Source organism: Companilactobacillus allii, assembly GCF_001971585.1.
Lineage (GTDB): Bacteria > Bacillota > Bacilli > Lactobacillales > Lactobacillaceae > Companilactobacillus > Companilactobacillus allii.
The window spans coordinates 2,189,562-2,420,247 of the sequence record NZ_CP019323.1; the positions used below are offsets into that span (position 1 = coordinate 2,189,562).

The 230,686-nt window shown below is 34.5% G+C and carries 246 protein-coding genes, 2 tRNA genes, 2 pseudogenes, 1 riboswitch and 1 other annotated feature (2 of these 252 only partly in view); of the genes and pseudogenes, 47 read left to right on the forward strand and 203 right to left on the reverse strand.

Annotated features, from left to right (window positions below):
- From tuf to rpsO, 4 genes are all read right to left on the reverse strand, one after another.
- Positions 1–250, reverse strand: the 5' end (the start) of a protein-coding gene (gene tuf / locus BTM29_RS10815; RefSeq protein ID WP_076617490.1) for an elongation factor Tu. Its footprint begins 941 nt before the window's first position; the window shows 250 of its 1,191 coding nt (coding positions 1–250); it begins with the start codon at positions 248–250; its stop codon lies off the left edge, out of view.
- 206 nt (positions 251–456) lie between these two features.
- Positions 457–1,407 carry a tetratricopeptide repeat protein gene (locus BTM29_RS10820; RefSeq protein WP_076617494.1) on the reverse strand — a complete coding sequence of 317 codons (951 nt, stop codon included), beginning with the start codon at positions 1,405–1,407 and terminating at the stop codon, positions 457–459.
- 39 nt (positions 1,408–1,446) lie between these two features.
- Positions 1,447–3,144 (reverse strand): ribonuclease J, encoded by a 1,698-nt coding sequence (locus BTM29_RS10825; RefSeq protein WP_076617497.1) that lies wholly within the window; start codon positions 3,142–3,144, stop codon positions 1,447–1,449.
- A 186-nt stretch (positions 3,145–3,330) separates the two neighbouring features.
- The gene (rpsO, locus tag BTM29_RS10830) at positions 3,331–3,600 is read right to left on the reverse strand and encodes a 30S ribosomal protein S15 (protein WP_076617500.1); all 270 of its coding nucleotides are present in this window, start codon (positions 3,598–3,600) and stop codon (positions 3,331–3,333) included.
- 217 nt (positions 3,601–3,817) lie between these two features.
- Between rpsO and rpsT the strand changes: the two genes are divergently transcribed.
- A complete protein-coding gene (gene rpsT / locus BTM29_RS10835) occupies positions 3,818–4,066 on the forward strand; it encodes a 30S ribosomal protein S20 (protein ID WP_076617504.1) in 249 nt (82 codons plus the stop codon).
- A 119-nt stretch (positions 4,067–4,185) separates the two neighbouring features.
- Here rpsT and holA read toward each other — a convergent pair whose 3' ends face one another.
- The 16 genes from holA to BTM29_RS10915 all read right to left on the reverse strand — a co-directional run bounded on the left by holA (position 4,186) and on the right by BTM29_RS10915 (position 20,860).
- Positions 4,186–5,199, reverse strand: coding sequence for a DNA polymerase III subunit delta (gene holA, locus BTM29_RS10840; protein WP_076617508.1), 1,014 nt, complete (start codon positions 5,197–5,199; stop codon positions 4,186–4,188).
- A complete protein-coding gene (locus tag BTM29_RS10845) occupies positions 5,165–7,441 on the reverse strand; it encodes a DNA internalization-related competence protein ComEC/Rec2 (RefSeq protein WP_076617511.1) in 2,277 nt (758 codons plus the stop codon). The genes holA and BTM29_RS10845 overlap by 35 nt, the downstream gene beginning before the upstream one ends.
- On the reverse strand, positions 7,438–8,070 hold the full coding sequence (locus BTM29_RS10850) for a helix-hairpin-helix domain-containing protein (protein ID WP_076617514.1): 633 nt from the start codon (positions 8,068–8,070) through the stop codon (positions 7,438–7,440). The genes BTM29_RS10845 and BTM29_RS10850 overlap by 4 nt, the downstream gene beginning before the upstream one ends.
- A 64-nt stretch (positions 8,071–8,134) precedes the next feature.
- Positions 8,135–9,193, reverse strand: coding sequence for a SepM family pheromone-processing serine protease (locus BTM29_RS10855; RefSeq protein ID WP_076617517.1), 1,059 nt, complete (start codon positions 9,191–9,193; stop codon positions 8,135–8,137).
- Positions 9,190–9,681 (reverse strand): pantetheine-phosphate adenylyltransferase, encoded by a 492-nt coding sequence (gene coaD / locus BTM29_RS10860; RefSeq protein ID WP_076617522.1) that lies wholly within the window; start codon positions 9,679–9,681, stop codon positions 9,190–9,192. The genes BTM29_RS10855 and coaD overlap by 4 nt, the downstream gene beginning before the upstream one ends.
- A 1-nt stretch (position 9,682) precedes the next feature.
- Positions 9,683–10,234 carry a 16S rRNA (guanine(966)-N(2))-methyltransferase RsmD gene (gene rsmD, locus BTM29_RS10865; protein ID WP_076617525.1) on the reverse strand — a complete coding sequence of 184 codons (552 nt, stop codon included), beginning with the start codon at positions 10,232–10,234 and terminating at the stop codon, positions 9,683–9,685.
- 6 nt (positions 10,235–10,240) lie between these two features.
- Positions 10,241–10,513 carry a YlbG family protein gene (locus tag BTM29_RS10870; protein ID WP_076618930.1) on the reverse strand — a complete coding sequence of 91 codons (273 nt, stop codon included), beginning with the start codon at positions 10,511–10,513 and terminating at the stop codon, positions 10,241–10,243.
- 10 nt (positions 10,514–10,523) lie between these two features.
- Entirely contained in the window at positions 10,524–11,699 is a 1,176-nt protein-coding gene (locus BTM29_RS10875; protein ID WP_076617528.1) for an FtsW/RodA/SpoVE family cell cycle protein, read from the reverse strand.
- Positions 11,700–11,823: 124 nt separating this feature from the next.
- A complete protein-coding gene (gene typA, locus BTM29_RS10880) occupies positions 11,824–13,674 on the reverse strand; it encodes a translational GTPase TypA (RefSeq protein ID WP_225972201.1) in 1,851 nt (616 codons plus the stop codon).
- A gap of 71 nt (positions 13,675–13,745) precedes the next feature.
- Positions 13,746–14,528: an inositol monophosphatase family protein gene (locus tag BTM29_RS10885; RefSeq protein ID WP_076617532.1), complete on the reverse strand. Its 783-nt coding sequence runs from the start codon at positions 14,526–14,528 to the stop codon at positions 13,746–13,748.
- Complete coding sequence (locus BTM29_RS10890; protein WP_076617536.1) at positions 14,503–14,805, reverse strand: UPF0223 family protein; 303 nt, start codon at positions 14,803–14,805, stop codon at positions 14,503–14,505. Before BTM29_RS10890 ends, BTM29_RS10885 begins: the two co-directional genes overlap by 26 nt.
- An 87-nt stretch (positions 14,806–14,892) precedes the next feature.
- A complete protein-coding gene (lpdA, locus tag BTM29_RS10895; protein ID WP_076617540.1) occupies positions 14,893–16,320 on the reverse strand; it encodes a dihydrolipoyl dehydrogenase in 1,428 nt (475 codons plus the stop codon).
- 2 nt (positions 16,321–16,322) lie between these two features.
- Positions 16,323–17,597 (reverse strand): 2-oxo acid dehydrogenase subunit E2, encoded by a 1,275-nt coding sequence (locus tag BTM29_RS10900; RefSeq protein WP_076617545.1) that lies wholly within the window; start codon positions 17,595–17,597, stop codon positions 16,323–16,325.
- Between the two features lie 31 nt (positions 17,598–17,628).
- Positions 17,629–18,606, reverse strand: coding sequence for an alpha-ketoacid dehydrogenase subunit beta (locus BTM29_RS10905; protein ID WP_076617548.1), 978 nt, complete (start codon positions 18,604–18,606; stop codon positions 17,629–17,631).
- 2 nt (positions 18,607–18,608) lie between these two features.
- Positions 18,609–19,712 (reverse strand): thiamine pyrophosphate-dependent dehydrogenase E1 component subunit alpha, encoded by a 1,104-nt coding sequence (locus tag BTM29_RS10910; protein ID WP_076618937.1) that lies wholly within the window; start codon positions 19,710–19,712, stop codon positions 18,609–18,611.
- A gap of 149 nt (positions 19,713–19,861) precedes the next feature.
- Positions 19,862–20,860, reverse strand: a complete 999-nt coding sequence (locus tag BTM29_RS10915) for a D-2-hydroxyacid dehydrogenase (protein WP_076617553.1) — start codon at positions 20,858–20,860, stop codon at positions 19,862–19,864.
- A gap of 244 nt (positions 20,861–21,104) precedes the next feature.
- Between BTM29_RS10915 and def the strand changes: the two genes are divergently transcribed.
- From def to rnjA, 3 genes are all read left to right on the forward strand, one after another.
- Positions 21,105–21,665 carry a peptide deformylase gene (gene def, locus BTM29_RS10920; protein ID WP_076617557.1) on the forward strand — a complete coding sequence of 187 codons (561 nt, stop codon included), beginning with the start codon at positions 21,105–21,107 and terminating at the stop codon, positions 21,663–21,665.
- A 193-nt stretch (positions 21,666–21,858) separates the two neighbouring features.
- Positions 21,859–22,071, forward strand: a complete 213-nt coding sequence (locus tag BTM29_RS10925) for a DNA-directed RNA polymerase subunit epsilon (RefSeq protein WP_076617561.1) — start codon at positions 21,859–21,861, stop codon at positions 22,069–22,071.
- Between the two features lie 3 nt (positions 22,072–22,074).
- Positions 22,075–23,766: a ribonuclease J1 gene (gene rnjA / locus BTM29_RS10930; protein ID WP_076617565.1), complete on the forward strand. Its 1,692-nt coding sequence runs from the start codon at positions 22,075–22,077 to the stop codon at positions 23,764–23,766.
- Positions 23,767–23,898: 132 nt separating this feature from the next.
- Here rnjA and BTM29_RS10935 read toward each other — a convergent pair whose 3' ends face one another.
- Entirely contained in the window at positions 23,899–26,379 is a 2,481-nt protein-coding gene (locus BTM29_RS10935) for a BspA family leucine-rich repeat surface protein (RefSeq protein WP_076617568.1), read from the reverse strand.
- Positions 26,380–26,643: 264 nt separating this feature from the next.
- Between BTM29_RS10935 and BTM29_RS10940 the strand changes: the two genes are divergently transcribed.
- Positions 26,644–27,594 carry a diacylglycerol/lipid kinase family protein gene (locus BTM29_RS10940; protein ID WP_076617572.1) on the forward strand — a complete coding sequence of 317 codons (951 nt, stop codon included), beginning with the start codon at positions 26,644–26,646 and terminating at the stop codon, positions 27,592–27,594.
- Between the two features lie 69 nt (positions 27,595–27,663).
- Here the strand turns inward: BTM29_RS10940 and recD2 are convergent, their stop codons facing one another.
- The 26 genes from recD2 to mraZ form a co-directional block, all read right to left on the reverse strand.
- Positions 27,664–30,039: an SF1B family DNA helicase RecD2 gene (gene recD2 / locus BTM29_RS10945; protein WP_076617577.1), complete on the reverse strand. Its 2,376-nt coding sequence runs from the start codon at positions 30,037–30,039 to the stop codon at positions 27,664–27,666.
- The gene (locus BTM29_RS10950) at positions 30,026–30,670 is read right to left on the reverse strand and encodes a tetratricopeptide repeat protein (protein WP_076617581.1); all 645 of its coding nucleotides are present in this window, start codon (positions 30,668–30,670) and stop codon (positions 30,026–30,028) included. The genes recD2 and BTM29_RS10950 overlap by 14 nt, the downstream gene beginning before the upstream one ends.
- Positions 30,671–30,678: 8 nt before the next feature.
- Complete coding sequence (locus tag BTM29_RS10955) at positions 30,679–31,329, reverse strand: histidine phosphatase family protein (protein WP_076617585.1); 651 nt, start codon at positions 31,327–31,329, stop codon at positions 30,679–30,681.
- A gap of 141 nt (positions 31,330–31,470) precedes the next feature.
- Complete coding sequence (gene mnmA, locus BTM29_RS10960; RefSeq protein ID WP_257787702.1) at positions 31,471–32,604, reverse strand: tRNA 2-thiouridine(34) synthase MnmA; 1,134 nt, start codon at positions 32,602–32,604, stop codon at positions 31,471–31,473.
- A 5-nt stretch (positions 32,605–32,609) separates the two neighbouring features.
- The gene (locus BTM29_RS10965) at positions 32,610–32,945 is read right to left on the reverse strand and encodes a hypothetical protein (protein WP_076617594.1); all 336 of its coding nucleotides are present in this window, start codon (positions 32,943–32,945) and stop codon (positions 32,610–32,612) included.
- Positions 32,946–32,997: 52 nt separating this feature from the next.
- Positions 32,998–34,146 carry a cysteine desulfurase family protein gene (locus BTM29_RS10970; protein WP_076617598.1) on the reverse strand — a complete coding sequence of 383 codons (1,149 nt, stop codon included), beginning with the start codon at positions 34,144–34,146 and terminating at the stop codon, positions 32,998–33,000.
- A gap of 15 nt (positions 34,147–34,161) precedes the next feature.
- A complete protein-coding gene (locus tag BTM29_RS10975; protein ID WP_076617601.1) occupies positions 34,162–34,854 on the reverse strand; it encodes a 5'-methylthioadenosine/adenosylhomocysteine nucleosidase in 693 nt (230 codons plus the stop codon).
- A 33-nt stretch (positions 34,855–34,887) separates the two neighbouring features.
- Positions 34,888–35,202 carry a hypothetical protein gene (locus BTM29_RS10980; RefSeq protein WP_225972202.1) on the reverse strand — a complete coding sequence of 105 codons (315 nt, stop codon included), beginning with the start codon at positions 35,200–35,202 and terminating at the stop codon, positions 34,888–34,890.
- Positions 35,189–35,755 carry an NUDIX hydrolase gene (locus tag BTM29_RS10985; protein WP_076617604.1) on the reverse strand — a complete coding sequence of 189 codons (567 nt, stop codon included), beginning with the start codon at positions 35,753–35,755 and terminating at the stop codon, positions 35,189–35,191. Before BTM29_RS10985 ends, BTM29_RS10980 begins: the two co-directional genes overlap by 14 nt.
- Positions 35,748–37,169: an MFS transporter gene (locus BTM29_RS10990; protein WP_076617608.1), complete on the reverse strand. Its 1,422-nt coding sequence runs from the start codon at positions 37,167–37,169 to the stop codon at positions 35,748–35,750. The genes BTM29_RS10985 and BTM29_RS10990 overlap by 8 nt, the downstream gene beginning before the upstream one ends.
- 85 nt (positions 37,170–37,254) lie before the next feature.
- Positions 37,255–37,539, reverse strand: coding sequence for a cold-shock protein (locus tag BTM29_RS10995; RefSeq protein WP_076617611.1), 285 nt, complete (start codon positions 37,537–37,539; stop codon positions 37,255–37,257).
- A 4-nt stretch (positions 37,540–37,543) separates the two neighbouring features.
- On the reverse strand, positions 37,544–40,324 hold the full coding sequence (gene ileS, locus BTM29_RS11000) for an isoleucine--tRNA ligase (RefSeq protein ID WP_076617615.1): 2,781 nt from the start codon (positions 40,322–40,324) through the stop codon (positions 37,544–37,546).
- 180 nt (positions 40,325–40,504) lie between these two features.
- A complete protein-coding gene (locus tag BTM29_RS11005; RefSeq protein ID WP_076617618.1) occupies positions 40,505–41,281 on the reverse strand; it encodes a DivIVA domain-containing protein in 777 nt (258 codons plus the stop codon).
- Positions 41,282–41,296: 15 nt separating this feature from the next.
- The gene (locus BTM29_RS11010) at positions 41,297–42,094 is read right to left on the reverse strand and encodes a YlmH family RNA-binding protein (protein ID WP_076618943.1); all 798 of its coding nucleotides are present in this window, start codon (positions 42,092–42,094) and stop codon (positions 41,297–41,299) included.
- Entirely contained in the window at positions 42,094–42,360 is a 267-nt protein-coding gene (locus tag BTM29_RS11015; protein WP_076617622.1) for a YggT family protein, read from the reverse strand. Before BTM29_RS11015 ends, BTM29_RS11010 begins: the two co-directional genes overlap by 1 nt.
- A gap of 18 nt (positions 42,361–42,378) precedes the next feature.
- Positions 42,379–42,783 (reverse strand): cell division protein SepF, encoded by a 405-nt coding sequence (locus BTM29_RS11020; RefSeq protein WP_076617626.1) that lies wholly within the window; start codon positions 42,781–42,783, stop codon positions 42,379–42,381.
- A gap of 57 nt (positions 42,784–42,840) precedes the next feature.
- Complete coding sequence (ftsZ, locus tag BTM29_RS11025) at positions 42,841–44,067, reverse strand: cell division protein FtsZ (RefSeq protein WP_076617630.1); 1,227 nt, start codon at positions 44,065–44,067, stop codon at positions 42,841–42,843.
- A 46-nt stretch (positions 44,068–44,113) separates the two neighbouring features.
- The gene (gene ftsA / locus BTM29_RS11030; RefSeq protein ID WP_076617633.1) at positions 44,114–45,472 is read right to left on the reverse strand and encodes a cell division protein FtsA; all 1,359 of its coding nucleotides are present in this window, start codon (positions 45,470–45,472) and stop codon (positions 44,114–44,116) included.
- Positions 45,473–45,548: 76 nt separating this feature from the next.
- Positions 45,549–46,250 carry a cell division protein FtsQ/DivIB gene (locus BTM29_RS11035; protein ID WP_076617636.1) on the reverse strand — a complete coding sequence of 234 codons (702 nt, stop codon included), beginning with the start codon at positions 46,248–46,250 and terminating at the stop codon, positions 45,549–45,551.
- Between the two features lie 15 nt (positions 46,251–46,265).
- The gene (murG, locus tag BTM29_RS11040; RefSeq protein WP_076617641.1) at positions 46,266–47,375 is read right to left on the reverse strand and encodes an undecaprenyldiphospho-muramoylpentapeptide beta-N-acetylglucosaminyltransferase; all 1,110 of its coding nucleotides are present in this window, start codon (positions 47,373–47,375) and stop codon (positions 46,266–46,268) included.
- A complete protein-coding gene (murD, locus tag BTM29_RS11045; protein WP_076617645.1) occupies positions 47,368–48,744 on the reverse strand; it encodes a UDP-N-acetylmuramoyl-L-alanine--D-glutamate ligase in 1,377 nt (458 codons plus the stop codon). The genes murG and murD overlap by 8 nt, the downstream gene beginning before the upstream one ends.
- Before the next feature lie 14 nt (positions 48,745–48,758).
- Complete coding sequence (gene mraY / locus BTM29_RS11050) at positions 48,759–49,724, reverse strand: phospho-N-acetylmuramoyl-pentapeptide-transferase (protein ID WP_076617650.1); 966 nt, start codon at positions 49,722–49,724, stop codon at positions 48,759–48,761.
- Between the two features lie 10 nt (positions 49,725–49,734).
- Entirely contained in the window at positions 49,735–51,750 is a 2,016-nt protein-coding gene (locus BTM29_RS11055) for a penicillin-binding transpeptidase domain-containing protein (RefSeq protein ID WP_225972203.1), read from the reverse strand.
- Between the two features lie 143 nt (positions 51,751–51,893).
- Positions 51,894–52,265 (reverse strand): cell division protein FtsL, encoded by a 372-nt coding sequence (gene ftsL, locus BTM29_RS11060; RefSeq protein ID WP_076617657.1) that lies wholly within the window; start codon positions 52,263–52,265, stop codon positions 51,894–51,896.
- 16 nt (positions 52,266–52,281) lie between these two features.
- On the reverse strand, positions 52,282–53,232 hold the full coding sequence (rsmH, locus tag BTM29_RS11065) for a 16S rRNA (cytosine(1402)-N(4))-methyltransferase RsmH (protein WP_076617661.1): 951 nt from the start codon (positions 53,230–53,232) through the stop codon (positions 52,282–52,284).
- On the reverse strand, positions 53,222–53,653 hold the full coding sequence (mraZ, locus tag BTM29_RS11070) for a division/cell wall cluster transcriptional repressor MraZ (protein WP_076617666.1): 432 nt from the start codon (positions 53,651–53,653) through the stop codon (positions 53,222–53,224). The genes rsmH and mraZ overlap by 11 nt, the downstream gene beginning before the upstream one ends.
- A 233-nt stretch (positions 53,654–53,886) precedes the next feature.
- Here mraZ and BTM29_RS11075 point away from each other — a divergent pair, with 233 nt between their 5' ends.
- Complete coding sequence (locus tag BTM29_RS11075) at positions 53,887–54,006, forward strand: DUF4044 domain-containing protein (protein WP_076617671.1); 120 nt, start codon at positions 53,887–53,889, stop codon at positions 54,004–54,006.
- Positions 54,007–54,098: 92 nt separating this feature from the next.
- Here BTM29_RS11075 and thiT read toward each other — a convergent pair whose 3' ends face one another.
- The 12 genes from thiT to BTM29_RS11135 form a co-directional block, all read right to left on the reverse strand.
- Positions 54,099–54,671: an energy-coupled thiamine transporter ThiT gene (gene thiT, locus BTM29_RS11080; protein ID WP_076617675.1), complete on the reverse strand. Its 573-nt coding sequence runs from the start codon at positions 54,669–54,671 to the stop codon at positions 54,099–54,101.
- 49 nt (positions 54,672–54,720) lie between these two features.
- Positions 54,721–54,819: riboswitch (TPP riboswitch) on the reverse strand.
- 26 nt (positions 54,820–54,845) lie between these two features.
- Entirely contained in the window at positions 54,846–55,646 is an 801-nt protein-coding gene (gene minD / locus BTM29_RS11085; protein ID WP_076617679.1) for a septum site-determining protein MinD, read from the reverse strand.
- Positions 55,647–55,648: 2 nt separating this feature from the next.
- A complete protein-coding gene (locus BTM29_RS11090) occupies positions 55,649–56,311 on the reverse strand; it encodes a septum site-determining protein MinC (RefSeq protein ID WP_076617683.1) in 663 nt (220 codons plus the stop codon).
- Positions 56,308–56,850, reverse strand: a complete 543-nt coding sequence (mreD, locus tag BTM29_RS11095) for a rod shape-determining protein MreD (RefSeq protein ID WP_076617686.1) — start codon at positions 56,848–56,850, stop codon at positions 56,308–56,310. The genes BTM29_RS11090 and mreD overlap by 4 nt, the downstream gene beginning before the upstream one ends.
- Positions 56,850–57,713 (reverse strand): rod shape-determining protein MreC, encoded by an 864-nt coding sequence (gene mreC / locus BTM29_RS11100; protein WP_076617691.1) that lies wholly within the window; start codon positions 57,711–57,713, stop codon positions 56,850–56,852. Before mreC ends, mreD begins: the two co-directional genes overlap by 1 nt.
- 42 nt (positions 57,714–57,755) lie before the next feature.
- The gene (locus tag BTM29_RS11105; RefSeq protein WP_076617694.1) at positions 57,756–58,757 is read right to left on the reverse strand and encodes a rod shape-determining protein; all 1,002 of its coding nucleotides are present in this window, start codon (positions 58,755–58,757) and stop codon (positions 57,756–57,758) included.
- A 93-nt stretch (positions 58,758–58,850) separates the two neighbouring features.
- Positions 58,851–59,489 carry a RadC family protein gene (gene radC, locus BTM29_RS11110; protein WP_076618946.1) on the reverse strand — a complete coding sequence of 213 codons (639 nt, stop codon included), beginning with the start codon at positions 59,487–59,489 and terminating at the stop codon, positions 58,851–58,853.
- A 19-nt stretch (positions 59,490–59,508) separates the two neighbouring features.
- Positions 59,509–60,759, reverse strand: a complete 1,251-nt coding sequence (locus tag BTM29_RS11115) for a bifunctional folylpolyglutamate synthase/dihydrofolate synthase (RefSeq protein WP_076617699.1) — start codon at positions 60,757–60,759, stop codon at positions 59,509–59,511.
- Positions 60,760–60,825: 66 nt separating this feature from the next.
- The gene (locus BTM29_RS11120) at positions 60,826–63,474 is read right to left on the reverse strand and encodes a valine--tRNA ligase (protein ID WP_076617702.1); all 2,649 of its coding nucleotides are present in this window, start codon (positions 63,472–63,474) and stop codon (positions 60,826–60,828) included.
- A 52-nt stretch (positions 63,475–63,526) separates the two neighbouring features.
- Positions 63,527–63,722: a binding site (T-box leader), on the reverse strand.
- Between the two features lie 40 nt (positions 63,723–63,762).
- Positions 63,763–64,980, reverse strand: coding sequence for a tRNA uracil 4-sulfurtransferase ThiI (thiI, locus tag BTM29_RS11125; RefSeq protein ID WP_076617706.1), 1,218 nt, complete (start codon positions 64,978–64,980; stop codon positions 63,763–63,765).
- A 24-nt stretch (positions 64,981–65,004) separates the two neighbouring features.
- Positions 65,005–66,150, reverse strand: a complete 1,146-nt coding sequence (locus BTM29_RS11130; RefSeq protein WP_076617710.1) for a cysteine desulfurase family protein — start codon at positions 66,148–66,150, stop codon at positions 65,005–65,007.
- Positions 66,151–66,228: 78 nt separating this feature from the next.
- Positions 66,229–67,917 carry a septation ring formation regulator EzrA gene (locus BTM29_RS11135; protein ID WP_076617713.1) on the reverse strand — a complete coding sequence of 563 codons (1,689 nt, stop codon included), beginning with the start codon at positions 67,915–67,917 and terminating at the stop codon, positions 66,229–66,231.
- A 321-nt stretch (positions 67,918–68,238) separates the two neighbouring features.
- Here BTM29_RS11135 and rpsD point away from each other — a divergent pair, with 321 nt between their 5' ends.
- Complete coding sequence (gene rpsD / locus BTM29_RS11140) at positions 68,239–68,847, forward strand: 30S ribosomal protein S4 (protein WP_076617717.1); 609 nt, start codon at positions 68,239–68,241, stop codon at positions 68,845–68,847.
- Positions 68,848–68,913: 66 nt separating this feature from the next.
- Here rpsD and BTM29_RS11145 read toward each other — a convergent pair whose 3' ends face one another.
- Complete coding sequence (locus BTM29_RS11145; protein WP_076617720.1) at positions 68,914–69,516, reverse strand: DUF1054 family protein; 603 nt, start codon at positions 69,514–69,516, stop codon at positions 68,914–68,916.
- Positions 69,517–69,618: 102 nt separating this feature from the next.
- Here BTM29_RS11145 and BTM29_RS11150 point away from each other — a divergent pair, with 102 nt between their 5' ends.
- From BTM29_RS11150 to BTM29_RS11160, 3 genes are all read left to right on the forward strand, one after another.
- Entirely contained in the window at positions 69,619–70,920 is a 1,302-nt protein-coding gene (locus BTM29_RS11150) for a replication-associated recombination protein A (RefSeq protein ID WP_076617724.1), read from the forward strand.
- Positions 70,921–71,038: 118 nt separating this feature from the next.
- Complete coding sequence (locus BTM29_RS12970) at positions 71,039–71,191, forward strand: hypothetical protein (RefSeq protein WP_225972204.1); 153 nt, start codon at positions 71,039–71,041, stop codon at positions 71,189–71,191.
- Positions 71,192–71,260: 69 nt separating this feature from the next.
- A complete protein-coding gene (locus BTM29_RS11160) occupies positions 71,261–71,740 on the forward strand; it encodes a universal stress protein (RefSeq protein ID WP_076617732.1) in 480 nt (159 codons plus the stop codon).
- Between the two features lie 75 nt (positions 71,741–71,815).
- On the opposite strand, the gene BTM29_RS11165 is transcribed toward BTM29_RS11160, so the two are convergent.
- The 22 genes from BTM29_RS11165 to BTM29_RS11265 form a co-directional block, all read right to left on the reverse strand.
- Positions 71,816–72,679 carry a helix-turn-helix domain-containing protein gene (locus tag BTM29_RS11165; protein WP_076617736.1) on the reverse strand — a complete coding sequence of 288 codons (864 nt, stop codon included), beginning with the start codon at positions 72,677–72,679 and terminating at the stop codon, positions 71,816–71,818.
- A 101-nt stretch (positions 72,680–72,780) separates the two neighbouring features.
- Positions 72,781–73,074: a glycine cleavage system H family protein gene (locus BTM29_RS11170; RefSeq protein ID WP_076617741.1), complete on the reverse strand. Its 294-nt coding sequence runs from the start codon at positions 73,072–73,074 to the stop codon at positions 72,781–72,783.
- A 12-nt stretch (positions 73,075–73,086) separates the two neighbouring features.
- Entirely contained in the window at positions 73,087–74,289 is a 1,203-nt protein-coding gene (locus BTM29_RS11175; protein ID WP_076617744.1) for an FtsW/RodA/SpoVE family cell cycle protein, read from the reverse strand.
- 11 nt (positions 74,290–74,300) lie between these two features.
- On the reverse strand, positions 74,301–74,522 hold the full coding sequence (locus BTM29_RS11180) for a DUF2969 family protein (protein WP_076617748.1): 222 nt from the start codon (positions 74,520–74,522) through the stop codon (positions 74,301–74,303).
- Positions 74,523–74,531: 9 nt separating this feature from the next.
- The gene (gene yidD, locus BTM29_RS12735) at positions 74,532–74,813 is read right to left on the reverse strand and encodes a membrane protein insertion efficiency factor YidD (protein ID WP_120270411.1); all 282 of its coding nucleotides are present in this window, start codon (positions 74,811–74,813) and stop codon (positions 74,532–74,534) included.
- An 18-nt stretch (positions 74,814–74,831) separates the two neighbouring features.
- A complete protein-coding gene (locus BTM29_RS12740; RefSeq protein ID WP_120270413.1) occupies positions 74,832–75,014 on the reverse strand; it encodes a DNA-directed RNA polymerase subunit beta in 183 nt (60 codons plus the stop codon).
- 8 nt (positions 75,015–75,022) lie between these two features.
- Positions 75,023–76,012 carry a rod shape-determining protein gene (mreB, locus tag BTM29_RS11190; protein ID WP_076617752.1) on the reverse strand — a complete coding sequence of 330 codons (990 nt, stop codon included), beginning with the start codon at positions 76,010–76,012 and terminating at the stop codon, positions 75,023–75,025.
- A 108-nt stretch (positions 76,013–76,120) separates the two neighbouring features.
- The gene (murA, locus tag BTM29_RS11195; protein ID WP_076617756.1) at positions 76,121–77,443 is read right to left on the reverse strand and encodes a UDP-N-acetylglucosamine 1-carboxyvinyltransferase; all 1,323 of its coding nucleotides are present in this window, start codon (positions 77,441–77,443) and stop codon (positions 76,121–76,123) included.
- A gap of 28 nt (positions 77,444–77,471) precedes the next feature.
- The gene (locus BTM29_RS11200) at positions 77,472–77,702 is read right to left on the reverse strand and encodes a DUF1146 family protein (RefSeq protein ID WP_076617760.1); all 231 of its coding nucleotides are present in this window, start codon (positions 77,700–77,702) and stop codon (positions 77,472–77,474) included.
- Between the two features lie 194 nt (positions 77,703–77,896).
- On the reverse strand, positions 77,897–78,328 hold the full coding sequence (locus BTM29_RS11205) for a F0F1 ATP synthase subunit epsilon (RefSeq protein WP_076617765.1): 432 nt from the start codon (positions 78,326–78,328) through the stop codon (positions 77,897–77,899).
- Positions 78,329–78,343: 15 nt separating this feature from the next.
- On the reverse strand, positions 78,344–79,798 hold the full coding sequence (gene atpD, locus BTM29_RS11210) for a F0F1 ATP synthase subunit beta (RefSeq protein WP_076617768.1): 1,455 nt from the start codon (positions 79,796–79,798) through the stop codon (positions 78,344–78,346).
- A 20-nt stretch (positions 79,799–79,818) separates the two neighbouring features.
- The gene (locus tag BTM29_RS11215; protein ID WP_076617772.1) at positions 79,819–80,736 is read right to left on the reverse strand and encodes a F0F1 ATP synthase subunit gamma; all 918 of its coding nucleotides are present in this window, start codon (positions 80,734–80,736) and stop codon (positions 79,819–79,821) included.
- A gap of 17 nt (positions 80,737–80,753) precedes the next feature.
- On the reverse strand, positions 80,754–82,280 hold the full coding sequence (gene atpA, locus BTM29_RS11220) for a F0F1 ATP synthase subunit alpha (protein ID WP_076617775.1): 1,527 nt from the start codon (positions 82,278–82,280) through the stop codon (positions 80,754–80,756).
- A 16-nt stretch (positions 82,281–82,296) separates the two neighbouring features.
- On the reverse strand, positions 82,297–82,845 hold the full coding sequence (locus BTM29_RS11225) for a F0F1 ATP synthase subunit delta (RefSeq protein WP_076617779.1): 549 nt from the start codon (positions 82,843–82,845) through the stop codon (positions 82,297–82,299).
- Positions 82,832–83,305, reverse strand: coding sequence for a F0F1 ATP synthase subunit B (atpF, locus tag BTM29_RS11230; RefSeq protein ID WP_120270469.1), 474 nt, complete (start codon positions 83,303–83,305; stop codon positions 82,832–82,834). Before atpF ends, BTM29_RS11225 begins: the two co-directional genes overlap by 14 nt.
- A 124-nt stretch (positions 83,306–83,429) precedes the next feature.
- On the reverse strand, positions 83,430–83,642 hold the full coding sequence (gene atpE, locus BTM29_RS11235; RefSeq protein WP_076617787.1) for a F0F1 ATP synthase subunit C: 213 nt from the start codon (positions 83,640–83,642) through the stop codon (positions 83,430–83,432).
- Positions 83,643–83,666: 24 nt separating this feature from the next.
- Positions 83,667–84,377: a F0F1 ATP synthase subunit A gene (gene atpB / locus BTM29_RS11240; RefSeq protein ID WP_076617791.1), complete on the reverse strand. Its 711-nt coding sequence runs from the start codon at positions 84,375–84,377 to the stop codon at positions 83,667–83,669.
- An 89-nt stretch (positions 84,378–84,466) separates the two neighbouring features.
- Complete coding sequence (gene upp, locus BTM29_RS11245) at positions 84,467–85,096, reverse strand: uracil phosphoribosyltransferase (RefSeq protein ID WP_076617794.1); 630 nt, start codon at positions 85,094–85,096, stop codon at positions 84,467–84,469.
- Between the two features lie 55 nt (positions 85,097–85,151).
- Positions 85,152–86,162: an L-threonylcarbamoyladenylate synthase gene (locus tag BTM29_RS11250; RefSeq protein WP_076617798.1), complete on the reverse strand. Its 1,011-nt coding sequence runs from the start codon at positions 86,160–86,162 to the stop codon at positions 85,152–85,154.
- Positions 86,163–86,164: 2 nt separating this feature from the next.
- On the reverse strand, positions 86,165–87,016 hold the full coding sequence (gene prmC, locus BTM29_RS11255) for a peptide chain release factor N(5)-glutamine methyltransferase (protein ID WP_225972205.1): 852 nt from the start codon (positions 87,014–87,016) through the stop codon (positions 86,165–86,167).
- Complete coding sequence (gene prfA, locus BTM29_RS11260) at positions 86,994–88,091, reverse strand: peptide chain release factor 1 (RefSeq protein WP_076617806.1); 1,098 nt, start codon at positions 88,089–88,091, stop codon at positions 86,994–86,996. Before prfA ends, prmC begins: the two co-directional genes overlap by 23 nt.
- Before the next feature lie 14 nt (positions 88,092–88,105).
- Positions 88,106–88,687 carry a thymidine kinase gene (locus BTM29_RS11265; protein WP_076617810.1) on the reverse strand — a complete coding sequence of 194 codons (582 nt, stop codon included), beginning with the start codon at positions 88,685–88,687 and terminating at the stop codon, positions 88,106–88,108.
- A gap of 151 nt (positions 88,688–88,838) precedes the next feature.
- Between BTM29_RS11265 and BTM29_RS11270 the strand changes: the two genes are divergently transcribed.
- On the forward strand, positions 88,839–90,179 hold the full coding sequence (locus BTM29_RS11270; protein ID WP_076617813.1) for a Mur ligase family protein: 1,341 nt from the start codon (positions 88,839–88,841) through the stop codon (positions 90,177–90,179).
- A gap of 107 nt (positions 90,180–90,286) precedes the next feature.
- Here the strand turns inward: BTM29_RS11270 and BTM29_RS11275 are convergent, their stop codons facing one another.
- The 3 genes from BTM29_RS11275 to BTM29_RS11285 all read right to left on the reverse strand — a co-directional run bounded on the left by BTM29_RS11275 (position 90,287) and on the right by BTM29_RS11285 (position 95,195).
- Positions 90,287–91,270: a serine hydrolase domain-containing protein gene (locus tag BTM29_RS11275; protein ID WP_076617816.1), complete on the reverse strand. Its 984-nt coding sequence runs from the start codon at positions 91,268–91,270 to the stop codon at positions 90,287–90,289.
- 332 nt (positions 91,271–91,602) lie between these two features.
- Positions 91,603–93,474, reverse strand: coding sequence for an ABC transporter ATP-binding protein (locus BTM29_RS11280; protein WP_076617820.1), 1,872 nt, complete (start codon positions 93,472–93,474; stop codon positions 91,603–91,605).
- Positions 93,474–95,195, reverse strand: a complete 1,722-nt coding sequence (locus BTM29_RS11285) for an ABC transporter ATP-binding protein (RefSeq protein WP_076617823.1) — start codon at positions 95,193–95,195, stop codon at positions 93,474–93,476. The genes BTM29_RS11280 and BTM29_RS11285 overlap by 1 nt, the downstream gene beginning before the upstream one ends.
- A 93-nt stretch (positions 95,196–95,288) precedes the next feature.
- Between BTM29_RS11285 and BTM29_RS11290 the strand changes: the two genes are divergently transcribed.
- The 4 genes from BTM29_RS11290 (at position 95,289) to BTM29_RS11300 (ending at position 97,077) form a co-directional block, all read left to right on the forward strand.
- A complete protein-coding gene (locus tag BTM29_RS11290; protein WP_076617826.1) occupies positions 95,289–95,966 on the forward strand; it encodes a CPBP family intramembrane glutamic endopeptidase in 678 nt (225 codons plus the stop codon).
- Positions 95,967–96,176, forward strand: coding sequence for a hypothetical protein (locus BTM29_RS11295; RefSeq protein WP_076617829.1), 210 nt, complete (start codon positions 95,967–95,969; stop codon positions 96,174–96,176).
- 585 nt (positions 96,177–96,761) lie between these two features.
- Positions 96,762–96,887: a hypothetical protein gene (locus BTM29_RS13095; protein ID WP_257787689.1), complete on the forward strand. Its 126-nt coding sequence runs from the start codon at positions 96,762–96,764 to the stop codon at positions 96,885–96,887.
- A gap of 4 nt (positions 96,888–96,891) precedes the next feature.
- Positions 96,892–97,077, forward strand: a complete 186-nt coding sequence (locus tag BTM29_RS11300; protein WP_076617833.1) for a hypothetical protein — start codon at positions 96,892–96,894, stop codon at positions 97,075–97,077.
- Positions 97,078–97,733: 656 nt separating this feature from the next.
- Here BTM29_RS11300 and BTM29_RS11305 read toward each other — a convergent pair.
- From BTM29_RS11305 to BTM29_RS11410, 23 genes are all read right to left on the reverse strand, one after another.
- Positions 97,734–98,777, reverse strand: a complete 1,044-nt coding sequence (locus BTM29_RS11305; protein WP_076617836.1) for an N-acetylmuramoyl-L-alanine amidase — start codon at positions 98,775–98,777, stop codon at positions 97,734–97,736.
- Between the two features lies 1 nt (position 98,778).
- Entirely contained in the window at positions 98,779–98,997 is a 219-nt protein-coding gene (locus BTM29_RS11310) for a phage holin (protein WP_076617839.1), read from the reverse strand.
- Complete coding sequence (locus tag BTM29_RS11315; protein ID WP_076617843.1) at positions 98,984–99,283, reverse strand: hypothetical protein; 300 nt, start codon at positions 99,281–99,283, stop codon at positions 98,984–98,986. The genes BTM29_RS11310 and BTM29_RS11315 overlap by 14 nt, the downstream gene beginning before the upstream one ends.
- A gap of 15 nt (positions 99,284–99,298) precedes the next feature.
- Complete coding sequence (locus BTM29_RS11320) at positions 99,299–99,595, reverse strand: XkdX family protein (RefSeq protein WP_076617848.1); 297 nt, start codon at positions 99,593–99,595, stop codon at positions 99,299–99,301.
- On the reverse strand, positions 99,585–101,021 hold the full coding sequence (locus tag BTM29_RS11325; RefSeq protein ID WP_076617851.1) for a hypothetical protein: 1,437 nt from the start codon (positions 101,019–101,021) through the stop codon (positions 99,585–99,587). Before BTM29_RS11325 ends, BTM29_RS11320 begins: the two co-directional genes overlap by 11 nt.
- Positions 101,014–101,235 (reverse strand): hypothetical protein, encoded by a 222-nt coding sequence (locus BTM29_RS11330; protein ID WP_076617855.1) that lies wholly within the window; start codon positions 101,233–101,235, stop codon positions 101,014–101,016. The genes BTM29_RS11325 and BTM29_RS11330 overlap by 8 nt, the downstream gene beginning before the upstream one ends.
- Positions 101,235–101,438 carry a hypothetical protein gene (locus BTM29_RS11335; RefSeq protein ID WP_076617858.1) on the reverse strand — a complete coding sequence of 68 codons (204 nt, stop codon included), beginning with the start codon at positions 101,436–101,438 and terminating at the stop codon, positions 101,235–101,237. Before BTM29_RS11335 ends, BTM29_RS11330 begins: the two co-directional genes overlap by 1 nt.
- Entirely contained in the window at positions 101,438–104,848 is a 3,411-nt protein-coding gene (locus BTM29_RS11340) for a hypothetical protein (RefSeq protein ID WP_076617863.1), read from the reverse strand. Before BTM29_RS11340 ends, BTM29_RS11335 begins: the two co-directional genes overlap by 1 nt.
- A 1-nt stretch (position 104,849) precedes the next feature.
- Positions 104,850–105,560: a hypothetical protein gene (locus BTM29_RS11345; RefSeq protein WP_076617866.1), complete on the reverse strand. Its 711-nt coding sequence runs from the start codon at positions 105,558–105,560 to the stop codon at positions 104,850–104,852.
- Positions 105,557–108,514 (reverse strand): tape measure protein, encoded by a 2,958-nt coding sequence (locus tag BTM29_RS11350; RefSeq protein WP_076617869.1) that lies wholly within the window; start codon positions 108,512–108,514, stop codon positions 105,557–105,559. The genes BTM29_RS11345 and BTM29_RS11350 overlap by 4 nt, the downstream gene beginning before the upstream one ends.
- A gap of 12 nt (positions 108,515–108,526) precedes the next feature.
- A complete protein-coding gene (locus tag BTM29_RS13100) occupies positions 108,527–108,652 on the reverse strand; it encodes a hypothetical protein (protein WP_257787690.1) in 126 nt (41 codons plus the stop codon).
- A gap of 83 nt (positions 108,653–108,735) precedes the next feature.
- Positions 108,736–109,083: a hypothetical protein gene (locus BTM29_RS11355; protein ID WP_076617873.1), complete on the reverse strand. Its 348-nt coding sequence runs from the start codon at positions 109,081–109,083 to the stop codon at positions 108,736–108,738.
- Positions 109,084–109,138: 55 nt separating this feature from the next.
- Positions 109,139–109,738, reverse strand: coding sequence for a major tail protein (locus BTM29_RS11360; RefSeq protein ID WP_076617876.1), 600 nt, complete (start codon positions 109,736–109,738; stop codon positions 109,139–109,141).
- Positions 109,739–109,755: 17 nt separating this feature from the next.
- On the reverse strand, positions 109,756–110,076 hold the full coding sequence (locus tag BTM29_RS11365) for a hypothetical protein (protein WP_076617880.1): 321 nt from the start codon (positions 110,074–110,076) through the stop codon (positions 109,756–109,758).
- A complete protein-coding gene (locus BTM29_RS11370) occupies positions 110,073–110,435 on the reverse strand; it encodes an HK97 gp10 family phage protein (RefSeq protein WP_076617883.1) in 363 nt (120 codons plus the stop codon). Before BTM29_RS11370 ends, BTM29_RS11365 begins: the two co-directional genes overlap by 4 nt.
- Positions 110,422–110,730 carry a hypothetical protein gene (locus tag BTM29_RS11375; protein ID WP_076617887.1) on the reverse strand — a complete coding sequence of 103 codons (309 nt, stop codon included), beginning with the start codon at positions 110,728–110,730 and terminating at the stop codon, positions 110,422–110,424. The genes BTM29_RS11370 and BTM29_RS11375 overlap by 14 nt, the downstream gene beginning before the upstream one ends.
- On the reverse strand, positions 110,717–111,019 hold the full coding sequence (locus BTM29_RS11380) for a head-tail connector protein (RefSeq protein ID WP_076617890.1): 303 nt from the start codon (positions 111,017–111,019) through the stop codon (positions 110,717–110,719). Before BTM29_RS11380 ends, BTM29_RS11375 begins: the two co-directional genes overlap by 14 nt.
- 10 nt (positions 111,020–111,029) lie before the next feature.
- Positions 111,030–112,256, reverse strand: a complete 1,227-nt coding sequence (locus tag BTM29_RS11385) for a phage major capsid protein (RefSeq protein ID WP_076617894.1) — start codon at positions 112,254–112,256, stop codon at positions 111,030–111,032.
- Positions 112,246–113,073 (reverse strand): head maturation protease, ClpP-related, encoded by an 828-nt coding sequence (locus BTM29_RS11390; RefSeq protein ID WP_076617897.1) that lies wholly within the window; start codon positions 113,071–113,073, stop codon positions 112,246–112,248. The genes BTM29_RS11385 and BTM29_RS11390 overlap by 11 nt, the downstream gene beginning before the upstream one ends.
- A complete protein-coding gene (locus tag BTM29_RS11395; RefSeq protein ID WP_076617902.1) occupies positions 113,036–114,235 on the reverse strand; it encodes a phage portal protein in 1,200 nt (399 codons plus the stop codon). The genes BTM29_RS11390 and BTM29_RS11395 overlap by 38 nt, the downstream gene beginning before the upstream one ends.
- Positions 114,236–114,254: 19 nt before the next feature.
- Positions 114,255–115,949: a terminase large subunit gene (locus tag BTM29_RS11400; protein ID WP_076617906.1), complete on the reverse strand. Its 1,695-nt coding sequence runs from the start codon at positions 115,947–115,949 to the stop codon at positions 114,255–114,257.
- Positions 115,942–116,310 (reverse strand): P27 family phage terminase small subunit, encoded by a 369-nt coding sequence (locus BTM29_RS11405; protein ID WP_076617909.1) that lies wholly within the window; start codon positions 116,308–116,310, stop codon positions 115,942–115,944. Before BTM29_RS11405 ends, BTM29_RS11400 begins: the two co-directional genes overlap by 8 nt.
- 198 nt (positions 116,311–116,508) lie before the next feature.
- On the reverse strand, positions 116,509–116,847 hold the full coding sequence (locus BTM29_RS11410; RefSeq protein ID WP_076617913.1) for an HNH endonuclease signature motif containing protein: 339 nt from the start codon (positions 116,845–116,847) through the stop codon (positions 116,509–116,511).
- A gap of 76 nt (positions 116,848–116,923) precedes the next feature.
- Here BTM29_RS11410 and BTM29_RS11415 point away from each other — a divergent pair, with 76 nt between their 5' ends.
- Complete coding sequence (locus tag BTM29_RS11415; protein ID WP_076617918.1) at positions 116,924–117,229, forward strand: hypothetical protein; 306 nt, start codon at positions 116,924–116,926, stop codon at positions 117,227–117,229.
- Positions 117,230–117,397: 168 nt separating this feature from the next.
- Here BTM29_RS11415 and BTM29_RS11420 read toward each other — a convergent pair whose 3' ends face one another.
- The 18 genes from BTM29_RS11420 to BTM29_RS11495 form a co-directional block, all read right to left on the reverse strand.
- A complete protein-coding gene (locus BTM29_RS11420) occupies positions 117,398–117,865 on the reverse strand; it encodes a transcriptional regulator (protein ID WP_125673060.1) in 468 nt (155 codons plus the stop codon).
- Positions 117,804–117,965, reverse strand: a complete 162-nt coding sequence (locus BTM29_RS12840) for a hypothetical protein (RefSeq protein WP_157886453.1) — start codon at positions 117,963–117,965, stop codon at positions 117,804–117,806. Before BTM29_RS12840 ends, BTM29_RS11420 begins: the two co-directional genes overlap by 62 nt.
- A 36-nt stretch (positions 117,966–118,001) precedes the next feature.
- On the reverse strand, positions 118,002–118,235 hold the full coding sequence (locus BTM29_RS11425; protein WP_076617926.1) for a hypothetical protein: 234 nt from the start codon (positions 118,233–118,235) through the stop codon (positions 118,002–118,004).
- 11 nt (positions 118,236–118,246) lie between these two features.
- Positions 118,247–118,537: a hypothetical protein gene (locus BTM29_RS11430; RefSeq protein ID WP_076617930.1), complete on the reverse strand. Its 291-nt coding sequence runs from the start codon at positions 118,535–118,537 to the stop codon at positions 118,247–118,249.
- 13 nt (positions 118,538–118,550) lie between these two features.
- Complete coding sequence (locus BTM29_RS11435; protein ID WP_076614562.1) at positions 118,551–119,678, reverse strand: DNA cytosine methyltransferase; 1,128 nt, start codon at positions 119,676–119,678, stop codon at positions 118,551–118,553.
- Entirely contained in the window at positions 119,675–119,893 is a 219-nt protein-coding gene (locus tag BTM29_RS11440) for a hypothetical protein (protein ID WP_076617934.1), read from the reverse strand. Before BTM29_RS11440 ends, BTM29_RS11435 begins: the two co-directional genes overlap by 4 nt.
- A gap of 237 nt (positions 119,894–120,130) precedes the next feature.
- A complete protein-coding gene (locus BTM29_RS11445) occupies positions 120,131–120,679 on the reverse strand; it encodes a hypothetical protein (RefSeq protein ID WP_076617938.1) in 549 nt (182 codons plus the stop codon).
- Complete coding sequence (locus BTM29_RS11450; RefSeq protein ID WP_076617943.1) at positions 120,664–121,152, reverse strand: hypothetical protein; 489 nt, start codon at positions 121,150–121,152, stop codon at positions 120,664–120,666. The genes BTM29_RS11445 and BTM29_RS11450 overlap by 16 nt, the downstream gene beginning before the upstream one ends.
- Positions 121,153–121,166: 14 nt before the next feature.
- On the reverse strand, positions 121,167–121,517 hold the full coding sequence (locus tag BTM29_RS11455; protein ID WP_225972206.1) for a VRR-NUC domain-containing protein: 351 nt from the start codon (positions 121,515–121,517) through the stop codon (positions 121,167–121,169).
- Positions 121,518–121,777: 260 nt separating this feature from the next.
- Positions 121,778–123,004, reverse strand: a complete 1,227-nt coding sequence (locus BTM29_RS11460) for a virulence-associated E family protein (protein WP_076618955.1) — start codon at positions 123,002–123,004, stop codon at positions 121,778–121,780.
- Between the two features lies 1 nt (position 123,005).
- Positions 123,006–123,827 (reverse strand): bifunctional DNA primase/polymerase, encoded by an 822-nt coding sequence (locus BTM29_RS11465; RefSeq protein ID WP_076617948.1) that lies wholly within the window; start codon positions 123,825–123,827, stop codon positions 123,006–123,008.
- Between the two features lie 11 nt (positions 123,828–123,838).
- Complete coding sequence (locus tag BTM29_RS11470; RefSeq protein WP_076617953.1) at positions 123,839–124,348, reverse strand: hypothetical protein; 510 nt, start codon at positions 124,346–124,348, stop codon at positions 123,839–123,841.
- Complete coding sequence (locus tag BTM29_RS11475; RefSeq protein WP_076617956.1) at positions 124,348–125,055, reverse strand: AAA family ATPase; 708 nt, start codon at positions 125,053–125,055, stop codon at positions 124,348–124,350. The genes BTM29_RS11470 and BTM29_RS11475 overlap by 1 nt, the downstream gene beginning before the upstream one ends.
- Positions 125,052–126,422: a DEAD/DEAH box helicase gene (locus BTM29_RS11480; RefSeq protein WP_076617960.1), complete on the reverse strand. Its 1,371-nt coding sequence runs from the start codon at positions 126,420–126,422 to the stop codon at positions 125,052–125,054. The genes BTM29_RS11475 and BTM29_RS11480 overlap by 4 nt, the downstream gene beginning before the upstream one ends.
- Positions 126,423–126,902 carry a siphovirus Gp157 family protein gene (locus BTM29_RS11485; protein ID WP_076617964.1) on the reverse strand — a complete coding sequence of 160 codons (480 nt, stop codon included), beginning with the start codon at positions 126,900–126,902 and terminating at the stop codon, positions 126,423–126,425.
- The gene (locus tag BTM29_RS11490; RefSeq protein ID WP_076617968.1) at positions 126,886–127,065 is read right to left on the reverse strand and encodes a hypothetical protein; all 180 of its coding nucleotides are present in this window, start codon (positions 127,063–127,065) and stop codon (positions 126,886–126,888) included. The genes BTM29_RS11485 and BTM29_RS11490 overlap by 17 nt, the downstream gene beginning before the upstream one ends.
- A 108-nt stretch (positions 127,066–127,173) precedes the next feature.
- Positions 127,174–127,296, reverse strand: coding sequence for a hypothetical protein (locus BTM29_RS13105; RefSeq protein ID WP_257787691.1), 123 nt, complete (start codon positions 127,294–127,296; stop codon positions 127,174–127,176).
- A gap of 24 nt (positions 127,297–127,320) precedes the next feature.
- Positions 127,321–127,530, reverse strand: a complete 210-nt coding sequence (locus BTM29_RS11495; protein ID WP_076617971.1) for a MerR family transcriptional regulator — start codon at positions 127,528–127,530, stop codon at positions 127,321–127,323.
- Positions 127,531–127,590: 60 nt separating this feature from the next.
- On the opposite strand from BTM29_RS11495, the gene BTM29_RS11500 reads away from it, so the two are divergent.
- Positions 127,591–127,875: a hypothetical protein gene (locus BTM29_RS11500; RefSeq protein ID WP_076617975.1), complete on the forward strand. Its 285-nt coding sequence runs from the start codon at positions 127,591–127,593 to the stop codon at positions 127,873–127,875.
- 83 nt (positions 127,876–127,958) lie between these two features.
- On the opposite strand, the gene BTM29_RS11505 is transcribed toward BTM29_RS11500, so the two are convergent.
- Positions 127,959–128,741 carry a phage antirepressor gene (locus tag BTM29_RS11505; protein ID WP_076617980.1) on the reverse strand — a complete coding sequence of 261 codons (783 nt, stop codon included), beginning with the start codon at positions 128,739–128,741 and terminating at the stop codon, positions 127,959–127,961.
- 13 nt (positions 128,742–128,754) lie between these two features.
- Positions 128,755–128,958: a transcriptional regulator gene (locus BTM29_RS11510; RefSeq protein ID WP_076617984.1), complete on the reverse strand. Its 204-nt coding sequence runs from the start codon at positions 128,956–128,958 to the stop codon at positions 128,755–128,757.
- Positions 128,959–129,217: 259 nt separating this feature from the next.
- On the opposite strand from BTM29_RS11510, the gene BTM29_RS11515 reads away from it, so the two are divergent.
- The 5 genes from BTM29_RS11515 (at position 129,218) to BTM29_RS11535 (ending at position 132,406) form a co-directional block, all read left to right on the forward strand.
- Positions 129,218–129,544: a helix-turn-helix domain-containing protein gene (locus tag BTM29_RS11515; RefSeq protein WP_076617988.1), complete on the forward strand. Its 327-nt coding sequence runs from the start codon at positions 129,218–129,220 to the stop codon at positions 129,542–129,544.
- Complete coding sequence (locus tag BTM29_RS11520) at positions 129,534–129,944, forward strand: ImmA/IrrE family metallo-endopeptidase (protein WP_076617991.1); 411 nt, start codon at positions 129,534–129,536, stop codon at positions 129,942–129,944. The genes BTM29_RS11515 and BTM29_RS11520 overlap by 11 nt, the downstream gene beginning before the upstream one ends.
- Before the next feature lie 63 nt (positions 129,945–130,007).
- The gene (locus BTM29_RS11525; RefSeq protein ID WP_076617995.1) at positions 130,008–130,493 is read left to right on the forward strand and encodes a hypothetical protein; all 486 of its coding nucleotides are present in this window, start codon (positions 130,008–130,010) and stop codon (positions 130,491–130,493) included.
- An 80-nt stretch (positions 130,494–130,573) separates the two neighbouring features.
- A complete protein-coding gene (locus tag BTM29_RS11530) occupies positions 130,574–131,101 on the forward strand; it encodes a hypothetical protein (RefSeq protein ID WP_076617999.1) in 528 nt (175 codons plus the stop codon).
- A 120-nt stretch (positions 131,102–131,221) separates the two neighbouring features.
- The gene (locus BTM29_RS11535; protein WP_076618003.1) at positions 131,222–132,406 is read left to right on the forward strand and encodes a site-specific integrase; all 1,185 of its coding nucleotides are present in this window, start codon (positions 131,222–131,224) and stop codon (positions 132,404–132,406) included.
- 125 nt (positions 132,407–132,531) lie between these two features.
- Here BTM29_RS11535 and BTM29_RS11540 read toward each other — a convergent pair.
- The 7 genes from BTM29_RS11540 to BTM29_RS11565 form a co-directional block, all read right to left on the reverse strand.
- A tRNA-Glu gene (locus tag BTM29_RS11540) sits at positions 132,532–132,604 on the reverse strand.
- 68 nt (positions 132,605–132,672) lie between these two features.
- The gene (locus BTM29_RS11545) at positions 132,673–134,436 is read right to left on the reverse strand and encodes a hypothetical protein (protein WP_076618008.1); all 1,764 of its coding nucleotides are present in this window, start codon (positions 134,434–134,436) and stop codon (positions 132,673–132,675) included.
- Between the two features lie 11 nt (positions 134,437–134,447).
- Entirely contained in the window at positions 134,448–134,834 is a 387-nt protein-coding gene (locus BTM29_RS11550) for a VOC family protein (RefSeq protein WP_076618011.1), read from the reverse strand.
- Positions 134,835–134,987: 153 nt separating this feature from the next.
- A complete protein-coding gene (locus BTM29_RS12975; protein WP_289781536.1) occupies positions 134,988–135,137 on the reverse strand; it encodes a DUF5945 family protein in 150 nt (49 codons plus the stop codon).
- Positions 135,138–135,296: 159 nt separating this feature from the next.
- Positions 135,297–137,069 carry an oleate hydratase gene (locus BTM29_RS11555; RefSeq protein WP_076618015.1) on the reverse strand — a complete coding sequence of 591 codons (1,773 nt, stop codon included), beginning with the start codon at positions 137,067–137,069 and terminating at the stop codon, positions 135,297–135,299.
- 236 nt (positions 137,070–137,305) lie between these two features.
- Positions 137,306–138,130, reverse strand: coding sequence for an aldo/keto reductase (locus tag BTM29_RS11560; protein ID WP_076618020.1), 825 nt, complete (start codon positions 138,128–138,130; stop codon positions 137,306–137,308).
- 188 nt (positions 138,131–138,318) lie between these two features.
- Positions 138,319–139,443 (reverse strand): serine hydrolase domain-containing protein, encoded by a 1,125-nt coding sequence (locus BTM29_RS11565; RefSeq protein WP_225972208.1) that lies wholly within the window; start codon positions 139,441–139,443, stop codon positions 138,319–138,321.
- A 179-nt stretch (positions 139,444–139,622) separates the two neighbouring features.
- On the opposite strand from BTM29_RS11565, the gene BTM29_RS11570 reads away from it, so the two are divergent.
- The 4 genes from BTM29_RS11570 to glyA all read left to right on the forward strand — a co-directional run bounded on the left by BTM29_RS11570 (position 139,623) and on the right by glyA (position 143,293).
- A complete protein-coding gene (locus tag BTM29_RS11570; RefSeq protein WP_076618024.1) occupies positions 139,623–140,171 on the forward strand; it encodes a LemA family protein in 549 nt (182 codons plus the stop codon).
- 10 nt (positions 140,172–140,181) lie between these two features.
- Positions 140,182–141,099 (forward strand): zinc metalloprotease HtpX, encoded by a 918-nt coding sequence (htpX, locus tag BTM29_RS11575; RefSeq protein WP_076618028.1) that lies wholly within the window; start codon positions 140,182–140,184, stop codon positions 141,097–141,099.
- A gap of 144 nt (positions 141,100–141,243) precedes the next feature.
- Positions 141,244–142,050: a DNA/RNA non-specific endonuclease gene (locus tag BTM29_RS11580; protein WP_076618032.1), complete on the forward strand. Its 807-nt coding sequence runs from the start codon at positions 141,244–141,246 to the stop codon at positions 142,048–142,050.
- A 13-nt stretch (positions 142,051–142,063) separates the two neighbouring features.
- Positions 142,064–143,293: a serine hydroxymethyltransferase gene (glyA, locus tag BTM29_RS11585; protein ID WP_076618036.1), complete on the forward strand. Its 1,230-nt coding sequence runs from the start codon at positions 142,064–142,066 to the stop codon at positions 143,291–143,293.
- Between the two features lie 51 nt (positions 143,294–143,344).
- On the opposite strand, the gene yjeM is transcribed toward glyA, so the two are convergent.
- The 3 genes from yjeM to BTM29_RS11600 form a co-directional block, all read right to left on the reverse strand.
- Positions 143,345–144,871, reverse strand: a complete 1,527-nt coding sequence (gene yjeM / locus BTM29_RS11590; protein ID WP_076618039.1) for a glutamate/gamma-aminobutyrate family transporter YjeM — start codon at positions 144,869–144,871, stop codon at positions 143,345–143,347.
- A 73-nt stretch (positions 144,872–144,944) separates the two neighbouring features.
- On the reverse strand, positions 144,945–146,375 hold the full coding sequence (locus BTM29_RS11595; RefSeq protein ID WP_076618044.1) for a C69 family dipeptidase: 1,431 nt from the start codon (positions 146,373–146,375) through the stop codon (positions 144,945–144,947).
- Between the two features lie 11 nt (positions 146,376–146,386).
- Positions 146,387–146,713, reverse strand: coding sequence for a heavy metal-binding domain-containing protein (locus tag BTM29_RS11600; protein ID WP_076618047.1), 327 nt, complete (start codon positions 146,711–146,713; stop codon positions 146,387–146,389).
- Between the two features lie 131 nt (positions 146,714–146,844).
- Here BTM29_RS11600 and BTM29_RS11605 point away from each other — a divergent pair.
- Both BTM29_RS11605 and BTM29_RS12900 read left to right on the forward strand, forming a co-directional pair.
- A tRNA-Gln gene (locus BTM29_RS11605) sits at positions 146,845–146,916 on the forward strand.
- 563 nt (positions 146,917–147,479) lie between these two features.
- Positions 147,480–147,620, forward strand: coding sequence for a hypothetical protein (locus BTM29_RS12900; RefSeq protein ID WP_164510787.1), 141 nt, complete (start codon positions 147,480–147,482; stop codon positions 147,618–147,620).
- 177 nt (positions 147,621–147,797) lie between these two features.
- Here BTM29_RS12900 and BTM29_RS13110 read toward each other — a convergent pair whose 3' ends face one another.
- Positions 147,798–147,929 carry a hypothetical protein gene (locus BTM29_RS13110; RefSeq protein ID WP_257787692.1) on the reverse strand — a complete coding sequence of 44 codons (132 nt, stop codon included), beginning with the start codon at positions 147,927–147,929 and terminating at the stop codon, positions 147,798–147,800.
- Between the two features lie 115 nt (positions 147,930–148,044).
- Between BTM29_RS13110 and BTM29_RS11610 the strand changes: the two genes are divergently transcribed.
- Together BTM29_RS11610 and BTM29_RS11615 are read left to right on the forward strand one after the other, a co-directional pair.
- Positions 148,045–148,767 carry an SHOCT domain-containing protein gene (locus BTM29_RS11610; protein WP_076618051.1) on the forward strand — a complete coding sequence of 241 codons (723 nt, stop codon included), beginning with the start codon at positions 148,045–148,047 and terminating at the stop codon, positions 148,765–148,767.
- 181 nt (positions 148,768–148,948) lie between these two features.
- Complete coding sequence (locus tag BTM29_RS11615) at positions 148,949–149,665, forward strand: Ltp family lipoprotein (RefSeq protein ID WP_076618054.1); 717 nt, start codon at positions 148,949–148,951, stop codon at positions 149,663–149,665.
- 65 nt (positions 149,666–149,730) lie between these two features.
- Here the strand turns inward: BTM29_RS11615 and BTM29_RS11620 are convergent, their stop codons facing one another.
- Positions 149,731–149,919: a CsbD family protein gene (locus BTM29_RS11620; RefSeq protein WP_076618057.1), complete on the reverse strand. Its 189-nt coding sequence runs from the start codon at positions 149,917–149,919 to the stop codon at positions 149,731–149,733.
- Positions 149,920–149,952: 33 nt separating this feature from the next.
- The gene (locus tag BTM29_RS11625; RefSeq protein ID WP_076618060.1) at positions 149,953–150,198 is read right to left on the reverse strand and encodes a GlsB/YeaQ/YmgE family stress response membrane protein; all 246 of its coding nucleotides are present in this window, start codon (positions 150,196–150,198) and stop codon (positions 149,953–149,955) included.
- A 207-nt stretch (positions 150,199–150,405) separates the two neighbouring features.
- Between BTM29_RS11625 and BTM29_RS11630 the strand changes: the two genes are divergently transcribed.
- A complete protein-coding gene (locus BTM29_RS11630) occupies positions 150,406–151,116 on the forward strand; it encodes an alpha/beta hydrolase (RefSeq protein WP_076618065.1) in 711 nt (236 codons plus the stop codon).
- A gap of 82 nt (positions 151,117–151,198) precedes the next feature.
- Here the strand turns inward: BTM29_RS11630 and BTM29_RS11635 are convergent, their stop codons facing one another.
- The 5 genes from BTM29_RS11635 to BTM29_RS11655 form a co-directional block, all read right to left on the reverse strand.
- Positions 151,199–152,368: an RNA-guided endonuclease TnpB family protein gene (locus tag BTM29_RS11635; RefSeq protein ID WP_076618068.1), complete on the reverse strand. Its 1,170-nt coding sequence runs from the start codon at positions 152,366–152,368 to the stop codon at positions 151,199–151,201.
- Positions 152,369–152,541: 173 nt separating this feature from the next.
- On the reverse strand, positions 152,542–153,477 hold the full coding sequence (locus BTM29_RS11640; protein ID WP_076618073.1) for an NADP-dependent oxidoreductase: 936 nt from the start codon (positions 153,475–153,477) through the stop codon (positions 152,542–152,544).
- A 252-nt stretch (positions 153,478–153,729) separates the two neighbouring features.
- A complete protein-coding gene (locus BTM29_RS11645; RefSeq protein WP_076618078.1) occupies positions 153,730–154,215 on the reverse strand; it encodes a GNAT family N-acetyltransferase in 486 nt (161 codons plus the stop codon).
- Between the two features lie 85 nt (positions 154,216–154,300).
- Complete coding sequence (gene ppk1 / locus BTM29_RS11650) at positions 154,301–156,292, reverse strand: polyphosphate kinase 1 (RefSeq protein ID WP_076618082.1); 1,992 nt, start codon at positions 156,290–156,292, stop codon at positions 154,301–154,303.
- Positions 156,282–157,658, reverse strand: coding sequence for a DUF2252 domain-containing protein (locus BTM29_RS11655; RefSeq protein ID WP_076618086.1), 1,377 nt, complete (start codon positions 157,656–157,658; stop codon positions 156,282–156,284). Before BTM29_RS11655 ends, ppk1 begins: the two co-directional genes overlap by 11 nt.
- Before the next feature lie 257 nt (positions 157,659–157,915).
- Between BTM29_RS11655 and BTM29_RS11660 the strand changes: the two genes are divergently transcribed.
- The gene (locus BTM29_RS11660) at positions 157,916–158,353 is read left to right on the forward strand and encodes a pyridoxamine 5'-phosphate oxidase (protein WP_076618090.1); all 438 of its coding nucleotides are present in this window, start codon (positions 157,916–157,918) and stop codon (positions 158,351–158,353) included.
- Positions 158,354–158,535: 182 nt separating this feature from the next.
- Here BTM29_RS11660 and BTM29_RS11665 read toward each other — a convergent pair whose 3' ends face one another.
- From BTM29_RS11665 to BTM29_RS11720, 12 genes are all read right to left on the reverse strand, one after another.
- A complete protein-coding gene (locus BTM29_RS11665) occupies positions 158,536–159,315 on the reverse strand; it encodes a hypothetical protein (protein WP_076618095.1) in 780 nt (259 codons plus the stop codon).
- 31 nt (positions 159,316–159,346) lie between these two features.
- Positions 159,347–160,201, reverse strand: coding sequence for a GGDEF domain-containing protein (locus tag BTM29_RS11670; RefSeq protein ID WP_076618100.1), 855 nt, complete (start codon positions 160,199–160,201; stop codon positions 159,347–159,349).
- Positions 160,191–162,215 (reverse strand): cellulose biosynthesis cyclic di-GMP-binding regulatory protein BcsB, encoded by a 2,025-nt coding sequence (locus tag BTM29_RS11675; RefSeq protein ID WP_076618961.1) that lies wholly within the window; start codon positions 162,213–162,215, stop codon positions 160,191–160,193. The genes BTM29_RS11670 and BTM29_RS11675 overlap by 11 nt, the downstream gene beginning before the upstream one ends.
- A 46-nt stretch (positions 162,216–162,261) precedes the next feature.
- On the reverse strand, positions 162,262–163,515 hold the full coding sequence (locus BTM29_RS11680) for a glycosyltransferase family 2 protein (protein ID WP_192844214.1): 1,254 nt from the start codon (positions 163,513–163,515) through the stop codon (positions 162,262–162,264).
- Positions 163,516–163,520: 5 nt separating this feature from the next.
- Positions 163,521–165,083 carry a hypothetical protein gene (locus BTM29_RS11685; RefSeq protein WP_076618108.1) on the reverse strand — a complete coding sequence of 521 codons (1,563 nt, stop codon included), beginning with the start codon at positions 165,081–165,083 and terminating at the stop codon, positions 163,521–163,523.
- Positions 165,070–166,563 (reverse strand): glycan biosynthesis hexose transferase WsfD, encoded by a 1,494-nt coding sequence (gene wsfD / locus BTM29_RS11690; protein ID WP_192844192.1) that lies wholly within the window; start codon positions 166,561–166,563, stop codon positions 165,070–165,072. Before wsfD ends, BTM29_RS11685 begins: the two co-directional genes overlap by 14 nt.
- An 11-nt stretch (positions 166,564–166,574) precedes the next feature.
- Complete coding sequence (locus BTM29_RS11695) at positions 166,575–167,699, reverse strand: hypothetical protein (RefSeq protein ID WP_076618112.1); 1,125 nt, start codon at positions 167,697–167,699, stop codon at positions 166,575–166,577.
- 132 nt (positions 167,700–167,831) lie between these two features.
- A complete protein-coding gene (locus tag BTM29_RS11700) occupies positions 167,832–168,662 on the reverse strand; it encodes an alpha/beta hydrolase (protein ID WP_157886454.1) in 831 nt (276 codons plus the stop codon).
- Between the two features lie 321 nt (positions 168,663–168,983).
- Positions 168,984–169,358: an iron chaperone gene (locus tag BTM29_RS11705; protein ID WP_076618117.1), complete on the reverse strand. Its 375-nt coding sequence runs from the start codon at positions 169,356–169,358 to the stop codon at positions 168,984–168,986.
- Positions 169,359–169,413: 55 nt separating this feature from the next.
- Positions 169,414–171,162 (reverse strand): YfhO family protein, encoded by a 1,749-nt coding sequence (locus BTM29_RS11710; RefSeq protein WP_076618120.1) that lies wholly within the window; start codon positions 171,160–171,162, stop codon positions 169,414–169,416.
- A 187-nt stretch (positions 171,163–171,349) separates the two neighbouring features.
- Entirely contained in the window at positions 171,350–172,351 is a 1,002-nt protein-coding gene (locus BTM29_RS11715) for an NADP-dependent oxidoreductase (protein ID WP_076618124.1), read from the reverse strand.
- Between the two features lie 155 nt (positions 172,352–172,506).
- Positions 172,507–173,232, reverse strand: a complete 726-nt coding sequence (locus tag BTM29_RS11720; protein ID WP_076618129.1) for an SDR family oxidoreductase — start codon at positions 173,230–173,232, stop codon at positions 172,507–172,509.
- A gap of 119 nt (positions 173,233–173,351) precedes the next feature.
- Between BTM29_RS11720 and BTM29_RS11725 the strand changes: the two genes are divergently transcribed.
- A complete protein-coding gene (locus tag BTM29_RS11725; RefSeq protein WP_076618134.1) occupies positions 173,352–173,684 on the forward strand; it encodes a winged helix-turn-helix transcriptional regulator in 333 nt (110 codons plus the stop codon).
- A gap of 3 nt (positions 173,685–173,687) precedes the next feature.
- Here BTM29_RS11725 and BTM29_RS11730 read toward each other — a convergent pair whose 3' ends face one another.
- The 9 genes from BTM29_RS11730 to BTM29_RS11770 all read right to left on the reverse strand — a co-directional run bounded on the left by BTM29_RS11730 (position 173,688) and on the right by BTM29_RS11770 (position 181,635).
- Complete coding sequence (locus BTM29_RS11730) at positions 173,688–174,323, reverse strand: NUDIX hydrolase (protein ID WP_076618139.1); 636 nt, start codon at positions 174,321–174,323, stop codon at positions 173,688–173,690.
- A gap of 73 nt (positions 174,324–174,396) precedes the next feature.
- The gene (locus tag BTM29_RS11735; protein WP_076618142.1) at positions 174,397–174,672 is read right to left on the reverse strand and encodes a hypothetical protein; all 276 of its coding nucleotides are present in this window, start codon (positions 174,670–174,672) and stop codon (positions 174,397–174,399) included.
- Positions 174,673–174,696: 24 nt separating this feature from the next.
- Complete coding sequence (locus BTM29_RS11740; RefSeq protein WP_076618146.1) at positions 174,697–175,002, reverse strand: hypothetical protein; 306 nt, start codon at positions 175,000–175,002, stop codon at positions 174,697–174,699.
- A gap of 304 nt (positions 175,003–175,306) precedes the next feature.
- Positions 175,307–176,167 carry an alpha/beta hydrolase gene (locus tag BTM29_RS11745; protein ID WP_157886455.1) on the reverse strand — a complete coding sequence of 287 codons (861 nt, stop codon included), beginning with the start codon at positions 176,165–176,167 and terminating at the stop codon, positions 175,307–175,309.
- Positions 176,168–176,186: 19 nt separating this feature from the next.
- On the reverse strand, positions 176,187–176,819 hold the full coding sequence (locus tag BTM29_RS11750) for a DUF6198 family protein (RefSeq protein WP_076618970.1): 633 nt from the start codon (positions 176,817–176,819) through the stop codon (positions 176,187–176,189).
- A gap of 193 nt (positions 176,820–177,012) precedes the next feature.
- Complete coding sequence (locus tag BTM29_RS11755) at positions 177,013–178,077, reverse strand: MucBP domain-containing protein (RefSeq protein ID WP_076618154.1); 1,065 nt, start codon at positions 178,075–178,077, stop codon at positions 177,013–177,015.
- Between the two features lie 134 nt (positions 178,078–178,211).
- Positions 178,212–179,159: a zinc-binding alcohol dehydrogenase family protein gene (locus tag BTM29_RS11760; RefSeq protein WP_076618158.1), complete on the reverse strand. Its 948-nt coding sequence runs from the start codon at positions 179,157–179,159 to the stop codon at positions 178,212–178,214.
- Positions 179,160–179,171: 12 nt separating this feature from the next.
- On the reverse strand, positions 179,172–180,695 hold the full coding sequence (locus BTM29_RS11765; RefSeq protein ID WP_076618162.1) for an ABC transporter permease/substrate-binding protein: 1,524 nt from the start codon (positions 180,693–180,695) through the stop codon (positions 179,172–179,174).
- Between the two features lies 1 nt (position 180,696).
- Complete coding sequence (locus tag BTM29_RS11770) at positions 180,697–181,635, reverse strand: ABC transporter ATP-binding protein (protein WP_076618166.1); 939 nt, start codon at positions 181,633–181,635, stop codon at positions 180,697–180,699.
- A 172-nt stretch (positions 181,636–181,807) separates the two neighbouring features.
- On the opposite strand from BTM29_RS11770, the gene BTM29_RS11775 reads away from it, so the two are divergent.
- Complete coding sequence (locus tag BTM29_RS11775) at positions 181,808–182,254, forward strand: Rrf2 family transcriptional regulator (protein WP_076618170.1); 447 nt, start codon at positions 181,808–181,810, stop codon at positions 182,252–182,254.
- 164 nt (positions 182,255–182,418) lie between these two features.
- On the opposite strand, the gene BTM29_RS11780 is transcribed toward BTM29_RS11775, so the two are convergent.
- From BTM29_RS11780 to BTM29_RS11830, 11 genes and pseudogenes are all read right to left on the reverse strand, one after another.
- Entirely contained in the window at positions 182,419–183,276 is an 858-nt protein-coding gene (locus BTM29_RS11780) for an SDR family oxidoreductase (protein ID WP_076618175.1), read from the reverse strand.
- 146 nt (positions 183,277–183,422) lie between these two features.
- Positions 183,423–184,439 (reverse strand): WxLIP family cell surface protein, encoded by a 1,017-nt coding sequence (locus tag BTM29_RS11785; protein WP_076618180.1) that lies wholly within the window; start codon positions 184,437–184,439, stop codon positions 183,423–183,425.
- A 98-nt stretch (positions 184,440–184,537) separates the two neighbouring features.
- Positions 184,538–185,149: a WxL domain-containing protein gene (locus BTM29_RS11790; RefSeq protein WP_076618183.1), complete on the reverse strand. Its 612-nt coding sequence runs from the start codon at positions 185,147–185,149 to the stop codon at positions 184,538–184,540.
- A 179-nt stretch (positions 185,150–185,328) separates the two neighbouring features.
- On the reverse strand, positions 185,329–185,511 hold the full coding sequence (locus tag BTM29_RS11795) for a hypothetical protein (protein WP_225972209.1): 183 nt from the start codon (positions 185,509–185,511) through the stop codon (positions 185,329–185,331).
- A gap of 18 nt (positions 185,512–185,529) precedes the next feature.
- Positions 185,530–186,222 carry an NAD(P)H-dependent oxidoreductase gene (locus BTM29_RS11800; protein ID WP_335582999.1) on the reverse strand — a complete coding sequence of 231 codons (693 nt, stop codon included), beginning with the start codon at positions 186,220–186,222 and terminating at the stop codon, positions 185,530–185,532.
- A 63-nt stretch (positions 186,223–186,285) separates the two neighbouring features.
- Complete coding sequence (locus tag BTM29_RS11805; protein ID WP_076618194.1) at positions 186,286–187,062, reverse strand: ABC transporter ATP-binding protein; 777 nt, start codon at positions 187,060–187,062, stop codon at positions 186,286–186,288.
- A complete protein-coding gene (locus BTM29_RS11810) occupies positions 186,986–187,963 on the reverse strand; it encodes an ABC transporter permease (protein WP_076618198.1) in 978 nt (325 codons plus the stop codon). The genes BTM29_RS11805 and BTM29_RS11810 overlap by 77 nt, the downstream gene beginning before the upstream one ends.
- 25 nt (positions 187,964–187,988) lie before the next feature.
- Complete coding sequence (locus BTM29_RS11815; RefSeq protein ID WP_076618201.1) at positions 187,989–188,954, reverse strand: ABC transporter substrate-binding protein; 966 nt, start codon at positions 188,952–188,954, stop codon at positions 187,989–187,991.
- A gap of 399 nt (positions 188,955–189,353) precedes the next feature.
- On the reverse strand, positions 189,354–191,153 hold the full coding sequence (locus BTM29_RS11820) for an ABC transporter ATP-binding protein (protein WP_076618204.1): 1,800 nt from the start codon (positions 191,151–191,153) through the stop codon (positions 189,354–189,356).
- Positions 191,153–192,905: pseudogene (locus tag BTM29_RS11825) on the reverse strand (ABC transporter ATP-binding protein). The gene BTM29_RS11820 and the pseudogene BTM29_RS11825 overlap by 1 nt, the downstream one beginning before the upstream one ends.
- Before the next feature lie 348 nt (positions 192,906–193,253).
- The gene (locus BTM29_RS11830) at positions 193,254–195,440 is read right to left on the reverse strand and encodes an L-type lectin family protein (RefSeq protein WP_125673064.1); all 2,187 of its coding nucleotides are present in this window, start codon (positions 195,438–195,440) and stop codon (positions 193,254–193,256) included.
- Between the two features lie 321 nt (positions 195,441–195,761).
- On the opposite strand from BTM29_RS11830, the gene BTM29_RS11835 reads away from it, so the two are divergent.
- From BTM29_RS11835 to BTM29_RS11845, 3 genes are all read left to right on the forward strand, one after another.
- A complete protein-coding gene (locus BTM29_RS11835; protein ID WP_076618210.1) occupies positions 195,762–196,946 on the forward strand; it encodes an MFS transporter in 1,185 nt (394 codons plus the stop codon).
- A gap of 62 nt (positions 196,947–197,008) precedes the next feature.
- Positions 197,009–197,398 (forward strand): winged helix-turn-helix transcriptional regulator, encoded by a 390-nt coding sequence (locus BTM29_RS11840; protein WP_076618213.1) that lies wholly within the window; start codon positions 197,009–197,011, stop codon positions 197,396–197,398.
- 106 nt (positions 197,399–197,504) lie between these two features.
- Positions 197,505–197,939 carry an ACT domain-containing protein gene (locus BTM29_RS11845; protein ID WP_076618216.1) on the forward strand — a complete coding sequence of 145 codons (435 nt, stop codon included), beginning with the start codon at positions 197,505–197,507 and terminating at the stop codon, positions 197,937–197,939.
- On the opposite strand, the gene BTM29_RS12845 is transcribed toward BTM29_RS11845, so the two are convergent.
- From BTM29_RS12845 to BTM29_RS11860, 4 genes are all read right to left on the reverse strand, one after another.
- On the reverse strand, positions 197,940–198,092 hold the full coding sequence (locus BTM29_RS12845; RefSeq protein ID WP_157886456.1) for a hypothetical protein: 153 nt from the start codon (positions 198,090–198,092) through the stop codon (positions 197,940–197,942).
- A gap of 227 nt (positions 198,093–198,319) precedes the next feature.
- Complete coding sequence (locus tag BTM29_RS11850; protein WP_120270423.1) at positions 198,320–199,156, reverse strand: aldo/keto reductase; 837 nt, start codon at positions 199,154–199,156, stop codon at positions 198,320–198,322.
- Positions 199,157–199,257: 101 nt separating this feature from the next.
- Positions 199,258–199,680, reverse strand: a complete 423-nt coding sequence (locus tag BTM29_RS11855) for a MerR family transcriptional regulator (protein WP_076618977.1) — start codon at positions 199,678–199,680, stop codon at positions 199,258–199,260.
- A 68-nt stretch (positions 199,681–199,748) separates the two neighbouring features.
- Positions 199,749–201,077: an MFS transporter gene (locus BTM29_RS11860; RefSeq protein ID WP_076618219.1), complete on the reverse strand. Its 1,329-nt coding sequence runs from the start codon at positions 201,075–201,077 to the stop codon at positions 199,749–199,751.
- A gap of 174 nt (positions 201,078–201,251) precedes the next feature.
- Between BTM29_RS11860 and BTM29_RS11865 the strand changes: the two genes are divergently transcribed.
- The 4 genes from BTM29_RS11865 (at position 201,252) to BTM29_RS11880 (ending at position 204,390) form a co-directional block, all read left to right on the forward strand.
- Positions 201,252–201,839 carry a TetR/AcrR family transcriptional regulator gene (locus tag BTM29_RS11865; RefSeq protein ID WP_076618224.1) on the forward strand — a complete coding sequence of 196 codons (588 nt, stop codon included), beginning with the start codon at positions 201,252–201,254 and terminating at the stop codon, positions 201,837–201,839.
- Positions 201,840–201,913: 74 nt separating this feature from the next.
- Positions 201,914–202,486, forward strand: a complete 573-nt coding sequence (locus BTM29_RS11870) for a flavodoxin family protein (RefSeq protein ID WP_076618227.1) — start codon at positions 201,914–201,916, stop codon at positions 202,484–202,486.
- Positions 202,487–202,501: 15 nt separating this feature from the next.
- The gene (locus BTM29_RS11875) at positions 202,502–203,149 is read left to right on the forward strand and encodes an NAD(P)H-binding protein (RefSeq protein ID WP_076618230.1); all 648 of its coding nucleotides are present in this window, start codon (positions 202,502–202,504) and stop codon (positions 203,147–203,149) included.
- An 80-nt stretch (positions 203,150–203,229) separates the two neighbouring features.
- Complete coding sequence (locus tag BTM29_RS11880) at positions 203,230–204,390, forward strand: cation:proton antiporter (protein ID WP_076618233.1); 1,161 nt, start codon at positions 203,230–203,232, stop codon at positions 204,388–204,390.
- Positions 204,391–204,595: 205 nt separating this feature from the next.
- On the opposite strand, the gene BTM29_RS11885 is transcribed toward BTM29_RS11880, so the two are convergent.
- The 9 genes from BTM29_RS11885 to BTM29_RS12695 form a co-directional block, all read right to left on the reverse strand.
- The gene (locus BTM29_RS11885; RefSeq protein WP_076618237.1) at positions 204,596–205,054 is read right to left on the reverse strand and encodes a GAF domain-containing protein; all 459 of its coding nucleotides are present in this window, start codon (positions 205,052–205,054) and stop codon (positions 204,596–204,598) included.
- A gap of 103 nt (positions 205,055–205,157) precedes the next feature.
- Positions 205,158–205,847, reverse strand: coding sequence for a LysM peptidoglycan-binding domain-containing protein (locus BTM29_RS11890; RefSeq protein WP_076618240.1), 690 nt, complete (start codon positions 205,845–205,847; stop codon positions 205,158–205,160).
- Between the two features lie 354 nt (positions 205,848–206,201).
- Positions 206,202–206,900, reverse strand: coding sequence for a hypothetical protein (locus tag BTM29_RS11895; RefSeq protein WP_076618243.1), 699 nt, complete (start codon positions 206,898–206,900; stop codon positions 206,202–206,204).
- The gene (locus BTM29_RS11900; RefSeq protein WP_076618246.1) at positions 206,893–207,285 is read right to left on the reverse strand and encodes a MerR family transcriptional regulator; all 393 of its coding nucleotides are present in this window, start codon (positions 207,283–207,285) and stop codon (positions 206,893–206,895) included. The genes BTM29_RS11895 and BTM29_RS11900 overlap by 8 nt, the downstream gene beginning before the upstream one ends.
- A 9-nt stretch (positions 207,286–207,294) precedes the next feature.
- Positions 207,295–207,891, reverse strand: a complete 597-nt coding sequence (locus tag BTM29_RS11905) for an NAD(P)H-binding protein (RefSeq protein WP_076618249.1) — start codon at positions 207,889–207,891, stop codon at positions 207,295–207,297.
- Positions 207,892–208,386: 495 nt separating this feature from the next.
- A complete protein-coding gene (locus BTM29_RS11910; protein ID WP_076618253.1) occupies positions 208,387–209,040 on the reverse strand; it encodes a zinc ribbon domain-containing protein in 654 nt (217 codons plus the stop codon).
- Entirely contained in the window at positions 209,041–210,294 is a 1,254-nt protein-coding gene (locus tag BTM29_RS11915; protein ID WP_076618257.1) for a serine hydrolase, read from the reverse strand.
- 22 nt (positions 210,295–210,316) lie between these two features.
- Positions 210,317–211,396 carry a PrsW family glutamic-type intramembrane protease gene (locus BTM29_RS11920; protein WP_076618261.1) on the reverse strand — a complete coding sequence of 360 codons (1,080 nt, stop codon included), beginning with the start codon at positions 211,394–211,396 and terminating at the stop codon, positions 210,317–210,319.
- 11 nt (positions 211,397–211,407) lie between these two features.
- On the reverse strand, positions 211,408–211,923 hold the full coding sequence (locus BTM29_RS12695) for a DUF805 domain-containing protein (RefSeq protein WP_083685991.1): 516 nt from the start codon (positions 211,921–211,923) through the stop codon (positions 211,408–211,410).
- A 748-nt stretch (positions 211,924–212,671) separates the two neighbouring features.
- Between BTM29_RS12695 and BTM29_RS11935 the strand changes: the two genes are divergently transcribed.
- The 4 genes from BTM29_RS11935 to BTM29_RS11950 all read left to right on the forward strand — a co-directional run bounded on the left by BTM29_RS11935 (position 212,672) and on the right by BTM29_RS11950 (position 214,655).
- Complete coding sequence (locus tag BTM29_RS11935) at positions 212,672–213,010, forward strand: hypothetical protein (protein ID WP_076618266.1); 339 nt, start codon at positions 212,672–212,674, stop codon at positions 213,008–213,010.
- A gap of 33 nt (positions 213,011–213,043) precedes the next feature.
- Positions 213,044–213,490: a flavodoxin gene (locus BTM29_RS11940; RefSeq protein ID WP_083685992.1), complete on the forward strand. Its 447-nt coding sequence runs from the start codon at positions 213,044–213,046 to the stop codon at positions 213,488–213,490.
- Between the two features lie 113 nt (positions 213,491–213,603).
- On the forward strand, positions 213,604–214,281 hold the full coding sequence (locus BTM29_RS11945) for a helix-turn-helix domain-containing protein (RefSeq protein ID WP_076618272.1): 678 nt from the start codon (positions 213,604–213,606) through the stop codon (positions 214,279–214,281).
- Positions 214,278–214,655, forward strand: a complete 378-nt coding sequence (locus BTM29_RS11950; protein WP_076618276.1) for a hypothetical protein — start codon at positions 214,278–214,280, stop codon at positions 214,653–214,655. The genes BTM29_RS11945 and BTM29_RS11950 overlap by 4 nt, the downstream gene beginning before the upstream one ends.
- A gap of 648 nt (positions 214,656–215,303) precedes the next feature.
- On the opposite strand, the gene BTM29_RS12700 is transcribed toward BTM29_RS11950, so the two are convergent.
- The 9 genes and pseudogenes from BTM29_RS12700 to gnd all read right to left on the reverse strand — a co-directional run bounded on the left by BTM29_RS12700 (position 215,304) and on the right by gnd (position 226,318).
- Complete coding sequence (locus BTM29_RS12700; RefSeq protein ID WP_418236015.1) at positions 215,304–216,428, reverse strand: lanthionine synthetase C family protein; 1,125 nt, start codon at positions 216,426–216,428, stop codon at positions 215,304–215,306.
- Positions 216,421–217,965 (reverse strand): class III lanthionine synthetase LanKC N-terminal domain-containing protein, encoded by a 1,545-nt coding sequence (locus tag BTM29_RS12705; protein WP_083685994.1) that lies wholly within the window; start codon positions 217,963–217,965, stop codon positions 216,421–216,423. The genes BTM29_RS12700 and BTM29_RS12705 overlap by 8 nt, the downstream gene beginning before the upstream one ends.
- 19 nt (positions 217,966–217,984) lie before the next feature.
- A complete protein-coding gene (locus tag BTM29_RS11965) occupies positions 217,985–219,712 on the reverse strand; it encodes an ABC transporter ATP-binding protein (RefSeq protein ID WP_083685995.1) in 1,728 nt (575 codons plus the stop codon).
- Positions 219,713–219,780: 68 nt separating this feature from the next.
- Positions 219,781–219,909, reverse strand: a complete 129-nt coding sequence (locus BTM29_RS13115; protein ID WP_257787693.1) for a hypothetical protein — start codon at positions 219,907–219,909, stop codon at positions 219,781–219,783.
- A gap of 484 nt (positions 219,910–220,393) precedes the next feature.
- A pseudogene (locus tag BTM29_RS11970) lies at positions 220,394–220,738 on the reverse strand (group II intron maturase-specific domain-containing protein); the annotation flags it as partial.
- A 639-nt stretch (positions 220,739–221,377) separates the two neighbouring features.
- Positions 221,378–222,139 carry a LytR/AlgR family response regulator transcription factor gene (locus BTM29_RS11975; protein ID WP_076618288.1) on the reverse strand — a complete coding sequence of 254 codons (762 nt, stop codon included), beginning with the start codon at positions 222,137–222,139 and terminating at the stop codon, positions 221,378–221,380.
- Between the two features lie 345 nt (positions 222,140–222,484).
- Positions 222,485–223,837, reverse strand: coding sequence for a gluconate:H+ symporter (locus BTM29_RS11980; RefSeq protein WP_076618292.1), 1,353 nt, complete (start codon positions 223,835–223,837; stop codon positions 222,485–222,487).
- A 32-nt stretch (positions 223,838–223,869) separates the two neighbouring features.
- Positions 223,870–225,405 (reverse strand): gluconokinase, encoded by a 1,536-nt coding sequence (gntK, locus tag BTM29_RS11985; RefSeq protein WP_076618295.1) that lies wholly within the window; start codon positions 225,403–225,405, stop codon positions 223,870–223,872.
- Between the two features lie 16 nt (positions 225,406–225,421).
- Positions 225,422–226,318 (reverse strand): phosphogluconate dehydrogenase (NAD(+)-dependent, decarboxylating), encoded by an 897-nt coding sequence (gene gnd / locus BTM29_RS11990; RefSeq protein WP_076618298.1) that lies wholly within the window; start codon positions 226,316–226,318, stop codon positions 225,422–225,424.
- A 132-nt stretch (positions 226,319–226,450) separates the two neighbouring features.
- Here gnd and BTM29_RS11995 point away from each other — a divergent pair, with 132 nt between their 5' ends.
- Complete coding sequence (locus BTM29_RS11995) at positions 226,451–227,296, forward strand: MurR/RpiR family transcriptional regulator (RefSeq protein WP_076618302.1); 846 nt, start codon at positions 226,451–226,453, stop codon at positions 227,294–227,296.
- Here BTM29_RS11995 and BTM29_RS12000 read toward each other — a convergent pair.
- Positions 227,293–227,898, reverse strand: a complete 606-nt coding sequence (locus tag BTM29_RS12000) for a pentapeptide repeat-containing protein (RefSeq protein WP_076618305.1) — start codon at positions 227,896–227,898, stop codon at positions 227,293–227,295. The genes BTM29_RS11995 and BTM29_RS12000 overlap by 4 nt on opposite strands.
- A gap of 225 nt (positions 227,899–228,123) precedes the next feature.
- Here BTM29_RS12000 and BTM29_RS12005 point away from each other — a divergent pair, with 225 nt between their 5' ends.
- Positions 228,124–229,491 carry an MATE family efflux transporter gene (locus BTM29_RS12005; RefSeq protein WP_076618308.1) on the forward strand — a complete coding sequence of 456 codons (1,368 nt, stop codon included), beginning with the start codon at positions 228,124–228,126 and terminating at the stop codon, positions 229,489–229,491.
- Between the two features lie 126 nt (positions 229,492–229,617).
- On the opposite strand, the gene BTM29_RS12010 is transcribed toward BTM29_RS12005, so the two are convergent.
- Both BTM29_RS12010 and BTM29_RS12015 read right to left on the reverse strand, forming a co-directional pair.
- Positions 229,618–230,655, reverse strand: coding sequence for an alpha/beta hydrolase fold domain-containing protein (locus BTM29_RS12010; RefSeq protein WP_076618312.1), 1,038 nt, complete (start codon positions 230,653–230,655; stop codon positions 229,618–229,620).
- A gap of 16 nt (positions 230,656–230,671) precedes the next feature.
- A protein-coding gene (locus tag BTM29_RS12015; RefSeq protein WP_076618316.1) for an MFS transporter crosses the window boundary here: on the reverse strand, positions 230,672–230,686 show its final stretch. 1,356 nt of this gene lie beyond the right edge of the window; 15 of the gene's 1,371 nt are visible here — the last part of the coding sequence; the start codon falls outside the window, past its right edge; the stop codon is at positions 230,672–230,674.

Consider the following 230,686-nt stretch of genomic DNA (forward strand, 5'->3'; position numbering starts at 1 on the left):
GAGCATCAATATGTGCATAGTGACGCTTTTCAGTTTCATACTCAACGTGAGCTGTGTTGATAGTAATCCCACGTTCTTTTTCTTCTGGGGCCTTATCAATATCAGCATAATCCTCAGCCTTAGCTAAACCTTTATCAGCTAAAACCTTTGTGATTGCTGCTGTAAGTGTAGTCTTACCGTGGTCAACGTGACCAATTGTCCCAATATTTACATGGGGCTTAGTTCTCTCATAATGTTCTTTTTCTGCCATTACAAAGAATCCTCCTAAAATTTCATTTCATAAGATTTATCCAAAGAAAATGTTCTTTAGATGGCTCTTTACTGAAAAATTATACTACTTTCAGAGGCGAAAGCAAAGTAATTCAGTATAACTCGCCTACTAAAAATATACTCTTTGGATTATACGGGGCGCAGTTAAAATTGTAAATACTATTCTTGAAAAAAGTTTACATAATTTCACTGTTGAAAGGTATTAATCAAAGAATCAAACCTTTTTATCCATTTTTTCACTTTTGGAAGCTCCGGACTGTCTCCTACTTGAGACTCATCTAGTAAACCATACCTCAAAAGGAATACTTTTGTCCAGAGTGCAGGTGTTTTTATAATATTTTCTCCAAAAGGATACACCATTGCTGCATATAACGATAGTTCACTGCGCATATTTTCAAGCTGAACTTCATTTTCACTATTTATCAGAATCTTTTCCAATTCGTCACACATTTCTAAATAAACATTTGTTGATAAAATTGGTTTTAATTTTGATGGATTAAATTTGTTGTTATCACCATAAAAAGAAATATCCATATCCTTATCAATACCCAATTTAAAAAGATTTTCAACAGTTTCACTTTTCAATAGTGGATGTAGTAGTGGATTATTCAACAAAGTCTGGGCGGCTTTTAAATAATTCTTATTATCAAACTCTCTTAAACTACGCAGTAATTGAATCTGATCAATCACTGGTTGAGTAACAATTGAATTCAATGAGGCCTCTATTTTATTCATACGAGGTTTAAAAGAACGATTATGCCTATTTTCAGATAATTGTACTCTGTTACCAAACTCATCAATAAATGCCTTTTTAATAGTTGAAAGCGGATTCGTTGCATAAAAATAAAGCATCTGGTTAGCCAATAAATAATCATTATTTTCAATAACAATATCAGTCGCCAAATTTGCAGCATCAGGATCACTCAAATAATAATTGAAATAATCCAAAATGACTGCCTCAGCTTCATCTGCTCGCTTAGAATTCAACAACGAAGAAGCAAGCCCTTGATTGATTTCAAAAGATTGCTCTATCCCATATGCTTGAGAATATAAATCAGTGGCATCATCCCAATTTCCCTTATCACAGGCCTCATCTGCCTGATCCAAAATACGTTTCAAATTATCTGAGTCGTCCATAAAGTACCTCTTTATAATAATAGATCGACCGAAGTCGACCTAATTTTTGGATTTTCTATGCCTATTTTGGTTAACTTCCATAATTACGGGCAATATAACTGGATGACGGTTAGTTTGTTCATACAAGAAATGGTTCAACTTATCACGAACACCTTGTTTCAAATCTGACCAATCAAAGTCCTTACTATTTTGAAGATAATCAACGATTGTATCAACAATAATATCTGAGCTTTCGCTTAATAGATCACGACTAGCACGCATGTAAACAAATCCACGTGCCGTTATTTTAGGCTTAGCAACGACTTTTTTCTTTTTACGATCAATCGTAGCTACTGCGATGAAAACACCATCTTCGGCCAATAATTCACGATCACGCAATACAATACTACCAATATCACCTACACCAATACCATCAATCATTGTATCTCCGGCGTCTACACCTTTACCTTGATAAAATTGTCCGTTTTCATAATTCAAAACGTCACCTTTTTTAGTAAGGAAAATGTTTTGGTAAGGAATACCTGTTTCATGTGCGATTTTTGCATGTGCATCTAATAGTCTATATTCGCCTTGAATAGGCACAACGTTTTCTGGAGTTAATAAATTAATCATCAACTGTAAATCGGATTTGTTAGCATGTCCTGAAGAATGCTTCTCATCCCCTAATGATTTAACCTCTGCACCAGTACGATAAATAGCATCACGTGTTTTAGCAAATGTTGTATCCATAGCGTGTGAAGGAGTTGTAGCAATAAATACTAGATCTCCTTCTACAATTTGGAACTTAGTCTTAGCGGCTGGATTAGCCATTTTTTGCAATAGCTTAATTGGCTCACCCATTCGTCCAGTTTCAATCACAACCAATTTATTTTGATCAATATCTTTTAATTCTTGTGTATTAACAAGTAAATTTTCATTAGGAATTTTTAAATAGCCCAATTTCATAGCCGTTTTAAGAATCTTTTCTGCATCAGTTCCTGATAAATAAACACGATGATCAGTCTTATCAGCGGCATCCATTACTTGTTGCATTCTTTGGATATTTGAAGCCACTTGAGCAACAATTATACGTCCATTATGATAACTGAAAGTATCCAAAATATACTCATAAATATCACGTTCACTTGAATTTTCATAGGGTGATTCAGCGTTTGCAGAGTCACTTAACAATGCAAGAACCTTCTCGTCACCTATCTTAGCGATTCGAGCGTAATCAGTCTTGTAGGTTGGAACAGCAGCTTGATCAAACTTGAAATCACCAGTGTAAACAATCTGTCCTTCAGTAGTCTTAACGACGATACCTAAAGATCCTGGGATTGAGTGCGTAGTTTTAAAGAAAGATACTGTTGCTTCATCAAAGTCAATGGCTGTACTTTCGTCAATAACATGGAAATTATCAAATTTTTTGCTTCTTTTATCATTAAAACAAACAATTTTTGCTAATTCGATAGTCATTTCAGATCCAAATACTGGAATATCATAGTCACCTATTAAATATGGCAATGCTCCTATTGCGTCAGCATGTCCGTGTGATAAGAAAATTCCAACGACTTTATCGATATTTTGCTTGATGTAAGTCATATCAGGTACAACTACATCTATCCCATATAAGTCATTATCAGGATACTGTAGTCCAATATCCAAAATATAAATCTCATCATTCACTTCAACAGCATACATATTTTTGCCGTTTTCACGTACTCCACTTAAAAGTACAATCTTAATCTTTTTGCTCATCTTTTCATCTCTCATTTCATATAAATAGCATAGATCATAATATCTGAATGTGTTTTTTTAAGTCTTAAATCAACTTAAGACTACTCGAGCTATACCTATGGTTTATTCTATCACACCAGTATGCAATAATGAAATTATGTAAAAAAAATAGGAGGTCCCATAAAGGAACTTCCTATCTAATTATTATTAACGACGTAGACCAAGTGATTGGATCAATTCACGGTAACGTTGAACATCATTATCTCTAAGATATTTAAGTAAGTTACGACGGTGACCAATTTTCTTTAACAAACCAACATATGAATGGTGGTCTTTCTTGTTAACTTTCAAGTGATCGTTCAATGAGTTAATATCGTATGTTAAAACAGCAATTTGTACTTCTGGAGAACCTGTGTCTCCTTCTTTACGAGCGTATTGCTTAATAATTTCTGTTTTCTTTTCTTTTGAAATAGCCATTTCATTCACCTTTTCCTATAAGATTTAGCCAAACTATGCAATACGTTGGTGAATCGCATAACAGAGTATGGTTAATACAACTAAATAATTTACTACACTTACGCAACATTTTCAAGTATAATAAAAAAAGTCAAACAATTCATTGCATTGAAACTATTGATTATGTATAATTCTATGTATTGAGTTTAAGTTTAAAAGGTAATCGGAGGTGAAATATATGCCACAAATTAAATCAGCTATCAAGCGTGTAAAGCAACAGGAAAAGGCCAGCCTTCGCAACACTTCACAAAGAAGTGCAATGCGTTCAGCTATCAAAAACTTTGAAACATCAGCTACTAACAACGCTGATAACAAGGACGACTTGTTCCGTACAGCAGTTCGCGCAATTGATATGGCTAAGTCAAAAGGCCTAATCAAAGCAAACAAAGCAGCTCGTGATAAGTCAAGACTTGCTAAGATGAACTAATTAATCTAAGTAATTAATGTAAGCAGCTATTATGTTGCTTATTTTTTTACTCAAAATAAAAAGAACTGGTATTTTACGAAAGTAAATATCAGTTCTTTTTTTGCTTTATTAATAATTTTTTAGGCGTATTTTGCAATAAACAGATCAAATAACAACTCTTTATCACCCTGGCCAGATTTGATTTGATAATCCAAGTTAACAATGGCATCAAACATCTCAGTTAATTGCCCTAGTTGAATATTTTGACCTTGTTTTAAAGTCATTTTTACTCTATAAGGATTAACCTTTAGATTTTTAGCAATAGTGCCCTCAGTTAACCCTCGACTGCTCAATACTTTAGTTTGGATCAGAATTCTTAATTGTGACATAATAATTGCCACCAACAAGATTGGATCAATTTTTTGAAGTAAAAATTGACTGTACAATTCCTCTGCTTGATAAATATTCTTATTCAAAATCTGATTCATTAAATCAAAAATATCATCATCCAAACTCTGAGGAACTAACTCATTCACAGCCTTAATATCTATCTTTTTAGATTTTAAAGCATAGATTTTTAATTTATCCATTTGATTTATGATTTGTGAGTAATTTGACTTAGTTTTATTAATCAATAATTCTAACGCATCTTGATTTATTTCATACCCAGATCTCTTCAAATCAGCTTTAACTGTACGAACTAATAGGTAACTATCCATTTGGCTTGCATCTACATTGGTTGCAAGCTTCTTTAATTGCTTAACTACTTTTTTACGCGCATCTAATTTGTCATATGTCGCAAATATAACCAATATTGTCGATGGTGTTGGATTTTGAATATAACGTATTAATAAATCAGGATTCTGTTCTACTGCATTCTTAGTTTTTTGTGATGACATAAAATATGGTCTATCGACAAAGACTAGCCTTCGTTCACCAAAGAAAGGAGCTGAAATAGCTTCATTTATCATATCTTCTAATGATGACTCTTCCAAATCAAAACTAGAAAAATTCATATCTTGTTCTTCAGGCGACATCAAATTTCTAAAAAGTTCTTTAATTTGTTTTATAAATACCTGTTCATTTCCTGTCACCAAATAAACATTATCAATATTGTTACTATTTAGCTTTTGTGTTAATTCTGCTATCTTCAACTACTTCACCCTTTAAAAAAGTTGTTATCTTATTTTTATTACTAAATGGATAATAATACCAAGTAATCATACCATATTCAGCCGTATTCATATGAGGGACATGCAATTTATCTAAGGTCTCAATTGTTTCCTTATTAGGGTGGCCATAACGATTATTGACGCCAGCAGATATCAAGGCCATTTTTGGTGAAATACTTTTTATAAAGTCATATCCACTAGAAGTTTTAGATCCGTGATGACCAACTTTTAAATAATCTACATCAAATTTTTGACTAGCCAATATCTTTTTTTCACCTTCAATATCTAAATCCCCCGTAAATAACCAATTATTACCCTGGATATTAGCTAAAATTGTTAACGAGTCACCATTTTCTCCAATTGACTTATCTTTTGGCCAAATGATATTCCAATCAATATTACCATCCCTAAATCTGTCTCCTGTATGAAATTTATTAAATTTAATTTTAGGATTATCTTTTATAATTTGATATATCCTAAAGTTTTCTTCTAAACCAGTTCCAAAATCAATTTCATCAACTGGAAATTTTTTAATCAACGTTTCTAAATTGCCAATATGATCTACATCTTTGTGTGATAAAAATACCTTGTCAATTTTACTTATACCATGTTGCTTCAAGTACGGAATAGTCGAAACCTCAACTTGATTCAATTGTTTTCTCTTTTGCCATTCCTTTTTTGGAAAATCTAATTTCCCACCCGTATCAACTAAGTAAGTTTTACGATTTAAAGGTGTAGTAATCAATATACTATCCCCTTGACCAACATCAATTATTGACACTTGTCCGCTAATGGGATGCTTATTAAGAAATATAGCAAAACACAAAATAATTAAATAAGATACCAGATACCTGTTTATAAGAAATTTACTTTCAATAATAAAAAGTGCGACAAACGTTAGAATAAATACTATCGCTACTGGAAGAGTCCCAGTAATAAGAGAATATGTATCATTGCTTGAAAATAAGGCAATCATACTATAAATCCTATCGAACAAATTATTGAATAAATTCCAAAATAACATCCCACTTTCAACAAAAATAGCTGAAATAAGTGTCACCGGTAAAATTATATACTCAAATATCGGGACAAATACTAAATTGGCAAGTAATATAAGCCAGCTGAATTGGTAAGTTTTAAATAAAATCAAAGGTAGGCTAACTAAATTGATTTTTAAGGTTTGTACAATAACGTTGCCACTATTAATAAATAACAAGGAAAATGATAGTAAAAAGCTCAATTGTCCTCCCATATCCATCAAAGAATATGGATTTAGTAATAAACAAAAAAATATAGTTAGACCAAAAATATCAGTTTTACTACAAGTAATATTCATTTTTTGGAGAATAATACCTACAATTGCCAGAATGATTGCTCTCCAAATGCCTGGCTTTGATCCAACCAGTATCCCATAAAGTGGCAGCATAAATAACATAGAAAGATCTACAAATTCTCTTGTTATTCGTAAAAATGAACATATCTTTCTGAATATTGAAAGAAAAATCAGTACATGTAACCCAGATAAACTAAAGAGATGAATGATCCCCAACGTACTTAAATTACTAAAGAGATTTTCATCTGCATTATCGTTGTATCCCAGCAACAAACTATGAGCATGTATTTTTAACCATTTAGGAAGTTTGTTGAATTTTTGAATTAGATGTATTCGTAAAACATTTATCTTATCTTTTATAGATAAATTTGTCTTAATATTTGTTTGTTCAAATTTATCGATTGTAATACCGTAATATATTTTTCTGTGTTGTAAATATTTGGCATAGTCAAATTCACCAGGATTTCTTGCTTCTTTTATCGTTTCAATATTTTTTGTTTTGATCCTGACTTCAACAACATTATTCAAATTTGTCCAGAATCTTTTTTCACGTTCATCTGGTATACGATAGTAAACTTTAAATTTTTGTTTATCATCGGATGCTATGCTTGACAATAAATCACCAGATACCTTTATATCGTCAGATGCTATATACAACTTAGTTACATTATCTGGAATTCTAGGAATGGAATGTAACTGAAACTGTGCATATCCAGTCATGAATCCACCAACGATCAGTGCCAAAAGTAACAATTTGACATTTTTCAGCAATATAATTCTGATAAAAATTAAAATCATCAATAAAAGTAATGCATATTCATGCGTATTAAACACCAACGCAACAGCTAAACAACCAATTAGAGCCGGAAATATTAACAGGTCCTTTATCATATTGTTAATTGATCACTCAATGATTCTAAAGTCTTATCACCTATCCCTGAAACTTTAGTTAAATCTTCTAATACTTCAAAATTACCATTTTGTGTACGGTAATCTATTATTTTTTCAGCCTTTTTAGGTCCAATTCCGGACACATTTTGAAAATCATCCACTGTAGCAGTGTTTATGTTAACTTTACTGGTCTTACTAGGACTAGACTGCATAGGAGAATTCTGAGGTACTTCACCTACACTAGGGACAGAAATTTGCATCTCATCGGTTACATGTTGAGCCTGGTTGATTTGTTTTAATTCAGCATCATCGTTTACACCTCCAGCGAGATTGATAGCATCCTTCACTATAGATGTGTTCTTCATTCTATAAACTCCTGGTGATTTAACAGCACCTTGAACATCGACCATCACAAATTCAGGTTCTTTTTTACCTTTGATATTCTTTTCAGTTCCTTCCTTTTTTGACTCCACAGGCAAGACCTCACTTGATTTAACCTGAGCATTATCATTTGATGGCATTGTAGTGGGTTTTTGAAACAGATAATGAAATAATCCTAAGCTTATCAACCCAACAACTAATATCGTTAATATTTTATTCTCATAAATGTAATCCAAAATTTTATCCATAATTATCACCTCAAATAAAATTACGAAAAAAAATAGACCAGATTTTTAATCTGATCTATCAATACTACTTAGAGGTCTTTTCCAAATACTTGATTGCTTCATTCAAATTCTTTACTGGAACAATCTTCATCTTGGTATGAATCTTCTTAGCAGCACGTTTTGCTAAATGATAATTATTTACATACGTTGGATCATACTTCTTAATTAACTTGGTTACTGGATCATCTGGAGCAAAGAAGATTGTTGCGCCTTGTGCATCAGCGGCATACACTTTCTTCTCAATCCCACCAATTGGACCAACAGTACCATCTGGAGAAATTGTACCGGTTCCGGCAATTATTCTTCCATCTTTTAAATCCTTATTTGCAATTTGAGAATAAACTTGCAAGGTAAACATCAAACCTGCAGATGGTCCACCAATATTACCAGCATTTATCTTTGTAGGTGGATTACCCTTGGCCTCTGTATTATCAGTCAGTGTAATTCCTAATCCGTATCGCTTAGTTTGCTTCAATTTCACAAGTTTACCGCTGACAGTTTTATGCTTACCATCCCTGATATAACTAATTTTAACTGTTGCAGTCTTTTTTTGCTTTTTAACATAATTTATAAACTGATTTGCATTTTTGAACTTATATCCATTAATGGAATTGATAGTATCACCAATTTGAAGTTTCCCTTTAAAATCGGAATTATCCAAAACATCCATTATGTATACACCCAAATACTTCTTAGTAAATGGCTTATTAGCAGCAGAATATGCTGCCTGAATAGCATTATTAGTTGCAGACTTCATGTAGTACTGTTGCACTTGGAAATATTCTTGACTATTTTCATCCCCCATTAAATCTTCACGAGAATAGATAGTTTCAAAATCATTTCCCATCGACTTCAATAACTGAAACGGTGAACCTTGAACAATACCAACAGTAGTTAAAAGAAAGTCACCTTTCTTTTTATCTTTTTTTCCGTTAACTTTTACAAAGCTTGAAGTAGCCTCTGCACTACCGGGTATCTCTAAATAATATCCCGTTGGTAAATAGAAAAAAGCAACTACCATGACAAAAATAAATAAGGCACCGAGTATCTTATTTCTGGTTTTATTGAATTTCAATAGCTTTATTCCTTCCGCAATCTTTTTGTCAATTCAGTTGCTACCGAATTAGGTACTAGATGACTAATATCACCATTGAATTTAGCAACTTCTTTAATCATTGATGATGATATATTAGCATATTTTACGTCAGCCAATAAAAAAATTGTCTCGATATTTTTATCGAGTACTTTATTTACAGAAGCAATCCCTGCTTCGTAGACAAAATCGTCTCCACTACGCATAGATCTAACTAAAACATTTGCATGATATTTTTGTGCCAACTTAGTAGTTAATTGTTCACTACCATCTATAACAACAACATTGGAGAGATCTTTAATTTCATTTTCAATGAATTCTTTCTTCTCTTCATAACTGAACATATACTCTTTTGAAGTGTTTGTCATCGTTGCTACGATCAATTTATCAAATAACTTTGATGAGCGACGAATAATATCCAAATGTCCATTAGTAACTGGATCAAAACTTCCAGCATATATTCCAATTCTTTCTGCCATTCTAATCTCCAAACCTATATATAGCTACTTTAGTATCTTTATATTTCTTTTCTTTTATCAAATTAACATTTTCTAAACTACTTAAATCAACATCATAATCAGTCTCATCCACGATAATGGCATTATCAGTTAAAAGATTATTATCGATCATATCCATAATAAGTTGTTCAGTTATTTTCATTCGATATGGAGGATCTAAAAATACCAAATCAAATTTAACTCCGTCTGCCGCAAACTTTTTTAAAGCTTCTGTGGCCGCAGACTTCATAATTACAAATTGATTTTCACTATGAGTCTTCTCGACGTTCTCTTTTATTGTATTGATAGCTTTATACGCCTTATCAACTAAATAAGAGGCTTCATAACCGCGCGAAACTGATTCAATACCTAGACTACCTGTTCCTGCAAATAGATCCAAGGAATTGCCATATTCCATATATGGCGTAATCATACTGAACATAGCTTCTTTGACTTTTGCAGATGTTGGTCGTGTATTGTTCCCGGGAACTGGTTTCAAATTCAGTCCGCCAAACTTTCCAGATACAACTTTCATTAGTAATTACTCCTCTAATTTATCTTTTCTTTCAGCGTTGTCTTTTAATACATAGTGTTCATCTAATTCTTTTCGGTGAGCCATTGTGACACGCTTAACGTAATTTTTAGAAACCAATTCCTTTTTAACTTCAGCAACACGATTAGAATTAACATAAAGCATAATATATTTCATTTTTGGAGAAACATATCTAACGGTACCGAAGTGTTGAAGTTTCTTTTTCCATTTCATTGAGTAGACCCAGACGTACATAGCCTGACGCTCCACTTTTTTATACATAAAATCACCTTTATTTTTCTTTTGAAAATTTTGCAGTTGCTTCAAGATTAAGAACAATTCCTAATCCCATTGATAATACCAGCATACTAGAACCACCATAACTAATAAACGGCAAGGTAACACCTGTAAGTGGAACCAATCCTAATAAACCACCAACGTTCAAAATAGTCTGTGATAAAAGCATGGTTGCAATACCATAATAAACCAAAGAATTATAATTACTTTTTGATCTTATACCTAAGAGTATCATTCGAGAAACTATTAAAAAAATCAGTCCTAAAACAACGATATCACCGACTAATCCTAATTCCTCACTAATAATAGCCAAAATAAAATCAGTATGTGGTTCTGGAAGATAACCACGTTTTTGAATACTGTTACCTAATCCAACTCCAAATATTCCACCGTTACTTATCGCATAAAACGAATTAACCAGTTGTGCACCAGATGTTCGCTCCAATTGAAAAGGATGCTGCATAGCTAAGACTCTGGCATATTGATAATTTTTAACGATAAAAGACGGTTGAAATTTAACAATTGATACTATCGCTAAAGTGAATAATCCCACAAGTCCGCCGTTGAATCTCCAAATGTATTTAAACGGTATTGTAGATGCCGAAATTAAAATCAAAGTTATAAAACCAAGAATTGCCGCACCACCCATATCAGGTTCAAATAATACTAATCCAATCATAAACATAATTGTTATTACGGGTTGTTGAATTTCTTTCCAAACCGTCTTTCCGGTTTGTTTAGCCATTAATTTTGCTTGTTTGTTAGTTAAAAATAAAGCCAAATACAAAACCAATGATAACTTCGCCATTTCTAAGGGTTGATAATTAAAGAACTTCAAGTTGATCCAAGCAGAAGCACCATTTATTCTACTAGCCGGATTTATAACTCCCTTAACAATTAAAAGGCCAAGTGGAAGTATGGTTAATCCTCCTAGAAAAATGACAACGAATCCTTGCTTTTTAAAAAGCTTTTCTTTAAGCATAAAAAATAACAAGCAAAGAATCAAACCCATTACAGCAAATATTCCTTGTTTGATCAAATATTGGCTAGAACTACCACCATTCATCATAGCATTATAGAAACTTGCGGAGTAAACCATAACTACACCAATACCAAGAAGTAGGATGTACGGAATTACAATCCATAAATCTATTTTTCTTAATTTTTCCACATTTTTACTCCTAAAATCTAATACTAAGATTATACCACTGATGAAAAAACTGGTGTGAAAAACAAGACACACAAAAAAGGCCATCAAAATCCACTTAAGATTTTAATAGCCTTTAAATTCAGTTTTAAGCTTTTTTAGACATTTTTCTTTGTTTGTCATACTTCTTACGTTCGTTAGTATCCAAGATCTTCTTACGTAATCTGACACTCTTAGGAGTTACTTCACATAATTCATCGTCATTTAAGAACTCAATTGATTGTTCTAGTGACATTTCCTTAGGAGTCTTGATTGCAGCAGCATGATCTTTACCAGCGGCACGTGTATTAGTAAGGTTCTTACCCTTTGTAACAGTAACAGCGATATCTTGATCACGATTACTCTCACCAACGATCATTCCCTCATATACTTCAACTGGAGCACCAATGAATAATTTTCCACGGTCTTCAACTGATTGTAAACTATATGTTGTTGATGAACCTCTATTGATTGAAACCAAAGCACCAGTTCTTCTACCTGGTTCCCAATTCTTAACAACAGGTTTGTATTCTGAGAATGTATGGTTCATAATACCATAACCACCTGTCATTGATAAGAACTCTGTTGAGTAACCAATCAAACCACGTGAAGGTGCTGAGAAGATCAATCTAGTTTGACCATTTCCAGTACTTTCCATGTTTGTCATGTCACCTTTTCTTTGTGACATAGAATCAATAACTGAACCAACATATTGGTCAGGTGTATCAATTGTTACTTCCTCATAAGGTTCTGAGTTAACACCGTCGATATTCTTGTAGATAACTTCTGGACGTGAAAGTTGTAACTCAAATCCTTCACGACGCATTTCTTCAACAAGAATTGATAAATGAAGTTCACCACGTCCAGAAACTAACCAAGAACCAGCTTGATCAGTATTCTCAACTTTTAGTGAAACATCTGTATGAAGTTGTTTTCTTAAACGTTCTTCAATCTTTCTAGCAGTAACTTCTGTACCTTCACGGCCAGCAAATGGTGAATCGTTTTGTAAGAATGTCATTTGTAGTGTTGGTTCATCGATACGTAGTAATGGAAGTGCTTCTTCATGGTCAACCGGTGTAACTGTCTCACCAACATAGATATCTTCCATACCTGAAACGGCGATCAAATCTCCAGCTTTAGCTTCTTCAACTGGTACACGATCAAGACCTAAGAAACCAAATATCTTAGTTACTCGGAAGTTCTTAGTTGAACCATCAAGCTTCATAACCGTAACGTTATCACCGATCTTGATTGTTCCACGGAATATACGTCCAATACCGATACGACCAACGTAGTCATTATAATCAAGTAAAGCAACTTGGAATTGTAATGGTTCGTCTGAATTATCAATAGGAGCTGGAATTGTCTTAAGAATAGTATCAAACAATGGATCCATAGTATGTTCTTGCTTTGCAGGATCTGAGTCATAGCTTGATGTACCATTGATTGCTGAAGCATAGATAACTGGGAAGTCCAATTGTGAATCATCAGCACCCAATTCGATAAATAGTTCAAGAACTTCATCAACAACTTCTTCAGGTCTAGCACCTGGTCTATCAATCTTGTTGATAACAACGATTGGTGTAAGGTGTTGTTCCAAAGCTTTCTTCAAAACAAAACGTGTTTGTGGCATTGTTCCTTCATAAGCATCAACAACTAATAAAACACCATCAACCATCTTCATGATACGTTCAACTTCACCACCGAAGTCAGCGTGTCCTGGTGTATCCAAAATATTAATTTTCTTGCCATCATAATCAACAGCAGTATTTTTTGAAAGAATTGTGATACCACGTTCTTTTTCAATTGCGTTAGTATCCATAGCACGATCTTGAATTTGGTAATGTTCGCCAAGTGTATCCGATTGTTTTAGCATTTCATTAACTAAGGTAGTCTTACCGTGGTCAACGTGGGCGATAATGGCAATGTTTCTAATATCTTCTCTTCTTTTTTCAGTCAAAGTATTTCTTCCTTCCATAAACGACAATAATAATCATTTGCAATAAAAAAACTGTGATTGTAATTCACAGTTCAGTCACAATTTTTAACCGTCTTAAGCACTTCAGAAACTACTTTCTGTGTGCCAGCTATTACGACTTGTGATTTTAGCATATTTACAGGGGTATCGTCAACACTTGTGACCTGTAAACCTGCACCTTCACACAATACTCGTCCAGCCGCTAAATCCCACGGAGCCAAATATGACATGTACATTACTTCTTTTCCTAACAATAAATGTTCAAAGATAATTCCCGCACTACCGTACACTCTAAGGCCACTACTGTTCTTTACGATTTCTTTAGTATTGAGCCAATCACTGAGTACCATTCGCGCACTAATATCGATCAAACCTTCACGTAAGGATTTATTTTGAGGATTAGGCAATTTTTTATCATTACAATAAATTCCCAATTCTGGTCCTCCATGAAAAACTCTTTTTTGCATAACGTCAATAATTCCACCAACAAAAGGTTTGCCATCTAAATAAACACCGATCATCGAGGCGAAATCATCACCACGTTTAACAAAATTCATTGTTCCATCAATGGGATCGACAAAAAATACTAGTCCATCCATATTTTTAACATCGTCACCAAATCCCTCTTCACTGACAATAGTAGAATTTGGATATCCCTCTTTAATCATAGAAACAATAAACTTCTCAGTCGATTTGTCAAAATTAGTTACTAAATCATTCCGATCACGTTTAGTATCAACCAATTTATCCTTTGTTGTATCAATAATCAGGCTGTTACCAACCTCTTCTAAAATATTTACAACGAATTTATCAATTGTTTTGGCTGTTATTTCCATTATAGATCCTGACTTTCCTACTACCTGAAGTTTTCTGGCACTGTTTAAATACTTGGTAAATTGAATATCCAGATTCAAACTCAAAATCTTTATCCAATTGTTTCTGATCCATTTTCATTGGGACAACTTGCTGAAATAATCGATACTTCTGTAAGAAATCATCGCGTTTAATCCCATGTTCATACGCAGTCTCAACTGCTCTATACAAATCGATAACTTTAACAATTTCATCTTGTGTCCATTTTGGATTTAACGGGTAACTATAATTCTCCTGCATTTGTATGATCTTCCTTTCAAGATTTTATCCACTATAACTAATATAACAAAAAAAGCGATGCAAATGCATCGCCAAGTATTATTTCTGTTAAATATGTGTTGGATAACCAATTAAAATATCTGCAGCTTCTTGAATTGGCTCACCTAGTGTTGGATGTGGGTGAATAGTCAATGCAATATCTTCTGCATTCAATTGACAATTTACAGCAACACTTAATTCAGAGATCAAGTCACTTGCTCCAGGTCCAACGATTTGACCACCTAATAATGTCCCAGTCTCTTTATCAGCAATTAGTTTAACGAATCCTTCAGCAGCATCCAAACTAACAGCACGAGCATTACCAGCAAATGGGAATTTAGCAACATTTACTTCAATTCCCTTATCCTTAGCTTCTGTTTGAGTAATTCCAACTGTAGCTAATTCTGGATCTGTAAAGCAGACTGCAGGAACACCAATATAGTCGTTCTCAGTGTTCTTATCTGAGATAGCACCAGCTACAGTCTTTGCCTCAAAGAATGCCTTATGAGCCAAAGCTGGGCCTGCTACGATGTCACCAATAGCCCAAATGTTATCAACAGATGTACGTCCTTGTTTGTCTACTTCAACTAAACCTTTATCTGTCAATTTAACGTTTGTTAATTCTAGACCAAAGTTATCAGTATTAGGACGACGACCAACTGTAACCATGCAATAATCTGCATCAATAGTTGTTGGTTTACCATCAATTTCATAAGTCACTTTAACACCATCATCAGATTCTTCACTATTCTTAGCCATGGCATTAGTAATAATTGTTACACCTTTTTTCTCAAGGTTCTTCTTAACAATCGATACCATATCTTTTTCAAAGTTAGGAATAATTTGTGGTGATCCTTCAAGAATAGTTACATGTGCACCCAAATCAGCATATGCTCCTGCTAATTCAGTACCTACATAACCACCACCGATGATTACAAATTCCTTTGGTACTGCAGGAAGGTTCAAACCACCAGTTGAATCAATAACACGTGTACCAAACTTAAATCCTCTGATCTCAATTGGACGACTTCCAGTTGCCAAAATCAGATTCTTGAACTTAATTGTTTGTCCGCCACCATTGTCCATAAATTGACGAGGACCACTTGGCATAACACGTAATTGCTTGTCATTGTCTAGATAAGCTTCACCATTGATAAGCTCCACATGATGCTTTTTAAGAAGCATTTCAACACCACTTGTCATACGAGCAACAACTTTTTCGTCTTTCCAAGCTTGTGTCTTAGCAAAATCAATAACAGCATCACTTGTTGTAATACCATATGTTGCTGAGTCTTTAGCTTGTTGTAATCTATGTCCGGCAGTAATTAGAGCCTTTGAAGGAACACATCCAACATTTAGACATACTCCACCAACAGTATCTGATTTCTCAATAACCGTAACGTTTTGTCCTAATTCTGAAGCTCTAATAGCGGCAACGTAGCCACCAGGGCCTGAACCAATAATAACAGTATCTTTTTCAATAACATTCTCAGCCATAACTAGCCCTCCATTAGTAACATGTCTGGTTCATGCAACAATTTCTTCAATAAATTCAATGCATTTTGTGCTAAAGCACCATCAATCAATCTATGATCATATGACAATGACAATTTCAACATCTTACCTACTTGAATGTTTCCATCTTCGTCAACATATGGTTCATTAGCTATTTTACCAACACCCAAGATTGCAACTTCAGGTTGGTTAATAACTGGTGTAAACCATCCTCCACCGATTGATCCTACGTTACTAATAGTAATTGATCCGCCTGACATGGCTTTACTATTTAATTTATTATCATATGCAGCTTGAGTATTTTCAGTGATTTCTTTGGCAATTTCAAACATTCCCTTAGAATCAGCATTCTTGATATTTGGTACATACAAACCATGTTCTGTATTTGTAGCAATACCAACATTGTAATAATGCTTGTAAACAATTTCATCAGTTGAATTATCAATTGATGCATTGAATTCTGGATATTCTTTCATTACTGCAACTAATGCCTTAACAATATAAGGTAAGAATGTTAATTTAATACCTTTATCAGCAGCCACTGACTTATATTTCTTACGGTTAGCCATTAATACTGAAACTTCAACATCATCAAAACTTGTAACGTGTGGAGCGATGTCTTTACTATTACGCATTGCTTTAGCAATTGCTTTTCTAGTCATACTCATCTTTTCACGTGTTTCAAGTTCTGGTTCATCAGACTTGTAAGGTTTAACTGCTGGACCACTTGCTTTAGCAGGTGTCTCTTCAGTCTTACTTGCTTTTGCTGGTGCTCCAGCTTTATATGAATCAATATCTTCTTTAGAGATTTGACCATGTTTACCACTTGGAGTAACTAGTGATAAATCAACGCCTTCATCCCTTGCATATTGACGGACTGATGGCATAGCCAAATAATTATCATTTGCTGAACCAGTTGCTTGTGATGGGGCCTTTTCAGCACTTTTATCTGCTGGAGCATCTGCTTTTTCAGGAGCTTTGTCGGCCTTAGGAGCTTCTTCATCGTCCCCTGTATCGGCCGATCCATCATCAATAACGATTAATGTATCACCAATCTCTACTGTGTCACCCTCTTGAGCAACAATTTGTTTAACGGTACCTGATACAGGTGAAGGCAATTCCTCAACTGATTTATCATTTTGGATTTCAACAATCGAGTCATCCTCTTTGATTGTATCTCCTTCTTTGACAAGCCAGCTAGCAATCTCACCTTCTGCCATTCCTTCGCCTAATTCTGGTAGTTTAAATTTATAAGCCATGGCTGGAATCCTTCCTTTCTATCTATAAGCCTTAGTAATTAAGAATTTCTTTTACTTTTTCTTCAATTTCATCTGCACCCGGAATCCAATAATCTTCACTTTGGGCAAATGGATAAACACTATTTGGAGCAGCCACTCTACCAACTGGTGCATCTAGTGAAAGTACAGCACCTTCAGAAATTGCGGAAGCTACTTGTGCTCCAACTCCAGCCATCTTTTGTGCTTCTTGTACAATGACAACTTTGTGTGTCTTTTCAATTGACTTGAAAATTGTTTCTGAGTCAATTGGTGAAACTGTTCTAAGATCAATAACTTCTACTGAAATATTATCTTCTGCTAATTTATCAGCAACTTTAATGGACTCATTAACTTCAGCACCATAAGCCACGATAGTAATATCACTACCTTCGCGGACTACGTTTGCTTTGTCCAATGGAACTGTATACTTGCCATCTGGAATATCGTCTTTCATTGAACGATATAACTTCAAATTTTCCATAAATAAGACTGGGTCATTATTTTCAACTGATGAAATCAATAAGCCTTTAGCATCATATGGATTACTTGGCATAACAACACGTAAACCAGGTGTACCAGTGAAGTAACTTTCTAGATTATCAGCATGCATCTCGGCAGTATGTGTACCACCACCATAAGGTGTACGGATTGTTACTGGAGATGTCTTCGTTCCATCGAAACGAAAGCGCATTCTAGCTTCTTGTCCGACAATTTGATCAACAGCCTCAAATGAGAATCCCATAAATTGAATTTCAGGAATTGGACGCCAACCAGTTAATCCTAAACCAGTAGCTAATCCTAAAATACCTGACTCAGCTAACGGAGTATCGAAGACACGATCTTCACCGTATTTTTCTTGAAGGCCTTGTGTGGTTCTGAATACACCACCATTTTTACCAACATCTTCACCGAAGATCAATGTCTTAGGATCGTCTTCCAAAACAATATCTAAAGCATCAGTAATTGCTTGAATATAGGTTTTCTTTGCCATCTTTACTTCGACTCCTTTTCAACAAACTTTTCAATTTCTTTTCTCATTTCCGGAGTTGGAATTTCAAAAGTACGTTTTAACATATCAGAAACCTTATCTGGAGCTACTTTATCGGCTTCTTTAATTGAATCTTTAAATGATGCTTTATATTCTTCAACCATCTTATCTTCTTGTTCGTCTGACCATAATCCTTTATCTTCAAGAACTTTTCTCAAACGAATAAGTGGATCTTTATCAAACCAAGGTTGTGTATCTTCCTTAGTTCTGTAACGTTTAGGATCATCACCAGCACTTGAGTGAGCACCGTAACGATATGTAAGTGTTTCAATCATTACTGGTCCATTTCCTGCTGTGATGTAGTCACGTGCAGCCTTTGCAACTGCGTAACAAGCCAAAATATCCATACCATCAACTTGTACACTTGGAATACCAGCAGCAACAGCCTTTTGAGCTAATGTAGGTGCAGCTGTTTGTTTCTTACGAGGTGTCGAAATGGCAAATCCATTATTTTGAACAATGAACAAAGCAGGAACTTGGAATGCTCCAGCAAAGTTCATTCCCTCATAACTATCACCTTGAGAAGTACCACCATCACCTGTATAAGTGAATGCGATAGCATCTTCTTCTTTGTTTTTCTTGATTCCCATAGCAACACCGGCAGCTTCATTATATGCAGCACCAATAATAATTTGTGGCATCAATGAACGCGCCTTGAACTTATTGCCTATTACATGTCCTCTTGACCATAGATATGCCTCAGTAACAGTGGCTCCGTGTTGAATCAATTGAGGAACATCACGATATGCTGGCAACAAATAGTCTTGTTTCTTCATTGCCAAAACAGTACCCATCTCAGATGCTTCCTCACCTTCAGTAGGTGCATAAAATCCCATACGTCCTTGACGTGAGAAATTCATTGTCTGTTCGTGTAAAGCACGCTCCCATACCATTTTCTTCATAAATTCAACTAAGTCATCATCAGAAAATGAATCAAATACTTCTTGATCTGTTACTTCAGCGCTTTCATTCAAAACTTGAATAGGCTTCGGTACATTTGTTAAATCGTTTTTAATCGCTTCAAAATCAACAATCGGTTCGTTTGCCATTCTCCACAGTCCTTTCATAAAGAAACTTGCCCTTGTGAATCTGTAAGGGCTTTCATATATTTTTAGTTTACCATTGATGTGTGAAAAAACAAGGAATTTCAGACGTTTCTGTAAAAAAAATCCATAAATAACTTTGTGAAAATATTAACTTATTTGTTCAAATCAATTTCAGTTGCTGATTTACCACTCTTTAGCTCTTCCACCATTGAATTCAAGGAAATTGTTGCCATGTTCTTTACTGCCTTAGTAGTATAAAAGGCAATGTGCGGTGTGACTATGATTCTTGGACTTTTGATCATATTTTCTAATAATTTATCACCAAGATCTTGGTCCATTAGATTTTCATTGAAAACACCCACTTCATTTTCGTAGACATCCAATACAGCACCATAAAGCTTACCTGATGCTACTCCCTCAAAGAGATCAGCCGTATTTACTAAGTCTCCACGGCCGGTATTTACTACTATTGCATTATCTTTCATTTCTGAAATTGTCGACGAATTAATGACAGTGTTTCCAATTCCTAGACTAGGTAAATGTAATGTGACCACATCAGATTCTTTTAACAATTCATCTAATGTATCTACATACATGCCCTTTTTGTCTAATTCTTCATTACGATATTTATCAAAAGCAATAACTTTTGCTCCAAAACCTTCATATATCTTAATTGCTGCTTGGCCAATTCTTCCAGTTCCTGCAACACCAACTGTTAATTGGTTCAATTCACGGCCAATATCTGGTGCCCATTTGAAATCATGCTTGTCTACTTTACGAATCATGTGCTTCATATTTCTTAATAATGCCATTAATCCAGTAACTGAGTATTCAGCAATAGCCTCAGGCGAATAGCTTGGAACGTTAGTCAATCTAATATTATTTTTCTTCAATGCCTCAAATGGAACGTTATCAACTCCAACATTTCTTAATGAAAGAACATGAATACCATACTCATTCATTTTGTCAAAGATAGATGATTCGTATGGTAACTGTTGATATGCCACTATTCCGTCAAAACCGTTGGCTAATTCAACCGTCTTTGGCGTTAATAGATCCGATACAATTTTAACTTCGATATTGTTATCTTCTGCCCATTCTTCAATATACTTACGTTCGTCTTCTCTAACACCATAATCGATAAGCTTCATAATTTTTCCTCCGATAATATCAGTTTATTGATAGCGCTAACATACAGTGCAAATATTATCATGAATCTTCCATTAATACCTAGTTTTTTGCTGATAAATCTTAAGGATAAGTCTAGCTTTAAAATAAATTTGAAGTTAAATAAAATTTTTTCTACGTTTTACTCAAAATTTTCAGGAAATTAATTTATAATAGTAGTATTAGATTTAAATAAACAAAACTCAGCATTTTATTTTGGAGGAAAATATGTATTTGATGAAAGACATCGTCCGTGATGGCGACCCAGTTTTAAGAAAAGTTTCAAAAGAAGTAACATTCCCATTGAGTGACAAAGATAAAAAATTGGCTGATGACATGATGGAATATTTAATTAACAGTCAAGACGAAAAGTTTGCCGAAAAACATCAACTCAGAGCCGGTGTTGGTTTAGCTGCACCACAAGTTGGAGTGTCTGAAATGATGGCATCAGTTTTAGTACCTAATGATGATGATCCAGACAAACCCCTACTAAAAATCACATTGATCAATCCAGTCATAATTAGAAACTCAGTTCAAAACGCTGCACTATCTGAAGGTGAAGGATGTTTATCAGTAGATAAAGATGTTACTGGATTTGTTCCTAGATCAGATCGTATTACAATTAAGTACGATGATTTTGATGGTAATTCTCAAACATTGCGCTTGAGAGACTATCCAGCAATTGTTTGCCAACATGAAATAGATCATTTGAATGGTCATCTTTATTACGACAAAATCAATAAAGAGAAACCTTTTGATATTGATCCAAGTACAGTCGTTATCTCATAATTCCACTCATGTCAAGGTTTTGAAAGTATACTTAAACAATCATATATGTTAAAATTGATTTAACTTTGATGTTTCAACTAATGGACTGGTAAATACAATAACGAAACAGCTCTTTCGTTAATTTGAGATAAAAATGAAACCGCGATTACTGACTTTTTGTGCTTAATCGTGGCTACTAAAGGAGAAATTACTATTGATTTATAAAGTTTTGTACCAAGATAGCGAATTAGATAACCCCCGTCGTGAATCTACAAAGTCACTGTACGTGAACGCTGACTCAAGTATCATCGTTCGTCAAGCAGTTGAAAATAATACGAACTACCATATTGAGTTCATCCAAGAATTGGATGAGGAACATCTTGAATATGAGAAAAAAAATCCCGATTTCAAACTTACGGAGTTTTAATTAATGACCGTAAAAGTAAAGAATAATGAAGTTTCCATTTTTGCCATCGGGGGCCTTGGTGAAATTGGTAAAAATATGTACGGTGTTCAATATCAAGATGAACTTGTTGTTATTGATGCCGGTATCAAGTTTCCAGAAGATGAACTACTAGGTATCGATTATGTCATTTCTGACTATAGCTACCTAGTAGAGAATCAAGATAAGATAAAGGGTTTGTTTATTACCCATGGTCACGAAGATCATATCGGTGGTATTCCTTACCTACTACAACAGCTTCCAAATATACCAGTTTATGCCGGTCCATTAGCTTGTGCATTGATTAACGGTAAGTTGGAAGAACATGATTTACTTAAGTCTACTAAGATGAATGTTATTAATGAAGACACTGTTATTAAGTTTCCTAAACTCAGTGTTTCATTCTTTAGAACGACTCATTCAATTCCAGATACACTAGGTATTGCAGTTCATACACCTCAAGGTATTATTGTTGAAACTGGTGACTTCAAGTTTGACTTAACACCTGTTGCTGGTTTGCCAGCACCCAACTTACAACGTATGGCACAGCTTGGACAAGAAGGTGTTTTGTGCTTAATGTCCGATAGTACGAACGCTGAAATACCAACTTTCTCTAAGTCAGAACGTTCAGTTGGTTTAACTATTCATCAAATATTTGAAACAATTCAGGGAAGAATCATCTTTGCTACCTTTGCTTCAAATATCTATCGTGTTTCTCAAGCCGTTGATGCCGCAATACAGCAAGGCCGAAAGATCGCCGTATTCGGACGAAGTATGGAGCAAGCTATTGCCAATGGTCGTGAATTGGGATACTTAAATATTCCAGATGAAATGTTCATTGACCCACATGCTCTTAACCGTACTCCTGCCAGTGAAACATTGATTCTGTGTACTGGTTCCCAAGGTGAACCATTAGCTGCTTTAAGTAGAATTGCTAACGGTACTCACCGTCAAATTACAATTCAACCTGGTGATACAGTTATTTTCTCAAGTAACCCTATCCCCGGTAACACAATAAGTGTTAACCATTTGATAAACCAACTTTCTGAAGCTGGTGCTGAAGTTATTCATGGTAAAGTTAATAATATCCATGCTTCTGGTCATGGTGGTCAAACAGAACAAGAATTAATGCTTCGCTTGATGAAGCCTAAGTTCTTTATGCCAATTCACGGTGAATACAGAATGTTAAAGATTCATACCGAATTAGCTCAATTGTGTGACGTTCCGTTAGATCATTCATTCCTACTTGAAAACGGAGACGTCTTAGCTTTAACTAAGGATTCAGCTCATGTTGCTGGACACTTCCCTGCTGGAGACGTTTACGTTGATGGTAAAGGTGTTGGTGATATTGGTAACGTTGTTATCCACGATCGTCAAGTTCTTTCAGAAGAAGGAATGGTCGTTGTTGTAGCAACAATCGACTATCAAAAACATATTGTTTTAGCCGGTCCTGATATTCTATCCAGAGGATTCGTATATATGCGTGAATCTGGAGAATTGATTAATCAAGCTCAAAAACGTGTTTTCCATTTAATTAAGAATGCTTTTGATGACGATGAAAACAAAGTAACCGAAGCACTTCTAAAACGTATTATCATTGAAGGATTACAAGAATTCCTATACAAGCGTACAGCTAGAAATCCTGTTATCTTACCAATGTTAATTTCAACTTCAATTTAGTGAGTGTGACAGAACACGTTTAGTTTTCGAGTATAATGCAAAAAGAAGCTAGTATTTACGTAAGTAAATATCGGCTTCTTTTTTTTATTAGACGGAGAAAATCGTGTTTTGACACACGTTTTCACAACCCATCTAAATGCTATTTACCATAGTCCAATCAAGCGTTGAAGAATAAATTGACATACGTGTATTGTTGTCATGAAGATTCATTAAGAAACCATGCTTATCATCCCACGTAATGACTTGACTGCCATTTTTAACCGTTCCGTCATAAACTTGTGTTGGTGAGTCCCCAATGGCTACATATTCTCCATCGCTTCCTCGAAACACAAGCGTATCATCTAACTCTGAATTTCCATCACTCGAAGTCAATGGAGACTCTAGTGAAACTGAAATTTTAGAGCTAATAGTTTGGCTTGGAAAGACATCATTAGTCACGGCTATTCCCCAATTTTCATTTTGACGTCCCACTATTCCTTGATTTGGAGAAACTCTACCATAATCCAAGTCTGGAACTTCAAAAGAAACATTCCCATATGGCTGTTGCTGCCAAACATAGGTGGTATTGCTATCCCTAGTAGTGGTATTTAGTTCAGAACTAGTTAGTAAAGTTCCACCTGGATCATGGTCTGTACCTCCATTAGCATAGTCAACCACTTGCCATCTATCACTAATACTATAATATTGTCCCTCAGAATTAGGATCACTCAACTCCGTATTGTTAGACGGTGGTGTAGGAATTGCTGTGCTAATACTTGATTCACTACCAGTATCTATTGTTAAGAACTTAGTCTTTTGTCCTAATGAAAGTTTCCACAATTTAGAATTGTTTGCGAACATACTGCCCATATTAGTGACTTTACCTGTATCCCAATTAGACAGATCTAACTCCAACAAATTGCTTGCACCACTGACCATGCTTCTCATATCAGTGACTTTACTAGTATCAAAACTTGATAAGTCTAAACTCTCTAGTGCTTTATCATCAGAAAAAAGACTATTTACATTTGTTAACTTAGGAGTATTCCAAGTGGATACATTAACACTTTTAAGATTTGGATCATTACTAAATAAACTATCAATAGCTGTTGCATTGGAAACATCCCAATTAGACAAATCTAAAGAAGTTATGGGAATCTTACTAAATGCAGAGGAGAAACTTGTACATTTTAAGACATTCCAATTCAAAACATTTAAGTCAATTTTTTCAAAATTAGATATTGCAGATCCACTAAAAATACTATTCATCCTTGTTACATTAGAGGTATCAAAATCACCAATAACATTTGTAGCCGACGAATTCATAAACATTGAACTCATAAGCGTTACCTTACTAGTATTAAAACTACTTAAATCTAGTAAGTCTACATTACAATTAAAAAACATTGAACTCATATTTGTTACCTTACTAGTATTAAATCCTGTAATACCTTTGATATCCGTTAAATTCAATGTATATTCAAACATAGATGACATATCAGTGACATTTGAAGTATCCCAATTTGATAGATCAATATAATCTAAATTAGTACAACTACTAAAAACACCTCTCATACTTGTTATCTTAGATGTATCCCAACTTTCAATATCATGAATGTTCTGATTAGCGACGTTGTAATAAAATAGCGTAGAAATATCAGTTACATTACTAATATTCAATTCCTTGAGTCCATAGACATGTGCCAACCTTTGACAATTATAAAATAGCGAACCTATATTAGTAACGCTACTTGTATCCCATTTTGACAAATCAAGTGATGTTAAATTTTTCATATTTTTGAACATATTAGTGAGAGCTAAAGCACCAGACATATCCCAATTTTCAACATCAGTGAAACTTGTTTGTGGTAAGGAATCAAACATCGAAGTAAATTGTTGTACCTGTCCTGTATCCCATTCACTTAGGCCAACTAGATCTAAAAGACTCGCATCTTCCGAAAACATGTAAGTCATGCTAGTAACGTTTTTAGTATCAAAGCCTGAAACATCCAAACTACTTAAACTTCTATCACTTTTAAACATTTTATCCATCTTAGTTACTTTACTAGTATCTAAGCTCGTTAATCCAATAATAGTGGTTAGAGATGAATTCTTACTCTCAGTAGAAGTTGACGTAGACCTATACATACAAGAAAACATCCCTGACATAGTAGTAACATTACTTGTATCCAAATTGCTTACATCAATTGTTTGGACATTTTTTAAACCATAAAACAAATTACTTGAATCAGTATTTGCTACTACTCCCGGATCACAAACAATTTTTGTAATGGTGTCATTAAATTTACCATCAGTAACCCAATTTCCCGTTCCATTTCCTAATACTCCTGCATGAATCGTCAAAACACCTTCATCATCAATGTCCCAATTAGCCGTTCCAAAAGTACCACTATCAGTTATAGTGGCTGCTAATGGCATAATTGTTTCTGTGGTAGTTTGATTATTAAGCACTAGAGCACTATTTTGGTTTAATATATCCTGTACATCGCTGGTTGTATCAATTGTTGAAGCCTTTACCATATTTGGCAAAAGTAAAAACGCTAAACCAATACCAATTAACCCATTGAGACCCAAAATATATTGTTTTTTTTGTGTTGAATTAACTCTTCTCATTATCATACCCATCCCAAAAAAAGTGTATATTTTCTCATAGAAATAATTATATAGGAAAAATTTTCTATTTCTACCCATTTTTTGTAAATTCTGTCTACATAAATAGACAATCAGTAACTATTTAAACCAAATAATGAATATTACAACAAAAATAATAAACAAATCGTATTTATTCCAGAAGTAAACTTACAATCCTCTTACCAAACTGGCACGTTTTATGATTTAATGGAAACATAGTTTTTATTTTAAGGGGAATATATTTTCATGGCAAAAGTTAAGAAATTAGAAATATTATTGAACCAAAAAGCTGGTAATGGACAATCGTTAAGTATTTGGAAAACCATAAAAAACTACTTGGAATCAAATAATATCAACTACGAGGTTCATACAACTAAGAAAAACGGTGATGGAGTTAGAATTGCTCAAGAAATAGCTAACTCACTGCAACCATTTACAAGAATCATCGTTTTAGGTGGTGACGGAACGCTTAACCAATCACTGAATGGTATAAAAATTTCTAACAAGCCAAATACCCCTATTGGATATATTCCCTGTGGATCTGGTAATGACTTCAGCCGTGGTATTAAAATACGTAAACAAAGTCCTGTTGTATTGCTTCAAAAGATATTATCGATGAATACACCGGAAACAATCGATATCGGCAAAGCTACATTTCCTGATAAAATAAAATATTTTGTAAATAATATTGGAATTGGCCTTGATGCATACACCGTTTATGAAACTAATCATTCTAAACGCAAGGATTTTTTAAATAAAATGAAGTTAGGTACCTTAGCATATATAACTAGTCTAGTAACAGTAATCAAAAATCAGGATTCTTTTCCATTAGACGTAACAATCAATGGAGAAACTAAACATTTTGAAGATGCATACATTGTCTCAGCCACTAATCACCCCTACTTCGGTGGTGGTGTAGCGATCGATCCACTAGCAACGCCATTCGATCAATTATTAGATTTAGTTGTTGTTAAAAAGATTTCTGGAATGGTCTTTGTTAAACTGTTTGTAAAACTATTTACTAATGGGTCACATTTAAACGACAAGAATGTTTGGCACACACAAGTATCAAGTTATCACTTAACAAGTAATGCTCCTGAACAAGGCCAAATGGATGGAGAAGAGCTAGGTAAAGGTGAATTCGATATAGACTTTACAGTTGATCAACATCTTTTTTGGATACCTATCAATTTATAATTAAATAATAAGTAAATTTTGACCCAAACAAAAAGTCAGCATATTGTGCTGGCTTTTTTTGTTTAGAAATTATTTGTTTTCCATAAAATCAAACGGTGTACTATCTCTCATACCAATCATAGGATCGATAGCATTATTCATTATCATATCAAGTGTTAATGTATAGTCCTTTTTCTCTTCTGGTGTAGGTTCTTCTTTGTTTGTAACTTTTATTTCAAAAGTAGCAAATATTCGTTCTTTTAATGTAGTATTTCGTTCTGAAGATTGGTCCGTAATTGATCTCTCAAATGCGGAACGATCCCCTACCATAATCAATAATTTTTTAGATCTAGTAATGGCTGTATACAACAAATTACGGCGTAACATTCTCGACTCTTCATTTACCAAAGGTAAGATGACCATTTCAAACTCTGAGCCTTGAGCCTTATGTATCGAAGTACAATAAGCTAATGCAATATTCAGCCAATCTTTACGATCTAGAGTGACTTCATTGCCATCAAAATCAATGACTAATTTATCCACATGATCAACATTTTCTTTGGCCAAAAGGATACCAATTATTTTCCCTATTTCGCCATTAAAAACATTGTCTTCCGGAGTATTTACTAAATAGACCACCTTATCCTTGATCCTATAATGCACATTTCCCATTACAACTTCTTTTCTTTTCGGAGTCATTGGATTAACGACATTTTGAATAGTCGCATTTAGATTATCAATTCCTGCAATACCACGATACATCGGAGCTAAGACTTGAACGTCTGCTATATCAAATCCACGTTCATCGGATTTTGTAATTATCTGGGATAAAATCTCCGGGACATTTCTACTGTTACTTCTGATATAAGAACGATCAGATCGATTCTGAAAGAAATCGTCATTAACTATTCCTTCATTAACATCATGTGCTAATTGAATAATAGTCGAATTTTCATCTTGTCGATGAATATCTGTCAAAATCGTAGTTGGAAATGCTCCACTATTAATTAAATCTGAGAATATTTGACCTGGGCCAACCGAAGGTAATTGATCTTTATCACCCACCAAAACAACCTGTGTTCCCGGTTGAACGGCTGTGATTAAAGTTCTAAATAATTTTGTATCTACCATCGACATCTCATCAATTATGAGTAACTTACAATCTAGCGTTGGTTCAGCAAGCTCATCGTCTTCTGTACCTGTTAACCCTAATAATCGATGGATCGTCATAGCTGGTAACCCAGTAGACTCACCCATATGTTTTGCGGCACGTCCAGTAGGTGCAGCAAGCGCAATCGCATAGTCTTCTGAGGCAGGGTCAAGAGTGGCATCATTTAACTTTGCATATGCGGCCACTATTCCGTTTATAATGGTCGTTTTACCTGTTCCTGGTCCACCTGTAAGTAGAAACAAAGAATGCGTTAGAGACTGCTTAATTGCCTCCTCTTGAGAAGGGTCATATGAAACTTTGAATTGCTTCTCAACGTGCTTCAATTCTTTCTTAAAGGCTGAGTTCTTCCAACTTACACCTTTATAAGTATCCGTGATCATCTTCAATGATTGTGATATTGCCCATTCAGCATCAAAAAACGACTTATCATAGACTCTTTCATCCTCGACTAATAAAACACCATCATTTACTAATTCACGTAAACATCCCTCAATTTTTTGTTTTAATTCATTAATATTTTCATTTCCATTTTGTAATAGTGCTATCGTGCGTTTTAACAGCTCTTCACGAACAATATAGGTGTCACCTGAACTCTGTACCAGAACAGATATAAATTGCACTAAGGCACCTTTTATACGTCTTGGATCGTCCTCAGGAATACCCAGTCTTCTAGCAAGTTCATCGGCTCGTTTGAAACCGACCCCTTTGACGTGAGTAACTAGACTATATGGATCTTCATTTATAACTTCTAGTGTTCTAACTCCATATTTCTGATAAATTCTTGCACCAAGTACATTACCAAATCCAAAATTACTAAGTTGATACAAAACTTGTTCAGTCTGATGATTCTTTGAAATCTGCTCAACAATCAGATCAGTTTTTTCCTTACCCAATTTTAAGAAATCTAGTGCATTAGGATCTTGCAATATTTTATCAATTGCATCGGTACCCAATTCATCAACAATCTTCTCAGCCTTTTTCTTACCAATACCTGGGAATTCCTCACCAGAAAAGAAATTAATTAATTCCTTTCTACCACTTGGTCGGCTGTGTTGATAAGTATCTGCTTGAAATTGCTTGCCGTATTTGGGGTGGTCGATCATTTTACCCTCAAATTTATATTCTTCTTCTTCGGAGATCTCACCAAAGCTACCGGTAATAACAATATCTTTTCCATCCCAATCAGTATTAGTCTTTTTAATTTTGATTGTAAAAATTTTAAATAGATTTTCGGGATTTTCAAAAAAAATAGCTTTGACAGTTCCAATGAAATATTGCTTTTCACTTTCTGCCATTGCTATCTCCAGTTTCTTTTATGAATTTTTGTAAATTTGCCAACTTTTTCTCATTCTTCAAATAATACTTGGCATCTAACTCTTTTGATTTATTTAAATACTCTTGATAGTCAACTTTAAGATTCATTGCACATAGTGCCATATTAAAATAATACTTGGCTTGTGGCTTAATATCATTAGCTTTTTGATAATAATCCTTTGATTCAGAGAAGTTACCATTTGCCAACAACAAATCAGCCATCAATTCATTAGAAGCTATATCTGAAGGCTTTTTTTCTACGGCCGTCAATGCATAAACAATTGCCATTTGACGCTTGCCTTGTTCATCTAGTGTTTTTGCCAGCATAAAATATGCTTCAAATCCATAATCATCTTTGATCAATCTTTGAAATAAATCATTAGCCTTATCATACTTACCAGCTAAGTAATACACATTACCCAGATTATATAGTAAGTCTTTATCATTTGGAAATAGTGTCATCGATTTGATCAATAGCTCCTCAGCCTGCTCCAAATCATTAACTTCAACTAAATAAGCCGATAATTTTAATATTTTACCTAGCTGTTTACTATTGCTACTTAAATCATCGACTAATTTTTTGATTTCTTTTTCATTTTGTTCTTTATTCATTTAATACCTCAAATCGTATCTGTACTTGAAAGCTTTTTATCAAGATATGAAGTTTCATTCCACTTAACCAAGCTATAGTGCCCATCAGTATATCTCAAATGTGTCAAACTCGTATTGGACAATCCACCATCTTTACGAATATCAGCAATCTTAGTACCTAATAATGACTGAATACACGTAACTAAAGCTGCTCCATGACTAACTATCAAAACAGCTCCATTTTCATCATTATTTTCTACAATATCATTAACTGCTTGATTAGTCCGCATAGCTACTTGTTCAAATGTCTCGCCTTTAATACGTTTAGCATCATATTCACTTGGTTCAAATCTAAACGCATGAATTACTTCTGGTATCTCTTTTTCTAATTTAACAAACTTCTGACCTTCCATAATGCCAAGGTCAAATTCACGTAATCCATCAATAATAGTCAATGGTATTGACTTGTTCAAATCTTTCAACAAAGTTTCTGCAGTCATCTTGGCTCGTGGAAGTGGACTAGTATATGCATTATTTATCTGTATATCCTCTAGCCTTTGCGCAAGTAGTTTAATATCATGAATGCTCTCTGGTAACAATGGAGAATCACCATGTCCGCCTTGATATTTACCTTCTAAATTCCATTCAGTTTTTCCATGTCTGACAAAATACAGATCCATATTATTTTCACCTTACAAAGTTAGTTAACTACTATTATGATGATTTATTAACATTTTTTCAAGTTGTTAAAAATAGTATATACAAAAATAGACCAGGTTTTCACCTGATCTACTAAATTACGTTTCTTAATTTGTATTTAATTAAATATATTGAAGTAACTTTGACTTCATATAAGCACCATCGATAGTTGCACCACCGAGACACTCCTCACCATCAAACAAAACAATCTCTTGTCCTGGTGTAATGGCACGAACTGGGTTATCAAAGTCAACACTGATCTTACCGTCATCTAATACATGAACAGTAACACCAACATCTTGCTGACGATATCTAAACTTGGCTGTACAGTGGAACTCATCACCATAATCTAAACCAGTAATAAATGAAAGATCAGATGCCTCTAAATGATCAGCAAACAATCTAGGATTATTATATCCTTGGTCAACATAAAGAATGTTCTTTGACATATCCTTACCAACAACAAACCAAGGCTCATTGGACTTACCGTTTCCACCAATTCCAAGACCTGATCTTTGACCAATTGTATAATACATCAAACCAGCATGCTTACCCTTAACTTCACCATCAGGTGTCATCATTGTTCCAGCTTGTGCAGGTAAGAACTCACCAAGAAACTTTCTAAAGTTTCTCTCACCGATGAAACATACACCAGTTGAATCCTTCTTCTTAGCAGTGGCAAGTCCAGCCTCTTCAGCAATACGTCTTACCTCTGACTTTTGCATTCCACCGATTGGGAACAAAGCCTTTTGTAATTGATGTTGTTGTACTGTACTCAAGAAATAAGTTTGGTCCTTATTTGCATCCCCACCACGAAGCAAGTGAACAACACCATTATCATCGCGGAAACTTTGAGCATAGTGACCCATAGCAATGTAGTCAGCATTTAACTTCTCAGCATAATCCAAGAAAGCCTTAAACTTAACCTCTTTATTACACATAACGTCAGGATTAGGAGTCCTACCTTTACGATATTCGTCTAAGAAATACTCGAATACACGATCCCAGTACTCCTTTTCAAAATTAACAGAATAGTAAGGAATACCAATTTTATTGGCAACCTTAGCAACATCCTCGTAATCTTCAGTAGCTGTACAAACACCAGCATCATCTGAGTCATCCCAGTTCTTCATGAAAACACCGATGACCTCATATCCTTGTTGTTTTAATAGAAGAGCACTAACTGAGGAATCAACTCCCCCACTCATTCCAACAACAACACGCTTCTTCTTATTCTCCATAAAGCTCTCTCCCACACTTTTTAGCACTCAGCTAAAACTTTTTTATCAATCATAAAATCTAATAAATATCTAAGATCACTTACTTCTTTTTCAGTGTCTTTTAATTTAAAGATATTAAGATTGTGCATACCACTTTTATCAGTGACTGCTAATTTAAGATTATCCAAATCTTTATTGATGGTAACCTTCAAGACGTAGCGTGCATCATATGGTGAACTACCATTAATGGGACGTTCAAGGCGGAAATTACCTTGTTTAGTTTCTTGAAAGCCGACATCTCTTAATGCATATTTTTTAATTTCAGGACTAAGTTCATAAAATTTTGAATCGCCCAAAATTTGTGCTTTTTTACTCATAGTAAAAACCTCCTAAGTGAAATTCTTCATAATTAAGTTTGAATAAATAAGACTAATTAGTCAAGTCCTTAATTATCTCAACCATTTTATTGGAGAATTTAACAACATCTTCTTCAGTATTGTCTTTACCAAAACTGATTCTGATCGAGTCATTGACTCTAGGACTGTCTTTACCAAACATAGCAATCAGCACATGTGAAGGTTCAAGACTTCCGGCAGTACATGCTGAACCACCAGAAACGGCGAAATGTTCCAAATCTAATCTGGTCAATAATACCCCACGATCAATCCCAGGCAGATAGAGATTGAATACATGATTTAAGGCATTTTCGTCCGTTGGTCCATTTACTTTAAATGTAACCTTGTTTGTCGTTAAAACTTCTTGTATTGTTTGCTTAAATCCAAAATAACGATCACGGCGAACTTCTTTTACTTCTGGAGTAATCAGTTGAACCGCTTTAGCGAAACCAGCGATTGCTGGTACATTTTCAGTTCCAGCACGACGCTTAGTTTCTTGATCGCCACCCTTTACAAAAGAAGGGATATGGATCTCATCATTTATATATAGGAAACCAATAAATTTTGGACCATTGATCTTATGAGCTGAAGTAGACATCATATCAATATTTTGAGCTTTAACATCAATACTTTCTTGGCCATATGCTTGAACAGCATCAGTATGAAAGAATGCCTGATGGTCCTTTAATAACTCACCAATTTCAGTAATTGGGTTTTTAGCACCGGTTTCATTATTACCATACATAATTGAAACCAAAATTGTATCATCAGTCAAAGCATCTCTTACTTGATCAACAGTTATTTCACCACGTTCATTGGGCATAAGATAAGTAATGTTAAAGCCTAAGGTTTCAAGATAAGCCATAGACTTTAAAATAGCCTCATGTTCAATTGCAGTTGTAATAATATGTTTACCTAATTTTTGACGTGATAAAGCTGTTTCGATTACGGCAGTATTATCACTTTCAGTTCCACCACTTGTAAAAATAATTTCTGAATCCTTAGCATTAATACTTTGGGCGATAGTGTGACGACTTTCATCTAACACTTTACGTGCTTGACGACCAAAATAATTAGTTGCCGAAGCATTTCCAAAATTATTTGCCATTTGATCAGTTATTACATCAACGACCTCTTTGGCCATTGGTGTGGTGGCAGCATTATCTAAATAAGTAAACTCCAATTTAAAAATCCCTTTCTATACTTCTTGATCCAAGAAGTTTAATAACATACGTACAGACTTTCGACCAGCTTCTTTGACGAAGTCATCAAAGTTAACACTAGCTTCTTCGTCTCCCACATCACTCATTGAACGAATTACAACAAATGGTGTCTTGAATTGTGCACATACCTGAGCCACAGCTGCACCTTCCATTTCAGATGCTAAAACATCTGGGAACGACCTTTTAATTGTAGCAATTTTTTCTTTTCCGTCAATAAATTGGTCTCCGGTAACAATTAAACCTGTGTGCGATACTAGTCCAGTAGCCTTTGCAGCATTTTCAATTTTTGTTACATAACTTGAATCAGCTTCAAAATATAATGGTTGTTGTGGTAATTGACCAATTGCATAACCAAAACCTGTTGCATCTACATCATGGTATGCAAGTTTGCTCGAAATTACGATATCGCCAATTTTCAATCCTTCACCAATTCCACCAGCTGAACCTGTATTAACTACAAAATCAGGACTGTAACGATCATTTATAATTGCCGTTGTCATTCCTGCTTGAACTTTACCAATTCCGCTTTCTGCTAAATAAATTTGATGTGTTTTATAAACACCACTTGTTATTTCAACACCTGCAACTTCTTTGGTACGTATCTCACTAAGTGACTCTCTAATTAATTTGATTTCTTCTTCCATCGGAACAATTACGCCAATTTTCATTTAAAACTTCTCCTCATTTTTAATCGATTATCTCTAGACAAAAAATAGTACTAGAAAGACGATAACAATTAACCCAAATATTGTTATAATCGCAATATTTAATCTTTTTTTCAACCTATTTGTCTTATATTCAAAAGATGCTATTTTTTCTTCTTCTATTTGATCAGGATGCTGTTCACGATACTGTTCTTCAACACGTTTTCGTTCCTGATCACGTAATTCTTTTTGTCTCTGTTCAACTTTATCAATAGAAACTACTGAGCTATTTTTATCTTCACTCTTACTATTAGAAAAAGTATCAACGATCACTTTTTTCAATTCATTCCAAAGCTCACTAATTCTTTGCATTCATTAACTCCCAGTAAGTAACTGCATAAATTGACTTGGAATCACAAATAACACCTTTTTCAATTTGTTCTTTTGCTTCATCAAGTGTCAATTTTTCAACATTCAAAAATTCATCTGAATCAAGTGGTCGTTTATTTTCAACTTGCTTTAAATTTTGAGCTTTAAAAACTGTTAGTCTTTCATCTGAATAACCAGGACTAGTGTAAAACTTCGTTACATATTCTAACTTATCAGTTGTTAAACCTAATTCCTCATTCATTTCTCTAAGAGCAACCTCTTGTAAGTCAGATCCTTCATCTTGATCGATTTTACCGGCTGGAATTTCTAGTGTCTCTTGTTCCATAGGTTCACGCCATTGACGGACAAAAATCATTTTATCATCATCTGTAAAAGGAATGATTGCCACAGCCCCATGATGTCTAACTAATTCTCTTATTGCAGGAATTCCATTTGGTAAGATTACTTGCTCAACTTCAACGTCAAAGATTTTTCCACCAAACATACGCTTTTTAGCAACTACTTCTTCATAATATCTTGAATCTTCTTTATCCATTATTTAAACCTCGTGATTTTATTAATCTAATTACAGACATAATTATAGCGATTAAACAAATTATTAATGCAAATGTCATTGTAACACGCATACCGTCGATAAAGATATCTGGTCTACCGTTAACATAAGTCGTAACCGTTTTTCCATAAAACTTACTCATAGATAAGAATAAGGTCGTTGTTGAAATGGATACACCAATTATCATACCTAAATTACGTGCCAATGCGTTCAATCCACCAGCAATTCCCAAATCCTTTGGTTCAACAGAACTCATAATCATTGTGTTATTGGGAGCTTGGAATAATCCATTTCCTAAACCATTTAAACCAATAAACAATAGTATAAACCAAAGACTTGTACTTACATTAAAGAATAAATAACCGACTTGAGCAATGGCTAAAACAGATAATCCTGCAATTGTAAGTAATATGGGATTAACCTTAGCTGATATTTTACCAGAAATTGGAGCAACAATAACCTGAACAATTGGAAACATCATCAACACATATCCAGCAATCGAAGCTTTCATCCCCAATGCATTCTCCAAATAAAATGGCGATACCACATTGAAAAAGAAGTTAGCAACGAAAATCAAAAATCCAACAACTAATCCTAATGTAAAATCGTGATTCTTAAAAATTCTTAATTCAATCATAGGATCTTTAGTATTCTTTTGCAGATAAATAAATAGGAAAAAAAGTAAAATTGAAATGAGAAACATCAAAATTATATAAATATTGCTAAATCCAACTGATTGACCAATGAATATTGCCGCAAAGAATAGCAGTAATGTAACAAAATAAACACAAAAACCACGGTAATCAAATCTCGCTGGATTCTTGGGTTCTTTTTTGGGTAAATTCAGATAACCAAGTAATAATGCAATCGCACCAATTGGTAAATTGATCCAAAAAATATAGCTCCAATGAAATTGTGACAATATAAGTCCACCAATACCGGGACCAGCAATAGATCCAATTGATACAAATGAACCAATATATCCTAGAGCATAACCGCGTTCACGTAGTGGAAATGTTTCAGTAATAATCCCATTATTAGTTGCCATAGCCATCGATGCACCAAATGCTTGCACAGCACGTCCAGCTAGAATAATTGGTAAATTAACTCCGAATCCACAGATCAATGAACCAATTATGAATAAAATCGATCCTGTTTTAAATACTTTGACTTTTCCAATAGAGTCAGCTAACTTACCAAATAACAATAAGAAAATACAAATAGTAACCAAATAAATTGAAACGATCCATTCAGCCATATTCATTGGTATGTTCAAATCTTTACTAATAACTGGTAATGCAATATTGACTATGGATCCATCTAATGTAGCCATCAAAGTAAAAATACCAACTGATATCAGTATCATCCACCTTTTTGGATTTACTTCTTCATTCATAAAAAATCTCCCTGATAATATTTGCTTAGAGTATACAATATTATTTATTCAAACCTAAGTTTAATGAATAAATAAAAAGAAAGCACTATTCAGTGCTTTCTTCATCATGTTCATCTTTTGGTTCGTCATCAGATTCACTTTCTGGTTCGTCTGATTCATCTTCTGGTTCGTCTTCTAAAATAGTAATATTTATCGCTTGTGGACCTTTAAATCCTGGAGCAATTTCAAATTCCACATCAAGATCAGCTTTAATAAAGAAATCATCACGATTAATAATTGAATCCGCAAAGAAGAAAATGTCTTCTCCGTCATTATTAATGAATCCAAAGCCTCGTTCAGTATTAAAACGAATTATTTTTCCTTGAAACATATTATTAGCCCTCAAAACCTTCTTCAATTGTTTGAGGATATTCCTCAGTAACAATCTTAGCACATCTGGCACAGAATGTTTTGAAGTTTGGATCATCTCCAACATCAGTTTTAATCATACGACATCTTTGACATACTTCACCATCAGCTTTTTCAACTACTAAACTAGCGTGTTCGTACTTGTCAGCATTTGCTGGTGCATCATCTGAACTAACTTCGAATTGTGAAACAATCAATAATTGACCAAAATTGCTATCAATTTTATCAAGTGTCTTCTTCAGTTCAGCATCTGGATAGACTGTTAACTTAGCTTCAAGTGACTTACCGATTAACTTATCAGCACGAGCAACTTCAAGTGATTTAAGAACATCATCTCTAAATGACATAAATGAAGCCCAATCTGCCTCGATCTCATCTGAATCAGGAATATCTTCTGGTTCTGGCATTTCTGCCAACTGTACAAATTCCTCTGGTTCCTTTAAGTAATCCCATACTTGTTCCATAGTATGTGGCAAAATAGGTGTCATCAATTTTGCAATTTTAACAGTTGCATCATAGATAACTGTTTGCATTGAACGACGTGAATGTGAATCCTCAGGGTCAATGTATACAACATCTTTTGCAAAGTCCAAATAAAATGTTGATAGTTCATTGGTAATAAAGTGAACAACACTCTTAGTAACATCTGCAAAATCATATGTGTCATATTCTGTGTGTAAATCTTTAACAAGATTATTTAATTTAACACTTAAATATTTGTCTTCTGGACGAAGATCTTCATATGCTACACCATTTGTCTCTGGATCAAAATCAGTGGTGTTAGCTAACATAAATCTGATTGTATTACGAATCTTACGGTATGTTTCTGATACTTGTTTAAATGAATCTACTGTTACAGATACATCTGAACTAGAATCAACTGAAGCAACCCATAGACGGATTATTTCAGCACCAAATTGTCTTTCGATATCAGCTGGAGCAATAACATTTCCAAGTGACTTACTCATCTTGACACCATTTTTATCAAGAGTGAATCCTTGAGAAAGAATTGCTTTATATGGAGCAACACCAAATGCTGCAACAGATGTAATGAGCAATGAGTTAAACCAGCCACGATATTGATCAGAACCTTCAAGTACTAAATCAGCTGGAAATTGTAAATTATCACGTAATTTAGCAACTCCCGCATGTGCTGTCCCAGAGTCAAACCAAACATCCATAATATCTGTTTCTTTAGTGAATTCGCCATTTGGACTAGCAGGATTACTATAACCTTCTGGTAGAAGATCCTTAGCATCACGCTCAAACCAAACGTTTGAACCATATTTACCAAATAAATCGGCTACATGGTCAATGATCTCTTTGGTCATAATTGGTTCACCATTTTCAGCATAGAAAATTGGTAATGGAACACCCCAAGCACGTTGTCTTGAGATAACCCAATCACCACGATCACGGATCATATTGTAAAGTCTAGTTTTACCCCAATCTGGAATGAAACTTACCTTTTCAAGTTCTGATAATAATTGAGGTCTGAATTTATCAATTGATGCAAACCATTGTGGTGTAGCACGGAAAATAACAGGTTTCTTTGTACGCCAGTCATGAGGATAACTATGTGTGAAGAAGTTCAACTTCAACAATGATCCATTTTCTGTCATACGTTTTGTAATCATCTTATTAGCGTCATCGTAATAAACGCCTTCGTATTCTGGAACTTCGTCAGTAAAGCAACCATGTGCATCAATAGGTGAAAAGACTGGCAACTTATATTTCATCCCGACAACAAAATCATCAGCACCAAATCCTGGAGCTGTATGAACTAATCCAGTACCATCATCCAAAGTAACGTGATTACCAAGGATCAATAATGATTCACGGTCATAAAATGGATGTGTAGCAGTAAGTCCCTCAAGGTCAGTTCCCTTGAATGTTTTAAGAATCTCAACATTTTTCCATTCAAGTTTTTCTTGTAGGAAGCTGATACGTTCTTGAGCAACAACGTACTTTTTGCCATCAGCATTAATTAATGAATAATTAAACTTAGGGTTTACACAAATTGCCTCATTAGAAGGCATTGTCCATGGTGTAGTTGTCCAAATGATAAATGAAGTATCAGTATCCAATAGATCTTTACCATCACGTACTTTAAAGGCTACAAAAATTGAAGGTGATTTAACATCTTTATATTCAATTTCAGCTTCAGCCAAAGTAGATTCTGATGATGGTGACCAGTAAACTGGTTTTTTACCACGATAAATATATCCTTTATCAACCATTTCAGCGAAAACTTTTACTTCTTCTTTTTCAAATTCAGGTTGATAAGTAATATATGGATTATCCCAATCGGCTGAAACGCCTAAACGTTTGAAACCAGCCATTTGTTTTTTGATTTCACCTTCAGCAAAATCATGACACATCTTACGATACTCAGACATGCTGATTTCCTTACGCTTGACACCTTTTTTAGCTAATTGTTGTTCAATTGGAAGACCGTGAGTATCCCAACCTGGAACATATGGTGAACGAAAACCATTCATAGAATGATAACGAATGATAATATCCTTTGAAATCTTATTCAAAGCATGTCCCATATGAATATCACCATTGGCAAATGGAGGTCCATCTAACAATTCAAATGTTGGTTTACCTTCATTTAATTTTTGGCGTTTCTCATAAATTTTATTTTCTTCCCAATCCTTTTGCCATTCAGCCTCTTTATTAGGAAGATTTCCTCGCATTGGGAATTTAGTCTTTCCCAGGTTAAGTGTGTCTTTTACTTTCATTCTTTCACCCTCTCTTGAAATTAAAAAGAACCCATCCAATTCTAGGACGAGTTCTTCGTTATACCACCTATTGGTAAATGATTATAAAATTGTTTAAGAGTCGATATACTAAATAGATTATTTTACTAACCTCACACCATACGTTAGCTCGCTGAAAAATTCTATAAGGCACTTATTCTCTTAATTGTCAGATTCCTTCTTATCATCGTCGCCTGTGTCATCATCAGCAAAGTTAAAAGTTGGAGCATTTTGTTCATGACTAACTGTATATGGATCAGCAGGTGACTCATCAGGAATATTGTTATTATAGTTCATTTGATCATCATTGGGAATGGTATCTGATGAATTTTCATAATTTTGTGTCTGATCCACATAATTATCATCAGAATTTTGAGTATAATTTTGGTTCTCATTATATTCATCACTCATCCCTACACGCTGTTTCAAATCATCGCTAGCAGTATCTTTAGATAACTTCTCCCACTCAGGACTTTCAATCATACTTAACTGTTGACGAAGAATTTCTTGTAATCCTTGTCGATAATCAGCAGATTTCTTCTTAAGGTCGTCAGTTTCAATAGTTACTTGTCTAGCTTTATTTGAAGCATCTTCAAGTATTTGATTCGATTTAGCAGTAGATTGATCCAATAGATCACGAGCTTTTTTCTGTGATTCTTCTACAATAACTTGAGACTCTTGCTCAGCATTGCTCTTTACTTTATCTGCGGCATCTTGTGCCACAATAATTGACTGATTCAAAGCATCACGCATATCAGTGAAATACTTCAATTGCTCTTTAGTATCTTCCAATTCATGTTGAATCTGGTCGTTCTTTTGCAGGGCAAGGTCGTAATCCTGCGCAACCTGTTTCAAAAATTTATCAACTTGATCGCGGTTATAACCACGGAATTTGTTTTTGAATTCCTTATCATGTATTTCTACTGGTGACAATACCATAATCTCACGCCCCTATTATTTATTAATGATATTAACAAATAAAATATATTTGTTACCTTTTGATTTACCCATAATATCATTAATTCTTACTCGACCATAGCCACGTACACTAAGTGTGTCATTGATCGTAACAAAAGAACTTGCATTCTTATTAACAACCCAATTAATTTGAACGTTTCCATGTTCAACATGAGTTTTAGCAGTCTGTCTTGACAAATTGTATGCTGTTGCAATAACAGTATCAATTCGCAAAGAATGCACGTTTATGACCTCATCTTGTGAATCATCTTTTGGAAGTAATAATTTTTTTAAATCTTCCTGTATTAAATGAACTTTATAAGGTCCAATTTTAGTAACTTGTTCAGTAATGAAATCGCCCATTTGATCAAAAACAAAGAATTGCCAACGTTCACCATCAGTAATAATATCACCGAAATGATCACGTTCAACCCCAGATCCAGTTAATGAACCTAAGATTTGGCCGTGATGTAAATTAGCAAACTTTTCAGGATATCTAACTTCAAACATAGAAATTTTGAAGTCAGATTCTTTTGGCACAAAATAGTCAGGAGCAATTATACCCCTGACTCTCTCTGCGCCCTCAAATCCGCCAAAGTAATGAACATATAAGTCATCATATTTATTAACCAGATTATTTAATATCAACTGTTCCCTTAAATTAAGGAAATCAGTTAATTGAGGGATATACATACTTTGTGTTCTAAGTAATAAATCACTCATTTTGTCGATAAAAGGCTTTTCTTCCGGACGAAAATATCCACTTTTTAAGCTTACATTTTCTTTATCTGTCATTAGATTATCCAAAAAATCACTTTCTGTACTAATTCTAAAATTAACAAAGCAATCAATGGAGAGAAATCGATCATTCCAAAAGTAGTAGGTATAACTTTCTTGATTGCATTGAAAAATGGTTCAACCATTCTAACTACAATTTGTCCAATACTTGACTGATATAGTCGAGGAATAAATGTCATAATACAATAAATGAATACGACAAACTCATAAAGTTGAAATACTCCTCCGATGATAAATGGTAAACCATATAAAATTTGATTCATAGAGTTCCCCTATCTTTTTTATTCGTTTAATTCAGGGATACTTCCATCAATTTCGAACTTTGGTGGAGTACATAGGAAAATCTTATCTCCAACACGTTTAATTTCGCCATTTAAGGCATAAATTGAACCCGTTAAAAAGTCAACGATCCTTTTCGCCTGTTCATCATTAATATTATTGAAATTAACAATTACAGCTTTATTATTTAAAAGCTGCTTAGCAACGATTTTAGCATCAGAATAAACACGAGGTTGGTAAATAGCAATCTTGCTACTACCAGGTCTTGTTTCGTTTGCTGAATTCATAGAAACAACTTTTTCATTACCAGAATAATCAGTAGTGGTTTGTTGCTCGTTGCTATTTTGTTCATCGTACTCTTCTTCATCGTTAATTCCAAAGAAATTACCTAACTTTTCAAAAGCCATAATAAGTTCTCCTTAAATAAATTACAAAGGGTAATTGATCCAAATGTAATTCCTTTTTTATCTATTGTTACGTCTCTTAAATATTGGTGGTGTTGAATCATCATCATTATCATCTAAATCGATAGTTTCGGGTTTCTTAAAAATTTCAAAATCACCTTTTTCACCAGAAACATCTTTTGAAGATGAATCATGATTAATATCCCAATCAGCTAATGGATCAGATGATTGTTGTGGTGCTTGTTTAGTTTCATCCGATTTTTCGTTAGGATTAAATGAAGCATTACGATTATTTAATTGAGGACGCTTTGGAGCTTGTTTTTTACTTTCTTCAGTCTCGACACCAGTGGCAATAACTGTAACTTTAACTTGGTCGCCTAGTGTTTCATCAATTGAAGTACCAAATATAATATTTACGTCTGAAGTAGCTTGTTCTGATACGATTTGAGCTGCATCTTGTGCTTCAAACAATGAAAGGTCAGGACCACCAGTAATATTAAGTAATACTTGCTTAGCTCCATCAATGGAAACTTCAAGTAATGGTGAAGAAATGGCTTTATTCGTAGCATCGGTAATTCTATTTTCACCATTAGCTGTACCAATACCCATAAGAGCAGATCCTTGATCAGACATAACAGTTTTAACATCCGCAAAATCCAAGTTAACAAATCCAGGAGATGTAATTAAATCAGAAATACTCTGAACACCTTGACGTAAAACATCATCAGCAATACTGAATGCCTCACCCATTGGTGTCTTTTTATCCACGATCTCTAGCAACTTACTATTAGAAATAATTACTAAAGTATCAACGTCTTTTTTCAATTCTGTGATACCATCAGCCGCAAAACGTGAACGTTTTGAACCTTCAAAAGCAAATGGACGTGTTACAACACCAACAGTTAGTGCGCCACTTTCCTTAGCAATTCCAGCTACGATAGGTGCGGCACCTGTACCTGTACCACCACCCATTCCGGCAGTGATAAAGATCATGTCAGCTCCATCTAATGCTTCTTTAATTGACTCTTCACTTTCTTGCGCAGCTTTTTGACCAATTTCAGGATTTGATCCTGCTCCAAGACCTCTAGTTAATTTAGGTCCCAATTGGATTTTAGTCTCTGCTTGTGAACTTTCCAATGCTTGAACATCGGTATTTGCAGCAATAAATTGTACACCCTTGATGCCAGAGTCAACCATGCGGTTGACGGCGTTGCCACCTGCTCCACCAACACCAATAACTTTAATAACTGCCCCCGTATTGTTATTTGAATCCAACGAATATTCCATTAAGGAGTTCCTCCTACTACTTTTATCTTAATAATTAATGTTTAGTTTAATCGAAAAACTTGTTCCAGAAATCTTTAACTTTTGAAATCTTTTTATCTTTTTCAGGTTTTGCTTTTTGAACCGACTCTGTTTGTTTTTGTTCAGGTTCTTCATTAGCAACAGTTTCTGGCTCTACTTTTTCTTGTTGTACTTGATCTAGCTCTTTTACTGATTGAGTATTTGTACTTCCACGTTTAATAGCAGCTCCATTCACTACATTATCAGCAATAACACCAATATCATTTAATCTTGAAGCATAAGTTACCAATCCTAATCCAAGTGAATATGATGGATAACGCATTCCCATTTGAGAAGGAATGTAGCTTCTAACCTTAACATCAAATACTTGTTTAGCAAGTTTTTCGATATTTGGAGTTGCAGCAACTCCACCTGTTAGAACAATTCCACCTGGTAATGATAATGCACCAGCATCAGTTAATGGATCTTTTAATCTTGTAAAGACTTGTTCAAGTCTTGCTTCAATAATTTCTGCCAAATATTCTTCAGATATGGAGTCTGGTTCATTTTTACCGACTACTTCAACACTGATGTTCTCATCAGTATCAGCATCCTTTGAATCAGCGTTACCATAATATAATTTGAGCTGTCCGGCATTTTCAATTGTGGTGTTAAGTACAATTGAAATATCATGTGTCACATAATCTCCACCTTCAAAATCAACCGTTGAAAGTTTCAAATTATGGTCATGAACAATAGATGCTGTAGTTTGACCGGCACCCATATCAATGATAACAGCACCAAAGTCACTTTCACCATCATTTAAAACTACTTGACTAAGAGCCATTGGTGAAATGACCTTATGTATTATGTTTAGACCTGCTTGTTGTATTGCCTTTTTGGTGTTATGAACAATCGTCTTAGGAGCTGTGTAGATAATTCCCTTCATTTCAAGACGAACACCAATCATGCCTCTTGGGTCACGAATGTTGTTAAAACCATCTACTGAAAATTGTTTAGGAATCAATGATACAACTTCACGCTCGCTAGGTAAGTTTTGTACCATGGCGGCAGCCATAACTTGTCTTACATCATTTTCGTTAATTTCTTTAGATTGAGAACCAACTGCAATCATTCCTTGGCATTTTTCAATCTGAAGCATATTAGCAGATATAGCGACTACTACATCTCGTATCGTTATATTTGCCTGAGTCTCAGCTTTTTTAACAGCCCGTTTTATTGCGCCAGCGGCCTTGTCTATATCGACTATAACGCCACGGCTGACCCCTTCAGATCTCTCGCTTCCAACGCCAACAACACTTAACTTATCGTTTGACGATTCAGCAACCACTACTTTGATTGAATTGGTACCTATATCTAGTCCTACAAAGAATTCAGAATTGTCCATTAATCGTGGCAGCCTCCCTTACCTAGAAAAAATCTATTCATTAGAAAATTTTAACACAATTATGAGTATATTGAACCTATTTATTACCTTTAAACGGATAAGAATACGCACCTACTTCAAGATTAACAGTACCTTTCTTCGTCATCTGTGAAGCAATGCCTGGATAATATTGCATCTTTTTTTGAACCGTTCTAATATCTGCAACTACTTTATTGCCATCGTTCATATCAATTTTAATACGATATGGATTCAACTTGGTTTTAGAATTGTAGATTTGTGACACATTTGTTCGGACACTATCAGGCAACTTTTTGTATATTCCTGATATTTCTTTTAATTCTTTATTACTATTAAAGCCACTGTATATCGGATAATTACCAATAGGAGCTTTCATCTTTTGATTAATAACGCGCCCATTGTCGATTATTCGATAATAATAACCACCCTTGTAAATCAAACCCAGTGTACGATATTCAGTTACATAAATTGTTAGATCTCTCAAGTTATGTGTTCTAAATGACACGGTCTTAATCGAAGGAAGTTTTTTCTCTGTTTTTTGAATAATCGAGTTCTTTTCAAAAAATACATTTACTAATAAAGAATTGTCAGTAACTTTAGTGGCATTGATAACTTGCTGTGCACCTAAATCATTAACGCCTTTAACATAAATATTTCTAACTTTACTCAAAGGCGAACCTAGATAGGCCATAAAGATTATTACAACAGCAATGAAAAAAAACAAAATATTTTTAACTATACTACTTTTTTTCTTTGCCATCATAAAACCTCGTTCTTATTTATTTACTAAATCAGTTAATACTTTGATTAATCGATCCGCTGCATCGGGGACACCTATTTCTTTTGATGCTTTTGACATCTTTAATCTAGTATCACTATCATTCATAATTTTATTTATTTCATCAAAAAGTAATTCACTTGTCAATTCTGCTTCAGGAATCATTTTGGCAGCTCCATTTTGGGCCACTGTCATTGCATTCTTAGTCTGATGGTCATGCGTTACATATGGACTCGGAATGAAAATTGATGGAATACCTAGAGCAGTGATCTCAGCAATACTTGTTGCCCCTGAACGACCAACAATCAAATTAATATCTGGTAAAATTTCAGGCATATTATCAATATATGGTAATACCGAGATATTTTCACTATTTAAGTATTTTTTATCAATCTTTTTTGTTGCAGCTTCAAAATGTGCTTGTCCAGTTATAAACAACACTTGATAATTTTCGTTCAAGAACTTGTCCATTGCATTGATTGCGGCATTGTTAATTGGTGTGGCACCTCTTGATCCACCAAAAATCATGACAGTAGAAACTCCAGATTTTAAACCTAATTCTTTTAATCTATCATTTGGTTTTATTCCAACTACTTCTTGGGCTCTAGGATTACCAGTAAAAACAATTTTTCTTTTTTCAGAAAATTGATTTTGTGCTTCTTTAAAAGCTATAGCAATTTTATCAACAAAATGTCCTAAGAATTTGTTCGTAACACCAGCAATCGTATTTTGCTCATGAATAACTGTTGGAACATGTTTACTATGTGCGGCGTAAACAATAGCACTGGAAACATATCCACCAGTACCGATAACGATATCTGGCTTAAAGTTTTTAATTATCTTTTTGGACTTTCCAATACTGGATAGAAATAATTGCATTACTTTAATATTTTCAACAGTTAATTTACGTTTAAAGCCACTAATCTCAATGGTTTCAAATTTCAATCCCGCTTGTTTGACAATTTTGCTCTCTAAGCCCTTTTCAGTCCCAACGTATAATACGTCTTCAATCATATCTCTTTGCTTTAAGCGCTTGATTAACGCCATTGCAGGATAGATATGACCACCAGTGCCACCACCTGAAACGATAACTCGTAGTTTATCCATTATCTTTTCCTTTCAATTCTTCAACTTCCTCAATAAATTGATCTCCACGTTGTTCGAATGTATCAAATTGATCCCAACTTGCGGCAGCTGGAGAAAGAAGAATAACATCAAGACTCTTACTTTGACGATATGCTTCAGGAACAGCCTCTTTTAAATTATTTACCTTAGTAATGTTTTCGATACCAGATTTTTGGGCAGCATCTATCATCTTGTCAGCAGTTTCACCGTACAAAATAATATTTCTAACCTTACCCTTCAAATATGGAACCAATTCATCAAAACCATTACCACGGTCCAAACCACCAGCAATTAAAACGATGGGACTCTTGAAGGCACTCAAAGCAACTATTGTTGCTTCAATATTTGTGGCCTTAGAGTCATTATAGAATTTTCTGTCATTAAATTTATCAACATATTGTATACGATGCTTTACACCTTTAAATGATACTAATACATCAATGATATCTTCATTACTTACATCAAATATCTTTGCAACATTAATTGCTGCTAAAGCATTTTGAACATTATGTTCACCAGGAACTTGTATTGATTCTGTATTCATAACAAATTCATTGTTGAAATAGATTTCATTATTTTTTAGATATGCACCATCGTTTAATTCCTGTTCATCGGAGAATGGCATTATGTTTGCTTTTGATTGTTTAGCAAGATCTCTCCACTCTTCTGTATTCCAATTAACAATAAAATAGTCATCTTTATTTTGATTTTTAGTAATATGCATTTTGGCGTTAATATAATTTTCCCTAGTTCCATGAAAATCGATATGTGCCGAATAAATATTATTTAATACTGCAACATGTGGGTGAAGGTCAATTGTACCCTCTAATTGAAAACTAGAAAGTTCAGTCACTACCACGTCATCTTTAGTTGCTTTTTGAATAACATCTGATATGGGAATTCCAATATTACCAGCGTAATATGACTTCTTAAACTTAGGTGAATGCGCCAACATCAATTGAATAAGAGTTGTAACAGTAGTTTTACCATTAGTACCAGTTACAGCGACCGTTGTTGCATCCGAAAAACTATAAGCAATTTCTGGCTCAGTGATGACTGGTACACCAATTTTTTCGGCATTCTTTATAAGTTCATTTGAATATGGGATACCAGGATTTTTAACGACATAATCGTATGAATTATCGATCAACTTAGGATCATTGCTTCCTGTAATCACATTAAATCCGGCATCCAATAATTTTTTAGCTTCGTCATTACCAGCTAGTGGATTAGAGTCAACAACTGTTACATCTGAGTTCATTTTCTTCAATAATTTTGCCACCGCAAAACCACTTTTGGCCAATCCTAAAACTAATATCTTTTTATTTGCATAGTTACTTTCTGTTTTCATAAATAATTAACTTCCTAAATAAATAAAATTAAATAAATTCCTGAACAAACTAAACCAACAAGCCAAAATACAATATCAACTTTCCATTCATTCCAACCTAACATCTCAAAATGATGATGAATAGGTGTCATTTTAAAAATACGACGATGAAAAACTTTGAATGAAAATACTTGTAAAATAACACTTGCTGTTTCAATAACATAGACTAATCCAATCAACAATAGTGACCAATAACGACCTAATAGTATTGAAATAGCAGCTAATCCAGCTCCAAGAGCTAATGAACCAACATCACCCATAAAAATCCTGGCTGGTTTATGGTTGAATACTAAGAATGCTAGTAAACCACCAACCACGGAAAAACAAACAATTGCTAAATCAATACGATTTTGATAAACAGAGATAATTCCGTATGTAGCATATGAAATTGTTCCTAATCCACCTAATAAGCCATCAAGTCCATCGGTAAGATTAGTAGCGTTTGAAAATCCGACAAGCCAAAACATTGTAAACAATGTGAAAATTACAACTGAATCGACTGAAAACAAACCGGGAATCGTAAAGTTGAATGGCAATTGATCATTACTATAAACGTACAGGAATATTATTCCGACAATAATTTGAAGCAATAACTTTTGCCATGCCCTCAAACCAAGATTTCTCTTCTTAAATACTTTTATAAAATCATCAATAAATCCGATACAACCATATAAAATTATTACCAAAGTTGTGATCAATAATGAATGAGTTAACTGTCCTTGCCAAGCACCGACCCAAATACTTGTAACGGCCATGGCTAAAATAATTAGTAGACCTCCCATAGTAGGAGTACCGGATTTTTTTTCATGCCATTTAGGACCCTCTTCACGAATTGATTGTCCCTCTTTATGTGAAATTAGATAACCGATTAAAAACGGCATCAAGATAGCAACTATCGCAGCTGCACTAGCAATATCTATAACAATGTGACTAAGTTCCATAAAAATCCCCTTAATTATTTTTTAAAGTAACTATAATTTTACCACTGTCATTAATTACGTTACCGGCTTCTTCGGACTGACTTGTTACATATCCATCACCTTTAGTGGTTACATGTACTCCCGAAACCTCTGCAAATTTCAATACATCATTTTTGGACCAGCCAGTCAAATCAGGCATCGTCATAGCACCATTTGTTAATAGTACTATTCTTTGCCCTGGCATAACTTTTTCTCCACTTGCTGGAAGCTGTTGGACAACTTCACTACCAGTACCAATAACACCGGAAAGTAGCCCTAATTTTTGTATCTGTTCAGTAGCCTTTGTAGTTGTATCATCCAATAAGCTAGGAATACTTACATACTGATTACCAGAATCAGCCGTGTTACTTGATGCTTTACCTTGACTTACTAGTCTTTTGACTAGTGGATTAAATATCTCCGATAATATCTTTTCAGGAGATTCAGTCATTTGTTGTGGCTGCTTCATTGTTATATAAACAATATAATTTGGATCATCATATGGAATCATTCCTGCAACTGAGAAAACATAATTATTTGATCCAGTCATATAACCACCACTAGGTGACGCGATTTGGGCGGTACCAGTTTTAACGCCAACCTTTACACCAGGTACATTATAAACAAGACCAGTTCCATAATTCTTTGTAACAACTTGTCTCATCGCCTTTTTAACCTGTTTGGCTGTACTTGCTTTAATTGGTGTACCAACAACATCACGTGAATATTTCTTAGTAGTTTTACCAGTAGTAGGATCTACTATTTTTTGAATTATATGAGGCTTAATCATTTGTCCGTTATTGGCAATTGCAGAAAACGCTTGTAGCATTTGAATTGCATTGACGTTAACACTTTGTCCAAACGACGTCATAGCTTGATCACTGGAATGTTCATAGGAAATACTTCCAGCAACTTCACCTGGTAATTCAATTCCTGTCTTTTGGCCAATTCCGAATTTCTTCATGTATTTCAACCAAGTTTTTGAACCCATTTCTTGTTCAAGATGTACCATACCAACGTTAGATGACCTTGGAAATGCTTCAGAAACTGGGATGTATCCCCATCCAGCATTATTCCAGTCATTTATTGTTCGTCCGCCAACTTCAACTGATCCTGATTTATACAATTCGTTACCATTATAATTACCAGAGTCAATGGAGGCTGAAAGCGTCAATATCTTCATCACTGAACCAGGCTCATATTGATCCTCAACTAAAGTATCTCTCCAACTATTAGATAATCCCTTACCTGTTGTTGGATTAAAAGTGGGTCTTTGAGTCGCAGCTTCAATTGCACCAGTTTTAGCATTCATAACAATAACCTGTAAATTTTTTGGTGCATATTTATCAGATATTTCCTGTGCTAGAATCTCTGTATACTGTTGAATTCTACTATTTAGAGTTAGATATATATTCGAACCATCAACTGAACTTTTTTCAATTACTTGGGAATCAGGCAATTCATTATTCTTCGAATCAACCTTGGTTACCCTTTTACCGTTTTTACCAGATAACATTTTATTAAAATATTTTTCAATTCCCATAACACCACTGATATTACTATTCTTATCGTTAGCGTCATCCGCCTTCGTAATACCAACAAGATTTGTGGCAAAAACACCATTAGGATAAGCTCTTGAAGGTAATTCAACAAAATGGATCCCTGTTAAATTAGCTTTTTTTATTTTGTTTTTAATTTCAATAGACAGTCCACGACCGGATTGACCAAATTCAACTTGATAAGTTTTCTTATTGTCAGGATTTAAATATTTTAATACCTGTTTTTTAGATAATGGCAAATACTTACTTAGAATTTTTGCCGTTTTTTGTTTATTAGCAACATAATTAGACTTACCAGATGCAGTCTTAGCCGACTTATCTAAAACAGCGTAGATATTATAAATACTAGAATCACCAGCAATCATATCTCCATTAGAATCTAATATATCTCCACGTTTAGCATTAACTTTCGAAGTTCTTTGATACTTCATTTTGGTTCTTTGTTCCAAATTTATACCATTATATTGTTTACTCGTTGATATTGAAGAAAATCTCCATATCGCGATAACAAAAAAAAGGGCAGTCACAATCAAAATAAAAAAACCAACAACTTTATGATTGCGTCTTGCCTTATTTAAATTCTTTTTAGACTTCATTTTGATACATTCCTTACGTTCTTGTTGCTCATTTTTAAATTATGTTCTTTAGCAAAAGTTGAGAGACGATCATAACTCGTCATCTCAGAAATTTCCTGACGTAAGTTTATATTATTAGTATTTACTTTAGTTATTTCCGTTGTAATATTATCCAGACTATTTTGAGCTGAAGTCATAGAAACCTTAATACTTACCAGACTGACCATTAAAGCCAATGTCAAAAAGCCGAGTCCAACTATTAGTGTGGCCTCTAATTTTGATAATGCAACTTTATGTTTTCTAGCAGGCTGTGGATCTTTAGCAGGATTGAACTTTGGTTGTTCTACTGCTTCATAATCTGTAAGATTTCTGGCTGTACTTTCCTTCATAATGAGTTCTCCATGACTAAATCTTTTCAACAACTCTCAATTTTGCACTGTGAGCACGATTATTTACATCTAATTCTTCTTCAGTTGGCAAAATCGGTTTCCTTGTAATTTGTTTAAGAGGTGGTTGTAAATTATCTGGAATAACAGGTAATCCTCTTGGTAAATCTATCTCAGAGTTTTCCTTAAATATATGTTTTACAATTCTATCTTCTTTAGATTGAAAAGTAATCACACTAATTCTTCCCTTTGAAGCTAATAATGAAATTGCTTGATCCAAGGATTTTTCAAGTGAACCCAATTCATCATTTACAGCAATTCGAATTGCTTGAAAAACTCTTTTTGCAGGATGTCCACCAGTACGTCGTCTAGCAGCCGGAATAGCATTTTTGATTATATCAGCAAGTTCTACGGTAGATGTAATTCGATGGTCTTCTCTAATACGTTCAATTGATCTCGCAATTTGCTTAGAAAAGCTCTCATCACCATATTTATAAAAAATACTTACCAATTCATTATATGACCAGTCATTAACAATTTTTTCGGCATCTAATTCCTGACGCTGATCCATACGCATATCTAAGCGTGCTTCTTTTTTATAACTGAAACCACGTATGGCATCGTCAAATTGAGGTGAAGAAACGCCTAAGTCATAAACTATACCGTCAACCTGCATAACATTTATTTCATTTAAGCGCTCTTTCATATTTTCAAAATTGTCTCTAATCAATACTAGTTTATTATTACCGATAATCTCTGGACTATTTTGAATAATCCTACCAGCTTCAATGGCTGTTTCATCTCTATCGAAAGCGTAAACAGTACTGTTATTCATTCTGCTAAGTAGTTCTTTAGTGTGACCTCCGCGACCAAACGTAGCGTCAACAAAAATCGCATTGTCCCTTGGATTAACTTCATCAATTGTTTCTTTTAATAAAACTGTTTTATGTGTAAATTCATTAGAAGTCAAAGTCTGTCATTTTCTCCGATATTTCTTCAAAATTGTCTTCGGCTTGTTGGCTGAATTCACTCCACTTGTTTTCATCCCAGATTTCAATTCTATCTGAAACACCAACTACCACACAATTCTTTTTTAATTTAGCAAATTCAGTTAAAGATGTCGACAAATTCACCCGGCCTTGCTTGTCAAATTCTACCTCTGCAGCTGCAGAATAAAAAAATCTAGTGAAGGAACGAGCGTCTTTTTTAGTAAGGGGCAACTTGTCCAATTGTGATTCAAGTTTCTCCCACTGATCCATAGAATATCCAAAGAGACATCCATCCATACCACGTGTAATCACAAAAACATTCCCAATTTCCTTACGGAATTTTGCGGGAATAATTATTCGGCCCTTACTATCAATGGTGTGATGATATTCTCCCATAAACATCCACAGTTCGCCTCAATTCTTTAACACTTCTTAATTTACCACAAATCACCACAATTAACCACTTGATATTGGATAAATGGTTAAGCACTTTCAAAAAGCGTTTACCACATTGTTCTTACAACATATAATCGGTGGGGGTATTTCCCACAAAATAATCCTTAAAAATAGAATTGTTGCATATTTTTTGTATGTGAAGTACCATTTCACTATATGAAAACTAGGTGGTGGAAGGTTTGAACGATGAAAAAAAGCCTAAAAGTACTTTAACTAAAATCACTCAAATTGTTGTATGGTTAATGATTTTAGTAACTATTGGCGGTGTAGTTCTCGGATCAGTAATGAGCTTTATTTAAAAAATAAAATGCGGACAATTTCCGAGTATCAAAAAAGGTTCCAGTATTCACTTTTGTGAATATTGGAACCTTTTTAAATTGATCTGCATATTTCAATCTTTTGCAATTATGAATCGCTTGAACACATGACTCAACACTACTAATAGCACTAACATCATAATCATATTTGCGATAAAACTACCACCATTTATCACTAATGAATAGATCCAAGGATTCATTGTTTTTGGTGCATATGCTCCCCAATAAATACCACCTGCCAAGAAATGTAAGAAGTACTTAACTAAAAATCCTAGTGCGGAATACATAATTATCAATCCCAATGCACTTTTATTATCTTTTATTCGTGATTTGACCTGCAAACTTCCAATTCCAACTAAACCAACCGCCGCAAAGGCCAATGGATACTCAACGAGTCCTTGCAATGGATTAAGAAAGCCACCACTACTGAATCCCTTTAAAATCAAATCTAAAATACCCCATACAAATCCAGCCATCAGTCCTGGTTTAACTCCACGTCTTAACGCATAAATGGCCATTGGGATTAGACCATATTCCACCTGGATCGAGGAAACTCCTAAATCATGTGGTACAAATGAAAGTGCCTGAGCTGCGGCAACTATTATAGCCCCCTCAGTTAAGACTACTAAACTATTATTCTTTGACACAAAAAAACTCCCTTCTGATTTCAGTCATCACAAGAGAGTTCGAGTTTTATATACTTGAACAACACTATCCCTACGCATGTATTAACATAACAGGTTTAAAGGGTCTGAATTTAATCACTCTCAGCCAAAGGCTCCCCCTGTGTTGACTATTCACTTTGTTTCATTATACCATGACTACTTTCCTCTACCAAATAACTTGCTGAAGAATCCAGTTTTTTTGGTATCGTTAAAAAGATCCAATGAAACATTCTCGCCCAACATTCTATGAGCAATGTTTCTATAACTATGTCCGGCATCACTGTTTTTGTCTGAGATAACTGTTCTTCCCGAATTAGAAGCCGCAATAACCTCATCTTCATCCACAACTACACCTAACAATGGGATACGCAAATGATTAACAATATCATCAATTCTCATCGAGGTTCCCTCGTTAATCATATTTTTACGTACTCTATTAATTATTAAATGTGGTGTTATTGGCATTTTCATACTCTCCAAAATACCAACAACACGATCAGCATCACTGACTGACGCTAATTCTGGATTTGTAACAACGATTGCACCATCAGCTACAGTTACTGCATTTTGAAATCCATACTCAATACCAGCTGGACAATCAATCATTACAAAATCAAACCGTTGTTTCAAATATGTAATTATTCTTTTAACTGAATCTTGATCCAAAACGTATTTATCGGCAAACTGTGAAGCTGCCAACAAGTATAGATTATTTTCAAATCGCGGATCTCTCACTAATGCTTGAGATAAGACAACTCGATTTTGAGCGACATCAACAATGTCATAAACAATTCTGTTCGTTAATCCTAATACTGCATCCAAATTTCTTAATCCAATATCAAGATCAACCATACAAACCTTTTTACCAAGGCTTGCCAAGACGGAACTAACATTAGCTGTAGTCGTAGTCTTACCAACGCCGCCTTTACCAGACGTTACAACAATAGATATCCCCATAACTAACCCGTCCTTTTTCTAGATTCATTCATAATCTCTTTATAATCTTGCAAATCATCAACACTGATAGAATGCATCTCATCAATATATGCAAATTGATGATTAGCTAATTTATCAGCATTATCCTCTGTAACGATTTCAATCACATCAGCAATTCGAAGCTGTGCGGCATTTTTTAAATTACCAAAAATGGCTGCATTAGTATTATCTGGATAACCAGCTTGAACAATTCCATTAACTTGGCCCAAAATATAAATTGAACCTGTTGTAGAGATTTTTGCTCCCTCATGTAAAACTCCAAGAAATAATACATCACCCTCGAACTCTAACTTTTGACCACTTCGAACAATACCAGTTTCAACATTGATTTTGTTATCTTTTAATAACTTAGAAACCTCATCTTTATCCTCAACATTTGAAATAATATCCTTAATTTCAATTTGGGGATAATCTTTAAAAACTGTTTTGACTGTTTTCCTTTGTGCAGCGGTTAAAAGACGGTTACCCGTTTTGATAGTAAATTGAATCACGTCATCATCAATGGACCCGATATTCTGCTTAAGAATCAACGCTTTCAGATCCTCCAAAGATTGTTCGAAGTCACTTCCATCATTAATAATTACAACAAATCCCTCTTTACTACCTTTAAGGGTGACGTTACTCATTTATTTTCCCTCCGATATTTGACCAACCAATCACTAAGATTAGCCAACGGAACATATAATATGAAAAAGGCAATCATATTCCAAAGCAAGGTTGGTCCCAATACATAGGTAATGAAGTCTAAGACATCAGTGTTTGTCTGCTGAAGTAGTCTTTCTAAGACATAAATACCTGTTTGTAAAAATGTTAATGCCAAGAAATAAATGGACATTTCATATCCTATATTTGCTTTAATAAAAAGGAATTTATAGTGATCAATTCCAATCATTATTAATGGCAAAAGTACAGTATACAATCCAATGATTCCAAAATAATATGAATCATACATGATTCCAAAAACTATTCCATAAATCAACAACTGACGACGATTATCAATTCTCATTGATAATAAGACTATTGCCATCAACATTACTTGTGGAAGAATTGAGAAATTTCCCTTATTAATATTATTTAAGAATGCCCACTTAGTTAGTCCATCAAGATAAAAAGCCAGTAACAAAAATATAACTTGTCCAACAGTCTTTCTAGTTTTGATATTCATTATTTTTCACCACTAACCGATGACTTAATAACTGTTACAACAGTGAAGTTTCTTAATTCAGCTGCTGGTGTTATATAAACGGAATTAGTCATACCATAGTTATCTTTCTTAATTCCGTACACTTTACCAATATATAATCCACGTGGTGTTACTCCACCTAGTCCAGAAGTCATAACACGTTGACCTTTTTTGATATTCTTAGTGTTATTGACATTTTCCATAACTAATTTACCTGAATCACTATCATATCGGCTTACGACACCTGTAACAGCATTATTATTATCATCTAAAATCTCAGAAGCAAATTTATCATTTAATTCATTATTAGTAGAAATCAATTCAACCTTAGAACTAATTTTGTCCACTTCAATAATACGTCCAATTAACCCCTTACCAGACATTACTGGCATATTCTTCTTCAATCCACTACTACTTCCACGATTGATAGTTAAATAGCTTTGCCAACTACTTGGTGAACGTGACAAAACAGAGGCATTAATTGTCGAATAATCTGTCAAAGTAGAGTTCAATTTAAGTTCTTGCTTTAATTTTTTATTCTCTTCTTGAACAACTTTTAATTTGACTTGATTTTGTGATAATTCATCAATTCTAGATTTCAAGTGCTTGTTTTCTGTATATGTATTATACAAATCAGAAAATTCTGATGAGGCGCTCTTAACCGCATTTGTCGGATAAGCAAACACACCACCTACAACACTAACAACATCATTCCCCACTTGCTGAATAGCAGGAGGAGTCTTTTTGTTATCTCGAATATTTACCGTCACCGCTAAAAGTCCAAAAGTCACGATAAGAATTACCATTAAAATAATCAACTTTTTGTTTGAAAAAAACTTTTGCATTGCTTCCTCCTACAGTAAACAAAAAAAACGGGGTCAACCCGCTTATTTTTGACGACGCATTACATCGATATTTTTAAGTGATTCTCCAGTACCGATAGCTACACAATCTAGTGGGTCTTGAGCAATGAATACTGGAACTCCAGTTGCCTCAGAAATTACTTCTGGTAAATGGTGTAACAATGCTCCTCCACCAGTAAGTACAATCCCGTGGTCAATTACATCGGCAGCAATCTCAGGAGATGTCTCTTCAAGAGTCTCTTTGATTGTTTCGATAATTTCCTGAACATCATCATGAATAGATGTAGCGATATCTTCACCAGTCAATTGAATTGTTTTTGGAAGTCCTGTAACTAAATCTCTACCACGAATTTGCATTGTTTCAAGCTCTTTAGCTTTTTCAATTGATGCAGAACCAACTTGAATTTTAACATCTTCAGCTGTTCTTTCACCAATTTGTAAATTGAAATTTGTTTTAATATAAGATGATATAGAATCGTCAAACTTATCACCAGCAACTCTAATAGAACGTGATGAGACAATACCACCAAGTGAAATAGTGGCTACATCGGTAGTTCCACCACCAATATCAACAACCATATTACCTGTTGGATCCATAACTGGAAGTCCTGCACCAATGGCTGCGGCGAAAGGTTCTTCAATTACATAGGCTTCTCTAGCACCCGCATGCTGAGTAGCTTCAATAACAGCTCTCTTTTCAACTTCTGTAACGCCACTTGGCACACATACCATAACAGAAGGTTTGGAATTACCAGCACTTTTTTCAATGAAATACTTCATCATTGCTGCTGTTGTATCGTAATCAGCTATAACACCATCTCTCATAGGACGAATAGCTGATATGCTTCCTGGAGTACGACCAATCATCTCTCTGGCATCTGAACCAACAGCGACAATTTCTCCAGTATTATTATTCTTTGCAACTACTGACGGCTCGTTTAAAACGATACCTTTACCTTCAGCATAGACAAGAGTATTAGCTGTACCTAAGTCTATACCTAACTTTTTTGATCCAATACCAAACAATTTATTTTCTCTCCTTTAAAGTACACACCACATTTTACGCTATCAAAAATTATATCATATAAAAAGCCAATTTAAAGTAGTCCAATGACATACCTAAATTATTTTTTCTGATTTTAAACTAAAATAAGCACTTTTTGTAACGATAACATGATCTATCAAATTAATTCCCATTAACTGGCAGCATTTAAATAATCTTAAAGAAAAAATTTTATCATTTTCTGACGGTTGTAATTGCCCACTTGGATGATTGTGTGCAATCACTATCTGCGTCGCTGAAACATACAACGCTTCTCTGATAATATCTCGTGGATGCACAGTTGCAGTGTCAGCGGTTCCAATAAAAATTATTTTCTCTTCTATAACGTGATACCCATTATCTAAATAGATAGCTATTAATTTTTCCTGTGGTGAGTTTCCAATTTTTTTTATTAAATGTTTATTCAAACTCAACGTATCAACAATTTGATTCAACATAGTATCAGCTTCTAATTTTCTTTCGCCCAATTCTAATGCCGAAAGAATCATACAAGCCTTAGCTATACCAATTCCTTGTTCATTTAACAATTGATTCATATCAAATCTTAAATTCTTAGATTTGAAAGTGATTCTATTCGCAATTTCCATTACATTTTGTTCTTTAGTACCATTACCTAATATTACAGCAATTAACTCTGTTGTTTCTAAAGACTTAACACCATTTCGTATAATTCTTTCTCTTAAGTTTAACATCATACTAAAAATTACGAGAAAATCATACAAAATACGTTTCTAATTCTGAAACTAAGTAAAACGATCCTGTTACCAAAAGAATTTGATTACTCATTAATTTTTTCTTATTCATATCCAAATACTGTAAATAATCTTCAACATAGGAAATATTTGAATATTTACTCAAATCGTAATCCTCTTCTTTTGCTGCGCGTGGCATATCTAGCGTAGTTACAAAGATTTCTTTTGTATTATTAGACATAAATTCCAAAATATCAGATCTATCTTTGTCCTTCATTCCAGCATACAAAACAATTATATCTTTATTAGGCTCATTTGTTATTAAAGAATTGATTAAATTATCAATTGCTGCCAAATTATGCGCGCCATCTAGGATAATCAGTGGATTTTTTTGTACAACTTGTAATCTTGCAAGAATTTGTCTTGAATCAATATTCTTAACTATTTTCTCTAAATCATATTCACGATTATATTTTTTTTCAAAACAGATAAATGCCTGAATTGCAACCAAAGCATTTATTGCAGAGGTTTTCTCAATCCCAGCACACTCAATTTTAACATCTTTAAATTCAAAATGAATTTTGAAATCATCAATTACTAAATTCTTAATTTTTAATTCATGATTATATTCAAATATATCACTGTTTAATTGATTAGCTCGATTCAAAATTATATTTCGTACAGAATCAGGTAATAATCCTGTTACCAGAGGCGTATTCTCTTTGATAATTCCAGATTTTTCAATCGCAATATCTTGCAGTGTTGGCCCAATCAATTGTTCATGATCCATTTCGATAGATGTAATAATAGATACATCAGGATTGATCACATTAGTCTTGTCATGTGCGGCACCAATACCGACCTCGATAATTGCTACATCAACACGATTTCTAAAATACAAAAATCCCAAACACGTAACAAATTCAAATTCGGATAATTCTATACTGCCCTTCTTCAAAACTATTTCATTCGTAAGACTCAATAAATCATCATTACTTATCATTTCATGGCTTATCTGTATTCTTTCATTGAATACTTTGATAAATGGTGATGTAAACATCCCTACGCGCAAACCATCGGCTTCTAATAAGTTGGATAAATAATTACAAGTACTACCTTTACCGTTTGTTCCCGTAACATGAATCGTTGGATAATCATTTTGTGGATTATTCAAACATTTTAAAGCAGATTTTATCCTATCCAAACTATTTGTACGATGAAATTTAGGTAGAGAATGAATATAATTGATTGCTTCTTGATAACTATTCAGCATTTTATACCTTTCTTAACAAAAAAAGAGGAAGACAAATAACTATGTCTTTCCCCCTAATTAATTTTATTACTTGTTTGCTTTTAATTGACTAATACGTTGTTTGATTTTTTCTTGTTTAGCTTGATAATCTGCCAATTTTTCTTTTTGTTCAGCGACAACTTTTTCAGGTGCCTTTTTGACAAAGTTTTCATTTGACAATTTTTTATCTAAACGAGTTATTTCTTTATCCATTTTAGCAGATTCCTCTTCTTGACGACTTATTTCTTCATCAAGATCAATTAATTCTGCCAACGGAATATAAACTTCTGTGCCATTAGTAACTGCAGTCATAGCCAATGCAGGAGCTTTTAAATCAGTTTCAACTTTCAATTCCTTTGGATGTAAGAAGCGATTTACATATTCTGTGTTATTGATCAAAATATCTTTAATTTCATCATTTTGAGGTTTAATCAAAATATCAACCGCTTTTGATAATGGTGCATTTGCTTCAAGTCGAATCTTTCTAACTGACTTAATTAGATCAATTAAAATATCCATATCATTCATGGCTTTTTCATCATTAAATTCTTCATGATTTTCTGGATATGAAGCCAATGAAATTGACTTACCATTATGTGGCATTGATAACCAGATTTTTTCAGTAACAAATGGCATAGTTGGATGCATCAATCTTAAAATCTTATCAAGAACATAAGTCAAAATCATTCTCTTTTGATTTTTAGCTTCTCCATCTTCACCAGTAAGTGTTGCCTTGCTCATTTCGATATACCAATCACAGAAATCATTCCAAATGAAGTTATAAAGTGTACGTCCGACTTCACCAAATTCAAATTTATCCATTAAACGATTTACTTCATTAACGGTCTGATTTAATTTAGCTAAGATCCATTTATCTGATAAATCATAACTTGTAACCTTTGTTAAATCATCCATTGCTGGAGTGTCATCATCAAGATTCATAATTACAAAACGACTGGCATTCCAGATCTTATTAATAAAGTTCCAGGCTGAATCCATCTTGTCATAACTGAATCGTGTATCTTGTCCTGGTGTTGAACCATTCATTAAGAACCAACGAAGTGCATCAGCACCGTACTTTTCAATAACATCCATTGGATCAATACCATTACCCAATGACTTGCTCATTTTACGCCCTTGTTCATCACGAATCAAACCGTGAATAACAACATGCTCAAATGGACGCTTATCAGTAAATTTCAAACTTTGGAAAATCATTCTTGATACCCAAAAGAAGATAATATCGTATCCAGTTACTAATGTATCTGTTGGGAAGTAGCGTTTGAAGTCACTTGCATTCTCATCTGGCCAACCCATTGTAGAAAATGGCCATAGAGCACTTGAGAACCATGTATCAAGAACATCACTGTCTTGTGTCCAATTCTCAATGTCTTCAGGAGCTTGCTCACCAACATACATTTTTCCAGTATCATTATTGTACCAGGCAGGAATTTGATGTCCCCACCACAATTGACGAGAAATGACCCAATCATGAACATTATCCATCCATTGCTTAAATGTATCTTCAAAACGTTCAGGAACAAAGTTAACCTTATCACTGCCCTCTTGGTTCTTTAAAGCCAATTCAGCAAGTGGTTTCATCTTAACGAACCATTGTGTAGATAGTCTTGGTTCAACTTGAGCGTCTGAACGTTCTGAGTGACCAACACTGTGAACAATTGGTTCAATACTCAACATATATCCGCCATCTTGAAGATCTTTGACCATAGCTTTACGTGCGTCAAAACGATCCATACCATCATATTTTCCGGCGTTTTCATTCATTGTTCCATCAGCGTTCATTGTGTTAATACGCTCTAGGTCATGACGATTACCAACTAAGAAGTCATTAGGATCATGTGCTGGTGTAATTTTAACCATACCAGTACCAAAATCTTTATCAACATAGTGATCAGTAATGATTGGAACTTTACGATCTACTAGTGGAACAATAACTTCTTTACCAACAAGATCCTTATATCTTTCATCACTTGGGTTAACTGCAATAGCAATATCACCAAACATTGTCTCAGGACGTGTAGTAGCAATTTCAATGAAACCTGAACCATCAGCATAAGGGTACTTTACATGATAAAAAGCGCCTTTATCGTCTTTATGGATAACTTCGATATCTGACAAAGCTGTTTGAAGTTGTGGATCCCAATTTATAATATACTCACCACGATAAATCAAGCCTTCGTTATATAGCTTAACAAAGACCTTACGAACTGCCTTTGATAATCCTTCATCTAGCGTAAATCTCTCACGAGAATAATCCAAAGAAAGACCTAATTTGCCCCATTGAGTTTTAATAATAGAAGCAAATTCATCCTTCCACTTCCAAACCTCGTCAACAAATTTTTCACGGCCAAGATCATATCTTGAAATACCTTGTTCACGCAACTTTGCTTCAACTTTAGCTTGTGTAGCAATACCTGCATGATCCATTCCAGGAAGATATAAAGTATCGTATCCTTGCATACGTTTGTAGCGAATCAATGTATCTTGAATTGTTGTGTCCCAGGCATGTCCTAAGTGAAGTACACCAGTAACATTTGGTGGTGGAATAACTATTGAATAAGGTTTTGCTTTTTTGTCACCAGATGGCTTAAATAGATCTTCATCAAGCCAGGTTTGATAACGTCCTTCTTCAACTTCTTTGGGATTATATTTGGTATCCATATCGATTTCTCTCATAAAGTTCATCCTCCATAAATTGTCTTTAAAGTACAAAAAAAGCATCCATCCCATATAGGACGAATGCTCGCGGTACCACCTAAATTGAGAATCTACTAAAATAGACTCTCCTCTCAACAGATAACGGTGGCCCGATCGACTTTTGATAGCTCACAGGTAACAATTAAATATTTCAACCATGCACTTCTCAGCTAACGTGCACTCTCTTTTGATCTAACCTATTTAACACTCCTGATCAAAGCTGTTGAATTGATAATAAAACATATTACGTATTACGTCAAACAAATTTTACAATAAACTACTAATATCTTCTTGTTCTTGTTCCATGAAATGATCTCCATGTTCGATAGTCGTGATCTTAACTCCGGCTAATGAACGCTCTATCAATCCATCAACATCAAGTGAACTCTCAAATTTACGAGTCTTTTCAGTATTAGGTCTAGTTTTAGGACTTGGTGGAGCAAAAACTGTACAACAGTCCTCAAATGGTTGTATAGAAAGATTAAATGTATCAATATCCTCAGCAAGTCTAATGATTTCAGTCTTATCCATTGTAGCAACCGGACGTAGAATAGGTGTTGTTGTAACATCGTTTATTGCTGCCATACTCTCAAGTGTTTGTGAAGCAACTTGACCAACTGCTTCTCCATTGAAGATTGCCAATCCATTTTCTTTTTCACGTAGTAAATCAGTTAATCTCAACATGAATCTACGTTGGATAGTCATCAAGTATCCTTCTGGAACGCCAGCCTTGATTGTTTCTTGAATCTCTGCAAATGGCACTTCGATAAATTTGATGTTACCACCAAAGGCTGTCAACTTACTAGTCAATTCCTTGGCTTTATTCAAAGCTTGCTCTGATGTATAAGGAGGGCTGAAGAAGTGAACCATCTCAATATCAACACCACGCTTCATAGCTAAATAACCAGCAACTGGTGAATCAATTCCACCAGACAACATCAACATAGCTTTTCCAGCAGTACCAACAGGTAATCCACCGGCACCTTTGACAGTTAGATATGATAGATAGATTCCATCTTGACGTACCTCAACAGAAATTTTGATATCAGGACGTTTCATCTCAACATCGATCCCTGGGAACTCATCACAAATTGCATCCCCAAGTTGTAAATTAACTTGGTTAGTATCCAAATAATATGAATGATCGGACCGTTTAGTACCAACCTTAAAACTCATGCCAGGCTTGTATGCCTCATGCATCATTTCGATAGCCTTTGCTTTAACGTCATCAAAATCGTGAGAAACCTTAACACTCAAAGAAAAAGTTTGAATACCAAAAACGTTCTTTAACTTTTCCATAATTGGCTTTGCATTTTCACCATTCAACTGGATATGCAAACGATCACGATGTGGTCTCATTACTAGATCAGGATATTCTTTCAAAACCTTAGCAATATTTCCGTGTAAGCGATCAATGAAACTCTTACGATTTTTACCCTTTGTTGATAGTTCACCGTAGCGAACCATAATTTCAGTATATTCCATTTAATTCTCCTAAATTTTTTGTTTCTAGTTTAAAATCTGAAAATGCTCATGAATTTCATCTAAGTTCTTAATGAATTCTTGCATTTCTTCTTCAGTATTGTTTTCATCCAAACTGACACGAACGGCACTAGTAGCAACCTTTTCTGGTGTACTCATAGCTTTCAATGTACTGGACTCTAATCCTTTTTTGGATGAGCATGCACTCGTTGTTGAAATATAAATATCACGACTTTCAAACGTATGTACAACCGTCTCACCACGAACACCGTCAATGGTAAAGCAAATTATATGCGGTGCAAAATCATCGGATAGTTTTGAGAATACGTGAGTATTTGGCAAGCTTTGAATATGCTCAACCAATTCAGTCTTGAGTTTACTCATCTTCTCAGCTTTTTGTGCTTCGTTTTCTTTCAATAGACGTAAAGCCTTAGCCATAGCAGCAATTGCAGGTGTATTTTCTGTACCACTTCTCAAATTTTTTTCTTGTCCGCCACCAGACATAAGTGGTTCCAATTGTTTACCAGCCTTCATGTAAATAAAGCCGATTCCACGTGGAGCGTGGAACTTATGTCCAGAGAATGTATAGAAATCTACACGAGGATCAATGAACTTGTCTTCGATATTCTTACCAATTGCTTGCGTACCATCTACATGGAAACTAATATTTGGATAATCATCCAAAATACGTCCAATTTCGTGAATTGGTTGGATTGAACCGATTTCATTGTTTACAGCCATTATTGAGACCAAAATAGTATCATCTCTAATAGCTTCTTTCAAGTCTTTAGCACTCACATGACCAGTCTTATCAACTGGTAAATAAGTCACTTCATATCCCAAGTTTTCAAGTTGATGCATCGAATTCATAACAGAAGGATGTTCAATTGAACTTGTAATAATATGTTTGCCAAATTCACGTTTCTTAAAAGCAGTTCCTTTAATGATCCAATTATTACCCTCAGTACCACCACTTGTAAATACTACCTCATACGGTTTAAATCCCATCAAATCAGCAATCTGCTTTCTTGAGGTTTCAAGCAATTCGTATGCTTTTAAACCTAGCTTGTGCAAACTAGAAGGATTACCAAAATAATTCAAACTGGCTGCATTATATGTTTTGAGGACTGATTCCTCAATTTTTGTTGTTGCACTATTATCAAAATAAATCATATTTTTTCCCACCAAAATAAAAAGGCCTTAAAGGCCTTAATTTTTTTTACTACTTTAAAGATAACTCAAAATATAAAATTATGCATTAATTGTTTCTTTTATTCGTTTAACAGAACCAGCTTCAACACGCTCCAAAGCTGCTGAAATTGTTTCAACCGCTTGAGAATATTCATACTCATCATCGAATAATGAACGTGCTCTGCCCAATTGGTCAGTGAATTCAGCATCTTTATTGTCATACCTATTAGCATACTGTAGCAGCTTCTCGGCCAATAAAACGTTCATTTTCAAATCTGTTGTCTTTTGAATTAAATTTTCAAGATCCTCTTGTGTAACAATCACTTGTTTACTGATATCTTCCATATTTATTAAGTCAGCGTCTAACTCATTATAAAGTTTTGTTATTTCATCGTATACCATATAGAAGTAATCTAAATAATCATCTGGCAAACCATTCAAACGAAGCTGTTCAACAATTTTCTTTTGAATCTCTAATCGTTTTGCATACTTTTCTACACTATTTCTAGCGATTCTTTCACTAGACAACATTTGATTCATATTATCATTAATTGATTTCTCACTTGATTCAATATCATCTAACTTCGAAACTATTGATTTGAAGTCTTCCTCGGCTTTTGAAAAAATCGAACTTTTATCAGCAATATTTTGAACATCTTGATCATAACGAGATCTAATGTCATTCAACTCAGCCAAGTTGTTGCTAAATTTCTTAACATCATCATCATTCAAAATATAATTGATACTTAGTTTCTGTACACGATTGTCCAGACTATTGTGTTGGAACTTTGCGTGATTAATGTAATCTAAAACTGGCTTTTGTTGCTTCAATACACTTTGTTTAGCATCAATTTCTTGTGTTAAAACTTCATACAAGTGATCGATTCCCTGACGTATTTCTTCATTAGTATTGTTAACGTAATCAAAATTCAAGTCACCTAATTCAGAATTTGCTAAATCCAGACTATTTTGAATATTCTTAATCAATGATTCAATATCTTCTTCAAAATTGAATTGTTGATTCAAAAGTTTTTGATAAACTGTATTGATTTCCTCAATTTGACCTGGGAAAACCTCACTTAACTCATGATAAAGTGGTTCAATAACTTTTAATTGATCAGTTATTAATCCAAGTTTGATTTTTACATCATCCAGATACTGTCCAGCTTCAATATGGTCACCCTTTTTGGTTAATTGGGCCTCTTTATCCAACAATTCAGCAATCTCACTCAATTCATCCTCAAGATTCTCCGCAGCTGATCCATAATTAAATGATTGAGTCAAAATTTTCTTGCGTAAATCCTCGTATGATTGTTGAAGTGCCTCACTTTGGGTAGCATTCAATTCATCACTTTTTGATAACTCATCCAATGAACTTGAAATACCATCAATGTTTTCCTTTAATTGAGTTAGATCACCATCAACTTTTTTTAATTCTTTTGCGGAGCCAAATACATTAAACTGAGTATTTTTATATTCCGCACTACGAATCTCTGTCAAAATGGACGGAACTACATCGTTTAATTGTTTTTGATAGTCAGTCTTATAGTTGCTAAATTGATCATGACTAGCACCTGTAAGATTCATATCTTCTATTTTTCTTAACTTATCTGTAAGTTTGTCCTTCTTTAATTCATCGGCTCTTTGTTTATACGAATTTAAAGTACTTGCATTTCTCTTTTGGAGAAACCACATATACCAAAGAAAGATCAAAACTACTAAGATTATTCCAATAATAATTATCGACACTTTAACACCCCTAATAATGATTCAATATCATATACCCTGAATTATACCAGAGAACCAACTATACTATTTAATATAATCATCTTTCATAATAAAGTTTTAAATATTGGGCCAAAAAATTCTTTTGACATTGCATAGCAATCACGGTACACTAGTCTTCGTGTAAAATATGCAGCAAAGAGTGGCAAGAACGTCAACAGTTACCGACATTTGTTCAACTAGTAACCTACGGCTGCATGTGGTGAAAATTGTAGCGGTAACTGCACGAATGTTAAACTCTTGTTAATTATTTTACTCCATACAAAATTTTGGAGGAATTTATTTATGTCTAGATATACAGGCCCACGTTGGAAATTATCACGTCGTTTAGGAATCTCACTTTCAGGTACAGGTAAGGAAATCGCTCGTCGTAACTATGCTCCTGGTCAACATGGCCAAAACAATCGTCGTAAGGTTTCAGAATACGGTCAACAATTAGCTGAAAAGCAAAAGTTACGTTTCATGTATGACGTTAACGAACGTCAATTCCGTAATCTATTTAACCGTGCTGGTAAGCTTGATGGTATCCATGGTGTTAACTTGATGGTTCTTCTTGAAACACGTCTTGATAACGTTGTTTATAGATTAGGTTTAGCAAGCTCACGTCCACAAGCTCGTCAACTTGTTAACCATGGTCACATCACAGTTGATGGCAAACGTGTTGATATTCCATCATACGAAGTTAAAATTGGTCAAAAGATCAGCCTTCGTGAAAAGTCAAAGGACTTAGCTATTGTTAAAGCTAACCTTGAAAATGTTGTTGGTCGTCCTGGTTTTGTTAACTTCGATGATAACACATTGACAGGATCACTAGTACGTAACCCAGAACGTGATGAGTTAGAACCAAATATTGATGAATCTCTAATTGTTGAATACTACAACCAAATTCTTTAATATTTCTCAAAACATTCACTTTATGTGGATGTTTTTTTTATTAAAATTAATAAAAGAGGTCGCGGATTATTTCTCCGCGACCTCTTTATTTGCTTGAACTAATAATTCACTTAAATTCATGAATTTATCAAATAATAATTTATCATAATTCCCCTGTTTAACCTCTTTGGAATCTTTCAGAAGATTATACCCTATTACAAAATCACTAGATTTTATTTTTGAATACCTGTCGACAGTCGAAGAATAACTATTGGGATTATTCATTTCCGCTATTGTATGATTGTTTGATACCATCCAATTTTCATCGACTATTTTATTATTCCATGATTTAATCAATGGATAATAATTAGGTCGCTTATATGCATCTGCTAGAAGACTGAACGTTATAAAGTATCGATCCGGCCACAATCCCAACTCTAGATGTGGTGTCTTCTTATATCCTTTTTTATCCAAATTAATTGCCAACCATGTATCTGGTGGCGGATTTTTAGTTCTTCTTTGATGTTTAGCAATTTTTAAGTAAAATGTATCATTGTATTTCTTTTCAAGACTATCAAGTAATTTATTTCCAAATATTTCAAATTTAGGATCTAAATTTTCTTTAATTAGTGCTAAACGTCCAGATAAGGTATCATTATTAAATACGTCAAAATCACTCTTATCAAACATAACTGACTACCTTCCATTGCTTATTTATGAACCATGATTTCAATATCGTTTTTATTCATTAGCTGTTGTAGAATATACTTATTGTACTATATAGGAGGTAACATGCAAAAACCACTAGCATATCGTATGAGACCGACGAATATCGATCAAGTCGTCGGCCAGCAACATCTAGTGGGTCCAAATAAAATTATTCGTAGAATGGTAAACGCCAAGATGCTATCATCAATGATTCTATACGGACCACCTGGTATTGGCAAAACAAGTATCGCCAGCGCCATAGCTGGTAGTACCAAATACGCATTTCGAAAATTAAACGCTGCCACTGACAGCAAAAAAGATTTACAAATAGTTGCCGAAGAAGCAAAAATGAGTGGAACTGTCGTATTACTTCTTGATGAAATTCATCGACTAGACAAGACCAAACAAGATTTTCTACTACCTTTATTAGAACGTGGCTCGATTATTTTGATAGGTGCCACAACTGAAAACCCATATATCAATATTAGTCCTGCTATTCGTTCTAGAGTTCAAATTTTCGAATTAAAGCCCTTAGAACCTACTGACTTAAAACAAGCAGTCAAACGAGCTTTAGAGGACAAAGAAAATGGTCTCGGAAATTATAAAGTTAAATTGGATGATAATGCACTAGAATTACTGGTGAACTCAACAAACGGCGATTTAAGAAGTATTTTGAACGGGCTAGAGTTATCTGTTCTATCAACTGAGAAAAAAGACGACGTAATTCATATAGACTTACAAGCTATCGAGGAATCAGTTCAGAAAAAGGCTATTTCAGCCGACAAAAATGGTGATAGCCACTATGATGTCATTTCTGCTTTTCAAAAATCTATCCGTGGTAGCGATCCAGACGCTGCATTGTTATACTTGGCTAGACTATTAGAAGCCGGAGAGCTCACCACAGTCATCAGAAGGCTTCTAGTGTGCGCGTATGAAGATATTGGCCTAGCAAATCCTCAAGCATGTTCTCGAGCCGTACAGGCCGCACAAGTTGCTCAAATGGTTGGTCTTCCTGAAGCACGTATTCCATTAGCTGATGCTGTAATTGATCTATGTCTGTGTCCAAAATCAAATTCTGGAATGGCGGCCATTGATTCTGCACTATCTGACGTTAGAAATGGTAAAGCAACACATATCCCTGATGACTTAAAAGATGCACATTATAGTGGGGCAAAAAAGCTTGGTCATGGTGTAAATTACAAATACCCCCATAGTTATCCAAATGCATGGGTAAATCAACAATACCTTCCAGATAATTTGGTAAATACAAAATACTATACGCCAAATTCAACGGGTAAATATGAACAAGCACTGAAAATACGAATGGATCAACTTAGTGATTTAAAAATAAAGGCAAAACGGAGTGATAATAAGAATGGCAATTAAAACTTTAATGCTAATTTTCATAATTTTTTTATTAGCATTAGCATATAATTTATGGACTCATAGAAATAGAAAATTTTTGATTTATTCACCAAATGAAAATCTAAATCTGAGAAGCATCATGATAATTACAGCTGTCCTACTAGTTCTGATCTCTATCACTGGAATAATCATTATGATTGTCGGTTCTAAAGAAAGCAATTTCATTACCCTTATATTGGGAAGCGTTGTTGCCGCTGGATTTTCAATTTATTTAGCAAATATTGGCAGATGACTGTATTTATCTTCCTCAATCAACTAAAATAAGGGTGTAGATAAAGAAATAATCAACGGGGTGATAATCATGTTACAACAATATAAAAACATTCTCGTACCAATCGACGGCTCATTTGAAGCAGAACTTGCATTTAAAAAGGCAGTTGAAGTTGCCAAAAGAAACAAAGCCGCAGTTCATCTATTGCATGTAATTGATACACGTGCATTCCAAAATGTATCAAGCTTTGATTCAACTATGGTTGAGCAAATTACTGAAAAAGCTAAAGAAACAGTTAAAAGCTATGTTCAGACTGCTAAAGATGCCGGTCTTTCTGACATTGACTATAGTATTGAATATGGTGCACCCAAAGCAATTATTGCCACAGATTTTCCTAAGAAATTGAATGTGGATTTAATTATGATCGGTGCAACTGGTCTTAACGCTATGGAAAGATTACTTATCGGATCAGTTACTGAATATGTAACAAGAACTGCTGCATGTGATGTTCTTGTAGTTAGAACTGACTTGGATAACAAATCAATTCAAAAACCAAGCAAAAAACAATAATATTATTAGAAAAAAGTGAGCTGATTTTAATTAATCAGCTCACTTTTTTTATTTGAAATTAATAATTTTTAATTATTACTTATTAAAAATATTCAGATTCATTTCTTCAATTTTTGATTTTAATTTATCAAAAATATGCTTATTATCATTTATGCTGGAAAGTACATATGCTTTGATATAGTTCTCATCGGACTTTTTACCTTCACGAGTACCAGCTTCAGCCATTGAACAATACATTGAATCTAATTTAAACAATGATTGTTCCCTCTTAGCGAGAAATATTCCTTCATTAGCATAATCTATAGCCTTTTGATTATCATTCAAATCAATAGACAAACTAGACATATTAGCATAAATCAAAATACTATCGTGATAATTGTCCTCACTGATCTTTTCAGCACTAGCTTGAATCAATTCCTTGGCTTGATTGTAATACACCAAGGATTCATCAAGAGACTTCTTATCAACGTATGCTTTAGCAGTATAAACATCAATCAAAATATCATACATATCAATATTTGAAATATTAACATTCATAGCACGATTAAAATCAAAGATTGCTTTGTCAAAATTACCGTTAATTTCATATTCGACTAACCCATTGAAGAAATGAATTAACTTAATTTCCTGTTTGTTATTAACATTGATATTATTCAATTTATTCAACTTATCACTGATACCTTGATAATCATCCTGATAAAACGAATTTTTAATATCAGATATAATTGAATAGATTTGACTATCATCGTTAACAATCACAAGGTTCATTGTGATACCCAGTCTTTCACAAATGCGAACCAAGATTTCCATGCTAGGAATTTTGTCCTTCTTTTCAATCAGACTTACAGTTGCCTGCGTACATATGCCGTCGGCAAGCTCAGATTGAGAAATACCTCTGAGCTTTCTGTAATGGCGAATTTTATCACCTAAAATTTTCATTTGAATTATCCCCATTCATTTATTAATTTCAGGATAATTTAAACAGTTCTGAAAAAAAGTTGCAAGAAATAAGCAACAATAAAACAATAAGTTTTAATTATTTAATTATTTACTTCAAAAAGCCAAGCATCTTTCTCAGAACCATTTAATAATTCCGGATTATCAGTTAATTTATCATTAACCAACACTATTGTACCCGAAACCGGTGACTCAAACTCAATTACTGCCTTTTGAGCTTCAACTTCACCAGTGGAATCTCCCACCTTTATTTCACGCCCAACAACTGGTAAGTCAATGAAATTAACCTTTCCCAAAGCTTCCTGACCTGCTGATGTTAGACCTATACGTGTTGTATTGTCACCTTTTTTTACCCATAAATACTTTTCACTTGCCATCTTAATGAACTCCTATCTTTGCTTAAAAGTACCATTCTCAAACATATAACTCTTGTGATGATATCGCATGGACATAATAAGACCTATACCAATCATATTACCTAACAAGGCTGATCCACCTTGTGATATAAACGGCAAAGGAATACCAGTCAAAGGTAATAGTCCTACACTCATACCAATATTTTCAAAAACATGGAACAAAATCATCATAATTACACCTGTTGACACATATGCATAAAATTCATTTTTCGTGTCAAAAGTAACTTGAATCATTTGATAAATTAGTAGGAAGTACAAGAATATAACAACACAAGAACCGATAAATCCAAAGTTTTCACCTACAACTGAGAAAATCATATCTGATTCTCTAACCGGTACATATACATTAGATACATTGAATCCTTTACCTAATAATTGTCCTGATCCAATTGCCTTCATCGTTTGCCAAATCTGATATCCATTCTCAGAAGTATCCTGAGAAGGGTTCAACCAACTATCAATACGTGCAAATTGATATGACTTAAAACCTGCATGTGTCAGTATTTCGCGTCCCCAATCAGTGGTTGCAAATACTAATGCAGTACCACCTACTACAGCTGCCAATAAGAAGGCAGTCAAAATAATTCTCCAGTCAATTCCGGAAACAAGTACCATTCCACCAAGAATTGCCACGAAAACTAATAACGTACCAAGATCATGTTGTAATTCCAATAAAACTACTACTGGAAGTGTCCATAATATCATTTTACCTAATAGTAAAAAGTCATTCTTTAATGTATGAACTTGATACTCACTATTATGATTAGTTATAACTTTTCCCATCATCAATATAAACGCAGGTTTCATAACCTCCGATGGTTGAAAAGTGAAAGAACCTATTGCAAACCAACTCTTTGCACCTGTTTGAACCGCATATGATCTACTATAGAAGATCAACACCAGTACTAACAGTGCTAATCCACCATAGTATGCATAATTAGCTACTTGCCACAGCTGTTCAGCATCAAATTGCATTATGACTGCTACGATAATTGCTCCAAGCGTATACCAGGCCACCTGTGAAATAACATTTCGCGTAGGACTCTGGGAATCTTGGACAGTAGCAACATAAATCGACATTAGACCAATAATGGCTAACATCATTACGGAAAATATTATTCCGTAATCGATTCGTGAATCCGTATCATTTGCTTTCTTATTATTTCTAATTTGCATTTTTACACCTATTAATGATTATGTAGATTGTATTGCATAAGTAATTCATTTATAGCATCGTCTAATTTTACAGACTTGAATGGTGTATCAGAACTTTCAACAAAGGAAAGGTAACGTTCGCCTTCTTTTGTGATTGTACCAATATACTTTTTCCCATCCCAAAGTTCATATTTTTCAGGATCACTACTTATATCTTTTAGGTTAATCTCAATTGCTTTTTTCTTCTTAGACATTAAATCTTCCTATTCTTTTCCGTTGTGAAATTTCTGAGCAATAATTTCATCCTCGTAATCTTCTGGATGAGGATTCCGAAAGATGGTGAAATTATCCGGAACAGGATCAACACCACCACGAACGAAGGGATTACAACGTAATATACGTGATACTCCCATAATTGAACCCAAAATCGCACCATGTTTTTTTACTGCATCTATAAAATATGTAGAACAAGTTGGATAATACCGACAACTTGGTGGTAAAACTGGTGATATAAATTTTTGATATATATGGACTAATCCAATTATTAGTTTTTTTTATCATAGTTATCTCAAGAAATCAAACATATGCATCCAAGTTCCGGGCCAAAGTACAGCGAGTGGATTGGAACCACCTAGCGCTGAACCAATAAACATGCCTAGAACTAAGAAAATAAGCATAATTAATAAGATCCAACCAATCTTCCTGAAAATATCACGACGATATTCTTTACCAAAGTCTCGTTTCATTATTCACCTTAATATTTCTTATGTTTTTCAATATTATCTAATAAGATCCCTGTACCTAATGCAACTGAATCAAGTGGACTCTCTGTAAGTAAAACAGGAACTTGTAATTCATCTGCCAAAAGTTTGTCAAGATTCTTAAGTAATGATCCACCACCAGTTAGCATGATACCACGATCAATAATATCAGCAGATAGTTCTGGTGGAGTTTGTTCCAAAACACCCTTAGCGGCTTCGACAATTTGCGTCACGCCATCTTTAAGTGCTCCCTCAACTTCTTTTTCATTAATAGTGATTTCTTTAGGTAAGCCACTAACAATATCAATACCACTGGCTGAGAATGTGACGCTTTCATCTGCGTCCATTGCACAACCAATTTCGATCTTAATTTGTTCTGAGGTTCTCTCACCTATGATAAGTCCATGGTTTTGCTTCACAAAGGCTTGAATCGCACTTGTCATCTTATCACCAGCAAACCTTAGTGAACGACTTGTAACGACGTCTCCCATTGATAGAACGGCAATATCACTTGTACCACCACCAATATCGATAACCATATTACCTTGTGGCTTGAAAATATCAAGTCCGGCACCAACAGCGGCAACTTTTGGTTCTAATTGAAGATAAACCTTACCACCACCAGCTTGTTCAGCAGCTTCAATAATTGCCTTTTGCTCTACAGGTGTAACATTTGTAGGAGCACAGACCATAATTGTTGGTTTCGAAAAACGACCTCCAACATTAAGTTTATCGATAAAATATTGAAGCATCTTTTCAGTTATATTAAAATCAGCGATAACACCGTCTTTTAATGGACGGACTGCTTTTATGTTAGCTGGTGTTCTACCAACCATCATATAAGCATCCTTACCAACGGCAACCACATCATCGTTTTTAGTATTTATTGCTACTACAGAAGGCTCATTTAAAACGATACCTTCTCCTTTTACATCTATAAGTACATTTGCTGTACCCAAATCAATTCCTAGATATTTTGACATGCGCTATATCCTCCAAAATCTAAACACAAAAAGTATATCATAATCACGTGCATCATATTAAATTTTCAATAAAAAAAGAAAGTGGCGTACCACTTCCTTAAGATAGTTTTAAGCTAACTTTGTGACACTAGATACTGTATTAAATACTAGACTCTCTCTACCATTCTCGTCAATGGAGACGCGTCTAACATTAGCACCTAAATCTCTTAACTTCTCAGTAAAACGATAATATCCACGGTCCAAATATTGAAGGTTGGAAACTCTCGTTTCGCCCTCAGCAACTAATCCTGCCAATACTAATGCAGCAGCAGCACGCAAATCTGTAGCGGCTACCTTGGCACCAGACAATTGAGCTGGACCAAACATAATGACGGAATTACCTTCAATTTTATAATCAGCTTTCATTTTACCAAATTCAGGGAAATGCATGAAACGATTTTCAAATACAGTTTCAGTCATGACTGTTGTCCCAACACTTAAAAGTTGAGCCAAGGTCATTTGAGCCTGCATATCAGTTGGGAATCCTGGGTGTGGCAAAGTTTTAACATCAACTGGTTTAAGTTGATTAGTTCCAATAACACGGATTCCTTCGTCATTTTCCTCAACAGTAACACCCATCTCAATCAATTTTGAAATCAAGGGTTTATTATGAGCTGCCACAGCATCTTCAATAAAGATATCACCGTTCGTAACGGCGGCAGCAACCATGAATGTACCTGCTTCAATACGATCTTGCATAATTGAATGTTCACAACCATGCATAGATTCAACTCCGGTGATACGGATTGTATTAGTACCAGCACCCGTTACATCAGCACCCATTTTATTCAATACATTGGCTAAATCAACGATTTCAGGTTCTCTGGCGACGTTATCAATAACTGTTGTACCATCTGCAAGAGATGCTGCCATCATAATGTTTTGAGTTGCACCAACACTTGGAAAATCCAAGTAAATATTGGCTCCATGTAATCCATCAGTCTTAGCATCAATAAATCCACCGTTTTGACTGAATTCAGCTCCCATAGCTTCCAAACCTTTGATATGTAAATCAATAGGTCTAGATCCAATTGCACAGCCACCTGGCATTGCAACGTGAGCTTCTTTATTACGAGCTAATAGAGGTCCTAAAACAACAATAGAAGCACGCATCTTATCGACTAATTCCTCTGGTGCTGTTGTAGTAATTCCATCAGATGTATCAACTGTTAAAATTTCATCATTTTCATCAAAAGTAACATCCGCATTTAATGCTCTAAGTACTTTTGCCATCGTTGTGACATCAGAAAGTGGAGGGATATTCGTTAAAGAGGTTTTTCCTTCAGAGACCAACAATGTTGACGCTAAAATAGGTAATGCGGCATTCTTGGCACCCTCGATTCTAACTGATCCCTTTAATTGATTAGGTCCATTTACAATAATTTGTTGCACAATATTCTCCTCCGAAACGTTGGATTAATTAAAAAAGTAAGGTTAGGTTTTGTGAAACACTGATGATATTCAAGAAAAACGAACTCACCGTATAACCTAGAGCGATTGAAATAAACGCTACAAGTAATTGTAACATTCTAGGATTGGATTTGTTATAAATTTTTTGCCAATCTACAACTTGTAATATATTGAAACTTAGCCATATAAACACCACGTGACTGACCAGTGTGATTATCGCATTTATTCCTAAACTTGTCATTTTTAAAACCTCGCTTTCACAAAGAGTAACATGCGCGATATTACTTTTTTATATTTTCATTGAATTTTAAAGATTACTTTAAAAGTGTAGCAAATTATTTGACAAATTTGAAATATTTTCTTTCAACAAAAAAAGGACTGACACTTTCCAATTGGATTTGTGTTAGTCCTTGTTTAATTCATTAATTATGCAACTCACTTATGTGAGCTAACGTTAATTCTATTCACAGCCTTACGTAAAGAAACCTGAGCACGTGCTAGATCATCGACGTTATGCTTTTCTTCAGCTGTTTTAATTGTACTTTCAGCTTTTTGTTTAGCATATTCTGCACGTCTCAAATCAATATCTCTAGCTCTCTCGGCGCTATTAGCTACAATAGAAACAAGATCATTGCTGAACTCCAAGAATCCGCCATTTACAGCGATAGCATCTTCATGATGGGGATTATCAGTACGTTTAACACGTACCTCAGCAATTTTCAGTGGTGCAATAAGCGGTTCATGGCTAGCCATGATACCTACATCACCATCAATTGCACTCGCAACCAAAAGATTGGCGTGATGGTCATATACGACACCATCAGGAGTAACAATATTGACCATCACAACATGATTTTGATCAGCCATATTATTCCCTCCTTATTAGTTAGCTACTGCCTCAGCAGTATCATCTTGTTGTTCATCATCTGCAGGACTCCAGCCCATCTTCTTGGCTTTTTCGAGAACATCTTTAATTCCACCAACACCGTTGAAGGCGTCTTCTGGAACATCGTCGTATTTACCATTAAGAATGTCTTTAAAGTCCTTAACTGTTTCTTCAACAGGAACATAAGAACCTGGGATACCTGTAAATTGTTCAGCAACACTAAAGTTTTGTGACAAGAAGAATTGGATACGTCTTGCACGTGCAACAATAGTCTTTTCATCATCAGACAATTCGTCCATACCAAGAATTGAAATAATATCTTGGAGTTCACGATATCTTTGAAGTACTTGTTGAACTTGTGTAGCAACATCATAATGCTCTTGTCCAACAACTGAAGGATCAAGTGCTGAAGATGATGATGCTAGTGGATCAACAGCTGGATAGATACCTTGCTCAGTTAACTTACGTTCCAAGTTGGTTGTAGCATCCAAATGGGCGAAAGTTGTAGCTGGAGCAGGATCAGTATAATCATCAGCTGGAACATAAACGGCTTGAATTGAAGTGATTGAACCCTTCTTTGTAGAAGTGATTCTTTCTTGCAATTGACCCATTTCTGTAGCCAATGTTGGTTGATAACCAACAGCTGAAGGCATACGTCCAAGCAAGGCTGAAACTTCTGAACCTGCTTGTGTAAATCTAAAGATGTTATCGATAAACAATAGAACATCTTGTCCTTCAACATCACGGAAATACTCAGCAATTGTCAAACCAGTTAAGGCAACACGCATACGAGCACCAGGTGATTCATTCATTTGGCCATAAACCATGGCTGTCTTTTCAAGAACACCGGATTCCTTCATTTCATAATAAAGGTCATTACCTTCACGTGTTCTTTCACCAACACCAGTAAATACTGATATACCACCATGCTCTTCAGCAATATTGTGGATCAATTCCTGAATAAGAACGGTTTTACCAACACCGGCACCACCGAACAAACCAACTTTACCACCACGAACGTATGGTTCAAGAAGATCGATAACTTTAATACCTGTTTCAAGAATTTCTGTTGATGTATTTAATTCATCATAAGCAGGTGCTGAACGGTGAATACTATCTCTTCTGAAATCGGCAGGGAATTCCTTACCTCCATCAATTGTTTCACCTAAAACATTAAATACACGTCCCAATGTTTCTTTTCCGACAGGAACAGAAATTGAGCTACCTGTATTAACAGTTTCAGCACCTCTTTGAAGTCCATCAGTAGAACCCATGGAAATAGCACGTAAGGCGCCATCACCTAGTTCTAGAGCAACTTCTAGGGTAATACTTGATCCGTCATTCTTCTTAACAACTAAGGCGTCATTAAGTTCTGGAAGATCTCCATCTAAAGGAAATTCAACGTCAACAACTGGACCAATTACCTGAATAACTTTACCTTTGCTACTCATTTATTTGGCTCCTTTCTAAACTATTCTTGTGCAGCGACACCGCCGACAATCTCAGTGATTTCTGTAGTAATTTGAGCTTGACGAGCACGATTATAATGTAGTGACAAATCTGATATCAAATCGTCAGCATTATCAGTAGCACTCTTCATAGCTGTTACAGATGCAGCGTGTTCCGCCGTCTTCGCATCCATCATTGCTCCGAAAATTAAGGACTCAATATATTGAGGTATAATCGCAGACAAGACCGCTTCAGGACTTGGTTCTGTGATATATTCACTTGCAATATGTTCTTCTTCTTGGGTTGTATCTTTAGCTTCTTCAAGTGGAAGTAATTTATCATTAGTAAATTTAGATACCAAAGAATTTACGTGATGATTGTGACAAATATAAATTTCATCAAATGTTCCAGCTTGATATAACTGTAAAATTGTTTTAACAATTGGAGTTACATCTTTAACTGTTGGAATATCAGGTAGACCACGATACTCATAAGAAATATCGATTCCACGTGATTTGAAGAATTCAGATCCTGTGGTTCCTAATGAAATAACAGTAAATTTACTTAAATCATTATGATATTTTTTATCAAAAATATCCATCATAGCTTTTAAAATATTACTATTATATCCACCAACTAAGCCACGGTCACTTGTAATAACAACATATGCAGTCTTTTTTACCTCACGTACTTGTAAAAGATTATTCAAACTCCATGGATCTGAAGAAGTTTCAGTTACTGAAATTTCTTTGAATAGATTTCCCATTGTCAAATGTCTGACAATATCTTCAACTTTTTTTGCGTACAATTGATAAGCAATAGATTTCTTTTCAATACGAGAGAGTTTAGCACCAGAAACCATTTGCATGGCTCTTGTTATTTGACCGGTTTTCTTAGTAGAAGAAATTCTTCTTTTAATATCCATAAGTGACTCAGCCATAATTTAAACCTCCTGTATTATTTATCTTGCTTTCCTGATTTAGAAGCCAAGAAGTTTTCGGTGAATTCTTTTACACCGGCACTCATCTTGTCTTCGTCAGGTAGTGTACCTTTTTCCTTAATTTCTGTTAAGAGATCCGAATGATTTGCATCGAAGAATTCAGAAAGTGATGATTCATATTCTTTAATATCTTCAACCTCAACCTTATCCAAAAAGCCTCTTGTCAAAGCGAATAAGATCAATACTTGTTTTTCAACAGAAATTGGTGAATGTACTGGTTGTTTTAGAACTTCAACTGTACGACTACCACGGTCTAATTTTGCCTTAGTGGCTTCATCAAGATCTGAGCCAAATTGAGCAAATGATTCCAATTCACGGTATGATGAAAGATCTAGACGTAATGTACCAGCGACTTTCTTCATAGCCTTGATTTGTGCATCACCACCAACACGAGAAACAGATGCACCAGCATCTATAGCTGGACGTGTACCTGAATAGAACAAATCACTACTCAAGAATATCTGTCCATCAGTGATGGAAATAACGTTTGTTGGAATATATGCTGAAATATCACCGGCTTGTGTTTCAACGATTGGCAAAGCAGTCATTGATCCACCACCAAGTGCATCACTCAACTTAGCAGCACGTTCTAGTAAACGTGAATGCAAGTAGAAAACATCACCAGGATATGCTTCACGCCCAGGCGGTCTACGAAGCAATAGTGACACTTCACGATAGGCATTAGCCTGTTTGCTTAAATCATCATATACAATAAGAACATGTTTACCGTTATACATGAAGTATTCACCCATAGCTGCTCCAGCATATGGTGCAAAATACAACATAGGAGCTGGTTGACTAGGTCCGGCTTCAACAACGATTGTATAATCCATTGCTCCATTCTTTCTTAAGGTCTCAACTTGACTTCTAATAGTTGATTCCTTTTGACCAATAGCAACGTATACACAGATCATGTCTTGATCTTTTTGATTAATGATTGTATCAATAGCAATTGATGTTTTACCAGTCTTACGGTCACCAATGATCAACTCACGTTGGCCACGGCCGATAGGTACAAGCGCATCAACTGATTTCAAACCAGTTTGTAATGGTTCGAAAACAGATTTACGTTGCATAACACCAGGTGCAGGAGATTCGATAGGTCTAGTCTTGTCAGTTTTAATCTCACCAAGACCATCAACAGGTTGACCCAATGTATTAACGACACGTCCAATAAGTGAATCACCTACTGGAACTTCCATGATACGACCAGTTCTTTTAACTGTATCGCCTTCACGAATTTGATCGTAATTTCCTAAAATGATAATACCAACATCATCACTTTCAAGGTTTTGAGCCACACCATATGTACCATCTTGGAATTCAAGTAACTCACTTGCCATAGCATTTTCAAGGCCATTAGCACGAGCAATACCATCACCAACATATGTAACTGTACCTATTTCATCAACTGAGAGTTCATTTTTATAGTTCTTCAACTGTTCTTTAATCAGTGAACTAATCTCTTCAGTTTTGATGCTCATTCATTTTCACCTCTACTTAATTGTTAACCAATAGCAATTTTTTAACATCGTTAAATCTCTTAACGACGCTTCCATCAATAACTTGATCACCAACACGGACAACAATCCCACCGATGATGGATGGATCTACTATTTTCGTTAAATTTACTTGATTTACTGAAAATCGTTGTTTGACTACAGATTTCAACTTATCTTCTTGTTCGGAAGTTAAATCAATCACTGAAGTTACTGTGACTTCAACAATACCATGCTCAGTATCATATCTCTCAACATAAGCATCAGTAATTTCTTCTAAGCAATTCAATCTGTCTCGGTCAAAAAGCATACCTACAAAGTCCTGCATTAATTCACTTGCACCAGTCTTTAAAGTATTAACGATTTTTAACTTTTCAGTGCGGGAAATTGCACGTCCTGAAAAAGCAATATTTAGACCAGGATTTTCTGAAAACACTTCGCTTAATTTCTTCAATTCTTGCAAAGTATTATCAACTGAATCTTGTTCCACTGCTACTTCATAAAGTGCTCTACTATAACGTTTTCCCACTTGGAATTTACTTAGTTTCATTGTTTACGGTCAACTCCTTAATATAAGAGTCGATCAATGACTTTTGATCATTTGCATTAAGCTCTTTGGAAATAACTTTTGAAGCAACTTCCATAGATAGGGTAGCGATGTCGTTTTGTGCATCGTTCATAGCTTCTTCTTTAGCTCGTAATGCATCAGATTTAGCCTTTTGTCTTACTGATTCGGCTTCACTATGAGCATCGGCCATAATGGATTTCTTTTGATCTTCCCCATTATCTTTAGCCTTATTAACAATCTCAATAGCTTCAGCACGTGAATTCTTAAGTGCCTCTTCACGTTCCTTTGCAAGCTTGTCAGCACGTGCACGTTCTTGATCAGCATAATCCAAATCACCGGATATTTTATCTGATCTGGCGTCCATCATTTTTGTGACGGGACCCCATGCAAACTTCTTAACAGCTGCAGTTAAAAGGACGAATGAAATAAGAATAAAAAGCATATCACCTAAAGCTAATTTACCTGCTCCAAGCACTAATAAATTTGCCAATATTCTCCACTCCTTCCTTTCCTATAAAACATAAAAAGGCGATTTGTTTAATTTATCGCCGATTTGATTGTATGTATTATACGAAAAGAATAACGAATGCAATAGCAATAGCAATGATAGGAACGGCTTCGATCAAACCAACACCAATGAACATTGTTGCTCTTAAGTCACCAGAGATTTCTGGTTGACGTGCCATACTGTCCAAAGTCTTTGAAATAACAAGTCCGTTACCGATAGATGCTCCAAGAGCTGCAAAACTAGCTGCAATAGCTGCCGCGATTTCTTTCATGATTTAAAATTCCTCCAAATAAAATTATTCTTTTTCCAGTTTACGTGAGATATAAACCATTGATAAGGTGGTAAATACATACGCTTGGATGGCTCCAATAAAGACTGAAAATCCTTGCCAAATCATTTCCAGTGGTAAAGCGACCACGAACGAAACGACTCCAAAACTCTGAGCAACAGTTCCAATAAGTGCAAGAAGTACTTCACCGGCAAATATATTACCGTAAAGACGTAGTGATAACGTCAAGAAGTTAGTAAACTCTTCAAGGATGTTTATTGGTAACAAGAAACCTACAGGTTTTACATAATTTTTTACATAGCCGCCAAATCCAAACTTCTTCACTGAATAATAATGTGAAATCAGCAATGATATTAAGGCAAGAGCCATTGTTACCATTGGATTTGTAGTAGGAGATTTAATGTAAGTATATCCGCCTACTTTCACTTGGAATATCAATCCCAATTGGTTTGCAAAAAATACAAATGTAAACAACACGAACGCATATAATCCGAATTGTTTAACCGCTGCATCAGGCATTAGTGACTTTATAATATTATTCGTAAAATCAATAATCCATTCAAGCACATTCTGAGCTTTACCAGGTCTCATCGTAACATGACGTGACAATGCGAAAACAAGGACAAAGACAAGAATTGCGGCAATCAATGCTGATAAATCATTAGCAACATTGAATCTCAAACCCAGGAAATCGATAAACTTATATTTATCATTCAACAATACCCCCCCTTTCTTCGCTTATTGAAAACAATTGATACCACAAAATAATAACACTTCTAAAAATATATTCAAACAATGTTTTTATTTTATTTTGTACCAAATAGACGATCACCAGCGTCACCTAATCCGGGGAAAATATAGCCACTATCGGTGATCTTTTCATCTAATGAGGCTGCATAAATGTCTACATCTGGATGTGCCTCTTGAACTGCTTTAACACCTTCTGGTGCAGCAACAAGAACAACAAGTCGCATGTGTTTTGCTCCACGTTTTTTCAATGCTTCGATGGCCATATTTGCGGATCCACCTGTAGCAAGCATTGGATCAACGATGAACAATTCACGTTCATCAATATCACTAGGTAATTTAACAAAATATTCATGTGGTTTAAGCGTCTTTTCGTCACGATACATTCCGATATGACCAACTTTGGCAGCTGGAATCAATTCCAAAACGCCATCGACCATACCTAAACCGGCACGGAGTATAGGAATAACTGCTAGTTTCTTACCTGCAAGAACTTTTTGTTTTGACTTTCCCATTGGAGTTTCAATTTCAATTTCCTTCAATGGCAAGTCCCTAGTAATTTCATAAACCATCAATTCACCAATTTCATTGGCAACTTCACGAAACACTTTAGTACCAGTGTGCTTGTTTCTGATAATTGTTAATTTATGTTGGATCAGTGGGTGGTTTAATACTTGAAATTTAGACATTTTTGACTCTCCTCTTTATTTATAGCTTTTATTAATTAACTTAATAAACCTCTTATTATTTCTCGAAATGCTTTTGACCAGCTGATTTGTTCAAGCGGTTTCTATATGCTTCTCCATGATCAGCTTCTGGAAATCCTTGAGCCAGAATATACTCTACATTCTGTCCATCAAGTCCTCTTAATCCAGCAAACAATTCCTTTGATGCACCGTAAATATCATTACCTAACGAAAACTTTAATTGTCCCTCTGCGTCAGGAATAGTAGATAACACGTCTTCAGTAGCCATAATGCCTAATTTGTTAGTTTTATATTCAGCAATAGCTTTTGTAAAGTCGTTAGTATCGTCAACAATAATTACCTGTGCACTTGGTGCGTAATGCTTATATTTCATGCCGGGAGCCTTTGGTATTTCACCAGCTGCCACCTTATGATGATCACTATTTACATTATCCAGTACTTGTAACAAGTCTTCAACCGTAATCATCCCTGGACGCAAGACAGTTGGTATATCTGTTGAAAGATCAATAACAGTAGACTCCACACCAAGCTTAGTTGGACCGTCATCAAGTATAGCTGAAATTTTTCCCTTCAAATCATGATAAACGTGCTTAGCCAAAGTTGGACTAGGTTTACCACTAGTATTAGCTGAGGGACCAACGATTGGTTTACCAAACGTTTTGATAAGGTTCAAAGTAGTGGAATTATTAGGCATCCTGAAGGCAGCAGTACTCAGACCACCAGTGACTTCTTTTGATAAACTACCCGGTTGAATCGGCATAATGATGGTCAAAGGACCTGGCCAAAACTTGCTCATTAGTTTCTCCGCCATTGGCTTATAAGTTAAATCTGCATATTCCCAAACCATTTCTGGACTAGACACATGAACAATCAAAGGATTATCACTTGGACGACCCTTTGCAGCATACACATCTTTAACCACATCTGGGCGTGTTGCATCAGCACCAAGACCGTAAACAGTCTCAGTTGGAAATGCCACTAATTTACCATCAGCGAGAAACTCAACAGCTTTTGATATTTCTGTATTCTTTAATATTTCTGTTTCCAAATCTATATCTTCCCCTTTTCAGCTTTTAGATAGCGATAGTTGCCACTCATGTCTTTATAAAATTCCACTTTATATCCCGGCATATTTTTAGCAAAGATCTCTTCCAAAGCAGATTTTTGGTGATATCCAAACTCCATATACAAAATACCATTCTCAGTCAAATATTTATCAGCATTTTGTGATATGTCTTGATAAAATTTTAATCCAAATTCATCTCCATATAAAGCTAAATCGGGTTCATATTTAATAACACTTGGATCCATCACCGATTTTTCTTGATGAGAAATATACGGAGGATTGGAAACAATGACATCAAATGGCTCTGGAATAACCTTTTCAAACAAATCACTCTGTTTTAAAAAAACATTATCTGCTTGATAATTATCTGCATTTAATTCAGCAATTTTAAGTGCCTCTTTTGAAATATCAGTACCCAAAATATCATCTTCAGGAAAAGCTAACCCCAAACTTATAGCAATGACCCCTGAACCCGTACCAATATCCCAAATGTTTTCCTTTTTACCGGTATGATCATCAATTATTTTTTGAACCATTTCTTCAGTTTCCTGTCTTGGAATCAAAACATCTTGATTTACTGTGAAACTTCGTCCCATAAAGTAAGCATTCCCTAAGATATATTGAACCGGCTCATCCATACCTAAACGGACTACCCCATCATGAAACTGTCTCATAATTTTCCCGGGGACATCTTCATTACGGTGCAATTGTAACTGCGTATAATTAAATCCAGTTAATTCTTCCATCAAGTATTCAGCATCTTCAGGAAATTTTTTTTCCTGTTTTAGCATTAAAAAAGCCCTTTTCAGGGCATTAGAATAGCTTAGTTTCTCCACTTTGAATTTGCTCCAATTTTTGAGTTTGATCATTGACAATTAATGCATCAATAATTTCATCAAGTTCACCATTCATAATTCGGTCTAACTTATTCAAAGAAAGACCTATACGGTGATCTGTCACACGATTTTGTGGGTAATTATAAGTTCTAATCCGCTCAGAACGATCTCCAGTACCAACAGCTGACTTACGTTTCTCATCGTATTCACTTTGATTTTCTGATTCATAATAATCGTAAACACGAGATTTAAGAATTTGCATAGCTTTTTCACGGTTTTGTTGTTGCGAACGTTGATCTTGCATAGCAACGACAATTCCAGTTGGTAAATGGGTCATACGAACGGCAGATGAAGTTTTATTAATATGTTGTCCACCGGCACCAGATGATCTATAAACATCAGTACGAATATCCTTTGGATCTAGATCAATATCAACTTCATCATATTCAGGCATAACGGCAACTGTAGCAGTTGAAGTATGGACACGACCAGCTGATTCTGTTGATGGGATACGTTGAACACGATGTGCCCCATTTTCATACTTCAGCTTAGAATAAACACGACTACCAGTAATCATAACAGCGACATCTTTATAACCACCGACTTCTGTTGAATTCTCATCAACAATATCAAAAGTCCAGCCTTGTTTTTCAGCATATTTACTGTACATGCTTAGTAGATCAGCAGCAAATAAACTGGCCTCATCACCACCGGCAGCTCCACGAATTTCCATAATTATATTTTTATCATCATTAGGATCTTTTGGAAGCATCAATAATGTGATCTCATGTTCAAGTTTTTCTGCTGCATCTTTAGATGAATTCAATTCATCCTTTGCCATAGCTTGCATTTCTGGGTCATCAGTTTCACGCATTATTTCATCGCTATCACTTATACTCTTTTGCAATTCTTTGTAGCGATTGAAGGCATTAACGATATCACGCATATCAGCTTCTTCTTTTGAATAGGCCATATAACGTTTTGTATCATTGATAATTTCAGGATCACTCATTAATTCTTGTAACTCGGCATATCTTTCAACTAGTGTTTCAAGTTGTTCTAAAATTTTATCCAATTTAACGATCCTTTCTATTTATTCTCTACCATTGGAGGATGATTATAATGGCGTCGACATACTGGGTAATACATTTCATTTCCACCGATAGCAACTTGATTACCCTCATAAACTGGTTGCCCATCGAGCATACGCATATTCATTGTAGCCTTTTTAGTACAGAACCAGCATATGGTCTTCATTTCTTCTATCTTGTCAGCATAAAGTAACAAATACTTGGATCCTTCGAATAATTCATTTTTGAAATCATTCTTCAATCCAAAGGCCATAACTGGAATTCCTAAATCATCTACTACCTGAGTTAACTCAAGAACTTGTTTTTTTGTCATGAATTCACATTCATCGATCAAAATGCATGCAGCTCTTGGATTCTCTCTTCTAACAATATCATAAACATCTGAGTCTTTCTTCAATGCAATTGCATCCCGGTCTAATCCCATACGACTTTTGATTTTTCCAGCACCAGATCTAGTATCTACAATACTAGTCATTAGGATAACTGATTTGCCTTGTTCTTCATAGTTGTGTGCTACTTTCAAAATCTCAATAGATTTTCCACTATTCATAGCACCATACTTAAAAAATAATTGCGCCAAAGTTCCGCCTCCAAAATTACGTCCTTGAAGATTATAACTAAAAAAACGTCCCTTGAACATATTAAACATTGACTAAATTCAATCAAAATCAGATAAAATGTAATTTAGTTGTGATAGTATATTTTTAATACAAACTAATTGGGGTTTTAAAATGACATTTAAATCAAGCATCGCTACACTTACTGGAAAATCATCATACTTTATTTTAAGTAAGTTTTTCAACGGAGGTTCTTCTTATCCGGGAAAAATTGCTTATAAGATTGATCCAGATATTTTAACTAGTTTAGGAAAAAATTACGACTTAATTATCGTAACTGGAACTAATGGTAAAACTTTGACAACATCATTGATCAACAAAATGGTTACTCAAAAATACGATGATGTTTTAACTAATCCCACTGGATCGAATATGATCCAAGGTATAGTTACTAGTTTTGTCACACACCACAAAACAAGCAAAAAGCCACTAGCCGTCTTAGAAGTTGACGAAGCAAACGTTGAGATCATCTGTAAGTATATTAAGCCAAAATACTTCGTACTAACGAATATCTTCCGTGACCAAATGGATCGCTATGGTGAAATTTATACAACTTATCAAAAAATTCTCAATGGTATTAAATTGGCACCAGACGCTACTATCATCGCCAATGGTGATGCCGCCATTTTCTCTTCCAAAAAATTACCAAACAAAGTCATTTACTATGGATTCTCAAGTAAGGGACATGAAAAAGACGATATTAAAGCACCAACAAATACTGATGGTGTCCTCTGCCCTAACTGCAATCATATTATGCACTATCATTTTATTTCATACGCTAACTTGGGTAGTTATTTTTGTCCTAACTGTGGATTCAAACAAAACGACCTCAAATACCAAGTAACAAATATCAAAACACTATTACCTAACAAAACAGAATTCGAGATCAATGGGAACTCCTTTACAATGAATATTGGTGGTAAATATAATATTTATAATGCCTTAGCAGCTTTTGCTGTTGCTTCTGAGATGGGTATCACCGTCGATCAAATGCAAAAAGCCTTTTCATATGATGAAAAAGTATTTGGTCGTCAAGAGACTATCACAGTTGATAAAAAGGACGTAAATATTATCCTAGTCAAAAATCCAGTTGGATTGAATCAAGTTATCGAAACAATTTTGAGTGATAAATCAGACTACTCATTGGCATTTCTTCTTAACGCCAATTATGCCGATGGTATTGATACTAGCTGGATCTGGGACGCAAATTTTGAGGACTTTAATTACGATAAAATACCATTAGTTATCACTGGTGGTAAACGAGTTAAAGATGTTACTTATCGTTTCAAAATTGCTGGATTAAACATGAACAAGAATATAGAAACAGTTGAAATTGAAGATTTTGTTAAACAAATCCCAAATATTCCAACAGATAAAATATACGTTCTAGCTACATATACCGCTATGATGGGACTTAGAAAAGTTCTTAGCGATGGTGGATACATTAAAAAATAAGATTATAATTTTCCTCGTATAACGCAAAATAAGCCGACATTTACTTACGTAAATACCGGTTTATTTTGCATTATGCTCGAAAACTGAACGTGTTTTGTCACGCGTTTTCACTTACTCTCATTTAAAAAACTATCTAAAATCACATCTCGATGTTTCAAAAATACTTCATTGTGTTCAATTGGGTGAACTCTATTTGTTAATACAACCATAGCATTCTTGTGGATATAATCTAATGCAATAAAATGACCTGTATATCCAGTATGAAAAAGTATATTACCAGGTTTAATATCCCAGCCTAGCGATCTGCCTGGGAACAAATCAGTAAAGTTCTTGTATAAAAATTTATATTTTTTTGTTAACATAACTCTGGAAAATTCCATTACATCAACTAAACTCGAAAACATACCGGCTGATCCGCAATGTATGCCCAGCTGACGAGCTTTTGGATCATTCGGTACACCAATAAGCATTTGTCCATTAACTTCGTATGTTGGGGTGCAACGGGCTATTTCAGGTGAAAAAGTTGTATCCATTAGGTTCCAAGTATCCCTTACAAAGTTATTAATAACTGTCTGAACTGGCAGTTGATAGATTTTTTCTATTATTAAGCCCAAAAATATCATGCCTGTATCCGTGTATACAACTTTTTTATTAAAATTGTCAGTTACTGGTAATGATAACAATGCATCGATTAATTGTTGGTCATTCAAACTGTCACGATTTTGAATATATCCAGCTATTCCTGATGTATGCGTTAACAAATGAAATATTTCTACACGCCCGTCCTTAAACTGTGGTAAATATTTATTGATTGGATCATGTAAACTTAATTTTTTTTCATCAATCAATTTCAAGATGATCGGTACTGTACCCATAACCTTTGTTAGTGAGGCCAAATCATATAATTCATCACCTTTTAATAGCGTGATCTTAGGTACCCAGGACTTATCACCAGCAAAATTGGATTCATCAAGACTAGTTTGTATGTCACTATCACTATAGTTACTAATAAATCCATAACTGACACCAGGTACAACTTGTTGATTAACCATATCCAATATCTGTGCTTCTGTTTGTTGAAATTTTTTCATACTGTTATCTCCACAATTGTTGATACCACAATTGTATCGTAAAAATAGTAATGAGACATAATTTAACTTTATTATGGCTAGAAAGTAGTTATGACAAATTTTGTTTTCACTCAAACTTGCAGTGAAACGTGTGACAAAACACAATTTTCCCCATTCAACTTAAAAAGGGTTGTGGCAACTCTGTTTTTACTCAAACTTGCGGTGGAAACGTGTGACAAAACACAATTTTCCCCATATAAGCCAAAAAAAAAACGATATTTACTTACGTAAATACCGATTTTTTTTGACTTATATACGAAAACTGAACGTGTTTTGTCACACTCTATACCATTTTACATTGCAACATTACCAGCAAATTGTGAATTATATAGATCTGCATAGAATCCATTCTTTGCCATTAATTCATCATGGTTACCTGTTTCAATAATTGAACCGTGATTCATAACGATAATACTGTCAGCATCACGTATAGTTGACAATCTGTGCGCCACAACAAAACTTGTTCTATTCTTCAATAATCTTTCCATAGCATGTTGAATATGAACTTCGGTTCTTGTATCAACTGAAGAAGTTGCTTCATCAAGAATCAGAATTTCTGGATTAGCAACAAAGGCTCTGGCAATTGTAATTAATTGTCGTTGTCCTTGCGATATATTTGAAGCCTCTTCATTAAGAACAGTGTCATAACCATCTGGAAGTTGTCTTACGAAATTATCCACATGGGCAGCTTTAGCAGCAGCAATGATATCTTCTTTTGTTGCATCCTCATTACTATATTTTAGATTATCATAGATTGAACCTGTAAAGAGCCATGTATCTTGAAGAACCATGGCATAGTGTTTTCTTACCTCTTCACGAGTCATATTTCTAACATCTTTACCATCGATCTTAACTGACCCACCACTTACATCATAGAAACGCTCTAATAAGTTAATGATAGTCGTCTTACCTGCACCAGTTGGCCCAACAATAGCGACCATTTCTCCTGGTTTAACGTGTAAATTATAGTCTTTAAGTAAGATAGGTTTACCTTCATAACCAAATTCAACATGATCCAATGTAACCTTATCCTCTGTCTCAATATCAGGAACATCAACCTTTTCATTATTCATCTCTGGTTCATCAATAATCTCAAAGATACGTTCTGCTGAGGCTATGGTTGCTTGAATGGTATTAGTTAAGTTAGCCAATTGAGAGATTGGCTGTGAAAACTGGTTCATATATTGTAGAAAGGCTTGGATATCACCAAGTGGTAAATTACCATTTGCCACTGAAATACCACCATACATTGCTACAAAAACATAACCTAAATTATTTAAAAATGTCATAAGTGGCATGACGATTCCTGAAATCATTTGAGCCTTCCAAGAAGCTTTATATAATTTGTCATTTTCACTTTCGAATACTTCAATTGAATCACTCTCATGATTAAAACTCTTAACAACAACATGTCCTGAATAATTCTCTTCAACTTGATTATTTAACAAACCAAGTGACTTTTGTTGTCTCTTAAAGAACTTCTGTGATTGTGGCGCGATAACACCAACAACCAACAAACTAACTGGAATAGTGGCTAATGCAATTAGCGTTAACTTCCAACTGATAGTAAACATCATCCACAAAACACCAATGAATGTAACTGTACTTGTAACAACTTGGGTAACACTTTGTTGCAATGTACCGGCAATATTATCCATATCATTGATAGCACGAGACATAATATCCCCATTAGAATGTGAATCATAATATCCAATTGGTAAACGTTCCATCTTTGCTTTTAAATCACGTCTCAACATAAAAACTGTTTTTTGTGATATACGAGTCATTGTGAACTGTTGCAAAAATGTAAACAGAGCTGAAGCCAAATACATCAACATAACAATTAAAATTATATGTTCAATCTTAGTAAAATTAATTGGTAACTGACTGACCTGAATACCTGCTTTTTGTTGAGCAGCACCAGTCATAACTCCTTTGTATATCTCAGTAGTAGCTTCACCCAAAATCTTAGGAGTTCTAATTTGGAAAATAGCTGAAGCAATCGCTAATGCCAAAACAATGACGATACCAACTACATAAGTTGACATGTATTTTGCTAAACGACCTGTTGTCTTCCAAAAGTTCTTTGGTTTAACAACTAAACCTGGACCATGTCCTGGTCCATGACCACCACTGGGTTGAGATTTAGTATCTTCTTTAGCCATTACTTAGCCTCCTTAATCTGGGACTCAATAATTTCTTGATAAGTCTTATTATTTTCTTTCAATTCTTCATGTGTTCCTAAACCGACCATTTTACCATCATCAAGCACAACAATTTGATCTGCATCAGCAACAGTTGAAATTCTTTGTCCAACAATAACAACCACACATTTACTGATTGCTGAATCATTTTTAAGTGCTGTTCTAAGATTTAAATCAGTCTTGAAATCAAGTGCTGAGAACGAATCATCAAAGACATAGATTGAAGCGTCTTTAACAAGTGCTCTAGCAATAGCCAAACGTTGCTTTTGACCACCAGAGAAGTTATCCCCACCTTGTTCAACAATAGCATCAAGTTGACCATCTAGTTCTTTAACGAAGTCAGCCGCTTGAGCAACTTCAAGTGCATGCCAGATTTGGTCATCAGTTGCATCATCTTTACCATATGTCATATTTGTTCTTATCGTACCCTTAAACAAGATAGCTTTTTGTGGAACCATAGCAACTCTCTTGTTAATATCCTCGGTATTCAAGGCTTTTACGTCGGTACCATTTAAACTTACGACACCTGTTTCAGAATCAAAGAACCTTGGAATCATGTTGATCAAGGTACTTTTACCTGAACCAGTACCACCAATAATAGCTAATGTTTGACCTGCGGTTACTTTGAAGTTTAAATTAGACAATGCAAGGTTTTCAGCGCCTGTATATCTAAAATTAACGTCACTAAAACTAAGTGATGGAGCATCCTTTACTTTTGCTGGTTTAGCAACTGTATCAATAGTACTTTCAGTAGCAAAAACCTCTTGGATACGAGCAGCTGATGCTGAAGCACGAGGTACGAATACAAATACTAATGATAAAATCATAAAACTCATTAGGATCTGCATTGCATAAGTCATAAATGCAATCAAATTACCAACTTCCATTGATTGATTGGCAATATACTTAGCTCCCAACCAAGTAATCCCAACGTTGGTACCACTCATAATCAAAGTAACAATTGGAAACATCAATGCTACAATTGTAAATACTTTGATTGCGTTGTTAGTATAATCAGCATTGGCCTCTTCAAAACGTCCTTGTTCAAATCCGTCTTGACGAAATGCCCTAATAACACGCACTCCAGTTAAACCTTCACGGAAGATAAGGTTCAATCTATCTGTCTTCTTCTGCATTGCTTTGAACAATGGCACAGCAAAAAACATGACCAAACCAACCAACACAATTAAAATTGGTATTGAGATAAGGAATATCTTGGTCATCTCAGAATTCTTTTGGTATGCCATAACACTTGCACCTATCAACATAATAGGTGCCATGATCATCATACGAAGCATCATGATCATAACGTTTTGAATTTGAATAACATCATTAGTAGTTCTAGTTGTTAACGATGATGTATCAAAATTGTCAAATTCATCATTCGTGAAAAATAAAATCTTTTTAAATAAATCAGATCTTAATTTTTTACCTAACCCTTGTGAAGCTTGGGCAGCCATTAGAACATTTCCAACAGCTGCAATAACACTGACAATCGAAATTAATATCATTTTCGTTCCGGCATGTATAATATAATTAGTATCACCGGTTGAAACACCATTATTAACGATATCAGATGTGATGTTAGGCAAATACAATGTGGTTATGACCTGTATAGTCATAAATACTACTGCACCAAGAACTTGCCACAAATTGATTCTGCCACGAGCAATCTTAAACAATCTATTCACTCCTTTATAAAAAACCCATTATAGTATTAAAGCACTTATTAAAACAAAATACTAATAATAATTATCAATAAGGTGGTATACCCATTGAACAATAAAATTAATACCCTCAATCCGATAAGAGGACTGCTTCGTATTATAGCATTTATATTACTATTTATTGCAGAACAAATTCCATTATCCATACTTACTTTGACAAAAAAAGACTTAGGTCCAAAATATTCTGTCTATTTAAAAGTTGCACCTTTTGTCACATTGATACTATTGGCAATTGCATCATTTATAATATGGCTTGTCTTTAAACGCGCCCAAAAGTTCAAATCCATTAAGTTTAATAAATCCACTTGGATCATTATTATAATTGCAACCATCTTAGTTTTTGCGGTGAACATTATAACTGTTCCATTGATGAAAACCACTAACGACAATGTTGCTGCATTAGAATTAGTAGGTAAGAATAATATGCTTATTCTAGTCTTTTTTACAATAATTGTCGCTCCAATTCTGGAGGAAATCATTTTCCGTGGAATATTTATGAATTGGTTCTTTGCTAATAATCCACTAGTATCAGTTCTATTAAGCGGGATTGTCTTTGGATACGTTCACGCTCCTTTTTCACCAAATATTGACTGGATATATGCATTATCAAAGATATTGCTTGGTATTATCCTTGCTGCAGTCTACTATCGAACCAAAAATATTAAGGCAAGTATTACTGTTCACTTCTTGAATAACTTTCTTGCCATCATATCGGGTCTTATATAAATGAAAGAACACGACAAAAGAAAATTAAATGAAGCATATCAAGATGTTTTAAGAAAGATTGTTATTTGGGGTGTATTATCCATGTTACTGTTGGCATCCTCAAAAATTACCGGTTGGATTATTATGGAATTTGCCGGACTTATAAGTGTGGTTTATACAATTATTCTTGTTGGCATTCTATTTTATATAGCATTCATTAAGCGACGTTAATAACGTTGCTTTTTATTTTTACTAATTTTTAATGACAGTGGATATTTATGAAATCAAGGTTAATCTCAAGCGGATTCTAGCAAACTTTTAAAAGCAAAAAGACCGATACATAAGGCTTTTACACCTTAATATCGGTCTTTAGTTTTAACCTATAAATCACAAACTATCACCCGTATGGGGGTTTATCCCCCACTTATGAAACACTAGCAATACCAAGGTGTTCAAGGGTTTAAAGCGCTATAATGTGCCCGTGGCTCATCTCGTGGCTCAACTATTTAAAATAGGGAGCAGAATTGACTTCGTTAGTCTTAATTGACTAGCGATTTTTTTGTACAAAAAAGTTTTATTATTTAGCAAAATAACTTGACCATACACTAATATGAGTGTATTATATTATATTATATATAGAAGGGAGGCAATACAGATGACACGAATGGAACTACGAAAACAAAAAAGAACCTTAACAATCGAATTGTCGGTAAACATCTTCGGATTGATAAAGTTCTCCATAAAATCGACAAAGGAAAGCCCCTAAGGGGGTTTCCTTTATGCACTTAAATTATAACATTTAAGGAGATTTAATTCATGAAAAAAACATATCAAAGTAAGAATACAACTATGACATTTGAAATTAACAAGCCTACCAAATGGTATCAATGGCTAGTAATTGCATTAGCAATAGTCGGAATAATTTATTTAATAGTGAGGTAACAGTATGACTGAAAAACTAACTGAGGCACGTATAAAGGCCAATAAAAAATGGGATGAAGATAATAAGGAACGAAAACAATATCTAAACACTCGATCAGTTGCTAGAAATTTCATTAAGAAACGTGCCACTTTGGATGACATCAATGAATTAAAAGAATTGATTAAAATCCGTGAAGAAGAATTAAAATAAAATTATATCCCCCTCAAAAAGTAACCCTCCACCTAAATTAATAGGCAAAGGGTTACTTTTTTATATACAAAAAAAGCCTTACTTGACGGACGATATACGGCAAGATAGGCTTTTCGGCAACAGAGACTACTGAGCTTTGTAATCACTGAACGACACAATATAACTCAAAACTTAATACAACTCAATTAAAACAAGTTTATACTTCATTGTCAAATTTTTTATTGCTTTTAAACAATTCCGTTTTTGACAATAATTTGATATTATTTTTTATTAGGGACAAGCACTGCTCTTTGTCCTCGTTGTTTGTGATCAGCAAAGAATAAATAGTCCGCAGTAAGGACGGCACATATAATTGAAAAAACTTAATACTTTTTTTAAGAAACATGGTTTTGACTTTGCAATGTTTATGGCTAGTATTGTAGTAGATGTCATGATTGCAATTTTATTTTAAACAGCAGTGCGAAGACAGAGGATTGAGCCCCTCTGTCTTTTTTATATGTTAACATATTCCTCAAAATTTCCAATAAAAAAGCCCCCTACCTAAAATTAATTAGATAGAGGGCTATTTATGTAAAATCGGAATGGTTTTACAAATACATATGATACAGATATATCTACCGAGTTGCTAACTCAATACAGCATAATCAAATATTTAATTATCTGTTTCCGCCACCGATTGTGTAATAAGTATCTATGTATTGATTAGTAGCAACTTGTAAGTATAACTTTCCATTAATCCAATGTGGACGGTCGTTAGTCTTCCACTTAGATTGATCAGTGAAAGTTTTGCGACTGTCCGAAATCTGCTTACCTGTTGAATCCACAGCATTGACACCAGATATGGCGTTGATAGTTACTAAGTTAGCTTCAGAAGTGTATTTCTTTGGAATGTACTCGTCTGTAGCAATTCTGTACATTGGCAAACCATTGACCGTTGTCAGATAACTAGTCTTCCAAGCTGTATCATTACGTAATTTAGTATTGCTACCAGGTATAATTTTACCTTTAGAATTCCAACCAGCTATACCAGTTGTTGGACCGTCTTTAATTGTCACAGCATCACGTATAACTGTGGCTGTAGGTGTTGAATAGAAGCCATGTAGTAAGTCTTCAGCTAACCTCTGTTTAGTTATACCCCAGCTAGCAAGATAGCCGTAAGGGTCTTGATGGTCGCCACCATAGTTGTTAGTTACCCACAAGTGTGACTTAATACCGTTACCATAGCCGTCCAAAGTTAATGGGATACCGTAGTAGTTAGCCCAATATCTGGCTAGGTTAACGTAAGTGTGGTAATCAGCATTGAATGTATTACGGTCAGCTGTACGTGCTAATTCAATTTGAACTGGCGAATAAGGATTAGCTGACAAGGCTCCCCAAGCTACATAACCTGGTTGTCCTACTTGATACACTTGACCGCCACCACCTACAAAATAAGTAGCATAGGCGTTCGAATAATTATTATGCATGAATTGTACTTCGTGCAACACAGCATTAGTGTCATTCACATCATTCTGATTGCCCGATTCATGTAAGATAATATAGTTTCTATATGCTTGTCGTGAATCACCCTGATAAGCTCCCAGAGCATAATTCTGATTAATATTGAAGTCAGAATTAACATCAGCATCAACAGTTACTGGTGCAAGAAAAAAGCCTGCTAAAATTACTAGCAGACCTAAGATATTTATTTTGTTTTTCATATTATCCCTCTTTTGGTTTTGAAGTGTCGTAAATGATACCAACTAACCCACCAACAGCTAATAGTGAGTTAACAATATCCATAACTTGGCCAGATAATTCAGCTGGTAATTGGATATTAAAAAGTGCCAGTACTTGCTGTACCAGCACTAACAGAATTGATATCAATGACACCCACCATACTTTGGAGTGCCAATCTATTGATAATTTATTTGTCTTCATTTTTCTTTCTCCTATTCAAATTATTTTTGTCATATAGAAAACCAATTTCGATATCATGTCTTTCAATATCTAAATGATTTTCTTCAATCTTGTCTTTCAAATCACTATGAGCTTTATTAGAATTGGCGTTTAATTCTGTAATTGCCTTGCTTAAATCTGATAACTTATCGTTCAACGGCTGAAACAGGATTCGCCTAACTGCCGCTATTATCAATGAAGTGATCGTAGCGATGCCAACCCAATCACTGATAGTGAAGCCCAAAACTGTAAATGTATGTGGTGGCATATTATTTTCACTTCCCTAACCTGTGGTATCAGTATCTTCAGTATTATCTTCCACAGGCTCATCGGTCATAGATTTTTCTAATTCTGCTTGTCTATCAATCTCAGCCTGTTTCTCCGCTTCAATTCTGTCCTCTTCAGCTTTTTGAGCATCTAAGATAGATTGTTTTTTAGCCTCAATATTAGCTTTAATTTTAGTAAAATCATCGTCAGTGATAAAGCCAAGTTCAATAGCCTTTTCAACCATTTCATCAGTCCAATTTTTTGATTCATACCAATTTCGAATATTTTCAATTGTAATTAAATTATTTAGCATCTGTTGCACCTCCTTGAGTCATCAAGCTATATGCAATCTGCGAGTTTTGAGCTTGCAATGTTTTATTTGTATCATCCTGAACCATGGCAGTGTATGCCATGGCCGCTACTGGTGCCGCACTTGCCACCGTCGCTACTTGTTGCCAAGATCCAACAACACCAGAAGTTATATATTTGAAATACATTTTTCCACCATTGGTAACTCCAAAAGCGTATCCATTATTAACATCAGATTTATAGATTTGTCCTCTAATAGAATCACCTAACGTATTGCCTGCCTTGTCACCTTGAATATAAAAAGTTTTCAAACCACTTATTAAAGATTTAAAAGTTACGTCAACAGTAGTCGAATTATCTGACAATGAAATGCTTGAAGAACCATCATCCTTAGTGATCTTAGACTTTTGCCAATCAGCAGTATCAGAAGTATTTACTTCATCTTTTAGAGCTGGTGTCCAATCAGTTTCAATATTTCCGCGTTCAACTTTTACAAATTTAACATACAAATCGCCTGAACTAATATAAATGCAAAATCTATTGCTTGCTGCCCTAATATTCTTAGAAACAATTTTTGACCATGAATCGGTGGGATTTTTATATGGATTCTCTGGATACTTTCCAGTTTCAATCCCAAATCTAATAATTGTTGCATCACCTTTAACTAAGCCACTTGCAATCCAACTTTCTCCAGACTTTAAGGAATTTGATCCATAATATGATGGTGAGCTGGTAAATATACCTGTTGGTCCATTACTAGAATGAATATGAAGCATTTTATTTCCTGCTTCATCATTCTCAACGGCGACTGTTCCATTTTCGGCGTTATATATATTCCAATTCATTAACGAATTGCTAAAATCACCATTGGCCAATAGGTTGACTCCACCAATATTGACTTTCCCTTGTAATGCATTAACGCTACTAGTTATCCCAGCCAGTTTACTATTTAAGCCATTAATTGAGTTGGTTCCCGTTTTTACATTGCTTTTTAATTCTTGCAAATATGCGTCTGATTGTTTTGTAACATTTTCAAATTGTGAGATTAAGTCGTCAGAAACGCCCGGAACATAGCTTTTTAAATCGCCATCTATTATAGTTCCCGGAATTACAACAACTTCAAAGCTCTCAGTACTAATATTTCCGTTCAAAAGGAAATATGCGTTTCTAATTTTAGTATTTTTAGAAGTTACCGCCGGCGCAACATTATAAGTGATAACATTCCCAGAAATGGTTGCAGGATCATTAGCAATTGCCGTGCCATCACTTCGATTACCGCTGAAGGTGGCTGTCTTAAAATTACTGTATGGCGTCCCATTTTGATAAATAGTTGCTTTGATTGTATTATCTGTATCGCCAGATCGTAACGTTACTGGCCGATTAATAAATTGACCAGCTTTATTAATATCTAATTTAACTTCACTAATCACTTTCAGTCACCTCTTTTGATGACAATTTCTTGGCTAAATCTCGAAATTCTGCGAAGTCGGCTTCTTCAATATCAGAGCTGCCTTCTACAATTCGACTTTCATTGATATTCACAATACTGTTACCGTCAAATGTCGCATTAAAGTTGGCCAAAATAGTATCACCATCTTTACTATTTCCATTTAAATATATCGTCTTGCTTGTTGTTAAAGCCATTATTTTTTATCCTCCGTTAAATATCCTTCTGGAATTGCTTCCGGACTATTTTCGTAAATTTGATTAATTAAATTTTGCAAATCTGCAACTTGAACGGTTAAAATATTCTTCTCTTTTAGAAGTGTCATGTAATCTGACTCATATCTATCAGTCAACTGGCCACTATCAATTTGCGTTAATTTTTGTATGTTTAATTTTTTCATTAGATCCTTCTTCCATCTACATATACTGGGCCAGCTAAATACAGACCTCCACCATCACATGAGATATTTCCACCACTTGCAATATGTAGATATTTAATTGTTCCAGTTCTACTTACATTGATTTTGCTTGTAGAAATTGTGTTGACACCATCTAGGTGGCCAACCGTCATGGCTGGTGTTGTGATACCATAATTGGCAATTGAAGTACTGATATTACCAGCTGAGTTTTTAATTTGTAAACTTGAACTACCAACAATTTTTGCACTATTGATTGTCACTGAATTCAACGTACCAGAATTAATATTCCCACCATTGATAGTAGTACCAGTCAGTACATTAGTTGTTAATGAATCTGCATAAACACGCCCGTCAGCACCCAAACCAGCTTTCACAGTTCCATTGGTTGAATGGAATCCTGCACCGTGATCATCAAGCAGCCAGTACCCGTAGTCAGTTTGTATTTCCAATTGTGTGGCTTCGGCTAAAGATGGTATCCATCTTAACTTATTAGTTCCGCCAGAATTCATGAAATTGCTTAGGCTGATTTTTGTATTATTAACATCGGTTTTAACTGACTCAACTTGTTCTTGAGCTTTCTTTTCAACGTCATCAATTTTCCCATTAAATGTATCATCAATAGTATCATAATTCGATTGAACATCTTCACCCAAATCGCTGATGTTGTCAGTAATACTGTTAGTTGCATCAACAATGTCAACGCCGGTTTTAGCAATGCTTGATTGTGACTTTTTGGCTTCTTCTTTTATTCGTTTGTCCAAATACATGAAAATAGTTTGTTGAATATTCCCAGCCTTAACAGTCTTATTAGTCATTAAATCGGGGTCAAAATAGCGTTCCACAATGGTCTCATCAGTGGCCAAACCGTAATCTTTATCGTAAATTCTAGCAATGTCACCGATATTTGCTTCTTGAACTCTCTTTTGACCAGCGTTTACAACATCAATAGAAATAGTGTAAGTTGGTTTATCAACATTAGGATTTTCAATGAAATAATTGTTTGAAACATCGACTAAATCATATAAGTTATCAACTCTTGATGAGTAATCGACGTATTTTCGATGAGCCATTTTATAATTATTTTTTAAAGGCGAATTAACTTCTGGCCCATATTGAATTTGTTCATCGTCTGCGTCATCAGTGGTTGAAGCGGCAGCATCAGTAGCCCCGGAAATTATTTTGCCAAGGCTTCCCTTAAATGAAACTGCATTGGACAACACCCACATATTGGTAGCAACTCTAAACTGATAGATACCATTTTTATTTCTCTGACGGTCCACCGACCATTCGGAAAGTGGCTCAAGAATTCGATTGTTAACCATCACATTTTTATCGTTATATAATTCTGCTGGCACATTACCAACGGTTGCTATACCTGATGTTACAGATACAACTTTCCAGCCACCTTCATCGGTAGTTGTAGCCGTAGCAGGTACCGAAATTGTTTGGCCAATTGTACCCTTGAAAGTTCCGCTTTTGGAATCAATCCATTGGTTTAATCCAACTCTATATTGAGTTATTCCGGACTTGCTTCTGACACGATCAACAATCCATTGACTCGCTTTGGCTAGTCCTTGATTAATCACCTTCTGGTTATTCTCGGTATATATTTCTGCGTAGGTATTCCCAATGGTTAAATTTCCATCGTTAACTTTTTTAACAGTCCAACCATCAGAATTAATTGTGTAGTTACTTTGGGTACCACTTGAGTCGACACTACCTTTTAAAGTAATGTCAGAAGCGTTAACCCACATATCCATACCGATTCTATACTGAATAACTGAGCCTCTAACGCGTTGCAAATCAGTATTCCATACATTGTTTGCGCTAAGTTTTCCACCACGCATTTGATAGTCATCATCGTAAACAGAAATGTCACTACTATTTGTGACAGTCCCACTTGTAACTTTAAAATATGACCAATTAAAGTTAGGCGTATCGGCTGGAGCTGGTTGAGAGACAACACTTCCAACGCTTCCTTTAAATGTCATATCCGAAGCATTAACCCAATTATCCATACCAATTCTATACTGGGTTACACCTGATTTACTTCTAATTCGGTCGGTGGCCCATTGTGATCCAGTGGCCACAGCTCGTGTTTTATTGGCAACATTGGAATCTGAATAAATGACTGCTGTGTTAGCTGCGGTCACAACACCACCGGCGTTGATACGTTTAATAGTCCAACCATCTGTATTGGTAGCCGTCACTTTATTAGGAATTACATCTCCTATTTTTCCGGAAAATGTAACAGCCGTATCCGAAACCCACTGATTAGTTGCCACTCGATACTGGGTTTGACCCATCAAAGTTCTACGTCTATCGGTTACATATGAATCTCCTGTATTCAATGAGGCACCTGTCGCATTTCCCAAGTCATTAAATACATTTGCTTTCGTATTACCAACTTTAACAATTCCATCGCTGATTTTTTTAACTGTCCAAACGTTTGAATACGTTGGTGAAACCGGTTTTGATGTCACTGTTCCAATCGTTCCAGAAAATGTTACATCAGAAGAATCAACCCATTGGTTTAATCCAACACGATATTGGATATCGTTGTTCTTAGTTCTACGTCGGTCAACTTTCCAATCAGTTTGGGCGGTTAATCCGGATTTGGTTTTAGTCCCATCATCGGAATAAATTGGGATGTCGAAACTTCCGACTTTGGCCAAACCATTTGAAACCTTCTCAATTGTGTAGCCCCAGTCATTGGCAGCTGAATCCGAGTGATCAACTTTATACTTATAATACGGAACTATTGAAGTAGTTAAGGCATCAATACTCTTATTAATAGTTACACCAGATATATTTTTACCTTTTCGTAAATCAATGTACTTATCTGTATTTTTCTTGGTCAGCTTTAGTGATAATCCTTTTCTAACAAGTCTGGCATCTAAAATGCTTGTAAGAGAATTTGTTTCACCTATTAAAATTTGACCAGGGTTGTCATTCTCATAGACAACATCAGTCTTACCAATTATCTTATCGATATCAGTTGAATAAGTGAACTTTTGACTTGGTAAATCAAGCATGCCAGTCATTTCAGAAAGAATATCTTTGACCTTCTTGCCATCAATACTTAATTTTCCTTTGACATAATTCTCATTAGTAAACATTGTGACATGACTACAGCTGACAGTTATAATTCCAGGACTTTTTACGGCCAAACTTTTAATATAAAAAAAGTCCGTATCAATTTTAGATACAGACGTAGCAATAATCATTTCAGTTTTAATTTTCTTAAATAGCTTATCAGTAACCAGCATATCGAAGCTAAATGTATAGTCACCGTTGAAAACTTCATGCACCTGTTGATTACTTGCTGTGGTTATCCTGCCTAATCCAGATTTTGGATAATCATTTATTGAATTAAGTAATACTGGTTTCATTTTAAATTGTCCTCCATCTTGGCCAGATTGTTGCATCGGCAGTTATAGTATTAGTACCTGGATATAATTGTGGAAATTCCTGTGCCATATCAAACGCATTATCAACTAAACCCGTGTCAGTATAAACGTCTTGCTGTTCCTCCAACGCGTCCACAGTGGCGCCGCCGCTCGGCAATGTGTAATTGAATGTATCTGAATTAATAGCAAGTGAGCCACCTGAATTGAATTTAATTAGTGGCCGGGAAGCATAAGAAAACTTATTCTCTAATGTTAGGCTGCCATTAACCTCATAACTAACTTCTGGCTCATAATATTTGAATGCTTTAGCTGTCAATTTAAAAACTAATGCCGTCCAGTAGCTTGTTCGAGTAACTCTTGACTGAGTTACTTCTTCAGCATTTGTAATATAGTAAACAAAATTTGGCTCGCCATAATATGTGAATCCCACATAATCAGGCGAATTGAATGCGGATATCAGTGCTGACACACGCATTGTACGGTCAAGTTCATTGTCTGCTTGAACAACTATGTGTAACTCGACGCTACGATTGTCGTAAGAATCTTCATTAAGGATAGATTGAAAGTTAGCACCCTCAATTTGTTCCATTGTTTTCTTCATTTTTGGAATTGAAATAATTGGATAGGATTCAAGAAATGAATGCAAGCCTAACATCCCTGTTTTTCCGTTTATTAAAAAGTCTCCTTTTATCATACTATTGAACCACCTCCAAATGCGTCTGATGTGTTGTTAAACATTTGTCGCTGTTTTTCTTCAATCATTCCAGCAATTCTGTTAGCTAAATCTTTATCATTAGTGTTCCCATCTACTGAAACATTAATATTGATAATTGGTGCTGATTTCATATTCTTGCTAATCTGATCACCAATCATACTTAGTGTTGATTTATTAAGTGGAAGCATTGCCTCAGGGCCAGCCTCGCCAGCTCCCGAAACTCCAGTTGGTCCATTAAATAATGTAGGCTTCTTGAACACTGCACCTTTGGCGTACCACTTAACATTTAGATGTGGAACTGTCATCTTCTTCAAATCAAATCCACCCGAAATACTGAAATGAGGCATAGCTGGCAAACTAATTTTAGGGATTCTCAAATGCATACCGCTAAAGAATCCTTTAATAGCTGAAACAATTCCAGAAATCGTACTCTTAGCAGCTTGAACTGGTGTTACCATCGCTGACTTAATTCCATTCCAAACTGATGAAGTCACAGATTTAATAGCGTTCCAACCTGATGAAACTACCGACTTAACAGCATTTACAACATTAGTAATCGTTGATTTGATACCATTCCAAATATTGGATACAACAGATTTAACTGCGTTCATAACACTTGATGTTACAGACTTAACGCCATTCCAAGCAGAACTAACAACAGACTTAACTGAATTAGCAACTGTAGAAATAACCGATTTAATGTTATTCCAAACACTTGAAACTACTGATTTAACAGAGTTCAAAACACTGGAAGTAATTGACTTCACACTATTCCACACGTTGCCAACGAATGAAACTATTGGTGCTAGGACCGTGCTCACTGTAGTTACGATAGCATTGAATCCTGTAGAAACAACATTCACAATCGTGGTCAAAATCGGTTGAACGAATCCCTGAATTCCTGTCCAAATTGCTTTGAACGCATTACCAATATTGGTGAAAATTGCATTCCAGATATTAAATGAAGTCTGAAAAATAGTAGTGATTATCAGCCAAATACCTTGAATGATTGAAACTACTGTCATAAATCCGAGTTGAAAAACTCGCTTGATCGTATCGATTATTGGAGTGAGAGTGTTGACCATTCCATTCCAAATATTTTTAGCAGCATCGCCAATTGATTGAAAAATTGGAGTTAGAAAATTCTTAACATTTGTCCAAGCCGTCTGAATAGCCTTAGTAACATTTTGTACAATTTGTTGGCCGGCCTTAGTTTTGGTAAAGAAGTAAACCAATCCAGCTACTAGTGCGGCAATAGCAGTAGCTGCTAAGACATATGGATTTAAACTCATTACAGTATTAAACGCTGCTTGAATACCCGTTCCAATTTTTGTAAGACTATTGAACGTCTGCATTGTTTTAACAATTGCGTTAATAGCTTGCATACCTTTGAATGCTACAACTGCTGCACCAACAGCCACGCCTAAAGCCTTAAATGCGCCACTATTTTGTTTAACAAAGTCAACAATTTTCTTAACTTGATTCAATGCTTTAACAGTCACATCACCGAGTTTATTAATTGAATCAGTAAGATTTTTCTTACCGAATGAATCAATAATCTTCATGATTGCTGTTTCGGCACCAGCTTGCAAGTTACCAATAGCACCTTCAAAAGTCTTTGTACTCTTAGCAGCTTCAACCGCAACAGGTTTATTACCAAGTTGCATGATTGCTTTGTTAAACTCGTCAGAAGTGATCTCGCCTTTTGCCATTGCATCACGGAAATTACCAGTGTAATCACCATTCTTTTTCATTGCTTCTTGTAACTTACCAGAAGCACCAGGAATAGCATCAGCTAATTGATTCCAATTTTCTGTGGTCAGCTTACCAGCACCAGCTGTCTGAGTTAGCACCATGGCAACTGAGCTAAACGTATCTTGATTACCACCAGCTACCGCATTTAAGTTACCTGCGGCTTCCGTCAATCCTTCATAATTGTTAATACCATTTGAAGCTAACTGCGCAGTAGTATTTGATACGGTCCCTAAATCATAAACTGTGTCATCAGCATATTTCTTCATTTCGGCAGTAGTCTTCTTAATTTCAGCAGAACCAGCACCAGAAAACTTCATTGTTGATTTGAACTTGTCCAATGAATCTGAATCAGTCATAGCTTCTTGACCCAATTCACTAAGACTATTCTTAACTGATTGAAATACTGATTGTGCCATACTGAAAACAGTTCCAAAAGAAAAAGTCTTTTTGAAACTTTCAAATTTGCTTGCCGCATCTTCTCCAGCGTCTCCAAGACCTTTTACATCTCTTGAAACATTAGTTGAACTACCACCTAATTCATCAATCTTACTTTTAACATTTGAAATACCGCCAGCATTACTATCGACACCGTCTAGTGCACTTTCTAGCTTGCCTAAATCTTGTGCACTGATACCAGCTTCCCTAGCGATTTTCTGTAATGCTGTTTGCATCTGTTCAGAACTGGCAGTTCCATTCTTAATAGCATTGGTTAATCGTGAACCAAGTACAGAAGAATAATCTTCCACAGAAGTTTTAGTGGCAGTGAAGTAGTTCTTTAATCGTTCGGTATTGGTACTTAAAGATTTCTGCTCACCGGATAGATTACTCAATTGGTTCTTGTAGCCTTTGAGTGAGCCTTCTGTAGCAACAATTTCACGTTGGAAATCACGATATTGATCAGCACCGATATCACCATTCTTAAATTGTTGGTCAACCTGTTCTTGAGCTTTCTTTAAAGCACCTAACTTTTCAGAAGTAGTTTCAACAGCTTTACTTAGCAATTGTTGCTTCTGTGAAACTAATTCAACGTTGCCCGGATTCAATTTCAATAATCTATTAACATCTTTTAATTCACTGCTGACTTTAACGGATTGGTCAGTGATTGACTTAAGGGCTTTATCAAGTCCTTTAGTATCACCGTCAATTTCAATTGTTATACCTTTAATTCGATTTGCCATTTTTCCTCCTTTCTAAAAAGCATCAAAGTCAGCTTGAGTAGCTTGTCTGACACCCTTTTGTGTTTTGTGTTCTGTATCATTAGCTTTGACGTATTCAACAATCAGGTCTTGGACTTGACCAACTGTTAAATCACGCATTTCTATAGTTGATAGCCCAATACGCTTACATATTTCAAGATATGTATCTGTGTCTATTGGTTCGTCCGACTCGTATTTGCTATCTAGGCTTTTTTTCCTGAAATAGAATTCTCAATTAAATCTTGAATTTCTGGTAGAACCTCACTGATATCCAAAGAGTCAAATTCAGATAACCAATCAACTAGATCAGGAAGCTTCTTGTCTGCTCCTTTAGCTGTTGCCCATAAGAATTGATAAAATGGCATCAAATCTAAGTTGTCCATATCCTTTCTTGTCCATTTTTCTTGTGGTTTATTTGCTGGAATAGCCTTCTGCATCTTCATTAAATCGGCAAAGAAATCAGTACCAAACTGTGCTCTATAGATGATTGGAGTAGCAGCGGTAGATACTAGCTTCACTTGCTTGTTATCGATTTCAATTGTTTTTTGCATGTTAATTTCTCCTATAAAAAAAGCGGGACTCATTTAAGAATCCCGCTAGTCTTTACTATTTTGGTGTAGGTGTAGCAGATGTGATGGTTCCTGCTGCTTTTTCATACCAGCTGTCATAGACCTCTGCTGGTGCATTTAAAGCTGTTTTAGTCTTAACATTACCAGTATAAGGGTCAGCGATTGAAGTAAATTCAAGTTCTTGTGCTTTTGGCTCAGCTTTTTCTGTCTTAGTTTCAGATGAAATCTTAGGACGTGAAAAAGTGTTATTGAATAGGAAGTGTCTTGTTGCTTTAACGTCTCCGTCAAATTCAAAACTCAATCCGATTGCATTTGGCTTAGTATCAACATTCTCAATAACTTGACCTTTCTCATCTACAATGTTGCCAAGAATATAGGCTTCCAAATCTTGTGGAATTTGATAAATACTTAACTTACCTGTATAGCCTTGATTATTTGAAGCGGTGTAGTAAATTTTATCGTCGGCATAAACCTTTACCATATCGCCTTCAGGATCCAACTCAATTTCACTAGCGCCAATCCACAATTTTCCTGGACCATAAATAAGCCCTGTTCCGGAATCGGTAATTGTGTGCCAGTGTACATTTTTAATACCATAGTTGACTTTATTTTCAACTACTGTTTCTGTATCTGCCATTTAAATATCTCCTTTTTTTAAATCGTTATTTGATACAGAACTTCAAACATTTTTTCGCTCTCAATCCATGATTCATAAGTCACAAATGGAATTTCGTGAGCATCAAAAAAACCAGTGATTAATTCTTCACTGGCCAAATCTTTTTTATCTGTATAAAGTTCTACATCTATTTCTTGAAAATCTGCATAGTTTTTGTTATCTGCGAAAGTAGGATCATTGCCCTTAACTAGATAAACTAAATAAGGTAATTCTGGTTGTTGGCCCGGTTTGAACTCATAATATGCAAGCGGTAATCCTGTTTCAGATTTGAGCTCCTTAGCAAAATCAATTAATTTCATGATTGAACATCTCGCTTTACTTCAGCCTCAAATTCTTCAATTACATGTTGCTCTACAGGTGCGATATGTGGAATTCCAGCAGTACGGCCTCCGTCCCGATTAGCATGACCATTCTCAAGCAAGTGAGTTAGTGAAGCGTGCGTTCTGTTATAAATGACTCTTGCATTACCATTCTTACGTTGTGACCAGCCACTTGCATAACCGCCAGTTCTTCGTGGTGAATTAGATTTCAGCTCACTGACACCATCACTAGCAACCTTTTTCTTAGATACTTCCAATTTCTTAGTTACATCTGAGTTATATTCCTTAAGATACTTAGTAATTTCTGAACTCAAGTCATCAATACTAATCTTTGCCATCGCCAACACTCCTTTCGCAGTAAAGCGTTGTCTTATCACCATTTTCAGCAATTCTGTAAATGTGGTATTTCTCTTTTTTATACTCAATATGTGATTCATTAGAATATTCAAAAGCATGTATCTTAAATGCTTTAGCGGGTTTCAAACCATTTTGACCAGCTGCACTAAATTCGTTAGCTCCCAGAGCAAGCTTGTTGGCATAAACTTTTCTACGCTCAGTGAACGGAATCTGATTCATTAAATCATCTTCCGTATAACCTGTATGTAGTAGATAGATAATGTCATTCGTCCGCATTGATATCACCCATTTCTGCAAGCACATTTTTCTTCATCTCGTAAAGTCCATTAAAACGTGCTGCATCAGGATTGTCATAACCAAATACAGACTTGGCATAAAAAATAACCGCCTGTTTTACGAGGGGGTTATCGGTGTCTTCTGCTATTTTAATTGGAACCCCTGCTGTTTTTAGATCATCAATAGCACCATCAATACATGCCTGAATCTCATTTTGAATATTCTCGTCGTCGGTAGTCACCCTTAGGGTGGCTTTGACCAGTTCATATATTTCATTGGTTTCACTCATCTAACCACCTCTATTTAGCAGGAGTAGTAGCGGCCACTTTTGGAGTTAAGATAGCTAATGCTTTCTTATCTAATACATTGGCATCCACTACCGTGTAGGCTACGTAGTCGTCTTCACGAGCTTTTGCATGTGTTTCAGTAGTAATTGATAGTGGTGCATTTTGATTCTTTACAACACCTGATGTGACGTTACCAAATAACAAGTCGCCTTCGTCAACACCAGCATCAGCTTTTACAACGTAACCAAATAGGCGTCCAACTCCACCAGATGTTGTGTCTGGAATAAAGTAGGGACGCCCATTACCGTCAACGATATTTGCAAGTTGATTCCAAACAGTTCCATTAGTTGCATAGAAGCAAGCACCGTTTGTATAGCTTGAGTGTAGTGTTGAAATTAGTGAGGTCATGTCAGCATATTTGATTTGACCAGTATAGTTAAGAATTTGTTTCTTGCCTTCGTCATCAGCATTTAATGCTGTCTTGATACCAGTTGGTTGATCAACACCATTACCGTTGTATGCTGCCAAACCGAGTGCAACACCAATTCTTTCAGCTAATTCTTGTTCAAGGAATGTGACAAATTCAGGAATTGCCATTGTCTTCATCTTCCATGAAACTGTTACTGACTTAGATAATTCCTTGCCGTCCAAACGTAGTTGAACGAATGTATTCTTTTCATCAGCTGTTGGTGTAGCTTCGTCATACCAAGCGGCATCACCTGATTCAATTTCTTTGTGCTTATTGAACGTCAATGTTCCCTTGACTGAGAAGCCTTTAATGTCTCCCCACAATGGATACTGTTCTTCAGCACGCTTCCAAATGCCTGCTACAACAGTGTCAGGAATTAATGTAGGTGTGTTAATTGTTGTGTGAGTGAATGAGGCATCGTTCAAAAACTTACGGTTAGTATTTTCATAAATGCTTGTTTCTTCGGCACTCATTTCTTTGCCTAGTAAATGTTTTGCCCAAGCATTTTCGTATGTGGCAGTCTTATCAGTGATTGAATTGACTACTGTCCCGTTGACTGGTTGACTCACATCCTTCAAGTCAGGTAGTGTTACGACGCCAGCTTTAGCATTCTTGTTAGCTTGTGTTGTTGCTTCATCATTGAACTTGGTTTCAAGTGCTTGAGCTTCGTTCTTTAATTTTTCGGCTTTCTCAGTATCTCCAGCGGTTAGCGCTGTTTGTGCTTCGTTGATTAGTCCGTTATATTTTTCACGGAATTCATTAATATTCATATAAATGTCCTCGCATTTTCATTAGTTCCAATTCACTTTTGAGTGAGTTGGTTTTTTCTTTTTTCTTATCTTTGTCTGGATCAGACTTCTTAGTTTTGTCTGGTTCATATTCTTTATCAGAATCGGGCTTTTCCTCAGTGGATTTATCCTTATCAGGTTTATCCTTGTTTGGTTCGTCTTCCTTTTCTTTGTCCTTATCAGCTTTAGAAGCCTTATTGACAAGATTCAAAAACTTATTCAAAGCCTCATCTGAAAACATTGGCTCTAAGCTGTTAGTTAAAACTGGCTGTTTATCTTGCAAAAACAAAACCTCATCAGCGAATCCCTTATCCACTGCTTCATCGGCAGTGAGCCAAGTTTCATCGTTCATGAGGTTTAAAATATCGTCTTTATTCATATTTGTTTTAGCAGTATAAGCATTTGCCAATGCTGAATTGTTGTTCTTAAGCACATCTGACATATGGTCCATGTCTCGGTAATCGCCTTGTTGACCTGATTTAACGTTGTGAATCATCAATTGAGCTGTTGGACTCATGGATACCTTGTCCCCTGCCATTGCGATTACAGAAGCAGCAGAAGCAGCTAAACCATAAATTTTCACATTGACTGAGCCGCTGTATTCCTTTAGTGATGAATAGATTTCTGAACCAGAAAACACATCGCCACCGCCTGAGTTGATAACCACATCAACATCTTCACCATTAGCATCATTTAATGAATCTTGTACTTTTCTAGGACTTGTATAATCAAGTCCCAAGAAGTCATACATAACGCCATAATTATTCGGAACTATTGACCCCGTTACTTTGATCGTCATTATTTACACCTCCCTTCATATCCTTTTCTTTGCCAGTATCCTTGCGAAGAATGTACTCATCGCCGCCATCGCGTGGTGGAAGATTAAAGTAGTCTCTAACTTCATTTGGGCTTAAAATTCCACGATCAACAAAACCAGCTAATGCAAGCTTGGTCTGCATTGAAGCATAGGTCATTGAACTAGATTCAAGTTCAATGTGGTTATCAAACGCTTGTTGATGTGTATTGAACAACTTAGATGTGAACTGGTCTGATAATTGAATCAGAATAGGCTCAATCTGAGATTCATAGAATGATATCCATTGATTTTCGTTGTAACTTGCTTGGATAATAGCTTTGTTAATATTAAATAGGCTGTATATCCTATCTGTCACGGCTTCCATCTGGTCTTTCCCAGGCACATACGGATTAATCTGAACTTGCTTCGCATCTGCCTTAGAATCAACGGCAGCAACACCAAACGTGTCTGATTCAGTCTTCAAATAGTTATCTGCGAACTGTTTAGCATTGTCTTTCAAGTCCTCTGGTCGTAACGAGCTGTTATAAACAAGTAACCAACGAATAGCATTGGAACTCTTGACTGCTTGGATAATTCCTTGGTTGGATACTTCCACAACATTCATCAACGATGTGAGTGTGTCGCCAAGTGGTGACCCAAATATTTCATTGTTGGCATAATCTTTTCGCAAATGAATCAAGTCGGTATATTTAAATGTCATGTCCCTACCCTCTGTTAAAAAGAAGTGAACATAAACATTCCCCTGAGCATCAATAATCCCATCAAACGAAGTAGCAGAGCTGAGTGGATAAATTCCAGTTGGAAACCCGTTTGTGTCACGAGTGATCACTGCGAAAGCATTATTATTAAGCTCCAACATGGCAGTCATTTTTTCTTGAAACATTTGACCTGACATTAATGGATTTGGCTGTTTAAGTAGCATTTTCATATATAAATCAGGGTTCACATTGTCACCTCTGATATGCTTAGCAACGGCTTTACCAACTGCTTGCGCTTTTGTTCTCACAATTGAACGAATAATATCTGATTGGTACAAATTCCCATTCCAATTAAAAAAGCCGTTCCCATTTTGAACGACCATCTTGTAGTTACTGCTAACTTTTGGCTTTTCTTGTGGCGAAAATAAATTACTAAATAATCCCAATTAATCACTTCCTTTCTTTTTAAATGACACTGTTATAGTCGTCCAAATATTCATCACGAATCGTATAAGCGTCTAATAATGAAGCAACACCATCGATACGTTTAGTTTTAGACTTACCCTTAGCAGGTTGAATGTTGTTATTTTTATCAATGTCCACAGATGTGTTGGACAAACACCATTTCAAAATTGGATTATTGTTATAAACAATTAATTTAGATTTCAAGTCAGCACCCATTGACTGCATCGGACTTGATAAAGTCTTCTTACCCTGTATTACAGGCTCTGTGACACCACGACCAAACTCATTGTTAAGTTCATCAATCAGATAAGCAGCAGACCAAGAATCATAGCCAATCTTGTATAAGTAGATGTCATCTTTATCTTGCAAGTCCTTGAACCACTCTGTTATCTCGTGATAGTTGACCTTGTTGCCTTGGGACAATCTGATAAGTCCCCTATCTTTCCATTTATCATAAGGAATCTTGTCTTCTACAATGTGTCTTTCAAAACTGTTCTCTGGAATCCAATACATTTGCTTAACATAAATGTGTGGATCATTAGGAACCTGAAAAATAGCCGTTGCACAAGTTAAATCAGTAGTAGCAGATAAATCAATTCCACCAATTCCGTACCTTGGCTTCAATTCTGAAATATCGAACGTCTTTTCATTATTCAAATCTTCAAAGTTTAGCCATGCTTCTGTAGAAGTTTCACGAATATTAAATTCCTTGCAAACAAGGTTTTTAATCAGCGAATGATTATGTTTAGCACGCTCAACCTTTTCAGCTAAGGTGGTTTTATTCTTAATCGTTCCTAAGCCGGGGTTAGCTTTCTTCCACATAGCTGGAACCGTCCATTCATTGCGGTTGTCTAACTCGTAAATAAAGAATATTGATCGGTAATCTTTATACCCGTCATCTTGCTCATAACCATTAACGGTTTGAACACCCTCGTCATAAATCTGGTCGTAAATATCTTCTCTAACCGTACCAGCAGTAGAAGTAATAAATATTAATGGCTCTTCACGAGCAGTGATACCATCAGCCATGATGTTATAAAGAGCTTCTCCATTCTTCCATTGGTGAATTTCGTCCATTAAAACACCGTGAACGTTCAAACCATCCAAGGTATCAGAATCGGCCGAAAGTGGTTTAAAAACGCCGTCATTAAAGTTGACTGAATCAAGTTCAGCAATCTTAGGCTTGATAATTTTTCTTAAATCAGGCGACTTTCTAACCATCGACTTGGCTTCATTCCAGATAATTTTGGCTTGGTCTTTCTTGGTAGCAACCGCATAAACTTCTGGTCCGGGTTCACCATCAGCAACTTGTAGATACAAAGAAACGGCAGACCCTAACAAGGACTTGCCGTTTTTCTTTCCAATAATTAATGTTGCACGTTGATATTGTCTATTGCCGTTAGAATCAATGAAACCGAAGATGGCGGCTAACATAGCTTTTTCCCAAAGCTCAAGTACAATTTTCTTGCCACCCATCTTGCCTTTAGAATGTCTGCAATAATTCTCAATAAACTCAATAACGTGATTACCACGAAAGTTGGAGTAGTAGAAGTCTTGTTCATCGTGCTTTAACTTCCACACCAGATGTTTGTACGTCAGATATATCTTCTGACTAACGACGTTCTTACCGCCATTCTGTTTAAATGTGTTCCAGTATTCTAAGATTGGATCATAATCATCTGGATATTTAATCATTTCTTTCACCTAGAAACTGTTTAAAATTGGCGTCATCATCGGTTTTAGCAGGCATTGGCACGTCTTTTGGAAGTAAACCAATCAACTTATCATAAGTGGCAGTGAACCTATTAATCATAGTGTTGTAAGACTTTTGTGCTGGATTCTCGACTAGCATCTTTTGTTTTCCATTTTCCATCATGTAAGTAGCGCCGTTTTCTTTAACATCATCTTCCAAGTTTTGGAGGGTGATAGTCATAAATGCCAGTCTTTCAATTAGTTTGTCAGCTATATCTCGCTTTTTATCAGGTATTTCAACAAAGGCTTCTTTAAGTGACTTTTTTTCCTTATTAATTCTTGTGTTCTCTGTTTTAACACTCATATTATGTAACCCCCCTCATGTAAGATTTAAGCTGCGTGTTACAGCAATGTTCATCATCGGTGCCTAACCCCCCCAACGGTTACAGCGATTTAAGGGGGGGACTGAAAAAAATAAAAATTTTCTAAAAAATAATTTTAAATTTTAAAAAAATATTTTTTTGTGATGAAATAATAAATAGTTAGTACGAATATATTTTATTTAATTAAAATAGTTTTGTTTGTCTTCTTCATTAACATCAACCAAGTTACCTTCATCATCAAATATTAATCCTTGTCTAGTAGTTGTATCATTACGATGATGTTCTTTGTTATGACAGTCTTGACATAAGTATTCTAGGTTGTCGAAGTTCAACGTGATGTCAGGATCATGTATGTTATCAGTATTTAGATAAGTCTTGTGATGTACTATCCATCCAGGTTTATACTCACCATTGGCTAAACAACGTTCACACAATCCACCAACTGATTGAATGTATGAAGCTCTGCACTTGTGCCACTTCTTACTTGAATAGAACCATTTAGCCCACGACTTGGCCATGTATAGTCACCACCTTTGCTTATAATTAAATGATATGTACTATGATACTATGTAGATATTAATAGGAGGATATAAAATGAAGCAGTCAATACTAAATGACCCCACTGATAAGGAAGAGATAAAGAATAGGACTATCGATTGGACACATAGGCTGGATACTTGCATTGCAGACCCAGCCAATTCAATTGAAGTATTTCGTTCCTTACGTGAAGAGATGAGAAATGAACATGAGTTTGCAAAGCAAACAGACAACTATCTTCTTGAATCAATTAGCCAAGAAGTAGCTCAATCTGCTGGTGGAAGAATAACTAAAGGCAATGTTAAAAGCATTGCTTCAGATTTAAAAATTGGGTTAAGTTATCACTTACACACAGATTTCTAATAATTCAACAACAGCTGCTTATCATTTGGTGGCTGTTTTTTTATAAAATAAAAAGACCAATACTTAAAGTATCAGTCTTCCTAACTTTCAATCTCTCATAGCGGAACGCTATGGTACTATAATATAATTTTTGAAAGGCTCAATCGTGCCAACATCGTGCCAATTATTTTAAGGCTCATATATTTCTAACTCATTTGCAAGATTATTTAAGAATTCACTTTTCAATCTCTTGATTGTTCTCACTGAAAGACTAACAACATGATTATAGTTAAGTCCTTCCAATGTATATGTACGATACTTTTTGAAATACAACTCTTTGATAATCATCTGAGTTTCGAAATTCGATTCGAAGAAGCACTTTTCAACTGCTTTCTTCTCACGTTCCAGCATGTTAAGTCTTCTGTCAGCATCTAAGGTAACCATCATTGTTTCTTGTGGTTTCGATATTTTAGATGACTTCCCACCACCTACATTCTCATCAATTTCTCGATGTGGCACCATTATTTCTTCCTTACGTTTCTTAATGTAATTATCCATGTCAGGATAATCTTTTAAAATGGTTTCAATTCTAAGTTTAATGTCTCGTCTGATGATTATTACCCTCCTTAGCGGTCCAGTTACTTTCAGTTGATTTATTCATTACGTCTAAAATAAGGTCTAGGTAAGAATAAATATCCCCGCCTTCGTACTCATCGAGCAGCTCAAACACTGGCGATTCATTATTTTTTGATGTCATTATTTATCCCCCTTAAATATCTCAATATTTTATTAATTATTCAGTATCTTTCGGTTGATTATCTTGATCCAAATTATTCACTACATCATCTAATTTATTCACTAAATCAAAAACAAAGTCCATGTGAACATCAATATCCTCACCATCATAATCATCAAGCAGCTTAAATGCTAATGCTTCTTCTACTTCATCATTTTCTCTAATTAATTTCATTATTTTATGAAATGATTTGCTAAATTCTTTTAGTTTGTTGATTTCTTCTTTAGTCATTATTTATCTCCTTAAATACATATATTTCTCTGGTTATCCATATACACATAATTTATTTTTTCTCCGTAATATCTTCCAATAACGTTTTGACGAAGTGACTTGATTAAATCTTTTCGATATCGTTCAATCGAATTATTTTTTTTGCAAAAAATCATATAATCATCGGTTATTTTCATATCAATCACATTGTCAATTGAAACTGTCTTCCCATCAAAATCTAAAATAATTTTGTATACATAAATTTTTTCTAATTCTTTTTGTTCATCCTTGCTATATCCCCTTAAAATTCTTACGTTGTCCATTTAATTAGTCCTCCTAATTCATTCTTTTAGCAATTTCATAAATAACTGGGACTGTCACAGAATTACCAGCCTGTTTATAAAGTTGTGAATTACTATTTACTTTCTCTGCTCGATCAAATGCCCAGTCTGGGAATCCTTGAAGTCGCCAACATTCGCGAGGTGTAAGTTTGCGAATACTCATACCATCATAAATACCGTGTCTATCCTGTGTATTTAACGTAAACATAGGATCTTCATTTTCTTTAAATCTTCTACCGTTTTGACGCTTAACAATCCTATCAGGCGTTAATACTGGAACAACCACACCTTGATTTAATCCAGTTTGCAATGTGTTAGCTCTTTGACTTCCAACGCGACCGCGTCTCGTTTTGCTATTTGGCTGTGTAAAGTTAACTGAATCACCCACCACTGCTTCGGCGTAGCCCTGTTTAGTTGCTTCACGGATAGCAATTTTAGGTTCACGGTTACCGCCACCCATAGTATTTAGTGTTCCGGCAATGCCATCTGGTGAAACAACGTCTTGGCTTCCATAAGTGCCAGTGTTGCGCCCGTCAAACACGCGAATTATTTTTTGTTTTGGGCTATCAATTGGTTCACCTTTTCTTTCGATAGGAAATACTTTTCTGGTACATCGTCCTCTAAAATGTCCGATAATGAATACTCTTTCCCTGTTTTGAGGCACGACTTCTTTTGAGTTAAGAATGTCCCACTCGATGTCATACCCGAGTGAGTCCAACTCAATTTGGAGGCTTGCAAAGTCCCATCCTGAATTAATTGAAAGTAAGTTTTTAACATTTTCAATGAGTAAATAGGAAGGTTTCTTTTTGTCTTCGAGTTCATGAAGTTTTCTTGTAACGGCAAAGAATAACGAGGAGCGATTTCCTTCAAAACCTTTTTGTTTTCCTGCGACAGAAATATCTTGACAGGGGAAGCCGAAACACCAGATGTCTGCTTCGGGTAATTCTTTTGTGTTACTGCAGTTAATGTCATGTTCTGTATATTCTCCTTCTGTATCAAAAATTGCTTCATAACTTCTTCTAGCAAATTTGTCTATTTCAACGAATCCAACACAAGTGTGTCCTGCTTGTTCAAGTCCTAGTCTGAAACCACCGATTCCGGCGAATAAGTCTAAAAACTTCATTTTTTTGCCTCCAACAACTCATTCCTGTGTTTATTCCTTCTAGCATTCAACGTCTGCCACTCATCATCTTCTCTATATAATTTTTTACCGATCCTGTTGTTCTGACGTATTATGTCTTCTATATAAAAAAGCTCTTTATGCATAGCAGCTGCTATTTCTTTATTCTTATATCTATTTTCTCGCATTTGATAGACTGCTAAATTATCATCTGTCATACTTAATGTCTCCTAAAATGGTGTAATGATTTTCCAAATAATGTCATTCTTTTCACCAGCAGTTAGATGTCGTTTTGCTTCTTTAAATTCAGGCTTCCACTCATATATTTTGGCTTGGTTGGTATTGATATATGAAATCGTTCCCGCCGTTTTTCCACTTCACATCGCTAAAAATTCCTCTTTTGATGTCATGCGCTAACTTTCCACTGCTAATTTCAAATATTTCACATATTTTTTTCATTCACATTTCCTCAAGTTGTATCCGACAGCAGAGTATCGACGTAGGTAATTATTAACAGTCTTTTTCTGAAATCCTAAGTAATTAGCAATTTCATTGATCGTTCCAACTTTAATCGCGAAAGGTACATACCTTGGGTCAATTGCTTTAATTTCATCCATTGTAAATTTAGTTTTATACTTATCCATTATTTCTACCTTCCCACTTATAATAAGTGAGTCATCTTGAATATATCGATTAACATAGCATTCTGCATCATTTGGAATTATTTGAATATAATAAAGCCGCTCTTCAAATTTGGCAGTACCTGATAAAAATTGACTGATATCTAGTATAAAATCTGTTGCAACTTTCCCTATTTCATCCCTGCTACGACCCGTGTCATACATTTTTTTATCAAGCATTCCTTTTAGGTCTTCAGTATAAAAACTACTGATCTGTATCATTTCTAATATTTCAGAAACACTACGTTCAACTGATTTCAACATTTTTAATTCTTCTTTTGCATCTTCTGTCCAGCCTTTAATCATTCTCATATTTTCTTCCATTCCGATTTATCTCCAATTTCTTGTCTGTCCCAAAATTTTAACTTTGGTGAATGACACAATTGATAAACTGTGTTTATTTTTAAATTCTTCTCTTTGGCAATTTCTTCAACAGTTCCTTTAGCATAAAAACTTCCGTAATGATACAAAACAAATACTTTGTTATGAACCAATTTCAATTTGTTCTTTTTCCATTTTTTATCTGATACTTTGCCACTTAGTTCAAGATTTTGTAACGTTCTAACGCTTGTAAACATTTCATCAGCAATATATTGCTTAGGATATCCACTATCTAACATATTTTGAATTTTCGGAATATCATTCTTATGGTCAATTCTTTCAAAACTCGCGTATGGGTCAGCGTGCTTTCTCCAATAATCCCTAGTAATCATTAATTGAGCGTTGTCATCTGGAGCTTTGGTGACACTTCCATATCTTGCTTCAACTTTTTGAACTAATTCAACGATATTATTCATATTAATTAACCTCCTTAATATCCATATCCAACCAACTCATCGTTGATTATTTTTAAGGCATCTTCCGGACTGCGTGCGATTCCATGAATGATATGATCAGCCATCAATTTTTTGTGGAATTTTATTTGGTCTTCTCGGGGTCTACCGGTAGCATTTTTAACCTCGATATAAAACATCTTTCCATTACTTTGTTTATAACCATGCAAATCTGGGTACCCTGGTGGCAAACCTGTTTTAAAGTAACCACCATTTGGAAGCGATACCGTTCCAACATTCGCTCTAAAAATCCGACAATGGTCTTTACTTATTGCTACTTGAATCTCATTTTGGATTGCGTGTTCTGATTTATGAATTATTTTTTTCACCTTCTAGTGTATGAAATAGACACTAAAAGACACTAACTAATACACTAACTTTTCTTACTCTCTCAACGGATTTACCCCATTTTATACACTAGACACTAAATTTTCTTTCCCCTCTACTATTACTAGTAATATATAAATATATAAACTATATATATATTTAGTGTATTTAGTGTCTTTATATTCTTTAAAGCCTTGAAGCTCTAAGAATACCCGCTAGACACTAAGACATTTTTTAGTGTCTTTTAGTGTCTGAATAGTGTCTAATCTTTCTTGTATCCTCTTTTTGGATTGTTTGTATATGTCCAACCAACTTTGTTATCCATAATATATTTGATTTTTTTTGACAATCTCCGATTTTTAACTAAGTTATCTTCACCTAAATATTTTCCAATATTCTTACTGCTAACGAAATCTTTTGGCCATTGTTCTAAGAACTCTTCTACTTCTGTTTCTACTTCATCTATATACATGAAATCTTCACGATATTTTGCCAATGACTTTTCTTGATCCTTAGTTAGTCCAAATTCAAAATTATTTTGATAATAACTAACGAATTCTCCCCACATCAATCCAACTTCTTTTTCATTTAAGTCATCAAATGGTGACTTAATTTGTTTGTCGCTGCTAACTTTGACTGGTAAGAATCGACGTTCGCCCGTTCTATCTTTTAAGTAGGTCATTTCATTTGTGGTTCTGGCCATTACGAAGTTTTTATCATATCTAATTGAATTCTTACCATATGGTGGGCGGAACTCTAACTCTTGAGCTGATACGAATTTTTTTAAACTTTCGAAGCTGCTATTATTGGTAGCGGTCATTTCATCATCATTAACGATTAAATTTCTTAACATAATAGAAAAGTTATCTTTATCTTTGAAATCTGAAAACTGATCAGTGTACCAAGCCATTCCCATTTTTTTAAGGAATATTGTTTTACCAGCTCCTTGGCCTCCTACCAAATCTAGAACGAAATCGAACTTAGTTTCAGGTTCATATGCTTTGGCTACTGCACCAGTGAAGAATATTTTAGTGATTAATGTGGTGATAGGTGACTTATCAACTCCTAAGTATTCAGGTAAGAAGTTATCTATACGGTGTTTGCCATCCCACGCCGTGTATACAGCGTCAAAATATTCAACGACCGGATTATAACGGCGCTTGCGGGCGTCATTTATTACTGCCATTTCAAGCAGATTTCTATTAAACATAATGTGGTAGGTATCTTCCACATATCTGAGAACTGCTGCATCGTAATCATCAATCATTTGGCCTTTGTCGATATTCAATTCTGGTACATCTTTGGTCACACCAATTTCATGAGTGAAATCATTAAAAGCAAATATATTTCTTAGTAACTTGTCGTGTTCTAAAATTAACCCGATATTTTTTAAACTATTTGCTTTGATACTGCCTTTTTCATTTAACTCAAATTGTATCGGCAATTCTACAATTTTATTTTCATGCTGCATTTTTGAAAATTTATCCATATTATTTTTTAAGGTGTTTTCCAATCTCTTCTATCTCCTTTCTCCTCTTCATTTCCTTTTCCAACATTGAATTGAAAGTATTTTCAAATTCTTTAGGTGGCAACGACTTAGGTGTATTTTCATTCGCTTGTTTGGCCAATTCATAAGCAGTCGATACTTCCACATTTCTAAACAACAATCCTCCAACAAAACTTGTCAGAGCGCTATTTCTACCACCCGTTTCACCAAATCCATTTACGATTTGTTCAAATAAATTTGATGTAGCCGTTTTATCTGTTGTATAAGTTTGACCTGGAATATATGAGTTAGTTGACTTGTATTCTTTCTTATTAATCAGCTCAATTAATTCTTTTGATGGTGTAACAATCGGATTATGATTTAACCACTTATACTTTTTACCCTTTACTTCACTGGGTGCAATCATAAAATAGTTATTGTTATGCGCTTTGACATCGACACCAGGCAACCATGCAATATGTTGAGACATTGACATATCTTTGCGTTTAAAATAAATCAACTGACGTCCACCTGATGACGTTTCTTGTTCAAGCGTTGGTATTAACAAGTCCTTATGTTCATACTCATCAATAGACTTAAAACCATCGTGGCCATGAGCTTCTTTTGTATCAATATCAATTACAAATAGGTCAATTGTTCTTACAGCGATTTGGGCAAACGGAAATTGTTTCCAAACTCTTCTAACTTCATCTGATTTCATCGGTTTCGAATCTGCGAATTCAATAAGTGGTCGCTTGTTAAGCATTGGTAATACTGATAAACCCTTTTCAGCATATTTCGCTGCATAGTTCACTAAATTTTGCACAGGACATCATCCTAAAATGGAACGTCGTCATCTGAAATTTCTATGCCATTTGATTCATTTGGATCTTCAACATACTTTTCAAACTCATATTGTTTATATGGATATGCTGGATTTTTTTTATTTTCACGATTCTCAAGATGCATGATGAATTGCTTACCAACAGCCGGTTTAAACTCCTCAACAAGTAAATTCATGTCATCCCACGCATCGTCAGTTATTGCGATTCCTAGAACTAAGCCTAATTTCATAATTGTTTTAATATTTCTATCGATTACAAAATCGGGAATCTTCTTACCTGAACTAGTAACTTCGTCTAAACCTAAATTTAAGAATTCAATACGGCCATCATTCTCGCCTTCAACTACAGTTGCTTTAATACTTAATTGGTCATAATCTGAGTGTTGTACGTTTGACACAAACACTCTGTATTCACCATCGGGTAAGCCTTCGTAACCATTAATATCATCTTTTGAAGCGTCAAATCCTTTTGAAATTCCTGCAGCTCTTTCTCTTAATCCCATTATTTATTTTCTCCTTTAGTTTTAATTAATGCTCCTGGTATTGCTTCCAAAATCCTTTTAATTTGTGGATCAGTTATTTCTGAATCTTTATATTCACGTCGCTTATCAGTGATACTTCTAAAATATGTCTTACCAACATGTTGTGTATGAATGACTAAATCACAATTACCATTAACAACGTTGTAGTATTTTTGTTTCAACGCTGGAACTGACTCCACAGCGTTATCAACTGTCTTTGATTCCTCACGACTGATATAAACAACATTCATTGGTAGAGATTTCAAGTTCATGACCAATTCTTGTAACATCGAATTGAATAATGAAAATCCTGCACCATATCCAATATCGGCTAAGGAAGCGACACCTTTTTCTTTACAAATTGCCTGTTCAATTAAAGTACAAACGTCCTCAATTACATCAACTACGACCGTCTTGTATGTGTTGCGCTCAGTTCTTAGCGCTAAAATATACCTATCTAAAATATCAATAACCGAATCTGTTATGTTTCCTTTTGCGTCAACCTTATTTACAAGTTGAATGGTTGGACGTGTTCCCGAATTTAACTCATTGTCATCTGTACTCAATACAATTGAGTCGGGAAATTTTGAGGCCAAGAAACTCTTTCCGCTCATTGTATTTCCCCAAATGAAGAAGTTATGTGGCGTCCTATTTGGTGTGTGTGGCTTGTTTTCCGGTAATATATTCATTTAATAAATCTCCTTTTCTTTCCATAGAAGTAAACCCAACCTGGTTTATAATTTTTGAATTCTGCATAGGCTTTAATTTCTTTCATGTTCTTTAATTCATGCGGGTCTTTTCTTGACACTTTGTCCATTAGTTTGGATTGCATCATTAATTTAGCTCTTCTAACATGCTCTTCTCTTACTTTATGCAGCTCAACATCTTCAACAGTTTCTAACTGTTTTTCCTCGCCGAGTTTAGCGCCACAATACGGGCATTGGTCACCACGTCGATAGAAAATTGCAAAGCATTCGGGACAAGTAGAAATTGGTTTGGCGTCAGAATTACCATTACTATTATTCCTTTGGCCATTTCCTTCCAACTTCCAATCACGTTTTTCCGTTGGCAAACCAAATCGGTTAACATTCCCGACGTGATCAATGATTACAGCTCGCTTCCCATCGCGTGGGTTCATGCATCTCATTGAGAATTGTAAGAATAGTGATAGTGACTGTGTTGGTCGTAGCATTATGACACAATCAACATTTGGTAAGTCCAATCCTTCAGTGAAAAGTTCTGCATTAGTCACCACTTGAATTTTGCCGGCACGATATTCTTCAATTATTCGTTGTCGCTCATCTTTAGGCGTATTACCGCTTACTGATTTCGCTGTAAATCCGTTGTCATTTAGCTCTTTTGCTAATTTAATTGAGCTAGAAACGTTGTATGTATAGGCAATTGCCTGCTTATTCTTAGCCAACTTTCTGAAAGTGTTAACTACATTTCCATAAACTTTTGGCTTGAACGCTTCTTTAACAGACTCTTCATCAAACTCACCATTTCTCTTAACTTTCAATTGTGATATATCCAATTGGTTCGGTGCATAATAATCGATTGGCGCCAAGAATCCATCTTTTATCAATTGTTTAATGGAATCGCCAACAATCAAATCATCGGCTATATCCGTGAAGCCTTTGCCACTCAACCGATATGGTGTGGCCGTGAACAATAATTTTAGTGAATCTGGGAAATTATCAAGTATCCTACGATACGATTTAGCAAGAGCATGGTGTGCTTCATCAACGAAGATGATATCTGGCTTATCCAGATTTTCCACATGTCTGGTCAATGTTTGAACCATGCCGATTTTGGCTAAACTCATATCTACTTCTTGTTGCTTAAACGTCTTTATTACTTGATCAACAATCTCTTTTCGATGAACCATGAACAATATACGGTTGCCTTTGTCTGTTGCGCGCTTAGCAATGGCTGCCATTATCACCGTTTTGCCAGTCCTTGGCGGTTGTTGAACCATAATTGACCGGTGACCATCAGCATACGATTTGTATATGTTGTTGATTGTTTTTAGTTGATAGTCTCTTAATTCAAACAATTATTTTATTCTCAAAGACCGTTTTCGCAATAATTCAGCGCCTGGAATGTCTTCACCTTTCTTTAATCTATTGCCAACTTCTTTTTTATCAACGCTGTATACGACCTTAGTTAGATACGCAGGTATTTTACTTTCATCATTGATATTTACTGACGGAGGATTTTTCCTAATAGAAATCGTAAAATTATCAGTTTTGATAATGTCCATCCCCATTGCCTCCATTGCCTCTTGAAGTGACTGTCTTAATACTTTTCTATTGGTATTAATATTCTTGGCACGTTTAAGCAACCTTTGCGCCTCATCTTTTAAACCTTCTTCATCTTTTGAAAGTTCTAAATCGACCATCGCATAGCCATTTGCCTTATCTTCCGTAGCACCAGTTATTGAATCCAAAGTATCGTGAAATAATGTTGGGTCTAAATCCTCTTCATGATCAACTAATTCTAAGTACTTACCGGTCAACTCATATATTGTTGCCATTGTATTCATCCCCATTCATATATGCTTTTTTAACATTACTAAGTTCTCTTGACTTATTTAAGTAGCGTTGAATATCTAAGCCGCTTTCGTCAGGCATAAAATCTAACATTGCTTGAGACCTACCATATTCGATAGCTGCTTCAATTACATCGTCTAAATTCATTGTGATTACCACCCTTCTTCTATATCACAAGGCTCAGCGTCTGAACCTGTATCATATTCATCTGATTCATCAACTGGCCACGGTTAATTCTGTAGCCAATCATCAAAATTATTCATTAAAATCAAAGCAATCTTTAATTATTCCCTTGATTCCATGGTGCTTGGTTAACATATATACAGCTATCGAAATAAATACTGTGTAAAAATAAAACATCTCAAAATTAATTCTCATAAATCTGCCCCCACGGCTTATTTTTTAATGTTGCTTCATAAATTCATCGATTTCGGTTTTGTTGTATCTGATTATTCCGTTTATTTCATGAAATGGTATATTCCCAAATTTCAAATCAAATGTACTGTTAGCAACACCTACATAGGTAACTGCTTGTTTCTTATTCATCCACTCGTGTGGATATTGTTCTTTGAATTCTTTCTTTAATGCTTTTATAAAATCTACTTCGGTCATATATGCCACCTTTCTTTGCTGATATAATATAGATAATCCATAATATTCGAGGTGAAAATAATGGATAATATTCAAATTCAAAACAATATTGATGCACAAAAGGCTCTTAATGCTGCAATGTCTAAAACCCTAATGGAATTTAAGTTCAGTGAAAAAATCCATCAATTAGTTAATCCAACAGCATCAGAAACGATTGATAAGATTGTTGAAATAAATGCTGACAACTTAACTTCAATGCTCTTAGATAATTTCAAGGCTTCATTGCATGAAGAACTTTACTTAGATGTTTGCAAACAAATTGCAGAACATTTTGGTGCAAGTGAATCGATGTTTGACCAGAAATAGTTGATCCTATTATTTTTATATTTTTGAAAGTTATTTCATTGTCGGATGAGATAACTTTTTTTGTTCTTCTTATATTCATCCCTTTAACCTGCGACATTGGATAATCTCTCAATCATCGGATAGATATCGTGCTTCTTAAGCAATGCATATAATCCTAAGCGTCCTTTTTGAGTCCATTTAGTATTTAGTACTGCTTTCTCTGTTCCATCTTTACGCTTGACCATAGTCGTATTTGAGTGTGTCCAGCCGGTCGTTTGATACTTCGCATATAGTAGCCAAGTCTTGCCTTGCTTGAACTGAATCTTCAAGTCACGAAGTAAATTGTTTAATTCTTGTCCACTCATTCCATAATCCTTAGCAATAACCGTAATAGTTACTAATGAAGGATTTTGTAATACTTGATCGTAATAAGTCGCCTTTGGTTGCAGCTCATTAACTTGTTGCTCGGCTATTAATCTCCCCTCACGTTCTGACTTCAATTGTGTAGCCAATTTAATGATGAAATCTGGATTAGTTAATGTCTGTTCAATCGCATCATTGGTTAGATATGCGCCGTGCTTGCGAATAGTTGGTAAAACCTCTGAGGTTACCCAACGCTTGAATTCTTTAGCAGTTGATAATTTGCTAGAAAGAATTAGGCTATATAATCCTGACTCGTTGATAACTGTCTGATTTCTTTTTTGACCTGCCGTCGCGATTTGCGACATGAGCTTATCCTCATCATCAACATGTTTATTAATTACATCTCTACTATTTGAATATCCTAAAATATCCGCTACATCTTTCCCCACAAAATATGGTTCATTATCAATTACGACTGTTCGTACATTGTTACCTTTAAAATCAAAATTAGTTATGTTGTTCATTACTACTTGCCTCCTATATATTTAGAACTCTTCCAATTTTTTCACGAATTCGTTGAGATTTTGGTGATGTATCTCCTTTGATAGCTTTGTTAACAAGAACTGGATTTTCATCAATAATCCCTGATAGTTCTCGTTGTGTCATATGTCTTTCAAATAGCTTTGTTTTAATAGAGCTTTCAATTTGATGTGCATATTCCATAAATTGTTGTTCTGGCATAGTTCCACCTCCTTAATTTATTAATTAATTTATTCATCAAGTTGTTGACTAATATCACACAATTGTGTAATATAAAGTCATACCAAATAAGCAATACAAAGGTGTCCTCTATATACTCGCCAAAGTCATTGGGTGACCCTTTCTAATTTCGTGTTGCTTAATTACTTGATGAATTAACTATAACACAGTTGTGTAATTTGTAAACATTTTTGTGTAATTAAATTATATAGTTTTTTTGTCTATTAGGAGAATAACTAATATGACAACATTCGAAAGAATAAAAAACTTGTCAAAAGAAAAAGGGTTTAGTCTAAAACAAGTTGCAGAAAAATCTGGAATGAGTTCAAATGCTATATATAGATATAATCAGGGGGTTAAACCTAAATATGACAGTTTGAAAGCAATTGCTAAAACACTGAATGTTTCTGTTGAATACCTAACTGGAGAGACATCAACAACCAGTAAACCCACAAAAGTTGATATTGATGATGACGATGTAATTATGACCTTTGAAGGTCGCCCCATCCCACCTGAAGACCTAGAGTTAATGAAGCGCCTTTTGCGAGGTGGTAGAAATGATAAATGAAATAACGTCATCGTTAATGAATTTGGCATTTGATAATCATATATCAGTAATTATGGAAGATAAGTTTTCGCCATATACCCCAGCTGCTGTCGATACCAAAACTAAAATTATTGTTATCAATAACAATTGGCATATTCAAAATCAAATACCTTTTCAGCTTGCGCATGAAATTGGACATGTATTAAATGGTGATGGATTTAAAGCATGTTTATATTTCTCACCAGCTAAAAATGGTATTGAAGGACATGCAAATAAAACTGCTATTCACTTATTAGTCCCATTATATTTCGAAAATATTGAATACACATATGCAAATGCAGTAAGGTTCATGGAGGCATTTAACATACCACTTTATTTAGAAAACACTGTCATTACTGAAATTAAAACTTACTATAGTTAATCATGATGTCCAAACACTGACTGACTTTAAAAGCTGAATATATGTTATAGAGGGAAAAACATTATGAAGAAAATGGCATTGGGGATACTATTACTTTCAATGATGACTTTAGCTACAGCCTGTGGAAACAATTCTAGTACTAAAAACTCTAGTTCCACTAAAACGGAATCAGTAGATAAAAATAAAATTCCAACCGCTAACAACAAGAAAATTGCCAAGCAAGTTGAAAAAGAATTAAACAAAGATGGTAAAGTTGGAAAAGTATCTGTTGAAACTGAAGTACATGATGATCAGTCCGCTACAAAGAAAGATGGTAGTACTAAGCCACATCAAGTTGTCCATGCCTTGATCACTGATAAAGCATTGATTAAAAAAATTGATGCCAATGGTAATGACGTTGATATGCTTAAAGAAGGTATCAAAGAAATTGCAGATGACTATTCTCCAGAGCTAAAAGGGCACGATACAATTACTATTGATTATGAAATAGATGATTCGCAATACAATACGATTGCTCTTAATAACAAGAATGGAAGAATTATCAAATAACTTACAAAAAATCTATAGTCAGTCATTCAACTAAGAAATTTGATATATTTAAGTAAATATATTATATGGGGGAAATAATTATGAAAAACAGTATAAAGCGTCATAGGAAGTCATGGCTTATCGTCTCGCTGTGTTTCTTAATATCATTAATAACTATATCTATTTCGTCTTCTACTATTAACGTGGAGGCTAAGGCATCTAAGACTAAGACGGAAAAATTAAATAAGAAAATCAATAAGTCTATGGCCAAATCAATAAAAGAAGACAAAGGCTTCGCTGATGGAACATTAGACGAGAATGGTAACCCAACACAAAACGGAACACCTAATCACGCATTTGATTGGGCAAATTATGTTGTAAAAATTAAAATGTCTGGTAAAAAAAGAGTAAATGTTCATGTAACTACTGAGTTTTCATCTTTATCAAAATCAGATAAAAATAATGTTGCACTCAAAGCTCAAAATACTGCACTTCAGGGTATGGAAGATCATAAAAATGTCAAAGAAGAAACCTATACAGAAGGACTTTATACTGTCTTGTATCGTGATGGTGACTATGTCGGACGTTCCAAAATGTCAAATTTCAAACAATTTAAATGGCTCAAATAATTTCCACAAAATAAATTAAGTCTTACATAGGCTTATTTATTTTTACCAAAAATTGAAAGAAGGTGATGCCTGTTTAATACTCTTAATTCTGCTCCCACGCAAAAATTAGGAGAAATTAAAATGAGTTCTATTACAAAATACAAATTAAAAAACGGAAAATCGTTCTATCGCGTTCAATACACCGTTGGTTATGATCCATTAACCGGAAAGCCACAAAGGAAACAAAAACGTGGCTTTAAAACTCAACGTGAAGCCAAATTGTGGTCTGCGAGAGCTACCGTAGATATTGACAACCATGGATTTACCGAAAATAAGGATATAACCTATAAAGAGGTTTACGATGATTTTATAGAATCGTACAAAAAGACAGTAAAAGAAAGTACTTTGAATCATGTTTTAGGGATTTTCAGAATACATATCTTACCTATCTTCGGCAAAAAGAAGATAAAAAAAATAACCATCCCTATGTGTCAAAAGGTGGTTAACGATTGGTCTGAAAATTTTGCTGATTATAAAAAGATAAAAAACTATGCCAATTTAGTTTTTAAAATGGCTAGACGCTTGAGTATTATCTATGAAAACCCCATGGATCTAATCATTATGCCAAAAGATAAGCCGGAAATGCACAAATCTGGTGATGAAAAGTTTTGGGATAAAGAAGAGCTGCAGACATTTTTAGAACAAACTGTTAAATACTATGGCAATCGAAATGAAAAAGCTATCGCCCTATTTAGATTGATAGCTTTTACAGGTGCGCGAAAGGCCGAAATATTAGCTTTACAGGTTGCTGACTTCGATTATGATGAGAAGACACTACTAATAAATAAAACCGTTACAAGGGACATTGATAACAAACAAGTGATAGGCACACCTAAAACAATCAATGGTTATCGTACATTGTATTTAGATCAATACACAGCAGACCTACTACATAATTGGATAATACGAATGCGAAAAGAAATGCTTATCCTTGGATATAATACTTCTTCGCGAAGTCAATGGATATTTCCTAACGAAAGTAACAATACCCTTTCATTAATGAAGCCAAATAAGTGGATAGACACGGTAATTAGTTCTTACAATGCTAACAAAGATAATAAGACTAAGTTAAAGCGTATTACACCACACGGATTACGTCACACATTTGTAACCATCGCCATCGAGTCAAAGAAGTTAACTTTGAAACAAATTCAAGAACAAGTTGGTGATAGTGATATAAGTGTGATAATGAACATTTACGCACACGTTACTAAAAAAGCGTCAAAAGAAACTATTGATAGTTTTACAAGTTACGTTGGCTTTTAATTTTCGTGGCTCATTCGTGGCTCATTTTTGATGAGCCATATCGAAACGCATCGACATTTTAAAAAAGGAAAAGGCCCTTATATCAACGATATTAGAACATATCGAAACATATAAGAACCCCAAAATCACCCGTATGGGAATCGAACCCATAACTCCACCTTGAGAGGGTGGCGTCTTAAACCATTTGACCAACGGGCAATCAAACAACAAATAACATTTTACCTGTTAATATGCTGTTCTGTCAACACTATATTAAGAATATTTACTTACAAGTTCTTATTATTGATATCTTTAACAACTACTACAGTTTTTCCATCTTTATATCCAGTAAAACTTACCTCATCCCCACTTTGAACAAACATATTCTGAGGATAATTTTTAATCGAAGCATAAAAAACATCTTGACTGTCATTCATCAAAAACGCCACTTCATTATCATTCACCTTAACAACACGATTAATTGTTCCAGTGAATGTCTTCTTTTTACCACTATAAGATGAACTAGCCGTACCTAAATTAGAATTAAACAAATTACGATACTTTTGTAACGTTGATTTAGCATCAGTCCCCACTGCAACAGTATCTTGAGTACCATTACCATTTGCCAATAAGTACACGTATGACATGAATGCACCATTATCATCGATCATTGAAACTACCCAAGTAGGTTTCCCGTCAATACGGTAAAGCAGCGGCATATTGGCTTTCCATTGAGTTTGCTTCATCCGATTTTCCGCCAAACTATCGGCACGATTGGGCGTCATAGCGTCGGCTTCTTCACGATAATAATAAGTTTTACCAGTTTTTGCATTAACATACATGTAACCCAAAACCGAGGTTTGCTTCTTATTATTACTTGTCATTGAAGTGAAATAGTAAATATTATTCTTGTATGCAATTGGTGTAAAAATATCGTCTGATCCTTCTGTTCCAACTTTTTCAACTGACTTCATTACTCCTAAGCGTGAACCACCAAAGCCGTGAGCATTCCACCAACCATTACGTTCAGTAGCATAAGAATAAATCTTATCACTAGCAATATTAGGATCAAAAGTAACATCAACCCATTTAGGCTGGTCCCCTTGCTTATACAGTTTAACTTTTCCAGTAACTGAATCTAAAACAGCAACATAGATTTTGCGATAATTCTTTCGATTAGAAAGTCCATATTGTTTATAAAGTGTCTGAACATAATATGGATGACCTGATTCGTTGATCTCTAATTGAGGTGCACTACCTGATATAACTAGTCCACGCCCAACTATTGATGCATAGATTTTACGAGATGCATCATGACCAAAATACGCCGATGGTGTATATCTCATACTTTTACGAATGAATTTGGGCTTGGCATTCTTTGAAGTTGCATCCACGATAAAATATCCGGGAACCTTCTTATAATGGTTATATCTAAAAAATGAACCATCAAAATCCAATGGTGATACATAAACTAACTTATCATGGTAAAACTGAACTCTAGCATGATTCAAAGAATAAACATTTGAATCAGGAACATTAGACAGTGAATTTTGCATCTGGTTACGCACCGTCTTATAAGAGTTCACTACCGGAACCTCTTTACTCTTAGAGTTAATAACCGGCATCGGAGCGTTTTTAGTCGTTGCATTTTCTGTTACATCTGTAATTTTAGCAACAGATTTTGTAGTAGCATACCCTGACACAATAATCACGACAATCAACAACCCTAATACCAATATGGATCCTACCGATGTTATTAGAAATTTGCCCTCAATTTTATGTATTTCACGTTTGACGATTGCCAAAATAACACCGTGTAAAGCTGATGAAATAGCCAGTGATAAAAGGTTTATTTCTAGCACACTTTTCCAGGTTTGGTCAGGTCCAATAAAATAGACAAAGAATAACGAAATAGCAAATAACAACACTTGTACAGATACATGAGTCCACATACCAAATTTAGAAGTTCTGTCTCTTAATAGTGCAACCACAAATGGTACATACGAGAACACCGTAAATTCAAGTGTTAACAACACAAATAATAAAAACATTTTTCATCCCCCTAATTATTATCTTCTTGATAAACCATCCATTGATAATTGTCCTCATCTTTTAAAAGCATATAATACAACCCCTCATATGGCTCTTTAGTTATAGGAATAGCTAATTTTAATCCCATATCTAGTGCTGAATCCCTTGTTTTCTTTATATCTTCAACAACTACATTGATCCACATAGTTTCTGGTGCACTTACTGGAACGACAAAACCCACATCCTCATTTTTACTGAGAAAATGAATATGCATACCTTCCATATCAACCAAAACTGTATCATTGTCCTTCAACGTACTTTGAACTTCCAAGATTTTTAAATTAAAAATCTTTCCAAACGTTTTGGCAGTTTTCATAGCATCAGAAACTACCATGTCTAACTCAATTCCCCTCTTCATAGAAACCTCCTAGATTGTCTTCCAAGTGTACCAAAAAAACTGGAACTGTAACAAACTTCTTTTCACTCAACTTTGAGTAGAAAAAAATTTGTTACAGTCCCAGTTCAAAAAAATTAAATATAATATAAGTAATCAATAATTGTTCTTCAATTACTATGCACTTTTCTTAATTAATTTATTAACGGCCTCTTCGATCGATTTACCGCATGCAGAAATACTTTTGTTACTTTTCTCTACGACGGTAAACAGGTGTTTCTTTTTATCCATTGAAACAGAATATTTTTTCATATTGTTTACCTCCACGTTCGGATTTTAATGGTTAATTCTACTAGCTTTATTAAGAATGTCAAGTCCACACTCCTAATAACCGTATTTTACAACCTTGAAAGCAATTTATTTAGTATTCTGCTTACAACAAAAAGCAATCTCGTTATTGAGATTGCTTTCTATACTATTTAAACTCTATAAAAGCTTAGCTTCCTTCATTAATTCTTCAATATATGTTCCATGAATCTTTTCAAGAAGTTGTTTCTCCACCATACGTTCCTTAAATGGAAGTTTAATATCTTTCAATCCTTTTTGATCATTTAGATAATATACAGCTCTCATCAATACACGTGTATCAAATGCTGAAGCGAACACTTCTGGAACACCACGATCAACATCTAATAATGTGTATACAGCTTCCATAGCTGTACGAACTGAATATTCAGTTGTAAATACAGTATCACGATCTGTTTCTGAAAAATTACCGATAAATGCCAAATTCTTTGATCCATTAGGAACTACCAATGGACGATCTCCAACTTTTCTTGGCATGAAATATGAAGTTATATATGGCATATGTGCTGGGATAGTACTTGCATGATTTTCTGCGATATCTTTGATCTTATCAGTAGGAACACCAATGTGATATAACCATTCCTCACATAATTCCTCACCAGAACAATCAGTGATTTTCTTATTTACGAAGTCACCTGGTTTATCTGAGAATAATCCATATACCCAAACAACCAATTCATTTGGTTTTTGAGCCTTAAAGTGTGGTTGTCTACTAATTGAGTATCCATACAACCAGCTAGAATCCTTAATACTTACAGGTCCGCTAGTTACGATTGAGCCACTGTGTGGATCTTTTTTACTTATTTTTTCAATGTATGGAGTTGCTGAATCATCTGTTAAAGTTATGGTACCTGAAATTACCCAGTTTGCATCTGGAATGTTCTTACAGAACTTGTCTGGATGTCCAAAAGATGAATCTTGTTTAGCCAAGTTTTCCCAAAGCTTCCAACTGTCACCTAATTCATGTTCTGTAGGTGCTGGATGTTTCTGATCACCATAAGTTGTACTTTCAGTGATTGAACCATTTGTAACAAAGACTAAGTCATTTTCAGTTAAATCAACTGAATCATCTTTGCCATCAACTGTCATATCAATCTTTTTGGCTACTTTGTCTCCATTTGAAGTATCTACTTCAATATTTTCAACATGTGTATTGTATTGGAAGTTAACTCCTTTACTCTCCAAAAACTTGATAATTGGTAAAATCAAAGATTCATATTGATTATATTTTGTAAATCTCAATGATGAGAGATTTGGTAATGAGTCGATATGGTGAACGAATCTCATCAAATAACGTCTCATTTCCATTGCACTAGCCCATGGTTCAAATGCAAACATCGTTGACCAATATAACCAGAAATTTGACTTGAAGAATTCATCAGTAAATACTTCATCAATTCTCTTATCATCAAGATCCTTTTCAGGTGTTAAAACTAAATCTAATAACTCTTGAATAGCCTTTGGTGTCAAAGTCAATTTGTCAGGTACATCAATTGCTTTACCTTGGTCTTGAATAGCTCTACCACTTGAATAACTAGGATCTTTCTTATTCAACCAATAAAATTCATCCAAAATTGATATATCAGGATTTTCGAGTGATGGAATTGATCTAAACAAATCCCATAGTGTTTCAAAATGTGGTTCCATTTCTCTACCACCACGGATAATATAACCTTTTTGCTCATTCCAGATTCCATCCATACTTCCACCAGGAAGTGCTAATTCTTCAAGAACATGGATTTTTTCACCTTTCATTTGACCATCACGAACCAAAAATGTTGCGGCAGCCAAACCAGCTAACCCAGACCCAACAATATATGCTGACTTGTTGTCAACACCTTCTGGCTTCATTGGACGTGCAAATGCTTCGTAATTACCATTACTTCTATACATAAGAATCACCTCTCGAATTATTTAAACCACTTTACGCATCTTTACATGTCAAATATAGTTCCATTACCTTAAAACTACAATAAAAATATATGAATTTTATGTTTCTATTTTTGAATTATTATTTATGGTATTTTGACCTTTAAATTACGCACGTAAAAAGGCACCGAATCAGTAATGACTCGGTGCCTTCAAGAGTAATAATTAGTATAAATAATCATTTTTCATGAAATAAAAGACTAGAATTCTTCATATTCAGCAGGATCTTGATTTTTTACACGACCATCTACTTTTGTTAAAGAATTTATTTTATTAATATCGTCATCTGAAATATTGAAATTAAAAATATCAATATTATCCATTTGTCTAGATGGATTAGATGACTTAGGAATTGGTAAAGTATCAATTTGATGTTCCCATCTCAAAATAATTTGACCAACTGACTTTCCATATTTTTCAGCCAATTTCATCAATACTGGATCTTTCAAAACAGAACTTGCACGCCCTAGTGGACTCCAATCCATAGTTACAATACCATGTTCTACATCATAACTACGCATATCTTCTTGATTAAAATATGGATGTAATTCAATTTGATTAATTGCTGGAACAACCCCAGTTTCTCTTTCTAATCTATCGAGATGTTCTGGTAAGAAGTTACATACACCGATTGATTTAACTAATCCAAACTTTTTAGCCTGAATCAATGCATCCCAAGCTTCAACGTACATATCACGTTTTGGATTAGGCCAGTGCAATAAATATAGATCAAAGTAATCAAGATGTGCTCTATACAATGATTCTTGAATAGCTTCAATAGCCTTGTCTTGCTTATAGTAACGTCCTGGTAATTTTGATGTAACGGTTAATTCAGTTCTTGGAATAGAAGTTCTACCAATTGCTTCACCAACGGCACCTTCGTTTTCATAATTATAAGCTGTATCGATCATACGGTATCCATTATTAATTGCCGATACAATACTTTGTGCACCTTTATTACCATTGAGTTGATATGTACCAAACCCAATTTCAGGGATAATTTGACCATCATTTAATTTATACATGAATAAAATCCTCCTTATATTTAAGGTACAACAAATTGTAAAATTGCACAAAAAAAGTTCCTTCACCAATCCGAGGCAAAGGAACTTAAGGATAATCTTACAGAAATCTTTGGAATGTGTAAGAAAACCCCTTTTGCAGGTAGGCTACCTGCACAACTAATAATACACGTTTCGACAGAAAATTGCTATTAATTATTTAACATATTGTATATTTGAACAACAACTGGCTTAATATCAACTGATATACGTTGGTAATTCTCTAATGCAACGACTGCATTTTTACCATTATCGGAAATATGGATAACATCTTGGAACCCATATCCCCAGCCATTCGCAAATTTATTGTTCTTATCATTATAAAATCCTCCGCCATACATACTATGACTTCCAGATTTATGTAACTGCTTTTGCGATTTCTTAGTCAACATCTTACCTGCAACTATATATTGTTCAGCTTTATACAGATCTTCAGCACTCATATAAACTTGACCAGTACCTAATTCATCGTAAGTGTAATATTTATTAGTTCTAAATGCATTACGATAATCTGCTTTTGCGGATAATGGATCAATATTACTGTACCCAGCTGCTTTATCAATATGTGAAGATTTATCATAAGCAAAAATTGTATGTTTTAGATGTAATTTATCAATATAAGTTTTGGTAAACATATATCTATATGACTTACCAGTGGTTTTTTCAAGAATCCCACTTAACAAATTATAATTAATCGGAGAATAGAACCATTTATTATAATAAGCGCTAGAAAAGTGTAATTTTGTAATATCATTTTTTAAGATATTATCGTCTGACATAACTTGACTGGGACCAATCTGTGTTGGCATCAATAATCCAGATTTCATATCAAGCATTTGTTGGATAGTTATCTTTTTACTGCCAGGAATATTCGGATAGAACTTGGATAGCTTGTCATCAAGTGATAGTTTGCCCAATTCAACCTGTTTCATTATCATTGCTGCTGTAAATGACTTTTGAATTGAGTCAATCTCATATGATGTATTTTCAGTATTTAATTTCCCCTTAGCATAATTTGAATACCCACGACTAGTTTCATATAATACTTTCCCATTTCGCATAACTAAAATAGTCCCTGAAAACTTTTTTTCATTTAATAATGTATTTACTTGGTTCTTAAACGATGTGGCATCAAAGCTTTCGTCATTATTGGTACTATTATCAATTGGTACATTATCTTTAGTAGTATCATCTGCACTTATTAAAATTGGCTGAAACATTGGTATTGATAAAAAAATTGCTAAACAAGCAAGTATATATCGGAACTTTCTTTTCATAAATGACACCTTCCCAGAAATAATTACTTCAATTCCGTTTATAAAACAAATTATAAAATATTTTTATTATTTAAAATAACTATATAACCTTAAATATTCAAATCGTATAGCAAGTCGAATTATAGGCTACTATATATAGATATGGTAGAATTGATTTAATAAACTCAAAGGAGAAATTTATGTCCACAATAATTATTGTCGTTGTTGTTATAGTGCTAGCTTTTATTTATGCCGGCTTATATAACAATCTAGTAAGATACCGTAATCGTGCACGTGAATTCAGTTCACAAATTGGCGTGCAATTAAAACGTCGTACTGACTTAATTCCTAACTTAGTTGAAACAGTTAAGGGATATGCAAGTCATGAAAAGGAAACACTTTCTAAAGTAGTCGAATTAAGAAACAATGTCACAAATGCTGGCTCGCTACAAGAAAAGGTTGATGCCGATAATCAACTTACTGGAGTATTAAGACAAGTATTTGCACTTTCAGAAAGTTATCCAGATTTGAAAGCTAATCAAGAATTCGGAAGATTAATGGAAGAATTATCTAATACAGAAAATAAAGTTTCATATGCTCGTCAAGCATATAACAGCCAAGTTCAGTTATATGATACAGCAATAGAAACATTCCCAAGAAATATCATTGCAAAAATTCACGGATTTAAACGTATGGACTTCTTACAAATTCCTGAAGCAGAAACAGAAGTACCTAAGGTTAAATTCTAGGAGCTAAATTATGATATACCAGCAAATCGATAGAAACAAACGTAAGACTTATTTAATTTTCACTGTTTTCTTCATTATTTTAGCCGGTATTGGAAGTTTTATTGGGGACTTTTTTATGGACAATATTTGGGGTGGATTAATAATCACTCTGATTGTTGCATTGGTTTATACGCTGATAACCTATTTTCAATCGACTAATATTGTGATGCAAATGAATGGAGCCAAGAAGGTCAATTCAGCAGAAGAAGCACCTGATCTATGGCATATCGTTGAAGACTTAACAATGGTCGCAGATATACCCTTTCCAGATATTTATATCATAAAAGATGACTCTCCAAACGCTTTTGCTACTGGTCGTGATCCTGATCACGCAGCCGTTGCCGTTACAAGTGGACTGTATAAAATGATGAATCGTGAGGAACTTGAAGGTGTTTTGGCCCACGAAATATCACATGTTAAAAACTATGATATCCGTGTTTCAACCATCTCTATTGCCCTTTCATCCGCCATAATATTCTTGAGTTATTTAATTGGTAATGCCTATCGTTTTGTTCTGCCATTCAATGATGATCGTGATAGAAATTCTGGAGGTGGATCTTGGGTTGCCATTAGAGCTGTTCTTTGGTTAATTGGAATTGTATTCCTGATACTGGGTCCATTTATAGCCAGTATTGTACAACTCGCTATTTCTAGAAATCGTGAATATTTAGCTGATGTCTCCGGAGCTGAATTAACTCGTAATCCTCAAGGATTAATTAATGCTCTAGAAAAATTAAAAGATAGCACAAAACCAATGAAAAAAGTTGATGAGGCAAGTGCCTCACTTTATATTGATGATCCACTAAAGAAAAAACATTTTACCCATATGTTTGATACTCATCCACCTTTGGATGATCGAATTGCAGCATTAAAGAAATCATTTATGTAGGATTCAATCTAGTTTTGATTGAATCCTTTTTATTTGCCTTATCGAATTATTAATAACTGCTCATATGACTGAGAAATTTGCTAGTCATATGATAAAATAACAGGTGAAGATTTTTTATAAATCTTTGAGTTGAGAGGGAATTTTATGTATATGCTTTTACTGATCCTACTTGGGGTCATTGTATTATTCACCACGTTTATGACGAAACCTAAAAAAAGGATTCATCATAGATTAGTTTCATTAGGATTATTGTTAGTCGTTGTTGGTGGATCAGGAGTCTACGAAAGTTATCAAGGGAACACCTCAACTGGGGATAACCCAAGACAAAGTGTTAAGACAACTACTGATTCATCGACTGATCTTTCCAAGTTAAATTACCAAAGTGATCAAGAAATCGAAGTTAACAATAACAAACCTACCTTTACTAGTTCGGATTTGAATATCAATAATGGTGCATGGCAAAGTTTCACCAATCTTGATAACTTGAACAGAGCAGTAAGAGCAGATGCACTATTGAATAAGGGCTTGATGCCAACAGCAAAACGTGAGCCACTTTACGTTAATCCTACGGGATGGCACAACAAGAAATTAAAGTCAGGCTGGTTATATAATCGTTCTCACTTAATTGGCTACCAATTAAGTGGTCAAAATAACAATCCCAAGAATTTAATGACTGGTACACGTTCATTAAACTCTCCGGAAATGTTAAAACATGAGAATGATATAGCCTACTACCTTAAGCAAGATCCTAATAACTATATTAGATATCGAGTTCAACCAATCTATCGTGGCAATGAATTAGTTGCCAGAGGTGTACAAATGATGGCTGAATCTATGGATAGTCAAGGAAGTGCTGATGGCCAAGTCTCATTCAATGTGTATATATTTAACATCGAAAGCGGCGTAACAATTAATTATTCTGATGGTACTAGTGTAGTCAATAACAATTAAGGAGATGTTTGGAATGCAATATAGCTCAGGCGATAAAGAAATTTTTGATTTGATTGGAAAAGAAGAAGACCGTCAAAACCGTAATATAGAATTGATTGCTTCTGAAAATATTGTTTCGGACAATGTTAGAAAGGCTCAAGGTTCAGTTCTAACTAACAAATATGCTGAAGGTTATCCTGGCAAGAGATATTATGGTGGTTGTGAATATATTGACCAAATAGAAACAATAGCTATTGAACGTGCCAAGAAATTATTTGGTGCTGAATATGTTAACGTTCAACCTCACTCAGGTTCTCAAGCAAATGCGGCCGCATACCAAGCAGTCTTGAAACCAGGAGATTCTGTACTAGGTATGGATCTTAATGCTGGCGGACATCTTACACACGGTTCAAAGGTTAACTTTTCAGGTAAAATGTACAAGTTTCATTCATATGGAGTTAATGACGAAGGATTCATAGACTATGATGATGTACAAAAGATTGCTGAAGAGGTGAAACCAAAATTAATTGTTGCTGGTGCTTCAGCATATAGCCGTATAATTGATTTTAAAAAATTCAAAGAAATTGCTGATTCAGTTGGCGCTTTACTAATGGTTGATATGGCCCATATTGCCGGACTAGTTGCTGTTGGATTACACCCAACACCAATTGGTGTCGCTGATATTGTGACTACAACTACCCATAAAACACTTAGAGGACCTCGTGGCGGAATGATTTTTGCTAAACCAGAGCTTGGTAAAAAAATCAATTCTGCAATTTTCCCAGGAACACAAGGTGGCCCACTGGAACACGTAATTGCTGCTAAAGCTGTTGCATTTGGTGAAGACTTACAACCACAATTCAAGGATTATATAGAACAAGTTGTTAAAAACGCAGCTGCAATGGCTGAAGTTATAAACGATTCAGAAGACTTATCAGTTTTAACTGGTGGAACAGATAATCACCTTCTCAACGTTGTTTTAACGAAAACTGATATGAACGGTATGGAAGTTCAAGACATGCTTGATTCCATCCACATCACATCTAACAAAGAAGCCATTCCAAATGACCCATTGCCACCTAAATACACATCAGGGCTTCGTTTAGGAACTCCTGCAATCACAAGTCGTGGATTTGATGAAGATGATTGTCGTGAAGTTGCACACATTATTGTAGATGCTATTAAGTATCATAATGACAGTGACAAACTTGAAGAACTTGATAAGAGAACAAAGGCACTTACTGATAAACATCCAATTAAATAAATAATCATAAAAAAAAGATCAAACTCAAAATTGAGTTTGATCTTTTTTCGACTAGTCTAAAACTGAATCTTTTGCTTTTTTAGCTTTTTGTTTACGATCATAATTACCATACAATATCAACGCAATAGCACCAAATACGATAGGACCAATAACTGTCCAGAAAGCATCTGAATATGCATGCTCAATTATTGGTTGGATAACTGTAAAGATTACAGCTAAAGCCAACACAACAAATGAAACAATTGATACTGCCCACATTGCTTTTCTATTTTTATAGAACAAATATGGCTTTTCAATCTTATCATTTATATTGAAAAATGGATATGCTCCGACTAAGAATAGATATGGAATAGTTGTTGAAACGTTAGCCATCAATGTTAAAACATTATAAAGTTGCTTAGCATTTCTACCACCAAAGGCAATAAGCAAAATCATAATTCCTACAAATCCAGCCTGCATCCACATTGCATTAGCTGGCATACCATGTTTATTTAATTTAGTTACACGTTCTGGCCAAAAGTCTTTTGGTGTACCCATAATAAACGACTTCAATGGTGAATAAACCAAAACAAAGAATGAACCCATATACAAAATAAACATATCAAATCCAGTAAATCTAGCTAACCATTCACCTGTAGTAATAGCTGCAGCATGACTCCAACCAATACTATCAGCGAACTGATAACCTAAGTTGCTCATCATAACATAAGTAATATTACCTAGATTAACGTTTGATTTACCAAGAATCTGATTCCAATTTGTACTGATACCCCACATAAGAATAGTTAATGAGTAAGTAACAGCAATAACACCTGCCGATATCAAGACACCACGTGGGAAATCACGCTTAGGGTGCTTCATACTATCAGTAACAGCACCAACAGATTCCATACCACCGTATGCAAATATCGCATAAACAACGAATGAAATCATACCAATTGGTGATGCAAAGGCTGGATTAGCTGAATGAATAAACGTATCTAGTCCTGTAATTGGTTCTGCTGAATGAAATCCTGATGTAAATAACAGTATTAAACTTAGTAAAAAGAAGATACCGTTTAATGCAATAGTCAAAATACCACCAACAGATGAAACTTTAGAAATCTTATCCATTCCTAGACTTGCGAAAAATGTGACAAACATAATCCACAATAATCCTAATATACCAATAACTTGGGTTGCACTAAGTCCGAACATACCCCAAGATTGTGTACCATCATGACCTACAAAAAAGGTTGATAGTGGAATCCAAACTTTTGTAGATGTTGAAACTAACCAAACTTCCCAAGAAGCTAGCCAGATAAATGTACCAGTGAAGGCAATCTTTGGTCCTACAGCTCCTTCGATCCAAGAATAAATTCCACCCTTTGCTTCGTTAAAAGCGGAACCATACTCTGCCATCATAAATCCTGCAGGTAGGAAGAAGAATACCGCTGCAAATACGTACCAAATAATACTTGCTAATCCCATTTGCTCATAAGCAACTGTTGTATTAGCAAATCCGAAAATCGCCGTAAAAATCATCATTATTAATCCAAATAATGTAATGGTTTTTTTCGTCGAATTACCATCATCCATTGTTTAATCCCCTTAACGGGTTCCAGGACGAATCCCTTCGCCCTTCTCAAAATTTAAATTTTCAATGTACTAATTATAAGTTCATATCAGTCTTAAAGTTCAGAGGTGAAAAATCAGTCGAGTCCGTAATTAATTGAGCAATTAATTCTTTATATGCATCAAGTGACGTTTTAGACATCTTGTTAGATGCATCTGTCAAAAATTGTGGTAATTCTTCAGAATCCTTACTTAAAGCTTGCATATCAAAATCACGTAACATATCACGTAATGTGATATTAATTTCTTTTTGCTTAGCTTGATAATTTTTACCAAGTTCCTTGTAATGACTATCTAATAAAACTCCAGCCAGTTTGTATGTCCAATATGCTGACTTACTATCATATGGAAGTTCTCCAATTTTGTACTCATCTGGAGTATCTGTGATTCCCATATAAAATGGAACATAAATACTCTGTGATGCGACTCCCATTGCAAGCCATTGGACACACGCAATTTCTGGATCCATATCAGGTCTAATTTGTAAGACATGTGATTCTTGTGTCTTAGCTAAACTGATCGGACGATAACGTTTATTATTCACACTATTATTCAAAGGGTCAAAATCAGTCTTTTGATAATGTGATGCCAAATAATCTTGTGCATCATCAATGCTTAATAAACGATTTGCTTTCTTTATGAAAGATAGGTCTTCACTTTCAGGGCTTTCATTTGTCTTTCCTGAAAAGTTTTGTTGTCCCCACCAAACACGTGGTGTGCTATATATTTCATCAGATAAATCATGTGTTCCAAAAATATTTCTAAAATTAAATCCACTTGGATTAGGATTCAAATTATTATCATTGACGAATTCTTGTAGATCATTTCTAAATAAGAACTGATCTGAATCCTCAAAATCAATTTCTTGAATCGCCAACTGGTTAGCAACAACAGCATAAGAATCATCGGGGATACGTTGTGCTACCCAATAGTGGCCCGAACCATTTTCAAAATACCAAACTTCATCTTTATCAGAAAATAAGACACCGTTTGTTTCACATGTCCCATAATCTTCAATAATTTTACCTAAACGTTCAACACCCTCACGAGCACTCTTAACATATGGTAAAATCGTTGTTATCATGGCTTCTTCGCCAATACCATTTTTCTCAAGCGGATCAACGCCTAGAACACGTTGATTAGAATAAGCACTTTCAGTAGCACTCATTCCCACACCAAATTCATTGAATCCATCTTCTTCAAACAAACCTTCTTTAAAAGTCCATTCAGGAGTAGCTGAATATTTATAGCGAGTCTTAGGTAGATCCATCTTAAAATCATTAGCCTTGGAAACAAACTGCTGGTCTTGTGTATATTCCTTGTGTTCATGAATAACAAAATGCTTTGGCCATGATGGCATTGCATCTTCATTTCTTCCAATAATAGTTGAGCCATCAATTGTGGCCTTTTTACCTATTAAAATACTCGTACAAGCAGAAAGAGAACTTTTATTATAGTCTAATGACATTTAATCTCACCTTACTTAAATTTTACTGCTGTGCCATATGCAGCTACTGTTTCCATATCAGCACTAATTGAATCAGAATCAAAACGCATCATTACTACTGCATCTGCACCCATATCTTCAGCGTTCTTTCGTAAACGACTGATGGCAATATCACGTGCTTCTGTTAGTAGTTCAGTGTAAGCTTTAATCTCACCACCAACAATGTTTTTGAATCCGGCACCAATATTCTTAACGACATTCTTTGATTGAGTTGTTAATCCAAACACCTCACCGATAATTTCATATTCCCTTCCAGGAATACTTTCAGTCGTGGTTACTAATATCTCACCCTTATCCATGTATTCACCTCACAAATATGTTTTATCACTCCTATAATAAAGATAACACAATAAAAGTCATATATAACTAAAAAATGTGCATATTTCGGCTTGACATTATATTCGATTTTGTTTAGTATTTTTAATGTTAATGGGCAATCGCCAAACGGTAAGGCAGCGGACTCTGAATCCGCAATTTGTAGGTTCGAACCCTACTTGCCCAATCATTGAATTTCATTAAGTTTTGATAGGTTTTAAACCCCTTGATAAATCAGTATTTATCAAAAAAATCTTTCGATAAGTTTCGTTGAGTTTTGATTTAACCGGACCACCACTCGGACCACTTTAAAAAAAATGCTGTGAAGGCAATGTTAATCGTTAGTCTTAATTGACTGGCGATTTTTTTTGTACAAAAAATATTTTATTATTCTTAAAATAACTTGAATATACACTCATATTAGTGCATTCCATTATATATATAGAGGAAGTGATATAGGTGACACGAATAGAATTATGGCAACAAAAAAGAACTTTAACAATCGAACTGTCGGTAAACATTTTCGGATTGATAAAGTTCTCCATCAAGGTAACAAAGGAAATCCCTTAGGGGCTTACCCTTTGTGCACTTAAATTATAACATTTAAGGAGATTTACATCATGAAAAAAATATATCAGGGTAAAAACACAACTATGATATTCGAAATCAATAAGCCTACAAAACGGTATCAATGGCTAGTGATTGCATTAGCAATAGTCGGAATAATTTACTTAATAGTGAGGTAACAACATGACAGAAAAGCTGACTGAGGCACGTATAAAGGCTAATAAAAAATGGGACAAAGAAAACAAAGAACGTAAACAATATTTAAACACTCGATCAGTTGCAAGAAATTTCATTAAGAACCGTGCAACAAAGGAAGATCTGTAAGAGCTCAAAACCTTAATAGATAAACGTGAAGAATCATTAAACTAAGTAGATTAAAATCCCCTGTCTAAATTAGATAGAGGATTTTTATTTATATAAAAGACATTCCACGTTCGCCAATTTTAATTACAATTGCTATTACATACGTCATGACGTGTATAGTCAAGTACTTCTTAAATATTATTTGTAGCTAGTAACTAAACCCATATTTAGTAATTCAAGGATACCTTCTTGCCCAATAGATAGAGTAATTCGAACATCGATAGGTTTCAAAACTATTGATAAATTAACGTTTTTTTGTACAGAAAACATTTTATTATTCTCTTATAAAGAAGATATTAGTTGCTTCCATTTATATAATAGATTTACAATAATAGAACGTAGGCTTTAAATACTAGAGTAATCATGAAATTAGGGGAAAATAATTATGGGAATATGGGATTCGATTAAGCGGGGAGCTTCAAATATGAGTAGACTTTCTGAGTTAGAATCGAAATTAAGAAATAACCAAAATCTTACCAATTCAGAACTAGCTGAATTTGAACAACTTTCTAAATCAACACTAAATGAAATATTCGAAAAGAAACCTGGTAAATTTTTCAAAGGAACAAGTAACTATGGTCAAATATCTATTGATGAAAACAAACAATTATTTAAACTAAATACTAAAGTTTATCATTTTGAAAATTTGAATACTTACGAATTGTTAGAAAATGAATCATCGATTTCATCTGGTGGATTAGGAATTGGTCGTGCAATTGTCGGTGGTGCTTTGGTTGGATCAGTTGGAGCTGTTATAGGTGGTACAACTAAACGACGCAAAAATACAAATATAGTTGAAAGCTTGAAAATTTTTATTAGTTTTAAAGGTATACGGGAAATCTCTACAACGCTTCCGTTTATAACTAAAAAGCAAAAAAAAGATAAGAAATACGAAAAACAGCTTGTGTCCGCAAAAGAAACTTTGGCTGGTCTGGACTACATTTCAAACTTTATGAACAATCAAATTCAATCTAATCAACAAGTCAACACCACTCAATCCAATAGCGCAGATGAAATAAGACAATATATGGAACTATTAAATGACGGAATCATTACTCCTCAGGAATTCGAATATAAGAAAAATGAAATTCTAAACAGACGAATCTAATAATAAATTCATATCAATCACCAATTCTAAATATAAAAATCCAAATAAATTGTTCCAAAATTTTTTTGAACATCAAACGGTTATCCTGCCATATTTGTTTTTCATTTGTGGCACAAAAATATCACGGTCCAGTCACTGATCGACTTTAAAAGCTGAATATATGTTATATGGGGGAAATATTATGGCAACAAGAAAACATGGTAAAGCAAAAAAACCAATTTACAAACGTGTATGGTTTTGGATCATAATAGTACTTGTTATAGCGATATTTATTCCTGGGGGCGGTAGTGATTATGAAAAAACTGCAAAAACAGACAATACGAAAACAACTGCAGTAAAAAAATCTGACTCTGACAATAAATCCACATCAAGTAAACCTGTCAGCAAACCTGTGGCAAAAAAATCAGATAATGAATCGACGTCATCCCAAGAAAGTAATGTACCTGCAGACTACGCATCAGCCCTAAATAGTGCCAAAACATACTCGAGTTCTATGAATATGTCAAAACAAGGTATTTATAATCAATTAACTTCAGATGCAGGTGAGCAATTCTCAGCTGAGGCAGGTCAATATGCAATTGATAATCTAAGCGCTGATTACAATGAAAATGCTTTGAAAACGGCCAAAACGTATTCCAGTGACATGAATATGTCAAAACAAGGTATCTATGAGCAATTGACTTCAACAAATGGAGAACAATTCACGGCTGAGGAAGCTCAATATGCCGTTGATAATCTGAAAGCCGACTATAACGAAAATGCCTTAAAGAGTGCTAAGAGCTACCAAGATGATATGGACATGTCACCTGATGCTATCAAGGATCAACTAAGTTCTAGCTCAGGAGAACAATTCACACCAGAAGAAGCAGATTATGCGATTCAACATTTGAATGACTAAATTTAAAAGCAATCTTACTCTGAATAAAGTAAGATTGCTTTTTTGATATTCATATGAATAAACTACTATTTCGAATCATTTTTCTTATTAACTTTCTTAGCCACTTTATCAATAACGTCCTCGCCTTTTTCTTTAGCTTGGGCGACCTTTTCTTGGATTTTACCTTTTAATTCCTTTTTGTCGTCATTGGTAACCTTACCAACAGCTTGATTCGTTTTACCTTTGATCATATCTTCTTTACTATCTATACTCATAAGTGAAACTCCTCTCGTATTACAATTGAATTTTCACGATCTCTTACCCATTACAAATGACACTAGTAAGACTAAGATGATAGCTCCAATCAATGAAGGAATAATTGCCATACCAGCAAGTTGTGGACCACATGATCCTAAAACACCCTCGCCAATAAATGATCCAACAATACCGGCGAAAATATTAGCAATCCATCCCATGGATTGTCCTCTATTAGTTATAGCACCTGCCACTGTTCCAATGATTGCTCCCACGATTAAAACCCATAACCAATGCATATAATCACTCCTATCATTTATTTGATAATTCAATTTTATAATATTGGGATTTTTTAGACAATTTATTTGATAAGCGTAATCAACTTATTAATTGGATAATTATCATCCATTATATTTTGATTTTTAAATACATTCATTGTTAATATCTCCTAATAATAATACAATTAATTGGACAGATAATTAATCATACATTTAAGGGTGACTATTATGAAAAAAATATTCAAATGGATAATAGGAATTCTAATAATTCTTATCATTATAATTGGGGCAACTTTTGCAGTTGTCAAACATATGGAATATCAACCAACTAGCGCTGCTTTGAAGGCTTCTGAGACCACAACAAGTGTTTCCAATACTATAAAATTTCAAGGTGATGACACCAAACCAGTGGTTATCTTTTACCCCGGAGCATTAGTAGATCCCCTTAGTTATAGTATTTGGGCAAATAAACTAGCGAGAGCTGGTTACACTGTATATATTGTCAGATTTCCATTGGATCTTGCAGTGATAAATGCCAATGCTGCAAAAGAAGTCCAAAATGGTGGACCATACATAATATGTGGACATTCATTGGGTGGAACAATGGCCGCCCGCTATGCACATAAAAATACTAAGGAACTAAAGGGAGTATTTTTGCTTGGCAGTTATCCAGAAAAAAAGGGAAACTTACGAAATGTGAAAGAACCAGTGATTTCTATAACTGCTAGTAGAGATGGTGTCCTTAATCAGAAAGCATACAAGAAATCAAAAAAATACCTTCCAAAGAATACTGACTTTGTTACGATAAATGGTGGTAATCATGCTGGATTTGGTAGCTACGGTAAACAATCTGGTGATAATTCAGCCAAGATAAGTAATTCTGATCAACAAAAAATAGTAGCCGATTTACTACTTCGTTGGCTAGATAAGATCAAGTGAACTACTCGTCACTAAAGTAACGAGCTTCTAGGAACATTCTAACTTACATATTAGTTTTTCAACTAATATGCAGTGGCCAAAACTAATTTACTAAGGTCTGTTCCAGACCTAATTTCTTTATATTTTTAGACGCATTTATGTCTCTATCCAAATTCGTATGACAGTTAGGACAAGTCCATTCACGAACATCCAGAGTATGTTTACCGTCATCATATGCACAATTAGAACATCTTTGACTGGTTTTATAAGGATTAACAACGACTAATTCTTTACCATACCAAGAACATTTATATTCCAGCATTGATCTAAGTTCACGCCAAGATTGATTAGCTATAGCTCTTGCAAGCTTATGATTTTTAATCAAATTACTAGTTTTTAAATCTTCTATGACAATTACGTCATAATCTTTGACTAATTGTGTAGTTAATTTATGCAAGTAATCAATTCTTTGATTAGCTATTTTTTCATTGTACTTGGCGACCATGATCTTTGCTTTCATATAATTTGAATATTGTTCTAATGGTTTAGGGTCTATTAGTCCAAATTTCTTTTCATATTGAATATGTTGGATAGCTCCTAACCATCTTCTTGTGAGTCTTTTTTCCCAATAATGTTTCTTACCAGCAAGTAATTTATCAAATCTGATAGTAGGATACTTTTTCCCATCAGACGTTATTGCAAGATCAGCCACGCCAAGGTCGATACCCACTGTGCACTTCGTTTTCTCGAATGTTTGGTTTTCACATTCAACAAGTAACACTGCATAGTATTTTCCAGTAAATGATTTCCGTATAGTCACTGATTTGATTATTTTAGGCACATGCTTGCCAGATTTGAATTTCATTGCCCCTAATTTTGGTAACTGAATATAAGTCTTATCAATCATCTTAATATTTTTATTAACACATTTTGATTGATAACTTTGCTTCGGATATTTTTTACTTTTAAATTTTGGAAAATTATGAGATTTCTTAAAGAATCGTTTGTACGCTTCTACCAAATCATGATCAGTTGACTGCAAACTAGTACTTTCAGCCCTTCTCAACCAGGGATATTCAATTTTCAATTGTCTGAGTAAATTATTCAAATCAAATGCATTCAAGAATTTTGAGTCTTTGTTATTCTCATAACGCTTGATCAACATATCTAACATTTGGTTCCAGATGAAGCGATTAGCACCAAAGTTGAAATCAATCATTTCTTGTTGATAAGTATCAGGATATATTCTAAGTTTTAAACCCTTTAGTACCAAGTGATTGGCTCCTTTCTTTAGTAGTATATTAACAAGCAATATTATACAGTAACAATAAAATATCAAGAAACAAAACGGCTGGCTAAACGTTGATTCATCTCGGCAATTAATTACCGAGTTTTCTCAACTGCCAGCTTTAAATAAAAAAACTGTCGAAAAATTCGACAGTTTTTTTATTTTGCGAGTGACACCTTACCAAAAACATGATTAGTTTCATAATAATCCTGAGCATCCCTCACACCATCAGCTGTTAGTGGAAAACTCTTTTGAATATTCAACTTTATCTTTCCTTCAGAAACAAGCCCAATGACCTTACCCAAAGGATTATCAAACTTACCTCCCAAATACATTGCTGAGACATTAAATCTCTTAGCTAACTCTTCATTAGGTTCTTCAACCAATGAAACCAAACGTCCGCCTGATTTTAAAACTTCAAAACTGTCTTTATAAGTATCATGGCCTACAGTATCAATAACAGCATCCATATCGGATAGCACCTTGTTAAATTTGTCATTGTGGTAATCCAAGACTTCACTAGCTCCTAAATTTTTCAAATCCTCAAAATTTCTTTTACTGGCAGTAGTATAAACGGTTGCCCCAGCATTTTTGGCTAATTGAATTGCCATAGAACCAACTCCACCAGCACCTCCATGAATCAATATCTTTTCGCCAGAAACTAATTTACCAAGATCGAATAAAGCATTATAGGCTGGTGTAGCAATCATTGGTAATATTCCCGCATATTTAACATCAACATCCTTTGGAACTTTAACGGCCTTACTCTGTCCAAGAATCGCGTAATCACTATACGCTCCAAACCCTTTGACTCCGACCATTCCACATACAATATCTCCAATTTCAAATTTATTAACTTCATTTCCCTTATCAACGACCTCACCCGCAACATCAGTCCCTGTAATTGCAGGCATACTCAAGGAGAAATCATCTTTAAAATTTCCCTTTCTGACCCCTATATCAAATGGTGTTACTGAACTACTTGAAACTTTAATCAATAACTGCTTTGGTTTTAATTCAGGAATATCAACTATCTTTTCACTAAATTCTCCACTATCACCATATTTATCAATCACAATCGCATTTGTTTGCATATAGAGTTCCTCCAACTTATTTGAATATTCTTACTTATAACGATAACGAATTTAGGAACTTTTGTCTAAAAATCAGGAATTGGAATAATTAAGAAATAAAAAATTTTTTTCTAGTCAAAACTGTAGCTGAAACGCAATCCAAAACACAATTTCTTCCGCTTAATCTAAAATAGGCTGACATTTGCTTACGCAAATATCAGCCTCTTCTAGGTTAATGCTCGGAAATTAAACGTGTTTTGGATTGCTCTGATATTACAATGATTTTTCCATATTATGCCAAGTCTCATTACCATGCTTGGACTCAGAAATACCCTTATCAATGTAACCATTTTTTTCGTAAAATGGTATTCTATCAGCCAAACAAGTCAATGAGATAGTTTCTCGATGTGCCTTTTGAGCATTTTCTTCAAATTTCTTCAATAACTCACTGCCGATACCTTGACCACGGAAATCTGGATCAATCGCAATTGAAAATACCAATTGATGTCCACCAAGCATCAAGTTTCTAGGTGATTTCTTAAACATCTTATCTGTGATATATCTATCTTTTACTGCTGGTCCTACAATGAATCCGACAATCTTATCATCATCATTTTGTGCCAGTAAGAAAGTATCAGTTAATTTTGATATTCTATCATCATAAACAGACTCACTGCCAGCTTCATCAACATTGAAACTAGCATGTTCAATCTTCATTATATCTTCTAAATCTTCTATTTTAGCAAATCTATATTTCATTATCTAATATTGCCTCCTACCTAATTCTACAACTATTCTGACTTTATTAAAAAAAACTACTGAAAAATATCAGTAGTTTTTTAGTTTATACATATTTGCGATACTTAATTTTTCGTAACCAATTTTGTTGAGCAGAAAAATTATAAAACTTGTTTTGACACTTAAAGTATTCACCATCGTTATTCAAATAGTATGAATTGGTTGTATCTTTACAATACATCTCGATGAGCTTATTTATTTTCCTCTTAGGTTTAGATTCAACGATTGGAACTGCAAGTTCAACACGTCTATCTAGATTCCTAGTCATAGTATCAGCTGAAGAAATCCAAACCTCATTAGTTCCATCACTATAATTGAATTTATAAATACGGCTATGTTCAAGTAATTCACCAACGATACTCTTGACTACTATATTTTCTTTTTGACCACAAATACCCAATCTTAATGAACAAGGACCTCTCACAATAATGCTAAATGGTAGCCCTAATCTGGCTGCTCGATAGATACCATTAATAATATCAATATCAGTCAGACCATTAACTTTCATAAATACTGAGCCTTTACCGTTTCGCAAATAATCCTGTGTAGCTTTCTTTATTTTATTCAAGATCATACGTTTTAAATTGTCTGGTGAAGCCGTCATTAATTCATATCCGTTAGAAATTTCCCCAGAAAGTCCATCGAAGAATTTAACAGCATCCCCAACGTATCGTTTATTACTAGTGTAGAAACTGATATCTGAAAAGACTTTGGATGTTATGGCGTTATAATTACCAGTTCCAATTTGGACATATCCTCTATCGTTTTGTAAAACTAGACAAATTTTGGCATGTACCTTATTAACTTTGTCACCATATAACACCCTGCACCCGGAATCCTTTAACTCCTTTGCAACCTCTAAGTTGTGCGCTTCATCAAACCTAGCTCTTAATTCAACAACTACTTTAACTGAAATTCCCTTACTGGCAGCTCTTTGTAATAGCTTAACTACTTGTGAGTTCTTCTCAGTACGATAAATCGTCATTTGAATATTGGTTGTTTTGGGATCATCCACTGCAGTATTTAAGAAGTTTAGAAATATTTCAAATGAGTCATATGGATACTGAACCAAAAGTGACTTATTATCCAAATGTCTCAAAATATTCTTTGACTTTTTCCAAGTCAAACCTTCAAAAGCTGGAAATACCAACTTTTGATTATTTTTGTACTTCTTAAATAATTTGTCCAAAACTTTTAAATTAACTGGCCCCGGAATAGCGTAAATACTCTTCTTACTAATACCAAATAATCCAGATAAGAAGCTACGTCCCTTATGTTCTGGACTATAAAACTCAACTCTAGTTATCTTACCAGGTCCACGATCATTGATATAATTTGTCATTTCAGACAAATACTTTTCATCACTTAATCCTTTATCCAAGAAATCATATTTCTTATTTTTGTCATAAGTCACACGATATACAAATTGCTTGGTTATCTTAAATTTTTGGATGATTTCTTCTAGATTATTAAAAATCAAATCTTCCAACAAAATATATTTATCAGGCACACCAGTATCAACTAATCTATCTAAATCTTCAGGTACCTGAATTGTATAATTCTTATCATCAGACACTAACAAAAAGTTCAAATCAGCTTTTGTTTTATTTTCAGGCGAGAATTCTTCTACCTTAATTTCATTTGAAATGACCTTATCATAATAATCATCAACTTGAGCTTTTTCCATAGAACTCAATTTGTAATATCTAGTTACTTCAAAAATGTTTTTTTCTTTTAATTCTTCAAGTACCAGCCCTAACGCTTGATACTCTTTGGTAATATTTCTAGAATTGAACTCATAAATCTGAGCTAATAATTCCGTTCCATTGAGGCCGGTACGTTTATCAACTCTATTTTTAGAGATCATAGTTTGAACATTATGTAATCTCACCCCAAAAAATTCATCCAAGTTATTAGAAGCAATTGAAAGAAATCTCAGCTTCTCCAACAAGGGAATTTTTTTATTAAAAGCCTGATCAATTACCCGATTATCGAATAATATCCAGCTCAAATCCCTATTATAATATTTATCCTTCATTCGCCACATCCTCTTTAAAAGAATCGTAATCGAACATTACTTGTTTCGTGTAACTATTGACAAAGTTCATTAATGAATTATCTAAATCTTTAAATTCCTCTCCAAATCCGATAATCAGTGGGTAGTTTGGGGAATGTGAATGTGCTCTGGCCAAAAGAATACAACAAACTGTAACGTAATCTTCAAATGATTCAAAGTCTAATTTATCTAAATTTATTGAAGTTTTCATATCCTTAAATTGACGCATATAAAAGCTATATTTCTTGGTATCAAAAGCACCCAAGAATGGATCAGATGCACTTTGCAATATTAATTGGCTATCAACAATATTTTGACCCTGACTGTTGTTTTTGTCAGTATACAATTCGTCATTGTTATAAATTGGAAGAGCTTGCTTTGCTTGAAGAACCAAATAATTTTTATCGAGATCTCTTAATAAGATCAAATAACAAAGTGTTCCAACACTACCTACACCAACGCTATGTCTAACTACATCTATAACGTTGAAATCTTCAAGAAATAACCTGACATCACTACGCTGTTTTTTCTTGTATTTACTATAGCCATCAATAAGTGCTTTAAAATCTTCTTTACTAATATGTTGTGTTACCGGCTTATTCTCAACAAATTTTCGTTCACCGAGTTCATTTACAGTCGTGTATTTTTCAATAACTAATTTTGAATTACTTTTTTGTGCTTTTTTAATACTTTTTGTAATCAGTTTCTCAAATGATTGTTGGAAATATTCCTCATTATCTTTTAAATCACCGAATATTTCAGTGATATTTTGTAAAGTATTAGGTAAAATAAAACGTTTCATTTCAGATATCTTAGTCATATGTTTCAAAGTATCAAAATAAGTATGAACCGTCTTCAATAAGAATTCCTGAATGTCAGTTTCTTCAAAAGAATGAGATCTAGCAACTAATAACGCACTTATCAAGAATCTTTTTAAGTCATATTCCCAATAACTCAAATGTGCCTCATCAAAATCATTCATGTCAAAAAGTAATTGTCCTTCTGATGAACCGTAGAAACCAAAGTTTCCCAGATGTGCATCCCCACCTATCAAAACCTTGATTCCACTATCAGGTCGGTTTGATAGATCATAATGCATAACATCAGCTGTTCCACGGAAATATGCAAACAGTGACTTCGACATTCGTTCACGTTTTACCTCAATTAATTCTGGAACTAATAACTTATTTTTGATATTTAAAATCTTATGAATATTTCTTTTCTCTGGTACAAATTGATCAAAATCTTCAGGAACCATGGTCGCAAAGTAACGGCCTTTAATAATTAATTGTTCCGTACTCTTAAAAGCGTCGGTATCCTGGAAAGTATATGGTGTAGGATTTGTCATCGTTTCATCTCCTTAAAGTAATTATACAATAGTGCGACTAAATAATTAGTGACAATTGTACGTTTAGTTCAGGGATTATATGAAATTGAACTTAAATTAATCTTTATTCCTTGCTTGATCCTAATTAAATTACGTAATGTATGTTTAATTCGCTCTAAAGTTAATTGATTGTCAAAATATACGAACGTACGTTTAGAAAAAACTAAAAATAAGTTATAATTGGAACACATACTAAATATACTAAGGAGAATCAACTAATGGACATTTCACTATTAAAACAAGTACTTACAACTACCAATAAAATTGCACTAAGTACGTCGATCGATAACCAGGCGAATGTTAAAATCGTTAACTTTGTTTGGTTTGATAACACTCCAGACACATTATATTTCTCATCTGTTCGTGGTACCAATGGTGTTGCTGACTACGACAAAAGCCCAAGTGTTGCCATTATTACTATTCCTAACAGTGATACAATTGGTAATCCCTACATTAGAACACAAAATGTCACTTTACAGCATTCAGACAAAGTAATGAAAGACCTGTTACCACGTTATTTGGAAACAGTTCCCAATTATCAAAAGGTGTGGGAATTAATTGGTCCTAAACTACAAGTATTTGAATTGAAACTGCGAGATGTCTATGTTGACGCTGGTTTAGATAAAGAAAAAGTTATTTTGAAATTTAAAAATTAAAACATGTGCCAAAACACAATTCAATATAATTCAAGAGGTGTCTTGATATAACTTGTTTTCTTACGAAAACGTGTGCCAAAACACAATTTTCTCGATATAAGCCTAAAAGGCCAGTATTTACATGCGTAAATACTGGCCTTTTAGGCTTATAAACGAAAACTGAACGTGTTTTGTCACACTCTCTAAAATATATTAAACATTCCTATAATCTTAATCACAACAATCGCCAGCAACATACTTAATGCGGCATGAACCATAAACAAAATTGAAAATGACGTGAATTCAAGTAAGTAATTATTTAAAGTATCCATCTTACCCAATAAAATAAACACATTACCAATTACAAATTGAACAACTACCCAAGGTAGTATTCCTTTATTTACTGTTTGAAAATCAGCATCACTCAAATCATATCCAGTACTAGCAATCATGATTGTTAGTACTAAATACAATAAGATCATCGACCAAGTTCCGTTTGTATATGACGTCTTAAGATTATTCAAGACCAATTCTGTAATACCACTGAGTGTAATATCTGTATTTGAACCTAAACCACTAAAGCTTAAACGTGCATTCAGCATTATTTTTTGTAACAAATATAACACTATCGAACACATATAATAAGGAGCCAATCCAATGAAAAAATTACCTAATCGTTGATAAATATTCTTTTCATTCCATGTATGCTCGACTGATCCAAGAGAGCCCGAGTTGCGATAATTAAAATTCAATAACTGGACCTTTTTCACATTATGACCAAATATAAAAGCAAAAATGGCATGTCCTAATTCATGAATAATCACACCAAGACCACCAACGACCAACTGGCTATTATTTCCCAAATTATTAACCAAAACACTCTTTGCCACATGACCAAACCATGATACTAATCTGGCTGTCAAATATGGCACCAATGTGAAGGCCACGATTATTTCTAAGATCCATTTCAGATAATCACTCAAAAGAACTCTCCTTCACAATGTAGATTTTAAATTAAACATCATACTGTGTCTCTCTTACAGCAGCATTTAATAGATCATAAGGTGTCTTCATCTTTTCTCCATCCCATGAGGCAATACCAACAACAAGTGAAATAGCCATTGTTGATAAGTCTGGATTATTCTTAAGACGCTCATCGAATCCTTCTTTTACACGATTAGTTGCAATTGTTGTACCATCAGCATTTGAGAACAATAAAATGGCCCATGTAGGATCATCATTATTAACCAAATAAATAATATCGTTGATTCTTGTCTTGTCCTTAATGGCATCTGTTGTCATCTGCAATAATGATTGCACTTGGTGTTCACTCATCATACGACGAATATCATTATAATATCCAATTTTTATAACAGCCGTAGTAACTGGTAACTGAAATCGTTTGTTTGTTTCAGCATAGACTGCTGTATCTTCCATATAAGCAACTGTAGTACGAAGATGCGTTTGCTCATCAAAGGCACCTTGTTCGACCATCGCCGTACGTAATTCAGCGTTGGCATCTTGCAATTTCAATTGATTATATGTCATACAATAAAGCGTCAAACAAAGAAGAATTGGAATCACCATCCAAAATGCTAACTGCCAATGAATCGTACTTCCCTTGGCGACGTATTGATATACCATTATTGTTGCCTGCATGGCAATAAATAATATATTGGCAATTAAACTCGGCATGATACCGAAGAAATACGTCAGCATCAACAAAGCTACTGTTCCAAACAAATAAATAACATTTAACAATACCTGACCCGATAGTGACATTAAAATGGCTGTGGCACTGAACAAAACCAGAAACATTAATAAGCCAACATCGGCTAACAAAGAAGTCCGTTGATCTTTATTTCCCATGCTTGTGACCTCCGCTCATCAATCCTTGTTTTCTCATTACTAAGAATACAGCCGCACCGATTATGATAATAGCTACTAAAGCTAAGACTAAATAAATTATCAATTGCGTATTATTACTAATCAGTTGCTTAGTAGTCAATGACTTATCAATTGCTTTATTCTTCTTAAAGCGATATCCATAATGTGTATTATTCGTATCAACTACAATACCATCCCCAGAATATTGTTGTATATTAGCTTGAAAGTTGATTTGTGTTGAAGCCAAATATACAGCATTATCGTTAGCACCAGTAACAACCAACATTCCTCTTTTGTCATTATAAGGAGAACGTAACAGTTGTGCTGTACCTATAGTCTTACCATAATTATGTTCGATACTTAACTTTTCATTTGAAATTATTCTACTAAAATTCTTAGAATATTTAAAGTATAATTTTGAATTCAATGACTTGATCATAGCATTATTCTTAGGCGTACCAATAACGATAACGTTCTTATTCTTCAGCACATTTTTACTTGGCATTTTAGAATAAAATTGAATATTACCAGTATTACTCTTTGAAAAATTACCAATTAGATTGAATACATTGGTCAAAGTTTTGAAATCATCGTCACTTAATTTATTGGGAGCAACTACAGCAATATTATCGTATGTCTGATTATTTATAAATAATGTTGGGTAGTTACTGAATAATAAGTCATTACTACGCTTAGACTTAACATACATCTTTGATTGCGTATCTACTTCGGCCCAAGGTGTTTGACTGTTGTCAGAACTATTTTGATCTTCCATTTCTAGATCAAAACCAACACTAACAGTAAAACTATTGCCAAGGTCCAATCCTCTTGGAACTTTGACAGTCAAAGTATCATTATCAGCACGAACTGAACTTAACTTCTTACTTCCCAGTGTTGTGCCATTGATCTTAATTGTAACTAGCGATCGATGGAAGTTAAGGTTTTTGCTATAACGGAATTTCAAATAAACTTCGGAACCATCGGCGTTGGTACGATCATTTGGCAAACTAACCAAATAGTCACTTTCACGATGCCCAGCACCAGTAATAGTATCAATTGATGAAGTCAAAGTTTTGACACCATTGTCATGCAATGAAGATGTAAACGTTGCTGTTGAATCAGTGATATATTCTGTACTCTGTGTAGATTCTTTCATCAACTCAGCATTAGCAACGAATCTAGCCGCCTTTTTTAATAACGACCCAGTATTTGCGGTTACGATCAGATACCGTTTACCACCGTTATAATAGGTCTTGATCACACCACGACCATTGATTTCTTCAGATGAAATTTGCTTTTTGAATTCTGAGGCTAAGTGATTGTATTTGGCAATAACCATTACATAATCACCATCTGAAGAGTTTATCTTATCCATTTTTACAACCGGAATCTGGTCATTTACAGTAGTAATAACACGAGATTCACCGGCCAATGCGATCATACTTGCTGTAAGTTCGTAAGGAGTTGGATCATTGGCTGTAGCGATTCTTGATCTAGCATAAGAGATCGTGTCCTGCCCTGAAAAGTGATCATAAAAGGAGTCGATAGTATCATCGGCATCTTTTAAGTCGTACTCAAAATTAACATTTGAGCCCTTTTCAATCGTCAACCAATTGGCTGGTGTCTGGGCCAACTGATAATTATCATTATTATCAGAACTCAGAATTTGCCCTTCAATTTGAAGTTTGTTACTACCGCCCAACAACTTAACAGGCACAGTAATCGTCTTAGATTGCGTACCTGTTTTTTTGGATGGTCTAAACGAATAGAATTTCACACCATTCAGTGAAACCGTTATATCAGACATATCACGAGTTGCTAATTGAGAAACTTGAAAGTTGAAATTAAAGGTAACTTTTTTAACATCCCAATAATCCATCTTTGTCAGATACATATTTGATTCTACTGAACGTCCAGATAACGTCGTAGTACTATTTTGAAATTGTTGTGTATAAGTTTGCATGTCCGCAGCAGATACATTCGTAGTCGTAACCATATTGCCAAATAACACTGCTACAACAAAACATGTTACAAATAACAACTTATTGATAACGTTTTGTTTTATACCATTTTGCTTGTTTATGAAATACTTGTTCACGAATATACCCCACCATTCCGTAGGCTGCCACTGCAAGCCACATTTGACTATATACCAAGTACATAAATACAATTAATAATAAATTACTAAAGGTCAATTCCCCACGCTCAGTTGTTATCGTTACAAACGTACTTATAACAAACATTAAAACTGCAAATAACCATAGTGAATTACTGAATCCTTGCAAATCTGAATGTGCTAACCCAGCTACTGACAATATAAATACTGAGTCTGACAATATTAATGAAGTCATCAATAAAAAGTATATTGATAAGAAGTATAGCAAATCAAATCTGATTCGACGACCTTCTTTTTTGAACAACAAATGTGCGTTCTTAACAACAACATAAATATTTCCCTTTACCCAACGAGTACGTTGATGAAACCAAACGTCCAATGTTTGTGGCTCTTGTTCCCAAGTAACAGCCTTAGGCTGAAACCTAATACGATAGCCCATCTCATATACTCTAAAACTTATTTCTGTATCCTCAGCTAATGCTTTAACATCCCAGCCACCAACTTTTTCAATAACACTTCTACGAATTACATAGTTAGTTCCCGGAATAGTACACAGATTGAACAATTGTTGACGACCAGCTTGTGCCATCCATTGAAACGATAAAGTCTCAATATTGATGAATCTTGTTAACAAAGTGGCCATCTTATTACGGGTTCTAAATTTACCAATAACCGCTGCAGCCTTGTCATCTTGTAATAACTCAGCTACTAGAACTCTTAAAGCCTGATGTTCTGGAGTGTTGTCAGCATCATAAATAGAAATAATACTACCTTTAGCTTGTTTCAGTCCGATGTTTAAAGCATTGGACTTGCCTTTACCACCATTAGTCTTATCAGTATTGATAACTTTTAATCTTTCATGTGGAAACTTATCCTGTAGATTGGCCAATAATTGTGCTGAATTATCATCCGAATTGTCATTAATAATAATGATTTCATATCTATCTTGAGGATAATCAAAAGATAACAACGACAAAACCGTCTTAACAATTACCACACCTTCGTTATGCGCAGGAACAAGAATTGAAACGAATGGAGCTTTCTTGGGTAATTTAGGGGCTGGTTTATTAACGTTTCTTAAATACCAAGTATATCCAGCGATAGTTAATATCAAATTGACCACTAACGTTCCCCAAATCGCTATAACTGCTATAAACAAAAATATATCTAGAATTGAAATCTCTATCACTTCCTCTTATTAAATCTATTCCAATAAATCCTTCTACCTATTAATATGAAGACTATTAATATAATTGCAACTATTATAAATAAAATTGTTAAAACATTACCCTGAATATTGAAATAATTACTCAATACTGGCTTAGTTTTAATGGTCTCATTGAATATCTTCGACGAATCGGCCGTACCAATCTCTTCTTGCTTACCGTTAACAAAATAATTACTGTCTTTAAACGATACCGTAGAAGTTCCAGTCGTAATTGAGGTCGACATACTCGTTGACATCGGATCGAACCACGAGAATTTCAACTTATTAACTTGTTTCTCAAAATCAACTAATCCCTTACTTGAATTGGGCATTGGGATAGTTACAGCGCTAGGAGTTGAAAATCTAGTCTCTTCAGTTTTTTTAACACTATTAAGTGATGAAGCTGATATTGCAAAAAAACTCTGCTTAGCCGCCTTTGCATCATCATCTTCACTAACGTAGACGACTTGCTTATTAGGAAGCAATATCCAATGATCCGCCTTAATCAAAAAGTTCTGACGTAGAACTTTATCCTGATTCCAAAATCCTTCAGAACTGATTCCAATCGGATAAACTTGTCCTTTAGCCAAACTTACCACATAACTCGTTAGCCGCTGGCGCAAATCATTCCCACTATCAACACCGGGACCACCAATTTCTGGAGACCTTATAAAAATGACTCCTCCACGGTTCTCGATATTTCTTAACACTGCCGTAAATTTACTAAAAGCTTTCATTTCTGTATTTTTGGATACCGTTGTAGTACTAATTGCAAACGGAATACTATTCTCATAACAAAACTTACTTAATTGATCAAGAATCTTTAAATCACTAACCGGTGTTACATCGGTAATTGTCAATAATGGTTGATAACTTCCAGCACGATTAAATAACTTGGCAATCATTTCTGTCGCCGTAATCAGACTCAATCCCTTAGAATCAAAATACGGCAAAAATCCATAATTGCCATTAATTACTCCATACCCATAGATCTTGGCATTTTCTTGTTGGGTACTCAAAGTACCGATCTGTTGTGATCCACTAGGCAAATCTTGTAAAACATCTATCGTTTCACTAAACGGTAACACCTGGCTAGTGTTCTTATTTTTTAAAATCAATTGTTGTTGATACAGCCGAGTCGACTTAGCTCCAAGCTGTGTTTTCTCCTCACTAGTCAGCTCATCTCCAATATGAAGTTTGATTCCCGAAAATTTGGATCTATCTTTGATAAATGTCTTATTAGTTAAACCAACTTGTTTCCAATTGATCATAGTGATTACACCAACATACTTCTTCGTTAACATGCCAGATTTATAATCATTTTGAGACAATGTTTTAACCTGTAGATTCATACTGGTTAAACTGCGTTGTAATGCATCAACTTTTACATCGTATTGATCAGTCGTGTTTTTTGAATCATAGACCAGCATCACCTTGTTTGAAGTCGCGGCTTCAGCTTTAACTAATTGCGTGCTGAACACATAAAATAGCAACGGCAGACAAAGAAGACTCACTAACTTACTTAGTTTATTTAGCCTCATCCAAGAACTCCTCTCTTGGGGACGTATCCCATAATCGATGATGTAAAACATCCGAAATAAACAAGACAAACATCAAATCAAGACTAAGTGGAGTCATGAATATATGCTTAGCCAAATCGGCATCACCATCACCAACAATAGCAATAATGGGTACGAAGAATACGATCGTACATAGCCCAAAGACTAGAAAGAATCTCACTACTCCATGCGGTCTTTTCTCTCTTAAGTCCATATATAATCCAACACTATAACAGCTGATCAAACCGATCAACAACATGATAATAAACGCAAACTTTCCTGGGAAAAATGCTCCCATAAATTGACTATAGGTTGTAAAATATCGAAGCTGTTTACTAGGCTTGTGACTGCTGGGAATATAATCACCAACTGCCTTTACCTGTGTGATCATAATATCTTGTGAAGCTAGATCCATCAGTACTCCGAATTGCTTAGGATTATGAGCATAATATTTCAATGTCCAACCAATACCATTATTAGGCAATAATTTCTTTTGAATGACGCCATTATCTACTTTTATAACCGTGTAAGTTTTGGGATAATAATCTTCCTCTCGCAACAACGCAAACTGCTCATCCATCCCCTGTTTTTCGATTTTCTTACTAGGATCACCAGTATCCATCAAAACACCATGTGTGAATGACTGATATTGATTAACATCATTAAACTCTTTTTTGATAGCGGTATATGTGAATACACCTGTACCCATCAAAACAAACATACCCAGCATAATGGCAAATCTTCTCGCCCTAAAATGTGGCAAAAACATCATACCGATCGAAACAGCTGAAAAACTTAATGCCAGTGGCGCATTCTGTGATTTATCAGTAATCAGCAATATTATACTGACAAAAAACAAAGTGATCATAGGCCAATTTCTCTTATAACTTCCCTTTGCCAGTAACATTATTGCCGCAAAACCATACAGCATAAAAATATACATAACTGGTTCAGCAAAAAATGAATTGAAATACAGTGTAAACGATGAATCAGCAAAAACTAATACTACTAGAAGTGCTACCATATAGCTTCTAACTCGCTTATATGGATAAACAAATGACTTAGTCAACAAATAAATTGCGCCTAAATAAAAAACATAATAAACCGCACCCAAAAATCTTATATCAAAGAATTTGGTACTATAAAATATTTTATTAAAAAACAATGCTATCTGAATAAAAATAGTCTGTGATGAAAAAGCTATCATCCCATTTTCATTAAAATATTGATAGATTCCAAATTTTGTCACAACATAATCAATTGTGGACGTATGATCATAAGGCAATCTATAAATGCTGTTGGTTAACATTGCACGATAAAAGTCACCATTGTCAGCATATCCATGTATTGGTGAGACAAACAATAAAACACCACTTATAATTGCCGCCAATATTGTTGCTAGTAATGCTGGTGAAATATAATCACTGAATTTTACCAACAATTTTTTTGTAATTATTTTCAAGTTAATCTACCTCAATATTTTGAAGCTATCAAACCATACAAGTTATTGAATGAATATGCCTGTTTCAAATGCTTAACACCTAAGGCTCCATAAATAGGTGAACTATCATCAGTAACTTGGGAACTCCACATTATTTTCATAGTATACTTATACATTTTCTCATTTTTAGCATTGGCAAAAATCATGGCAGCCAGTGCATAACTACCAGTTGATTGATCCTTATCAACAACACTTCCATTGATAGTGTATGTATTGTAAAGTTTGCGTTGTTTAACTTGTCTTTCTAGCCAATTCAATGTAACCTTTTTAACTTTTCCAACTTCAGATAGGTGCAAAACCGTCTCTAAAGCCTCTGAAGTATTCAAATCCTTACTACTATAACTACCTTGTCCCCAATCATAACTGGAAGAATATAGCGGGAAGGCATCCCCCAAATAACCATTTTGAACAACCTTTAATTGTTTCTTATAATACTTTTTCTCTTTAGACGAAGTAGATTCAAAATACTTCAAAGTTTTAAAGTCATAGTAGGCCAATGAACCGGTAGAACTAGACTTCTTAGCCTTGGTATCATAAAAATCAACCAATTTACCATTTGGAATAGAACCAGATTTGAGCTTAGCAAATCTAGTAGCAGCCTCTTTTTTGTACTTACTGCTCTTAGTAGCTTGCGCGTACATTTGAAGTGAACGAATAATTCTTAAATCATCTAATGTTGCATTAACGTTAGACTTCTTCTTAGTATTTGGATCATAACGATAACTAAATTGGTCACCTTGATCAAAGGTATTTTTTGTTTGTTTATAAAATTCTCTAAACTTCTTATATTGTTTTGTATAAACCAGATACTCAAGCCATAATCCAGAAGATTCAGATAACATCTCGTGTCCAGTAGCAACATTACTTTGGTTCTTGGTCTCTTTATAGTTGGTATAGATACCTTCTTTAGTCAACATCTTATTAGTAACGAATTTATACAACAATTTATTTTGAGTCGAATAGTCACCATAGTTACTGCTGTTCAAAAAATTACTTGTACTCATGTCTGGTTCACTAACTTTTACGTCACTTTTTTTACTACATCCAGCCAAGACAATCGTTGGTAAAATCATTAATAAAATCAATATCTTTTTCATAAAAACACTACTTCCCCCTATTCGACATCTACCATCCATTGTATTACATATCGTAAATATTATCCTTTTAATTATAAAAGCCCAGAACTAAGAATACCACTCAGTTCTAGGCTTTTTATAATTATTTTAATATTATTTATTCCACAAAAAATCACCCATAATTCGATCCACTTTGGGGTTCTCATGTAACATGCTGTGTTCTCCCATGTAGCCTGTGATTTTAACCTGACGATAACTCTTGTAACGACCACGCAGAATATATTTAATTGAACGTGCTGAAACAGTCGAGACGCGTCCATCAGTATTAGTCCCATTTGACAAATTGCCATAAAAATTAAGTATTTTTACTTGTTTATAAGGATAATTCTTACGCAATTTTAATGCATGTTGATAATCATACGTGATATATGCTGGACGGCCACTTTTCATAAACCAATTGGAATTAGGCTTATCTTTGATCCCAGCAATTCCATCATAATGTCCGGCGATATCAACTTGTTTATTCAATTGTGGAAGATTCTTATCTTTTCCATAATTCAACATATAATACAACAACGTCATATTCCCCATTGAATGTGCCACTGCATTGAACTTTGTTACACCGTAATTCTGCTTCAATTGCGTCATGATCTCATGTAACCAACCACTTGTAACATTGAAGTTAGTATTCATATTATCTTTGAAAACAACTTGTACGATTGGTCTGTAAGTAGACTTATCCATAGTACCAAAAAAATGTGGAACTCCCTGTCTATCAACAACTACCAATAATGCTCGAGTTGCATGAAAATGTGTCTGGGCAAAATTTATCATATCATCTGTTGAACGTGCCCCTGCTCCATGGCCATGCAAATATATTGTTGGAATATAGTCACTAGAAGCAGCCTGCACATTAGTAGGTTTGCTGACATTAAAAATCGCCAGAAAGGCAATTATAGCGATGAACACTTTTAACTTTTTCAAATTACTGCTCCTCTGGTAATTCATTATATATTTAAATATTAATATTGTTCGCATAAATTATCTAAAGAATCGAATCCAGATTAATAGACGTCCTGTCTGTTTTTAATTGAAAAAATTAATAGAAGCAAAATAGTAGAGCAATATTCCGTGATATGTCATCATAATAGTGACAAATCCTTTGATTAGTAGGTGATTTCATGAAAATACCAAAAAATAGACATAAATTACCAGTTATCTTTATTGCTATAGCACTAATCTTTCCATTGATTGGAATCGAAAAAGCCAAGTTTTCAGGACGAAAGTCCTAAAGACTTGGCTCTTTTATTTTTTACGCCAAAACGTATCACAATCTTTTTTATCTTCAATATTAAACTCAATAATTTCTTTCAACAGATCATAATCAACTTCTTGATCAAAACCTATTCGAAACATCCTTGTTCCATGCGTGTATCCAGAACCTTCAGCTTTTGAAACAAACAAATTCATCCATTTTTCTTCAGGTGCCACTGAAATATGTTTATTAGCCACACTAAAACCAATAATAAATGTTCCGTGGTCAGTGAACATAGGCTGTTTCCAAGCAAAACGTTTTTTCAAATTGGGAAATGTAAAACTCACCCAATTGATTATATCAGCCATACGTTTACGATGTGATTCATCCTCAATATTGAGTAAGAAATCTTCAAATTCATCCATATCTTCTCTCCGATAAATACAATTTCTTTTAGTATATCAGTTATCATCACACATACTATGGTAAATTTTTCTTCATCGGTTCAGTGTAACCATTGATAATTTTATAAACAAATACATAATCATTATTTACTGGTTCAATAAGTAACGGAACACTATCTGATAATGAAGTATTATCGCGTCTCTTCTTTAAAAGCATCAATAATGTTAACAGTAATACCGATGCAGAAACCATCAAACTGAACTTTTGAATGAAGGTATTCTCATATTGAACTTTGACAGTACCACTACCAACTAGCTCAATGGTAGTCAATCCATTACTAGATATTCTAGGCGTCGTTGAACTACCAGTATTACCATAAACTTCTGATTGATAACCCTTGTAATAGATCAATGGTAATTGTACTTTTGAGGTTTTACCATGCGTATTAAAGTTAAAGGCAATGTATTGACGATTAATAGTTGAGTTACTTATTTTTACATTGGATTTATTATATTTTATCAGTCTGTCTTTATGATCTAATACCTCAGGATAACTAACTTCACTAGGTAAATATTCATGACCCGCTCCAATAAAGAAACTATCAACTTTATTGAATTGTTGATAACTCTCTAATTTATCGGGCGATTCAGCCAATGTTTGTTGACTGAGACCTGCCGTAACGATAGATAGTAACGCGACAAATCCATAAATAACATATTGATTCCTGAATAAGTTCAAATCATCATTTGCCAATAAATAAGCCACGATTAAAGAAATAACCGAGAAGAATCTCCATGGGAATTGAATCATAGCAAAAATTGAATGACTAAAGATTCCCCATGGAAATAGATTAGTACATGCAATGAAAAATACCAACGCTATCAAGGTCAAATCAAGATTCCTTCGATGTATCAGATTATAAATAGCATAAACTGCTAATCCCAAAAAGATAATTGCACCAAGATTCACTGTATTTGCGTGAAATACTTGATTGGTCAATGAATTCAATATCAAATTTTTCATCGGCAATATCTCATTGGTTACTTTGATCAATGGATCGGTAGTAAGAGCGTACTTTTGCCCTTGCATTTGTTCCAATATAGGCAAATAAACAGCCGCACTAATACCTATCGTGAGTCCTGCTGCTTTTACAATTGCCAAGATACGTTTTTTGTTCCAAAAAATTCTGATGTTCAATAATACAAACAACGAAGCAAATACAATGATCATAAATAACGAAATTGTGTGTGAACAAGAAATCCCAATCATCGCAAACGCCAAAACATACCACTGTTTGACATTACCACGTTTAAGATTAATCAGTTCAGACAGGACTAATGGAAAGAACATCGCTCCCATTAATTCACCGAGATCTTGACGACTGAATAAAGTCTGTAATCTATAAGCATTGAAAGTGTAAATCAACGTGAATAATAAGGCTTTATTGGGTGAAAGACTCATTCTTTTTCCAGCAATAAAACCAATCCACAAGGTAACAAAGTTAATCATTACTAACGTAAATAAATAAGAAAATACCGGCGTTGCACCAATAACTCGCAATAATGCGGCTGGATATAAGAATAAATCAGGATAGAACAGACTGGAAGCATAACCATATCCACCTATAAAGTGTCCATCGACCTTGGGCCAGAAATTAAGATGTTTGATAGAGCTTGCTAAAGTTTCAATACGATCAAGGTGATAATGAAAATCCCCTGTCGCAAAAACATATCCATAGTGCCAATCGATTATTCCAATCAGTGCAATACTAATAAATAAGAACAACAATAAGATAAGATACTTTTCTTTAACTAACTTCTTCATAATTATTCAACACCTAATATTCATTCATTTTGAATAAATATTAACTATTAAGTCACAGGTAATCCAATAATTTGATACTAGTTAATTTTTTAAAAAACGTATGTATCCCTTGGTATGACTGAATTATATTAATTTCCAGATACAAAGGTTATACAATATGTCTCAAACTTCCAATATTTTTTGATTATTAAAAACGAATTATTACTTTACCTTTAGGGTGTCCGTTATTAACTAAATTTAGAGCTTGGTTAACATCAGCCAATTTAAAACTAGTTGGATCAATTGCTGGTTGAATTTTTTCATCTTCAACAATTTGAGTTATCTTTTTCAGTTGAGTTCCGTCACTTCTAACAAAGATAAAGTGATATTCAACGCCGACACGATTAGCTTTCCTATCAATACCACTACCTGCAACTGAAAATAACAAAGTTTTTAATGATGAATAATTCCTATTTTTAGCAAATAATTTATTGGGTCCCATTTTTAAAGAGAGTAATTTTCCGTTTTTCTTTATTATTCCTAATTCATGATTCAATTCACTTTGTCCTACTGTATCTATCACATAATCAACTGACTTTGAAGTTTCCCAATAATTTTCTTTACGATAATCAAAATATTGACTGACTCCCATCTTAATAAGGGAGTCTTTAGAACGAGCATTTCCACTGACTATAATCTCTAATCCCATTTGTTTAGCGATTGGGATTGCCATTTGACCAAAAGAACCCGATCCACCCGGTATCATGATACTTTGTCCTGGTTGTGCCTTTAGTTCTTCATTCAATACTTGATATGCTGTTAATCCAGTTAGTGGAACAGCAGCACTTTGGACAAAATTTAAATTAGTCGGTTTAAGCGCAATTGCGTGATAATCTATTGCGACATATTCTGCAAAAGCTCCAATTTTATCCAATGGCAATCGTGAATAGATTTCATCGCCAACTTTAAAATCGACAACCTTCTTACCAACTGAAGTAATGACACCTGAAAGTTCATTACCCATAATTAATGGCATTGAGTAATTTTGAATTAATTTGACGCTACCTGTTCCAACCAATATGTCCAATGGATTTACAGCGGCGGCCTTAACCTTTACTAGAACTTCATTTTCATTTGGTGTAGGAGTCGGTACATCCCTAATCACCAGTTGAAATTTTTTGTCATATTTTAATAATTGTGCTGCTTGCATATTTATGTATTCTCCTTTGAGAATCTTCAAGTAACTTTATTCTAAATTAGTAACTTTGCATAGTATAATTTTTAAAGTTACAAAAGTCAAATAAAGTTACCTAATATAATAAAAGAGATCAAATGAATTCAATTAATGAACTCATTTGATCTCTTTTAGTTATCTTGAAGTGTCGCAGCAATATCAACTTCACGAATATTTACTTCCTGTGGCATTTCATACATAAACTTTACAGTTTCTGCCACGTGTTTTGGATCCAATGTGATTCCGCCCATTGATTGTTTCCACTGCTCATATTCATCTAGAGCATCATGATCAGTTACATGAGTTAATAATTCCGTTTCAGCGGCTCCGGGAGCTACTAACATCACACGAACATTTTCTCCGGCAACTTCTTGTCTAATTGTTTCGCTTAAACCATGAACTCCATATTTACTTGCAACGTACGCAGCATGATTTTGAAACGCCTTAAATCCGGCAATCGATGAAATGTTGATAATGGTTCCATGATGACTTGCTTTCATTTCTGGCAACACTATCTGCATTCCGTTCAATACACCCATGACATTGGTATCAAGCATCGTTTGCCATTCTTTAGAAGACTGCTTCCAAACGTTACCTAACAACATTATGCCGGCATTATTTATTAATAAATCAGTTGGGCCAAAGACTTTTTCTGCAGACTTAATTGCCTCAGATAATTCACTTTGATCCGTCACATCAGCATGTTTGATCATTACGTTACCAGTTAAATGTAATTCTTCAATTTTTTCTGTTCGACGACCCAATAATAGTAGTGGATAATCATTTTCATTGAACAATCTTGCCATAGCAGCTCCAAATCCAGAACTTGCTCCAGTTATAACTATTAGCTTTTTCATTTCATATACCCTCTTTATAATCTATAGCTCATTTGACGACTTCGGTTTATTATTATAAGCTGTACAGATTATTTTCCTAGTACGCACTTTTAGGTTACTAGGTGTCAGGAGCAATACAAATGTACGAAAATGAATTCGATGCAACCATGCAATTGATTCGAGGTAAGTGGAAAATACGCCTTATCTACGAGCTAGACTCCAATCCACATTCTAGATTTAATAATTTACAACGTAACTTAAAGACCATCACGCACAAAATCCTGGCCGAACAGATCCAACAAATGATTGACGACAATTTAGTTGAACGACACGACTTTCATGAACAACCATTACATGTTGAATATAACTTAACAAAAAAGGGCAAATCATTGGTCCCTGTCGTGGACGTTATCTGTGATTGGGGATTAGAAAATATTGATCACTTAAAATTAAGAGAAACTCTTTGTAATTGATTATCAATCAAAAATAGTCTCCCAATCTTTACTATCGTGACACTTAAATGCGACCTCTAAATCTTCAGGTAAATTTCTGTTTAATGATAAGTTCAACTCTAAAGCTTCTTTTAATGTGAAATACTGTGCATCATCAGTTTCTGAATTATCCACTTTTGACAATAACTTGTCATTTTCTGGTACACATTCAACGAAGTTCTTGTAAATATAACTCAAATTCTTTTTTGAATAATTATGCTTTTGCATATCTATGACCGCAATCAATCGCTTAGGAGATACTTTGATTCCTGCTTCTTCTTGGGTCTCTTTGGTGGCAATTTCACCAATGGAATACCCTATATCTGCCCAACCACCTGGGATCGACCAAGTATTGCCACGTTTTTCATTCACCAACAGAATTTTCCCATCGTCATTAAATGTGACCGCTCGAACATCAACTTTGGGTGTAACATATCCATTATCTGAATCAAAGAATATATTCAATTGTTCATGTGTTGCCCCAGTTAGTTTAGCTGTCAGTTTCTTAGCTACTTCTTCTAACTGTTCGTAACGCTCAGAATCGAAAACGTCCTTGGAATAATGTTTACCTGACTGTGCTATAGCTTGTAATTGCTGAATTAACAACTCTAAATCATCCATACCTAACACTCCTTTAAGCCAAATAATAAAGTCACTGTGAATTTTTCCACAGTGACTTTATTTATATCAAATATTAGTAAATTGCGTAATTTGCACCTTTAGCAAAGTATGTGATCTTCTCTTCATAATCTTTACCATTTTTGATGACACCCAGAGTTCTAGCAATTTGTGTGTCATCTTTAAGTCGTCCAAATAAATAACTGAATGAATAATTCTTATCAAGTAAATTATAAGTTCTCAATACAAGGTTCTTTGAATAATCATCTTTGTCTACTTCTTTATCAGAATTAATATCTGTATATAATTCTGATAAGACTTTCTTTGCTTCTGTATTGTCTGTCATTTTCATAATATATACCTACTTTTTATTTTTTTACTGTCCATTAACTGTTTTATCAACTGAAATACTAGTGATATATTTTTGATCCATACTCTCGATTTGCTTATATAACTCTTTACCTTCATCAGTTAATTTGAAATCATCAAACAATGATAAACGGCCCAAGTCTGACTCTAAAGAAATAAGTGTCCTACCACCTAAATCGCTAGAATCATCTAATTCTCTATACACATCCACGATAGCTTTACCAGCAGTTTTGTTACTGATTAAAGACATGTCCAGGGTTTCGTACAATTTTGAAAGAATCACCTTCAATTCTTCCAAATCTTCTAACTTCAATGATCTTCACCTGCCAATCATCTTCTGATTTGTATGCAATCATACAACATAGCTTTTTCTATGTCTATACTTATGATAACGCTTTCTGTATAAATCTTAAATGGTACTTAATACTTTCATTAAAAAAGGTTGTAGCAAACTTCATTTCTACTCAAATTGGCGGTGAAAACGTGTAAAAATGCACAATTTCTTCCGCTTAATAAAAATAATTCCGATATTCACTTTCGTGAATACCGAAATTATTTACGTTAATGCTCGGAAATTACCCGTACATTTTTACACTCTGATTAACTACTAAAAATCTCTAAAATAACTTTTCTACTAACCAGTCACAAACGAAATCAATGATTTCTGGTTGATACCACTCAATAGTCGCATGATCAGCACCTTCAACGACTACCTTATCAACTGGAACATCATCTTCTTTGAGACGACTTTCCATTTCCTCAGCCTGATATTTTGAAACAATCGTATCACTATCTCCATGCATCAATAAAAATGGTTCCAATCCTTTTTTAACGTGATCAATTGGACTAGCAAATTTAGCATTTTCCTCAACATCTGAAATAGCATGTGCTGTATCTTCTCCAAAAGAAACACCATTGACTAATAGAGCTTCTGTTGAAGTAGTGGATTTATGAAAGTCGGTATCAATACCCTTACCTATCGTCAACAAATTAGAAATCCCATATAATGACACTACCGCTGAAACAGTAGTATTCACAACTTCGCCAGTGTCAGGCATATATTCACTCTTTTCAGCAGTTGTTCCAAGAAATTGAGCTAGATATCCACCCGCAGAATCACCCATTACAGCGATTTTTTCTGGATCGATCCCATATTTCTTCGCATTATTTCGAATATAGCCTAATGCATTTTTACCGTCATTCAAGATACCAGGAAATGCGTCCGGTACTACCCGATATTCAGCCGCTGCAACAACGATTCCACGTTGTGCAATAGCAGTACGCATCTGAATGAACTTGTGATAATTGGCGGATGTAAAACCACCACCTGGGAAATAAATTACCGCTGGCTTGGCGACATCAGTATCTGGTACAAGTAATGACATATGCATTTCTCTTATAGTGTCATTTTCTTTTATCTGTGAATAAGCTATATCGTGATACTCATTGATTTTTGGAACTGTAACTTTTACCTTCATAATAACCTCTCCTTTTTGATCATTGTTCTTCAATCCCATGTGCTTTGAAATTATGCTTCAAACTAGGCCAGATCAACTTGTCAGCTTCGGCGATGATAACACCATTCAATAGAATTGAAAATAACGTACCAACATTGACCGCATAAATGGAACGTGTAGCAATAAATGCGATAAGTACAATTATAATCGGTGGTACAAAATCGATTATTTGTGCAGCTGTAGAATTACCCTTCAAATACATGAATCTCAATATATTCGTTGTATCATCATTAGGATGCATAACAATATTTGCTCGTTGATACAGGGATATAGCAACACAAAAACACGCTACACCAGTAAATGACAGAATCGTTCTAATAAGCATTGGTAACTGTTGAACACCAAGTGTCGTTAACAAATTAGTGAATACATCTACAAAATAACTGAAAAATGTAATATATAATACTTCGGCAACAAAACGCTTAACATCAAGTCTTTTTATAAGAATCAAATTAGTTGTGGCATTTAAAACACCAAATATGAACAGCATGACACCAACGTTTATACCCAGCCACTCGTTCAAATTAACAGCTGCTGCGGTCCAAATCCCACTACCCATATTGGAAGTAATGCATAATCCATTTCCAAACGCATTTAATATCAAACCAACGATCAATGCGATAATTCTGGTTTGTAATGAATTCTTGATAAGATCCACTCCCTTTAAAATTAATTGTACAGTTCATCTTATCACGTTAACGACTGGTACAATTACTTCATTTCATACAAATAACCGATATTTACGTAAGAAAGTAAATATCGGCTATTTGCATTAGACTCAAAAATCGAGCATATCATATTATTTTTTAGTGCTTAATTATACGAATTCCAATTAAACCTAATAATGAAACTAATGAAAAACTGGCTAAAGTAGTATAAAAGGCAGTCTGTCCATTACTAGTCTGTGGTAAAAGTCCTTGGTCAGCCGCAGTTTGTCCAGCAGTTTTATCTACATCAGTATCATCAGATTTTTTATCTGTAGCAGTTGTATTTGAAGTGGTTGATGGACTACTACTATTGTCAACTGTCGTAGTCGATGGTAAAAGACCACTTTGCTGAGTAGTTTCTGAATTAGAATCATTATCATTAGTATTCAAAAGCGTAGGCTCATCACTAGACTTAGTAGCACTAGTGGAGTCAGCGGTTTGACTAGGCTCATTATCCACAGTTTCTGAGGATGTGTCCTTTTCGTTGGAATCATCAGATTCAGAAGTTACAACTTCGGCACTAGCAGCGTTGGTCACACTCTTTGGATCATCATTGCCTGTGATCACATCTTGCTTAGCTGAACTAGCCTTGCAAACATAGACTACTGTTCCACCAGTCCCTGATAACGAGCCATTTGCTGGAAGACTATCAGCACCCATCTTCACAAAAGTATATCCATCAATACTCAATTGTTTAGTGGTGTAATTAAGATAGTTGACGTCAGTTTGATCATTTGAATGTGTAGCCTCAGTTCCTGTAGCGATTTCATTGCCGTCGGTATCAACGTACTTAACTTTGACATCCCCAACAACAACTTTACCCTGTAACTCAATCAATCCATTTTCATCAACATCGTTACTAAAGTTATAGCTAGTATTCTCTTTAGGATCAACTGTAACCGTTACATCTTCCTCACCAATATCAGACTGTCCATCAGTAAAATGTGCTACAACCCTATTGCTAATACTATCACCCAAAATATCCGGTAACTTAACTGAACCATCATACCAATAAGTATTAGTAGTACTTGATAATGTAGTTTTCACCTGATTGCTTGTCGTAGTTTGCTCATCTGCATGTGCAATTACAGGCTGAGATTCATATACTCCAAATCCTAATACCCACAACCCCATTGACAGTATTGCGTATTTCTTGAAATTCATAACCAAAACTCCCTCTCCGTAAAGTCAGTAAAAATTTACATTACATTTAAATTGTAATGGCTATGTTTGAAGTAATTATGAAGTTTACGATTACATTTTGATTACTAATATATTTCAATTTTTTTATTTGTTACTTAAGGTAGGACTACAACCTTACCAAAACTGTGATTACCTTGCAGATAGGAATGTGCCTGTGATACTTCTTTTAGACTGAATACTTTGGTCGGTTCTACATCGATATGCTTAACTTCTATTAATTCAATCAATTTATTTAATAGGTTAATATCAACATCTCCAGAGTAAAACGATGTCAGATAACAATTATTAGGTATCTCCATTATTGGATCAAATTCATCTAACGTCCAAACTCCTCCCAATTGTCCAGTTGAACTGACGATTCCATATTCATTCAACATCTTCAAAGAATCAGGAACAGTCTTAGGCCCCATCAGATCCAATATTTTATCGAACTTCTCACTAGTAACTAATGTTCCGTTATCATCTTGAATAACATTATCAACACCAATCTTTACTAACAGATCAGACTTATTAAGGTTTCTAGTTGTGCTAGTTACATTGATATTACCCATAGCTTTAGCCAGTTTGGCCGCTGAAACTCCAACTCCACTAGTACCTGCACGGATCAACAAGTGATCACCATCATGAAGTTGTAAGCCAGTTAGAGAACCAAATGCAGTGTAAAAAGTCTCTGGAATAGCAGCAAGCTTTGCCCAATCAAGATCTGAATCAATAGGGAAAATCTGCTTATTGGGAACTAATACATACTCAGCATAACTGCCATCATAATTACGTCCCATTTCTCCCATAAAAGTCATGACCTTTTGACCAACTTTTAAGTTGACATCAGTCGAATCAGAAATCACACCTACAGCTTCAATTCCTAGAATTCTAGGAAATTTTACATCTGGTGACTTACCTTCACGAGTGAATATTTCAGAATGATTGATACCAAATCCCTTAACCTCAATCAGACTCCATCCCTTTTTGACCTTTGGTGTTGGCACTTTAGTATATTTCAAAACCTCAGGACCACCGGGATTTTCTACAACGACTGCATTCATAATATACCTTCCTTATTTATCCAAAATATTGTGTTCGACTAGATAGGCATGTGCAACCTTAGATGCCTTCTCATGTTTTACTGAAACAAGATAATTCATCTTTTGCATATCTGTCACACTGATTTTTCCTGCTAATTTGTTCAAAGTCTTACGAATTCCAGGATACTTTGTCAATAACTTCTCAGATACCAATGGTGCGCCTTGATATGGTGGGAAGAATTTTTTATTATCCTTCAATGCTACCAAGTCATATTCTTGAATCTGTGGATCCGTTGTGTATCCATCAACCAAATTAACTTTTCCATTAGCAATGGCCTTATAACGGATCGACGACTCCATAGTCTGTGTATTCCCAAATTTCAAATTATAAGCTTTACTAATTCCAGGATATCCATCACTCAATTGATAAAAGTCCGGATCAAATCCTGCATTGATCTTATCTTCAACCTTAACTAAATCAGAGACAGTCTTCAAATTATATTTTTTAGCAAAGCTCCTCTTAACGACCAATGCATAGCCATTCTCATACTTCATTGGTTTTAAATATTCTAGATTTTCTTGCGATTTCAATAACGATTTAGCCAGTTTGTACGTAGCCTCAGGATCATGACTAGCACTCTTCTTAGTCTTGACTAAGGATTCCAAAACAGTTCCTGTAAATTCTGGGTAAATATCAATAGATCCAGATTTCAAGGCTTTATATAGGAAGGATGTTCCACCAAAATTAGATTTTGTTGTAACTTTGATGTGTGGATTATCTTGTTCGATCAATTCCTTATACATATTGATCAAGATCTCTGGTTCACTACCCATCTTACCGGCAATCGTAATGTTAGTAGTTGGTTTAGCGACGATTCGATATCCAGCAACACCACCGATTAAGATAACCAATGTTGCAAAGACAATTCCAATTTTTCTCAAAGATAACTTAGAGATGCCACGAATCAACGCACTAAATATCAATGCTAAAATAGCGGACAAGACAGCACCGACGATCAACAATGAATTATTATTGGTTTCGATACCCAAGATAATATAAGTTCCCAATCCACCGGCACCAATCAATGCTGCCAATGTAGCTGTACCAATAATCATAACCATGGCAATTCTTAATCCAGAGATAATCATTGGCATAGCCAGTGGAATTTCTATTTTCACTAACTTTTTGGTTCTCGATAAACCGAATGCCTCCGCTGCTTCCTCCAAGTCAGGATCAATTGTTGTTAATCCTGAATACGTATTTTGGAATATTGGCATAACAGCATAAACTACCAGAGCAATAACTGATGGCACCGTACCAATTCCAACCAAAGGAATCAATATACCTAGTAATGCCAAACTAGGAATAGTTTGTAAAACACTAGTTACATTTAAGATAAATTCTGCGGCTCGTTTATGTCTCATCAGAATAATTGCCAAAGGTATCGCGATAACTGCGGCAATTAGTAATGAAACTAAAGAAATAGATATATGTTGTCCTACTGAATTTATTATGTCATTACCTTGCGTCTTGAATATATGAACAATTCCTGACATCCTACTCACCATCCCTTGCTAAATAATTTAAGAGACTTTGAGTGGTGATTTTAAAAATCCGTTCGTCTGAACTTTTGACCAATACAAAATCTTTTTCCTTTAATAAACGTGCGAGATCAGAGATATTATCTTCTTCATTCAAATCAGAACCTAGACCTTTAACTTCAGGACAATCTTGACTATCAATAATCAACTTGATCTTCTTATCATCAGTATGTTGACTCTTAAAGAATCCATCAACAAAGTTATTCTTAGGATTATTGATTATTTCATCTCGACTACCGATCTGCTCCAAATGACCAACACGCATAATAGCAATCGTATTACCCAGTCTCAAAGCCTCATTCATATCATGTGTAACAAAGATAAATGTCATTTTCATTTCTTTATGAAGTTTCAAAACTAGTTCCTGTAACTGATTACGAGAAATTGGATCTAGCGCACTGAATGGTTCATCCATCAAAACAATCTTGGGATTAGAAGCCAATGCTCGAACAATTCCGACACGTTGCTGTTCACCACCCGATAACTCATTTGGCAAACGTTTCGCATATTCTTTGGGATCAAGACCAACTTTTTCAAGTAAATCAAAGGCTACTTTATGACGGCGTTCTTTAGTCCACTTTAAAGACTCCGGTTGAATAGTAATATTATCTTCGATAGTCAAGTTTGGGAACAAGGCGATATTTTGTAAGACATATCCCATTTGAAGACGCATTTCTTGAAGATTGAAATCATCAATATTTTTACCATCAATAGTAATATCACCAGATGTTTGTTTTATGAGGCGATTGATCATTTTTAAAGTAGTGGTTTTACCACTACCACTGGGTCCAACTAACACAAAAAAATCTCCGTCTTCAATTTGGAGATTCAAATCATTAATTGCAGTATTATTATTATTTTCATACTTTTTATAGACATTCTTAAATTCAATCATACAAGCTCCTTTAAATATGCACATTGTAACTCGATAAGTTACAAATATAATATAATTACATATACGCATTGTCAACATATACGCACTGAATATACATATATATTGACTAAAGGCAGATCTTACCATAAGATGATATGTAATTAATAAAGTTACATTGTTTGGAGGCAAAATAATGCGTGTATCAACTAGATTCAGTGATTCCATTCATATTCTAGCGTTTATCGAAATATATAAAGACATTAGACTATCCAGTGAAGTGATTGCTAGTAGTGTTGAAACTTCCCCTGTCGTAATAAGAAGACTGATGGGAGTTCTTCGAGAGGCTGGACTAATCGCTACAAAACAAGGATCAGCCGAACCAAAATTAGCTCGAGAACCCAAAGATATTACACTACTAGATATTTATTTTGCCACGGAAGGAAACAAACCATTATTTGAATTGGATAAGAAAACTAATCCAGAATGCATCGTAGGTGGAAATATTCAAGATGTCCTAGGCGATTATTACGAACAAGCAAAAATTTCAGCCCAACGAAAACTAAACGATACAACATTACAGGATTTGATTGAAACAATTCTGGTAAAACAAAAAGCTAAAGAAATAGCTAACAGAGTGTGAAAATGCACGGGTAATTTCCGAGCATTAACAAAAATAATTTCGGTATTCACAAAAGCGAATATCGGAATTATTTTTGTTAAGCGGAAGAAATTGTGTTTTGGCACGCGTTTTCACTGCAAACTTGAGTAGAAATGAAGTTTGCCACAACTTTTTTTCTAAACAATCTAATTTAATTTCAAAGTTAAGAATTCACTCAAATCAGTCGCTGAATGTCCTAATATTTCTTGGTAGTCATCAGTAACAGTATCCAACAATCCCATGGCACCAGCACGATACATCGAACTTAACATATTTCCTTCACCATTTTGATCATATAAATCAGAGAATTTTTGTAGTGTAACTGGTTGATAACCGATTTTATGTCCTGAAACTTCAGACAATACATCTGCCAATTCCACCATTGTATAATTCCTATCTTGAGTAAGAGTGTAAATTTTACCATCTTGACGTAATTCATCGGTCACTGCAACTTTGGCAAAGGCCTTGGCACTATCCTCTAAGCTAATAAATGATAAAGCCTCATTACCGACTGGGTAAATAACATTTTTACGTTCAATTAATTCTGGCAAATACGGTATCAAGGGATCAGCGTACAATGCATTCTTAATAATTGTGAATTTTAACTTTGATTCTGCCAGACGTCTTGGTAAATAACCATAGAATGCTGACAAATCAAACGGATTATTTTCCTGATCGGCAATGAATCCCATAGCAAGAATATGTCCAATTCCAGATTTTTCAGCTGCTTTGATAACATTTTCTAGTTCACTAACACGACTGAAGCTATCATGACTTTTACTGGGAACATATACCAAAATATCCTTGCCCGTCAATGCACTGATCATCATAGTTTCGTTATTATAATCAATTGGTAAAACTTCAATTCCCATAGAGGCAATTAAATTTGCTTTACTGGGCGTATGAACACCAACACTTATATCTGAGTTAGGTACAAGTTTGACAATTTCTTTTAAAATTTGTGACCCCAAATGACCGGTAGCACCAGTAATAATGTATTTCATATCTAATGACCTCTTTTCTTAATACACACATGTTACTTCATTAGTTACATGTGTGCAAGAACAAAGTTTCATTATTATGTTTATGACTAGAAAATAGCGAGAAACAAAAAAACCGCAAAATGCGGTTTTAATTTATAACGGTTTATTTAATTTTTTCTATACTTCTTATGATATACAAAAATGACAAGAATCATAATTAATAGAATGGCGATTATAAAGGCAATTAATAAGTAATTTGGTCCACTACTCTTAGGAGCAACTGTTGTCTTCTCAAGTTTCTTAGCAGTCGCTGTTGTGATGGTGAATTTCCTATCAAAATGCCAAATTGTTGATCCACTTTTAGCATCCATGACTAGCTCATAATTGCCGGCTTTTAATGTCTGTTTTGGACTGCCAATCAAATATCCAAAGTCACTATTAGGAGCCATGGATAAATTGGTCTTATTTTGCGTATAAACATTTTTACCCTTAGTGTTCTTTACGGTGGCATTGATCGATAAATTATCAATAATTGAAGGTGTTGGATTTATTAAATTTGCCGAAACATAATTATAGTAATTATATTGTTTCTCGCTTATGTCACCTAGTTGCAACTTTGGTTTTATTTTATCGGAATTTTGTCTTAATTCCAATCCAATGACGTATGCATATTGATTATTGATTGTAAGACCTTTTTTACTACTATTCTTTGAAGTACTAGTTAATTCCTTAACCCTGATTCCTCCAAGGATTATTCCTGAAAATGCTTGTTTAGGAGCATTTAAGTGTAGTGTCACTAATTTAGTTGAGTTCCCATCGACTGTAACATTCTGTGGGTCATCAACTAGAGATTCAATATTATATTCTAGTCCATCTTTTTCTTCAGAACCATGAGTTCCATAATCAATAATCCCATTTTGATTTGTTAATCCACGATTAATTGAAACTTCATATTGATGACTAGTCGTATCCTTATTGGTTATCTTAATAGTTAAATCCTGGCTTTGCCCTGGAGTAACTTTTAAATTAAAATATGATCCTGATTTTTCAATTTGATTATCCGGAAGATCCGCGCCTACGGTATAGTTCAAAGTATCGGCTTTGACCGACGTAGATCCCACCGTAAAAAGTAAAAATATTGAAACCAATCCCAAAATCATTGGTAAAAATATCTTCTTTAGCATTGTCACACATCCTTCCAAAAAAAACGAGATGTGAGGTTACACGCCTCAGATTTCGATAAAAGAAAGACAATACAAATTAGTATTGTCTCTCAAAAATATTAAGCAGGGGCATCATTTAAAGTCCAAGTTAATGTTGAACTATAAGTACCTGGTAAATTACCAGCAGGTACGTTCAAACTTGCATCTGCAGCACCATATGATGTTGAATAAGCACCAACACCATCACCGGCACCAGCTGATTCAACTTCTGTAGCTGAAGATCCAATCGTTAATGGAGCAACGTAACTTGGAAGTCCTGAAACGTTAGACGAATCATCTGCTGTAATTGGAGCAGCCTTTGAAGAATCCAAAGATAACGTTGTACCTTTCAATGTATTAGAAGTTGCTGAATCGGTAAATGGAGTGGCCGAAACAGTAACTGACCATCCTGATGCAAATCCGGGATTAGTTACATGTAAATCGGATCCAATTGCAGATGAGGCATATTTAGTTTCACCTACAGTGTATGCTTGCGATCCAAAATCAATGCTAGGTGCAGAATCAAGATTCAAAGCACCCGTTTGAGTAATTGTTGCTGTTGAATTTGTCGTTGTTGGGGCCGGCGACGTTTCAGCCGCATCAGTTGTTGCAGCGCCAACGGTTAAAAACGTTGATGCAGCACCGACAACTATAGCCCCCAATACAGCCGTTCCCTTAATTAAATTTTTCATAATTTAATCCTCGAATAAAAAAGCTTTCTCGTAAAAATACTATTGTATTTGGATGCCATTAGTCTGTTTAAACATCCACCTCATTTATAGTCTGTTTGTCTACCAATATCAAAGTTTACGCACACAAAAAATAAACTAAAAGTATCATTAAAATACCTTTAGTTTATATTAAAAAATCATTACCATTTATCGTGATTCCACAGTCTTCCATCGAGTTCATGTTGTATTTGGTCAGTTCTAGTTGACTGTTCTATGACGACTTGTTTTAATGCACTTAAAAATGCTCTATCTTCATATTTTACTTGTTTATCTTTTAATTGATTAATCTGATCGATCAACCAACTTGATTGTTCATCCATCATATTCCCCTTTGAAGTTAACTATTCTTCACCATTTTTAATCATTTTCAACGTATCGTTTAGCTGGCTTAAGTCCTCTTTATTATTCGTAAATGTATCCAAAATCAAATTTCCAGTGAACTTATCGCCGTCATCTAACTTAGACACAAATTTGTTTAATCGGTCATTAAACCATTCTTCTCGATTAAGTAAAGAATCTGGCATTTTTTGACTGAGATATCGCTCATAATCAATCAATAATTGCATTTGTCTGTCTTCATCCATATACCAAAATTGTGGTACGGAGAATACGGTAAGTATTTTCATTTTACCTAAATGTGCGATGGCTCGATATGGTGCCATTGCTTCGTCCAACGTGATATTTTCTTTAGCGCCATGTTGGAAATCTTTAAGTGGCATCCCTGTCGTGACAACCAATCCAAATTCCTTATCTTTTAATGGATAAGTACCATCCCCATAAATAAAATTACGAGTTAAAACTTCATCTTCCCATTTTTTTAATCCAAACGGTGCGGCATACCAATAAAGTGGAAACTGAAAAATAATTCTGTCTGCATTTTTTAACAACTTTTGTTCTGCCAAAACATCAATTTTATCAAGAGATTCAATATGATGCCAAGTTGTATCAACCTCTTCTGAACCTTTTTTTAAGAATTGTTGTGTTTGAGAATTATCAATTTCTGGATGTGAAACTATTATTAACGTCTTAATTATCGTATACCTCCAATAATTTCAGAATATCATATTTTGAAATTATTTACACATTCAAGAATTCTTCTACTCCTGAAATAACTGAATCAATTCCTCAGATTTTAAATTCTCCTTATCCAAACCACTAACATCAAGCTTTATTTGACCGTCTTGCACCATGATCAATCTATTACCATATTTCAATGCATCAGACATCTTATGTGTAATCATCATAGTTGTTAACTTTTCACGTTGCACAATACTTTGAGTTATATCCATCACATCAAAGCTAGTCTTTGGATCCAAGGCTGCCGTATGTTCATCTAATAATAATAAATCAGGTTTACTTAACGTTGCCATCAATAATGACAATGCTTGGCGTTGTCCTCCAGATAAGTACTTTACCTGGGTTTCCAATCTATTCTCTAATCCCATATTCAATGTCTTTAATAATTTTTTAAATTCAACCCATTTATCAGCAGTTTTAAATCTGTGTAAACTAGCTGTGTGCGTATGCTTTTGTGCTAATACTAAATTTTCAGCAACACTCAAGTCACCGGCAGTGCCCATTTTGGGATCCTGAAAGACTCTTGACATAAAGCGGGCACGATAAGCAATCGACTTATTAACAATATTATGATTATCCAAGTCAATCTCTCCGGCATCCGCTGATAAAGTACCAGCAATGGTATTTAACAAAGTCGACTTGCCAGCACCATTATTTCCGATAACAGAAATAAAATCTCCATTGTATATTTTTAAATTAATATTCTTTAAAATATGTTTTTCATTCTCGGTTCCCGGAAAGAATACCTTTTGTAAATTTTTTACTACCAATATTTCTGATTTCTTCGCTTTGTCCATAAGTTTCCCCTTTTGATAATTCTGATAAATATTCTTTAAGTTGTTTTTTAGTTTTAATTCGATTTTGAACAATGGGTACACAGATAACAATTATCAATATTACTGCTGAAAGAATCTTCAGATCATCTGGTGGAAAACCTAATCCCATTGCAATTGTTAATAATAATCTATAAATGATTGCACCAAATACCATGGCCAACAATCTAACAAGTATTTTTCTGCCTCTAAAAAATATTTCACCGACCAATACTGATGCCAAACCAATTACAATGGTCCCAATTCCCATTCCGATGTCAGCATATCCGTTACTTTGAGCAATCAATGAACCAGATAACGCAATTAATCCATTTGAAATCATATAACCAAAAATTATCATTCTATCAGTTTGAATCCCATTGGCAGCACTCATCGACTTGTTATTGCCAGTAGCCATAAGTGATAGACCCAATCGTGTTTTGAACATGGAATAAAGCAGTCCCAAAATAATAGCTACAATGATAAGACCAATTATTATAGTTTGAATATCCGAGGATAGACTTTCTGGTAAATAACTAGTCAAAACTTTTTGATCTAATAAAGGTACATTGGATTTACCCATAATATGCATATTCACTGAATACAATCCGGTCATTGTTAAAATTCCTGCCAATAATGAAGGTATCTTTAATTTTGTATCCAAAACTCCAGTGACTATTCCGGCAACACATCCAACGACAAATCCAGCTATCGTTGCGATTAACGTTGATTGCCCATGGATCATCAAGCTGATCGTGGTTGCTGCACCAAGTGGAAAACTCCCCTCAGTCGTTAAATCAGGTATGTCCAAAATTCTAAAGGTTATAAAAACTCCAATTACTAATGGTGCCCACAATAATCCTTGTCCTAAACTTGATATAAACATAAATATTCTCCTTTACTTAGATCCACTAGGGTTTAGTAATGCTTGCACTATCGATTCCAATTGCCTTGGCATTAGCTTTATTTACATATAATCTCAAAGTCTTAGAAGTCTCGATTGCCATAGACTTGGGGTCTTTTTTATTAACCAATACTTGATAAGCCATTTCGCCTGCTTGTTTACCAAGATCTTTGTAGTTAATACCATAAGTAGCTGTACCACCATCTTGAGCCATCTCAATGGATCCTGTAACTACTGGTAAACTTGCCTCTTTAGCTTTTTTACCAATAGTCTTCATAGAGCTTGCCATCAAGTTATCTGTTGGTAGATAGATACCAGATACTGAATCTTTCATACCTGAAACAGCACTAGCAACATCATTTGTACTCGTAACACTTACTGTCTTAATTTTAATATTGTGTTTCTTAGCATATTTCTTAGCAAGATTAACTTGTAATACAGAATTTTCTTCCGATGAATTGTACATAATTCCTATTGGCTTATCATTCTTAGTAATGGATTTAAGTAGTTTTATTTGTTTACCAACTGGTGATATATCACTGGCACCAGTCACGTTTGTTTGTGGTTTTTCATTGGATTTTACTAATCCTGCAGATTTAGGATCAGTAACAGCTGTAACAATAATAGGTGTGTCCTTAGTTTTCTTTGCCAAGCCTTGAGCAGCCTGTGTACCAATTGCTAACAATAGATCAGGCTTTTTTTGAGTAAGTTGTTGGCTCATTGATGTAACGTTTGACTGATCACCTTGGGCATTCATATATGTGTATTTAACCTTCATCGACTTATCATGCTTTTTTACTGCCTCATTTAATCCCGATTTGAAACCACTTCTAGCTGCATCTAGCGAACCATGTTGCACGATTTGTAATATGCCTACGTCCAGCGTCTTATTATCACTTGCTGAAGTTTTACAACCTGCCAGTAGTGTTGTTGCCATGATCAATGTAATTAATCCCATTAAATATTTTTTCATTTTGAATATCCTCCCGATAATTGCAAAAATAGGTAAATAAAAAACCAGATAGATTTTGGAAAATCCATCTGGTCAACATTGGGTCAAATATTCTCCAGATAGATTTTACTCGCATCTATCTGGCTTAATGACATGCTCAAAAACTTTAGCCAATCAATAGATACGAACGCTACTGCTTCTGCGTTCGCATCCAATCGATTGAATACAAACGCTATCTAAAGAAAAAGCTAAAGGCAAATTGGCTATTCAAATTTGTTTTACTAACACTATTTAGTTTTATCATAGTCAATTTACTTCCTTTCTGTCTTTGATTTACAATGACTAGTAAACCATGTAAAAATTAAATTGTCAACTCTAATTTTAATTAAGTAATAATTTTATTAGTCATTTCTTAATGTTCTATTTATTATCTTTGTCGTCTGTATTCTGCAATTGAATCATGTCATAGTAGTATCCACGTTGCTTCATCAACTCTTCATTATCTCCACGTTCAACAATCTTGCCTTGATTCAAAACTAATATCAAATCAGCATTTTGAATCGTTGATAATCTATGCGCTATAGCTATAGTTGTCCGATTCTCTTGAATCTTTTGCAGTCCCGTCTGAATCATTTCTTCAGTTTCAGTATCAACATTAGCAGTCGCCTCATCCAAGATAAGAATCTTAGGATCAGTAACAATAGTTCTAGCAAACGAAATCAATTGACGCTGTCCAGACGAATAACTGGCACCACGTTCAATAACCCGAGAGCGATAATTTTGTGGCAGATTATTAATGAAATCATCCGCCATAACAAATTTTGCGGCATCTCTTACTTGCTCATCTGAGATACTCTCATCAAACATTCTAATATTGGAATTGATATCCCCATAGAACATGAATGGTTCCTGTAAAACCAAACCAAATTTTTTACGTAATTCCGCAGTTGGATATTCTCTAATATCTCTGTCATCGATTAATATTTCACCAGACTGGAATTCATAAAAACGCATTAAAACATTAATAGTCGAAGTTTTACCACTACCAGTTTGGCCAACTAATGCAATTGTTTGACCAGGTTTTGCAACAAAGGATACGTCTTTTAGCACTGGATTAACTCCATCATATGCAAATGTAACGTGTTTGAATTCAATCTTTCCTTCAGTGATCTTCAATCCCTCAACAGGATGCTGAGTTGGAGCCATAGTTTGGTCATCCATAACTTTTAAGACACGAGAACCTGCAACAATACCATCTTGAAAGTCAGATAAATTATCCATCATTCTTGTTAGTGGATTGTAAAAATTGTCTAGATAAGTTACGAATGCATAAACCATACCAGCAGCAACGTATCCATCCAAACCACGTATTCCAAATACACCAAGTACCATAACTGTTCCTAATGCATAAAATAGATCAATAATTGGACTTAATAATAACGAATTTGTTCTAATCATTGCTTGACGTGTTTTGAAGTAAGCATTATTAGTAGTATCAAATTCATCATTGATTCGATGTTCCTGTCTGAATTGTTGAATCACACTAATACCCGTAATCGCTTCACTAAGTTTGGTATTCAATTCACTTAATCTCTCACGCATACGGCGATAAACCTTGGAACTATATCTTTGGTAATACCAAATAACAACACCTAAAAACGGCATAAATATTAATAACCACAGTGAAATTTTGCGGTCAGTGAAATACATCGCCAAAAATGATGTTATAACTGCAAAGAAAGCAGTAAAAAGTGTATTGAATAGTGCCCAGAAATTGGAAAATGACATTGTATCATTGGTTAATCTGGATAATATTGAACCACCTGGTACCTGATCAAAATATCTCATACCCATCTTATGTAATTTTGTGAACATTTCTCTACGTACACTCTCCAACATATACTCAGCACCCATAGTACTAGTATAGTTTTGGAAGAATTGCATCACGGCACGAGTCAACATCCCAAACAAATATAGTCCAGCAAAGAACCACATAATATTGATATCAGCCTTACCAACTCTCAAATACTTATCAATGAATATTTGTAATATTTTGGGCAAATATATATTAACGAGACTAATGGTCCCGGACAAAATAATTGTAATAATAAAATACCATTTAAAGGGTTTAGCGTATGATATTAATCGCTTAATAACTGTTAATTGTTCTTTAACAGGCATACTACGAGCCCATATTGATTGGCGCTTATTTTCAGCCATTATTGTACCGCCCCCTCAACTTTTGTTTCTAGTTGTTGACGCTCAAACATCTCTTGATACCAACCGTGTTTTTTCATCAATTGATCATGAGTACCACGTTCTACAACTCTACCTTTATCCATGACTAATATTTCATCAGCATTCATAACTGAACTTAGTCGATGTGCCGCAATTATCGTTGTTTTATCAGCTCTTTCAGCCTTCAAATTGGCTAATATTTCAGATTCCGTCTCAGCATCTACTGCAGATAGTGCATCATCTAGAATTAATAATTCTGGATTGATCAATAACGCACGTGCAATTGCCAAACGTTGACGTTGACCACCAGAAAGTGAGATACCCTCCTCACCAACCTGGGTGTCATAGCCTTCAGCCATACCAGATATCTGGCCACTCAAATCACTTTTTGCAGCTACATCCTCGACGACTTGTTGACTGACCTTTGGATCTGCAAATCTGATATTCTCCCTAATAGTATTTGAGAATAAGAAACTATCCTGTGGAACATAACCAATAGCTGGTAAATAGCTATCTAGCGCATAATGCTTAATATCTTCACCACCATAATTAATCGAGCCATCATAGTCGTCAAACTCACGCAAAATAAGCTTCATTATTGTTGATTTACCTGCACCAACACGGCCAACAATACCCAAAGTTTGTCCAGCGTGTAATTCAAAATGAACATCAACTAAACTAGTTCCATCATCATTGGGATAATTAAAACTTTTTATTTTATAACTCATGTCACCACGTGGACGTTGTTCTAATCCATTCTTTTGGTCAATAATTGCCCCTTTTTGATCTAATAATTCCATCACACGATCATATGAAGCATTACCACGTTCCATAGTATTAAATAGCATTCCTACCGCAAACATAGGCCATACCATCATACCTAGATAAGTAATAAATGAAACCAAATTACCGATCGTGATTATATTATTAGTGACATATAAACCACCCAATACGATTGTGGCCACATATGAAATGGAAATAATGATTGTAATTGCAGGATCAAATAACGAATCCAAAATATTAACTTTACGGTTGATATTTACAGTCCTGTCAATTTGTTGATTAAAATCTTTCATATCTGCTTTTTCTTGACCCAGTGCCTTAATAACTTTGATTCCGCTAATACTTTCTTGAGCTTTGTTATTAAGACGTGAAAAAGCTGCCTGTGAATCTCTAAATGCTACATGAATTTTTTGTCCCAAATACCAAGAAGCCGCTGCCAATAAGGGAAAGGGTACAATGGCAATCAAAGTTAATCGCCAATCAATCAGCATCATCATTGCAATCAAAGTAGTTCCACCAGTGATAATCGAATCCGCAAACTGCAGTATTCCACCACCAGCAACACGTTCGACGGCACTCAGGTCATTTGTTGCATGTGCCCATTAAGTCACCAGTACGATATTTCTGATAAAAAGTGGCATCCATTTTCATAAAATGCCAAAATAGGCGTTCTCTTAAAGTACGCTCTAATCCTGCAGCTCCGCCCCAAATAGCCGTACGCCACAAAAAACGTGTCAAATATTGACCAACAGCCGAAACCACCATAATTGATAAGTACACTGTTAAAGAGTGAACAGTTAAACTATGTTTATTAATGCCATCAATAACATCCCCAATAATCCTTGGTGGAATAATACCAATAACAGCCGTCAAAATAAGGCCGATAATTCCAACTAGGTATAACTTCCACTCACGCTTAAAATACCAGCCGAGTTTAAAAAATATGCTCATCATATACCCCCTAATTACGATAAAAAATCAAATATACGTCTAACGTTAATACTACTACATATAACGTTACACTAATCAGTCAAGAACATCATATAAATATAAACCATGAAGTTCACTTTAAGGCAAGAAAAAGGGGTTATTTAAACTCGATACAAAACATAATTTCTTCCGCTTAACTTTTCCAGTCAAAAGAATGTGTGCTTTTCTTTTTTATCCTCAAACTTGCTGAAACGCGATACAAAACACAATTTCTTCCGCTTAACGTAATATAGGGTGTCATTCACATTCGTGAATGGCGCCCTATATTATGTTAATGCTCGGAAATTCCCGTGTTTTGTATCGCTCTAACTAATGAACACTATCAATTAAATTCCAATGAATCTTACCCGTATATTTACCTGATGGATTCACTTCATTCATTTGTAATAGTATCCCGGCATTTTTTGTCCACAGTCCGGCAACGTCAATTGTTTGTACATCTGTAATATTCTTTATATGTGTTTTGACGCTTTGATAATCAATCAGTGAGGACAAATTACCATCTTCATCTTTAAAAACCAGATTACCATTCAACTTAGTATCATTGTCAGAATATAAATTATCAGCCTTAGCCTGAAGATCCCATGATTGACCAGGTGTTCTACCATCTACCACTTCAACACGCCATCCACTTTGTCGCTGAACTAATTGATCTTTTAATCCTTGATTAATCGTTTTGAAGGAGACATCATTAACCACTCCAAAGGTTAATCCTCCTCCAATATCAAAGATAATCTTTATTTCATTAGACTTCTTACCACTGACATCCTCAGCATAAATAGTTAACGTATTTTTCCCCGCAATTAAATCACTTCGTTTAACATTTACTACAAACTCTCCTGGATTTTGACCATTTAACTTATATGATTGCTTAACACCATTCAGCTCAGTGTGAACATCTGTAGTGGAATTATCAATTACTTTTCCAGTACTATTTTTAACCAACCCGTTTATCACAGTAGTTTCAGGTGCAGACATTAAGTTATCATAATTAATTGTACCTTCTACATCAGTCGATAAATTCAACGTACTAATATCCTTATATCTAATATTAAACGCCTGCGCGTCATCATCAATGATGAAATTGTCACCTTTGAACGAGGCGTGAGATTTAGGAACACTTACTGCACTTGTAACTGGTTTCACTTTGGTATGGATCTCAATTGTGGCTTGCTTATTTGAATTAGACAAGTTCCTTTGTAAAAGATGTTGAACACTACTATTACTGAACTCTGAAGCAGGAATCACTTCTACATTTGGATCATCTCCATATTTGATACTTGCAGATTCAAAGCTAACTTGACTAGGAAGATTCATACTTGCCAGAATATTCTCCCACTCCTTACTACCACTTTCAAAATTCAAGTTGTAAATAAAGCTTAGATCATCTCCAGCATCAACATAATTATCGGATGTTGATAAAACTTTATCCAACGTATTATCTTTGATACTTACGCTGGAATCAGCACTAACAAATGATGGGATAGATTCAAACACAACTAGATTGTTCTCAAAATACTTACCGGTCGAGCCGGTAAATCCCCATCTCAATTTATTATCACTTAATTTAAAATGACTTGGATCAATTTGATATGAACCAGTATATGCATCATTTATATGTGTACCATCTAGCTTTTTATCATTGAATGAATAGTTCATTGTCTCTGTTGCTGCATTCCAATTATAAGTAATATGATGCCAATTGGCATCAGTCAGACTCAACGAACCAGGGCCATCATGTGACAAAACATAATAGTCTCTAGCAAGAGGAGTTCCAGTACTGTGATAATCATAGGCTGTTTGCTGTCTATAAGAAGATGGACTATCTGGATAATTTGCCCCTATATGTTGTCCATTTTGCAAATTATCAAACGAAAAACCCTCTCCACTAATATCGTCATAGTTGGTAGCCTTATTAAGAAATGTATCAAATTCCATTGCCCAACTTTTTTGAATAGCAGTTTTTGCAATTGATGTTGTCGAAGTTGCCCCATGATCGTAATTAAAATCTGTTCCCCAAACACCCATTGATTCACCAATACCGAGTTTATTCACAGCGCTTGGATTATGTGACGGCTTGGGACCTGTATATCTAGAAATAGCATCAATTCCACTATTTTGAAGAACAAAAGCCATCCCATCGCCAACTCCAGCGGGTAAAGATGGATCCACTGGACGGCCAAAATATAACCACATTGATAATGTTTGATTATTATTTAAATCAATATAATTATCTTTATTAATATCTCCCCAAATAGAACCCAATTGATTAGCTGCAGAAGTAATCTGCAGTATTCCGGTCTTGTCATCTGGTGTCTTATTTCGATCAATTACTTTCGCAGAATTATTCCCAAATGTACCAACTACAAATGCACCATTTTTTATATCTAGCCCCTGTGGAGCAGTATTTATAGCGTTATTTAAATCTGCTGGGTCACTTAATTTGGCAGCACTAACTATGTGATTATCGATAATAAATGTGGTAGTTATACTCACGATAATCACAAATAAAACATATGATATTTTATTAAAAAAATTGTTCCTTCCCATAATTTTCACCCTTCTCAATAAAAAATAGTCAATTTATCGCTTTTATTATATCAAGTTTTTGTTCAAAAAGTGAAATGATTGAAACTGAGATATTTAAAAAAATAGATATCATCACATGCCTAATTCACACATAACAATATCTATCTAGTAAGAGTCTTATGGATACTTTTTGGTACCTACTGTACTTTAAAGTACGTAATTGTTTATTAGTTTCAACCCCCTATAATGATATCCATGTTCAAAAAACACACATAGGGAGTTGAAATTATGAATAGTAAGAAAATATCACCAAATTTAATTCTAATGTCATTAGCAATCAGTGCTTTTGCCATTGGATCAACAGAATTTATCAGTGTCGGGATTATGCCGATTTTGACAGAAACATTTAATATTTCATTAGCAAAAGGAGGATTAACAGTTTCAATATACGCTGCCGGGATTATGTTTGGCGCACCAATTTTAACTCTGGTAACAAATAGGTGGAATCGAAAAAAGTTACTCATAGGTATCATGGTCAGTTTTGTTATCGGTAATTTAATTGCTGCTCTTGCACCAACTTTTTTAATTCTATTATTGGGTAGAATTATCACGGCACTATCGCATGGAATATTTATGGCAATAGCATCATTGATTGCTGCCGATGTAGTGACACCTGACAAACGTGCATCAGCAATTGCCGTTATGTTCACGGGTTTAACCGTTGCAACTGTTACTGGTGTTCCGTTAGGAACATTTATTGGGCAGAATATTAACTGGCGTGCATCATTTTTCTTCTTAGTAATATTAGGATTAATAGGATTGATCACAAACATTATTCTGGTACCAAACAACCTACCACTTCCAAGAAAGACTAACGTTAAAGGAATCTGGAAAATCATCAAACAACCAGAGTTACTTTTAATATTACTTATTACAGCATTGGGATACGGTGCGACCTTCCCCGTTTACACTTATTTAACAACGATTTTAAATAAAAATATGGGATGGTCTGAATCGGCCATTGTTATAATTCTAATTTTCTATGGTCTCTTTGTTGCAATCGGCAATACACTAGGCGGACGTTTCGCAAATAAGGAGCCCTTAAGTGCACTACTAAAAATGTTGTTAGGACTTGGAATTGCCTTAATTTTGGTTAGATTAACAATGAATATGCATTTCTTAGGACTAATAGCTACACTTATTATGGGACTGTTTGCATTTATGAATGTTCCAGGCTTACAACTATATATTGTTCAATTGGCGGAGAAATTCACTCCAAATGAAATCTCACTGGCTTCTGCATTGAATATTTCAGCTTTTAACGTTGGAATAGCAGTTGGCTCATCACTAGGTGGTAATGCCGTATCCGCAAATCAATTAGTCAACACTCCTTGGTTAGGAGTCGGAATGTTGATTATTGGAATTATTTTGATTATTGTTCTACAAAAAAGAATAAAAGCAAACAATCAATAATTCTTGAGTAAACAACAAATGATGGTAAGATGTTAATACTAGTTTACAAGGATGGTAAAATCATGAAACAATCTATTTATAACATTGGAGTCGAGGCCACAATGAATATTATCGGTGGAAAATGGAAACCAATTATCCTTTGCCATCTCAAACATCAAACCATGCGTACCGGCCAATTACGCCGAGCAATTCCAAATATCACTCAAAAAATGTTAACTCAACAGTTAAGAGAACTTGAGGATGATGGAATCGTCGATCGTAAAGTTTACAACCAAATACCACCGAAAGTTGAATATTCACTAACTCAATATGGTGACAGTTTGAATCGTATCTTAGAGGAATTATGTCTTTGGGGAGAAGAAAACATTGAGCGTCGTAAACAAAATGGTGAAAATATTATTCTTCTAAAAAGTGAGAATGTGGAAACACAAGATTTACCAAATGTTGAGTAAACAAAAAGAACAGTTTTGAGCAAACTGTTCTTTTTTGATACATTATTAATAATATTATCGTGATATAATTTAAGATGTATAAACGTTTAAATCAAGGAGTGATATCGTGGAAAAATATTATATTGTCGATAGTTCAATTCTTCCGGAATCGTTTGATAAAGTTATAAAAGCACGAGAATTATTGGAAACTGGTAAATCCAATAACGTTAGTGAAGCAGTCAAGATAGTTGGTATAAGTCGTGGTACTTACTATAAATATAAAGACCTGGTCTTTTTGCCCGATGATAATATGACAGATCGCAAAGCCTTAATATCTATGATGTTAAATCACGAACAAGGTATCCTTGCAAAAGCAATAGCAATCATTTCAGAGACTAATGCTAGTATCTTAACAATTAACCAAAATATACCAATTCATGGTATTGCCAGCGTGGTAATCTCAATAGATGTCAGTCATCTAACCGGGACCATTGATGACTTAATGGACAAATTGAAACAAACTGACAATATTAATAATGTCCAATTGATCTCTGTAGAATAGTTATTTGGGCCATGCGATATACATTGCCATAACTATTCCAAATGTGCCAATACAATATAGAAACTTGGAGATTTTGTTACTTTTAACATGGCTAGCTGATAAAAGAAATGACAGTCCAATGATAAAAGTCAAAGCCATAGTCAAAAAATTCATATTCAATCCTCCGTCTACTTAGTATCTTCTTAATATTAATATATACAAAAAGTATGACGAATCGATGAATATGTTGTGGTTATTTATTGCAGAAATAGCCTGTGATAACTCTATCTACAAAAATTTGCAGTGAAAATTTTTCTCCATATAAATCAAAAAAGCCGATATTTACTTACGTAAATACCGATTTTTTTTATCCATGAAAACTGAACGTGTTTTGTCACACTCTAGTCCAAGTTTTGAACCATTGTTGGATCACGGTGATCAAAGAATGCTGATTCTTTCATATCTAATGATGAGATTTGCTTCATTTCTTCATCAGTTAAACTGAAATCAAAGATATTAATATTTTGTTCCATTCTATCCTTATGAACAGACTTAGCCAAACTTATAATTCCTCTTTGGAACAACCAACGAAGAACAACTTGACCGACACCTTTATCATACTTCTTACCAATTCCAGATAAGATTTCATTAGTAAACAAGTTATGCTTACCTTCAGCAAATGGTGCCCATGCTTCTGGTTGAATATTTGTTTTCTTGTTCCAGTCAATTTCATCACTTTGTTGATTCCAAGGATTGATTTCAACTTGATTAACTTGTGGTGTAACTTCATTGTGCTTGTTCAAATCAACGAATCTGTCGGCAGTAAAGTTAGAAATACCAATTGCTCTAACCTTTCCTTGCTTTTGTAGTTCTTCCATTGCACGCCATGATCCGTAAACATCACCGTATGGTTGATGAATTAGATACATATCAAGATAATCAAGTTGAAGTTTGTTCAATGAATCTTCAAAGGCTGCCTTAGTTGCATCATATCCAGTTGAACTGATCCAAACCTTAGTTGTTACAAAAAGATCCTTACGTGAAACGCTTGATTCTTTGATTGCCTCTCCTACTTCAGCTTCATTACCATAAGCTTGAGCAGTATCGATCAATCTATATCCGGCATCAATAGCATCTAGAACAGCCTTCTTTGTGCCTCCATTTTCAATTTGAAAGACACCAAATCCTACTGCTGGAATCTCGATACCATTGTTTAGTTTAAATGTTTTAATATTCATAAATTTCTCCTCTTTTGTTACAGTTTTTTTAATTGCTTTTCATTTTGACTCAAATTCATCTTAAGCTATGGAGTGAACTCCACAGCAAGAACTTTTTTTAATTATTTTTTAAAATGTTTCATAGTCCATAACTCTTCGGTGTTATCTTTGTCTAATTCACCTGATTTGAACTTCGCAATATGATCATCATAAGTATCAATCTTATATTGCAATAAATCTTTTGTTCGCTGTAAATCAGATAACTTCTCGTTTAAGTTTTCCATTTGTTCATTTAAAATCTCTTTTTGAGCCCCTTTGACATCTTCCTTACTCTCAGCCAAGCTTGCAAATTCCGCTAGAGATTCAATGGACAATCCTGCAGCCCTTAAATTTTTAGCTAAGAAAATCCAATTCAAGTCATTTGTCTTATAATCACGATACCCATTCTTATCTCGATCAACTGGAGGTATAACCCCAATTCTTTCGTAATACCGTAATGTATCGACCGTTAAATCCATTAATTCAGATACTTTTTTACTATTCATAATATGTCCTTTCATAACTTATGTTTCTTATAATAAACTCTGGAGTTAACTCCAGAGCAAGCCTTTTTTTAAATTTTTTTATCAGCTTGAATAATTCCAATTGCACATATCATAGCAATAGCAGATATAACTGTAATCCAGACCATCGACATATTATATGAAGTAACTGGACCTTTATATTGACTAGTTAATGCTACAACCGCTGATAATCCAACCGATCCACCTATTTGGTGAACCGTATTAACTATCCCTGATGCTGAACCACTCAACTTTGGCGTTGTATGTGCGACACCAGCAACTGTTAAAATTCCAAGTGCTAAACCTTGTCCAATACCCATTATGACCATTGGAATCGCAATGGCAATCCAATAACTGGATTGAATCTTAACTAAAGCCGCTAACAGCGACCCAACAAATACAAGAATAGTCCCAACTGATATAGTCTTAGATACATTAATATTAACCATTCTAGCTACAAGTGTCGCAGCTATAAATTGTGGTATCGTCTCTGGTAAAAACCCAATAGCTGCTTGAAGTGGTGTGAAACCGTAGACACTTTGCAAAGCTAATGGAGTTAGGAAAAAATAAGAAATACTGGCTCCAACGAAGAAGAATCTTGTTAGATATGCAAAGCTTCTCTCTTTATCTTTAAATAACACAAGTGGCATGATTGGTTTATCTGATCTACTTTCGTAAAGAACGAATAATATCAACGAAATTATCGAGACTATTAAAGATATTTGTCTATAAGAAGTTCCATTAATACTATAAACAAGTGCTGATATACCTAATATAGAAAGAATCGTACCGATAAAATCCAGTTTTTGATTATAAACTTTTGAAGTTTTCAAATATCTATATGACAACAATAATAATATCAATCCAATTGGCACATTAATTATAAATCCGATTCTCCACGATGAATAAGTGGTAATCATACCACCGATAATTAATCCAAAACTAGCTCCCAGTCCACCAATAGTTCCGTAATAAGCAATCGCCTTTGTCCGCATATCATCACTATAATTATCCATCAATAAAGCTAATGTACTGGGGGCAAGAATTGATGATCCGATTCCTTGAATAGCACGCATAGCAATGATCATTTCCGCATTAACAGATATTCCAACTAATAATGAACTAACACTAAAAAGAACTAATCCAATTTGAAAGAATTTTTTACGACCGATGATATCCCCAGCTTTACCGGAAAATAACAAAAAGCCACCAAAAGTTAGTGCATAGGCATTCGTTATCCAAGCTAACGATTGTGTATCTAATGATAAATTTTCAGCAATTTTGGCTGTACTAGTAAAAATAATAGAATTATCTAAAACAATCATAAAATAACTTAACAATACAATAGGAAGAACTATTCCAAATTCTTGTTTTTGCATTTTAATTTCTCCATTCTCTTTATGACCACGGGTCATTTTTAAATCAATGTTTGTTACTATAATGCTATTTATTTTAAATGTCAATGACCGATAGTCATATTTATTACAAAAAATGACCGTTGGTCATTGACTTCCTCAAATAAAAGTTTTATAGTACTAGTCGTGGTGATGAATATGACAAAAAGAGAACTTGCAGCCGCTACTACTAGAGAGAATCTACTAGAAACTGCTGAAAATCTGCTACAACAAAAAGGATACGAAAAAATGTCCGTATCTGATATAACTAAAGCTAGTGGTGTTGCCAAAGGTACTTTCTATAATTACTTCGACAAAAAAGAAGATATTATCTTTGAATTAAACAAAAGACATATGCATAACTTATCTGGTCAACTTATAGAATTATCACAAGGAAAACCTGATGAAAGTATCCGTTATTATCTTAATAACTTTTTACAAACTATTGTAGATTCAAAGGTCAATATGGCACGCCAATGGGTCAGATTTATTACTGCTTCATCGAATCAGGAAAAATGGCAGTACGATAAGGGTCTATTAAAGAAGCTAATAAATCACTTGATTGATAATGGAAAACTAAAACAAAATACACCTGTTGATGATCTAACTTCCCTATTAATAACCGAAGTTTATGGCATCATATTAAGCTGGTGCATCACACCTGAAACAATTGAACCAGTTCAAACTATCAACAAATTCTGTGATTTACAATTAGACTTTTTATTAAAACCATATATTAATGATTAGTAACTTTACTTCTGGTAAAGTTATTATTTTACGAAATAAATGACTGACAGTCATTTAAAGAAAGGAGTGTTCAAATGAACAATATAACAACCGGCTATGGTGCAATTTCGGATGGTAAAGATACCAATGCTAATGTAGATCCAACAAGGATTCTAGATAATAACACAAAAATCTTAATAATTTACTTTTCACGCAGTGGTAATACTGAAAAGCAAGCAAAGTTAGCACAAGATGTATTGAATTCAGATATCTTCGAATTAACAGTTTCAAATCCTTATCCATCTAACTACAAAGCAACTGTTAATAGAGCAACCAATGAACGGGATGCCAAAAACTGGCCTGAATTAAATTCAGATATTCCTAATCTAGATAAGTACGATACGATACTTCTGGGACATCCCATCTGGGCAATGACAATTGCCAATCCGATGAGAGAATTTCTAGAAGAATATGGAACACTGTTATCGAATAAATCCGTTGCATCATTTTCAACGAATGATGGATATGGTTCAGGTGAAACAAACGATGTTATATCTAGATTAACAACAGGTTCAACAAAATTGTTAACTAACTACACAATTAGAGATACCATGGCAAAACAAGATCGAACCAATTTCATCAATTGGCTAAAAAAAATCAATAAATAAAAGAGGATAATAAATATGAAATTATTAATTTTAGCAGCAAACGGACAAATAGCACGTATAGTTGAGAATAGAATTATAAACGAAGATGAATTTAAAAATGTAGAATTAACACTCGGTCTTCGTAATAGCAGTCGCCTTTCAAGTTTGGCAAGTAGTCGTGTAAAGGTCATTGAAACCGACTTAGAGAGCGAGTCTTCAGTTAACGATGCTATTAGTGATCAAGACATGGTCTTTGTTGCAGTTGTTGATCATACCAGCAATAATGTCATGACAAAAAATGTGATTAAAGCAATGAAAGAAAACAATGTTAATCGTGTGATCTTCACAAATATTCTTGGAATTTATAATGAAGTCCCTGGTGAATTTGGACGCTGGAACTATTCTCAAGTTTCAAGTGGCTTGAATATGGCAATCGATTCAGATAAACTTCTTGAAAAATCAGGTTTAAATTACACAACACTACGCCTTCCTTGGTTAAATAATCGTGATGAAGTTAAATACTCTGTTACGACAAAGGACCAAAAATACGTTGGTGTTTCAGGATCACGTCAAAGTGTTGCTGACGTAGTATTACAGATTGTCAAAGATTCACATTTTGGTGAAAATGACAGCTTAGGTATGGCAGATCCTGATACAGAAGGATTAGACAGACCAGTATATTAAAATTTGCGGTATAAATACGAGACAAAAAGCTTCAAGTAAGCTAAACTCTTAATGTACAAAAACAAAAGAGGGTTTATTTTATGAGCAAATTTTCAGTCCTGATTACACTTTTTGCAGCTCTGGCGACACCACTAATCATGGCACGTTTTAGGATTACCAGAATTCCGGGAACTGTTGCAGAGATAATCATGGGTATCATTATTGGTAAAACCGGTTTCAACTTAATTCAACCTAATTCGACCCTTACCTATCTGGCCAACTTAGGTGTAATTATGTTAATTTTCTTAGGTGGTATGGAAATTGACTTTTCATTATTTGAAAAAAAACCTAAAGGTGCTGAAAAATCACCTTTAGGTTTAGCTTTTGGAAGTTTTGTATCAGTTCTAATAATGTCAATAGTTTTAAGTGTGGTACTTTATTACACTGGATTATTTAACAACATAATTCTGGCCACAATATTAGTCAGCACCATTGCACTTGGAGTTATCATTTCATTACTGACTGAAGCTGGATTACTGGATAATGAATATGGACAAACACTGTTACTGATATCAGCAATGGGTGAATTCATTCCTTTAGTTGCCCTAACGATTTATTCAGCTATTCAACAAAAGAATTATTTTTCGGCACTACTATTACCGACAATATTCTTAGTTGCAATTTTCCTATTAAGAAGATTCAAACGTGTCTATATTTTCTTCGACAACATAGATAAGACAACCACTCAACTAGATATCCGACTAGCATTTTTCTTGATATTCACACTAGTCACTGTAGCTGAACAAATCGGTGCCGAAAGCATATTGGGTGCATTCTTAGCTGGAGTGATAATGAAACTACTCAATCCCAAGAAAGATACTCAAGAAAAGTTAAGCTCAATGGCTTATGGCTTCTTTGTCCCCATATTCTTCATTGTAACTGGAGTTAATTTGAACCTACGAACTCTATTGAAGGATCAAGAGGCATTGATATTAATACCAGTTTTCTTCATTGCTTTTATTTTATCAAAATCAATCATATACCTAGTATTAAGACGCAAATTTGGTAATAAGCATTCATTTGGAGCTGCTATATTAATGTCAACAACCATTACTTTAGTACTACCTATTTTACAAGTTGGCCAAAACTTAAAGATCATTAACGAAGCACAAAATGGTGCCATAACACTTGCCGCCATTATAACCTGTATAGTTTGTCCAATGATGTTTAATAAGATGCTAAGTTCTGAACAAACCGAATAGAGAAACGTGTACCAAAACACAATTTGCTCTATATAAATTGGTTGGTGTGACACTTTGTTTCTACTCAAACTTGCGGTTAAAACGTGTGAAAATACGCAACTTTTTCCGTTTAATAAAAAATAAGTAGGCATCCACTTACGTGAATGTCTACTTATTTTGCATTATACTCGAAAGTTGAACACGTATTTTCACACTCTGTCTACGGCTAAATATGTTTTGAAAGGATTTCACCAAATTCTGCTAGTTCTACTTCATTATCCTCAGTGAATCGATCTAGTGATGGTGAGTCAATGTCTAAAACACCGATTTTTCTCTCACCTTTAACAATAGGAACGACAATTTCTGAATTACTAGCGCTATCGCAAGCAATATGTCCGGGAAATTCATGAACATTGGCCACACGATGGACTTTTTGATCTTTAAACGCAGTTCCAACTACGCCAGAACCGTTCTTAATATGCATGCACGCAACCTTACCTTGGAATGGACCAAGATCAAGTTCGTCAGTATCTTCATTGTATAAGTAAAATCCTGACCAATTCAAGTCCTCATAAGTATCATTGATCAAAGCACTGGCATTTGCCAAGTTAGCTATTAAATTCGTCTCATTGAATAATAGTGCATCTAATTGTTTGTTCATTAATGATGTTTTTTTCTCTGTCATGAAAATTTCTCCTCAATTTGTAAATACATGTAAACCATATTAAAACAAAAAATACCAGAAATCAATTTTTGATTTCTGGTATTTCGTATTAATATTATTTGATTTAGACAACTTCTACAGTAGCTGAAGTAACTCCGTATGAAGGAATTGAAGCATTAGGCATAGCAACATCTAATTGTTGTGGATTGCTGTATGCAAATGTACCTGTATCATTAACTGTTCTATACATTACTGTACCGTCAGCCAATGTAATCTTCAATTGTGTACCCTTAGGGAATACTGAAAGATTAGCAGCAACACCGCCATATCCCATGTTTGAACCTAGTACAGCTGGATCATAAAAACTGATCTTAAATGTACCGTATGATGTTCCTGTTGATGAACTTTGTGTCTGTGTACTTTGTGCTGGTGTACTTTGTGTCTGTGTTGTTGGTGCTTGTGTAGCAGCTTGTGTTGTAGCTGTTTGTGTCTGGTCAACAGCTGTTGTTGTATCACTTGTTGCTTGTGTTGTTGTGTCTTGTGTTGTAGTTGCTACATTACTTGTAGCTGATGGAAGATAGACTGTTTCCCCTGGAAAAATCAAATCAAATCCACCAATTTCACGGCCATTAGCTTGTTCTAGTTCTGGAATTGTAATTCCATTATTAGCAGCGATACTCTTATATGTGTCCCCTGCTTCAACGGTTACGCGAGTGCTGTCGACTGTAATTGCAGCTTCAGCAGTCTTTGCAGTTGCTCCCATTGCAGTTAGGGCTGTTGTACTTAGTAAAGCAATAGATAATACTTTTTTCATAAATTAAAAACATCCTTATATTTTCTTTAGCTCTCAACGCTATGTTGCATATAATAGCAGGCTTATGTTACATAAAAGCCTAAATAAGGTTACAAAAAACGGCTTTTCTGTAACTTTGGTAACACAAATGAAATATAAATAAGTAAAAACCTATCATATCAATAACTATACATCCTGTAAATTTCAGAAAAAAACTTATATTTTACAAAAAACTTTTACATTTCGATGAAAATATCAAATATAATTGCATTATTCCGTAAATTGGCAGTAAATTTGAATCTAAAATAGCCAGCATCCACTTTTGGAATGCTGGCTATTTTGGTTCAAATCAATAATTTACAGTAATTAACTATACTATGAAAAATATTTAAGCAATTCAAAACTCATTCTAATTAACCCAAATGAATATGAACTCTGTAAATTATTCAATGAAATATCATTTTTATCAATTTTAGATAATTCAGTCAAATCTTGAAAAGCTTTGGCCACATAATTATAAGTAGAAAGTGGTTTAGATTCAAAAAAGGTTTCGACTTTTTGATCTGTAAAGGGTTGTTCATATGGTTCTTCAATTAACTTATCAAAAAATTCACTGTCAAATGGACTCCAATCTTTTCCGGGATAACTAAAAGTCACATTTTTGAGTTCTGGAATTCGACTAACTAAAAATGATGTCATCAATAACCAGCTCATTTTCTGTGACAATTTCATCCTTTTTGAAAGTGCAGTTGCCAAGTAAATTTCAAAGGAATATTTAGAATCATCACTATTATATTGAGCTTCCAAATCATCAATTAATGTAAAGGCATTATCGAGATAAACATCCCCACAAGTCTTCTCATTCATAAAATGATCCATCGTTTCTTGTTCATAAATGTTTAGTTTACCGATATCCATCAAATCATCTATTGGAATTGATGAGTTGCCACTCAAAGATACCAAGATACACTTGCTATCTTGCTTCAGTGTTTTAACTACATCTTGGCTATGAGTTGTCCAATCCAGTACTAGTGAATCGTTTTTCATTACTGAATAGTAAGTTTTATTAGACATTTTCTCTTTGTTCTTCAAGTTCCTTTTCAAATTTTGACAAATGGTCATCATAGTTATCAATTTTCATTGAGATCCTATCATAAGTGCTTTGCATCTCATCAAGTTTTGCTTTGATCACAGCCTGTTGTTCCTCAAGAATCCTTTTACGGCGAATAACCGTTGAATCCCCTTGATCAAAAAGTGAAATATATTCAGCCAACGATTCAACGGACATACCGGCATTTCTCATACATTTGGCGAAACTGACCCAATTACCATCTTCTTGTGTAAAATCTCTATATCCAACACTGTTTCGATGTACTGGTGGGATCAATCCCACTTTTTCATAATATCTAATAGTAGCTTCACTAAGTTCATACTCTTTTGCGACTTCTTTAATATTCATAATATACCTCTATGCTCGACTAATTCCCAAGCTTTCATTTTCGTAGAGTGTTGGTTCATTAATAATACGTGTAGCTAAGTCGGCCACACTATTTCTAGAAACATTCCTCCCAACAAAGGTCTCACCTTTAAAGGTCAATTGATAGTTTGTATCTAACTCATCATCAAACCAACTTGGGCGAATGATTGTTGAATCTAGATCTGACTGTTCTATAACATCAGCGGCTTTACGATATGGTATCAGTGCTGATGAGATATTGTTACTATCACCATCTGAATTCACCTCGTTGTAAATCCCCATGGAACTTATGAATATAATACGTTGAACTGCTTCATCGTCCATAGCCGTAACAATGTTTTGGGCAATTTCAGGTAAATTACCAGTCACGCTAACAAACACAATATCTTGGTCCTCAATGGCTGAATTAATATCAGATATTTTCGCGGCATCACCAGAGACGACACTCTCACGTTCAATATTCACATCTTTTATTTTGCTAGTATCTCGAACAAACAATGTCAAATGGCTATCGCTTGATTCTAGTAAATTTTTCCTCACAATAGAGCCAATTGAACCGGTCGCACCAATTATTAATACATTTTCCATATCGTCCACCTCATGTTTTCTTCCACTCTGTTTATTAATATAAACCTTAAACTGTACTTTAATGCAACTTATTTGTGAATTTATTTTATTATATTTTGGCTATTACCTCAAAATGCACATTTCTAATTGTTTTATGCATTGCTCGTTGCAAAGAACATCGAATATTACCACTCGCCCTTGGCAAGTGTCCTCACAATTTCTATAAGAGCAATCAAAAAAATACCTCTTAATATTGTCTATACATGCCATTAGTAACATTTTGAATCGATAGATGAACTGAGACATTTTTTGAACCTTTCTATTAATTCTAGCCTTAAAGTCACATTTAGAACAGCTTATCTCTTTTTACAAAATAAAAATGGTGCAATAGGATTTCTCCTATCACACCAAAAACCATAGGGTCAGAAAAAGTAAATTTACTTAGAATGACCATCGTGACTAATTTGATTTTACGTTTCATCACAATTATCCAATAAAGTTGCTGGTTTTCTGACACTATTCACTAAAATCGTAAGTAATCGTCCCATTTTCAATAATATACAAATGTCGATCCTCATTCTCAGGATTGAGTAATTGAACTTTAACATCATGATCCTTCGTCGGCATTTGATCCGCCATCTCCTCAGAAATTTTTTTTAATTCTTCCAAGTAGTTTGAGAGACTTTCAGTTCCTTCACCATAAACGATTACTTCTTCAACATCTTCATAAAAATTAGAACCATAAATCGGGACCACATCAATTGTGTTAGTACTTTTTGAATAATAAACTTCATTGTTTGAACCGAGGTGTTTGGAAACTACCGTTCTGCTCATATCAGCAATCTCTTGGTCCGATAAATGATTACGCTGATAAGTATTATAGCCATACTTACCTAATCCAGCTACGATAACTAAGACAATCACCCCAATAATAATTGATAAACTACTATGACTAGTCTTTGTTGTGGGATGGCTGATTGGCTGATTGACAGGAGAAGCATCAGTCTGTTGTGCCGATTGTCTAGAATGACTTCCATCACCAGTCTTGCTTACCGAAGATGTAACCTGACTAAGCAGCCTTACAGATGGTGACGGTTGCTTAGCACCACAAAATGGACAAAATGCAGAATCGGCTTCAATTTTTTTACCACACTTGATGCAGAATTTCATTTAGTTATCCTCCAAAATAGTCTGATATAGCTCGGTTCCTAGACTGTTCATAGCTGAAACTTGTTCAGATTCATTACCATCCTGTGATAAGACAACAACGACAAACGCCCCATGATTATTCTTGATAATAGCAGCATCATTTTGAACACCATAATCACCATACTCACCGGTTTTATTATAAACAGTCGCGTCACTCGGTAAATCATGAGGTAATTTAGCGTGGTTAGCATTTTGATGCATAATGGTCAACATGGCCCGATCAGCTTTCTGAGAAATCAGATTACCAGCGTATATCTTACTTAAAACTGTCGCCACATCAGTCACCGACGTATAGTTATCTTTGCCATCTGCCAAAGCATCTGTATCCATCATCTTTCGTTCTAGTTGTGTATCATTTAAATCTAACCGTTCAATTTCGGCATTAATTGTACTAATACCACCAATTTTGTCAATCATGATATTAGCCGCTGTATTATCGCTTTCATCCATCATCCGTTTCAATATTTCACGATAACTTAACTCACTACCTGTGGGTAATCCTTGGATTGTACCTGTCCCACCTACTTTATCAGTAGCGGATAATGTATAAGTATCATCCAGGTTTAGCTCTTTAGAATTGGCTTGCTGGTAAGCTGTAATCAAAATAAATAGTTTAATCAAACTCGCTGCCCGTTGTGACTGGTTATTTTGAACCACTTTAGCTTGATTGGTCGTTGAAGCTACTGCTACTGACGTTGTTCCCTTTAGCCCAGATAAGTTTGTATTAATTACCTGTTTGATTCTTGCCTTAGGAAATGGCGTCGTCGTTGGTTCAGATGATGTCTTCTTTTTAGTTGATTCGCTTGATTGCGATACCAAGTTTTTAGCACTCGATTGTTTTCCTTTTTTAGCCACCGCCGTTGACTTGGATTGACTACGATATGTCATCACTGCATAGGTCGTGCCACCACCAATCGTGACTACGGCGATGAACAATATGATAAACCACCAATAATGATGCTTTTTAGACGGCTTTCTCGGTATTAATGGTTGAGGCGCATTGACCGTTTTATTGCCCTGATTTGTAGCTGACGCTTGATTAGAACCCTTTGCTACTGAGTCATTTCTTGGCACTTGACTAGTAGTCTCAGCATCTACTGATTTAGTTACCTCTTGTTGTGACTTAGACGACGCTATTTTGCTAAGCGGCCGACCACAATTAAGACAAAATTGCGACCCGGCTTGGTTTTTTGTCCCACAGTATTTACAAAACATTTATCTTATTTCCTCCAAAGGGTTAATGTGTCTGATTCTGTTGCAACGTCTTAATTTCACGTAACCCAGCATCAATTAATACTAATATAACGACCCATGCAATAATTATCAAAATAGTGTACTTTTTCATATCAGAAATTAACGGTGCATCCCAAATAGCATGTAAGGCTATTGATAATAAGAAAAATCGGATAAAACTGCCATTCTGAAAGGTGCTCGCTGAAAGTGGTTCTGATCCCTTGGCTAGAGCTAAAGCGGCACCGACAATGGCACACCATAGGGTATGTGTACCCAATGCAGTAACCCCCCGTAATAGTAATACAGATACACCTAATTCACCTGCATAGCCAGCTGTCTCAAACGTCGCAAAACCTGCGCCAATGGCCGCGCCAATCAACATTCCATTTAGAATAAATTTTGTATTGATTCGATTAATATAATAAGCAATCATGATTAACTTACCGGATTCTTCAACCACTGCGACAATAGCCGCAGTAACAATTGACATTTGATCAACTTCAACAAATTGATACAACCCCAACGTGGTTAATAGTGAGGCCACGCCTCCCACCATGAAAATTTTAGTAACTTTAAAAATACTAATATTTTTAAACGTATTAATTTCGAAGAACATAATTAATAGTGAAAACGGAACTGCTAACGAACTAATCGAAATTAATCCAACATACATCTTTTGCCCATTTAACACATAGATGCTGCCGACAAGTAAGCTAATCGTCAAAACAAACAATATCAACACACGTGAAAATAGCCACGGCTTTACAGGTGAATCACTTACCTGTTCCAAAGTTGGTGTTGTTTTACTAGTTCCAACAATGAATAGAGCTTCGGCTTCGGCTTCAGAATGAGATTTAAAAACTTCACTGAACATGGTACCTAAATGAATTGGCACCATTTTATCTTCACCAGTCCAGCCGTTTATCTTTTCCGTCGCAGAATCAAACAAATTTTGCTTTGGATGAGATACTGTTTGCTGATCAATAACATGCATGCCACTAACATTAAAACCACAATTAGTGCAAAACTTGGCTCCATCGTCCAATGATTGACCACATTTAGGACAAAATCTAACATTATTCATATTAAAATCCTCTATTCAAATCGATTGGCTTGAATATCCCCACGACGACATAATAAAACGAGCACATATATCGAGCCCACTATTGGTAGTAGTGACCACCAATAATTGGCAAATGATAGATTAATATCATGTAAGCGGCGACTAATGGCCGTCAAAGATGGCAAAAAAAGACCTAATCCAAAAATAGTCAATAAGAACATGCCTAATTGCGCACTAAACAACAGATAAATGACTATCAACACCAAATAGCATAATCCATAGGCCAACATTGACCACCAGTAATTTGCGCGACTCATCCGACCACTGAATTGCGTATATTTACTAAGAAATTCCTTAGAGGCACCCACTAATCCCAAATTTGATTGATAATCAGTATATGACACTGCTTGATTACGTGTAAATTGGGACTGTGCTTGATCCACGGTCGGCTTCACTGTATCGCCAATTTGGCTTAAATCTAAACCACAATTAGTACAAAAACGATCATCACTATCCAGCTTCGAACCACATCTAGGACAAAAAATCATTATAACCCCTCCAAAATATATTAATTTTGCGAACTACATTACATAATTAGACTACATTTTAAGTATTACAACTGATGACTTCTTTATCTTGTCACCACTTCAGTAAATGTGTCATCATCTGTCAGTAATAACTTAAAATACCAAATCAATAAATATATTCACATATTTCTATACAAAATTATAATTACAATGTTTTACTTTAGCAAGCAATTTAAGCAATATAATCCTTATATTAATATATAATATGGATTTTATTACTAAACCAATATTATATAATTGGTGTCTTTGGTCGATAATACCTTAGGTAAACTTTTAAAAGAACTCAGAATACAAAAGAACCGTTCAGTATGCAGAGTCACTTTTTACGGTGACATTTCATCGTAGGCGATTCGCTACAACCAACTTAAAATATCAATATAATACTGTAATTTACCGTGTTATTTTAAGCACTAACAATCAAATACTTCATTCTCAGTTCGAATAAAAATGAAGAACTAATCGTCATAAACAACGTCAAATTCATTAATACTAAGCTCAATTTGTCATTTATTATGCTTTAATGAACGAACTGGATATCGTTTAATACAACCTTATTAGCAGTTTTTCCATTGTTTACTTGACGAATATAAAGAACGTCATTTAGTTGTAAATAAGCATTAGTCAAAAATGAAAGCGATTTTAAAAATTCTACATAAAATTTACGATAAGCGTTAAACTATATATATACAAATACTTAAGGAGTAGGTTAATGGCTAATGTTCTAATATTGGGAAATAAAATCGATGCATCTAATTTAATTGACAGTGAGTCTAATACTACCATTATGGACAGCAATTCAATCAATCGAATTGACTTGGATAACAAAATGAAGGATACAAATATTATCGTTGTTGAACTAGATAATAATTCTAGTATTGATCTGATTCCTACCGTTGTGGAATCGATGAAAGTCTATCAAGTAAAGAAGATAATTGTCTTGAATAAGGATCCTAATTCAAAATCAAAAGTCATTCGTATTTCAACTGAGTTCTTAGAGTTGTCAAATTTGGATTATCAAATTGTCAATTCACCAGAATCTGTTAAGTAAAACCCATTTCTAATAAATACAGGAGGAATTATCATGAAATCTATCGTTATTTATTTTTCTACATCAGGAAATACAGAAAAAGCCGCAAAGCTAATTGCTAAGGAAACTGGATCAGATATTGAAAGATTACAAGCTAAAACAGCTTGGCCAACTAACTTTGACGATTTAGCTGCACTTGCTAAAGAACAAAGTGAAAATAATATCCATCCAGATATCACTACTGATTTGGATTTAAGTAGTTATGACAAAATTTACTTGGGTTATCCTACTTGGTACGAGAAGCCACCAATGATCATTGATAGTTTCTTTGAAAAATTCGATTTATCAGATAAGACTGTTATCCCATTTTCAACAAGTGGTTCAAGTACATTTGAAATCACTCTTCCATATATTGAATCAATGGTTAAGGGATCTTCAATTAAACTAGAAGAAGGATTCCGTGCTAATTCTGAAACTGAAATTACAGAGGCTCTCGCATAGAGTATGACAAAGTTTCGTTTAATAAAAAATAAGTAGACATCCTGCGATAATCCCTTTATGGTTGTCAGATGAAATAATATAATTTCATTTGACTTTCATGGAGGTATTTTTTTATGTCTAGATCCAAATTTGGTTTATCGGAAAAGCTTGATTTAATTAATGAGTTTGATAAAACTGTAGTTTCTGTGAGTGCTTTCACAAAAATAAATGGTATTACAAGAAGCACTTTAAGACGGTGGCTTACACTCTTTGAACGCGACGGAGTCGACGGTCTAAGAGAGAAAACCAAAAACGATACTTATCCTGAGGAACTGAAATTAAAAGTTGTACATGACTTCCTTGATGGTAAAGATACGATGGAGGGTCTGGTAAATAAATATGGACTCAGAAGTGTTTTTCAGGTATATGACTGGGTATTCAAGTATAATAATGGAAAATCATTGGCGAGACATAATCCGTCAAGGAAGCAGGATTCCATTATGTCGAGAAAGACAACATTTGAAGAACGTATTGAAATAGTCGAATATGTGACGAAGAATAATCATTCATATAGTGAGGCAGCTAAACATTTTTCTGTGACATATCAACAAGTTAGATCATGGGTTTTGAAATCTAAAAAAGATGGGTATGAGGCCTTGCTCGATGGTCGAGGCCATCGAAAGGCTAAAAAGGATCTAACTGATTTAGATAAAGCCAATTTAAAGATTAGACAATTGGAATCCCAACTTGAAGATCAAAAAATAATCGAGGCATTCGTAAAAAAACTGAAGGAACTTCAGCACAGGGGGTGAATCAAAGACACAGACTAGCTTACCAAGCAATAAAGGAAGTTAGTCAAAATAAGCACGGTGCAATAACACTTCTACTAGGCATTGTCGGCGTTAGCCGACAGTCATATAATAAGTTCTTCAATCGAAAGCAAACTTCAAGAGAAGCTCAAGATGAATTGTTAAAAGAGAGAATAACCTATTGGTACGAATTGAATACTAAATCTATTGGTGCCGGTACAATTCTTACTAATTTGAAAAGAAATCCACAAGTCACATGTAAAGTTACTATTAAACAGGTGAAACGTTTAATGCGTGAACTCTATATAAGATGTCAGGTAAGAATTAAGAAATGTGACCATGAAAAGCAATCAGAAATATATTTACAAGTTAAATGAGCACAATGTGATAAGAAGTATGTCTAGGCCAGGAACATCCTATGACAACACTCCTATGGAGCCGTTGGTGGAGCAAATTTAAAGTCTACTGGATAGATACCCAAAACGTACGAACAACTAGTTAAGTTGGTAGAGGATGGTATTAATTATATAAGCAGATCAGAAACAAGAAATGGCCATACCCCACATAATTTAGGGATATGGCCATCTAAAATAATATTCAATTTTTATATTATTTCAAATGTCAACTTGACAGGTACTAGTGCACTCCAAATTCTGGTCTTTTTTTGCGGAATTTTGTCACAAATATTTTTTATTTATATAGGCCTATTATTTACCATACATATAATGGAAGGAATTAAATATAAAGGATTATGTATTAACCCTAAAATGAGCAAGTTAATATTCCATTTATAGGAATCTATATTTCTTATCGAAAAATATGTGATTATTTGTAAAATTATTATTACCCCAAGAAACCCAAAGGAGAAGATAACTTTGGATATATTATCTGGAATTCCAGTTACATCCTTTGGGTGCAATACCGTAACAACAGGAATACTTATTATTAAAATATTTTCTATCCAAAAAATTACCCAAGCAAATATCTGAGACAATCTATTTGTTTTAGTCATAACATATATACCTTCAATAATTTACTTTCTTTGCTTTATTAATATTAAATAAATTCATATCACTTTTTGGTAAGGGAATCCAAGATCCCCACTTATCATTTGAAACAACATCATTTAACACTGACATTACCCCTGCAGAACCTGTACTAATATCCATCGAGCATTTATAACCTAATTTACCAGGGAATATATCCATACCATCATAAGAAATGGCATAATTATTCAGAGATAATATATGTTTTTTTAGTGATTTATTAACCCCATATATTTTATAAATTGCATTAGACAGAACAATAAATCCTGTTACACCACTGAATAGACATGACATATATGAACAAGAAGAATAATTACTGTCTATCAATTTGCTTAACAAATCACTAAACTTCATACTAATTGAATCCAGATCATCCTTTTGCATTTCCAATAAGGTAAGGGCAATCCCCACAGACCCTGTATCTAAATACGGAATCAATCTTCTAAATCCCCTACTGTCGTCCTTAAAGGTTATTCCTTGTTCATCATTGACTAAATTGTCATTAACAATTTTTTCTAATATAATAATTGCATACTTTTTATATTTCTCATCAAGTAATATTCCGGTTTTCCAAAGAAATAATGCTGCCCCCGTCCATCCGGTTATCAATCCTATTTTCTCTTCAGACTCCTTTTCCTCCTCGAATTTTCCATTATTAATCTTATTAACAATAATATTTGCAATTTCAATGGCTCTATTTTTAAAAACCATTATATTTGATAATGAATAAAACGATAAAAGAGACAATCCAATTCCAGATAAACCATTATAAATAGATATGTTCATACTTTTATTATTAAAATTGCATTTTTCCAAAAGTTTATATGACAAATCTTGATTACCGTTCTCATATATTACTGAACAGATACCACTCATGCCACTGAATAAACCATTGTCGCATAATTCATTTTCACTAATATTTAATAAATTTTTCTCGGCACTATTTAACCATTCTTTCCATTTCTTTGAATTTTCAAAATATTTTTTGTTATTTTCCTTCAAAGACATAATTACACCCATAGAACCATTGGAAATCGAATATTTACTGATGCTAGAATTGTACTGATCAATATCTCCAAAAATAAGATTTTCATTTTCAAAAATTTAAATTCTTAATTAACCCTAAATCTAATCCTACAATATTATTCTCGACATTTTTCATACTGTATTTATACTTAGGAACATCTAACTCTTTATTATAAAAATTAGGTGACGGATAAATATTGATATACTTACTAATTTCATTGCTTACATAGGTGAGTGTTTTGATTGCCGATTTTCCAAATTTATCTTCAATATTTTCATTTTGCCTCATTATGAAATTTTTACTGAAGTTCATCCCTGATTCTATCGGTAAAAATAAATGTCTAGAAATTTTATAAACAGCATACCAATCAGCAGCACCAAAAGTTTTTGAATGTTGCGAAACAAAATCTTGAGTGACTAGTCCGGGTTCAAATTTATTATTTATTCTCGTAGCACATTCTAAATCAATAAGCTTTAAAGAAATACAATCGTGATTGTTTATGACCATAATATTGGATGGCTGCAAATCTCCTATGGCAATACCATAATTATGAACTTTTTTTACAATTGACATTAATGTAATTGAAATTCTTGTAGCCTTTTTCAAATAATCTTTAGCGGAAATATCATTTGAAAAAGGATACTCTCTTGCAATAAATTCACTAAGACTTTCACCATCTACTATGTCTTCAACTAAATAATTATGATTCCAAATTTCTTTATAATTGATGGGATTTACAATCTCATCAACATACCTAAGTTTAACCAGAGTATTATACTCATGCTTAATTCTTGCAAATCCATCATTATTATTCCTATCTAATCCGACATTTGGCCGTCCTTCTTTTAAAATAACCCTTTTACTATTGTACTTTGCACTATATACTCCTCCAGCATTACTAAAATGAATGGCCTCATCTATTTTAAATGATTTGAGATCTGAAAAAACCTTTTCGTTTGGAAAAACATTGTTTTCTAAAATAAATTTAGGTTCTTTTATAAAATTAGGTAGTGAATAATATGGTGCTCTTACATCTTCTATACATTTTCCTCTTGGATCTTTTATAATATACGTTATATTTCCATCAATATTATATGTCATTTTTTTAAATGCACCATAACGAAAGAAAACATTGCTTTGTTTCCATTGTTGATCGTTTAATATATATGGTCCATTCCTATAGGCAGACATTATGTTCAGTAATGGATCTAAAAGACTACAAAATTGTTTCTCAGTTGACGGATATACAGTAATAAATTTTCCAGATTCTTCTCTATGTCCATATTTTGAATAAGTGATTTTAAGAGTATAAGAATCCGGTACAAATTTGAATGATATCTTTTTATCTATTAAAAATGAAGATATATCTTGTAATACTTCAGCAGCATCATTAATATTAGCCGATATGTGAATTTTCCATCCTTGATTAGGCAGCAAATTATTATTAAAAATAATATATTTCCAATTATTATCTCTAGTTACACTCCATTTTGATTTATCTAGTTCCTTCGTAGAAAAAATAGTACCACTTTGATTTAATATTTTCTCATATGAGTAAAACGGTAAATTATTATTATTCACAAATTTTAGATACTCGGTTCCATCTAATGACAATATAATGTCCTCCCATATCCTATTTAATTGATCCAAATTGCTTTTTTACAAATTCCTTATATTCAGGTAATCTTGAAAGAAGATCTGAATGTTTACCATGATCGAGTATTGTATGCTTATCAACAAAGTAAATTTCATCTGCATCCATTACTGTAGACAACCTGTGTGCAACCGCAACTATCATCTTTCCACTCATTACTTTCCTCAATGCTTCTGAAACAAGTGACTCGGTACTCGGGTCTAAACTTGATGTTGCTTCATCTAGTATTAAAACTTTTGGATTTTTTATATAAGCTCTAGCTATCTGTAATCGCTGTCTTTGACCTCCGGAAAATTGAACACCTTGTTCTCCAACTAACGTTTCGATACCATTAGGTAAATCTTTGATATCGTCCCATAAATTACTAGCTTTTATTGCATCATCTAATTCTCTATTATTAGGTATATAATTCAAGCCAAATATAAGATTATCTTTGATTGTTCCCGTCAATACGGTGTTTTCCTGAGAAACTACTCCAAAAAGTTTTCTCCAATCATAAATCAAAATATCTTCGGAAGAAATATCTTCGTTTAATATTATTTTCCCGCCAATATTTATTGTATATAATCTTGTTAATAAATTTATAATAGTTGTTTTACCACTTCCTGAAGGTCCAACTATTGCTATTTTTTTATTTCTCTCAAATTTAATATTTACATTTTTTAATATTAAATCATTTTCATATGAAAATGATACATTCTCAAATCTGATACTATTAACTAAATAATTGGAGGGTAATTTCATATTGAAAGGTATATCATTCTCAGTGGACATTTGGATAATCTCACTAACTTTACTTAAAGATCCTTTACATTCTTTAAAGTTAGTATAAAAAGAAGATACTGTATTTATAGGTTGAATAATTTGTACTAAATACATAACAATCGTTACCAAACTAGACATTGACAATGTTCCATTATTAACTCTTAGGCCACCATATAAAATAATTGATAATATTACACCAAATGAAATTACCGATTGAAGCGGTGCAACAACTGAATTAATTAAATCTCCACGAAGTGAAATTTTATACATATTATTTATATAACCATTTATATTTTTTACAACAATTGATTCTGCATTATTTAATTTAACTGTTCTAATATTTCTTAAGAATTCTGTTACAACACCTGACAACTTACTTAATTCTGATTGAAGTATTATTATCAGTTTTTCATTTATATTTGCTACCGGAATAGTTAAAAGAGCGTATATTGGAAAACTAATGCAAATAACAAAGGTTAGTTTCCAATCCGTATATACTAGTATACTGAGTGCCCCAAATAATGTAATTATGCCCGATAAATTTTGTGGGATTATTATAGTAATAAATTCTTTTATTATTGAAACATCATTTATAACTCTACTAGATAATTGCCCACTAATTGAATTATCGAAATACGATGTCGGTAAATATAATAAATGTGTATTCACTTTTTCACGAATTTCTTTTATTGTTTTATCCCCTTCTCGACTAATTATGTATCCACCAATAGAGGTTAGAATGGTTGTTAATAATAGTAATATGATAATCTTTAATATATATATCGAATTATTGGTTCCAGAAATCAATATTTCTTTGAGACTAATTGCTTTTCCAACAAGAATGGGTACATAAAGATTTAATGAGCTACCTATCATGGTTAATATCAACCCAATAAGGAACTTAAAATTAATATTAAAAACTCTTATCTCATTTTTATTCATAGATATCTCCCACAAATAGACAGACAGATGTTGAAATCAGCATCTGTCTGTCTATTGCCTATTAAGATTTAACAACCAAAACTATAAAAACTACGGCCGGTACACATAAAACTTATATTGCTTCTAGATGCTTTTTTAGCAGCAATTGTAAGTGGTTGTTGTGTATTTTGCAAACTAACTATTGGATTAGTATTCATACCCTTTTCCTCCTAAAAAAATATTTTTAGTACGCATATAAATTACCATGCATAACCTACTTTTTGTTGTAAATACCTTGAACTATATATATTTCCATCTTTCTAAAACCATCAGAAATATTAATACTACTTTTATTAAAAATTGAATATAAGAGATTGAAACTTTAGTCTGAGCACTTCAGATGGCAGTATCAGCACAAGAATTATCAAGATGCAATGAGGGAACTTAGAATAACTCCAAGTATGTCTCGAAAAGGCAATTGTCATGGTAACACACCTATGGAAAGTTTCTTTAACCTGTTAAATCTAGAATATTTAAATCGTATGAAGATTAATAATTTAGAGGAATTGAAATAAATTGTTGCTAAATACATTACTTGGTATAATACCAAACGAATTTCAATGAAATCGAGTAGGAGGTAATTTTGATTACCGACCTCTCACACCACCGTACGTAAGGACCCGTATACAGCGGTTCATTAATTTAAGCATTGTGAATAGACTGGAATTTCTTAGACATATTTATTAGTTCAAGAGATTCCAGCTTTTTATTCGTTAGAGTATATGACAATGTCCTGCTGTGAGCCGTTCGCCAGTAACCCTTATGGGTATTGGCGAACTGTCGAACTTGATTTATTGTCATGCCAAGTTTGGTTAGTCCCTTGATTTTGGTTTTGTTTTTCTTCCATGGTTTCCAAATATATTGTCTGATTCTGGAGCGAAGCCATTCATCAAGTAATTTGATAAATGTTTTCAGTTTTTCAATTCCATAATAGTTTAACCATCCAATCATCTTCTGCTTAATTTTCTTGAAGATTTTCTTGAGTGATTGTTTAACTTATCCTTAGCCTGTCGACTAGGACTTCCTTCAGATTCCACCTCACAATAAACACCTTACCTTCGGCTCGTGGTTCCGACTACTACGATCCACAGTGGACTTTCACCATCTAGTTAGCGGTCCCCACACTAAAAATGGCTTGACCCCGGTAGAATACCGCGAACAAGCCATTGCATAAAACCAAAATATTATTTTGTCTAATTTTTTGTTGCACTTCATTGATCTATAGGATGACGCAACTTTTCAATATTTTTCATTAACGAAATCCGGTCTAGTCTCAATGCACAATATAGAAGGTTCCTATCTTCTCGTGTTCATATTTTATTCTGTGGAATTTATCAAATAATTTGTTTAGATAAAGGTCCATCAAACCATGATAAATCCAGTTATAGATAGATTTTATACAGAAGTTAAAAATATGAGCTATCTGTTCGGAAGACCACGTTAGTTTCAGATGGTTTTTAATCATTTTTGTATTATCAGTTGATAGCACTACAGTGATGATGTGTTAAAAATAAATATAATTATAACAAATATCTTCTATCATATTTGCTTTAGTCGCTATCATTGTAAAACATTTACCATAGGTGCCTTTTATATTAGGTGTTCTGATTAATTTTACAATGCTGATTAAAATACCAGTTTATTTTTTAGTTCAATTTTTAATTTTTGCCTAGATAAAGGTGAAAAATGCCTAATAAATCCCTCTTTAAATAAGATTTCATTTTTACTGAAATCTGCAACTTTTATTGCTTTAGGATTTGCTAAACACGATTTATTTATTCTTAATAAATATGGATATTGTTTACTTATTTCCTTAAGCTTTCCGTAAAATTCAAATTTATTAGTTTCAGTGTATATATTCACCTTATGAGATGTTACAGATGTTTCTACTAAAATAATTTCAGCCTTTTCAATATTATAAATTTTATTATTTATTGAGAATGTAAAAATATTACTTTGATTATTAATTTTTCTAGCTTCATCTATTCTTTTACAAGATATAGATAGAATATCTTGTATTTCTTCTCTAAAGGTAACATATGGTTGGTCTTTTATAATATATCCAATGGCCTCAATCCTTCTTTCGAAAGCCAGTTGAATTAGTTCATCATACATCGTTACAAAAATAATTTTGGATAGTACATCGCTGTTTCTAATTTTATCAGCCAAATCCATGATATTAACTGAATACTTCAAATCAGCATCTAAGAAATATATTCCACCATGAATGTTATGGTTACACACGTATTCCAGAATTTCGGTAGGAGTTTTTACCTTAAGTATATTGTCTGAAAATTCATCGTGAAATTGTATGTAATCTTTGATTATATTACTCAATCCACATGTTTGATTAAATTTATCCTCACAAATAACTATAGAATAGCTCATTTTTAACCTCCTGAATTTCATAAGTGTTTTTTAAGTATGAACGAAATACTCCACCAAATTATTTATACTGATATGTTTAAAACTAGATAAAAAATGTAAATAATATCATTTCAGAAATTATCAATATTATATTTTAAGTATGTCATAATTTTTCCTTTTTGGAGCAAAGTATCCTGAACCATATGTAAATATATCCTATAACCCAATTCTAAATAATTTTCTACTTCGACAAAAAAACCTTAGTTAGAATTTCACTTCCAAACTAAGGATGAATATAAAATTTAAAATCAAAAAACAATACTTTTAATTACACTTAAAACTGATTATTTTTTTCAAGCTCATTTATCAAACAAACAAACTAAGTAACAATACACACAACAATCCAACAATAGAAATCAGAGTTTCTAGGACTGTCCATGTATAAAGTGTTTCTTTAATCGTTAAATCAAAATATTCTCTAAACATCCAAAACCCAGCATCATTAACGTGAGATGCTGCAAGGGATCCAGCACCAATTGCTAACACCATTAATGCCGGATTGACTCCTGCTGATTGCATCAACGGCAATACTAATCCAGCAGCGGTTAAAGATGCTACTGTGGCAGATCCTAGTGCAATACGTAATACTACAGCAATTAACCAACCAAGTATTAATGGTGAAATACTAGCATTTCCAAATAATTTCATAACGGCATCCCCAACACCACCATCAATCAATACTTGCTTGAAAGCTCCACCACCACCGATTACTAGTAATAACATAGCGATGGATTTGATGGCTTCTTCTAGACTCTTCATAATCTTAGGTGTAGCAAATCTTCTTGCCCATCCCATGGTATAAAGTGCCACTAATAAGGAAATAGTCATTGCGATTGCTGGTGTTCCAATGAAGGCAATTATCGAATCTAATGTGGTAGGATTCTTAGGCAAACTGCCCCCGTTAAAGCTCAGTTGATAAATTGTGGTAATTGCCATTAATATAACTGGGAATAATGACGTTAAGACACTGATACCAAAGCTTGGTGTATCTTCTAGCTTGAATTTCTTTTGTGGACCAAGTGCTGAAAGATTACCCTTTCGCTCAAAGGCATCAGGAACAAATCTTTGAGCAAACTTAGTGAACAGCGGGCCAGCAACAATAACTGCTGGAATGGCCACGATGATTCCGTATACCAAAACATGACCTGAGTTAGCTCCTAAAACTGTACTAATAGCAGTTGGGGCTGGGTGTGGTGGTAAAAATCCATGAGTAACTGATAAAGCTGCTCCCATTGGAATTCCTAAATAAAGAATCGAAACCCCTGCTTCTGTGGCAATGGCGAATACGATTGGTACTAATAACACCATCCCGACTTCAAAGAATAGCGCGATTCCGATAATAAATGATGCTAACACAATCGCCAATTGCAATCGCTTCTTACCAAACTTTTCAATCAAAGTGTGAGCAATTCGATACGCTCCACCAGCATCGGCAACAAGTCTTCCTAACATTGCTCCAAAACCAAAGACAATTGATAGTTCACCTAGTTGTCCACCGATACCTTCTTGAACACTCGTCGCAATTTTGTCCAGTGGAATTCCTAATCCAATACCGACTGCAATTGAAGTGATGATCAATGAAACAAATGTATTCATTTTTAATTTAATAATCAAAAATAGTAGTAGTGCAATCCCTAAAATCAAAACTAAAAAAGCCATTTTAATATTCTCCTCATAGGTTGTCTATAAAGCTATTTATTGTGATTATGTTTCTTTTGAAACTCAGCGATACTCTTGTATTCTGGTTCTAAAACACTTGAGATACGAATCCAAATCGGTAGTAGTTCTCGATAAACTTCAAAGTTTTCTTCATTTGGGTGATGTACATCAGTTACACCGACCATATCCTTTACAGCTGACAAATCATCTATATAACCTAGAGAATACATCCCAAGAACAGCTGCTCCTAAACATGAACTTTCAAAACTCTCTGGGATAGTAACGTCTTGCTCAAAAATATCAGCCAACATTTGACGCCATAGTGAAGATCTAGCAAAACCACCAGTAGCTTGAATGCTCTTAGGTTTACCGGCCACTCCTTCAATAGTGAGCATGACTACATATAAGTTATAAACAATTCCTTCAAGCGCTGCACGAACCATATGTGCTCTGGTGTGTTGTCTAGTTAAGCCAAAGAACGATCCACGAGCATATGCATTCCAGATTGGTGCACGTTCTCCGCCAAGATATGGATGGAACAATAATCCATCTGAACCAGCTGGAATTTTTTCAGCAATCTGTGTCAAGATATCATAAGTTGAAACTTGCATCTGTTGTGCTGTGATACGTTCTGGTGCGAATAATTGATCACGTACCCATCTAAAAACGATTCCTCCATTGTTAACTGGACCACCAACGACCCATTTATCAGTTGTTAGTGCATAACAGAATAACTTACCGTTAGGATCAACAACGGGTTTATCAACAACTACGCGAACTGCTCCGCTAGTACCAATAGTCACTGCAACAACACCGGGATCAATAGCATTTACACCAAGGTTTGATAATACTCCATCACTTGCTCCAAAAACAAACGGCACATCCTTATCAATCTCAAGGATTTGTCCATAGTTGTCATTGATTCCCTTGATAGAATCCGTTGTATTAACTAGCTGTGGTAAACGTGTTTCTTCTATATTAAGTAGTTGTAAAACTTGTGGTTCCCACTTTAGATCAAATATATTGAACATACCTGTTGCTGAGGCAATTGAATAGTCCATTTTATATTCTCCAAAAAGTCTGAAGAAGACATAAGTTTTTAGATCAATGAACTTCTTAGCCTTATTGAATGTATCGGGATATTCATTCTTTAACCAAAGCATTTTTGAAAGTGGTGCCATGGGGTGAATTGGGGTACCAGTTTTGGCGTAGATTTCTGCACCAAGACCATTATTCTTTAATTCTTCACTATACTTGGCAGCACGATTATCAGCCCAAGTTATCGCACGAGTTAATGGCTCGTCATTTTCATCCATCAAGATCAAGCTGTGCATAGCAGACGAGAATGAAACTCCCTTTAATTCACCAGGTTTTACTTTTCTCATGACTTGACCCATTACATCAATAACGGCATTGAAAATATCCTTTGGATCTTCTTCAGCCATATCAGGTGTTGTTTGAATAAGTTGATAACCCTTATTAGCGTACTCAATAACGTTTCCTTTTGTATCATAAAGTACACACTTAGTACTAGTTGTACCGATATCCGTTCCGATTATGTATTCCATTATTATCTCCTCAAAACTATTTCTTATCTACATTATGTCCGCCAAACTCATTACGAAGTGCAGCAACTACTTTTCCACTGAATGTATCATCTTCAAGTGAACGATAACGTACCATTAAAGAAGCCGCAATTACTGGCGTTGGAACTTGTAATTTCAAGGCTTCATCAAGTGTCCACTTACCTTCACCAGAAGAATGCATAACACCCTTTAGATCACTTAACTTAGGATCTTTAGCAAAGGCTGATTCAGCAAGTTCCATTAGCCAACTTCTAATTACCGACCCATTAGACCAGACTTTTGCAACAGCTTCATTGTCGTAGTCAAACTGGCCATGAGTCAACACATCGAATCCTTCAGCGATTGATTGCATCATTCCATATTCAATACCGTTGTGGATCATCTTCAAATAATGTCCACTACCAGCTTTACCTGTATATAAATATCCATCCTTCATGGCAATACCTTCAAAAATTGGTTCAATGAATTTGAAGGCGTCTTCGTCATCTCCACCGATCATAAAATTGCCATCATGATTGGCCCCACTCATACCACCGGATGTTCCAACATCAAAGAATTTAATTCCGCTCTTTTTTAGAATTTCATTATGCTTGAGCGAATCTTCATAGAATGAATTCCCACCGTCTATCACAATGTCATTCTTATTAAGAATACTACTTAGCTCATCAATCGTAGTATTAGTTGGCTTACCAGCAGGTAACATTACCCAAATGATCCTTGGGGCTGGCAAACTTAAAACATCTGACAAATCATTCATTACTTCAGCACCTAAATTCCGTGCTGAATTTTTTGCGTCTTCATTTAAATCAAAAGCCAAAACATCTTCACCATTATGAATCAAATTCTCTGTAAGATTGATTCCCATCTTACCTAACCCAATCATTGCTAATTTCATAGTTTGCATCTCCTAAAGCGTTTTCATAAACATAGTGTACGAAAAATATTTTCATATTGCAACTATTAAAAAGAAAAATATTTTCATAAATAATAAACTATGCTATTATACCAGTATTAAGAGGTATAACTGATGACACAAAATATAACAATTCTATTGCAATCATATTATGATCATTTAAGTAGTTCAGCAAAAAAAATTGCTGATTATTTATTGAGCAATCCTGATATAGATTCAAGCTTAACTATTAATGATCTAGCGAAACAAACTGGCTCATCTATTTCCACTATTTCAAGATTTGCTAAAAGTATCGGATTCAATAATTTTCAACAGTTAAAGCTAAGTCTATTAACGAGTACACAAACCTTTGACACTCCATTTAAGGAAATCAATGCCAACGATACTAATTTGACTGTAACTAAAAAGATCTTCTCTGCAAACGTTTCTACATTGGATTCAACTCTAAAAATAATCACAGAAGATCAATTAGACAAAGCAGTCGACATCATTAATAACAGTCAAGTCATTGCATTATTTGGGCTTGGTGCATCCTCTGTTGTGGCTCAAGATGGGTATCACAAATTTCTTCGTTCTGATAAGACTCCGTTATTTGCCAGTGACTATCATATGCAGCTAATGATGGCTACAACCTTGAAGCCTAATTCTTGTGCGATTTTAATATCCCATAGTGGTGAAAATAAGGATATCTTGGAAATAGCCAAAAACTTGCGTAAAAACGACATAAAAATAATCGGCATCACTAGTTATGGAAATTCCTCGCTGAGTAAAATTGTCGACGTATCATTACTATCTGTCTCTGAAGAAACTAATTATCAAAATGAAGCTCTGCACGCAATAATTGCACAAATTTCATTAATAGATACATTATTCGTTCTAACCGCTATTAAAGATGGTCAAGAAACAGACGATATTTTTAAAAAAATCAGAAAAACTATTAATCAAACACGTAATAATTAATCCACTTTAATTCCAAATATACCAATTAAAATGGCAGCCTGATACTGGTTAACGATCAAACCACGGGCCAATTCAGGACTGATAGTAATATTATCGAACTCTGAATCTTGTAGTTCAAATCCCTTCAGTTTAGTTTCTCCCAGATCAGCATCAGTCAATTTCGATCCTGGAAACTTGACCGATTTTTTTACTTTCAAAGCTTGAAAGAATCCACCAGTTAAATCACAATTTGTGAAATCTACCTTCTCAAATCTACTGTCTGAAAAGTTAACATATGGAGCTTTACAGTCAACGAATACTGTATTACTGAAATATGAATTATTAAAATCCACTCCTGATAGTTGCATACTCTTAATCTTACTGTTGTACCAGTTACTCATGTTAAAATCACAACCAGCCAACTGACTGTGATTCCATTCAATATTGGTAAAGCTAATGCGACTGAAGTCAGTTTGCTCAAAATCACAATGATCAAAAACAATATCTGAAAAATTCATTGAGTCACTTATGGATTCAAAGTGACAATGTTTATAGTAGAATCCATCCTCGATTTGGTTCATATTCAGCGTCTGATCAGTTATTGTTTCAATTGGTTCATTCATTATTATCCACTCCGTTAATAGATTCATATCAATACTTTATTTATTATATATTAGTTACCCATCAACATTATAATTATAATATATTCAAATGATGTTTAAACATCATTTTTTGATAATTATTCTTATGATTTCACTCTTTATCAAATTAAAACATTCAATTCCATCACTATCAGTGTAGATAATGATAAAATTACCATGATTAAGCTCGAAGGGGGATTTTTTTTATTGATTGATTTAACAAATGGTAAGCCTTTAAAAGTTATATTTTTATACACTATTCCACTATTAATGGGGAATTTTTTCCAGCAATTTTACAGTTTCATCGACACCTTGATTGTTGGAAGAACAATCAGTGTTAATGCACTAGCAAGTGTTGGTGCTACTGGTGGATTGACAGGATTAGTCATTGGCTTTGCACAGGGGATGACGAGTGGACTCACTATTTTGACTGCCCGAAAACATGGGGCTGGTGATATCCGTGGTGTTACTAAGAGTTTTGCTTCTGGAATTATAATCTCTTTTTTTATAACTATAGTTTTTACACTCATTGCACTATTAATCGCATACCCACTACTTAAAGCGATGCAAACACCTGCAGTGTTATTACACGACGCTTTCATTTTCTTGGAAATAATCTTCGCAGGTATTTTCGCCTTTGTGGGTTTTGATTTCTTGGGGAATACGATGCGTGCTTTGGGTGATTCTCGTGTCCCACTATTTTTCTTAATTGTAAGCACGATTTTGAATATATTACTAGAACTAGTCTTCATCTTATACCTACACATGGGTGTTGCCGGTGCTGGATTAGCGACAGTTGTCGCACAAGCCATTACAATGATTGTCTTATATTTCTATATAAGAAGAAAAATCCCATATTTGATATTGAGTCGCTCTGATTTCAAAATTGATATGGACGAAATAAAGGAGCTATTAAAGGTAAGTCTACCAATGGGATTCCAGTCATCAATTATTGCCATTGGCTCAATTATTCTACAATTCATGCTCAATACATTAGGCGCAGACGCTGTTGCTGCTTATACGGTTGCTGGTAGAGTTGAACAAATCGCTACCTTGCCTGCTCTTAGTTTTGGTATTTCATTAGTCAATTACACCGCTCAAAATCTTGGTGCCAAGAAATACTCTAGAATATTAGACGGAGTTAAAAAGGGCATTATGATGTCTGTCATATCAAGTATCACTATTGGTGCAATTTTGATACTATTTGGTAAAAACATCTCACATCTATTCATGAATGGAAGTGAGACACACGTTTTGAATTTGATCCAAATATACTATTATTTCAACGGATCGATGTACTTCATGTTGTCCATTCTCTTCATTGTTAGATACACCTTACAAGGATTAGGGAACCAAAAAGCTCCCACGATTGCCGGTATTGCCGAACTTATCATGAGAGTATTTGCAAGTATTGTTATGATTAGATTCTTTGGATTTTACGGAGCTGCTATGGCCAGTCCACTGGCTTGGATTGGTTCAGTTCTAGTCCTTGTCAGCACGTGGCGAATCGAGTGGAACAAGTTAAGTAAAATGAAAGATGGTAACGTTGAGATTCCTGAAGAAGTTATCGAGTAATTTTTGCAGTGAAAACGCGTGCCAAAACACAATTTTCTCAATATAAGTCTAAAAGGCCGATATTTACTTGCGTAAATACCGGTCTTTTAGGCTTATAAACGAAAACTGAACGTGTTCTGTCACGCTCTATAATCTCTTAGCACACTCATAAATAGCATCTTCACTAGCCGCAGCCTTACCCATTAAATTAAGAAATGCATGTGACATCCCACCATAACGGACATATGTTGCATCAGCTCCTGCCATACCAACTTTTTCAATGAATGCTTCATTTTGAAGCCGAAGTGGATCAAATTCACCTGTTAATACCGTCACTTTTTTAAATAGCAGTGGATTGGCATACATAGGCGAAAGTATTGGCGACGTTAATTCTATATCTTGTTCCGGAAGATATAGCTCTGTCATTTTTTTATCCAGCTGTTTGAAAATTTCATATGAAGCATGCAATACATTACGTTGCTGATCAATAATCGGTATTCGTGAATCGTCCCATAATCCTCCTTCTAAATTGGATCCATGGACAAGCGTCGGATAAAACAATAATTGACTCTCTATTTCACATATCCCCATGTAATGGGCAATCTGCGTCAACCCTAATGCCATAGCACCTCCAGCTGAATCCCCTGCCAATGCTATATTGTGCTTATTTTTGGCAACTTCCATTAATACAGCCAAACAATCAAATAATCCACTTGGATATGGATACTCTGGTGCTAGGCCATAATCTATAGAATAAATGGTACCTTCAAATTGCGTGGCTAATAACTTGAGAGGATTTAAGGAACACTCCACACTGCCACCATAATACGCACCACCATGCATGTACAAAAGAGCTCGGTTATTATTCTTGAATTTCTTATTATAAATCCTAAAATAACGAACTTTGCGTCCCATTTCATATGAGTAATGAATATCTACACATATATTTTGAGATTGCATTTCTGGAATTGGCTGTGCTTTGGTTCCTGCACGAAGTATCGTCAAATCATCAGATAATTTTGTATTATTGAGAATTCCCTTTTGCTCATCCCAAGTGTTAGGCTCATAAGAATGTGCTTCAACTCGGTCTTTAATGACCATTTTTACATCTTCTAATCTAGGAACATCAACTTGTTCCACTAACTTCAAACGGTTTAATTCAGTCAAATAATTACTCGTAATCATAGTTAATTCTCCTTACCTAGTCTTGAAAGGC

Bases quoted from the DNA above. Each gene is read 5' to 3' on its own strand.
- BTM29_RS10820 (WP_076617494.1), bottom strand. From the start codon at position 1,407: ATGGACGACTCAGATAATTTGAAACGTATTTTGGATCAGGCAGATGAG.
- BTM29_RS10825 (WP_076617497.1), bottom strand. From the start codon at position 3,144: ATGAGCAAAAAGATTAAGATTGTACTTTTAAGTGGAGTACGTGAAAAC.
- rpsO (WP_076617500.1), bottom strand. From the start codon at position 3,600: ATGGCTATTTCAAAAGAAAAGAAAACAGAAATTATTAAGCAATACGCT.
- rpsT (WP_076617504.1), top strand. From the start codon at position 3,818: ATGCCACAAATTAAATCAGCTATCAAGCGTGTAAAGCAACAGGAAAAG.
- BTM29_RS10845 (WP_076617511.1), bottom strand. From the start codon at position 7,441: ATGATAAAGGACCTGTTAATATTTCCGGCTCTAATTGGTTGTTTAGCT.
- BTM29_RS10850 (WP_076617514.1), bottom strand. From the start codon at position 8,070: ATGGATAAAATTTTGGATTACATTTATGAGAATAAAATATTAACGATA.
- coaD (WP_076617522.1), bottom strand. From the start codon at position 9,681: ATGGCAGAAAGAATTGGAATATATGCTGGAAGTTTTGATCCAGTTACT.
- rsmD (WP_076617525.1), bottom strand. From the start codon at position 10,234: ATGAAAGTTGTATCTGGAAAGTTTGGCGGACTGAATTTGAAACCAGTT.
- BTM29_RS10870 (WP_076618930.1), bottom strand. From the start codon at position 10,513: ATGTATAAAAAAGTGGAGCGTCAGGCTATGTACGTCTGGGTCTACTCA.
- BTM29_RS10885 (WP_076617532.1), bottom strand. From the start codon at position 14,528: ATGGAAATAACAGCCAAAACAATTGATAAATTCGTTGTAAATATTTTA.
- BTM29_RS10890 (WP_076617536.1), bottom strand. From the start codon at position 14,805: ATGCAGGAGAATTATAGTTACCCGTTAAATCCAAAATGGACACAAGAT.
- lpdA (WP_076617540.1), bottom strand. From the start codon at position 16,320: ATGGCTGAGAATGTTATTGAAAAAGATACTGTTATTATTGGTTCAGGC.
- BTM29_RS10900 (WP_076617545.1), bottom strand. From the start codon at position 17,597: ATGGCTTATAAATTTAAACTACCAGAATTAGGCGAAGGAATGGCAGAA.
- BTM29_RS10905 (WP_076617548.1), bottom strand. From the start codon at position 18,606: ATGGCAAAGAAAACCTATATTCAAGCAATTACTGATGCTTTAGATATT.
- BTM29_RS10910 (WP_076618937.1), bottom strand. From the start codon at position 19,712: ATGGCAAACGAACCGATTGTTGATTTTGAAGCGATTAAAAACGATTTA.
- BTM29_RS10915 (WP_076617553.1), bottom strand. From the start codon at position 20,860: ATGAAGCTTATCGATTATGGTGTTAGAGAAGACGAACGTAAGTATATT.
- def (WP_076617557.1), top strand. From the start codon at position 21,105: ATGTATTTGATGAAAGACATCGTCCGTGATGGCGACCCAGTTTTAAGA.
- rnjA (WP_076617565.1), top strand. From the start codon at position 22,075: ATGACCGTAAAAGTAAAGAATAATGAAGTTTCCATTTTTGCCATCGGG.
- BTM29_RS10935 (WP_076617568.1), bottom strand. From the start codon at position 26,379: ATGAGAAGAGTTAATTCAACACAAAAAAAACAATATATTTTGGGTCTC.
- BTM29_RS10940 (WP_076617572.1), top strand. From the start codon at position 26,644: ATGGCAAAAGTTAAGAAATTAGAAATATTATTGAACCAAAAAGCTGGT.
- recD2 (WP_076617577.1), bottom strand. From the start codon at position 30,039: ATGGCAGAAAGTGAAAAGCAATATTTCATTGGAACTGTCAAAGCTATT.
- BTM29_RS10950 (WP_076617581.1), bottom strand. From the start codon at position 30,670: ATGAATAAAGAACAAAATGAAAAAGAAATCAAAAAATTAGTCGATGAT.
- BTM29_RS10955 (WP_076617585.1), bottom strand. From the start codon at position 31,329: ATGGATCTGTATTTTGTCAGACATGGAAAAACTGAATGGAATTTAGAA.
- BTM29_RS10965 (WP_076617594.1), bottom strand. From the start codon at position 32,945: ATGAGTAAAAAAGCACAAATTTTGGGCGATTCAAAATTTTATGAACTT.
- BTM29_RS10975 (WP_076617601.1), bottom strand. From the start codon at position 34,854: ATGAAAATTGGCGTAATTGTTCCGATGGAAGAAGAAATCAAATTAATT.
- BTM29_RS10980 (WP_225972202.1), bottom strand. From the start codon at position 35,202: ATGCAAAGAATTAGTGAGCTTTGGAATGAATTGAAAAAAGTGATCGTT.
- BTM29_RS10985 (WP_076617604.1), bottom strand. From the start codon at position 35,755: ATGGATAAAGAAGATTCAAGATATTATGAAGAAGTAGTTGCTAAAAAG.
- BTM29_RS10990 (WP_076617608.1), bottom strand. From the start codon at position 37,169: ATGAATGAAGAAGTAAATCCAAAAAGGTGGATGATACTGATATCAGTT.
- BTM29_RS10995 (WP_076617611.1), bottom strand. From the start codon at position 37,539: ATGTTTCAAGGAAAAATAATTCGTTTTAATACTGAACGAGGCTTTGGA.
- ileS (WP_076617615.1), bottom strand. From the start codon at position 40,324: ATGAAAGTAAAAGACACACTTAACCTGGGAAAGACTAAATTCCCAATG.
- BTM29_RS11005 (WP_076617618.1), bottom strand. From the start codon at position 41,281: ATGGTATTGTCACCAGTAGAAATACATGATAAGGAATTCAAAAACAAA.
- BTM29_RS11010 (WP_076618943.1), bottom strand. From the start codon at position 42,094: ATGACAGATAAAGAAAATGTAAGCTTAAAAAGTGGATATTTTCGTCCG.
- BTM29_RS11015 (WP_076617622.1), bottom strand. From the start codon at position 42,360: ATGAATCAAATTTTATATGGTTTACCATTTATCATCGGAGGAGTATTT.
- BTM29_RS11020 (WP_076617626.1), bottom strand. From the start codon at position 42,783: ATGGCTTTTGAAAAGTTAGGTAATTTCTTTGGAATTAACGATGAAGAA.
- ftsZ (WP_076617630.1), bottom strand. From the start codon at position 44,067: ATGGAATATTCGTTGGATTCAAATAACAATACGGGGGCAGTTATTAAA.
- ftsA (WP_076617633.1), bottom strand. From the start codon at position 45,472: ATGGACAATTCTGAATTCTTTGTAGGACTAGATATAGGTACCAATTCA.
- BTM29_RS11035 (WP_076617636.1), bottom strand. From the start codon at position 46,250: ATGGCAAAGAAAAAAAGTAGTATAGTTAAAAATATTTTGTTTTTTTTC.
- murG (WP_076617641.1), bottom strand. From the start codon at position 47,375: ATGGATAAACTACGAGTTATCGTTTCAGGTGGTGGCACTGGTGGTCAT.
- murD (WP_076617645.1), bottom strand. From the start codon at position 48,744: ATGAAAACAGAAAGTAACTATGCAAATAAAAAGATATTAGTTTTAGGA.
- mraY (WP_076617650.1), bottom strand. From the start codon at position 49,724: ATGGAACTTAGTCACATTGTTATAGATATTGCTAGTGCAGCTGCGATA.
- ftsL (WP_076617657.1), bottom strand. From the start codon at position 52,265: ATGAAGGAAAGTACAGCCAGAAATCTTACAGATTATGAAGCAGTAGAA.
- mraZ (WP_076617666.1), bottom strand. From the start codon at position 53,653: ATGTTTATGGGAGAATATCATCACACCATTGATAGTAAGGGCCGAATA.
- minD (WP_076617679.1), bottom strand. From the start codon at position 55,646: ATGGGGATATCTATTGTTGTAACGTCTGGTAAAGGCGGCGTTGGTAAG.
- BTM29_RS11090 (WP_076617683.1), bottom strand. From the start codon at position 56,311: ATGAGTAACGTCACCCTTAAAGGTAGTAAAGAGGGATTTGTTGTAATT.
- mreD (WP_076617686.1), bottom strand. From the start codon at position 56,850: ATGAATATCAAAACTAGAAAGACTGTTGGACAAGTTATATTTTTGTTA.
- mreC (WP_076617691.1), bottom strand. From the start codon at position 57,713: ATGCAAAAGTTTTTTTCAAACAAAAAGTTGATTATTTTAATGGTAATT.
- radC (WP_076618946.1), bottom strand. From the start codon at position 59,489: ATGATGTTAAACTTAAGAGAAAGAATTATACGAAATGGTGTTAAGTCT.
- BTM29_RS11115 (WP_076617699.1), bottom strand. From the start codon at position 60,759: ATGCTGAATAGTTATCAAGAAGCAATCAATTATATTCATTCTCTACCT.
- BTM29_RS11120 (WP_076617702.1), bottom strand. From the start codon at position 63,474: ATGAGAGAAATCGATATGGATACCAAATATAATCCCAAAGAAGTTGAA.
- thiI (WP_076617706.1), bottom strand. From the start codon at position 64,980: ATGGAATATACTGAAATTATGGTTCGCTACGGTGAACTATCAACAAAG.
- BTM29_RS11130 (WP_076617710.1), bottom strand. From the start codon at position 66,150: ATGATTTATTTTGATAATAGTGCAACAACAAAAATTGAGGAATCAGTC.
- rpsD (WP_076617717.1), top strand. From the start codon at position 68,239: ATGTCTAGATATACAGGCCCACGTTGGAAATTATCACGTCGTTTAGGA.
- BTM29_RS11145 (WP_076617720.1), bottom strand. From the start codon at position 69,516: ATGTTTGATAAGAGTGATTTTGACGTATTTAATAATGATACCTTATCT.
- BTM29_RS11150 (WP_076617724.1), top strand. From the start codon at position 69,619: ATGCAAAAACCACTAGCATATCGTATGAGACCGACGAATATCGATCAA.
- BTM29_RS12970 (WP_225972204.1), top strand. From the start codon at position 71,039: ATGATAATTACAGCTGTCCTACTAGTTCTGATCTCTATCACTGGAATA.
- BTM29_RS11160 (WP_076617732.1), top strand. From the start codon at position 71,261: ATGTTACAACAATATAAAAACATTCTCGTACCAATCGACGGCTCATTT.
- BTM29_RS11165 (WP_076617736.1), bottom strand. From the start codon at position 72,679: ATGAAAATTTTAGGTGATAAAATTCGCCATTACAGAAAGCTCAGAGGT.
- BTM29_RS11170 (WP_076617741.1), bottom strand. From the start codon at position 73,074: ATGGCAAGTGAAAAGTATTTATGGGTAAAAAAAGGTGACAATACAACA.
- BTM29_RS11175 (WP_076617744.1), bottom strand. From the start codon at position 74,289: ATGCAAATTAGAAATAATAAGAAAGCAAATGATACGGATTCACGAATC.
- BTM29_RS11180 (WP_076617748.1), bottom strand. From the start codon at position 74,522: ATGTCTAAGAAGAAAAAAGCAATTGAGATTAACCTAAAAGATATAAGT.
- BTM29_RS12740 (WP_120270413.1), bottom strand. From the start codon at position 75,014: ATGAAACGAGACTTTGGTAAAGAATATCGTCGTGATATTTTCAGGAAG.
- mreB (WP_076617752.1), bottom strand. From the start codon at position 76,012: ATGTCAAAATATCTAGGAATTGATTTGGGTACAGCAAATGTACTTATA.
- BTM29_RS11200 (WP_076617760.1), bottom strand. From the start codon at position 77,702: ATGACAAGTTTAGGAATAAATGCGATAATCACACTGGTCAGTCACGTG.
- BTM29_RS11205 (WP_076617765.1), bottom strand. From the start codon at position 78,328: ATGGCTGATCAAAATCATGTTGTGATGGTCAATATTGTTACTCCTGAT.
- atpD (WP_076617768.1), bottom strand. From the start codon at position 79,798: ATGAGTAGCAAAGGTAAAGTTATTCAGGTAATTGGTCCAGTTGTTGAC.
- BTM29_RS11215 (WP_076617772.1), bottom strand. From the start codon at position 80,736: ATGGCTGAGTCACTTATGGATATTAAAAGAAGAATTTCTTCTACTAAG.
- atpA (WP_076617775.1), bottom strand. From the start codon at position 82,280: ATGAGCATCAAAACTGAAGAGATTAGTTCACTGATTAAAGAACAGTTG.
- BTM29_RS11225 (WP_076617779.1), bottom strand. From the start codon at position 82,845: ATGAAACTAAGTAAATTCCAAGTGGGAAAACGTTATAGTAGAGCACTT.
- atpF (WP_120270469.1), bottom strand. From the start codon at position 83,305: ATGCTTTTTATTCTTATTTCATTCGTCCTTTTAACTGCAGCTGTTAAG.
- atpE (WP_076617787.1), bottom strand. From the start codon at position 83,642: ATGAAAGAAATCGCGGCAGCTATTGCAGCTAGTTTTGCAGCTCTTGGA.
- upp (WP_076617794.1), bottom strand. From the start codon at position 85,096: ATGTCTAAATTTCAAGTATTAAACCACCCACTGATCCAACATAAATTA.
- BTM29_RS11270 (WP_076617813.1), top strand. From the start codon at position 88,839: ATGACATTTAAATCAAGCATCGCTACACTTACTGGAAAATCATCATAC.
- BTM29_RS11275 (WP_076617816.1), bottom strand. From the start codon at position 91,270: ATGAAAAAATTTCAACAAACAGAAGCACAGATATTGGATATGGTTAAT.
- BTM29_RS11280 (WP_076617820.1), bottom strand. From the start codon at position 93,474: ATGGCTAAAGAAGATACTAAATCTCAACCCAGTGGTGGTCATGGACCA.
- BTM29_RS11295 (WP_076617829.1), top strand. From the start codon at position 95,967: ATGAAAGAACACGACAAAAGAAAATTAAATGAAGCATATCAAGATGTT.
- BTM29_RS13095 (WP_257787689.1), top strand. From the start codon at position 96,762: ATGAAAAAAACATATCAAAGTAAGAATACAACTATGACATTTGAAATT.
- BTM29_RS11300 (WP_076617833.1), top strand. From the start codon at position 96,892: ATGACTGAAAAACTAACTGAGGCACGTATAAAGGCCAATAAAAAATGG.
- BTM29_RS11305 (WP_076617836.1), bottom strand. From the start codon at position 98,777: ATGAAAAACAAAATAAATATCTTAGGTCTGCTAGTAATTTTAGCAGGC.
- BTM29_RS11310 (WP_076617839.1), bottom strand. From the start codon at position 98,997: ATGAAGACAAATAAATTATCAATAGATTGGCACTCCAAAGTATGGTGG.
- BTM29_RS11315 (WP_076617843.1), bottom strand. From the start codon at position 99,283: ATGCCACCACATACATTTACAGTTTTGGGCTTCACTATCAGTGATTGG.
- BTM29_RS11320 (WP_076617848.1), bottom strand. From the start codon at position 99,595: ATGCTAAATAATTTAATTACAATTGAAAATATTCGAAATTGGTATGAA.
- BTM29_RS11330 (WP_076617855.1), bottom strand. From the start codon at position 101,235: ATGGCTTTAACAACAAGCAAGACGATATATTTAAATGGAAATAGTAAA.
- BTM29_RS11335 (WP_076617858.1), bottom strand. From the start codon at position 101,438: ATGAAAAAATTAAACATACAAAAATTAACGCAAATTGATAGTGGCCAG.
- BTM29_RS11340 (WP_076617863.1), bottom strand. From the start codon at position 104,848: ATGAAACCAGTATTACTTAATTCAATAAATGATTATCCAAAATCTGGA.
- BTM29_RS11345 (WP_076617866.1), bottom strand. From the start codon at position 105,560: ATGATAAAAGGAGACTTTTTAATAAACGGAAAAACAGGGATGTTAGGC.
- BTM29_RS11350 (WP_076617869.1), bottom strand. From the start codon at position 108,514: ATGGCAAATCGAATTAAAGGTATAACAATTGAAATTGACGGTGATACT.
- BTM29_RS13100 (WP_257787690.1), bottom strand. From the start codon at position 108,652: ATGCGTGATTTAACAGTTGGTCAAGTCCAAGACCTGATTGTTGAATAC.
- BTM29_RS11355 (WP_076617873.1), bottom strand. From the start codon at position 109,083: ATGCAAAAAACAATTGAAATCGATAACAAGCAAGTGAAGCTAGTATCT.
- BTM29_RS11360 (WP_076617876.1), bottom strand. From the start codon at position 109,738: ATGGCAGATACAGAAACAGTAGTTGAAAATAAAGTCAACTATGGTATT.
- BTM29_RS11365 (WP_076617880.1), bottom strand. From the start codon at position 110,076: ATGAAATTAATTGATTTTGCTAAGGAGCTCAAATCTGAAACAGGATTA.
- BTM29_RS11370 (WP_076617883.1), bottom strand. From the start codon at position 110,435: ATGGCAAAGATTAGTATTGATGACTTGAGTTCAGAAATTACTAAGTAT.
- BTM29_RS11375 (WP_076617887.1), bottom strand. From the start codon at position 110,730: ATGCGGACGAATGACATTATCTATCTACTACATACAGGTTATACGGAA.
- BTM29_RS11380 (WP_076617890.1), bottom strand. From the start codon at position 111,019: ATGAGTGAAACCAATGAAATATATGAACTGGTCAAAGCCACCCTAAGG.
- BTM29_RS11385 (WP_076617894.1), bottom strand. From the start codon at position 112,256: ATGAATATTAATGAATTCCGTGAAAAATATAACGGACTAATCAACGAA.
- BTM29_RS11390 (WP_076617897.1), bottom strand. From the start codon at position 113,073: ATGACGATCAAAGTAACGGGGTCAATAGTTCCGAATAATTATGGCGTT.
- BTM29_RS11400 (WP_076617906.1), bottom strand. From the start codon at position 115,949: ATGATTAAATATCCAGATGATTATGATCCAATCTTAGAATACTGGAAC.
- BTM29_RS11405 (WP_076617909.1), bottom strand. From the start codon at position 116,310: ATGAGTGTTAAAACAGAGAACACAAGAATTAATAAGGAAAAAAAGTCA.
- BTM29_RS11410 (WP_076617913.1), bottom strand. From the start codon at position 116,847: ATGGCCAAGTCGTGGGCTAAATGGTTCTATTCAAGTAAGAAGTGGCAC.
- BTM29_RS11415 (WP_076617918.1), top strand. From the start codon at position 116,924: ATGAAGCAGTCAATACTAAATGACCCCACTGATAAGGAAGAGATAAAG.
- BTM29_RS12840 (WP_157886453.1), bottom strand. From the start codon at position 117,965: ATGACATCAAAAAATAATGAATCGCCAGTGTTTGAGCTGCTCGATGAG.
- BTM29_RS11425 (WP_076617926.1), bottom strand. From the start codon at position 118,235: ATGACTAAAGAAGAAATCAACAAACTAAAAGAATTTAGCAAATCATTT.
- BTM29_RS11430 (WP_076617930.1), bottom strand. From the start codon at position 118,537: ATGGACAACGTAAGAATTTTAAGGGGATATAGCAAGGATGAACAAAAA.
- BTM29_RS11435 (WP_076614562.1), bottom strand. From the start codon at position 119,678: ATGAAGTTTTTAGACTTATTCGCCGGAATCGGTGGTTTCAGACTAGGA.
- BTM29_RS11440 (WP_076617934.1), bottom strand. From the start codon at position 119,893: ATGACAGATGATAATTTAGCAGTCTATCAAATGCGAGAAAATAGATAT.
- BTM29_RS11445 (WP_076617938.1), bottom strand. From the start codon at position 120,679: ATGGAAGAAAATATGAGAATGATTAAAGGCTGGACAGAAGATGCAAAA.
- BTM29_RS11450 (WP_076617943.1), bottom strand. From the start codon at position 121,152: ATGAATAATATCGTTGAATTAGTTCAAAAAGTTGAAGCAAGATATGGA.
- BTM29_RS11460 (WP_076618955.1), bottom strand. From the start codon at position 123,004: ATGGATAAATTTTCAAAAATGCAGCATGAAAATAAAATTGTAGAATTG.
- BTM29_RS11470 (WP_076617953.1), bottom strand. From the start codon at position 124,348: ATGGGATTAAGAGAAAGAGCTGCAGGAATTTCAAAAGGATTTGACGCT.
- BTM29_RS11475 (WP_076617956.1), bottom strand. From the start codon at position 125,055: ATGAATATATTACCGGAAAACAAGCCACACACACCAAATAGGACGCCA.
- BTM29_RS11485 (WP_076617964.1), bottom strand. From the start codon at position 126,902: ATGGCAACAATATATGAGTTGACCGGTAAGTACTTAGAATTAGTTGAT.
- BTM29_RS11490 (WP_076617968.1), bottom strand. From the start codon at position 127,065: ATGAATTTAGACGATGTAATTGAAGCAGCTATCGAATATGGTAGGTCT.
- BTM29_RS13105 (WP_257787691.1), bottom strand. From the start codon at position 127,296: ATGAGAATTAATTTTGAGATGTTTTATTTTTACACAGTATTTATTTCG.
- BTM29_RS11495 (WP_076617971.1), bottom strand. From the start codon at position 127,530: ATGACCGAAGTAGATTTTATAAAAGCATTAAAGAAAGAATTCAAAGAA.
- BTM29_RS11500 (WP_076617975.1), top strand. From the start codon at position 127,591: ATGGATAATATTCAAATTCAAAACAATATTGATGCACAAAAGGCTCTT.
- BTM29_RS11505 (WP_076617980.1), bottom strand. From the start codon at position 128,741: ATGAACAACATAACTAATTTTGATTTTAAAGGTAACAATGTACGAACA.
- BTM29_RS11510 (WP_076617984.1), bottom strand. From the start codon at position 128,958: ATGCCAGAACAACAATTTATGGAATATGCACATCAAATTGAAAGCTCT.
- BTM29_RS11515 (WP_076617988.1), top strand. From the start codon at position 129,218: ATGACAACATTCGAAAGAATAAAAAACTTGTCAAAAGAAAAAGGGTTT.
- BTM29_RS11520 (WP_076617991.1), top strand. From the start codon at position 129,534: ATGATAAATGAAATAACGTCATCGTTAATGAATTTGGCATTTGATAAT.
- BTM29_RS11525 (WP_076617995.1), top strand. From the start codon at position 130,008: ATGAAGAAAATGGCATTGGGGATACTATTACTTTCAATGATGACTTTA.
- BTM29_RS11530 (WP_076617999.1), top strand. From the start codon at position 130,574: ATGAAAAACAGTATAAAGCGTCATAGGAAGTCATGGCTTATCGTCTCG.
- BTM29_RS11535 (WP_076618003.1), top strand. From the start codon at position 131,222: ATGAGTTCTATTACAAAATACAAATTAAAAAACGGAAAATCGTTCTAT.
- BTM29_RS11545 (WP_076618008.1), bottom strand. From the start codon at position 134,436: ATGTTTTTATTATTTGTGTTGTTAACACTTGAATTTACGGTGTTCTCG.
- BTM29_RS11550 (WP_076618011.1), bottom strand. From the start codon at position 134,834: ATGAAGAGGGGAATTGAGTTAGACATGGTAGTTTCTGATGCTATGAAA.
- BTM29_RS11555 (WP_076618015.1), bottom strand. From the start codon at position 137,069: ATGTATAGAAGTAATGGTAATTACGAAGCATTTGCACGTCCAATGAAG.
- BTM29_RS11560 (WP_076618020.1), bottom strand. From the start codon at position 138,130: ATGTATAAATTAAATGATGGTCAAATTATCCCTGAAATTGGGTTTGGT.
- BTM29_RS11565 (WP_225972208.1), bottom strand. From the start codon at position 139,443: ATGAAAAGAAAGTTCCGATATATACTTGCTTGTTTAGCAATTTTTTTA.
- BTM29_RS11570 (WP_076618024.1), top strand. From the start codon at position 139,623: ATGTCCACAATAATTATTGTCGTTGTTGTTATAGTGCTAGCTTTTATT.
- htpX (WP_076618028.1), top strand. From the start codon at position 140,182: ATGATATACCAGCAAATCGATAGAAACAAACGTAAGACTTATTTAATT.
- BTM29_RS11580 (WP_076618032.1), top strand. From the start codon at position 141,244: ATGTATATGCTTTTACTGATCCTACTTGGGGTCATTGTATTATTCACC.
- glyA (WP_076618036.1), top strand. From the start codon at position 142,064: ATGCAATATAGCTCAGGCGATAAAGAAATTTTTGATTTGATTGGAAAA.
- yjeM (WP_076618039.1), bottom strand. From the start codon at position 144,871: ATGGATGATGGTAATTCGACGAAAAAAACCATTACATTATTTGGATTA.
- BTM29_RS11595 (WP_076618044.1), bottom strand. From the start codon at position 146,375: ATGTCATTAGACTATAATAAAAGTTCTCTTTCTGCTTGTACGAGTATT.
- BTM29_RS11600 (WP_076618047.1), bottom strand. From the start codon at position 146,713: ATGGATAAGGGTGAGATATTAGTAACCACGACTGAAAGTATTCCTGGA.
- BTM29_RS12900 (WP_164510787.1), top strand. From the start codon at position 147,480: ATGACAGAAAAGCTGACTGAGGCACGTATAAAGGCTAATAAAAAATGG.
- BTM29_RS13110 (WP_257787692.1), bottom strand. From the start codon at position 147,929: ATGTTTTCTGTACAAAAAAACGTTAATTTATCAATAGTTTTGAAACCT.
- BTM29_RS11610 (WP_076618051.1), top strand. From the start codon at position 148,045: ATGGGAATATGGGATTCGATTAAGCGGGGAGCTTCAAATATGAGTAGA.
- BTM29_RS11615 (WP_076618054.1), top strand. From the start codon at position 148,949: ATGGCAACAAGAAAACATGGTAAAGCAAAAAAACCAATTTACAAACGT.
- BTM29_RS11620 (WP_076618057.1), bottom strand. From the start codon at position 149,919: ATGAGTATAGATAGTAAAGAAGATATGATCAAAGGTAAAACGAATCAA.
- BTM29_RS11625 (WP_076618060.1), bottom strand. From the start codon at position 150,198: ATGCATTGGTTATGGGTTTTAATCGTGGGAGCAATCATTGGAACAGTG.
- BTM29_RS11630 (WP_076618065.1), top strand. From the start codon at position 150,406: ATGAAAAAAATATTCAAATGGATAATAGGAATTCTAATAATTCTTATC.
- BTM29_RS11640 (WP_076618073.1), bottom strand. From the start codon at position 153,477: ATGCAAACAAATGCGATTGTGATTGATAAATATGGTGATAGTGGAGAA.
- BTM29_RS11645 (WP_076618078.1), bottom strand. From the start codon at position 154,215: ATGAAATATAGATTTGCTAAAATAGAAGATTTAGAAGATATAATGAAG.
- ppk1 (WP_076618082.1), bottom strand. From the start codon at position 156,292: ATGAAGGATAAATATTATAATAGGGATTTGAGCTGGATATTATTCGAT.
- BTM29_RS11655 (WP_076618086.1), bottom strand. From the start codon at position 157,658: ATGACAAATCCTACACCATATACTTTCCAGGATACCGACGCTTTTAAG.
- BTM29_RS11660 (WP_076618090.1), top strand. From the start codon at position 157,916: ATGGACATTTCACTATTAAAACAAGTACTTACAACTACCAATAAAATT.
- BTM29_RS11670 (WP_076618100.1), bottom strand. From the start codon at position 160,201: ATGGGAAATAAAGATCAACGGACTTCTTTGTTAGCCGATGTTGGCTTA.
- BTM29_RS11675 (WP_076618961.1), bottom strand. From the start codon at position 162,215: ATGGTTACGACTACGAATGTATCTGCTGCGGACATGCAAACTTATACA.
- BTM29_RS11685 (WP_076618108.1), bottom strand. From the start codon at position 165,083: ATGAGGCTAAATAAACTAAGTAAGTTAGTGAGTCTTCTTTGTCTGCCG.
- BTM29_RS11695 (WP_076618112.1), bottom strand. From the start codon at position 167,699: ATGAAAAAGATATTGATTTTATTAATGATTTTACCAACGATTGTCTTG.
- BTM29_RS11705 (WP_076618117.1), bottom strand. From the start codon at position 169,358: ATGGATGAATTTGAAGATTTCTTACTCAATATTGAGGATGAATCACAT.
- BTM29_RS11710 (WP_076618120.1), bottom strand. From the start codon at position 171,162: ATGAAGAAGTTAGTTAAAGAAAAGTATCTTATCTTATTGTTGTTCTTA.
- BTM29_RS11715 (WP_076618124.1), bottom strand. From the start codon at position 172,351: ATGCAAGCAGCACAATTATTAAAATATGACAAAAAATTTCAACTGGTG.
- BTM29_RS11720 (WP_076618129.1), bottom strand. From the start codon at position 173,232: ATGAAAAAGCTAATAGTTATAACTGGAGCAAGTTCTGGATTTGGAGCT.
- BTM29_RS11725 (WP_076618134.1), top strand. From the start codon at position 173,352: ATGTACGAAAATGAATTCGATGCAACCATGCAATTGATTCGAGGTAAG.
- BTM29_RS11730 (WP_076618139.1), bottom strand. From the start codon at position 174,323: ATGGATGATTTAGAGTTGTTAATTCAGCAATTACAAGCTATAGCACAG.
- BTM29_RS11735 (WP_076618142.1), bottom strand. From the start codon at position 174,672: ATGAAAATGACAGACAATACAGAAGCAAAGAAAGTCTTATCAGAATTA.
- BTM29_RS11745 (WP_157886455.1), bottom strand. From the start codon at position 176,167: ATGAAGGTAAAAGTTACAGTTCCAAAAATCAATGAGTATCACGATATA.
- BTM29_RS11755 (WP_076618154.1), bottom strand. From the start codon at position 178,077: ATGAATTTCAAGAAATACGCAATACTGTCAATGGGGTTGTGGGTATTA.
- BTM29_RS11760 (WP_076618158.1), bottom strand. From the start codon at position 179,159: ATGAATGCAGTCGTTGTAGAAAATCCCGGTGGTCCTGAGGTTTTGAAA.
- BTM29_RS11765 (WP_076618162.1), bottom strand. From the start codon at position 180,695: ATGTCAGGAATTGTTCATATATTCAAGACGCAAGGTAATGACATAATA.
- BTM29_RS11770 (WP_076618166.1), bottom strand. From the start codon at position 181,635: ATGATTGAATTTAAGAATGTCTATAAAAAGTATGAAAATAATAATAAT.
- BTM29_RS11775 (WP_076618170.1), top strand. From the start codon at position 181,808: ATGCGTGTATCAACTAGATTCAGTGATTCCATTCATATTCTAGCGTTT.
- BTM29_RS11780 (WP_076618175.1), bottom strand. From the start codon at position 183,276: ATGAAATACATTATTACTGGTGCTACCGGTCATTTGGGGTCACAAATT.
- BTM29_RS11785 (WP_076618180.1), bottom strand. From the start codon at position 184,439: ATGCTAAAGAAGATATTTTTACCAATGATTTTGGGATTGGTTTCAATA.
- BTM29_RS11790 (WP_076618183.1), bottom strand. From the start codon at position 185,149: ATGAAAAATTTAATTAAGGGAACGGCTGTATTGGGGGCTATAGTTGTC.
- BTM29_RS11795 (WP_225972209.1), bottom strand. From the start codon at position 185,511: ATGATGGATGAACAATCAAGTTGGTTGATCGATCAGATTAATCAATTA.
- BTM29_RS11805 (WP_076618194.1), bottom strand. From the start codon at position 187,062: ATGGACAAAGCGAAGAAATCAGAAATATTGGTAGTAAAAAATTTACAA.
- BTM29_RS11810 (WP_076618198.1), bottom strand. From the start codon at position 187,963: ATGTTTATATCAAGTTTAGGACAAGGATTATTGTGGGCACCATTAGTA.
- BTM29_RS11815 (WP_076618201.1), bottom strand. From the start codon at position 188,954: ATGAAAAAATATTTAATGGGATTAATTACATTGATCATGGCAACAACA.
- BTM29_RS11820 (WP_076618204.1), bottom strand. From the start codon at position 191,153: ATGGCTGAAAATAAGCGCCAATCAATATGGGCTCGTAGTATGCCTGTT.
- BTM29_RS11835 (WP_076618210.1), top strand. From the start codon at position 195,762: ATGAATAGTAAGAAAATATCACCAAATTTAATTCTAATGTCATTAGCA.
- BTM29_RS11840 (WP_076618213.1), top strand. From the start codon at position 197,009: ATGAAACAATCTATTTATAACATTGGAGTCGAGGCCACAATGAATATT.
- BTM29_RS12845 (WP_157886456.1), bottom strand. From the start codon at position 198,092: ATGAATTTTTTGACTATGGCTTTGACTTTTATCATTGGACTGTCATTT.
- BTM29_RS11850 (WP_120270423.1), bottom strand. From the start codon at position 199,156: ATGAATATTAAAACATTTAAACTAAACAATGGTATCGAGATTCCAGCA.
- BTM29_RS11855 (WP_076618977.1), bottom strand. From the start codon at position 199,680: ATGAATAGTAAAAAAGTATCTGAATTAATGGATTTAACGGTCGATACA.
- BTM29_RS11860 (WP_076618219.1), bottom strand. From the start codon at position 201,077: ATGCAAAAACAAGAATTTGGAATAGTTCTTCCTATTGTATTGTTAAGT.
- BTM29_RS11865 (WP_076618224.1), top strand. From the start codon at position 201,252: ATGACAAAAAGAGAACTTGCAGCCGCTACTACTAGAGAGAATCTACTA.
- BTM29_RS11870 (WP_076618227.1), top strand. From the start codon at position 201,914: ATGAACAATATAACAACCGGCTATGGTGCAATTTCGGATGGTAAAGAT.
- BTM29_RS11875 (WP_076618230.1), top strand. From the start codon at position 202,502: ATGAAATTATTAATTTTAGCAGCAAACGGACAAATAGCACGTATAGTT.
- BTM29_RS11880 (WP_076618233.1), top strand. From the start codon at position 203,230: ATGAGCAAATTTTCAGTCCTGATTACACTTTTTGCAGCTCTGGCGACA.
- BTM29_RS11885 (WP_076618237.1), bottom strand. From the start codon at position 205,054: ATGACAGAGAAAAAAACATCATTAATGAACAAACAATTAGATGCACTA.
- BTM29_RS11890 (WP_076618240.1), bottom strand. From the start codon at position 205,847: ATGAAAAAAGTATTATCTATTGCTTTACTAAGTACAACAGCCCTAACT.
- BTM29_RS11895 (WP_076618243.1), bottom strand. From the start codon at position 206,900: ATGTCTAATAAAACTTACTATTCAGTAATGAAAAACGATTCACTAGTA.
- BTM29_RS11900 (WP_076618246.1), bottom strand. From the start codon at position 207,285: ATGAATATTAAAGAAGTCGCAAAAGAGTATGAACTTAGTGAAGCTACT.
- BTM29_RS11905 (WP_076618249.1), bottom strand. From the start codon at position 207,891: ATGGAAAATGTATTAATAATTGGTGCGACCGGTTCAATTGGCTCTATT.
- BTM29_RS11910 (WP_076618253.1), bottom strand. From the start codon at position 209,040: ATGAAATTCTGCATCAAGTGTGGTAAAAAAATTGAAGCCGATTCTGCA.
- BTM29_RS11915 (WP_076618257.1), bottom strand. From the start codon at position 210,294: ATGTTTTGTAAATACTGTGGGACAAAAAACCAAGCCGGGTCGCAATTT.
- BTM29_RS11920 (WP_076618261.1), bottom strand. From the start codon at position 211,396: ATGAATAATGTTAGATTTTGTCCTAAATGTGGTCAATCATTGGACGAT.
- BTM29_RS12695 (WP_083685991.1), bottom strand. From the start codon at position 211,923: ATGATTTTTTGTCCTAGATGTGGTTCGAAGCTGGATAGTGATGATCGT.
- BTM29_RS11935 (WP_076618266.1), top strand. From the start codon at position 212,672: ATGGCTAATGTTCTAATATTGGGAAATAAAATCGATGCATCTAATTTA.
- BTM29_RS11940 (WP_083685992.1), top strand. From the start codon at position 213,044: ATGAAATCTATCGTTATTTATTTTTCTACATCAGGAAATACAGAAAAA.
- BTM29_RS11945 (WP_076618272.1), top strand. From the start codon at position 213,604: ATGTCTAGATCCAAATTTGGTTTATCGGAAAAGCTTGATTTAATTAAT.
- BTM29_RS11965 (WP_083685995.1), bottom strand. From the start codon at position 219,712: ATGAATAAAAATGAGATAAGAGTTTTTAATATTAATTTTAAGTTCCTT.
- BTM29_RS13115 (WP_257787693.1), bottom strand. From the start codon at position 219,909: ATGAATACTAATCCAATAGTTAGTTTGCAAAATACACAACAACCACTT.
- BTM29_RS11975 (WP_076618288.1), bottom strand. From the start codon at position 222,139: ATGAGCTATTCTATAGTTATTTGTGAGGATAAATTTAATCAAACATGT.
- BTM29_RS11980 (WP_076618292.1), bottom strand. From the start codon at position 223,837: ATGGCTTTTTTAGTTTTGATTTTAGGGATTGCACTACTACTATTTTTG.
- gntK (WP_076618295.1), bottom strand. From the start codon at position 225,405: ATGGAATACATAATCGGAACGGATATCGGTACAACTAGTACTAAGTGT.
- gnd (WP_076618298.1), bottom strand. From the start codon at position 226,318: ATGAAATTAGCAATGATTGGGTTAGGTAAGATGGGAATCAATCTTACA.
- BTM29_RS11995 (WP_076618302.1), top strand. From the start codon at position 226,451: ATGACACAAAATATAACAATTCTATTGCAATCATATTATGATCATTTA.
- BTM29_RS12000 (WP_076618305.1), bottom strand. From the start codon at position 227,898: ATGAATGAACCAATTGAAACAATAACTGATCAGACGCTGAATATGAAC.
- BTM29_RS12010 (WP_076618312.1), bottom strand. From the start codon at position 230,655: ATGATTACGAGTAATTATTTGACTGAATTAAACCGTTTGAAGTTAGTG.